Source organism: Maribacter sp. PR1 (genome assembly GCF_028464145.1).
GTDB lineage: Bacteria > Bacteroidota > Bacteroidia > Flavobacteriales > Flavobacteriaceae > Maribacter.
Genome location: NZ_JAQPCG010000002.1, coordinates 173,015 through 403,700, shown reverse-complemented (window position 1 = coordinate 403,700; position 230,686 = coordinate 173,015). Strand labels below are relative to the sequence as shown.

At 38.1% G+C, this 230,686-nt stretch carries 209 protein-coding genes, 1 tRNA gene and 1 pseudogene (2 of these 211 cut by a window edge); 100 read left to right on the top strand and 111 right to left on the bottom strand.

The genetic code is table 11. The annotated features are described in order from the left end of the window. From PP182_RS05450 to radA, 3 genes are all read left to right on the top strand, one after another. On the top strand, positions 1 to 735 hold the 3' portion of the coding sequence (locus PP182_RS05450) for an alpha/beta hydrolase (RefSeq protein ID WP_272650324.1). The gene continues 408 nt to the left of window position 1, outside the view; the window shows 735 of its 1,143 coding nt (coding positions 409-1,143); the start codon falls outside the window, past its left edge; it ends in the stop codon at positions 733 to 735. Positions 736 to 798: 63 nt separating this feature from the next. After that, on the top strand, positions 799 to 969 hold the full coding sequence (locus PP182_RS05445) for a hypothetical protein (protein ID WP_272650323.1): 171 nt from the start codon (positions 799 to 801) through the stop codon (positions 967 to 969). 72 nt (positions 970 to 1,041) lie between these two features. After that, a complete protein-coding gene (gene radA / locus PP182_RS05440) occupies positions 1,042 to 2,403 on the top strand; it encodes a DNA repair protein RadA (protein ID WP_272650322.1) in 1,362 nt (453 codons plus the stop codon). A gap of 201 nt (positions 2,404 to 2,604) precedes the next feature. Here the strand turns inward: radA and PP182_RS05435 are convergent, their stop codons facing one another. From PP182_RS05435 to PP182_RS05425, 3 genes are all read right to left on the bottom strand, one after another. Next, complete coding sequence (locus tag PP182_RS05435) at positions 2,605 to 3,333, bottom strand: nitroreductase family protein (protein WP_272650321.1); 729 nt, start codon at positions 3,331 to 3,333, stop codon at positions 2,605 to 2,607. Between the two features lie 338 nt (positions 3,334 to 3,671). Then, positions 3,672 to 4,712: an NADP(H)-dependent aldo-keto reductase gene (locus tag PP182_RS05430; protein ID WP_272650320.1), complete on the bottom strand. Its 1,041-nt coding sequence runs from the start codon at positions 4,710 to 4,712 to the stop codon at positions 3,672 to 3,674. A 61-nt stretch (positions 4,713 to 4,773) separates the two neighbouring features. Further along, positions 4,774 to 5,538 (bottom strand): exodeoxyribonuclease III, encoded by a 765-nt coding sequence (locus tag PP182_RS05425; protein WP_272650319.1) that lies wholly within the window; start codon positions 5,536 to 5,538, stop codon positions 4,774 to 4,776. A gap of 129 nt (positions 5,539 to 5,667) precedes the next feature. Between PP182_RS05425 and PP182_RS05420 the strand changes: the two genes are divergently transcribed. Beyond that, a complete protein-coding gene (locus PP182_RS05420; RefSeq protein ID WP_272650318.1) occupies positions 5,668 to 6,189 on the top strand; it encodes a hypothetical protein in 522 nt (173 codons plus the stop codon). 30 nt (positions 6,190 to 6,219) lie between these two features. Next, positions 6,220 to 8,298: a TonB-dependent receptor family protein gene (locus PP182_RS05415; RefSeq protein ID WP_272650317.1), complete on the top strand. Its 2,079-nt coding sequence runs from the start codon at positions 6,220 to 6,222 to the stop codon at positions 8,296 to 8,298. Here the strand turns inward: PP182_RS05415 and PP182_RS05410 are convergent. Both PP182_RS05410 and PP182_RS05405 read right to left on the bottom strand, forming a co-directional pair. Further along, positions 8,281 to 9,843 carry a glycine--tRNA ligase gene (locus PP182_RS05410; RefSeq protein WP_272650316.1) on the bottom strand — a complete coding sequence of 521 codons (1,563 nt, stop codon included), beginning with the start codon at positions 9,841 to 9,843 and terminating at the stop codon, positions 8,281 to 8,283. The two genes, PP182_RS05415 and PP182_RS05410, sit on opposite strands and share 18 nt — an antisense overlap. A gap of 37 nt (positions 9,844 to 9,880) precedes the next feature. Continuing rightward, positions 9,881 to 10,777 carry a hypothetical protein gene (locus PP182_RS05405; protein WP_272650315.1) on the bottom strand — a complete coding sequence of 299 codons (897 nt, stop codon included), beginning with the start codon at positions 10,775 to 10,777 and terminating at the stop codon, positions 9,881 to 9,883. Between the two features lie 43 nt (positions 10,778 to 10,820). Between PP182_RS05405 and PP182_RS05400 the strand changes: the two genes are divergently transcribed. The 3 genes from PP182_RS05400 to PP182_RS05390 are packed head-to-tail and all read left to right on the top strand — an operon-like array spanning position 10,821 to position 13,874. Next, entirely contained in the window at positions 10,821 to 11,525 is a 705-nt protein-coding gene (locus PP182_RS05400) for a ComF family protein (RefSeq protein WP_272650314.1), read from the top strand. Between the two features lie 43 nt (positions 11,526 to 11,568). Then, positions 11,569 to 13,185 carry an Ig-like domain-containing protein gene (locus PP182_RS05395; RefSeq protein ID WP_272650313.1) on the top strand — a complete coding sequence of 539 codons (1,617 nt, stop codon included), beginning with the start codon at positions 11,569 to 11,571 and terminating at the stop codon, positions 13,183 to 13,185. Between the two features lie 5 nt (positions 13,186 to 13,190). Next, positions 13,191 to 13,874, top strand: coding sequence for a hypothetical protein (locus tag PP182_RS05390; RefSeq protein WP_272650312.1), 684 nt, complete (start codon positions 13,191 to 13,193; stop codon positions 13,872 to 13,874). On the opposite strand, the gene PP182_RS05385 is transcribed toward PP182_RS05390, so the two are convergent. Further along, positions 13,866 to 14,639: an amidohydrolase gene (locus tag PP182_RS05385; RefSeq protein WP_272650311.1), complete on the bottom strand. Its 774-nt coding sequence runs from the start codon at positions 14,637 to 14,639 to the stop codon at positions 13,866 to 13,868. The genes PP182_RS05390 and PP182_RS05385 overlap by 9 nt on opposite strands. Positions 14,640 to 14,654: 15 nt before the next feature. Then, complete coding sequence (locus PP182_RS05380) at positions 14,655 to 15,122, bottom strand: ankyrin repeat domain-containing protein (protein WP_272650310.1); 468 nt, start codon at positions 15,120 to 15,122, stop codon at positions 14,655 to 14,657. Between the two features lie 582 nt (positions 15,123 to 15,704). On the opposite strand from PP182_RS05380, the gene PP182_RS05375 reads away from it, so the two are divergent. Beyond that, positions 15,705 to 16,109 (top strand): response regulator, encoded by a 405-nt coding sequence (locus PP182_RS05375; RefSeq protein ID WP_272650309.1) that lies wholly within the window; start codon positions 15,705 to 15,707, stop codon positions 16,107 to 16,109. A gap of 227 nt (positions 16,110 to 16,336) precedes the next feature. Then, positions 16,337 to 16,726 (top strand): response regulator, encoded by a 390-nt coding sequence (locus tag PP182_RS05370; RefSeq protein ID WP_272650308.1) that lies wholly within the window; start codon positions 16,337 to 16,339, stop codon positions 16,724 to 16,726. Positions 16,727 to 16,729: 3 nt separating this feature from the next. On the opposite strand, the gene PP182_RS05365 is transcribed toward PP182_RS05370, so the two are convergent. Next, positions 16,730 to 18,109: a DUF5689 domain-containing protein gene (locus PP182_RS05365; RefSeq protein WP_272650307.1), complete on the bottom strand. Its 1,380-nt coding sequence runs from the start codon at positions 18,107 to 18,109 to the stop codon at positions 16,730 to 16,732. 3 nt (positions 18,110 to 18,112) lie between these two features. Continuing rightward, on the bottom strand, positions 18,113 to 20,854 hold the full coding sequence (locus tag PP182_RS05360; protein WP_272650306.1) for a carboxypeptidase-like regulatory domain-containing protein: 2,742 nt from the start codon (positions 20,852 to 20,854) through the stop codon (positions 18,113 to 18,115). A 99-nt stretch (positions 20,855 to 20,953) separates the two neighbouring features. Between PP182_RS05360 and PP182_RS05355 the strand changes: the two genes are divergently transcribed. Further along, a complete protein-coding gene (locus PP182_RS05355; RefSeq protein ID WP_272650305.1) occupies positions 20,954 to 21,994 on the top strand; it encodes an endonuclease/exonuclease/phosphatase family protein in 1,041 nt (346 codons plus the stop codon). Position 21,995: 1 nt separating this feature from the next. Here the strand turns inward: PP182_RS05355 and PP182_RS05350 are convergent, their stop codons facing one another. The 9 genes from PP182_RS05350 to uvrC form a co-directional block, all read right to left on the bottom strand. After that, complete coding sequence (locus PP182_RS05350; protein WP_272650304.1) at positions 21,996 to 22,592, bottom strand: 3-keto-disaccharide hydrolase; 597 nt, start codon at positions 22,590 to 22,592, stop codon at positions 21,996 to 21,998. Between the two features lie 11 nt (positions 22,593 to 22,603). Further along, entirely contained in the window at positions 22,604 to 23,041 is a 438-nt protein-coding gene (locus PP182_RS05345) for a hypothetical protein (RefSeq protein ID WP_272650303.1), read from the bottom strand. A 90-nt stretch (positions 23,042 to 23,131) separates the two neighbouring features. Beyond that, positions 23,132 to 25,837 (bottom strand): TonB-dependent receptor, encoded by a 2,706-nt coding sequence (locus PP182_RS05340; protein WP_272650302.1) that lies wholly within the window; start codon positions 25,835 to 25,837, stop codon positions 23,132 to 23,134. Between the two features lie 171 nt (positions 25,838 to 26,008). Then, positions 26,009 to 27,646 carry a glucose-6-phosphate isomerase gene (pgi, locus tag PP182_RS05335; RefSeq protein WP_272650301.1) on the bottom strand — a complete coding sequence of 546 codons (1,638 nt, stop codon included), beginning with the start codon at positions 27,644 to 27,646 and terminating at the stop codon, positions 26,009 to 26,011. Then, positions 27,633 to 28,919: a M23 family metallopeptidase gene (locus PP182_RS05330; RefSeq protein ID WP_272650300.1), complete on the bottom strand. Its 1,287-nt coding sequence runs from the start codon at positions 28,917 to 28,919 to the stop codon at positions 27,633 to 27,635. Before PP182_RS05330 ends, pgi begins: the two co-directional genes overlap by 14 nt. Continuing rightward, positions 28,920 to 29,894 (bottom strand): tryptophan 2,3-dioxygenase family protein, encoded by a 975-nt coding sequence (locus PP182_RS05325; protein WP_272650299.1) that lies wholly within the window; start codon positions 29,892 to 29,894, stop codon positions 28,920 to 28,922. A 6-nt stretch (positions 29,895 to 29,900) separates the two neighbouring features. Beyond that, positions 29,901 to 30,680 (bottom strand): DUF3108 domain-containing protein, encoded by a 780-nt coding sequence (locus PP182_RS05320; protein WP_272650298.1) that lies wholly within the window; start codon positions 30,678 to 30,680, stop codon positions 29,901 to 29,903. Positions 30,681 to 31,008: 328 nt separating this feature from the next. Further along, the gene (locus PP182_RS05315; RefSeq protein WP_272650297.1) at positions 31,009 to 33,309 is read right to left on the bottom strand and encodes a patatin-like phospholipase family protein; all 2,301 of its coding nucleotides are present in this window, start codon (positions 33,307 to 33,309) and stop codon (positions 31,009 to 31,011) included. After that, positions 33,293 to 35,080, bottom strand: coding sequence for an excinuclease ABC subunit UvrC (uvrC, locus tag PP182_RS05310; protein WP_272650296.1), 1,788 nt, complete (start codon positions 35,078 to 35,080; stop codon positions 33,293 to 33,295). The genes PP182_RS05315 and uvrC overlap by 17 nt, the downstream gene beginning before the upstream one ends. A gap of 497 nt (positions 35,081 to 35,577) precedes the next feature. Between uvrC and PP182_RS05305 the strand changes: the two genes are divergently transcribed. After that, positions 35,578 to 36,144, top strand: a complete 567-nt coding sequence (locus PP182_RS05305) for a 5-formyltetrahydrofolate cyclo-ligase (RefSeq protein ID WP_272650295.1) — start codon at positions 35,578 to 35,580, stop codon at positions 36,142 to 36,144. Here the strand turns inward: PP182_RS05305 and PP182_RS05300 are convergent. The 4 genes from PP182_RS05300 to ileS are packed head-to-tail and all read right to left on the bottom strand — an operon-like array spanning position 36,123 to position 41,270. Then, positions 36,123 to 36,797, bottom strand: a complete 675-nt coding sequence (locus tag PP182_RS05300) for a lipoprotein signal peptidase (protein ID WP_272650294.1) — start codon at positions 36,795 to 36,797, stop codon at positions 36,123 to 36,125. The genes PP182_RS05305 and PP182_RS05300 overlap by 22 nt on opposite strands. A 31-nt stretch (positions 36,798 to 36,828) precedes the next feature. Continuing rightward, positions 36,829 to 37,446 carry a hypothetical protein gene (locus PP182_RS05295; protein WP_272650293.1) on the bottom strand — a complete coding sequence of 206 codons (618 nt, stop codon included), beginning with the start codon at positions 37,444 to 37,446 and terminating at the stop codon, positions 36,829 to 36,831. A gap of 37 nt (positions 37,447 to 37,483) precedes the next feature. After that, a complete protein-coding gene (locus PP182_RS05290; protein WP_272650292.1) occupies positions 37,484 to 37,867 on the bottom strand; it encodes a TraR/DksA family transcriptional regulator in 384 nt (127 codons plus the stop codon). 4 nt (positions 37,868 to 37,871) lie between these two features. Then, positions 37,872 to 41,270 (bottom strand): isoleucine--tRNA ligase, encoded by a 3,399-nt coding sequence (gene ileS / locus PP182_RS05285; protein WP_272650291.1) that lies wholly within the window; start codon positions 41,268 to 41,270, stop codon positions 37,872 to 37,874. A 169-nt stretch (positions 41,271 to 41,439) separates the two neighbouring features. On the opposite strand from ileS, the gene PP182_RS05280 reads away from it, so the two are divergent. Continuing rightward, on the top strand, positions 41,440 to 41,760 hold the full coding sequence (locus PP182_RS05280) for a hypothetical protein (protein WP_272650290.1): 321 nt from the start codon (positions 41,440 to 41,442) through the stop codon (positions 41,758 to 41,760). Positions 41,761 to 41,808: 48 nt separating this feature from the next. Here the strand turns inward: PP182_RS05280 and PP182_RS05275 are convergent, their stop codons facing one another. The 4 genes from PP182_RS05275 to PP182_RS05260 all read right to left on the bottom strand — a co-directional run bounded on the left by PP182_RS05275 (position 41,809) and on the right by PP182_RS05260 (position 47,735). Beyond that, positions 41,809 to 44,238, bottom strand: coding sequence for a TonB-dependent receptor (locus PP182_RS05275; RefSeq protein WP_272650289.1), 2,430 nt, complete (start codon positions 44,236 to 44,238; stop codon positions 41,809 to 41,811). Continuing rightward, on the bottom strand, positions 44,222 to 44,941 hold the full coding sequence (gene recO, locus PP182_RS05270; RefSeq protein WP_272650288.1) for a DNA repair protein RecO: 720 nt from the start codon (positions 44,939 to 44,941) through the stop codon (positions 44,222 to 44,224). Before recO ends, PP182_RS05275 begins: the two co-directional genes overlap by 17 nt. Before the next feature lie 113 nt (positions 44,942 to 45,054). Beyond that, positions 45,055 to 46,398: an NADP-specific glutamate dehydrogenase gene (gene gdhA, locus PP182_RS05265; protein ID WP_272650287.1), complete on the bottom strand. Its 1,344-nt coding sequence runs from the start codon at positions 46,396 to 46,398 to the stop codon at positions 45,055 to 45,057. A gap of 182 nt (positions 46,399 to 46,580) precedes the next feature. After that, the gene (locus PP182_RS05260) at positions 46,581 to 47,735 is read right to left on the bottom strand and encodes a cystathionine gamma-synthase (RefSeq protein WP_272650286.1); all 1,155 of its coding nucleotides are present in this window, start codon (positions 47,733 to 47,735) and stop codon (positions 46,581 to 46,583) included. Positions 47,736 to 47,818: 83 nt separating this feature from the next. On the opposite strand from PP182_RS05260, the gene PP182_RS05255 reads away from it, so the two are divergent. Continuing rightward, on the top strand, positions 47,819 to 48,559 hold the full coding sequence (locus tag PP182_RS05255; RefSeq protein WP_272650285.1) for a DUF3298 and DUF4163 domain-containing protein: 741 nt from the start codon (positions 47,819 to 47,821) through the stop codon (positions 48,557 to 48,559). On the opposite strand, the gene PP182_RS05250 is transcribed toward PP182_RS05255, so the two are convergent. After that, positions 48,556 to 49,023: a DinB family protein gene (locus tag PP182_RS05250; RefSeq protein WP_272650284.1), complete on the bottom strand. Its 468-nt coding sequence runs from the start codon at positions 49,021 to 49,023 to the stop codon at positions 48,556 to 48,558. The genes PP182_RS05255 and PP182_RS05250 overlap by 4 nt on opposite strands. Before the next feature lie 80 nt (positions 49,024 to 49,103). Between PP182_RS05250 and PP182_RS05245 the strand changes: the two genes are divergently transcribed. Then, complete coding sequence (locus tag PP182_RS05245) at positions 49,104 to 49,460, top strand: arsenate reductase family protein (protein WP_272650283.1); 357 nt, start codon at positions 49,104 to 49,106, stop codon at positions 49,458 to 49,460. After that, positions 49,457 to 50,347, top strand: a complete 891-nt coding sequence (locus PP182_RS05240; RefSeq protein ID WP_272650282.1) for a DMT family transporter — start codon at positions 49,457 to 49,459, stop codon at positions 50,345 to 50,347. Before PP182_RS05245 ends, PP182_RS05240 begins: the two co-directional genes overlap by 4 nt. 21 nt (positions 50,348 to 50,368) lie before the next feature. Here the strand turns inward: PP182_RS05240 and PP182_RS05235 are convergent, their stop codons facing one another. Together PP182_RS05235 and PP182_RS05230 are read right to left on the bottom strand one after the other, a co-directional pair. Next, positions 50,369 to 50,986 carry a GntR family transcriptional regulator gene (locus tag PP182_RS05235; RefSeq protein WP_272650281.1) on the bottom strand — a complete coding sequence of 206 codons (618 nt, stop codon included), beginning with the start codon at positions 50,984 to 50,986 and terminating at the stop codon, positions 50,369 to 50,371. Positions 50,987 to 51,064: 78 nt separating this feature from the next. After that, positions 51,065 to 51,544, bottom strand: coding sequence for an acyl-CoA thioesterase (locus tag PP182_RS05230; protein ID WP_330097977.1), 480 nt, complete (start codon positions 51,542 to 51,544; stop codon positions 51,065 to 51,067). 117 nt (positions 51,545 to 51,661) lie between these two features. Here PP182_RS05230 and PP182_RS05225 point away from each other — a divergent pair, with 117 nt between their 5' ends. The 3 genes from PP182_RS05225 to PP182_RS05215 all read left to right on the top strand — a co-directional run bounded on the left by PP182_RS05225 (position 51,662) and on the right by PP182_RS05215 (position 54,176). Next, on the top strand, positions 51,662 to 52,636 hold the full coding sequence (locus PP182_RS05225; RefSeq protein WP_272650279.1) for an NAD(P)H-dependent flavin oxidoreductase: 975 nt from the start codon (positions 51,662 to 51,664) through the stop codon (positions 52,634 to 52,636). Between the two features lie 6 nt (positions 52,637 to 52,642). Then, positions 52,643 to 53,605 carry a YheT family hydrolase gene (locus PP182_RS05220; protein ID WP_272650278.1) on the top strand — a complete coding sequence of 321 codons (963 nt, stop codon included), beginning with the start codon at positions 52,643 to 52,645 and terminating at the stop codon, positions 53,603 to 53,605. A gap of 88 nt (positions 53,606 to 53,693) precedes the next feature. After that, positions 53,694 to 54,176 (top strand): c-type cytochrome, encoded by a 483-nt coding sequence (locus tag PP182_RS05215; protein ID WP_272650277.1) that lies wholly within the window; start codon positions 53,694 to 53,696, stop codon positions 54,174 to 54,176. Between the two features lie 19 nt (positions 54,177 to 54,195). Here the strand turns inward: PP182_RS05215 and PP182_RS05210 are convergent, their stop codons facing one another. Continuing rightward, positions 54,196 to 54,813 carry a TlpA family protein disulfide reductase gene (locus PP182_RS05210; RefSeq protein WP_272650276.1) on the bottom strand — a complete coding sequence of 206 codons (618 nt, stop codon included), beginning with the start codon at positions 54,811 to 54,813 and terminating at the stop codon, positions 54,196 to 54,198. A 133-nt stretch (positions 54,814 to 54,946) separates the two neighbouring features. Here PP182_RS05210 and PP182_RS05205 point away from each other — a divergent pair, with 133 nt between their 5' ends. After that, positions 54,947 to 55,204, top strand: coding sequence for a hypothetical protein (locus tag PP182_RS05205; protein WP_272650275.1), 258 nt, complete (start codon positions 54,947 to 54,949; stop codon positions 55,202 to 55,204). Between the two features lie 5 nt (positions 55,205 to 55,209). Here the strand turns inward: PP182_RS05205 and PP182_RS05200 are convergent, their stop codons facing one another. Together PP182_RS05200 and PP182_RS05195 are read right to left on the bottom strand one after the other, a co-directional pair. Next, positions 55,210 to 56,787, bottom strand: a complete 1,578-nt coding sequence (locus tag PP182_RS05200; protein ID WP_272650274.1) for a SulP family inorganic anion transporter — start codon at positions 56,785 to 56,787, stop codon at positions 55,210 to 55,212. A gap of 82 nt (positions 56,788 to 56,869) precedes the next feature. Further along, on the bottom strand, positions 56,870 to 57,844 hold the full coding sequence (locus PP182_RS05195) for a phytanoyl-CoA dioxygenase family protein (protein WP_272650273.1): 975 nt from the start codon (positions 57,842 to 57,844) through the stop codon (positions 56,870 to 56,872). Between the two features lie 165 nt (positions 57,845 to 58,009). On the opposite strand from PP182_RS05195, the gene PP182_RS05190 reads away from it, so the two are divergent. The 13 genes from PP182_RS05190 to PP182_RS05130 all read left to right on the top strand — a co-directional run bounded on the left by PP182_RS05190 (position 58,010) and on the right by PP182_RS05130 (position 67,738). Beyond that, complete coding sequence (locus PP182_RS05190; protein WP_272650272.1) at positions 58,010 to 58,858, top strand: AraC family transcriptional regulator; 849 nt, start codon at positions 58,010 to 58,012, stop codon at positions 58,856 to 58,858. A 225-nt stretch (positions 58,859 to 59,083) separates the two neighbouring features. Next, entirely contained in the window at positions 59,084 to 60,829 is a 1,746-nt protein-coding gene (locus PP182_RS05185; RefSeq protein WP_272650271.1) for a serine hydrolase, read from the top strand. Positions 60,830 to 60,885: 56 nt separating this feature from the next. Next, entirely contained in the window at positions 60,886 to 61,785 is a 900-nt protein-coding gene (locus PP182_RS05180; protein WP_272650270.1) for a tetratricopeptide repeat protein, read from the top strand. A gap of 333 nt (positions 61,786 to 62,118) precedes the next feature. Further along, positions 62,119 to 62,517: a hypothetical protein gene (locus tag PP182_RS05175; protein ID WP_272650269.1), complete on the top strand. Its 399-nt coding sequence runs from the start codon at positions 62,119 to 62,121 to the stop codon at positions 62,515 to 62,517. Between the two features lie 154 nt (positions 62,518 to 62,671). After that, the gene (locus tag PP182_RS05170; RefSeq protein ID WP_272650268.1) at positions 62,672 to 63,130 is read left to right on the top strand and encodes a CatA-like O-acetyltransferase; all 459 of its coding nucleotides are present in this window, start codon (positions 62,672 to 62,674) and stop codon (positions 63,128 to 63,130) included. Further along, positions 63,112 to 63,207 carry a hypothetical protein gene (locus PP182_RS05165; protein ID WP_272650267.1) on the top strand — a complete coding sequence of 32 codons (96 nt, stop codon included), beginning with the start codon at positions 63,112 to 63,114 and terminating at the stop codon, positions 63,205 to 63,207. Before PP182_RS05170 ends, PP182_RS05165 begins: the two co-directional genes overlap by 19 nt. Positions 63,208 to 63,293: 86 nt before the next feature. Next, positions 63,294 to 63,632: a hypothetical protein gene (locus tag PP182_RS05160; RefSeq protein ID WP_272650266.1), complete on the top strand. Its 339-nt coding sequence runs from the start codon at positions 63,294 to 63,296 to the stop codon at positions 63,630 to 63,632. A 228-nt stretch (positions 63,633 to 63,860) separates the two neighbouring features. After that, on the top strand, positions 63,861 to 64,433 hold the full coding sequence (locus PP182_RS05155; protein WP_272650265.1) for a cupin domain-containing protein: 573 nt from the start codon (positions 63,861 to 63,863) through the stop codon (positions 64,431 to 64,433). A 111-nt stretch (positions 64,434 to 64,544) separates the two neighbouring features. Next, entirely contained in the window at positions 64,545 to 65,195 is a 651-nt protein-coding gene (locus PP182_RS05150; protein ID WP_272650264.1) for a 3-keto-disaccharide hydrolase, read from the top strand. 80 nt (positions 65,196 to 65,275) lie between these two features. Then, the gene (locus PP182_RS05145) at positions 65,276 to 65,728 is read left to right on the top strand and encodes a pyridoxamine 5'-phosphate oxidase family protein (protein ID WP_272650263.1); all 453 of its coding nucleotides are present in this window, start codon (positions 65,276 to 65,278) and stop codon (positions 65,726 to 65,728) included. A 106-nt stretch (positions 65,729 to 65,834) separates the two neighbouring features. Further along, the gene (locus PP182_RS05140) at positions 65,835 to 66,377 is read left to right on the top strand and encodes a DUF4287 domain-containing protein (RefSeq protein WP_272650262.1); all 543 of its coding nucleotides are present in this window, start codon (positions 65,835 to 65,837) and stop codon (positions 66,375 to 66,377) included. 151 nt (positions 66,378 to 66,528) lie between these two features. After that, positions 66,529 to 67,131 (top strand): YkgJ family cysteine cluster protein, encoded by a 603-nt coding sequence (locus PP182_RS05135; protein ID WP_272650261.1) that lies wholly within the window; start codon positions 66,529 to 66,531, stop codon positions 67,129 to 67,131. Between the two features lie 142 nt (positions 67,132 to 67,273). After that, positions 67,274 to 67,738, top strand: coding sequence for a hemerythrin domain-containing protein (locus PP182_RS05130; RefSeq protein ID WP_272650260.1), 465 nt, complete (start codon positions 67,274 to 67,276; stop codon positions 67,736 to 67,738). Positions 67,739 to 67,818: 80 nt separating this feature from the next. Here the strand turns inward: PP182_RS05130 and PP182_RS05125 are convergent, their stop codons facing one another. Then, entirely contained in the window at positions 67,819 to 68,733 is a 915-nt protein-coding gene (locus PP182_RS05125) for a nicotinic acid mononucleotide adenyltransferase (RefSeq protein WP_272650259.1), read from the bottom strand. Between the two features lie 123 nt (positions 68,734 to 68,856). Here PP182_RS05125 and PP182_RS05120 point away from each other — a divergent pair, with 123 nt between their 5' ends. Both PP182_RS05120 and PP182_RS05115 read left to right on the top strand, forming a co-directional pair. Beyond that, positions 68,857 to 69,858 carry an NAD(P)H-dependent glycerol-3-phosphate dehydrogenase gene (locus tag PP182_RS05120; RefSeq protein WP_272650258.1) on the top strand — a complete coding sequence of 334 codons (1,002 nt, stop codon included), beginning with the start codon at positions 68,857 to 68,859 and terminating at the stop codon, positions 69,856 to 69,858. A 41-nt stretch (positions 69,859 to 69,899) separates the two neighbouring features. Next, entirely contained in the window at positions 69,900 to 71,282 is a 1,383-nt protein-coding gene (locus PP182_RS05115) for an alpha/beta fold hydrolase (protein WP_272650257.1), read from the top strand. A 10-nt stretch (positions 71,283 to 71,292) separates the two neighbouring features. Here the strand turns inward: PP182_RS05115 and PP182_RS05110 are convergent, their stop codons facing one another. The 4 genes from PP182_RS05110 to PP182_RS05095 all read right to left on the bottom strand — a co-directional run bounded on the left by PP182_RS05110 (position 71,293) and on the right by PP182_RS05095 (position 75,295). Next, positions 71,293 to 72,960: a glycerol-3-phosphate dehydrogenase/oxidase gene (locus PP182_RS05110; RefSeq protein WP_272650256.1), complete on the bottom strand. Its 1,668-nt coding sequence runs from the start codon at positions 72,958 to 72,960 to the stop codon at positions 71,293 to 71,295. 82 nt (positions 72,961 to 73,042) lie between these two features. Then, positions 73,043 to 74,527 carry a glycerol kinase GlpK gene (gene glpK, locus PP182_RS05105; protein ID WP_272650255.1) on the bottom strand — a complete coding sequence of 495 codons (1,485 nt, stop codon included), beginning with the start codon at positions 74,525 to 74,527 and terminating at the stop codon, positions 73,043 to 73,045. 99 nt (positions 74,528 to 74,626) lie between these two features. Further along, on the bottom strand, positions 74,627 to 74,938 hold the full coding sequence (locus PP182_RS05100) for an antibiotic biosynthesis monooxygenase family protein (RefSeq protein ID WP_272650254.1): 312 nt from the start codon (positions 74,936 to 74,938) through the stop codon (positions 74,627 to 74,629). After that, positions 74,939 to 75,295, bottom strand: coding sequence for a hypothetical protein (locus PP182_RS05095; RefSeq protein WP_272650253.1), 357 nt, complete (start codon positions 75,293 to 75,295; stop codon positions 74,939 to 74,941). An 82-nt stretch (positions 75,296 to 75,377) separates the two neighbouring features. Here PP182_RS05095 and PP182_RS05090 point away from each other — a divergent pair, with 82 nt between their 5' ends. From PP182_RS05090 to PP182_RS05055, 8 genes and pseudogenes are all read left to right on the top strand, one after another. Then, the gene (locus PP182_RS05090; protein ID WP_272650252.1) at positions 75,378 to 75,872 is read left to right on the top strand and encodes a CvpA family protein; all 495 of its coding nucleotides are present in this window, start codon (positions 75,378 to 75,380) and stop codon (positions 75,870 to 75,872) included. A 214-nt stretch (positions 75,873 to 76,086) separates the two neighbouring features. After that, positions 76,087 to 76,566, top strand: a complete 480-nt coding sequence (locus PP182_RS05085; protein ID WP_272650251.1) for a CAP domain-containing protein — start codon at positions 76,087 to 76,089, stop codon at positions 76,564 to 76,566. A 451-nt stretch (positions 76,567 to 77,017) separates the two neighbouring features. Beyond that, positions 77,018 to 77,278, top strand: a pseudogene (locus PP182_RS05080) (CAP domain-containing protein); the annotation flags it as partial. A gap of 95 nt (positions 77,279 to 77,373) precedes the next feature. Beyond that, on the top strand, positions 77,374 to 77,916 hold the full coding sequence (locus PP182_RS05075; protein WP_272650250.1) for a 3-hydroxyanthranilate 3,4-dioxygenase: 543 nt from the start codon (positions 77,374 to 77,376) through the stop codon (positions 77,914 to 77,916). Beyond that, positions 77,913 to 78,287, top strand: coding sequence for a DUF1304 domain-containing protein (locus PP182_RS05070; RefSeq protein WP_272650249.1), 375 nt, complete (start codon positions 77,913 to 77,915; stop codon positions 78,285 to 78,287). Before PP182_RS05075 ends, PP182_RS05070 begins: the two co-directional genes overlap by 4 nt. Positions 78,288 to 78,364: 77 nt before the next feature. Next, positions 78,365 to 79,918 carry an L-piperidine-6-carboxylate dehydrogenase gene (gene amaB, locus PP182_RS05065; protein ID WP_272650248.1) on the top strand — a complete coding sequence of 518 codons (1,554 nt, stop codon included), beginning with the start codon at positions 78,365 to 78,367 and terminating at the stop codon, positions 79,916 to 79,918. 607 nt (positions 79,919 to 80,525) lie between these two features. After that, entirely contained in the window at positions 80,526 to 81,131 is a 606-nt protein-coding gene (locus PP182_RS05060) for an OmpA family protein (protein ID WP_272650247.1), read from the top strand. Positions 81,132 to 81,180: 49 nt separating this feature from the next. Further along, positions 81,181 to 81,735, top strand: coding sequence for a hypothetical protein (locus PP182_RS05055; RefSeq protein ID WP_272650246.1), 555 nt, complete (start codon positions 81,181 to 81,183; stop codon positions 81,733 to 81,735). A 73-nt stretch (positions 81,736 to 81,808) separates the two neighbouring features. Here PP182_RS05055 and PP182_RS05050 read toward each other — a convergent pair whose 3' ends face one another. The 4 genes from PP182_RS05050 to PP182_RS05035 form a co-directional block, all read right to left on the bottom strand. Next, positions 81,809 to 82,807 (bottom strand): acyl-ACP desaturase, encoded by a 999-nt coding sequence (locus tag PP182_RS05050; RefSeq protein WP_272650245.1) that lies wholly within the window; start codon positions 82,805 to 82,807, stop codon positions 81,809 to 81,811. A gap of 64 nt (positions 82,808 to 82,871) precedes the next feature. Then, entirely contained in the window at positions 82,872 to 83,609 is a 738-nt protein-coding gene (locus PP182_RS05045; protein WP_272650244.1) for a metallophosphoesterase, read from the bottom strand. Further along, a complete protein-coding gene (locus tag PP182_RS05040) occupies positions 83,606 to 84,688 on the bottom strand; it encodes a DNA helicase PriA (RefSeq protein WP_272650517.1) in 1,083 nt (360 codons plus the stop codon). The genes PP182_RS05045 and PP182_RS05040 overlap by 4 nt, the downstream gene beginning before the upstream one ends. Before the next feature lie 55 nt (positions 84,689 to 84,743). Next, the gene (locus PP182_RS05035; RefSeq protein ID WP_272650243.1) at positions 84,744 to 85,883 is read right to left on the bottom strand and encodes an SPFH domain-containing protein; all 1,140 of its coding nucleotides are present in this window, start codon (positions 85,881 to 85,883) and stop codon (positions 84,744 to 84,746) included. Positions 85,884 to 86,089: 206 nt separating this feature from the next. On the opposite strand from PP182_RS05035, the gene PP182_RS05030 reads away from it, so the two are divergent. Both PP182_RS05030 and PP182_RS05025 read left to right on the top strand, forming a co-directional pair. After that, positions 86,090 to 87,034, top strand: a complete 945-nt coding sequence (locus tag PP182_RS05030) for a carbohydrate kinase family protein (protein WP_272650242.1) — start codon at positions 86,090 to 86,092, stop codon at positions 87,032 to 87,034. A gap of 1 nt (position 87,035) precedes the next feature. Next, positions 87,036 to 88,976, top strand: coding sequence for an amylosucrase (locus tag PP182_RS05025; RefSeq protein ID WP_272650241.1), 1,941 nt, complete (start codon positions 87,036 to 87,038; stop codon positions 88,974 to 88,976). On the opposite strand, the gene PP182_RS05020 is transcribed toward PP182_RS05025, so the two are convergent. Genes PP182_RS05020 through PP182_RS05010 form a run of 3 tightly spaced genes read right to left on the bottom strand, consistent with a single transcriptional unit; the run spans position 88,977 to position 91,761 of the window. Beyond that, positions 88,977 to 90,113, bottom strand: coding sequence for an ATP-binding protein (locus PP182_RS05020; RefSeq protein WP_272650240.1), 1,137 nt, complete (start codon positions 90,111 to 90,113; stop codon positions 88,977 to 88,979). Beyond that, entirely contained in the window at positions 90,110 to 90,865 is a 756-nt protein-coding gene (locus PP182_RS05015) for an SDR family NAD(P)-dependent oxidoreductase (protein ID WP_272650239.1), read from the bottom strand. The genes PP182_RS05020 and PP182_RS05015 overlap by 4 nt, the downstream gene beginning before the upstream one ends. 20 nt (positions 90,866 to 90,885) lie before the next feature. Beyond that, positions 90,886 to 91,761 (bottom strand): aldo/keto reductase, encoded by an 876-nt coding sequence (locus tag PP182_RS05010; protein ID WP_272650238.1) that lies wholly within the window; start codon positions 91,759 to 91,761, stop codon positions 90,886 to 90,888. 157 nt (positions 91,762 to 91,918) lie between these two features. Between PP182_RS05010 and PP182_RS05005 the strand changes: the two genes are divergently transcribed. From PP182_RS05005 to PP182_RS04930, 16 genes are all read left to right on the top strand, one after another. After that, the gene (locus tag PP182_RS05005; RefSeq protein ID WP_272650237.1) at positions 91,919 to 92,920 is read left to right on the top strand and encodes an AAA family ATPase; all 1,002 of its coding nucleotides are present in this window, start codon (positions 91,919 to 91,921) and stop codon (positions 92,918 to 92,920) included. A gap of 100 nt (positions 92,921 to 93,020) precedes the next feature. After that, complete coding sequence (locus PP182_RS05000; RefSeq protein WP_272650236.1) at positions 93,021 to 93,887, top strand: DUF58 domain-containing protein; 867 nt, start codon at positions 93,021 to 93,023, stop codon at positions 93,885 to 93,887. A 5-nt stretch (positions 93,888 to 93,892) separates the two neighbouring features. Beyond that, a complete protein-coding gene (locus PP182_RS04995; RefSeq protein WP_272650516.1) occupies positions 93,893 to 95,548 on the top strand; it encodes a hypothetical protein in 1,656 nt (551 codons plus the stop codon). Beyond that, positions 95,548 to 96,546 (top strand): vWA domain-containing protein, encoded by a 999-nt coding sequence (locus tag PP182_RS04990; protein ID WP_272650235.1) that lies wholly within the window; start codon positions 95,548 to 95,550, stop codon positions 96,544 to 96,546. Before PP182_RS04995 ends, PP182_RS04990 begins: the two co-directional genes overlap by 1 nt. Positions 96,547 to 96,549: 3 nt before the next feature. Continuing rightward, on the top strand, positions 96,550 to 97,596 hold the full coding sequence (locus PP182_RS04985) for a VWA domain-containing protein (RefSeq protein ID WP_272650234.1): 1,047 nt from the start codon (positions 96,550 to 96,552) through the stop codon (positions 97,594 to 97,596). Position 97,597: 1 nt separating this feature from the next. Further along, complete coding sequence (locus PP182_RS04980) at positions 97,598 to 98,446, top strand: tetratricopeptide repeat protein (RefSeq protein ID WP_272650233.1); 849 nt, start codon at positions 97,598 to 97,600, stop codon at positions 98,444 to 98,446. A gap of 9 nt (positions 98,447 to 98,455) precedes the next feature. After that, positions 98,456 to 100,234, top strand: a complete 1,779-nt coding sequence (locus PP182_RS04975; protein ID WP_272650515.1) for a BatD family protein — start codon at positions 98,456 to 98,458, stop codon at positions 100,232 to 100,234. Between the two features lie 2 nt (positions 100,235 to 100,236). Beyond that, on the top strand, positions 100,237 to 100,998 hold the full coding sequence (locus PP182_RS04970; RefSeq protein WP_330097976.1) for a tetratricopeptide repeat protein: 762 nt from the start codon (positions 100,237 to 100,239) through the stop codon (positions 100,996 to 100,998). Between the two features lie 62 nt (positions 100,999 to 101,060). Continuing rightward, positions 101,061 to 101,351 (top strand): hypothetical protein, encoded by a 291-nt coding sequence (locus tag PP182_RS04965; protein WP_272650232.1) that lies wholly within the window; start codon positions 101,061 to 101,063, stop codon positions 101,349 to 101,351. A gap of 74 nt (positions 101,352 to 101,425) precedes the next feature. Continuing rightward, positions 101,426 to 103,018, top strand: coding sequence for a SulP family inorganic anion transporter (locus PP182_RS04960; protein ID WP_272650231.1), 1,593 nt, complete (start codon positions 101,426 to 101,428; stop codon positions 103,016 to 103,018). A 17-nt stretch (positions 103,019 to 103,035) separates the two neighbouring features. Continuing rightward, positions 103,036 to 103,662 (top strand): carbonic anhydrase family protein, encoded by a 627-nt coding sequence (locus PP182_RS04955; RefSeq protein WP_272650230.1) that lies wholly within the window; start codon positions 103,036 to 103,038, stop codon positions 103,660 to 103,662. A gap of 101 nt (positions 103,663 to 103,763) precedes the next feature. Beyond that, complete coding sequence (locus PP182_RS04950) at positions 103,764 to 104,390, top strand: carbonic anhydrase (protein ID WP_272650229.1); 627 nt, start codon at positions 103,764 to 103,766, stop codon at positions 104,388 to 104,390. A 126-nt stretch (positions 104,391 to 104,516) separates the two neighbouring features. Then, positions 104,517 to 105,536: a phenylalanine--tRNA ligase subunit alpha gene (gene pheS / locus PP182_RS04945; RefSeq protein WP_272650228.1), complete on the top strand. Its 1,020-nt coding sequence runs from the start codon at positions 104,517 to 104,519 to the stop codon at positions 105,534 to 105,536. Between the two features lie 62 nt (positions 105,537 to 105,598). After that, positions 105,599 to 105,994, top strand: a complete 396-nt coding sequence (locus PP182_RS04940; protein ID WP_272650227.1) for a hypothetical protein — start codon at positions 105,599 to 105,601, stop codon at positions 105,992 to 105,994. Positions 105,995 to 106,153: 159 nt separating this feature from the next. After that, complete coding sequence (locus tag PP182_RS04935; protein ID WP_272650226.1) at positions 106,154 to 107,347, top strand: pyridoxal phosphate-dependent aminotransferase; 1,194 nt, start codon at positions 106,154 to 106,156, stop codon at positions 107,345 to 107,347. Between the two features lie 2 nt (positions 107,348 to 107,349). After that, entirely contained in the window at positions 107,350 to 108,495 is a 1,146-nt protein-coding gene (locus PP182_RS04930; RefSeq protein ID WP_272650225.1) for a permease, read from the top strand. Between the two features lie 34 nt (positions 108,496 to 108,529). On the opposite strand, the gene PP182_RS04925 is transcribed toward PP182_RS04930, so the two are convergent. Genes PP182_RS04925 through PP182_RS04915 form a run of 3 tightly spaced genes read right to left on the bottom strand, consistent with a single transcriptional unit; the run spans position 108,530 to position 110,151 of the window. Then, complete coding sequence (locus tag PP182_RS04925; RefSeq protein ID WP_272650224.1) at positions 108,530 to 109,018, bottom strand: YciI family protein; 489 nt, start codon at positions 109,016 to 109,018, stop codon at positions 108,530 to 108,532. A gap of 1 nt (position 109,019) precedes the next feature. Further along, positions 109,020 to 109,487 (bottom strand): CYTH domain-containing protein, encoded by a 468-nt coding sequence (locus PP182_RS04920; protein ID WP_272650223.1) that lies wholly within the window; start codon positions 109,485 to 109,487, stop codon positions 109,020 to 109,022. Further along, on the bottom strand, positions 109,480 to 110,151 hold the full coding sequence (locus PP182_RS04915) for an NAD(P)H-binding protein (RefSeq protein ID WP_272650222.1): 672 nt from the start codon (positions 110,149 to 110,151) through the stop codon (positions 109,480 to 109,482). Before PP182_RS04915 ends, PP182_RS04920 begins: the two co-directional genes overlap by 8 nt. 28 nt (positions 110,152 to 110,179) lie before the next feature. On the opposite strand from PP182_RS04915, the gene dinB reads away from it, so the two are divergent. Beyond that, entirely contained in the window at positions 110,180 to 111,283 is a 1,104-nt protein-coding gene (dinB, locus tag PP182_RS04910; protein WP_272650221.1) for a DNA polymerase IV, read from the top strand. Between the two features lie 37 nt (positions 111,284 to 111,320). Here dinB and PP182_RS04905 read toward each other — a convergent pair whose 3' ends face one another. The 6 genes from PP182_RS04905 to PP182_RS04880 form a co-directional block, all read right to left on the bottom strand. After that, positions 111,321 to 111,752, bottom strand: a complete 432-nt coding sequence (locus tag PP182_RS04905) for a COG2426 family protein (RefSeq protein ID WP_419197722.1) — start codon at positions 111,750 to 111,752, stop codon at positions 111,321 to 111,323. A 526-nt stretch (positions 111,753 to 112,278) separates the two neighbouring features. Further along, a complete protein-coding gene (gene pyk, locus PP182_RS04900) occupies positions 112,279 to 113,721 on the bottom strand; it encodes a pyruvate kinase (protein ID WP_272650219.1) in 1,443 nt (480 codons plus the stop codon). 3 nt (positions 113,722 to 113,724) lie between these two features. After that, the gene (locus PP182_RS04895) at positions 113,725 to 114,192 is read right to left on the bottom strand and encodes an IPExxxVDY family protein (protein WP_272650218.1); all 468 of its coding nucleotides are present in this window, start codon (positions 114,190 to 114,192) and stop codon (positions 113,725 to 113,727) included. Between the two features lie 118 nt (positions 114,193 to 114,310). Beyond that, a complete protein-coding gene (gene rnc / locus PP182_RS04890; protein WP_272650217.1) occupies positions 114,311 to 115,042 on the bottom strand; it encodes a ribonuclease III in 732 nt (243 codons plus the stop codon). Positions 115,043 to 115,049: 7 nt separating this feature from the next. Further along, the gene (gene fabF, locus PP182_RS04885) at positions 115,050 to 116,300 is read right to left on the bottom strand and encodes a beta-ketoacyl-ACP synthase II (protein WP_272650216.1); all 1,251 of its coding nucleotides are present in this window, start codon (positions 116,298 to 116,300) and stop codon (positions 115,050 to 115,052) included. 108 nt (positions 116,301 to 116,408) lie between these two features. Then, complete coding sequence (locus PP182_RS04880) at positions 116,409 to 116,642, bottom strand: acyl carrier protein (RefSeq protein WP_047247024.1); 234 nt, start codon at positions 116,640 to 116,642, stop codon at positions 116,409 to 116,411. Positions 116,643 to 116,902: 260 nt separating this feature from the next. Between PP182_RS04880 and purN the strand changes: the two genes are divergently transcribed. The 4 genes from purN to PP182_RS04860 all read left to right on the top strand — a co-directional run bounded on the left by purN (position 116,903) and on the right by PP182_RS04860 (position 121,064). Beyond that, positions 116,903 to 117,475, top strand: a complete 573-nt coding sequence (gene purN, locus PP182_RS04875; protein WP_272650215.1) for a phosphoribosylglycinamide formyltransferase — start codon at positions 116,903 to 116,905, stop codon at positions 117,473 to 117,475. Further along, complete coding sequence (locus PP182_RS04870) at positions 117,472 to 118,107, top strand: ribonuclease H family protein (RefSeq protein ID WP_272650214.1); 636 nt, start codon at positions 117,472 to 117,474, stop codon at positions 118,105 to 118,107. The genes purN and PP182_RS04870 overlap by 4 nt, the downstream gene beginning before the upstream one ends. A gap of 90 nt (positions 118,108 to 118,197) precedes the next feature. After that, complete coding sequence (locus tag PP182_RS04865; RefSeq protein WP_272650213.1) at positions 118,198 to 119,124, top strand: PfkB family carbohydrate kinase; 927 nt, start codon at positions 118,198 to 118,200, stop codon at positions 119,122 to 119,124. A gap of 41 nt (positions 119,125 to 119,165) precedes the next feature. Next, complete coding sequence (locus tag PP182_RS04860; RefSeq protein ID WP_272650212.1) at positions 119,166 to 121,064, top strand: amidophosphoribosyltransferase; 1,899 nt, start codon at positions 119,166 to 119,168, stop codon at positions 121,062 to 121,064. A gap of 659 nt (positions 121,065 to 121,723) precedes the next feature. On the opposite strand, the gene PP182_RS04855 is transcribed toward PP182_RS04860, so the two are convergent. Continuing rightward, complete coding sequence (locus tag PP182_RS04855) at positions 121,724 to 122,332, bottom strand: superoxide dismutase (protein ID WP_272650211.1); 609 nt, start codon at positions 122,330 to 122,332, stop codon at positions 121,724 to 121,726. Between the two features lie 117 nt (positions 122,333 to 122,449). Between PP182_RS04855 and PP182_RS04850 the strand changes: the two genes are divergently transcribed. The 4 genes from PP182_RS04850 to PP182_RS04835 all read left to right on the top strand — a co-directional run bounded on the left by PP182_RS04850 (position 122,450) and on the right by PP182_RS04835 (position 131,019). Beyond that, a complete protein-coding gene (locus tag PP182_RS04850) occupies positions 122,450 to 125,548 on the top strand; it encodes a UvrD-helicase domain-containing protein (protein WP_272650210.1) in 3,099 nt (1,032 codons plus the stop codon). A 3-nt stretch (positions 125,549 to 125,551) separates the two neighbouring features. Next, positions 125,552 to 126,745 carry a glycine C-acetyltransferase gene (gene kbl, locus PP182_RS04845; protein WP_272650209.1) on the top strand — a complete coding sequence of 398 codons (1,194 nt, stop codon included), beginning with the start codon at positions 125,552 to 125,554 and terminating at the stop codon, positions 126,743 to 126,745. A 113-nt stretch (positions 126,746 to 126,858) separates the two neighbouring features. Beyond that, positions 126,859 to 128,202 (top strand): OmpA family protein, encoded by a 1,344-nt coding sequence (locus PP182_RS04840; protein WP_272650208.1) that lies wholly within the window; start codon positions 126,859 to 126,861, stop codon positions 128,200 to 128,202. A 78-nt stretch (positions 128,203 to 128,280) separates the two neighbouring features. Further along, the gene (locus tag PP182_RS04835) at positions 128,281 to 131,019 is read left to right on the top strand and encodes a PD-(D/E)XK nuclease family protein (protein WP_272650207.1); all 2,739 of its coding nucleotides are present in this window, start codon (positions 128,281 to 128,283) and stop codon (positions 131,017 to 131,019) included. 1 nt (position 131,020) lies between these two features. Here PP182_RS04835 and PP182_RS04830 read toward each other — a convergent pair whose 3' ends face one another. Then, positions 131,021 to 131,731, bottom strand: a complete 711-nt coding sequence (locus tag PP182_RS04830; RefSeq protein ID WP_272650206.1) for an SDR family oxidoreductase — start codon at positions 131,729 to 131,731, stop codon at positions 131,021 to 131,023. Between the two features lie 108 nt (positions 131,732 to 131,839). Here PP182_RS04830 and PP182_RS04825 point away from each other — a divergent pair, with 108 nt between their 5' ends. Beyond that, positions 131,840 to 133,159: a sugar porter family MFS transporter gene (locus PP182_RS04825; protein WP_272650205.1), complete on the top strand. Its 1,320-nt coding sequence runs from the start codon at positions 131,840 to 131,842 to the stop codon at positions 133,157 to 133,159. A gap of 275 nt (positions 133,160 to 133,434) precedes the next feature. Here PP182_RS04825 and PP182_RS04820 read toward each other — a convergent pair whose 3' ends face one another. After that, positions 133,435 to 135,117, bottom strand: coding sequence for a response regulator (locus tag PP182_RS04820; RefSeq protein ID WP_272650204.1), 1,683 nt, complete (start codon positions 135,115 to 135,117; stop codon positions 133,435 to 133,437). Between the two features lie 780 nt (positions 135,118 to 135,897). Here PP182_RS04820 and ccsA point away from each other — a divergent pair. Then, on the top strand, positions 135,898 to 139,011 hold the full coding sequence (gene ccsA, locus PP182_RS04815; protein ID WP_272650203.1) for a cytochrome c biogenesis protein: 3,114 nt from the start codon (positions 135,898 to 135,900) through the stop codon (positions 139,009 to 139,011). A gap of 10 nt (positions 139,012 to 139,021) precedes the next feature. Here ccsA and PP182_RS04810 read toward each other — a convergent pair whose 3' ends face one another. The 9 genes from PP182_RS04810 to PP182_RS04770 all read right to left on the bottom strand — a co-directional run bounded on the left by PP182_RS04810 (position 139,022) and on the right by PP182_RS04770 (position 151,708). Then, positions 139,022 to 139,840 carry a GW dipeptide domain-containing protein gene (locus tag PP182_RS04810; protein ID WP_272650202.1) on the bottom strand — a complete coding sequence of 273 codons (819 nt, stop codon included), beginning with the start codon at positions 139,838 to 139,840 and terminating at the stop codon, positions 139,022 to 139,024. A gap of 10 nt (positions 139,841 to 139,850) precedes the next feature. Then, entirely contained in the window at positions 139,851 to 141,431 is a 1,581-nt protein-coding gene (locus tag PP182_RS04805; RefSeq protein WP_272650201.1) for a hypothetical protein, read from the bottom strand. 6 nt (positions 141,432 to 141,437) lie between these two features. Then, the gene (locus PP182_RS04800) at positions 141,438 to 143,288 is read right to left on the bottom strand and encodes a cytochrome c3 family protein (protein WP_272650200.1); all 1,851 of its coding nucleotides are present in this window, start codon (positions 143,286 to 143,288) and stop codon (positions 141,438 to 141,440) included. Then, positions 143,264 to 145,066 carry a hypothetical protein gene (locus PP182_RS04795; protein ID WP_272650199.1) on the bottom strand — a complete coding sequence of 601 codons (1,803 nt, stop codon included), beginning with the start codon at positions 145,064 to 145,066 and terminating at the stop codon, positions 143,264 to 143,266. Before PP182_RS04795 ends, PP182_RS04800 begins: the two co-directional genes overlap by 25 nt. Positions 145,067 to 145,104: 38 nt before the next feature. After that, on the bottom strand, positions 145,105 to 146,442 hold the full coding sequence (locus PP182_RS04790; protein WP_272650198.1) for an NAD(P)-binding domain-containing protein: 1,338 nt from the start codon (positions 146,440 to 146,442) through the stop codon (positions 145,105 to 145,107). Next, on the bottom strand, positions 146,442 to 147,236 hold the full coding sequence (locus PP182_RS04785) for a hypothetical protein (protein WP_272650197.1): 795 nt from the start codon (positions 147,234 to 147,236) through the stop codon (positions 146,442 to 146,444). The genes PP182_RS04790 and PP182_RS04785 overlap by 1 nt, the downstream gene beginning before the upstream one ends. Positions 147,237 to 147,733: 497 nt before the next feature. Next, complete coding sequence (locus PP182_RS04780; protein ID WP_272650196.1) at positions 147,734 to 150,046, bottom strand: TonB-dependent receptor; 2,313 nt, start codon at positions 150,044 to 150,046, stop codon at positions 147,734 to 147,736. A 181-nt stretch (positions 150,047 to 150,227) separates the two neighbouring features. Beyond that, positions 150,228 to 151,136 (bottom strand): FecR family protein, encoded by a 909-nt coding sequence (locus tag PP182_RS04775; RefSeq protein WP_272650195.1) that lies wholly within the window; start codon positions 151,134 to 151,136, stop codon positions 150,228 to 150,230. A 53-nt stretch (positions 151,137 to 151,189) separates the two neighbouring features. Next, positions 151,190 to 151,708, bottom strand: coding sequence for an RNA polymerase sigma factor (locus PP182_RS04770; RefSeq protein WP_272650194.1), 519 nt, complete (start codon positions 151,706 to 151,708; stop codon positions 151,190 to 151,192). Positions 151,709 to 151,815: 107 nt separating this feature from the next. On the opposite strand from PP182_RS04770, the gene PP182_RS04765 reads away from it, so the two are divergent. Continuing rightward, entirely contained in the window at positions 151,816 to 152,907 is a 1,092-nt protein-coding gene (locus PP182_RS04765; RefSeq protein ID WP_272650193.1) for a hypothetical protein, read from the top strand. Positions 152,908 to 152,960: 53 nt separating this feature from the next. Here the strand turns inward: PP182_RS04765 and PP182_RS04760 are convergent, their stop codons facing one another. The 13 genes from PP182_RS04760 to PP182_RS04700 form a co-directional block, all read right to left on the bottom strand. Beyond that, positions 152,961 to 153,488, bottom strand: a complete 528-nt coding sequence (locus tag PP182_RS04760; RefSeq protein ID WP_272650192.1) for a hypothetical protein — start codon at positions 153,486 to 153,488, stop codon at positions 152,961 to 152,963. A 241-nt stretch (positions 153,489 to 153,729) separates the two neighbouring features. Beyond that, complete coding sequence (locus PP182_RS04755; protein WP_272650191.1) at positions 153,730 to 155,685, bottom strand: protein-disulfide reductase DsbD family protein; 1,956 nt, start codon at positions 155,683 to 155,685, stop codon at positions 153,730 to 153,732. A 53-nt stretch (positions 155,686 to 155,738) separates the two neighbouring features. After that, positions 155,739 to 157,190 (bottom strand): DUF3570 domain-containing protein, encoded by a 1,452-nt coding sequence (locus PP182_RS04750; RefSeq protein ID WP_272650190.1) that lies wholly within the window; start codon positions 157,188 to 157,190, stop codon positions 155,739 to 155,741. 20 nt (positions 157,191 to 157,210) lie between these two features. After that, positions 157,211 to 157,423, bottom strand: coding sequence for a DUF4266 domain-containing protein (locus PP182_RS04745; protein WP_272650189.1), 213 nt, complete (start codon positions 157,421 to 157,423; stop codon positions 157,211 to 157,213). Further along, positions 157,416 to 158,408 carry an FAD:protein FMN transferase gene (locus PP182_RS04740; RefSeq protein WP_419197721.1) on the bottom strand — a complete coding sequence of 331 codons (993 nt, stop codon included), beginning with the start codon at positions 158,406 to 158,408 and terminating at the stop codon, positions 157,416 to 157,418. The genes PP182_RS04745 and PP182_RS04740 overlap by 8 nt, the downstream gene beginning before the upstream one ends. Before the next feature lie 3 nt (positions 158,409 to 158,411). Further along, the gene (locus PP182_RS04735) at positions 158,412 to 158,855 is read right to left on the bottom strand and encodes a thioredoxin family protein (RefSeq protein WP_272650187.1); all 444 of its coding nucleotides are present in this window, start codon (positions 158,853 to 158,855) and stop codon (positions 158,412 to 158,414) included. A gap of 297 nt (positions 158,856 to 159,152) precedes the next feature. Then, positions 159,153 to 160,037, bottom strand: coding sequence for a diacylglycerol/lipid kinase family protein (locus PP182_RS04730; protein ID WP_272650186.1), 885 nt, complete (start codon positions 160,035 to 160,037; stop codon positions 159,153 to 159,155). Next, complete coding sequence (locus PP182_RS04725; protein ID WP_272650185.1) at positions 160,034 to 161,995, bottom strand: LTA synthase family protein; 1,962 nt, start codon at positions 161,993 to 161,995, stop codon at positions 160,034 to 160,036. Before PP182_RS04725 ends, PP182_RS04730 begins: the two co-directional genes overlap by 4 nt. 616 nt (positions 161,996 to 162,611) lie before the next feature. After that, positions 162,612 to 164,099: an alpha/beta fold hydrolase gene (locus tag PP182_RS04720; protein ID WP_272650184.1), complete on the bottom strand. Its 1,488-nt coding sequence runs from the start codon at positions 164,097 to 164,099 to the stop codon at positions 162,612 to 162,614. Between the two features lie 105 nt (positions 164,100 to 164,204). Further along, entirely contained in the window at positions 164,205 to 164,498 is a 294-nt protein-coding gene (locus PP182_RS04715) for a hypothetical protein (RefSeq protein ID WP_272650183.1), read from the bottom strand. A gap of 118 nt (positions 164,499 to 164,616) precedes the next feature. After that, complete coding sequence (locus PP182_RS04710; protein ID WP_272650182.1) at positions 164,617 to 165,747, bottom strand: helix-turn-helix domain-containing protein; 1,131 nt, start codon at positions 165,745 to 165,747, stop codon at positions 164,617 to 164,619. A 640-nt stretch (positions 165,748 to 166,387) separates the two neighbouring features. Then, positions 166,388 to 166,464, bottom strand: a tRNA-Ala gene (locus tag PP182_RS04705). 52 nt (positions 166,465 to 166,516) lie between these two features. Next, the gene (locus tag PP182_RS04700) at positions 166,517 to 167,314 is read right to left on the bottom strand and encodes a universal stress protein (protein ID WP_272650181.1); all 798 of its coding nucleotides are present in this window, start codon (positions 167,312 to 167,314) and stop codon (positions 166,517 to 166,519) included. 51 nt (positions 167,315 to 167,365) lie between these two features. On the opposite strand from PP182_RS04700, the gene PP182_RS04695 reads away from it, so the two are divergent. The 3 genes from PP182_RS04695 to PP182_RS04685 are packed head-to-tail and all read left to right on the top strand — an operon-like array spanning position 167,366 to position 169,997. Beyond that, positions 167,366 to 167,866, top strand: coding sequence for a GNAT family N-acetyltransferase (locus tag PP182_RS04695; RefSeq protein WP_272650180.1), 501 nt, complete (start codon positions 167,366 to 167,368; stop codon positions 167,864 to 167,866). A 7-nt stretch (positions 167,867 to 167,873) separates the two neighbouring features. Beyond that, complete coding sequence (locus tag PP182_RS04690; protein ID WP_272650179.1) at positions 167,874 to 169,208, top strand: MATE family efflux transporter; 1,335 nt, start codon at positions 167,874 to 167,876, stop codon at positions 169,206 to 169,208. Positions 169,209 to 169,229: 21 nt separating this feature from the next. Continuing rightward, on the top strand, positions 169,230 to 169,997 hold the full coding sequence (locus PP182_RS04685; protein ID WP_272650178.1) for an enoyl-CoA hydratase/isomerase family protein: 768 nt from the start codon (positions 169,230 to 169,232) through the stop codon (positions 169,995 to 169,997). 162 nt (positions 169,998 to 170,159) lie between these two features. Here the strand turns inward: PP182_RS04685 and PP182_RS04680 are convergent, their stop codons facing one another. Further along, a complete protein-coding gene (locus PP182_RS04680) occupies positions 170,160 to 170,804 on the bottom strand; it encodes a 2OG-Fe(II) oxygenase (RefSeq protein ID WP_272650177.1) in 645 nt (214 codons plus the stop codon). Positions 170,805 to 170,891: 87 nt separating this feature from the next. On the opposite strand from PP182_RS04680, the gene PP182_RS04675 reads away from it, so the two are divergent. The 3 genes from PP182_RS04675 (at position 170,892) to PP182_RS04665 (ending at position 172,587) form a co-directional block, all read left to right on the top strand. After that, entirely contained in the window at positions 170,892 to 171,341 is a 450-nt protein-coding gene (locus PP182_RS04675) for a 6-pyruvoyl trahydropterin synthase family protein (RefSeq protein ID WP_272650176.1), read from the top strand. Positions 171,342 to 171,369: 28 nt separating this feature from the next. Next, on the top strand, positions 171,370 to 172,131 hold the full coding sequence (locus tag PP182_RS04670) for a UDP-2,3-diacylglucosamine diphosphatase (protein WP_272650175.1): 762 nt from the start codon (positions 171,370 to 171,372) through the stop codon (positions 172,129 to 172,131). Between the two features lie 66 nt (positions 172,132 to 172,197). After that, complete coding sequence (locus PP182_RS04665; protein ID WP_272650174.1) at positions 172,198 to 172,587, top strand: hypothetical protein; 390 nt, start codon at positions 172,198 to 172,200, stop codon at positions 172,585 to 172,587. A gap of 21 nt (positions 172,588 to 172,608) precedes the next feature. Here the strand turns inward: PP182_RS04665 and PP182_RS04660 are convergent, their stop codons facing one another. Genes PP182_RS04660 through PP182_RS04645 form a run of 4 tightly spaced genes read right to left on the bottom strand, consistent with a single transcriptional unit; the run spans position 172,609 to position 176,401 of the window. Continuing rightward, the gene (locus PP182_RS04660) at positions 172,609 to 173,877 is read right to left on the bottom strand and encodes an MFS transporter (RefSeq protein WP_272650173.1); all 1,269 of its coding nucleotides are present in this window, start codon (positions 173,875 to 173,877) and stop codon (positions 172,609 to 172,611) included. Between the two features lie 3 nt (positions 173,878 to 173,880). Continuing rightward, the gene (locus tag PP182_RS04655; protein WP_272650172.1) at positions 173,881 to 174,276 is read right to left on the bottom strand and encodes a VOC family protein; all 396 of its coding nucleotides are present in this window, start codon (positions 174,274 to 174,276) and stop codon (positions 173,881 to 173,883) included. Next, positions 174,273 to 175,961, bottom strand: coding sequence for a single-stranded-DNA-specific exonuclease RecJ (gene recJ, locus PP182_RS04650; protein WP_272650171.1), 1,689 nt, complete (start codon positions 175,959 to 175,961; stop codon positions 174,273 to 174,275). The genes PP182_RS04655 and recJ overlap by 4 nt, the downstream gene beginning before the upstream one ends. 11 nt (positions 175,962 to 175,972) lie before the next feature. Further along, positions 175,973 to 176,401 carry an OsmC family protein gene (locus PP182_RS04645; RefSeq protein ID WP_272650170.1) on the bottom strand — a complete coding sequence of 143 codons (429 nt, stop codon included), beginning with the start codon at positions 176,399 to 176,401 and terminating at the stop codon, positions 175,973 to 175,975. Between the two features lie 59 nt (positions 176,402 to 176,460). Between PP182_RS04645 and PP182_RS04640 the strand changes: the two genes are divergently transcribed. Next, positions 176,461 to 177,063 carry a carboxymuconolactone decarboxylase family protein gene (locus PP182_RS04640; protein ID WP_272650169.1) on the top strand — a complete coding sequence of 201 codons (603 nt, stop codon included), beginning with the start codon at positions 176,461 to 176,463 and terminating at the stop codon, positions 177,061 to 177,063. A 15-nt stretch (positions 177,064 to 177,078) separates the two neighbouring features. On the opposite strand, the gene PP182_RS04635 is transcribed toward PP182_RS04640, so the two are convergent. The 3 genes from PP182_RS04635 to PP182_RS04625 are packed head-to-tail and all read right to left on the bottom strand — an operon-like array spanning position 177,079 to position 179,681. Continuing rightward, positions 177,079 to 178,212 carry a DUF819 family protein gene (locus tag PP182_RS04635; RefSeq protein ID WP_272650168.1) on the bottom strand — a complete coding sequence of 378 codons (1,134 nt, stop codon included), beginning with the start codon at positions 178,210 to 178,212 and terminating at the stop codon, positions 177,079 to 177,081. A gap of 55 nt (positions 178,213 to 178,267) precedes the next feature. Next, on the bottom strand, positions 178,268 to 178,939 hold the full coding sequence (gene rsmI, locus PP182_RS04630; RefSeq protein ID WP_272650167.1) for a 16S rRNA (cytidine(1402)-2'-O)-methyltransferase: 672 nt from the start codon (positions 178,937 to 178,939) through the stop codon (positions 178,268 to 178,270). Positions 178,940 to 178,997: 58 nt separating this feature from the next. After that, a complete protein-coding gene (locus PP182_RS04625; RefSeq protein ID WP_272650166.1) occupies positions 178,998 to 179,681 on the bottom strand; it encodes a hypothetical protein in 684 nt (227 codons plus the stop codon). A 107-nt stretch (positions 179,682 to 179,788) separates the two neighbouring features. Here PP182_RS04625 and PP182_RS04620 point away from each other — a divergent pair, with 107 nt between their 5' ends. From PP182_RS04620 to arfB, 7 genes are all read left to right on the top strand, one after another. Next, positions 179,789 to 180,433 carry a thymidine kinase gene (locus PP182_RS04620; RefSeq protein ID WP_272650165.1) on the top strand — a complete coding sequence of 215 codons (645 nt, stop codon included), beginning with the start codon at positions 179,789 to 179,791 and terminating at the stop codon, positions 180,431 to 180,433. Next, on the top strand, positions 180,426 to 181,532 hold the full coding sequence (gene alr, locus PP182_RS04615; protein WP_272650164.1) for an alanine racemase: 1,107 nt from the start codon (positions 180,426 to 180,428) through the stop codon (positions 181,530 to 181,532). The genes PP182_RS04620 and alr overlap by 8 nt, the downstream gene beginning before the upstream one ends. Positions 181,533 to 181,613: 81 nt before the next feature. Beyond that, complete coding sequence (mscL, locus tag PP182_RS04610) at positions 181,614 to 182,021, top strand: large conductance mechanosensitive channel protein MscL (protein ID WP_272650163.1); 408 nt, start codon at positions 181,614 to 181,616, stop codon at positions 182,019 to 182,021. A gap of 323 nt (positions 182,022 to 182,344) precedes the next feature. Then, positions 182,345 to 183,334, top strand: coding sequence for an aspartate-semialdehyde dehydrogenase (locus PP182_RS04605; RefSeq protein WP_272650162.1), 990 nt, complete (start codon positions 182,345 to 182,347; stop codon positions 183,332 to 183,334). A gap of 92 nt (positions 183,335 to 183,426) precedes the next feature. Then, entirely contained in the window at positions 183,427 to 185,583 is a 2,157-nt protein-coding gene (locus PP182_RS04600; protein ID WP_272650161.1) for a prolyl oligopeptidase family serine peptidase, read from the top strand. Positions 185,584 to 185,666: 83 nt separating this feature from the next. Further along, positions 185,667 to 186,656, top strand: a complete 990-nt coding sequence (locus PP182_RS04595) for an ABC transporter ATP-binding protein (protein WP_272650160.1) — start codon at positions 185,667 to 185,669, stop codon at positions 186,654 to 186,656. Between the two features lie 218 nt (positions 186,657 to 186,874). After that, entirely contained in the window at positions 186,875 to 187,276 is a 402-nt protein-coding gene (arfB, locus tag PP182_RS04590; RefSeq protein WP_272650159.1) for an alternative ribosome rescue aminoacyl-tRNA hydrolase ArfB, read from the top strand. A 43-nt stretch (positions 187,277 to 187,319) separates the two neighbouring features. Here arfB and PP182_RS04585 read toward each other — a convergent pair whose 3' ends face one another. The 13 genes from PP182_RS04585 to pdxA all read right to left on the bottom strand — a co-directional run bounded on the left by PP182_RS04585 (position 187,320) and on the right by pdxA (position 200,471). Then, positions 187,320 to 188,648, bottom strand: a complete 1,329-nt coding sequence (locus PP182_RS04585; RefSeq protein ID WP_272650158.1) for a GntP family permease — start codon at positions 188,646 to 188,648, stop codon at positions 187,320 to 187,322. A gap of 1 nt (position 188,649) precedes the next feature. After that, positions 188,650 to 190,371 (bottom strand): IlvD/Edd family dehydratase, encoded by a 1,722-nt coding sequence (locus PP182_RS04580; protein WP_272650157.1) that lies wholly within the window; start codon positions 190,369 to 190,371, stop codon positions 188,650 to 188,652. 59 nt (positions 190,372 to 190,430) lie between these two features. Further along, positions 190,431 to 190,895, bottom strand: a complete 465-nt coding sequence (locus tag PP182_RS04575) for a 3-oxoacyl-ACP synthase (RefSeq protein WP_272650156.1) — start codon at positions 190,893 to 190,895, stop codon at positions 190,431 to 190,433. Further along, the gene (locus PP182_RS04570; RefSeq protein ID WP_272650155.1) at positions 190,870 to 191,472 is read right to left on the bottom strand and encodes a hypothetical protein; all 603 of its coding nucleotides are present in this window, start codon (positions 191,470 to 191,472) and stop codon (positions 190,870 to 190,872) included. The genes PP182_RS04575 and PP182_RS04570 overlap by 26 nt, the downstream gene beginning before the upstream one ends. A 333-nt stretch (positions 191,473 to 191,805) precedes the next feature. Continuing rightward, the gene (locus PP182_RS04565) at positions 191,806 to 192,918 is read right to left on the bottom strand and encodes an NAD(P)/FAD-dependent oxidoreductase (RefSeq protein ID WP_272650154.1); all 1,113 of its coding nucleotides are present in this window, start codon (positions 192,916 to 192,918) and stop codon (positions 191,806 to 191,808) included. 199 nt (positions 192,919 to 193,117) lie between these two features. Further along, complete coding sequence (locus PP182_RS04560; protein WP_330097975.1) at positions 193,118 to 194,473, bottom strand: alpha/beta hydrolase family protein; 1,356 nt, start codon at positions 194,471 to 194,473, stop codon at positions 193,118 to 193,120. 93 nt (positions 194,474 to 194,566) lie between these two features. Then, the gene (locus tag PP182_RS04555) at positions 194,567 to 195,019 is read right to left on the bottom strand and encodes a YybH family protein (RefSeq protein WP_272650152.1); all 453 of its coding nucleotides are present in this window, start codon (positions 195,017 to 195,019) and stop codon (positions 194,567 to 194,569) included. 356 nt (positions 195,020 to 195,375) lie between these two features. Beyond that, positions 195,376 to 196,728, bottom strand: a complete 1,353-nt coding sequence (accC, locus tag PP182_RS04550) for an acetyl-CoA carboxylase biotin carboxylase subunit (protein ID WP_272650151.1) — start codon at positions 196,726 to 196,728, stop codon at positions 195,376 to 195,378. Between the two features lie 73 nt (positions 196,729 to 196,801). Further along, positions 196,802 to 197,299 (bottom strand): acetyl-CoA carboxylase biotin carboxyl carrier protein, encoded by a 498-nt coding sequence (accB, locus tag PP182_RS04545; protein ID WP_272650150.1) that lies wholly within the window; start codon positions 197,297 to 197,299, stop codon positions 196,802 to 196,804. A 31-nt stretch (positions 197,300 to 197,330) separates the two neighbouring features. After that, positions 197,331 to 198,323, bottom strand: a complete 993-nt coding sequence (locus PP182_RS04540; protein WP_272650149.1) for a beta-ketoacyl-ACP synthase III — start codon at positions 198,321 to 198,323, stop codon at positions 197,331 to 197,333. 237 nt (positions 198,324 to 198,560) lie between these two features. Then, positions 198,561 to 198,758, bottom strand: a complete 198-nt coding sequence (gene rpmF / locus PP182_RS04535; RefSeq protein ID WP_094996904.1) for a 50S ribosomal protein L32 — start codon at positions 198,756 to 198,758, stop codon at positions 198,561 to 198,563. Between the two features lie 8 nt (positions 198,759 to 198,766). Beyond that, the gene (locus PP182_RS04530) at positions 198,767 to 199,297 is read right to left on the bottom strand and encodes a YceD family protein (protein WP_272650148.1); all 531 of its coding nucleotides are present in this window, start codon (positions 199,295 to 199,297) and stop codon (positions 198,767 to 198,769) included. A gap of 127 nt (positions 199,298 to 199,424) precedes the next feature. Beyond that, the gene (gene pdxA, locus PP182_RS04525) at positions 199,425 to 200,471 is read right to left on the bottom strand and encodes a 4-hydroxythreonine-4-phosphate dehydrogenase PdxA (protein WP_272650513.1); all 1,047 of its coding nucleotides are present in this window, start codon (positions 200,469 to 200,471) and stop codon (positions 199,425 to 199,427) included. Positions 200,472 to 200,529: 58 nt separating this feature from the next. Between pdxA and PP182_RS04520 the strand changes: the two genes are divergently transcribed. After that, the gene (locus tag PP182_RS04520) at positions 200,530 to 201,117 is read left to right on the top strand and encodes a riboflavin synthase (RefSeq protein WP_272650147.1); all 588 of its coding nucleotides are present in this window, start codon (positions 200,530 to 200,532) and stop codon (positions 201,115 to 201,117) included. 10 nt (positions 201,118 to 201,127) lie between these two features. Here PP182_RS04520 and PP182_RS04515 read toward each other — a convergent pair whose 3' ends face one another. Genes PP182_RS04515 through PP182_RS04500 form a run of 4 tightly spaced genes read right to left on the bottom strand, consistent with a single transcriptional unit; the run spans position 201,128 to position 204,960 of the window. Further along, entirely contained in the window at positions 201,128 to 201,502 is a 375-nt protein-coding gene (locus PP182_RS04515) for a DUF2237 family protein (RefSeq protein WP_272650146.1), read from the bottom strand. Further along, on the bottom strand, positions 201,487 to 201,993 hold the full coding sequence (locus PP182_RS04510) for a hypothetical protein (RefSeq protein WP_272650145.1): 507 nt from the start codon (positions 201,991 to 201,993) through the stop codon (positions 201,487 to 201,489). The genes PP182_RS04515 and PP182_RS04510 overlap by 16 nt, the downstream gene beginning before the upstream one ends. A gap of 59 nt (positions 201,994 to 202,052) precedes the next feature. Next, positions 202,053 to 203,138: an acyltransferase family protein gene (locus tag PP182_RS04505; protein ID WP_272650144.1), complete on the bottom strand. Its 1,086-nt coding sequence runs from the start codon at positions 203,136 to 203,138 to the stop codon at positions 202,053 to 202,055. A 10-nt stretch (positions 203,139 to 203,148) separates the two neighbouring features. Further along, the gene (locus PP182_RS04500) at positions 203,149 to 204,960 is read right to left on the bottom strand and encodes a sodium:solute symporter family protein (protein WP_272650143.1); all 1,812 of its coding nucleotides are present in this window, start codon (positions 204,958 to 204,960) and stop codon (positions 203,149 to 203,151) included. An 89-nt stretch (positions 204,961 to 205,049) separates the two neighbouring features. Here PP182_RS04500 and PP182_RS04495 point away from each other — a divergent pair, with 89 nt between their 5' ends. Next, entirely contained in the window at positions 205,050 to 205,787 is a 738-nt protein-coding gene (locus PP182_RS04495; RefSeq protein ID WP_272650142.1) for a sulfite exporter TauE/SafE family protein, read from the top strand. 63 nt (positions 205,788 to 205,850) lie between these two features. Here the strand turns inward: PP182_RS04495 and PP182_RS04490 are convergent, their stop codons facing one another. The 4 genes from PP182_RS04490 to PP182_RS04475 all read right to left on the bottom strand — a co-directional run bounded on the left by PP182_RS04490 (position 205,851) and on the right by PP182_RS04475 (position 211,698). After that, entirely contained in the window at positions 205,851 to 208,466 is a 2,616-nt protein-coding gene (locus PP182_RS04490) for a M14 family metallopeptidase (RefSeq protein WP_272650141.1), read from the bottom strand. A gap of 135 nt (positions 208,467 to 208,601) precedes the next feature. Further along, entirely contained in the window at positions 208,602 to 209,876 is a 1,275-nt protein-coding gene (locus PP182_RS04485) for a Gfo/Idh/MocA family protein (RefSeq protein ID WP_272650140.1), read from the bottom strand. 61 nt (positions 209,877 to 209,937) lie between these two features. Beyond that, positions 209,938 to 210,867 carry a formylglycine-generating enzyme family protein gene (locus PP182_RS04480; RefSeq protein ID WP_272650139.1) on the bottom strand — a complete coding sequence of 310 codons (930 nt, stop codon included), beginning with the start codon at positions 210,865 to 210,867 and terminating at the stop codon, positions 209,938 to 209,940. A 123-nt stretch (positions 210,868 to 210,990) separates the two neighbouring features. Then, positions 210,991 to 211,698: a TVP38/TMEM64 family protein gene (locus PP182_RS04475; RefSeq protein ID WP_272650138.1), complete on the bottom strand. Its 708-nt coding sequence runs from the start codon at positions 211,696 to 211,698 to the stop codon at positions 210,991 to 210,993. A 165-nt stretch (positions 211,699 to 211,863) separates the two neighbouring features. Here PP182_RS04475 and PP182_RS04470 point away from each other — a divergent pair, with 165 nt between their 5' ends. The 5 genes from PP182_RS04470 (at position 211,864) to PP182_RS04450 (ending at position 216,771) form a co-directional block, all read left to right on the top strand. Next, entirely contained in the window at positions 211,864 to 213,420 is a 1,557-nt protein-coding gene (locus tag PP182_RS04470) for an arylsulfatase (protein ID WP_272650137.1), read from the top strand. 32 nt (positions 213,421 to 213,452) lie between these two features. Then, complete coding sequence (locus PP182_RS04465) at positions 213,453 to 213,629, top strand: hypothetical protein (RefSeq protein WP_272650136.1); 177 nt, start codon at positions 213,453 to 213,455, stop codon at positions 213,627 to 213,629. 38 nt (positions 213,630 to 213,667) lie between these two features. Continuing rightward, a complete protein-coding gene (locus PP182_RS04460) occupies positions 213,668 to 215,071 on the top strand; it encodes an AGE family epimerase/isomerase (RefSeq protein WP_272650135.1) in 1,404 nt (467 codons plus the stop codon). A 139-nt stretch (positions 215,072 to 215,210) separates the two neighbouring features. Beyond that, positions 215,211 to 215,423 carry a hypothetical protein gene (locus tag PP182_RS04455; protein WP_272650134.1) on the top strand — a complete coding sequence of 71 codons (213 nt, stop codon included), beginning with the start codon at positions 215,211 to 215,213 and terminating at the stop codon, positions 215,421 to 215,423. 343 nt (positions 215,424 to 215,766) lie between these two features. Then, positions 215,767 to 216,771, top strand: coding sequence for a DUF3500 domain-containing protein (locus PP182_RS04450; RefSeq protein WP_272650133.1), 1,005 nt, complete (start codon positions 215,767 to 215,769; stop codon positions 216,769 to 216,771). A 50-nt stretch (positions 216,772 to 216,821) separates the two neighbouring features. Here PP182_RS04450 and PP182_RS04445 read toward each other — a convergent pair whose 3' ends face one another. Then, positions 216,822 to 217,481 (bottom strand): DUF7103 family protein, encoded by a 660-nt coding sequence (locus tag PP182_RS04445; protein WP_272650132.1) that lies wholly within the window; start codon positions 217,479 to 217,481, stop codon positions 216,822 to 216,824. A 158-nt stretch (positions 217,482 to 217,639) separates the two neighbouring features. Here PP182_RS04445 and PP182_RS04440 point away from each other — a divergent pair, with 158 nt between their 5' ends. Then, positions 217,640 to 218,935 (top strand): alpha/beta hydrolase family protein, encoded by a 1,296-nt coding sequence (locus PP182_RS04440; RefSeq protein ID WP_272650131.1) that lies wholly within the window; start codon positions 217,640 to 217,642, stop codon positions 218,933 to 218,935. Positions 218,936 to 218,962: 27 nt separating this feature from the next. On the opposite strand, the gene PP182_RS04435 is transcribed toward PP182_RS04440, so the two are convergent. Genes PP182_RS04435 through PP182_RS04425 form a run of 3 tightly spaced genes read right to left on the bottom strand, consistent with a single transcriptional unit; the run spans position 218,963 to position 224,226 of the window. Beyond that, entirely contained in the window at positions 218,963 to 220,414 is a 1,452-nt protein-coding gene (locus PP182_RS04435) for a c-type cytochrome domain-containing protein (RefSeq protein ID WP_272650130.1), read from the bottom strand. Positions 220,415 to 220,418: 4 nt separating this feature from the next. After that, positions 220,419 to 221,879 (bottom strand): DUF1501 domain-containing protein, encoded by a 1,461-nt coding sequence (locus tag PP182_RS04430; protein WP_272650129.1) that lies wholly within the window; start codon positions 221,877 to 221,879, stop codon positions 220,419 to 220,421. A gap of 4 nt (positions 221,880 to 221,883) precedes the next feature. Beyond that, positions 221,884 to 224,226: a PSD1 and planctomycete cytochrome C domain-containing protein gene (locus PP182_RS04425; RefSeq protein ID WP_272650128.1), complete on the bottom strand. Its 2,343-nt coding sequence runs from the start codon at positions 224,224 to 224,226 to the stop codon at positions 221,884 to 221,886. A gap of 292 nt (positions 224,227 to 224,518) precedes the next feature. Between PP182_RS04425 and PP182_RS04420 the strand changes: the two genes are divergently transcribed. The 5 genes from PP182_RS04420 to PP182_RS04400 form a co-directional block, all read left to right on the top strand. Further along, positions 224,519 to 224,803 carry a hypothetical protein gene (locus PP182_RS04420; protein ID WP_272650127.1) on the top strand — a complete coding sequence of 95 codons (285 nt, stop codon included), beginning with the start codon at positions 224,519 to 224,521 and terminating at the stop codon, positions 224,801 to 224,803. 291 nt (positions 224,804 to 225,094) lie between these two features. Then, on the top strand, positions 225,095 to 225,574 hold the full coding sequence (locus tag PP182_RS04415; protein ID WP_272650126.1) for a hypothetical protein: 480 nt from the start codon (positions 225,095 to 225,097) through the stop codon (positions 225,572 to 225,574). 83 nt (positions 225,575 to 225,657) lie between these two features. Continuing rightward, a complete protein-coding gene (locus PP182_RS04410; protein WP_272650125.1) occupies positions 225,658 to 226,437 on the top strand; it encodes a prohibitin family protein in 780 nt (259 codons plus the stop codon). A gap of 796 nt (positions 226,438 to 227,233) precedes the next feature. Next, positions 227,234 to 228,445, top strand: coding sequence for a site-specific integrase (locus PP182_RS04405; protein ID WP_272650124.1), 1,212 nt, complete (start codon positions 227,234 to 227,236; stop codon positions 228,443 to 228,445). A 193-nt stretch (positions 228,446 to 228,638) separates the two neighbouring features. Continuing rightward, positions 228,639 to 230,686, top strand: partial view of a S8 family peptidase gene (locus PP182_RS04400; RefSeq protein ID WP_272650123.1) — the 5' portion only. It continues 358 nt past the right edge of the window; the window shows 2,048 of its 2,406 coding nt (coding positions 1-2,048); it begins with the start codon at positions 228,639 to 228,641; its stop codon lies beyond the right edge, outside the window.

Sequence of the window (230,686 nt, the reverse complement as noted above, 5' to 3'; positions counted from 1 at the left end):
ATGATTTTCGGTTATGATATTACCGCGAACTTTCAAAATTATTGGTTATTTAAGGACAATTCCGTTTTTGATGCCTATGTGAGTATTTCGCCCACATTGGCCCCTGAGATGGAAAGTAGAGTTCCTATGCGCTTGAACACTTTTGACAAACAAATATTCTATCAATTGATAGTGGAAGGTGAACAGAACGATGATACTCCTAAAATTATGGCATTGGACAATGGAATTAAGGCATTGGAAAAGGAAACACTTCATTATTTCTTCGATCAATATGATAAAGCGGACCATATCTCCGTTGTTACTTATGGAATAGGGAAAGCATTCGACAACGTGTTCGGAATGTTTAAACCTATAAGTCCAAAGGAATATAAAACACAAATATTGACCTCTGAAGAACCAGTTTATCAATACTTGGAAAATAAATATCAGGGAATTGTGGACCTCTTTGGGTTCAGTAAACCGGTAGAGCTGAATGATATCATGGCAATTTATGCGGCTACCAGGAAGAAAGAAGACCTGGAATCCTTAAAATCCCTTTCCGACCTTTGTAAAAAAGAATATCCGGATACGATGTTGGGCTTTTATTTTGAAGGAGAGTATTACGAGCAAATGGGGGAACCCAAGAAAGCTTTAAAAACATTTGAAAAAGCATTTCAAATGGAAGAAATTGATTTTTTAACGAAAGAAATGGCATTGGAAAAAATGGATGCATTAAAGGCTGATTTTGGTTTCTAACCTACTCCAAAATCCACTTTTACAACATAAAACTTAGATCCCAAATCTAACAACCTACATATTATGTTTAAAGGAATCTTTAAATATTACGTCTTTGCCGGCGTTTATTTTACCTATTATGGCCTAAAGGGCGACTTATCAGTAGCCCTAAGCGCTTTCTCCCTATTCCTGGCATGGGCCTCTTTCTTTATGGCCATTGTGGAATTCAAGAAAAGAAAATCAGAAAAAGAGTAGTTCTACTATTTGAAAAAAGATATTCCATTTTAAACTTCTTAGTACCTTTAGCACAAATAAGAAGAGCTAAAGATGGCCAAAACAAAAACTGCTTTTTTTTGTCAGAATTGTGGCACGCAATATGCCAAATGGGTAGGTCAATGTGCAGCCTGCAAAGAATGGAATACCGTTGTTGAGGAAGTTGTACAAAAAGAGGAAAAATCGAGTTGGAAGCCAACAGTCCGCACAAATAAAAGGGTGTCCAAACCACTTTTGGTCCATGAAATCAGTGTTGAAAAAGAAATTCGTCTTAACACCTTCGACTTGGAGTTCAACAGAGTATTGGGTGGCGGTTTGGTTCCGGGTGCATTAGTATTGTTGGGTGGCGAACCCGGAGTTGGAAAAAGTACGCTATTATTACAGATTGCCTTAAAACTTCCTTATAAAACCTTGTATGTTTCTGGGGAGGAAAGTCAGAAACAGATCAAGATGCGAGCGGACCGCATCCACCCCAACAGCGAAACCTGTTTTATTCTTACCGAAACAAAAACACAGAATATATTTAAACAGATTGAGACCACCGAACCTGATATCGTGGTCATCGATTCCATTCAGACCTTGCATTCGGACTATATTGAATCCGCTGCCGGAAGTATTTCCCAAATTAGGGAATGCACGGCAGAGCTTATCAAATTTGCCAAGGAAACCAATACCCCGGTCATCTTGATTGGTCATATCACAAAAGACGGTTCCATTGCCGGGCCAAAAATTTTGGAACATATGGTGGATACGGTATTACAGTTTGAAGGCGACCGTAATTATGTGTACAGAATCCTTCGTTCCCTAAAAAATAGGTTTGGTTCCACGGCAGAATTGGGTATTTACGAAATGCAGGGAAGCGGGCTTCGAGAAGTTAATAATCCCTCTGAAGTTTTAATATCCAAGAATGACGAAGGCTTGAGCGGAACCGCCATTGCCTCTACCGTGGAAGGCATGCGACCTTTGTTGATTGAAATACAGGCTTTGGTAAGTACGGCAGTCTATGGAACCCCACAACGTTCCACTACGGGCTACAATGCAAAACGCTTGAACATGCTCCTCGCGGTTTTGGAGAAAAGGGCCGGATTTAAATTGGGTGCCAAGGATGTCTTTTTAAATATTACCGGGGGCATTTCTGTGGATGACCCCGCTATTGACCTAGCCGTAATTGCGGCCATTTTATCAAGCAATGAGGATATCCCCATTGAAAAAGGAATTTGTTTTGCCGCCGAAGTAGGGCTGGCCGGGGAAATACGACCCGTACAAAGAGTGGAACAACGCATTCTTGAAGCTGAAAAGTTGGGCTATACCACCATTGTTGTTTCCAAAAACAATAAAATAGGTTTAAAAAACACGAAGATCAACGTACAGTTGGCCGGCAAGATTGAGGATGTGGTCGGTAGTCTTTTTGGGTAATGCTTTTTAGTCTCAGGACTTTTCAAGATTTTGATTGGCGACAAAAAAGTTTGTGTGATTAATTCTATTTTTCGCTTGGGATAATGGGTTTCGTAAAAGCCATAATGGTCATGTTGTTTTCTAGATGGCTACAATGAATAAGGTTTTTCTTTGTATTTTAAATTAAAAGGGCAAAAAAGTAAATACATCTTTGGTTAATAATTATATTTCGAAGTATACCTCATCGAATGGCACCCTAAATCTTGGCCCATAGATTCCCTTATCATCTCGTATTCCACAACCAATAATCATTGTTATTTCTGCTCCCCTGGACAGTTTTAGAATTCTTTTCACCCTTAAAGTATCACTGCCTTCCATGGGACATGTGTCATAGCCAATCGCAGCCATACTTATCATAAAGTTTTCAGCGGCCAAGGCAGCACTTTTATGAGCTACAATCCTCATATCACTTAATCGGGTTTGCCTATAAATAGGTTTAAAAACACCAGCGATTTGAAAGAAAACATATTTGATGTAACCAAGAATTCCCAAAAAATCTGTGTAAATCGTTGGAATCAGTTTGCTGTAATATTTCGAAGCCATTTTTTTACGCTTTAAATCGCGTTCGGTAAGATTATCTTTGTCATACACTTTGTTCAAAAAGTTGATATTGGCCTTTGCTCGTTTTCGCCATAAATCTTTACGAGCTACAACAATTACAAGTTGTTGGGAGGTCTTGGCGGCACTTTGGTTAAAACAAGCCTCTGCCAATTTACCTATAGTTTTCTTATCTGTGATGTGATAAAACTCCCAAAGCTGAAGATTACTGCTCGTTGGTGCTAATGTGGCATTCATTAAGCATTGTTTCACTTTTTTAGGATCAATAGGTTCATCTTTATACACTCTTACCGACCGCCTATAGACAATAGCTTCCGAAACTGTTTTTTCCATGTTTATATAAAGTGAAAATTAATTAGAAGGTTGTTTTATATCAATATTCAAAGATGATTTCTAATAATTTAAATATGGGTACAATTACGCATATTTCCATTTTATAAAGACTCTAAGCTAATAGAATTTTACCTAAATAGTAAATACATCAAAAGGATATAATTTGGATATTTTCCATGAATTCATAACAAAAGGTAAACCTTGAAAAGGTAGGTCGCATTTTCTTAACTAACGCTTATCCCGCATTATTCTAGATAAGGTCAAAATGATTATGATGACCGCAATAATTAAGACCACTTGCCAAAATCCTACCTTTAAAAAAACCAATAAATTCATAGTTATGGAGCTGGGTTTGGATAAAGATTATGTATTTCCTCAATACTTTCAAGAACTTCCGAAGTCAAAGTTAAATCAACACTCCCTATGTTTTCCTTTAGTTGTTTCATGGTCGTGGCCCCAATAATATTACTGGTTAAAAAAGGCCTGGAATTCACAAATGCCAAGGCCATCTGGGCCAAAGAGATGTTATGCTCCTGCGCCAATTCATAATACTTTTGGGTAGCGGCCACAGCGGTTTCTGAACTATATCTTTTATAATTAGGAAAAAGTGCAATACGCGACCCTTCCGGTAATCTATCGCCTAAATATTTACCACTCAATACGCCAAAACCTAACGGGGAATAGGCCAACAAACCTATATTTTCCCTTGCGGAAACTTCCGCCATTCCCACCTCAAACTGGCGATTAAGTAAACTATAAGGGTTTTGTACCGTGATGGTCCTCGGCAGGGAAGCATGTACCTTACTTTCTTCCAAAAATCGCATGGTTCCCCAAGGCGTTTCATTGGAAATACCCACATGTCTAATCTTTCCTTCCCGCATTAAATCCCGTAATGTTTCCAAAACTTGGTGAATATTATCTTCCCAGTGATCAGAAATATCGTGGACATAGCCTCTTTGCCCAAAATAATTCGTGTTTCGTTCCGGCCAATGCAACTGGTATAAATCAATGTAATCTGTTTGTAGCCGTTGTAAACTGCCCTCTAGAGCCTCGATTATCGACTCCCGTGTGAAACCGGTCGTCCTAATAAACTTTGTAAAATCTGCCCTACCTGCAATTTTACTTGCCAAAACGACCTTATCGCGATTTCCGTTCTTCTTAAACCAGGTTCCAATTATTTTTTCAGTCAACGAATGCCTGTCTGGATGGGCCGGAATGGGGTAGAGCTCGGCGGTATCAAAAAAGTTAATTCCTTGATCAAGGGCATAATCCATTTGCTCATGGCCCTCTTCCTCCGTATTTTGATTTCCCCAAGTCATGGTACCCAGGCAAATTTTACTTACTTCAATATCGGTATGTGGAAGATTGGTATATTTCATGTAGGTTGGTTATATTTTTGAAAAATCAAAATTACAAAATATCAACGATTCTAATTTCAGTTCAATCTTTTAGTTCCAGCAAAATTGGACAATGATCACTATGCCTCGCTTCGGACAGAATAATTGATCGCTCCAGTTTATCCAATAAAGGTTCCGCAACCATCCCATAATCCAAACGCCATCCTTTATTGTTATACCTAGCATTTGCCCTATAGCTCCACCAGGTATAATTATCGGGTTCCTTATTAAAATGTCTAAAACTATCCGTAAAACCGCTCTTAATGAAATTGCCAATCCATTCCCGCTCTACAGGCAAAAAACCGGAAACATTTTTTAGACCCACAGGATTATGGATATCAATGGCCTGATGGCAAATATTATAATCACCAAGCACAATTAAATTGGGATGATTTTTTCTAAATTCATCCGCATATTTTTGGAAATCGGCCATATAGGTAAGTTTATGTTCCAGTCTAGCCAAATTAGTCCCTGATGGTAAATACATACTCATTACAGCAATATCTCCAAAATGTGCGGTTATGTTCCGTCCTTCAAAATCCATATACTCTATACCGGTTCCCACGGTAATCTCATCTGGTTTTTTCCTGGACAAAATCGCCACCCCACTATACCCTTTCTTTTGTGCGCTAAACCAATAATTATAAGGATAGCCGGCTTCCTCAAATAACGCTAGATTCAACTGCTCCTTATTTGCCTTTATTTCTTGCAGACATACCACATCTGGATCAACAGCTTTTAACCAAACCAAAAAATCTTTTCTCAGCGCGGCGCGTATTCCATTTACATTATAGGAAACTATTTTCATTCCTTTGGGTTTTGACCAAAAATAGAAAAGCATCTCCCAAATCTCCAATCAATACCTCACTAAAATCCTAACTTTGCATAATTTGGAACAACCTTTGCTCGTGTTCTAATGTTATGTAAAACAATAATCATGAAATATTCTTTATTGCTTCTATTTGCCTGTGGTACATCATTATCTATGTTGGGCCAGGCCTATCCTCGTTTTGAAAATAATCATGAAATGAAGTTTAATATTGGTCAATTCTTGGCAACTACCACCGTTGAAGGTTCCTATGAATATTTTTTTACCGAGGATACCAGTATAGGTGGAACTATTTATATAAATGGAGATGCTACAGACTACAATGGTAATTTTGGAATAGGCCCCAACCTTAGAGCCTACTTTGGGTATATACCTAGAAGTGGTTTTTTTGCAGAAGCATTCGGGCTTTATTATTCAGGTGAAGATGAAACAAATACCAGTGCTTTAGGTGCCCGAAATAACGACTATGGCACAACAGCGTTAGGCCTAGGAATTGGAAATAAATGGGTTACAAGAAGCGAGCGTTTTACTTTAGAAATACATGGAGGGATTGGGAGAAATATTAACCCGGAAGATTTTCAAAATGCATTTATGTATAGGGCAGGACTCTCTATTGGGTTTAGATTTTAAGTCCTAAATTTGTATTTCATCTATATTTCAATGAAGTACTTACCTTTTTTTTTACTCTTTACTGTTTTTTTTTCCCAAGCCCAAATTCCAGTCAACAGGGATAGTGTTACGCAACTAGAGGAAGTAATCCTTATAGATGCCCTTAAAACAAAAAAGGTTATAGGTATTACGCCTTCGGATGTTATCTCAGCCAAAACCTTTCAAAATTATAGTCCGGTGGATATGGTGTCTTCAATAAATCAAATCCCAGGTGTTTATATCTTATCCGGGGCGCTTAACACCAACAGGATCACTATAAGGGGCATTGGCGCAAGAACACTTTTTGGAACGGATAAATTACGATTATACTATAATGACATTCCTGTTACGAACGGCACGGGATCATCTACGATAGAATCCTATGATTTGGAAAATCTTGGTCAAATAGAAGTGGTAAAAGGACCCAAAGGAACAGAATTCGGGGCAAATCTTGGAGGTGCAATCATTCTTACACCAAAAGAAGCTTTAGGGAGATCCACGAACCTTAGCAATAATTTTACCGTTGGTTCTTACGGCTTGATAAAAAATAATTTGGCTATAAACCATTATGATGGTAAACTCCGACTCAATCTTCAATATGGACATTTAGAAACAAATGGATATAGAGATAATAACAATTTTGAACGTGATGGTTTTTTGCTCAACACTTCGTATCAGCTAAGCTCCAAAAACAAACTCTCATTACTGGTTAACCACATAGATTATACGGCACAAATACCAAGTTCCCTAGGAATTACAGCTTTTAATGAAGACCCTACTCAAGCCACGTTTACTTGGCGCGCATCAAAAGGGTATGAAACGAACAACCAGACACTAATGGGTGTTTCACTACAGCATACATTCTCGGAAAACTTTAAAAATGCGACCAGTATTTTCTATAATTATCTGGACAAAATAGAGGCGAGGCCATTTGGTATTTTAGAGGAAATTACCAATGGGTTTGGTTTCAGGTCACTATTTTCAGGTAATCTTCAATTACTTAACAAAAAGACCAATTATTCGTTCGGTGGGGAACTATACAAGGATGAATATGATTGGGATGAGTTTGAAAATCTTTACCAGGAAAATAACGGAAATGGTAGTTTAAAAGGAAATCAGTTCGCAAAAAATAAAGAATTTCGAAGTCAATGGAATCTATTTTCGACCTTACAATATCCATTCTCAAGTTCATTTACGGCACAATTGGGATTAAACCTGAATAAAACAGATTTTAATCTTCAAGATAGATTTAACCAAGGAAATTTGAATAATAGTGGTAGCAGGAATTTTGACCCTATTCTACTACCCAGTTTAAGCCTTAATTATAAGTTTAATGAGTATCAAGAATTGTTCGGGAACATCAGTAGAGGATTTACCAACCCAAGCTTGGAAAGAACGCTAACACCGGAAGGGGTTATAAACCCGGATATTAAGCAAGAAACAGGTATTAATTACGAAGTTGGAACAAATCTTTTACTTGTTCATAATAGACTAAAAATTAATGTAACCCTTTACCAAATTAATGTAAAAAACCTACTTATTAGAGAACAAGTCGGGGACGATCAATTTATAGAAAAAAATGCTGGTGCATCCAGACATCAAGGTCTGGAACTTGCTATGGACTATAATTTGTTATCACCAACCTCTAATTTTCAAATAAACCCTTTCATCAATTACAACCTCAACCGCCATAAATTCACAGATTTTGTGGATGATGGGAACAACTACTCAGGAAATGATTTAACGGGTGTACCCAATCACAGGATAACCATGGGATTGCAAAATCGATTCTTTGGTAATTACTATCTAAATCTGATTTATCAACATGTTGGGAGTATTCCGCTGACGGACGCCAACGACCTGTATAGTGATTCTTTTAATCTTGTAAATTTCAGAGCCGGCTATAGAAAAAAAATCACACCAAAATTCACTTTTGGAGTTAATTTTGGTGTGAATAATTTGTTTGATATTCTTTATGCTCGATCGGTACTGATCAACACCCAAGGGTTTGGAGGAGCTGAGCCTCGGTATTATTACCCTGGAAACGATAGAAATTTTTATGGAGGTTTTAATTTAGCCTATGGGCTGTAGGTTTTCCATTTTTTTCAACCAATAACGCATATCCACTGCTTGGTGAATAATGCTTTTTAGTTCTGAAATCGGAACCCTTTCCTGCTCCATGGAATCCCGATGGCGAATAGTAACCGTTTGATCCTCCTTGGTTTGATGGTCTACAGTAATACAAAATGGGGTGCCATTTGCATCCTGTCTCCTATATCTGCGACCTACTGCATCTTTTTCATCATAGGTTACATTAAAATCCCATTTAAGGTCCTCAATGATTTCCTGGGCTATTTCTGGTAAACCATCTTTTTTAACCAAAGGTAAAATAGCTGCTTTCGTCGGCGCTAATACCGCTGGCAATTTCAATACAGTTCTTGAAGTTCCGTTTTCCAATTCCTCCTCCTGTAATGAATTTGAAAATACCGCTAGGAACATACGGTCCAAACCAATAGAAGTCTCCAAAACATAGGGTACATAGTTTTTATTGGTTTCATGATCAAAATACTGTAGTTTTTTTCCTGAAAATTTTTCGTGGCTACCCAAGTCAAAATCCGTTCTGGAGTGTATTCCCTCCAATTCCTTGAAACCAAAAGGAAAACGAAATTCTATATCCGCTGCAGCATCTGCATAATGTGCCAACTTTTCGTGATCATGAAATCTATAGTTGTCCTCGCCCATACCTAGGGACAGGTGCCATTTCATTCTATTTTCTTTCCAATGCTCGTACCATTCCTGCTGAGTTCCAGGCTGTATGAAGAACTGCATCTCCATTTGCTCGAACTCACGCATCCTAAAGATAAATTGTCTGGCAACTATTTCGTTTCTAAAAGCTTTTCCGGTTTGGGCAATTCCAAATGGAATTTTCATTCGACCCGACTTTTGAACATTCAAAAAGTTTACGAAAATTCCCTGTGCGGTCTCTGGTCTTAAATACAAATCCATTGCAGAATCCACACTAGCACCAAGCTTTGTTCCGAACATTAAGTTGAACTGTTTTACATCTGTCCAGTTCTTGGAGCCCGACATAGGGCAAGCAATGTCCAATTCCTCTATTAATGCTTTTACATCTGCCAAATCTTCTTTTTCCAGGGATTTAGCCATTCTGCTTAAAATACTTTTTCCTTTTTCTGTGTATTCTACTACACGTCCATTGGTTTCAAGAAATTTTTTCTTGTTGAAGTTATCACCAAAACGTTTTTCAGCCTTTTTTACTTCCTTCTCAATTTTAGCATCGATTTTACCGACGTAATCCTCAATAAGTACATCCGCCCTGTATCGTTTTTTCGAATCTTTATTATCAATTAACGGATCATTGAATGCATCTATATGACCAGAAGCTTTCCAGGTCGTAGGGTGCATGAAAATTGAAGCATCAATGCCAACGATGTTATCATTCAACTGGACCATGGCCTTCCACCAATACTCCCGGATATTCTTCTTAAGTTCTGCCCCATTCTGACCGTAGTCATAAACAGCACTTAAACCATCATATATTTCGCTGGATTGGAATACATAGCCGTATTCCTTCGCATGGGAAATTACCTTCTTAAAATTATCTTCTTGATTTGCCATGCTGCAAAAATAGAATTTTAGTCTAAAAGAAGTATGATTATTTTAATTGAAATTCGGAGGAAGTGATGAGTCTTTCATCCTCAAAGATATTAAGGGTATACGTTCCTTCCTTTAAGGAACCCTCAGGGATGGTCACGAAATCACAAATGGAAGTTTCCACACCCAAATATTGGAACTCTACCCTTTTGCTATAAATATTTCCGTTTACGGTAATTGTATTTGCATTATCCTCTATGATCTGTTTATTTGGATCTAAAAATTGCAGATAGATTATTTTTTCGGATTCATCTACATTAGGGTCAGCAAGAACGGTGACGCAACCCCGTAGCTTTTCAATAGTTGAAGCTTTATTCGTACCCACAGGTCGCGAGCCTCTTAAACGAAAACCTGAACCTTCGGAGTAATCCAACTTTAGATAGTTTTTTACTTTCAGTTGCTGATTCAACTCCATAATCTTTCTTCGTTGCAATGCCTCAGCCTCGGCCAACGAATTGCTATTGGCCCTAAGCAGTTCTATCTGCTTTCTTGCATCATCGTATTTATCCGTCAACAAGGTATTGTTATAGCGGAGAAAGTTATTTTTGAGTTTTAGACTATCGTTTTTGGCCTCTAATCTTCTTAATTCCGATTTGAATTCCCTTAATCTGCCTACAGTGAAATTTAATCTACCTACTGAGTCCTTTAATTGTTGTACCTGAAACTTGGCATCCTGTAACTCAATATCGTTCATTTCATTTAATGCGGAAAGTCGGTCTAAGTCTGCCTTCATGATGGTAAGGTCCTTCACCAATACATCTTTTTGCTGCTCCAAAAAGTTGATTTCCGTCTTGGATTGTGCATAGCTGTAATAAAAGGCAATTAAGATACCAATTATAACTGCTGCCATTGCGGCAAGAATTATTTTATAATTGAATTTAGTATCTTGATTGTCCATCCAAATAAATGGGTGTTTAGTAGGTTAAAAAAATTAGTAAGATTTGTTACTCACCAAGCTTTCAAATATAGCAAATGATATAAACACCCTCCTATTGCCTCCTACATGTTTTGGATGTAATAACCGATTAAATAGAGGAGAGAAACTTTTATGTACCGTTTGTCGACATCAATTGCCACTCACCGATTATAACTTTAACGAAGAAAACCCTGTTGACCGTATCTTTTATGGCAGAATTAACATAAAAAAAGCGAGTTCCTTCCTTCATTTTACGGAACACGGAGTTGTAAAAAACCTAATCCACAACTTAAAATATAGAAATCAGGAGCAGATTGGCAAGTTCCTGGGAGACTGGTATGGCCAAATTATTTTACACAACAATTACCTCCCAAAAATAGATTTTGTAATCCCAGTTCCGATACACAGAAGAAAATTAAAAAAAAGGGGGTATAATCAAACTACCTTATTTGCAAAGCAACTGGCAGCCCGCCTAAAATGTGATTGTATAGAAAATGTTTTGGTCAAAACAGCAAATACCAGAACACAGACCAAGAAAAATAGGCTGGCAAGATGGTACGACAACAGGTCGCTCTATATTCTAGTCAATAAAGACCTATTGACAAACAAAACCATCCTGCTTGTAGATGATGTTATAACTACAGGGGCAACGATGGAACTTTGTGCGGAATCCTTGCTAAATATTGAAGGCACAACTTTATATGTTGTAAGCATGGCCATTGTCACATAATTTTTAAAGAATAAATTGTTTCTTTGCCCTATATTATCTTTTTATGCTACGCAGAATCTTAGCCTATGTTTTTATTTTTCTTGCAATAACGGCATTTTACCAATGTGCCAGAAAAGGAACTCCGACCGGAGGCCCCAAAGACGTTACTCCTCCAGTTCTGATTAGAGCTGAACCCGAAAATATGAGCACTAATTTTAAAGGCAATAAAATTAGATTATATTTTGATGAGTTGGTAAAACTTGAAAAAGTTCAAGAGCAACTTATTGTGTCGCCGCCGCTGAAGTATCAACCCATGTTAAGTCCGCAGGGAAATGCAAATAAATTCGTGGAAATTGTTCTAAAAGATACCTTAAAGGAAAATACGACCTACACCATTAATTTTGGGCAAAGTATTGTGGACAATAACGAAGGTAACCCAAATAGCTTTCTAACTTATGTTTTCTCTACTGGAGATTATATTGATTCCCTAGAGTTACAAGGAGTTGTAAAAGATGCATTTAATAAGGAAGCTGATGAGTTTATAAGTGTAATGCTCTACAGTATCGATTCCTCATATACAGACTCTACTATCTACAAAAGACCTCCCAACTATATAACCAACACGCTGGACAGTACCATAATTTTTAACCTACAAAACTTGAAGGAAGGTACTTATGCTTTAATGGCAATTAAAGACCAGGCAAAAAACAACATTTTTGACCAGAATACGGACAAAATTGCTTTTATAAAAGATACCGTTCAACTTCCTACGGATTCGATATACTTATTGAACTTATTTAGGGAAATTCCAGATTATGGTATTACTGTACCCTCTTTGGTGGCAAAAAACAAAATAAGTTTTGGATATTATGGTGAAGGTGATAATATAATTATCCGACCCATTACCATAATTCCCGATTCCGTAAAAACGACCATTCTTAAAGAAAGGGATAAGGACACGTTAAATTTTTGGTTTACTCCATACGAAATGGACTCCATACTCTTTACTGTCACCAATGATAATCTAAAATTAATAGACACTTTCAATGTTAAAAGCAGAAAGGTGGGCATAGATTCACTTAAACTAACCCCTAGCCAAACCGGTACTTTAAATTTCAATGAGAATTTCTCTATTTATGCCAATACACCTTTACGAGCTATAGACAGTTCAAAAATTGTTTTACAAAAGCAAGACACCCTTCAAGTGGCGTATACTGTTATGCTGGATAGCTTGTACAACCAATTAAATTTTGACTTCAAAGTGGAACCAAATGAAAGATATACAATGGAGCTATTACCAGGTGCGGTTATCGATTTTTTTGGAATATCCAACGATACATTGAATTATGCTTTAAGCACGAATAGTTTTGCTGATTATGGTGATTTAACGGTAAATCTAAGCGGCAACACTATTCAATACCCTATAGTTGTTCAACTTACCAATGAAAAGGAGGAAGTTCAAAGAGAGCAGATGCTCAAAGAGCCGAAACCCTTAGAATTTAACAACTTAAATCCTGGTAAGTATTTATTAAGAGTGATTTTTGATGCAAACAATAATGGGCAATGGGATACAGGAAACTACTTGAAGAAAATACAGCCCGAAAGAGTTTCCTATTACCCCAACCTCATAGAGATGAGGGCCAACTGGATTGAAAACATTACCTTTAATATTCTTGATTAAAATACATGAAAATATCTAAAATAAGTATTGCTTTTTTATTCATTTCAACAACATTTTCCCTGTTTTCACAACCCAATACCTATGCAAAAGGGGATGAAGGCTCTATACAAATTGGAAATTTGGATGTTCCTTTTTTAAGAGTTTCCCAAACGAGCGGAAACAAAATAGTTGGTAGTATCTATTTGAATGAAGAATGGGAGCAAGGGACCATTACTGATTTTACAAATAAAAAAAAGGTAAAGCTCTTAGCTAGATTTAACGCCTATCATAATGAAATAGAGATTTTAAAGGAAAAGAATATTATAGCTCTATATCCTGCCAAAGGGATTGATGTTTTTCTAAATGGAAAGAAATTTATTCCTTTGAAGTTAGATAATAAAAAGAAACCAATTTTTGCTGAAATCCTTGTAAATGGAAAGCATAACCTTTATAAGGTTTATGATATTAATATAAAAAAAGCACCTACGGACGCAAAGCTCCTAAATATTGAAAGTGTTGATCGAGTGGTTATAACATCGGACCTATACTTTCAAGAAGAAAATGGCAACGTATCAAAGTTACCGTCCAATAAAAAATCCATCAAACAAAAACTGCCGTCTTCATTCCTTGATATTGCAAAAAAGGAGAAGTTATCTCTTAAGAAAGAAGATGATTTAGTAATGTTATTTTCTTTGGTTAATTCACAATAATTTGAATTGATCCCTATCTTCTAAAAATCTTAGCTTATTTCTGATTTCAACAAGGTGTTCCTTGTTTATTGTTGTTTCCAATATTTCCTCCTCAGCTGAATAAACCAATTGTTTTCCTAGTGCATCATAGACGGCCGAGTGACCCACATATTCCAGTCCCTTTTCATCAACTCCAACTCTATTGACACCTATACAATAACACATGTTTTCAATGGCTCTGGCCTTAAGCAAAGTATCCCATGCGCCAACTCGGGGTTTTGGCCAATTAGCAACGAACATTAAAATATCATAGTCAAAAGTGTTTCTACTCCAGACAGGAAACCTAAGATCGTAACATATCATGGGGCAAATTTTAAAACCTTTGTATTCGACAATCAAATGGTCATTACCTGCTTCATATTTTTCATTTTCCCCGGCAAGTGTAAAGGTATGCCTCTTATCATACTTGGAAATGTTTCCATTGGGCTCAACAAAATATAATCTATTATAATGGTATCCATTTTCGGTTTCGACAATACTGCCTGTAATTGCGGCATTTTGTTCTTTAGCTTTTTCCTGCATCCATTTTACCGTAATTGCTCCTTCATTTTCATCCATTCTTTCAGGTGACATTGTAAAACCTGAAGTAAACATTTCAGGTAAGACAATTAAGTCTACATCTTCAGAAACTGACTTAATTTTTAAAGAAAAAAAATCTCTGTTTTGCGAGGGTTTTTCCCAAATAATTGGGGACTGTACCAAAGCTATTTTAATACTTTTGCTCATAATCATGCTTTAAGTCTAAGATTCTAATAATTGAATAAGTTCGGCATCCTGCTTTTCCTTGGCATAATCTAATGCGCTATTTCCCCGTAGGTCCTTAATGTTTTTTTCTGCACCATTTTCCAATAATAGTTTGGCAATATTGTATTTGTTGAATGTAACCGAATAAATAAGAGCCGTTGCCCCCATAGAATTTTGTTCGTTTATACTGGCTCCTTCCTTAATTAACAATTTGGCCAAATCCAAATAACCCTTAAAGCAGACGCCCATCAATGGTGTATTCCCAGCTCCGTCCCTTTCATTTATATCCGCCCCCTTTTGAAGTAATAAAGAGGTAATTTCTTTTTGATTGTAGTAAGTCGCTAAGATCAATGGAGTGGACCCTCTTTCATCCTTCTTATTCAATAGATTAGGATTTGTTTCCAATAAGTCCTTCACCTCTTGGTAACTACCTTTTCTAATAGAATCAAAAATATTTTCCTTCATAATTTTATATAAATAATTCTTTTCCAAAAAAAAACTGACTAAAATCTTAACTTAAATGCTTACGAAATCTTCATATTTCCTTATACATTTTGAAACACAAATCGCTAATTTCCTTTTCAAAGATACTTCTTTGACCATACCCACTTTAAACACAGATTTAAAATTTTAAATTATCCCAAAGATTTAGGATAATCTTTGTTAAGCCTAAAATGAAATAGAACAAAACTATTATAGTTATAAGGATATTGCCAATTTTGATTTTGAAAGTATTTTCCCTAATTTATATACTAATTCACTTTAATATAATACTCCAGGTTAAAAGCCGTGCATTTTTAAATCTGAAGAAGAAAACGAATGGATGTTAATCGTTTTTTGTGATAATGGTCTTTTAATATATTTTAAAGACACGAAAAAAACAAAGCTTGTAGTACCATACCTTTCGTACCAATCAAAATGCTAAAGGAATAGGCTTTTTCGTGAGCCAAAATTAAATAGAATCTATTTGAGGAAGATACCAGTTGAAAGTAATATTGTAAAAGGTTAAAAACTGATTCTAACCCAGAATAGAATATAGTAAATGATATGAGTAAGATTGAAAAATGTTGTATAATAGATGATGACCCCGTATTTATTTATGGGACAAAAAGGATAATGAAAAAAGTTGATTTTTGTGATGATCTGATTATTTTCAACAATGGTCCAGAAGCTCTGGAAGGGCTCAAAAAAATTTCTGACCAGGGGCTGAAAATACCTAAGGTCATATTTTTAAATCTAAATATGCCCGTATTCAACGGGTGGGAATTTTTGGATGAGTTTATACATATACCTAGTAATAATCTTGAAAAAACCCTAATCTATATTATAAGTTCTTCTGTGGAACCACTGGATTTAGAGAAAGTTAAAAATTATAAGAATGTAACAAATTATATTCTTAAGCCAATAACCCCAAACGATTTAGAAGATATTATAAAGACCCTATCCAAATAATAGTTGATTTAATTCTGTTAAATAACTTTTGTTTTTTTATAAATTTGTATTGCTTTGCAACATAATTTGCAAAATTCCAATAAGGAGTTAATTAACTGCATAGTTTTTTTAAGTCCCCCTAATTTTTTTGTTTAAATTGTTTAAAACCAATCATGGTTTGAATGAATTACCTTTGTAGTTATAACGAAGATTTTAATGGCTTTTAATGCAAACTAATACACTTGTGAATGAGTAAGTTTGACGGTTGTTGTATCATAGATGACGATGAGTTTTTCGCCTTTACTACGAAAAAACTCATGAAAGATGTTGGGTTTTGCGATAATGCCCTTAGTTATGCGGATGGACAGGAAGCTATAGATAGTTTAATTGGCCTATTAATAGAAAACGTCCCTATTCCCGAAATTATACTCTTAGACCTCAATATGCCACAAAAAGATGGATGGGCCTTTCTGGAAGAGTTTGAAAACATTCCGGAAAACCAGCGAAAAAACTCCAAAATTTATATTGTTAGTTCCTTTGTTAGTCCTGAAAATATGGCCAAGGCCAAATCCTACTCTACGGTAGAATCCTATTTGGTAAAACCCTTGACTGCTGATTCACTAAAAAAAATCAAATAAGGATTACCTTATTCCAGGAGTAAAATCATCGGGTGCCAATTGAGGCTGATTCAAAGTACCAGCCTCTCCGGTATCATTGTAGATTTCCCACTGTGAGAATTGGAATTCAGATGCTCCCTCGTTCACCTCCGGTCTTCTTATTGCCTTTCCGTCCTCGAACTCGTGGTTTGTGCCGGAACCATCCTCTCCGGGAATTCCAAATACGTCAATGACGATTCCAAAAGGATCTACTAATTGAAGGTTGTCATCTCCGTTTGAATCTGCAGGTGAGTTAGTTCCCACCGCTATATCTGGCGAAAACCCATAAACCTGTTCAAATATTTCAGCGTTAGGTGAAATAACAAGGGTACTTTCTCCGTCAATGGTATATCCAGATAAATCAATTGAAGAACTCACCTCGGTATTGGCATTAGTATATCTTAGTATTTGCCACCCTTTTAAGGAAAGTGGCTCGGTAGATGAATTATAAAGCTCCATGAAACGAGCTCCTACGTTATTCTCCGGGTCGGCAAGTTCACTGAAAAATAGTTGGTTGGAAGTAAATTCATCTATCAAATCTTCACATTTATCCTGGGTAAAATCAATATCACTTAAATCGCGAACTATAAGCTTATAATCTTCACCCTCTTTCGTTAACACCCCGGTTATGCTGCCCCCTAAAACGGGAATCAAATCTGCCCGAAAATCTGAGTATCCGCTATTTAGCATAATCAGTTCATTGTCATCGCAATCTAAAAGTATTCGTTCCGTTTCTTCCTCCTTTTCCGCATAGGGTTTACCCAATTCTTCCAAAGAAAACTCCATGTTTTCGAATCTAATCAATGTGTTTATCATTTCTTCCTTTAGCTCAGGAATGCTGGTTAGTGTTGGTGTGATCGAGTTTTTAGAATCACAGGAAATCAAAACATGTTGAAAAACTGCATTGTAAGGCAATCTTCCTACAGAAGTACTTCCAAATGAGGTAAAGACACCACCAAGTTTATAATTACCTCTAGTATATCCCAGATATAAGCCTTTTAGCTTAATTAAAACCTTATCCCCTAATTCATAGAAAAGATGGGAATCCCTTACATCAATTTCAATAAATAGGGCGTCAGTTGGATTGTCAGGATTGTTTTGAAAATAAAGCACACCAAAAAAATTGCCGGTACTATCAGATGAATTAATATAGCCTTCAATTACTAAATCCTCTTGGATTTGAAGAGTTTCACCTTTGTAAAGTTCTTTCAATTGGGCATATGTCGTGTTTGCCTTTAATTGGGTTTCACAAGAACTTTCCAAAGCATCAAAATTCCTACCATTGACACATCCCGATAGTTGTAACAAGATCAAGAAACAGAAAACTCTTTCAAAAGTTCTATATATAATTTTTCTTTCCAACATGGTTTAAAAACTTACTGCAAGGTTTAAAAAATAGGTTCTTCCGTAACCATACCAATATTTTGGGGCGAAAGAAGGACTTCCGCTTAAATTATCCCGTTGCAACTGACCAAAATTGCCATTTCTACTTTGTTCATAACCCCCAGTTCTGAATTTGGCATCAAAAAGGTTATTTACACTAAAGAAAAGACCTATATATTTTCCCTTTTTCAACCAGGATTTTCCACCTACAAGATTTAATAAATAGAAATTATCCAAAGGCTTTTGCCTCAGCAATCTATTTACATTCTCTTCTGTCGCCTCTGGAAAATTCTGCCCTGTCTCTGGATCAAGATAAAAACTTGATGTTCTTGTAATGGTTGAGATATTAGCATAGTTGTTCGCCAAATAGTTCGCTGTCATTCCTACCCACCAATATTTTGGATCCCTATATTCCATACCAAAAGCAAATGCTTTTTGTGGCCCCTGTGCAAGTTTGAGGTCTTTAATTTTGGCTGGGCCCAGTTCCTTAAATCCATCAACATTAATTAGTTCCTCTTCCGCTGAAGCCGTATCAAAATTAATGGTCACATTAGGGTCACTTGCATAAATATATTTGCCGATGGATGTAACCATGGATAATTTAAAGGTGGATGTCAGCTGGTATTCCAAACCCAATTCTATTCCCATATGCAACTTGTCCAAATCGGTTAATACTTCTTGAACAAAATCTGATCCAAGTCCCGAATCAACGAAAAAATAATTGACATCGGTATTGTTCTGGAATCTCGTATAAAACCCGGTTAAACGCCCTGTTAAATTGGGCATTCTTAAAAAGTAATTGATATCTATCGTAGAAATGGTTTCTTTCTGTAAATCGGGAACTATATTGTTTGATTCTCTTGGGTTTACGAAAACGTTTTGCAATAAAGGCGCCTTGTTTATCAATGCTCCTTGGAGTGAAACCCAATGCCTTCCGGTTATCGAATGAGTTAGTCCACCTTTAATTCCGAAGTTGGAAAACTCCATGGTCGTACTTTCACCTTTTGAACTTTCAGGAAATCTTTCATTTTGAAAAATTCCATTACGCAAGAATTGATTATCAATAAATTGACCTGCCAAGAAGCCTTTCCAATTGTTTAAGTCAAAAGTCAATTGTGTATATACCTTTATTTCTTTCGCATCATATTCATAACTGTAATTAAAAGTTTCGCCTTCCTGTTTCTGAACATCGTCTACAAGATTATTTCGGGTATTTGAAAAAGGGTCAATATCCTCGTGGTAATCTGCACCGAACAAATCGTTTAGTTCCGCAAAGTTTTCCGATTTTAAATATCTGTTCATGAATCCAAAACCAAGATTTATTTTATTTGATAGTTTTAAATTTCCGTTTAGGTTGACTGTGAACTGTGTGTCTGAAACTACATCATCATAAAGCAAATATGCCGCTTTTCCATTTTGAGAGCTACTTGAATTGGCATCATATAGTTTCTGCCATTTCAACTGGGGACTTTCTTGAAAAGTGATTTTAGCTTCCTCAGCACTTATAAAGTTTGCACCTATAGGGCTATTGATATAAAAACTAGGCAAATACCTGTAGTAAGAAGGGTCTGGGTTCGGGGCATTAAAGTAGCCCAACCTACTTTTATTTTGGCTGCCTTTTTGAAAAAGAGCACCAATAGATATATCAAGTGCATCGGTTTCGTAAAAATAATTTAGCATCACCAAAGGTTCCGAAATTCTACGTTCCCTAGAATTTCTAATTTTACCATCTTGTAAGCCCCAATATGGGTTATATGTATTACTTCTCAAACCGGATACCTCCTCGGTAATTGCCGAGGACCTGCCCCTTCTATTCGATGCGATAATACCGGTAACCAACAAACTATTTTTAGCATTGATTTTATATTCTAGTAGGCCACTAAGGGAGTAAGCATCATACAATGTACCATCTACAAATCCCTCCTTGGCCCATCTTCTTGATGAAGAAACCATATAGGCCAATCCCTTATTTGTAATACCAGAATTATACGTAGCCATTATTCTGCCGTTATATGTCCTATTTGATGCCGATGTCGAAAGCCTTAACCCTGGTCGTAATCCAGAAGGTCTTAGATTGATATTAGTGTTTCCCAAGATACCTCCAAATGTATAATCGGAAGCCTCAAGCCCATTGGTATATTGTTGGTTTCTAGTTATATCATTTAAACCACCCCAGTTGTTCCACTGTGGACGGCCATCATAAATTTTGTTCATCAGCACGCCGTTCAGTAACACTTCTCCTTGTTGGGCATCATATCCACGTACCCTAAAGAAAGCCTGACCAAAGTCAAATGCCGCCCTACTTAGAAATATATCACGAGTGGATTGTAAAAGGCCCAAAGAGTTTGAGGTACCCTCATCATCTAGCAATTCAGCATCGGTAAGTGTGATTAAATTATCTTGCTTTTCAACTGAAATATCCCTTTGCAGATAAATGGATCCAAGATTAAGTTCATTTCCTTCTAGCATAATAGGTAGTCGTTTTTCCTCATAATCTCGATATGCTATTCTTAATATATAATCCCCAGACAGGGCTATTTCCAAGTAAAATCCACCGTCTGTATCTGTATTGTATTCCTCTAGTTCCCCTTCGATTATTACGCTGGCTCCAGAAATAGGTTCTTGAGTATTTTGATCAAGAACTTTTCCAAATATTGGATATCGTGCTTGTCCAAATGAAAGCTGGAAGCATATAAAAATTGGGATAAATGCTATACCCTTGAGCATATTGGTTGGTTAGTGCAAATTGTTAATGGTACTGTAATATATTTAAAAACAATTATTTAGTGAGAATTTTCTGTTTAAAAATCATATATTTCTGACCTAATGAGATATATAATCTACTTTTTTATCTTTTCTGGAGTATTTACTCAAGGACAAACTAAAAAAGAATATAAGGTACGAACCATTGCGTTCTATAACCTTGAAAACCTATTTGATACCAAGAACGACAGTTTGATTTTTGACGACGACAGAACGCCCAATGGTAAAGACCACTGGACCGATATTCGTTACTGGAAAAAAATTGATAACCTATCCAAGGTGATTTCCAATGTAGGTTTCGAAACCACAAAATCATCTCCGGATGTAATTGGGGTTTGTGAAGTAGAGAATAAGCAAGTTCTGAAAGACCTGGTTAATCACCCTAATATAAAAGAAATGAACTACGGTATTGTTCATTTTGATTCTCCTGACGAGCGAGGAATAGATGTAGGGCTTTTATATGCCAAAACAGTTTTTATACCCACTACTTTCACTAGCAGAAGATTATTATTGTTCAACGAAGATGGTGAACGAGATTATACCCGAGACCAATTGGTGGTCGAAGGTTTCCTTGATAATGAAAAAATATACTTCATCGTTAACCACTGGCCCTCTAGAAGTGGTGGGGAATTGCGTAGTAGGCCTTATCGTCTTAAGGCAGCGGAATTAAATAAAAGAATAATTGATTCCTTAAGGTATTTGAATCCAAATGCAAAAATTATAAGTATGGGCGATTTCAATGATGACCCCATAAGTCCTAGTTTTAAAAAAGTCCTAAAGGTCGAAGGCAGTGTAAAAAAACTGGACTCCTTGAGCCTCTTCGGGCCCATGGAAAAATTATTTAAAAAGGGAGTAGGTTCATTGGCTTACCGAGACAAATGGAATCTTTTTGATCAGATATATTTAACCTCAAACCTCATAAACAACAATGCTGAAAGCTATAGTTATTGGAAAGCGGGAATCTTCAATGCTCCGTATCTTATAGACCTAAAAGGAAAGTATAAGGGATATCCGTTAAGAACATATGCGGGTGGAAACTATATTGGAGGATATAGTGACCATTTTCCCGCCTTTGTATACCTTATCAAGGAAGTAAACCAGTGAATTAATCCAACGGGGTTAACTCTATATTTTTCCATTTTACTTTAATACCCCCACCATCATGGATTTGCAGCAAAATCGAACCTTCTCCCTTACCTATAATTCTGTCCTTAAAGGAAACCATCTCCGTACCATTGAGCCAAGAGGTTATTTGTTTACCATGCACTTTGATGGTCATGTGGTTCCAATCCCCAAATTTTAAGGCACTGTCCTTTTCCTGTTTTGGTTTCTTTAGCCATTGCCTTCCATAAGATTCATAAACTCCACCCGTAAATTTGCCGGGAGGGGCTACCTCAACCTGCCATCCACTGACGGTAGTTCCTTCTACCGATGAGCGTATAAAAACACCACTGTTACCATCCGCTTCTTGTTTAAAATCCAAATCCAGAATAAAGTTTTTGTATTCCTTCTCAGTTCCCAAATATCCATAACCCGCATCCGGGCCACTTTCACAGATTAGCAGCCCATCTTCTACATACCACTTTTCGGTGCCGAAAACTTCCCATCCGTCCAGATTCTCACCATTGAACAATGCTACCTTTTGCGCATTTATAGCACTTGCCATTATCAGCATTAAAACAATCAAATAATTTTTTATCATCTTACTCGTATTTAGAACCATTGACTCCATGGTATTCTACTCAAAATTAAAACTAATCCAATTCCATAAAAAATGGCGATACTTTTAAATTTTTTATCTCCTTCTACGAACTTCTTATGTCTAGACCAGCCAATAGTAATGGCGGCAATCGCCAGAATATTAACAAATGGGTGTTCTACAGCCAATAATCTTGCGGCAGAGGTTAGACCTCCCATTCCAAATTCTTGAATGGCACTTAACCCACTTGGTGACACAAAATATAGAATTAGGCCTACCAAAAGCTGAATATGGCAAAGAATAAGGGCGAACAAGCTAATTCTTAAATCCTTGTTCATCGTAAAAACTCGTTTGCTAACAAGTCCTGAGACGGCATTAACCACGGCAATAATTAAAATTGCCAAAGCTACATAGGCCAAATAGGAATGCAGCATTTGAATAGTTTCGTACATAGTGTTGTTTTTGTGAAATTTAAAAATAGTGATTTTTAAGCATAAAAAAACCCTACCGTTCGGTAGGGTTCCTTTTATGTATATAACTTATTAAAAATTGAACCTTGCGCTAAAGTTCCAAGTTGTTCCAAAACCAAAGAACACTCGGTTACTTGTACTTATACCATCATAGGTATCATCTCCAGGTTGGGCGAAGATGTTGGTATCGGATTCCGCAATGTACGTCGTATCAAACACGTTATTCACGTTTAAACGGAAGCTCAACATCTTATCATCAAAAGGAACTCTGAATGTGGCACCTGCATCGGCAAGTCCAAATGAAGGTAATTTAAGTGATCCTTCTGGACCTACATCTGTTGGATCAAATTGAGCATATAAATTATCCGCATAACGGTAACCGAAATCGACACTAAGATTATCAAGTATATTGTAATCTGCGATAAGCGCTGCCGTAAATTGAGCTGCATCACCGACTTTTATACCATCCAATTCCAATGTTTCTTGTTGTTCTACACCACCTATTACAATTGGATTTTGGTCATTATCAAAATAAGTCGCATTTACATCGTCCTTATATTCCCAATTTCCAACTGAAATCATACCTGTCAAGGCAATTTTATCACTGGCCTGAAAACGACCGTCCATTTCTATACCCGTATGCACTTGTTTGATTCCCAATAAATTTGCTGTTCCCCTAATTTCATCGGGTTGACCAGCATTGAAAGTGGCACTGGCATTAGCAAACCTATCCTTCCAACTTGTAGTATATAAGTTCACATTCGCTCTAAATTTTGAACTTCTATAACCATAACCCAACTCAAAACCAACTATTTTCTCATTTGTTAAGTTTGGATTTAGGTTGTTACCAAAGTTGATGTAAACTGCGTCAAACAAAGGTTGTTTTGAATAATAACCTGCATTAGCAAATACATTATTTCTAGCATCAAGGTTCCAGTTTAAACCTCCTTTTACATTACCGCCTAAAATATTTTCATAATCTGTCTTTTCTGGAGGAGTTTCGTTGAAAAATTCTTCCCTTGCAAAACCTTGATTGGATAAAGCCCCTTGAACAAAGGCAGTAATATCCGGTGTGAAGTTATACTCTACCTGTCCAAAAATACCTAACCAATTTACCAATCCTGTGTTATAATAATCTATTTTTTCCTCATCATCTATATTTCCAAAGACCCACCAAGGCTGATTGGCCTTATACGTTTCATTGAAAATTTGATTTGGATCATTTCTGTTATCAGTTTCTTGATAAGCATCTCCACCCAAGAGATCATTTACTCTTCTGTAGTGATAACCTGTATACCTTCTTAAGTCAATTCCAAAATCGATCGTCAAGTCGTCTGAAATTCGATTATTGAAGTTAGCCAAAAGACCGTACCAGTTATGAGAATTAACCGAAGCCCTTCTGGTAATACCATTGGTATTGTTCTCATTTGGGTTTTGATCACTGTTATTTAAATAAAGCCCATTTATCTGTTCTCTAGGTGTGGCACTGAAATCAGGAACCAATTGACCACTGTTATAGGCAAAAATATCATCGACTCTAACCAGACCATCAGCAGATTTTGGCAGGGCAAACTGTCTCGTTCCATTGATTTCTCCTATTTCTCCAGTTCCTCCACCACGTCCAAAAGATGCATAGGCAGAAGTTTCAAGGGTTGTTTTACTTGAAATTTCCCAGTTCCAGTTCAAGCTTATAACCGGCTTGTGGTAGAAATTACGTCTAAAGTTATATTCTTCGCCATTTAAATAACCCCAGTCACTATTATATTTTCTGTTTGGTTCACCATCTCCGTCTCCATACGTGATATAATCCGCAATAGAAGGAGCAAAACTTCTTTGGTGGTGCCATTGTGGAGCTCCGGTAACCATAAATTCCAAACTATGGTCTCCAGATGTATAACCTAAGCCTAAAAAGAAATTATAGCCTTCAAATTTGGTCCCATCAGCATACATACTTCCACCTGTTCTACTTAATAGCAAAGAAGCAGATAAGCCATTATCCAATAAACCTGAGGAATAAGATGCCAATGTCTTTACATAACCATCATTACCTACAGTAGCACCAATGGCGCCACCTTCTGCATTTAAAGAAGTTTTTGTAATCACATTAATGGTACCACCCACGGAGGATACGGCCAACTTTGAAGAACCTAGACCTCTTTGCACTTGAATTGCAGAAGTTACGTCCGAAAGTCCGGCCCAGTTACTCCAGTATACCTGACCATTTTCCATGTCATTAACAGGAACACCATTAATCATTACAGCCGAGTTATTGGTATCAAAACCACGTATATTAACACGCGCATCTCCAAAACCACCACCCGATTTAGTAGCATATATTGAAGGAGTAGTATTCAATATCTCAGGAAATTCTTGAGAACCTAACTTCAACTGAATTTCCTCTGCCTTAATAGTTGATACCGCAACCGGTGTTTTTCTGTCCTTTGCAATATCTTGAACCCCAGTAACTACAACGCCTTCCAATTCTTCAGCGCTAGGCATAAGTGAAATAGTTCCAACGCTTCCTCCATTGAAGGAAACTTCTTGCGCTATAAAACCAATATATGAAATTCTTAAAGTTCCTGAAGAAGCAGATGCTTCAATCGTAAAGTTTCCGTCGAAATCGGTAGAAGTTCCATTTGAAGTACCTTTTACCACAACAGTAGCGCCTGGTAATGGGCCTCCCATTTCACCATCTACCACAGTACCTGTAATCGTCGTTTGTGAAAAAGCAGTAGCAGTCAATAAAAATGCCGCAAATGCAAAGTAGATTTTTTTCATTTTTTCTAGTATTTGTTAGTTTTTATAACTGGTGCAAAAGTCTCCCATTTTTAGACCTTTTACGTTAAGGGAACGTTAAATCACCGGTGCAAATTTAACGGAAAAAAAACAAAACAAATACTGATTATGAAGAAGTTACCGCGTTTTATTAAAAAATACGAATCATACAAATCAACTCTTAAAAAATTGCAAAAGTCGTAATGTTGAACTATCGTGAGAGGATAAATTGTCACCTTCTATATCCTTTAAAATAGTTCCGGCCAATTGTTTTCCCAGTTCTACACCCCATTGGTCATAGCTAAAGATATTCCAGATTATACCCTGAACAAAAATCTTATGTTCATATAAAGCAATGAGAGCACCTAAACTTTTAGGAGTCAGTTTATCTATTAATAGTGTGTTTGTTGGTTTATTACCTTCAAAAACCTTGTAAGGTGCTAGATTGTCTATTTCTTTTTTAGAGAGGCCTTGTCCCTTTAATTCGGCAGCTGCTTCATCCTGTGTTTTTCCGTTCATTAAAGCCTCGGTCTGGGCAAAGAAATTGGCCATTAATTTATTATGATGATCTGTATTGCCGTGTAATGAATTTTTATAACCAATAAAATCTGTCGGAATTAGCTTGGTTCCCTGATGTATCAATTGAAAAAATGCATGTTGGGAATTTGTACCTGGTTCTCCCCAAATTATGGTCCCGGTCTCATAGCCCACACGTTTTCCGTTTCTTGCAACACTCTTGCCATTACTTTCCATAATACCTTGCTGTAAATACGCTGAGAACCGACTTAGGTATTGTGCATAGGGAATAATAGCTTCTGTTTCTGCAAGGTAAAAGTTGTTGTACCATATACTTATGAGTGCCATGATTACCGGAAGGTTCTCCGAGAAATCCGTTTCCTTAAAATGGCTGTCCATAGTATTGGCCCCTTGCAACATGGCATCAAAATTATCATAGCCTACAGCCAGTGCTATGGAAAGTCCCACCGCACTCCAAAGTGAAAATCTTCCCCCGACCCAATCCCACATAGGAAAGACATTTTTATCCGCAATTCCAAATTCGGAAATTTTTTCGGTATTGGTTGATACGGCTGCAAAGTGCTTTGCAATATCTTCCTGCGTACCATGCTCCAAAAACCATTTTTTAATGGTTGTCGCATTACTTAAGGTCTCTTGGGTGGTAAATGTTTTGGACACCACAACGAACAAGGTAGTTTCTGGGTTTAGGGTCCTTAAAATTTCATGAACATGGTCTCCATCGACATTGCTCACAAATTGTACGTTCAAATGGTTCTTATAAAATTTCAAAGCTTCGGTGACCATTGCGGGACCCAAATCTGAACCTCCTATTCCAATATTTACTACATCGGTAAATTTTTTGCCTGTGTACCCCTTACTTTTACCGCTAATTATAGATTCAGAAAATTCCTTGATATGCTTTTTTACTTCATAAACCTCAGGTACAACATTTTCTCCATCTACCATTATTTCATCAGACTCCTTCGCTCTTAATGCCGTATGTAAAACGGCCCTACCCTCGGTTTGATTTATTTGATCCCCATTGAAATACTTATCTATGGCATCCTTTAAATTGAGTTCGTCTGCCAATATGAATAACAGCCCCATGGTTTCTTTTGTAATCCTGTTCTTGGAGTAGTCCAAAAGAAAATCGTTCCACTTAATGCTAAAACTGTCCGCCCTATCCATATCCTTCGCAAATAGGTCCTTAATTTTAGTCTTGTTTGAATCTTTAAAGTGTTGGTTTAATTTATCCCACGCATTGGTAGTAGTGGGGTCTATGTTATTTAGTGCCATCTATTTCATTAAGTGTTAACAAGTCTTCTTCTTCAACTTTTTCAGGATAAACTATACAATCCAATTGTTCTTTTATAGGGTTTATATAAGCATAATAATCTGGTCTTAGTGGCTCTGCCAAAGGTTCTGCCTGTGGAAGCTCTTCCTTTAATGGGTCTACCTGTCTTCCGTTTTTCCAAAAACGGTAGCATACATGTGGGCCTCCCGTATTTCCCGTCATTCCAACCCAACCAATTACATCGCCTTGGCGAACAAACTGACCTTTCTTTACGTTCTGCTTCTTCATATGCAGATATTGGGTGGAATAGGTTTCGTTATGTCTAATCTTGACATATTTTCCGTTGCCCCCTCTTCTCGTAGATTCCGTAACCGTACCGTCAGCAGTGGCCATAATAGGAGTTCCAATAGATGCGGCATAATCGGTACCCTTATGGGGTCTAATTTTATAACCGTAATATCTAATTCTTCTTTTAAGATTGTATCGAGAAGATAATCGACCAAACTCAACGGGCATTCTAAGAAAAGTTCTTCTTAAGTTGTTCGCCTCTTCATCAAAATAATCTACCAAGCTTTTTAGCGAATCATTTTCATAGGCAAATGCATAAATTGGTCGCCCATTATGCTCAAAATATGCCGCGTCAATGGGTTCGGCACCTGCATATATACTATCATTGATGTATTTTTCCTTATAGATGACCTTAAACTTGTCATTCTTTTGCAACATGGAAAAGTCTATGGTCCATGCATAGACATTTGCGAGGTTGTGGGTAACATTATAGTCTATTCCTTGGTCTAATATTGCCTCGGACAAATTGGTTTCAATAATTCCGGAGACTTCTCGCTCCACATATTTTACTTCCTTCTTCCCTTTGTAGACCTGTACACTATCCCTAAGGTCTACAACGGTATAATCTATAGGGTTATTTTCGTAAATAAAAACTTCAGCCGTTTCTGTTGTATCCTTCGATTTTAATATTAAATAAGGTTTACCTACCCGTATTCTACGAACATCGAAAGTGTCACGATATTTTTCGGAAATCGTCGCTATTTTTGGGTAATCAACCTTATTCTTTAGCATTAATTCCCCAAAACTGTCACCATATTTAATGGTATCTTGATGAACATTGAATTCGTCAAAATTAAATCCGAATTGCATTACTACGGGATCTTCAATCGGGCTTATTTTAAGTTCTTCATGGCTAACCACAACCTTTTCTTGCTTACATGCCCCTATTAAAACTAACGTAAATATTATGCCCCAATATTTTCGCATTTACTCTATGGTATTTAGTTTATTGGGGTTAAAGATATGGTCCACCCATTGTTTCCCCCAATTATTTAATTCCTCTTCTGTATATATAGTTGGAAAGAACACCACTTTTTGAAAACTAGGTGGTAAATATTCTTTCCAATTTGTACCTCCAGTTGCATCCAAGTCACCTGAATCTTTCCCCAAATATCGATGGGCTGAACCCATATGCATTAATGGCCAGTTGACATTTGCATTCAAATCCATTGTTTTTAACGCGCTAAGCAATTCTTTATTTTGCTGAGCCATGCCAGGCAAAGCTAAGTATTTATGATAAATTGTGTTATTTAACAATTGCTTGGCCGTACGAACCAATCTAGGAGTGTATCTATATTCGAATTGCTTTAATGTCAGGGTTTTTTCACCCGTTGAAATATCTGTGGCCCCTTTTTTCCAATATATGTTTTCATATAGTTCCTCCACTGTATTTTCTTTTGAAAATTCATCTCTTTTGGATTCGTGTACTAAGTTTTCAAGCGGTGTGGAATATATTTCTATCATTCTAAATTGAGCCGACTGAAACCCGCTTGCTGGCAATAAGGCCATTCTATACTGCAAAAATTGCTCTTTTTCCATACCCTTGATCATAATACTAAAAGAAGATATCAGGGCGGTATAATAACTATTGATTCTCCTCAATTTCTCTATGAAAAATTCCAGATTTTGAGATTTATCATCTACAAGTTGCTTTTGTTCATGTAAAATGAGTTTAAAATATAACTCCGTAATTTGATGGTACATGATGAATATTTCCTCATCTGGAAAGTGGGTTCTCGGAACTTGAAGACTTAAAAGCGTATCTAAATGGATATAGTCCCAATACGTCAAGTAACGCTGATAAAGCAAACCATCTAAATAGGAACTTAAATCTTGGCCAGAATCCCTATACTTTTCCTCAAGTTTTAAAATTTGAGATTTGACCCGATCTTTATCTTCCATTCTGATTTAATCCATTATTATCTTGAATTGATGCTTTAGACCATTGTAGCCATCCAAATCTGCCTTTATAGCACCAACCGCTAAATCCGCTTTAATCCTGATAGGAATTCGATTATCGTCATTTGAAACCCAAAGCGATAAACTTTCCTTTTCCTTAAATACCCTACCAGATTGAACCAAGGGCCTAAACTTAAGACATTCTACCTTACCGTATTTGGTGTTTACAATTTCCTTCCCAAGGTATTTAAGCTTGAAATTAAAGACACCATCATCATCATACAACATCTTCAAGTCAATGGCTTCACCTACAACCAAGTCTTCCGGCTCATAATTATTTCGCAAAAAGTAGAACGCAGAAATTAAATCCTGTATGCTATCTTGAAGGGCAAAATTAAACTTTTTCTTGTTTTTTTTATCATTAAGGACGGCTTTGTCCTTATCATGATGAAAATTGATTTCAACATCTTTGGTATAGCCTCCTTCATTTATCTTTCTTATAAATTTATAGGGCCTCCCATCCTCCTTATCAAAATAACTTTCATAAGTATCATCTACCTTAAAAAACAGACTTGCAAAACCCGTTGTCTCTCCATGACCCACAACGTGGTAAACAGGGATAGAATCAATCTTGGCATTTTTCACATGTAGGGTTGCATAACTGGCATTTAAAAATCCATAGTGCATTCTAAATTTCAACCATTCTCCAGACTCAAAGGCAGATTTCTGGTTTTGGGCAAACGAGTTCCCTGCAACCATTAAAAATAATAAAATCAAAGCCTTCTTCATACACTGATTTTTTTATAAAAATACTATTCAATTACTTATCAATAAACAACCTTACAATATCTTAAACAAAATTTATTCCAAAGTATTGTATAAAAAAAGCCCAGTCATAAAACTGGGCTTTTCCTAAATAACCAACCAAACTTTAAATTATGAAAAACCAATACTTAAAGTTGTAAGGGAACCACCCCTTACATGAGTAAAATTAAAACTTCATTTTCTACCACGGTAGGTTTTAACTTACTTTAACTTTCAACTTAACAGTAATTCACATTTTGGTATTCCATTTGTGATTCTGTTAAGAAAAAACCATCCCATTTTTTGGTCTTTATTAAAACCAATACCCTATGCTAAAGAAAAAATTGGAGTTTTGCCTTTCCGGTGACCATGAATAAAGAACCTGAACCGGTCCTATAAATGACTCCCACCCATAGCCAACTCCATAACCGGAAAAGTCCGGTGACGTAAACCACTCACCGGTTCTAAAAAGGTCATCCTGAACATTGGCATAGTTAGCTGCAAATAAAAGGTGGTTTTTCTTGATAAACTCATAATCCATTCTTCCATAAGCCTTTACATAACTATTACCAGGTAGGCTCAAAAAATCATACCCAAGAAATGGTGTGAAGTTATTTATCAGATCGGTTCCGTACCCCCCAAGAACAAAATCAAATGTTGTTACTCCTGAAGTTCCCAACTTAAAACCTCCCTCAGTTTCAATATTAATGGAAAGCTTGTTCGATATAGGTAAAGCCATTCCCATCCTAGCCTTAGAAACAGAAAAATCCTTGAAATTTTGGTTATAGTCGGAAGATAAAATATAATAATGCATATCGCCCTCAAAAAACAAGCCTTTGGTAGGGAAATAGCGATCGTCATATGTATCCAGTTTTAAATTTCCATAAACACTTAAGAAACTTCCATTTTCAAAAAATGTTCTTTCATTGGAGGTCGTTGGACTTGGAGTAGAAGTTTCGCCTGCAAAAGGTTGAATGGTCCTGGTGCTGTATTTCAAGTATTTAAATTCCGCACCTAAGGTAAAAGCAAATTCTTCCTGAAGGACGGTTTGAATATATAATTGATTGGTAAAGTCTGAAACATCAATATTTAGGGTGTTCAGATTTGTCCCCAATGGCACTTCAAAATTCTGCTGTATCAAATCAAAACTTATGTCTTGACTAAACGCATTAAATCTAGAGTTAAGGCCAAAACTCCAATAAGTTCCCTTATCCACATAATATTGAAAATTATACCTAACATTGTCCCCTAAAATAAGGTCAAAAGAAATTACATCATCCCTCAACATCAAGTTCCTCTTCGTAAAATTTATAATTGCTGCACTTTTATAAAGGTCGTCATAGTGTGCCCCTAATCTAATGAACGAGGTATTAGGCGTTTCATTCAATCTTAATATTAAATCTTCACCTAGTCCGTTTGAAACCAACTTGTACCTATTCGTTGTAAAGTTGCCGGTTGCCGTTAGGTTACTTATCCCTTGCTGCAATTTTTTAAATGTTATGGGCTCTGCTAGATTAAACCTCAGTTTTCCTTTTACATAACCCCGAGTATGCTGGTTATTCCCATTGATTATCAACCTATTAATAGTTATAGTATCATTTACCCCAATAATGTTAACAGGAACTTTCCTCGAAATGGAGCTTCCGGCAAGCTGTTCCAACTCGTTCATTTTTTCCTTTGCGGCAATTTCCCCCCTCTCAATTATTTCCCCAGTCTTATCGAACTCAATCACGGTAAAGCCCTCTATTTTGGGTTTAATATATATATCGGTTTTTTTGGATTTTTCAACCATGTCCCTAACCGTTCTATAGTTATTAATTTGTAGTAGTATTTCCGTAGCGGATAATAGGGCATCCCTACTCGATAGCCCATGTTGAACATCGATTCCAATAATAACGTCAGCTCCCATATCCTTTACCTTGTCTATTGGATAATTATTTACCACTCCTCCATCAATTAACACCCTACCATCGATGCTCGAAGGTTCAAAAAGTGAAGGTAGCGTACCACTGGCCATTATGGCCTGTGGAAGGTATCCAGAGTTAAGAACAACCTCCTCTCCGGATTCTATATCGGTAGCAATACAAACAAAAGGAATAGGCAATTTTGAGAAATCTTCAACATCCTTTACATGATATAGTAATCTAACCAGCTCATTATAAATATTTTGACCTCCAGAAAATGCCGTTGGCACGCTAACCTTAAAATTATCAAAGGGTAGGGTAAGAGCATAGCGTTCAGAGTCCTCCTTTTCATAAAATGTCTTGGCGTTTCTTGGGAGATTATCCTGAATTAAATTGACAAAATCTGTGGCCCTAAATATTGAATCCAATTCCGAAGCACTATACCCGGCGGCATATAAAGCACCCACTATTGCACCCATACTTGTACCTCCAATATAGTCGATTTCTACGCCTGCCTCTTCAATTACCTTCAAGGCTCCTATATGTGCGAGCCCTTTTGCCCCACCTCCACTTAGCACAAGTCCAACTTTTTGTTTTTTTGAATTCGTGGATTGCGCAGTAGCATTTATGGAAACAAGGATTACTACTAAAATGACTAGGCATTGGCCTACCCATGTATTTAGTTTTTCCTGTTTAGTGAAACGACTCATAAATTTTTTTTGCTTTAGAAGGCCCTACTACATCAGCCAAATGATTCATTGACGCTTCCTTAATACGTTTTACCGATTTAAATTTCTTCAATAATTCCCTAGCTGTCTTTTCCCCTATACCATCAATTTTTTCGAGCTCAGAACTAATGGCTCCCTTACTTCTCTTATTTCTGTGAAAAGTTATACCAAATCTGTGAGCTTCATTCCTTAAATGCTGAATAATCTTAAGACTTTCCGATTTCTTGTCCAAATAAAGGGGAATGGTATCCCCAGGAAAATAAATTTCCTCTAATCGTTTAGCAATACCTACGATAGCAATTTTTCCTCTTAACCCTAGGGCATCCAAACTTTTTAATGCCGAAGAAAGCTGTCCTTTTCCTCCGTCAATAATAATTAATTGAGGTAAGGATTCTTCTTCTTCTAAAAGACGTTTATATCTTCTAGATACGACTTCTTCCATGGATGCAAAATCATCGGGTCCAACTACAGTCTTTATATTAAAGTGCCGATATTCCTTTTTACTTGGTTTTCCATCCCTAAATACTACACAGGCAGCTACTGGATTGGTTCCTTGTATATTACTGTTATCGAAACACTCAATATGCCTAGGCTCTTCATTTAGTCGCAGGTCCTTCTTCATTTGGGCCATAATCCTTTTGGTGTGCCTATCAGGATCTATTATCTTGATTTGATTGAAACGTTCCTGTCTAAAGAATTTGGCGTTACGCTCAGAAAGCTCCAAAAGCCTTTTCTTGTCGCCAAGCTTTGGCACTGTTACTTTTAAGGATTCGTCCAGTTCAACTTTAAAGGGCAAATAAAGTTCCTTGGATTGGGAATTAAAACGTTGTCGTATCTCCACTATGGCCAATTGAAGTAATTCTTCATTGGTTTCATCCAATTTCTTTTTTATTTCCATGGTATGTGAACGAATAATGGAACCATGAGATAGCTGTAAAAAATTAACATAGGCCAGGGCGTTGTCCGAAATAATAGTGAAAACATCCACATTGCTTATTTTCGGGTTCACAATAGTCGATTTTACCTGGTAGTTTTCCAGAACATCTATTTTATCCTTTATACGTTGTGCTTCTTCATATTTCATTTCAGCGGCCAAGGACTTCATTTGCCCTTTAAAGTATTGCAAGGAAGATTTAAAATTTCCTTTGACTATCTCCTTGATATCTTCTATTTGCCTATTGTAATCTTCGGACGATTGTAGACCTTCGCAAGGCCCTTTACAGTTTCCAAGATGATATTCCAGGCAAACTTTATACTTACCACTATTAATCTTTGTCTCAGAAAGATCATAATTACAAGTTCTTAAGGGATAAACACTTTTAATTAAATCCAAAAGAGTACGAACAGTCTTCATACTTGTATATGGCCCGTAATATTCGGAACCATCTTTTATAACTCTTCTAGTAGGAAACAATCTGGGAAAACGTTCTTTTTTTAAGCACAGCCATGGATAAGATTTGTCATCTTTTAATAATACATTATATCTAGGCTTGTATTCCTTTATTAAGTTATTCTCCAATAGAAGTGCATCGGATTCGGTAGGAACAACGATATGGTTTATCTTTTTTATTTTTTTTACTAAAACCCTTGTCTTTCCATATTCATGCTTTTTTGTAAAATAAGAAGAAACACGCTTTTTAAGGTTTTTTGCTTTTCCTACATATAGTATTTTACCATCTTTATCGTAAAACTGATAAACACCAGGTCCGCTTGGAAGGGAACTTAATTGTACATCTATAGGTATTTGGGACATAAAATTTTGGAGAAATTAAAGTCAATTTAGATTTTGAAATTACGTGGTTTTCCCGAAACGAAAACGGTTTTTAATTGTTTTTAACTCTAGGTAAATGTTTTTTTGAGTATGGATAGAATTTAAATTAATACTCACATAAATTAACCTAGGTTAACTCAAAATATCATTTCTAAAATTAATTTGCCATTAAAAATACATAATCTTCTATTTATCAGCATGTTGTGTTGATTTAACACTTTATAATATTCTTTAATCTGTTAATTTTCATATAAAAAAGTGCTTTTTAACGGTTAAAATGTGCTTTTCAAGGATATTTAATGTTTTTTTTACTTAAATTTAAGCAGTTCAAAACCTCGGATACTTATTTATTGAATATGGAAAACTACATTATAACCCTTGGCACTTATCTCATTTTGATGCTATTTTTTAAAGTTTTCTTTGCTGTTGCAGGAAAAGAGTAAAGTACTTAACAATAAATTTCAAATCATTTTTCAATAATGTTGAAGAAAGATTTGCGAACAAAATATTACGCTCTTAGAAAAGAGCTTACCCCTTTTGAAGTCGCTTCGAAAAGTCTAGTAATTTCAAACAACGTTTTAAAGCTTTCTATCTGGTCAGAAGATTTTTATCATATCTTCTTACCTATTTCCTCCAAAAAAGAAGTTGACACCTTAAATATATTGTCTATTTTACAAGGAAAGGACAAGAATGTAGTCGTTCCCAAAGTTCATTCAAATGCATTAAAACATTTTCTACTAACAGATAACACCAAGTTTAAAAATAGTAAGTGGGGAGTTCCAGAGCCCGAAAATGGTATTGAAATCGACCCATATAAAATTGATGTGGTTTTTATTCCACTACTAGCCTTTGATTTAAAAGGAAATAGAGTTGGTTATGGAAAAGGGTATTATGATAATTTTCTTTATAACTGTAAGAAGGAAGTTGTAAAAGTTGGACTAAGTTTTTTTGAAGCAGAAGAATCAATTTCAGATGTCAATACAAATGATGTTCCACTAGACTATTGTGTAACTCCAGAAACCAATTATTCCTTTAAAGACTCTTGATTATTTTTTTCAGAAACTTCAGGTGTATCCGTTATTTCTTCCTCCTTGCCAAATGCCTTTTTATTAAAGACCAATAATATACCTACCCCAGTACTTATCGCTGTGTCGGCAATATTGAAAACAGGTTCGAAAAATCTAAAATTGCTTCCGCCTAAAAAAGGCACCCAATCGGGCCAAGTTGTATCTATCAAGGGAAAATATAACATATCCACTACCTTACCATAAAAGGGCTCACCATAAGGTTCATCCGTGAATAATGTAGCTACTTGGTTATAGCTATCGTCAAAAATTAGTCCATAAAAAACGGAGTCCAATATATTACCCAAAGCTCCAGCGAAAATTAAGGAAACAGCAATTATCAACGTCTTGGAAGACTGCTTTTTCACTACATCAAACAACCAATAACCAATTCCAACAATTGCGAATAATCTAAAAATAGTCAACACCAATTTACCGATAGCATCTGAAATAGGCAGTATATCGCTTAATTTGGCACCCCAAGCTGCACCCTCATTCTCGATAAAAAGAATTTTAAACCAACTAAACACATCTACAGATTCACCTAAAACGAAATGCGTTTTTATATATATTTTACTCCATTGGTCTATTAGGAGTATTAACAAAATAAGGAAGATTGACTTTTTTAGGTTCATGTGCTTATTCAACGGCGCAAAAATAGAAATATTATTCGGTATAATTGAGGATGATATTGCCAGTAACCGAATTTATATTGTAATGACTATTGCCTTTGGGTATAGGATTATTTGAAAGTTGCCCATATTTTGTATCTGCATTAATTCTTGCGCTATGTGAATAAACCAAAATATTTCCACTTTGTGTTCTTACATTTACTTCCTCCGAGACTTTATGCAGCTCACAAGTACCGTCCGAAAGTGTAATATTCAAATTAGAATACTTGCCATAGGCTATAACCCTTGAACTACTACCAAATACTTGAATACTTTTAAATTCCGGAACAGTAATTTTCAATGCAATGGAAATTACTTTGTGTGCACTTAATTTATCGTTTGGATTTTTAAAAACAGGTTGAAATCCTGCACCAAGTTCTAAGGTATTACCAGTCTCAAAAACTTTCATCTGCAGGTCCTTGCTATATTCACCATCCATCTGAGCTTCCACTTCAATAGCGTTGTTCTCTCCAGTTACCAAAACTACTTTATAACAGTTCTCGGCATTGACTTGAATCATCTTTATGGATTCATTCAATACTACTTTATGGACTTTTTTTTGTGCCGTCATATTCAAAGGCACTAATAATAAGATGAGGGCAAATAACTTCAAAATAAACCATTAAAAAACGCCCCGAAAGGCGTCCTAGTTATTTTTGCATGTTCTTGGCTTCTATGCTCAAGGTTGCATGGGGAACTAATTTTAAACGTTCCTTATTTATAAGTTTACCTGTAACACGGCAAATCCCATAGGTTTTGTTTTCAATTCTGAGAAGTGCATTCTTTAAATCCCTAATGAACTTTTCTTGCCTAATGGCCAATTGGGTGTTAGCCTCCTTACTCATGGTTTCCGACCCTTCTTCGAAAGCCTTGAAGGTCGGGGAGGTATCATCAGTTCCGTTGTTACCGTCGTTCATATAAGAACTCTTAAGCAACTCCAAATGACTTTTTGCTTTTACTATCTTTTCTTCTATTAACCCCTTGAATTCTGCTAAATCCTTATCGGAGTATCTTTCTTTTAAATCTTCTGCCATTTCGTTAATGTTTTGTAATAAACAATTTAGTGTTCACCTGATCAAAGGCAATTTCAGTGCCATTGTCCAAATTTTCCTCAAAATCTAATTCGGCTGTCAAAGTTTCCGCTTTTATATAATTAAGATTACTGGTAACCGCCTGTTCTACCAGACCGTCCTTGAGTATCTTAATATCAATTTTATCAGTCACTTCAAAACCAGATTCCTTTCTTAAATTTTGAATTCTATTGACAAGTTCCCTAGCAATACCTTCCTTTTTCAGATCGTCGTTTATAGTCACATCCAGGGCAACCGTTGTTTTACCGGATGAGGCTACAAGCCAACCTTCTATATCCTGAGAACTAATCTCTACATCCTGAAACTGTAAAATAATGCTTTTATTCTCTATTTGTAGGGATAATTCGCCTTCTTGTTCAATTTTTTGGATATCCTCCTGATTTAGAGCACCTATAGCCGTGGCAATTTGTTTCATTTCTTTTCCATACTTAGGCCCCAAAGTCTTAAAGTTAGGTTTTATGCGCTTAACAAGTACTCCTGAAGCATCATCCAATAATTGAATTTCCTTGACGTTTACTTCAGATTTTATCAACTCGGAAACTGCCAAAATATCCTGTTTGTCCTGCTCATCCAGAATAGGAATCATTATCTTTTGTAACGGCTGTCGTACTTTGATCTTTTCCTTCTGACGAATAGAAAGCACCAAAGAGGAAATGGTTTGAGCTTTTTTCATCTTCTGTTCCAAGCCGGAATCTATTAAATTTAAATCAGATTTTGGGAAATCCGCAAGGTGTACACTCTCAAAAGGTTCTCTGTTGGTAGTTGCGACCAAATCCTTGTACAGCTTGTCCATAAAAAATGGAGCTACTGGGGCGGAAAGTTTAGAAACTGTAAGTAAACAAGTATAGAGGGTTTGGTAAGCGGCTATTTTGTCCTTTTGGTAGTCACCCTTCCAAAATCTTCTCCTACATAAGCGCACATACCAGTTGCTCAAGTTCTCCTGTACAAAATCAGAAATAGCCCTCGTGGCTCTTGTTGGTTCGTAATCCGCATAAGCTTCGTCCACCAAAGCGACTAAGGAATTTAATTCGGACAAAATCCATCGGTCAATTTCCGGTCTTTCATTTATTGGAATGTTTTCTTCGGAATAACTAAACTCATCAATGTTCGCATAGAGCGCAAAAAAGGAATACGTATTGTACAAAGTACCAAAAAACTTACGTTTCACCTCAATGATACCTTCTGTATCGAATTTGAGATTATCCCATGGATTTGCATTGCTGATCATATACCAACGGGTAGCATCGGCACCATGCTCTTTCATGGTATCAAATGGATCAACGGCATTACCCAGCCGCTTGGACATTTTCTTTCCTTCCTTATCCAGGACCAATCCATTGGAAACAACATTTTTATAGGCAACAGAATCGAATACCATAGTCGCTATTGCATGTAAGGTATAAAACCACCCTCTGGTCTGATCTACACCTTCTGCAATAAAGTCGGCCGGAAATGTTTTCCCCGCATCAATTAATTCCCTGTTCTCAAAAGGATAGTGCCACTGCGCATAGGGCATTGACCCACTATCAAACCAAACATCAATTAAATCGCTCTCGCGCTTCATGGGTTTGCCAGTAGGCGAAATCAATGTAATCCGGTCTACGATGTTTTTATGTAAATCGATTTTTTCATAGTTGATCTCCGACATATCACCCACAACGAACTCCTCAAAAATATCCTTCTCCAGTACTTCTGCTGTGACTGCCTTTTCCATTTCGGACTTTAACTCCGCTACGGATCCGATAATCAATTCCTCTTTACCATCCTCTGTTCTCCAAATAGGCAATGGTATTCCCCAATATCTAGACCTGGATAGGTTCCAGTCATTGGCATTCGCCAACCAATTTCCAAAACGGCCTTCCCCGGTCGCTCTTGGCTTCCAGTTAATGGTCTGGTTTAATTGGAACATACGGTCTTTTATATCCGTAACTTTAATGAACCATGAGTCTAAAGGATAGTACAATATTGGTTTATCCGTTCGCCAGCAATTGGGATAGCTGTGTACATATTTTTCAACCTTAAAGGCTTTGTTTTCTTCTTTTAGTTTTATAGCTATTTCCACATCAACCGATCGCTCTGGCGCTTCTCCTTCATCATAATATTCGTTCTTAACGTATTTTCCGCCAAGCTCCTTCAATTCTGGTCTAAACTTTCCTTGCAAGTCCACCAAAGGAACCAGATTTGTATTTTCATCTAGCACCAACATAGGAGGAATTTCCGGTGTGGCCTGTTTTGCAACCAAGGCATCGTCAGCACCAAAGGTTGGTGCGGTGTGTACTATCCCAGTACCATCTTCAGTTGTCACAAAATCTCCGGAAATAACGCGAAATGCATTTTCGGCATTTTCGTAGGGCAGTATATAATCCAATAACTGTTCATATTTTATACCAACTAGATCTTTCCCTTTAAATTCCTTTACCTGATAAAACGGAATCTTTTTGTCTCCAGCACTATAGCCCAATAAATCTGACTTTTGCTCAACTTCAAAATATTTCCCCGTGAATTGCTTTCCTACTAAATTTTTAGCGAGAATAACATTCATGGGTTCGAAAGTATATTGATTATAGGTCTCTACAAGTACATAGTCGATTTTTGAACCTACGGTTAAGGCCGTATTGGAAGGAAGGGTCCATGGAGTTGTCGTCCACGCCAGGAAAAAAATGGTCCCTTCATTTTTCAGAAACTCGGGCAGTGTTTCCTCTACCGCCTTAAACTGAGCGGTAACCGTTGTATCAGTAACATCTTGATAGGTTCCCGGTTGATTTAATTCATGTGAACTAAGTCCCGTTCCTGCCTTCGGCGAATATGGCTGAATGGTATATCCCTTATAAATTAGTCCTTTATCGTAAATCTGTTTTAGCAACCACCAAACAGATTCCATGTATTTAGACTTGTAGGTAATATAAGGGTCTTCCATATCTACCCAATAACCAACTTGCTCGGTCATCGCGTTCCAAACATCCGTATAACGCATTACGGCCTTTTTACAAGCTGCGTTATACTCTTCTACCGATATTTTTACACCAATGTCCTCCTTAGTAATACCTAATTCCTTTTCAACACCTAACTCAATTGGTAGTCCATGCGTATCCCATCCGGCTTTTCTTTTTACCTGAAACCCTTTCATGGTCTTGTACCTTGGAAAAATATCTTTTATGGTACGTGCCATTACATGGTGTATTCCAGGCATTCCATTGGCGGACGGTGGACCTTCATAAAAGACATAATTGTCCTTACCCTCTCTAGAAGTAATACTCTTATCAAAGATATCCGCTGTTTTCCAGTAGTTTAAAACTTCATCTGCAACTTTTGGCAAGTCTAATCCCTTATATTCTGCGAACTTCATACGAAATGCTTATGGTTCTGGGTTTTAAGCCTGCAAAATTAATTAATTTAGTTGGAATTGAGGCGCTGCGGCGGCATGAAATGGTGTTTCGCATTTAGAAAATTAAGCTTTGATCCAGATTGGCGTTTTAGTCGTATATAATTTTACACAAACACTAAAAATTAACATCATGAAAAAATTAGCACTTCGTACGATTCTTATTTTGGCCCTAAGTGTCTCCTTTGTTTCCTGCAGGGAAACAGCAGAAAAAGCAAATGATGCCGCATCGCAAGCCGGAGAAGCTTTAGAAGAGGCAGGAAACGACCTAAAAGAAGCGGGTGAGGATTTACAAGAAGCAGGTTCCAAAGCTCTAGACTCGGCTGAAGAGGCTACTGAAGATGCCATAAAAACGGTCAAAAAAGCTGGAGAGGAAGTAAAAGATGCCACGAAAAAGGCTGCAGATAAAGTATCCGACAAAGCTGAAGAAATAAAAGATTCAATAGAACAATAGTTCTTTTAAATATTATAAAAGAGGTCCGAAAATTCGGGCCTTTTTTGTTTAAAAATGATAGCCAAACCCCACTACAAGATTGCTACCAGCAGCTACAATGCCAGAGGAATATGTTCTATAGCGCTGATTGGTAATATTTTCCAAGCTTACTATTGCATTTAAATTATTGGTAAAGGCATACTGGGAACGAAAATTTAAGGTATACCACGAAGGGGCATAGGGATTGCCATTGGTATCCGCTGCATAGATATAATCCTTGGATCTTTCCGATAAGGCCAAATCATCATAAGCTATTTCTCCATTGTAATTCACAAATAAATCGGTCGTTAATTTTTCGTTTTTCCATTTTAGATGAAAATCACCAAAAGTCGGAGGGGCATGTCTTGCCGGCGAATTCGTACCGTCCTCTTCTTCTTCGATACCCTCAGTGATGGTCAAATTGGATGCTAAGGACCAATGGTCCGATAGAAACGCATCCAACCCAAATTCAAAACCATATACATAAGCCTTAGCAGCATTTTGAATGGCTTGTACATTACTCAATTCACCATCGTATTCAATTTGGGCCAGTCCATTAAAACTAAAATCTCTTCTAACAAGTGCATCCACTAAATAGGTATAGAAAGTTGCCCCCTTTAAAACGACCTTATCCTTAAAGTTCTTTTGGATTCCTAGTTCCACGTTATAGGCATATTCCGATTCCAAGTCGGGATTTGGAACAACCACAGAGCCAGGCTCGGAATCAAATATTTTACCAATATCATCCACATTTGGAGCCCTAAATCCAGTAGATCCGTTAAAAGTTATTTGTAAATCCTGCTTGGGAAACCAACTAAAACCCAAGCTTCCTGTTAATGCTCCGGTACTTACATCCGCTTCTTCAAAAGGAAAGGCATAGAACGTACGATCGAACATGGCATCAATCCAAACATGGCTATAGCGTAATCCGGACATCAGAATAAAATTGGGTTTTGCCTTATATTCTCCGTTGATGTAACCCGCCAAACTCTTCCATGTAGCCCCATCTGGATATCTAGAGGCTGCTTCCGTTGTGCCTTTAGTTTCTATATTGGTATCAGAACCTTGAGAACCTACTTTATTATTAATAAATTCTCCTCCATAGTATAGTTTAAAATTACCTATTTTCTTATTCTCAAAATCCAGGTTCAGATTTAGGGCATCCACTTTTTCCATTGTAGTATTCAATATAATGTCCTGAAAATCCCTATTATTTCTACTTTCTTCAAAATGTTGGTAGGCGACAGTAAATTTAAAGGTATCATATAATTTTCCATTACCTTTCCTTTTCAACTGCATATTACCCATAAACCATTTTTGAGGTCCATAGTACCATTCCGCAGATCTTAGTCCATCACCATCCCGAGAAGGCCTAATTAGTCTATCATATCGTGAGTAATTAGAAGTTTCCGAAAAATACGCTCCAATATTCAAATCCCAATTTACACTTGGTTTGTACAGAAATTTCTGCATGAAATTTTTCTGATTATAGCCTGATGTAATCTGTTTCCTGGGATCTTCGTTGGGCACAAGTATATCTTCCCCGTTTATGGTACGTACATAATTATTGCGCAAATAGGAGTTTGGGCCATTACTTCCCATTTTCAAGTCTTGGAAATCATTATACGTGAAGCTTGTGAGAGATGCCCATTTTTTCTTTCCCAGATTGATATCTGCATGTATGGTGTTCTCCATATTTGCAGAAGAAAAGCGATAATTGGCATTTCCCGAAATTTGGGAGTCTCCCTTTTGGCTCAAAACAGGCCGCTTGGTATAGAAGTTCATTACCCCACCTATAGCATCACTACCATATATTACCGAGCCTGGTCCAAAAATAATTTCCGTGTTTCTTATGGTAAATGGATCAATGGAAATGACATTTTGCAAATTTCCACCTCTGAAAATAGCGTTATTCATTCGTACACCATCCACGGAAAGCACTAACCTATTTGTTGCAAAACCCCTTATCATAGGACTCCCTCCCCCCAACTGACTTTTTTGTACAAACACTTTTCCACTACTCTGCAGAAGATCCGCGGAAGTCTGTGGTGCAATAAAAGCAATAGTCTGTGCATCAAGTGAAACAATTTTATTTGGGATTTCCTTTTTTTGTTGTTCCCACTTCGAAACTGACATAACCACTTCATCCAATCTCTCGGGTTTCATAACCAAATGAATTTTATAATCATTCTTTATGAGTTGAAGTCTTGTTGCTTTTTTAAGTTCGTAACTTATATGCTTAAAGATGAGCCTATCCTCATCCATAAAAACAGAGACATCGAAATTTCCATCGAAATCCGTTATACTTATTTTAGTTTTATCAGGGTTAAAAATAGCCACATTGGGTATGGGTTCATTGGTTTCATCATCTAAAACGGTCACTTGTTGGGACCACCCTATAAACACGAAGAAAAAAACAAAGAGGGGTAAAAATCTATGCATATTAACTGAATACTTCATTAAGGACCGCCAGTGATTTAGGTTTTCTAAAACCTTGCAAGTGCAACTCATAGTATAAAACTAAAGATTGCAGCAATTCTTGGCGATGGCTTTTTTTCATTTTTACTGTATTAATCGCATCAAAATTTATGCCTAAGAAGGATTTAAAAAACAAAAGATTTTCTCCGGATAAAATGGGATTGAGGGAGGATGTAGAAATAAATTCCCCTTCCTGTAAATCGAAGTATGGAGCTTTTATATTATTTGTATCCGGATAAAACCCTAAATACTTGGTCAAAATCAATAAAAAATACAAATGGAAATTGGCAATCTCTTTATGTAAATCCAACCATTGCAAGGATGCTTCCAAAAAATCATACAGCTCCAGATTTGCTTCCTCTTCATGAACACTGTTTCCGAGCATTTCCGCTAAAAACATGGCCAATGCATTCTTTACAAAATTAGTATGTAACGTTTGATAATGGTGGTGTACCTTGGCTTCTTTTATATGTTCCAAGGAACCTTTATTTCTATGATTGGCCACCAATTCCAATTGCGTCAAGGGTTGGAACAACGCCTTTTTTACTTTTCCTTTCCTAGTCGCCAAAATACCCCTTAACAAATAGGATTTTAACCCATCGGATTCCGTGAACACCTTTACAATTAAGCTCGTATCTCCATATTTAAGAGAAGTTAATACGATAGCCTTTGTGGTAACTTGCATAGAGTATGGAAACTTTTAGCAAATATAGGATAGTACAGGGTAAATAAGTCCTGAAAACAGAAGAGCCGAGCAATCAAATTGCTCGGCTCTTGTATAGTTTATTCTTAAGAATGTTAGATTACTCCCTGTGCCAACATGGCGTCGGCAACTTTAACGAATCCTGCGATGTTAGCTCCTTTTACATAGTTACAATATCCATCTTCTTCTTTTCCGTATTCAATACAAGAATCATGGATATCTGCCATAATTCCTTTTAGTTTATCATCTACTTCCTCACGTGTCCAGCTAATACGCAACGAGTTTTGGGACATCTCCAAACCGGATGTGGCAACACCTCCTGCATTGGAAGCCTTACCGGGTGCAAAAAGAATTTTTGCATCATGGAAAGCATGAACTGCATCTGCGGTGCAAGGCATGTTGGCACCTTCCGCTACACAAATGCATCCGTTGTCCAATAACTGTTTTGCATCCTCTTCGTTCAACTCATTCTGTGTAGCACATGGCAAAGCAATATCACATTTAATCTCCCAAGGTGTTTTGCCCTCGTGATAATTCGCATTTGAAAATTTCTCAACATACTCAGAAATGCGTCCTCTTTTATTGTTTTTCAAGTCCATAACAAACTCTAGCTTTTCAGTATCGATACCATCCGCATCATAAATAAATCCACTAGAATCTGAAAGGGTAATAACCTTCCCACCCAATTGAATTACCTTTTCCGCTGCATACTGTGCCACATTTCCAGATCCGGAAATTACGACAGACTTGCCCTCAAAATCCTGGCCTCTAGTTTTTAACATGTTCTGGGCAAAATATACGGTACCATAACCCGTGGCTTCCGGTCTAATTTTTGACCCACCCCAAGAAAGACCTTTTCCAGTTAATACCCCGGTAAACTCATTTCGGATTTTTTTGTACATCCCGAACAAGAATCCTATTTCCCGTGCTCCTACGCCAATATCACCGGCAGGAACATCCGTATTTGGACCAATATGTCGGTTAAGTTCCAACATAAATGCATGGCAGAATCTCATTACCTCATCATCGGATTTGCCCTTTGGGTCAAAATCCGAACCTCCTTTTCCACCTCCCATAGGAAGTGTAGTTAAACTATTTTTAAAGACTTGCTCAAAGGCCAAAAACTTAAGTATACTTGCATTTACCGTTGGGTGAAAACGTAATCCACCTTTATAAGGGCCTATTGCAGAATTCATCTGTATTCGGTATCCGCGGTTTACATGAATCTCTCCATCATCATCTACCCATGCAACCCTAAAGGATAAAAGCCTTTCTGGCTCTACCATTCTTAACAAAATATTCTTGCCATTATATATTTCATGCTGAGCAATATATGGTATTACAGTGTCTGCAACTTCTTGTACCGCTTGGATGAATTCTGGCTCATGACCATTCCTGGCCTTGATTTCATCCATAAATGCTTCTATTTTTTCTTTCATTGAGCTAATCAATATTAAATTAAATTATTGAATTCAAAATATATCAGCAAAATTATGTTATTATTATAATTATACCCCTAATTTTTTCATAATACATTAAAAATTATAGTTTTAGCGATAAAATTTATATTTCGATGAAAAATATATAGGGTTTAGCTTTAAACCCTGCATTAATAACGTTGTTATCCTATTGCTTGCGCCAAATCCTCAATCAGATCATCTAGATCCTCGATACCAACACTTAATCTAATTAAGGAATCTACAACTCCTATCTTTTCCCTTTCTTCTTTAGGGATACTGGCATGGGTCATACTCGCGGGATGACCTGCCAAACTTTCTACCCCACCCAAGGATTCCGCCAAGGTAAATATTTCTAACTTCTCAACAATTTGGATGGCCTCCTTAAAACTACTTGCCATAGGCACAAAGGAAAGCATACCCCCAAAGTCGGACATCTGTTCTTTGGCTACATGGTGGTTCGGATGGTTTTTAAAACCAGGCCAATTTACCTTATCGATTTTAGAATGGTTTGCCAGATATTCAGCAATGGCTTTTCCATTTTCGCAATGGCGTTGCATACGTACATGTAGGGTTTTTATACCTCGTAGTACCAAAAAACTATCCATAGGACCTGAGACTGCCCCACTGGCATTTTGAATGAAATACAGTTTTTTTGCCAGTTCAACATCGTTTACTATCAAGGCTCCCAAAACAACATCGCTATGTCCACCAAGATATTTTGTGGCGGAGTGCATGACAATATCCGCCCCCAAGTCTAAAGGTCTCTGTAAATAAGGTGTGGCAAACGTATTGTCCACTGCCAGCAACACATTTTCACTTTTTGCAATTTGTGCAATGGTCCTTATATCTATGATATTCATCATTGGGTTAGTTGGTGTCTCCACCCAAATAAGTTTAGTTCTTTTATTGATGTACTCTTGAATATTAGAGGCATTCTCCATATCCACAAAGTGAAACACTATACCATATTGTTCAAAAACTTTTTTAAACAATCGGTAACTTCCACCATAAAGGTCGGCGGTTGAGATTACCTCGTCACCCGGGGCCATCAACTTTAAAACAGCGTCTATCGCCGCCAAACCACTAGCAAATGCAAGTCCGTAATTTCCGTTCTCAATACTAGCCAAGGACTTTTCTAATGCGGTCCTTGTAGGGTTCGCACTTCTGGAATATTCATAGCCTTTATGATTTCCAGGTGAGGATTGAGCATATGTAGAGGTTTGGTAGATAGGAGTCATTACCGCGCCATAGGCCTTGTCTGGTTCTTGACCCCCATGGATAACCTTACTATTGAATCTCAATTTTTTATCGGCCATACCATATAATTATATATACAAATGTATCGTTATCTTTTGGGGATTACAATGAAGCATTACATTTGTACAACTTGAAAATAGATATGAGATACCCTTTTATTTTACTGATTTTTATTTTGTTCCTAATTGGGTGTAATGAAGATAGGTCGATAACTTTTGAACCGCTTACTTTTGGGATTCAATCTTGTCAAGAGTGTGCAATAGTTGATATTACCGTACCTGAGGCCATTGGAAACAAAAAAATTGATGAAGTCATCAATACGGCCATTCGTGAAGAAGTTATTTCCATTCTAAATTACGATGACGAAATCGATGCTTCCTCCATAAATACGGCCATTGAATCTTTTCAAAGTGAATATGCAAAATTAAAAGAGAAGTTCCCTGAAGAATCTACCAAATGGGAGGCCAATGTAACCGGAGAAATCACCTTTGAAAACGAAAAGGTTGTTACCGTACGTTTAGATTATTATCTATTTACAGGGGGAGCCCATGGTTATCGTAGTTTACGTTTTCTGAATTTCAGCAAAGAAAAAGGAACAGAACTCCGAACAATGGAACTCTTTAAGAACCTGGAAACCTTTCAAAATTTGGCTGAAAAAGAATTTAGAACACAAGAAAATATTCCAGAATCGAATTCTATAAACAGTACGGGGTTTATGTTCGAGAATGACATGTTTTATTTACCGGAAAATATTGGTTTTACCGAGAAGGGTCTACAGCTTTTTTATGAGCAATACGAAGTTGCCTCCTATGCGGACGGACCCATAATTCTCAACATACCGCATAAAGAAATCAAAAGATTTCTAGCTCTTCCAATATCTTAAGGGGTTTTGAGAATCCGTTTTAACTGCGTATTTATTGTGGCGGTATGAAGCCCTTCATGAAACAAATTGAAGCTTATGGCATCTTCCAAGTTTCTCAACTTGAATTGAGCACTGGTCGTATATTCCTTGTAATCCTTAAAAAGTCCCGCTTCAAAATCTTGTTTGGTCCATTCAATAGTCGATATCAAGAAATCTGCTACAACTTTTATATCTTCCTCGGATGCCGTTCCGTCTGGCACTGTACCTTTCATAAATTTATTGACTAGCTTTTCTGGAATTCTCATTTGTAGTCCGCTGAATTTATAGACCAAAATTTGCTGGGTAGCCACTATATGTGCTATGTTCCACCAAATATTATTCCTGAATCCTTCCGGAATTTTCAGTAAATCCTCTTTGGAAGTTGTGGTCAATATTTTATGTAAATTTTTTCTGCTCTGTAAGGTTAACTCTAACTGACTTTCCAACTTGATAACATTTTAATGAGCCCTAAAAATAGCACATTTAAACAGATTTGGGTTTCTTTGTGCATCAATTCATGAACACTATGAGCAAAATAATCTATCACCTTGGCACTTGCAATACATGTCAAAGAATTCTAAAGGAATTGCAGCCTTTGGAAGACTTTGATTTACAGGATATAAAATCCGAACCAATTACAGAAAACCAACTGGAAGAGATGCGTACCTTGACTGATAGTTACGAATCATTATTTAGTAGAAGGGCCATGCTTTTTAGACAAAGAGGGTTGAACAACAAAGAACTTAGCGAAGATGATTATAAAAGTCTGATTTTGGATCATTATACTTTTCTAAAAAGACCTGTGATACTAGTGGATGATAAAATTTTCATCGGGAATAGTAAAAAAACCGTTGAAGCGGCGAAAGAAGCAATTCATCATTGAGTAAGAGAACTCTTGCCATACTTGCCGCCTTAGCCGCCACGACGATATATGGACTAAATCATACCATCGCAAAAGGGGTCATGCCCAATTATGTTCAGCCTTTTGGCTTTATCATGTTAAGGGTATCAGGGGCTGCCATATTATTTTGGACCTGTTCTTTTCTTGGACCAAAAGAAAAAATTGAAGTTCGGGATTGGGGTCGAATTATCGTTTGTTCCATTTTTGGCATGGTCATTAATATGTTGGCTTTTTTTAAAGGACTACAGTTATCTACACCCATAAACAGTTCGGTTTTGGTAACCATCACGCCGATTATCGTAGTGGTTTTGTCCGCATTGTTAATCAAGGAGAAAATAACTTGGCGGAAAGCCTTTGGCATCTTTTTAGGTTTTACGGGAGCACTTCTACTTATATTGATGGGTGTGGAAGTAAGACAGGATGCACCCAATATTCCTTTAGGAAACATACTCTTCATTGTAAATGCGACTACATACGGAACCTACCTGATTTTAGTAAAAAAACTAATTGAAAAATATCATCCATTAACATTGATGAAATGGCTTTTCAGCATTGCGGTGATTATAAATCTTCCAATAACCTATACCCAAGTTATGTCCATAGAATGGTCAGCTATGCCTATGGAAGCGCTATGGGCTATTGGCTTTGTCGTTGTTGGGACTACTTTCCTAACTTATTTGTTCAATGTTTTCGCCCTAACACAGTTAAAAGCCTCTACCGTAAGCGCCTTTACCTATTTACAACCACTTGTAGGAATTCTTTTTGCATTGGCTACGGGAAATGATAGTTTAAGCTTGATTAAAATTATGGCCGCACTCTTGGTTTTGGCTGGAGTATATTTAGCAAGTAGAAAACCAATCAGACCATAAGTAAACGGGAAGTAGGGCTTGTTAAAGCACGGAGCATTTACAGCTTTCTAAGTGCTCGCGCATTAAATGAACAGCGCTATCGACCTCCCTATTATGAATGGCCGAAATTATATCCAAATGTTCTTGTAATATTTCCTTTAACGGACGGGTGGGACCTAGAAGTTCCAATTCGGGCCAAAAATTCGATTTCATAAATAAATCTATCAATTTGGGATTTCCACAGTTCTTTATAATCAATTCATGGAAAAGCCTATCAATTTTTTGAAACACATGGGCGTTCCGAGGCCCATTTTCAAAGGGCACCATTAAATTTCTTAAATCGTCTATTCTGGCCTGTGGGGCGCTCAATGTAAAAAGTTCTACAGCTTTGGTTTCCAAAGCAATTCTACAATCCAGTACATCAATGATTTCTTTGGTCCTAACTTGGCGTACGGTAACTTCTTTATCGGAACTCAAGGTTATTAAGGTTTCCTTTCTTAGCTTTTTTAAAGCAATGTCAAGACAATCAATGTTGGTATTCAGAATTTGAGAAAGTTCTTTTTGCCCAATAGATTCTCCAGGGATTATTTTTTTGGTGACAATAAGTTTCCGTAATTGTGTATAAGCTGCCTCGGCATTATTGTTTACTTGTTCCAACATGGAATAAAAATAGTAAAATTAATTTTACAAAAAACGAGGCTTGACTCCACGGCAAAAATGATGCTTTTAAGTATACTGTTAAAACTGCAAGTTTTTAGGTGTTTTAGAAAATTTCCGGGTATCTGCCTTTGTCAAAACGCGAAAACCTTCTCCTTTTTCAACACCACTAAATGTTTTCAGAAAGTCATTGGTTAGTCCCGTAATCTTTCTTGTTCTAAGGTCCATCCATGCTCCCATCATTTCACAATGGGCAAAATTTTCTCCCTTGTGGTTGTAAAAATTGTGATGAAACTCAAAAAACTTGGCATCCTCACTCATTCCCATAATTTCCATAGATACTTTGATGGGTTTTCCCGGGAAAGCCTCTTTAAAATAATACATATGCTCATAAAATACAACCGGTCCTATTTCATTTTTCGCCAATGTTTTATGGTCAAAACCTATTTCCATAAGAAAGGACATGCGCGTATGGCTCATATAATTTAGGTAGGCGGAGTTGGCCAAATGTCTATTGGCATCCACATCGCTCCATCGTATTTCAAATTCTTTTAAGTACATTCTATTCTGTTTTTTGCTATGCATGCATAATACTTCATAAAAATACCATAGTTTTGATTAATCGTTTAGGAATGATTGTACTTTTTTGCTTAATTTTTCAACTCAACACCATATCCCATGACAACAAATAATTCATTTATCAAAGACCTTTCCCTTCCAGTAATTGCAGCTCCCATGTTTCTTATTTCGGGACCACAACTGGTCATTGAATGTTGTAAAAACGGTATCGTAGGTACATTTCCGGCATTAAACCAACGCAGTAGTGAAGGCTTTGAATCCTGGTTGATAGAAATTAAAAGCGCCCTGAAGGAATTTGAAAAGGAAACCGGAAAAAAACCGGCACCTTTTGGTGTTAACCTAATCGTACACCAGACAAATCCTCGATTAGAAGCAGACCTAAAGCTATGTATAAAACACCAAGTACCCTTGGTGATAACCTCTCTAGGCGCAGTTTCCCAAGTTGTTGATGCCATTCATAGTTATGGTGGCCTGGTATTCCATGATATTATCAAAAAAAGACATGCAGAAAAAGCTTCGGAAGCCGGTGTGGACGGACTCATATTGGTTGCCGCAGGTGCAGGAGGGCATGCAGGTACTATTAACCCCATGACCCTTGTTTCTGAAATAAAACAATTCTATACTAAAACTATCATTCTTTCCGGTTGCATAAGTACAGGGCGAGATGTTGCCTCAGCTTTACAAATGGGTGCGGATTTAGCCTATATGGGCACCCGATTTATCAATACCGAAGAAAGTAAGGCCACTCCAGAATATCGAAAAATGATTATAGACGCAGGAGCTAGTGACGTGGTTTATACAGCATCTATTTCGGGGGTACATGCCAATTTTTTAGGGGCGAGTCTCAAGGCCGCTGGTATTACGGAAGAGGATTTGAAAAAGGATACCAAAATAGATTTTGGAAAGGAACTGGATACCGAAGCAAAGGCCTGGAAAACGATTTGGTCCGCTGGTCAAGGTGTTGCCACTATTCATAACACCTTATCCGTCTCCAGCTTGGTTTCCAACTTAAAATCTGAATTTAAAAAGGCTATAGAAGAGCAAGTAAAAATCTTGGAAACATTTCCAAAATAATTATTTATGCCGCTTATTAGCTCTAATTACAATCCACCACTACTCTTTAAACACGGACATTTTTCTACCATCTATTCAGGATTATTTAGAAAAGTAGAAGGTTTAAAACAGGAAAGAGAAAGGATTCAATTATCTGATGGTGACTTCTTGGATTTGGATTGGAGTTACTACCCGGAACCCACAAAAAAAGTGGCCATCATTATACATGGTCTGGAAGGTGATGCCAAAAGGGCCTATATTAAAGGGGCTGCAAAAATATTAAGTCAAAACGATTTTGATGTTTGTGCTTTAAATTTAAGAGGTTGCAGTGGTTCCCCGAATATATTATATCGTTCCTACCATTCCGGGGCCACGGAAGATTTAAATGATGTGGTTCATCATATTCTTGAAATGGACCGCTATGAAGTAATCTATCTTTATGGTTTTAGTCTTGGCGGAAATCTTCTGCTAAAATATTTGGGGGAAAGTAGATTGGTTCCAAAGGAGGTTCACGCTGCCGTGGCAATCTCCGTTCCCTGTCAATTAGGAGACTCCCTTGAACAACTATTACAGTTTAAAAACGTACTGTATGCCAAAAGATTTAAGGGAAACCTCATCGATAAGCTTAAAATAAAAAAACAGCTTTTTCCGGATAAGATTTCCAATTCTGAGATAAAACAGGTTAAGACTTTAAAGGATTTTGACAATATCTATACAAGTAAAGCCCACGGGTTTACGGATGCCATGGACTACTACTCAAAATCCAGTTGTTTGCAGTTTTTACCTTCTATAAATATACCCTGCTTAATCGTTAATGCACAGAACGACACCTTTTTAGGTCAAGCCTGTTATCCCTATAACGAAGCTGAAAAAAACAAAAATATTTTTTTAGAAGTCCCTGAATACGGTGGGCATGTAGGTTTTTATGGTAGAGAAAATAAAACCTATACTGAACGTCGTTCCTTGGAATTTCTTAAAGAGATTCATTAGTGGTTCTTCCCATTTAAAAAGGTCTTCAACAAATAAAATTTCATATCTTAGTCTCTCCAACATTAATTAAGATAAAACTCAAAAAAAGATGCGAAAATTATTCACCTTATTGGCCCTTGCCGCCTTGGTTCTAAGCTGCGGCGAAAAGAAAGAAGAAAAAAAGGATGGTTTTGAAATGAACCGTACCAAAAAAGAGGAAGTTAAGGCAACAGAAACTACTGGGGGTGTTCCCGTTGATATGGACAACAAAGGTGTGGGCCCAATTGAAAATGTTGATTTTGGAGATGAAATTGACGCAGATCTGGCTGCTGCTGGAGAGGAAAAGTTTCAGGCTATCTGTACTGCATGTCATATGGCAGAGCAGCGTATGATTGGACCAGCTTTAAAAGGAGTATATGAAAGAAGAAGTCCAGAATGGGTAATGAACATGATATTAAATCCTGACGTCATGTTAAAGGAGGACCCTATAGCAAAAGCATTACTTAAGGAATATAACAATGCCATTATGCTGAACCAAAACCTTAGTGAGGATGAGGCAAGAAGCGTAGCTGAGTATTTACGTACGCTATAATTCATTGCAGCAAAACTTTTTATAACCCTTTCTTGTTCAGAGAAAGGGTTTTTTGTTTCTTGTCACTTTCCTTTTTTGCAATTAAATCATCTAACACCTTCCTAACTTTCTGGCTATTCCAGTCTAATGCTCCCTTTTCTTTGACTATGATCTTTCCTGTATGGTCAATGATATAATTGGTAGGTATGGTTTTTTCATAAAGGTCTTTTGGAGGTTCCATTTTTGGAATGACTGCTGGAACGGCAAAATTTTTCTTTTTTAGAAACTTCCTTATTTTCTCAGGGTCCTCATTGGATATCATCACAAAATTGATTTTGTCTCCATAATCCTTATATAATGCGTCAATACTTGGAAATTCGGCGATACAGGGAGGACACCAAGTGGCCCAGTAACTTATAAAAACAACCTCTCCTCTTCCAATATCCACATTTAGATTTTCGCCATCCAAACCATCCAAGGTATAAGTAAAGGGTCCCAATTGCTCCTGCTCCCCCTTAGCTACAACTGTGAGCGAAGAAAATTTGGCCCTTACTTTATTGGCCATGACCAAAATGGGTCGTCTGGTTTGGGGTACAATGAATAAGATTATAAAAACGATAAAAATAATATCGCTTAACCTCAATTTTCTATTTTTCACTTATTGAAGGTTTATATGGCAACTTGTAACAAACATAAACGAATTTAAGATGCATAAATTACAATTGTAACAAAGTTCTGTATTCCTCTACTAATATTGTAAAGGAAAAGAAATGGGGTCGGCCAGTCAACCAATGCTAGTAGTTAAAGCAAATAGGGCACTTTTAAAGAAAAGGCGCAGCTACAGTGACATCCGTGCGGAATATAAAGACCTTACCAGCAAAACCCAATTGAAGTTTAAGGAGTTAACTCCTTTTCAACAAAAGCTAATACGAGACCGAATAAGAAAACAGGCTAAAAAAGATAATATATATAACCTTAGGGTTACCGTGCTGAGCGTTATCCTAATACTATCCGTTCTTGGTTATCTATATGGCAGGCACATGGCGTAGAGCCCCTAAACCTTATCTACGACAACTTTATAGGTTGGATCTTCTATCACATTCACATCAATGATTTGATCTGCGTTTTCGAGTAGGCGAATACAATCTTTGCTCAAATGTCTCAAGTGCACCTTTTTACCAACCTTGGCATATCGTTCCGTGATTTTATTTAAGGCTTCGATTCCGGACATATCGGCCACCCTACTTTCTTTAAAATCGATAATAACTTCGTCTGGATCATTGGACACATCGAACTTTTCAGCAAATAGCGTAGTAGAACCAAAAAACAGCGGCCCATAAATCTCATAGTGTTTTACCCCATTTTCATCCACATGTTTTCTAGCACGGATTCGCTTTGCGTTTTCCCAAGAATAGGCCAATGCGGAAATAATTACTCCTAAAAGTACGGCTACTGCAAGGTTATGCGTTACCGCCGTTATCAAGGTCACTAATACCATTACTACGACATCGGACTTAGGCATTTTACCAAAGGTCCTAAAGCTGGCCCATTCAAACGTTCCAATGGCCACCATAAACATAAGCCCTACTAGAGCCGCCATGGGCAAACGTTCAATTAAGCTGGAACCAAACATAATAAAGACCAACAGCATTATGGCCGCGGTAATCCCGGATAAACGAGCCCTTGCACCGGCGGAAGTATTTATCAAACTTTGACCGATCATGGCACAACCACCCATTCCCGATAAAAATCCCGAAAGGATGTTCGCCGTTCCCTGGGCAACACATTCCTTATTTCCACTACCTCGAGTCTCGGTAATCTCATCAATAATATTTAGTGTCAACAAACTTTCTATGAGTCCAACTCCTGCAACAATCCCGGCATACGGTATTATAATCTTAAAAGTTGCCCAAGTAAGCGGCAATTGAGGTATGGATAATGGCGGGAAGCCACCTTTAATACTTTCTCCCTCCCCCATAATATCAGCCACGGTCATCGTATTTATGCCGAAGCCAATAACTATTGCAGAAACTACAATGATGGCAACCAATGAAGAAGGAATCGCTTTTGTTAATTTAGGCAGTCCCCATATGATAATCATAGTTAAAAGGGTAAGCCCCAACATGATGTACAAGGGAGCCCCACTCAACAAATCTCCGGTAGTTTTATTATAAAAGTTGGGAAACTGCGCCATGAATATGATGATAGCCAAACCATTCACAAATCCGAACATCACAGGGTGAGGGACTAAACGAATAAATTTACCAAGTCTTAGGAGTCCGGCGCCTATTTGTAATACCCCTGCTAGGATTACGGTTGCAAAGACATAATTCAAAATGGTCTCCGGTTCTATTCCCGGGAAATTTCTTTTCAACTCTAAGATCAACCCAACAAAAATAACCGCAACGGCACCTGTTGCTCCGGAAATCATTCCGGGTCGTCCTCCAAGAATAGAAGTTACCAAGGCCAAAACAAAAGCTGCATATAGTCCGGTTAACGGGGAAAACCCAGGAATCAAGGCAAAAGCAATTGCTTCCGGTACTAGGGCCAAAGCAACCGTTAACCCAGATAGGATTTCGGTCTTGTAATCTACTTTTTGCTTAAAATCGAATAAATTCAAATACTTACGCACGGCTCTTTATTTTAAGGGCGCAAAAATAGTATTATTTCCAAGAAGCGACTAGAAACCGAGTGATTATTAATGATTTAGCAATCTACCATGGTTTCAGGCCCAATAATTTTTCTCCAAGTGGTGATAATTTGGCAGTTTCGTATCTCGTTTGTTCCCATTTTCTAGGATCCCCAGGAAATGCATAACCTTCCGGGGCAACCCTATTTTTCCAAGAATTTATTCGCCAACTTTTAAGGGCATCATTTTTCTCTTCGGCGGGCATCATGGAAATGTATTGTGCTATCCGCACCTTATCACCCGATTTATTAGGTCTAATTCCATGGGGTTCGGTACTATTAAAAATAAGAAGGTCACCTGCTTCCATTTTCACCTTTACTATTTTATCCTCCAAATCGGAAATATCGGGTTTAAAATGATCTCTGTCCTCCGGCTGTGTCAGTTTCCAGGTATCGTAGTTTCTATAGAGCCAAGGAATACACTGAAAACCGCCCATGTTTTCGTCGGTTTGATCGGCAAGTGCCAAAACGCCCTGTACATTTTGAGGTTTGGTTTCTGGATCATAATCCCAATGGATAAAACCTTTTTTATTTTCACCTTCCCGCTGCGGAAAATTTAGGTTGGCACGATCAATGGTCACCCATAGTTTTTCCGTTCCCCATACATCTACAAAGGCATCATATACTTTTTGGGCCTGTCGGTTATCCCATAGGTATTGATGGTTATAAACCTCAACCATGCCAGTACCCGTAAGTTCCTTCATTTTCATCTCTGCTCGTGGCTGGGCATACCAGGTACTTTTGTCATTGGGTTTCTTTTCATCAAATTCCCAAAGAAATTTGGCGGTCCTTTCGGCCTGTTCTTTCGTTATGGCATTCTTGATGACAATGTATCCGTTATGCTTCCAAAACTCCCAATCGGACTCGGAAAGCACGCGAAGTGGTTCTCCATTAGATCGGTCATTGAGTTTTTGCTTACTGCTTGTCGCGGTCGACGGATTTCCTGGAATATCCTGATGGGCCATATTTCCCATTGCTACTTTTTCTTTGGATTGTTGCATGTTGTGTCGTGTTTATGTTTGTCTCAATCTTCAGGTAAAACTAGTATGAAACAATTCTCCCGGCTACCGTAATATTAATCTATATTTGAACTATATTAACATTTTATTACTTTATTGCATATTTAACTATCAATTTAGTTATATTATACGTAGAAATTCGCTTTGATGAAAGTACAACTGGAAACCATATCTCCCGATTCTAAAAGTCCGTTCAGGTTATTGCACGACCCTAAACTGAGCCACCTTTTTTATTGGCATTTTCATCCGGAATTGGAACTGGTCTATATCGAAGGTGCCGATGCGAAACGGCATGTGGGCGACCATATATCGAATTTTGAGGGTAGCGACCTTGTGCTCATAGGCTCTAACATACCCCATTTGAATTTCGACCATGGAGTTACTACACCTTACCGTAAAGAGGTGTTACATATAAAACCCAGTTTTAAGGATAATGTATTACGGGATTACCCGGAATTGAAGCAATTGGACCGCCTTTTGGATCTATCCAGATATGGGGTTGCATTTCATGGCAAGACCAAGGAAGAGGTGGGAACGTTATTAAAAAAATTATATCAATTGGAACCCTTTGAGTTCTTTATATCCGTATTAAATATTCTAAAACGCCTATCCCAAAGCAAGGAGTTTCAACTGTTACATAAAACACCCTATGTTAACAAGTTAAAAAACAAGGAACAAAAGCGCATGCGAAAGATATATTCACATATAGATGAACGCTATCAAGAAAAATTAACCTTGGATGAAATGGCCAACCTCTGTGGACTGACCAAACCTGCTTTTTGTAGATACTTTAAAAAGACAACCGGAAGTACCTTCGTTTCCTTTTTAAACCAGTACCGTATAAGTCAAGCAAAACGCTTATTGCTCATGGGGAAGAATGTAGGCGAAGCATGTTTTGAATGCGGGTTTGAAAGTCTTTCTTACTTCAACCGGAGTTTTAAAAAAGTGACCGGGGAAAATCCATCCGTATTTAAAAAAGGATTTACCAGTCATTAATTTCAATGGTTTTCGAATCCAAATTTTCGGGTTCCATTGCTTAACTTCGGGAAACCAAAAAAAATTATTTAGCACATACCAATCTCATCAAATAGTCCTTTATAAATATCTAAAACGGTCTAAAACCATATAAAAAATGGGCAATGACAGCAACATGACATCTAAATGTCGTTACAAAGGCAATCAGCTACCCATACATTTGTCTTGTAATCAAAATTAAAAGTCATGGATAATAATTCAGTTGCCGATAGGGTAAAATATTACAGGAAATTAAACGGGTTTTCCCAAGAAGAACTCTCGGGAAAAACCAATGTAACCGTTAGGACCATTCAACGTATAGAAAATTCGGAGGTGAATCCGCACCTTAATACGGTAAAACTATTGGCCGTTGCCCTGGAAGTTGAAATAAACGACCTCCTTCCGTTGGAAAACCCTAAAGAGGAAACTCTAAAAAAGAAATGGCTGCTTCTTATACATGCTACTCCTTTATTGGGAATCTTTATTCCGTTGTGCAACGTGTTAATCCCTCTTTTTCTATGGATCCATAAAAGAGAGGACAATCCTATTTATGATAAACACGGAATTAAGGTCATTAATTTTCAGATAACAACTCTGTTAATGGCCATTTTGTCATTTGTCTCGCTAGTAACTATAGAAAAATGGGGGTTTATTCTATTTGTCTCCATTGTCCCCATTTGTATTCTCATCATAATATTCAATATAATTTATGTGCTAAAAAGTGATAAATGTTATTATCCGCTAGCCATCCCTTTTTTACGATTTAAACCCTCTACCACCTTAAAATCTATCGTCGCCCTCATCGGTTTGGCTATTTTAGGTAGTTGTGATTCAGATACTGGTGTAACCATTAAACGTATTGATAGCAGTAGCGTTTCCAAAGAAGGCCTAACCCATACCATCGATAGTCTAGCTGATGTGGCCCAGGTGCAAGGTTTAGTAGTTGCGGTTTTTGATAATAACCAACCGGTCTATACACATATAAAAGGATATAAAAATATATCCGAAAAATGGGCCTTGACCGATTCTACCAATATATATGGAGCTTCGCTAAGCAAAGCGGTATTTAGTGTTCTTGTCATGAAATTAGTAGAGGATAATGTGATTGATTTGGATAAGCCATTGGAAAGCTATCTACCCAAAAAAATATATGAATACGAGCCCCGAACACGTTGGCACGATGATTATTCCGACTTAAAAACAGATAACCTTTACCCTAAAATTACGGCCCGTATGTGTTTGTCGCATACCTCAGGATTCCAAAATTGGCGTTCCAGGGACAAAAAATTACAGGTGAATTTTGAACCGGGTACGAAGTACGATTATAGTGGGGAAGGTTTTGTTTACTTGCAGGTGGTCTTAGAAAAAATTACCGGAAAAGGATTGGAAACGCTAGCACAGGAGATTGTTTTCGAGCCTTTGGGTATGAAAAATTCCTCCTACGAATGGAAACCTCGATTTGAAAACGACTACGCCGAAAGTTATGCCAAGGATGGGCGGATGTTCCCCAAGGACAAGGATAATGAGCCACGGGCTGGGAGCACTTTGGAAACGACGTTTGGCGATTATGTAAAATTCCTGACGGCTGTATTGAATAAAAAAATCCTTAAAGAAAGTTCTTATATGGAACTTTATAGCCCACAAACCCAGTTAAAAACAATCTCAAAAAGTGTCGCCGATAAAAATGATGTCGCCGAAGAATACAAGGACATTACATTGGGGTATGCCTTAGGTTGGGGATATATGAAAACAAGATATGGCACCGGTTATTTTAAGGAAGGTCGCGGCAGTGGATTTCACCACTATTCCATTCTCTTTCCTGAATTGGGCAAGGGGGTTTTGGTCATGAGTACTTCCGAAAACACGGGCATCATCTTTACGGATCTTCTGAATCACCTTACGGCAAAAAAGAACATGCCATGGGATTGGTTTAAGGAAATTCCTTATAAATGAATTATTTAGACCCTCGGATTTATATATCTCAAGTATATGCCAAATTTTGACCATCTATGAAAATTTCTATAAAAGTATTGACCTTATTTCTTTTATTTTCTTGTCAACAGACGGAAAAAACAGATTGCAATTATATAACGGACTATTTTCCCCACACAACCAAAGCAGAAATAGAATTTTATTCAGGAAATTACGAAACATCCTTTCAAGATTTTCAAAAAGCGTTTCTGAGCTGTCAGTCACTAGCTATTGGCAATCATAATGACATAGGACTATTTGCAAAAGTTTGTGCCGAACTAGGTAAAGAAGATTTGGCGCTTGACTTTATTGAAAAACGTATTGCGGTTGGAGGAACAATTGGCGAGTTCCAAAACGAAAATATTTTTGACAATTTGCTGAACTCGAAACGTGGAAAAAAAATCGTTTCGGATTATGAGCAGAAAAGAGCAAAGTTTATTTCTAGCCTTAATTTGGACTTACGTTCAGAAATTCAAAATATGATTCGTCTTGACCAACAATTAAATAGCACAAAACTCCAAGACAGTATGTTTCAAGTCAATGACAAAAGGCTTGTTCAGATAATTGATGAATATGGTTATCCAAATGAACAAATCATAGGACCTTACAATCTTGACCAAATTAATTCCGACCCGACTATTTTACTACTTCACACCGACGATAGCATTCGGATAAATTATTTCATTCCTAGAATCAAAAAGTTTATCGAAAAAGGAAAGTGCTCACCATATACATTAGGCACCGTATTGGACAATTTAGAGCTGTTCAATGGAAAGCCACAAACCCATGGGACTTATTTGCAAAATGGCGGAGGACATGCCAATATGATTTCGGACATACAAAAAGTAAATGCCAATCGAAAAAATATCGGGTTGCCAACAATAGAAATGACCAAAAAGCTCGATAGTTTGAAAATGAAGTATTGGGAATCGAGATGAATTATAGTCCCAATAGATCACACAAAAAAAGTGGCATAACAAGGCCTATTACAAATAGGGCATAATGTACTATATTTAAGGGCTTGGGAGTATTTACTAAGTCCGCCAAATCTTTTGGATTTGGCAATTAAAAAGAAAAAATAATTACAAAACAAAAAGCACTGGCTCGCAGACCAGACGGAAACGAAAAGTTTCCTTGCCTGACCTACTTGCCATAGCAGAGACGTTAAAAGAAGAAATTTGGAATATCGAAAAGCTTATAAATATCTTTATTGTATTGTTCTGTTTTTTCTGTGTCATTCTGTTTTCTCCCAAGACCTAAAGCAAGAAAAGATGGAGCAACTAAGCTTCTTGGTTGGAGAATGGGTGGGTACATCAAAAATTTACGAAAATGGGATTGTTACCAAAAAAGGTTCTGCCTACGAAAAAATCTCCTATGATTTAAACAGGAGCATTCTGGTCATTGAGTTGAATACCGAATTTTTGCAACTCCATACGATAATCCTCTACGATGAGGCAGACGAAAAATATTACTACTACCGATTTTCTAAAGAAGGGTCCGCTAGATATCCTGCAGAATTTAAGGAAGAAAAACTCATTGTATGGAAAGATGAAAAGACCAGATTCGTTTTCGGTAGCTCTCCCGAGGGGGGCTTTAAAGAATATGGAGAACAATTGATCAATGGAGATTGGGTAAAAATTTTCGAAGATACCTTTAAGAATACGCAGTAAATGAATTAACAAACACATCCATGGCTCTAAACAATGGTGCCATGCCCTCTTGGATTTTTAGCTCTCTGTGTATACCAAATTACTTGCAAATCCATATACTGCCCATAAGTATATTGGCAATAATTATAATCAAAAACCTATATAAAAATTTTTTATGAAAAAAATTGACCTGGCTACATGGAAGAGAAAAGAGCATTTTGATTTTTTTTCAAAAATGAAAAGTCCAACGTTTGGAATAGTCACCGAAGTAAATTGTGAGCAATGCTATAAGAATTCCAAAGAAAAGGAAGAATCCTTTTTCGCGAATTATTTACATAAATCAATGATTGCCGTCAATGCTGTAGATGAATTAAAATATAGGATCACAAATGGAGAAGTAATAGCCTTCGGAAAAATACATGCAGGAATTACCATAACAAGAGAAGATGAAACGTTCGGTTTTGGCTTTGTGAATTTTTCTTCTGATTTCGAAACCTTCAACATAGAATTACAGCGTGAAATTTTAGCGGATTATTACATCCAACAAATTATGGTCAAAAAGAATCCGTACCAAAAATCACCTTTGGAAAATTTACGCTTCGGGAAGGAAAAAAAATGTTGCCCGTTTCAATAGAGGCGCACCATGGCTTAGTGGATGGTATTCATATAGCAAAATATCTAAGTGAATTTCAAAATCAACTGAACATCTAGTACTATCAATTATTACAGATAAACAAAGATTAATTTAGGCCAAGTTTGCGCCTCTGGAGTTAAGACCTCGCAGCATCAAAAGAATTATGGATTCAGCTAAAAAACTATTTATTCTTAAGTTAATCCACACTATCATTTGGTCTTTTTTTGTTTTTGTTATATTCTATGTGCTTTATTCGGGGGTTACCAATAGAATTAATCGCTACACTTGGATCGGAATCGCTTTGATTATAGCAGAAGGTATAAACCTTATTATTTTTAGAATGTTCTGTCCATTAACATTGATTGCCCGAAAATATTCGGATTCTGACAAGGACAATTTTGATATTTTTTTGCCCAACTGGCTAGCAAAGTACAATAAGCAGATTTTTACTTCAATCTTTATTGTTGGTGTCTTAATGGTGCTTTACCGTGTACTTTTCTAAGATTCAGCTTTATTGAGAACAGTAGCAAATATCACTTTGCAATAAGCGATTCTAACTTTGACCATACATCCTTAAATCCTAAATCCAACCATTTAAAGAGTCAATCCATCTCACCATTAGGGCTTTATTTATGGTAGTTCGTATTATCAATACTTTAATTACGTACATTAGATTTTACCGCAGTACTTTCCAGAATATCACTTTAAGGTCAAATTAATACTTCATACTATGAAAAGAAAAGGGTTCTTTGCAGCGCTTATAGCCTTGACCACCATTCCGCTTTTTGCCTCTATCCCTACCCAAAAAACTACTAAAAGGAAGGGGAAGGATAAGGGATTTAAAGTCAATGCAGGGGAAGGTCGAATTCATGGGCATCTAAAACTAAGGGGGGTGAATTCCAATATTTTGGATGTTAAAATATCAGGAAAAGACACAAACGACGAGCTGGCCGTTTTTGAGCAGACATCTCTGTCCCAAGGGAGAGGTACCCCACTTCACGTGCATACTTCACAAGATGAAATATTTTACATATTGGAAGGTGCATATTATTTTCAGGTGGGTGATGAAAAATATCAAATGGCCGTGGGCGATAGCATATTTTTACCTAGAAATGTTCCCCATGCGTGGACCCAAAAATCCAAAACGGGAAAGATGACTGTCATTTTGCAACCCGCAGGAAAACTTGAGGATTTTTTTGTAACCATGGCAGGATTGGACCATGAACCGACTCTAAAAGAAATTGAGGGCATTTTTGAAGATAATGAGATGAGAGTAGTTGGCCCTCCTTTGCTTCTGGAGTAATTATTATTGTTCTAAAACCACTTTTTGCATTTGATTTTCAAAATCATGAAAGAGTAGTTGGTCATAATATTTTTCAATACATTGTAGTCTCAACCAAAATAGCAATTGAGAATGAAACCTAGACTTATCTTATTTCTATTTATCGCCCAACTCTTTTTAGTGGGTTCGGCCTCTGCACAGCAAAAAGACAACTCCAAAAACGATGGATGGATTTCCCTGTTTAACGGAGAAAATTTAGAAGGTTGGAAAGTCGGAAAAAATGCCTCCAGTTTTTCCATTGTGGACGGGGCCATTAAGGTTCAAGGAGACGTAGGGCATCTTTTTTATAACGGTGAAGTAGAAGACCATCAGTTCCAAAATTTTGAGTTTAAAGCTACCGTGATGACCAAACCTGGGGCGAATTCCGGGATTTACATCCATACAAAATATCAAGAAGACAGTTGGCCTTCACAAGGCTACGAAGTTCAGGTTAACAACTCCCACACCGATTGGAAACGTACCGGAAGTCTCTATGACATCGTAGATGTAAAGGAAAACTACGTACATGACGACGAGTGGTATACCGAATACATAAAGGTAGAAGGCAACAGGGTCATAATTAAAATCAATGATACCGTTGTTGTGGATTATACAGAACCTGATCAACCTAAAAGAAATGAAGGCTCCATGCGCCTATTGAAAGGAGGGACTTTTGCACTACAAGCCCATGACCCTAACAGCATCGTATTTTTTAAGGATATCATGGTAAAACCACTGCCCTAAAATCCCAGATTTTAAAGTATTGGTGATAGAGCATAACTATTAACTAAGATTTTTCAATTAAAAGGATTACCACCACTGAAATGGAACTTACTACAGATATAAAAAAATACATCCACAACAGCGTTTTGTGCTGGCTGGCTACCGTTTCATCGGAAGGGGTTCCAAACGTATCTCCAAAGGAAATTTTCAACTATTACGGCAAAAAACACATCATAATTGCCAACATTGCGTCACCACAAACGATAAAAAACATAAAACAGAATAAAAATGTTTGTATAAGTTTTATTGATATCCTAGTGCAGAAAGGTTTTCAAATAAAAGGTAAGGCGGAAATCATAGGAAAAACGGATGTGGAATTCAACGAAATGGAAAAAATCTTCAATAAAATGATCGGTGGTAAATTTCCCTTTGCATCAATCACCAAGATTTCTATTGAAACAACCAAGCCAATAATTGCACCAAGATATATACTGTATCCAAAAACCACCAAAGAAGAACAAATACTAAGTGCTAAAAAGACGTATGGCCTGTAGCAGTGAGCTATTTGGATTTAAAAATTAGAAACAAATTCTTAATTTAAGGTCAAATTCCTTTTTTAAGGTGAGGGAGATTTAATTGGTGTAATAAATATTGAATACAATGGATAGTGCCTTACAAACTATGATTCAAAACATGCCCGAAAAAACCGGGAAGTCTCTGGAGGAATGGAAGAAAATTTTAAAGACAAAATCCTTCACCAAGCATTCCGAGGGTGTCAAATTTTTAAAAACGGAATATCAGGTTACCCATGGATTCGCCAATACTATTGTAAGCCTATCCAAAGAGGAAACGGTTTCTGATACCGATTTAGTCTCGGAACAGTATAAGGGAAAGGAAGACTTAATTTCCATCTATAAAGGGCTGATTAGTTACGTAAAAACTTTAGGGCAAGATGTTACCATAACCCCAAAAAAGACAAGTGTAAGTGTAATACGGAAAAGGCAATTCATTTTGATCAAACCTGCTACAAAAACAAGAATTGACCTAGGGTTTAAATTAAAGGACAAACCCATGACCGGCCGGTTGGAAGACTCCGGCCCCTTTGGCACAATGTGTACCCATAGAGTTAAACTAGCAGATGTTGAAGATATAGACTTGGAACTAAAAGGTTGGATAAAGGAAGCCTACGAAAAGTCTGTATAGATAACAGCTCTCATTTTTTTAAAAGAGATATTCTCCAAATGTAAAAATACTAGTTCGGGTTTTAATATTCTTTAAAGTTTTAACTCTATCCTTTATGTAAAATGAAATGTAAAAGCGAGTGTTTTAAAATCTACCTTCGCTCGAAAAATAAATGACCTTACCAGATAAAGTAACGTTGATAGAACAGTTGTTCCATCAACTGGAAAAGGAAACCTCAGCTTTTCAAAATAATACGGGTTTAAGTTGTCTTTCTGGATGTGGAAGGTGCTGCACCTATCCGGATATCGAAGCTTCCCCTTTGGAGTTTTTACCATGGGCCTTTCATTTGTTTTTAAATGGCGGGGCCGAAAGAATGTTGCAGTCCCTAAGGGAGATTAAAACGGCTACCTGCGCAAACTACCGGCCTCTTACCGTTGTGGACCAAGGCCATTGCAATACTTATAAGTATCGCGGGCTTATATGCCGGTTGTTCGGTTATGCGGCCAACACGGACAAATATGGCAAACTGCGACTGGCCACATGCAAAATCATCAAGGAAGGTCAAGCGGAAAATTTTGCGTCGGCATCGGGAAAAATAAGCCAAGGTATATCCGTACCCGTGTTTACGGAGTACTATATGCAACTCAACCAAATAGATTTTCATTTGGGAAATATCATTGTACCCGTAAACAAAGCTTTAAGAATGGCGCTGGAAGAAGTGTTGCAATACTATGCCTATAGACCGCTTCCGCTTTCGGACAAGGAGTGCGTTTAAAACGCATTAGAACTAATCTTTGATTTAATGGAGGTAAGCATAGGAGTGCCCATGGCTTACCTTGTTTCTCTATTAATCCGGAAGCTAATTGCTGCCTCTCTTATTAAGCTGGCCAAATTAGAGTCCCCAAAAAGATTTAGAAATGAACATTTATAAAGCCATCAAGGACGATCATGATATCCAACGGGAATTATGCTCCAAAATCCTAAAAACCTCAGGAGATTCCGAAAAAAGAAAGGATATCTGGGAGGAATTGAAGAAGGAATTGGAAGTACATGAAGTTGCGGAAGAACGATTTTTTTATTCCCCATTGATAGATTCCGATAAGATGCAGGAAGATGCCAGACACGGCATGGCAGAACACCATGAAATGGACGAACTCATAGAAGAATTGGACGATACCGATATGAGTTCCCCTCATTGGCTGGCCACAATGGAGAAACTTGCCGAAAAAGTGGAACACCATTTAAAGGATGAGGAAGAGGACTTTTTTAAAAAAGCAAAGAAAATCTATTCCAGTGAAGAAGCAGAATCCCTAGCCAAAAGCTATGGGGAAACGGTTTCAGAATATAGAAAGGGATGGCCAGAAGCTATTCCCGGTAAATAACAGATAGTTGCTATTTCAACAAAAAACCGCCGGGAGATTTTATACTCCCTGGCGGTTTGAACAACTAACCAACCTAAAAACTATTTTGCTCGCTTCCTTACCACATCCATGGTAGGATGGGAAGTCTTTATTCTTTTCTTAGCTACGGCACCTTTGCCTGTTTTTAAATATTGCTGAGATCCCCTACGCTTAAATTCGTAAATGGTTCCGCTATCTGGGTGGTATAATTCTATCGTACCATCATTGATTACGTAAAGCTCAAAATAATCGTTACCAAAAAAATCATAATCCAAGGTCAAGGTCTTTAAGGAAGCATCGTTGGCAACATCATAGACCTGATAATTTCCTTCATAATCCCATTGCAGGTTACCCAAGGACGTTCCAGGTGCGTCGACCGAAGAACGAAACATATTGGGTAGAAATTTAAGAAAGTTTTCGTCATCAAAATCGTTCAATTCCCCTTCATTACTGGTATAGGTCTTTTCCCAAGCATCGTACTCCTGGATAAAGTAATTGATATTATCATAAAACACCTGGTCGTAATCAAAATTGCTTATTTGATAACCTTGCAGTATATATGATGTATCCGTGCTGGGGTCGTAGAGCTCTATCGTACTTCCGTTTACGGCGTACACCTCCAATAACCAAGTACCATCCACATCATGATCTATTTCTACCACGCCACGGTACACATCATAAAAACCAACATCGATTCCAAATCCGTTTCCAGTCTTCCCGATACCCACAATATTATTATTGGCATAAAAAGTGCCACGATCAAAACTAACGGTAAAGGCCCTTTGTAAAAAAGGAACTTGCCCATTTCCACGGGTTTCATTGATATCTACATACCATAGGTCGTACGATTGCAAAACCTGGTCTGTATTGAAGGCGGATTCCTCAATGAATTCATCCTCCACAATAACATCTGCATAGCAGGAAACCAATAAAGTCGCCAGTAATGCATATCCGAAAAGTAGTTTTACATGTTTCATAACCTATAGTTTTAATTCCGATTAAAAGAAAACAAGCACCGTGCCAAAAAACATAACTAATTGATAATCATTATATCATACGCAATTTATTATTTGGTAATTTTGTATTAATATTTTAATTGTATGAAGGAAGAAGTGAAATTTGCAGTATTGGGAGGCGGGAGTTGGGCCACCGCGATAGTTAAAATGTTAACCGCCAACCAAGATATGGTGGGCTGGTATATGAGAAACTCCGATGCCATTGGATATCTGAAAATACAAAAGCACAATCCCAACTATCTTACCTCTGTGGAGTTTAAGACCGAGCAGCTATTCCTAACGGATGACATTAATGAAATAGTGGAATATGCCGATATCTTGATATTTGCCATTCCATCTGCTTTTTTAATGGAAGAATTGGCCAAACTTACCGTGTCCTTGGATGATAAAATCATATTTTCCGCCATTAAAGGTATCGTACCCGAAACCGGAAAAATTGTTGGTCATCATTTTCATGATACCTATAATATTCCTTTTGAAAATATAGGAGTGATTACAGGGCCTTGCCACGCCGAAGAGGTCGCCATGGAACGACTTTCTTATCTAACGATAGCCTGTGCCGATTCAGCAAAAGCCAAATTGGTGGCCACAAACCTCTCTAGTAGTTTCATAAAGACCAAAATAACAAAGGACATTATAGGCACCGAGTATGCCGCAATGCTAAAAAACATTTACGCCATCGCAGCCGGTATTGCCCATGGCCTTGGTTATGGAGATAATTTTCAGAGTGTATTGATGAGCAATGCGATTCGGGAAATGAAACGCTACACCAAAAGAATACATAAAATAGATCGGAATATAAACCAATCCGCCTATTTGGGAGATTTATTGGTTACCGGGTATTCTACATTTAGTAGAAACCGAATGTTCGGAAACATGATTGGTAAAGGCTATACCGTAAAGAGTGCACAAATGGAAATGAGCATGGTCGCCGAGGGGTATTACGCCACCAAAAGTGCCTACCAAATAAAGAACGATTTTAAGAAAAAAGTGAAAACCCCCATTATTGATGCGGTGTATGAGGTACTTTATGAAAGTAAAAATGCCAAAAAAGTTTTTGTAGCCTTGACGGAGAAATTGGATTAATTTGTTTTATTATCTTTCAGATTATCAAAGTGATAGAAAACATGCGTTTATTTATACTATTTTTTATTGCTATCCTACTGACCTCATGCGATACGACTCCTGAGTATGCCTCCATTGATGGAGTTTTGGAGGTACCTGAAAACCGAGCTAATCCTAATTCCAGGACACTCCAATTAGTATACAAAATACTGAAGGCTAAAAAATTAGATTCTACCAAGGCACCAATTGTTTATTTGCAGGGAGGACCTGGTGCAGCTACTTTGATTATGGAGGAGTATTGGAAAAATCACCCACTTAGAGATGATAGGGATGTTATTCTTATGGACCAACGTGGAACTGGAGAATCAGCTGCAAACTGTATAAATGTGGGGCAGGCAATATTTAAAATAATAAGAAGAGATTTAGATGCTAAAGGGGAAGAATTGGCATTGGACTCTATCTTCAATAAATGTAAAAATACGCTTAAGAAAAAAGAAGTTGATCTCGCCGGATATAATAGTCGGGAAAATGCTGCCGATTTTGAGGATCTGCGTAAAGTATTGGGCTATGAAAAATGGAATCTTTATGGAGCTTCCTATGGTACAAGATTGGGTTTGACGATAATGCGCGATTTCCCTAAAAGTATTCGCTCTTCTACATTCATAGGGGTTTTTCCTCCGGAAATAGGATTGTTTGGTGACTTGATTTTAAATTTTGAAAATTCTCTTTTCGAGGTATTGGCGCAATGTAAACTAAACGATAAATGCAACGAACGATATCCTGATCTTAAAAATCGTTTATTTAAAACCCTAAATAAATTAAAAACACAACCCCTACAATTAAATTATGATTCAGAAGTATTGGTACTGAATTATAGAGACGCCCTATTAATATTGCATCAATCTCTTTATAGCAGCTATTCCATAGCCTATATTCCAAATATTATTGAGGCCTTGGAGCAAGGATATTCAGAACCCATCATCAATGCACTAAAACGAGTAGAATTCATTTATTCCCTTGTGAATTGGCCTATGAATAATTCAATTATGGCCTATGAGGAGCTACCCTTCTTTAATAGCGCCGAAATGGACGAAATCTTGAAGAAGTCACAGTTAGGTTTTGATGTTGCTACCTTTGAAGGGCTTGGTTCCTTATCCAATTGGCATTCCTTCAGGGCTGATGATTTAGAAAATGAATCTGTAGTTTCAGATATACCAACACTTCTGATTTCCGGAGGTTTAGATCCAGTTACTCCGCCAAGCAATGTCAATGGAGCCCTGATAAATTTAAAAAATGGTCGTCATGTTATTTTTAAAAATGAGAGTCATGATATTTACAACCCTTGCTTTCTAAAAATTAGCGAGGAATTTATCAATGACCCCTATAAAAGTCCGGATATAAATTGTAGTAAGGAAGGAAAGCAAATCGCATGGTTTGTAAACTAAAAAAACAGGATTAAGCCCTATTCAAGGAAAAATCTGAATGCTCCTTAATTTCCTGTTGCAAGGTTTCCTTCCATACCGAAATTTGGGCATCGTCCGATTTGAAAATAGTTTTAAACTCTTTCAAGACCGGTTTCATATATGTTTTGATGCTTTCAATATCAAAATATAATCTACCCGTTCTTCTGATGAAGAAATCCATAGGATTTTCTACCATTTCGCAATCGATACCATATTCCAATTCCGCCAAGACAAGTTTGGTAGCGTTATCCTTTTCTTTTCTTTGGTAATAAAGCGCTAAGATAGCTTCTGTTTGTTCGCCATAATTCGTCACCAAAAACCAAGCATCATGTTTGGAAAATCCATCTGGTTTAATACGCTCATGAACTTTTTCAATATATTTTTTTACGTGCTTAAACTTCTTAAAGTTATCATTTCCACAGAGCGATATTTTATCGGTGAAACACTTTTTGGACACCATTTCGTGCTCTAGCTTTAATTTTTCCACAACACGGTCCACGACCCGTTCGGCCATTTTTCGATATCCGGTTAACTTACCACCGGCAATACTAATAAGTCCCGTATCCGATACGAAAATCTCGTCCTTTCTGGATAACTCGGATGCGGACTTTCCCTCTTCATGAATCAGCGGCCTTAATCCCGCCCAAGAGGAAATAATATCATCTAACTCTAGATGAATGTCGGGAAACATATTGTTGACGGCAGAAATAAGATAAATGGCATCCGCTATATCCGTTCTTACCTTGTCCTTATTATCATTATAATTGGTATCCGTAGTACCAACATAGGTAATCTTGCCCCTAGGGATTGCGAACATCATTCGACCATCGGGGATATCAAAATAAACGGATTGTTTCACGGGAAGCTTTTCAAAAGGAAAAACCAAATGTACTCCCTTTGTTAAATGCAATTGTTTTCCTTTTTTAGAATTGTTGAGGACTCTTAAGTCATCTACCCAAGGACCTGCAGCACTGATAACATATTTTGAATTGATATTGAACTCAGCCCCCGAAACCTCATCTTTCGCCTTTACTCCAGCGACCTTTTCTTTCTTATATATAAAATCGGTAACTGTAACGTAGTTCAAAGCTTGAGCTCCAAAGCGTAAGCTTGTTTTTATGTTTTCAATGGTAAGTCGTGCATCATCCGTTCGATATTCCGCATAATAACCGGCACCGTTCAATATTTTTTTTGGCAAAAGAGGCTCCAGTTTCAACGCTTCCTTCTTCTCCAACATTTGCCGTTTGTCATCGCCCGAGACCTGAGCCAAAATATCATACACCTTCAGCCCTATGGACGTCAACCATTTTCCATAGGAACCATTTTCAATCAAGGGTAACAACATTTTTTCAGGGAGTACCAAATGCGGAGCCAGTTTATGAACAATGGCTCTTTCCGAACCCACTTCCTTAACCAACCAAAAATCGAATTGCTTTAAATAGCGCAAGCCTCCGTGTATCAATTTGGTGGACTTACTACTCGTACCGGAAGCAAAATCGTTTTTTTCCAGCAACGCTACTTTTAAACCCCTTGATGCGGAATCCAAAGCAATCCCAGCACCCGTAATTCCACCCCCAATAACCACCAGGTCAAAAGTTTCGGTTTCTAGTCTTTCAATATATTTCGCTCTGTTTAAATTGGAGAATTCTATATGCTGCATAACCCTTTTTCTTCTATAAAGATAGGAGGTAGCTCTCGAGCTTAGACCCCGCACTTCATAATTTAATGATAAAATAATAAGCTTATTCCTCTTCCCATGCCTTGGACCTTTCAATAGCCTTTTTCCATTTGGCATACAAACGTCTTCTTTTGGCACGGTCAAAGCTAGGTTCAAATATCCTGTTCATAGGTCTATTCTGGTCAATATCCGCTTGTGTCCAAAGCCCTACTTCTATGCCCGCTAAAAATGCCGCTCCCATGGCAGTAGACTCTATAACTTCCGGCCGGTGAACCTCCGTATCCAAAATATCCGCCTGAAATTGCATTAGATAATTGTTGGCACATGCGCCGCCGTCTACCCTAAGGTTTTTCAACTGCAATCCGGAATCATCTTCCATGGCTTTAAGAATATCCTTGGTCTGGTACGCCAAGGATTCCAAAGTTGCCTTTGCCAAATGAGCCTTTCCCGTATCCCTGGTGAGGCCAAAAATAGCACCTCGGGCATACATGTCCCAATATGGTGCCCCCAAACCTGCAAAGGCGGGCACAACGTAGACAGAACTCTCTCCTTTCACGGAATCTGCCAACTCCTCAGTTTCCTTGGCATCGTCTATGATTTCAAGTCCATCCCTTAACCATTGTATTGCGGCACCAGCGATGAATATACTGCCTTCAAGAGCATAATGTACCTTTCCATCCAAGCCATAGGCAATGGTCGTCAATAAGCCGTTTTTAGAAAATTGAGGTTCTTCGCCAGTGTTCATTAGCATAAAACAGCCTGTCCCATAGGTGTTTTTTGCCGTCCCTTTTTTAAAACAACCCTGCCCGAATAATGCCGCCTGTTGATCCCCTGCAATCCCTGCAATTGGAATTTTGACTCCGTCGATTTCAAAATCCCCAAAATGGAATGCTGAGGGCTTCACCTGTGGAAGCATACTTTTAGGGATTTCCATGGCTTCCAAGAGCCTATCGTCCCATTTTAGGTTTACGATATCATACAGAAGGGTTCTTGATGCATTGGTGTAGTCCGTAAAGTGGTTCTTGGTAACGGTCATATTCCATACCAACCAAGAATCAATAGTACCAAATAGCAGCTCTCCTTTATCGGCCTTTTTGCGGGCCCCTTCCACATTATCCAAAATCCATTTTACCTTAGTACCGGAAAAATAGGAATCGATAACCAAGCCTGTTGTTTTCCTAACGTGTTCGGAAAGTCCTTCCCTCTTAAGATGTTCACAGATACCTGCGGTTCTCTTATCCTGCCAAACAATGGCATTATAAATAGGTTCTCCCGTATTTTTATCCCAAACTACGGCTGTTTCCCTTTGGTTGGTGATACCTATTCCTTGAACATCGTTTAAATCGACATCATTTTGGGCGATTAATTCTTTTAAAACACCTAGCTGTGTTTCCAATATTTCATTGGCATTGTGCTCTACCCAACCAGATTTAGGAAAAATCTGCTTGAATTCTTTTTGAACCATTCCCTGAATCCTACCTCTTTCATCCACTAAGAGGGCTCTTGAACTCGTAGTACCCTGATCTAGTGAAATAATATATTTTCCCATAAAATTTACTTGAATTTACTGCAGCTGGGCTACTTATTCGTAGTAAGATAGTGGGATTTAATCAGTTTTCAAAGAGAGGCATTCTTAGTTGTGAAGTAATTAGACGTTCCTTTTCCAGATATATTCCCTTTCTACCCGGCAAACCCGAACATGGTAGTTTTTATACCAATCCTTTATACCCTTAGATTGTGCCAAAAGATGTTCTGAATTGCTTTTCCAATTCGCTATCGCTTCAAGACTATCCCAATAACTCACCGTTATCCCAACTTCCTCCCTAGCACTTTCCAAACCCAGATAACCTGGTTGGTTTTTTGCCAATTCCTCCATTTTCTGTGCCATTTCATCATAACCTTGGTCTACAGCGGTACGAGCAGAGGTAAATATTACGGCGTAATAGGGCTTGGTTTGCATCTAACTAATAAATTCCTTTTCTAAAAAATAGTCTACTATGGCCTCCTTCATTAATACGGCTTGTTCTCCAGCTTTTAGGGTTGGTAGACTCTCCTTTACCTTATAATGCGGCCAACCATCTTCATCAAAAAAATCGAATTCGTAATACCCATAAGGTTCCAACAATCGGCAAATTGCGATATGCATAAGGTCCAGCTTATCATCTTTTTTGTATTTCCTATGATACTGTCCAAGTTCTTGTACGCCGACCAAGTAAATTATGGCATCCAATTCTAAAACATCACCATCAGCAAATCTATTGGAGAGCTTGCTCACCAAAACCTCCCATCGGTCCTTTAATTCTGTGTCCCTAGCCATAATAACTTATAATACCTTAAAGCTGAAATTTTCAGATATAAAGGTACTAATCTAAAGCTTTATATTTGTTGAAACTAGGTAGATGAATTTTTTGGACATTGTATTAGGGCTATTACTCTTGTGGGGACTTTGGAAGGGCTTAAGTAATGGCCTATTAATTGAAATTGCCTCAATTATTGCCCTGATTGCAGGTATCTATGGCGCCATCCATTTTTCTTACATAGCGGGAGATTATCTTTCCGAAAGAATGGAATGGGACGAAAAATTTATCAACATTGCAGCCTTGATTATTACTTTCGTTCTTATTGTTCTGGCCGTTCATATTCTAGGTAAAATTTTAACAAAAATTATTGATTTTGCCATGTTGGGAATTCTGAACAAGCTAGCAGGAGCTATTTTTGGAATATTTAAGGTGGCAGTTATTTTAGGTGCGCTCTTGGTTTTTATGGAACGATTGAATACCAATTTTAATTTTCCCAGCGAGAAATTGAAAACTGAATCTGTTTTATATACACCTCTAGTAGATATTGGTGCTTTCATATTTGACGATGTGCTTAAAGGTGACTTGACCGAATAATACAGACCCTCGACAAAAAACAATAAACCACCGACTAAAAACACTTGTTCGCCAAATCTGAGCATTTGGTCGAAAAATATAGAAGTTTTACCGTACCGAACATCAATTTTATTTAATATTACATCGTTGATTTCCCCAATCAGCACGAGAACAATTACCCAATCTTACTTTCCTACAAAGCTATTCGCTAAGGCCTGCTTGTAAAGAACACTATATGAAAATGAGATCGCTTTATGCTATCCCAGTGTTGCTTGTTTTATTTCTTTCCTGCACAGCAGAACCATTACAGGAAGAAACAACCATTGAGGAAGCTGAGAACAATGTTCAATTGGAACAAGAATTATTGACCGTGGTCAATGACCATAGGGTTGCCCTAAACCTAAATGAATTAAAGTTTAGTGAAATTGCTTACAAGTATGCCAATACCCATACAGATTATATGATTTCCAAAGGAAGTATAAGTCATGATAATTTTAGCGCTCGGGCCTCAAGCATAAATTCCGAAGTTGCCGTAGAAATGGTAGCCGAGAACGTAGCCAAGGAGTATGATACAGCCGTAGAAGCTTTTGAAGGTTGGTACAACAGCTCCAGTCATAAAAAAACAATGGAAGGTAGTTTTTCACATACGGCAGTAAGTGTGAAGCAGGATTCTAATGGGGATTTTTACTTTACGCAGCTATTTTACAAACAATAGCTTTTAAGTCCTATACCTCTAAAGTAAATACTACTTTTTTGGAACCCTTACCTTTGCTTATAAAGGTGCTATAAAATGTACTAAACTATTATGTAGTTTGTCGATTATCCACCTTTTTGGGAATTTGTCTTATCAACGAATTAAACACGCTCCATACGGATCATATTCTTTTTAAGCTCATGGGTAGGCCTATTGTTGATTCAAATTTTAGCCCCCCAATGAAAAAAATGTGAATTAAAACCATCATTTAGGTTATACCCTTTTACACGCTTGCTCAAAAAGTGAAGATTCAGAAATAGAAGCCCAAAATAATTTAAGTACTACCGTTTCTTCGAATACCCAAACCGATAAAGAGAATCAGCTATTTGAGTTAATAAATGAACATAGGATTTCAATCGGACTTAAGTAATTACAATTCGAAAGCACCAGTTATTATTTTACGAATGAGCATACAGAATATATGATTTCCCAAGGTAAAACTAGTCATGATAATTTTACTTCAAGGGCAGAAAGTATATCTACAAAAATAGGAGCTATAAAAGTTACGGAGAATGTAGCCAAAGGTTATGATACTCCGCAAGAAGCCATGATTGCTTGGTTGAGCAGTCTGGAACACAGTAATAATATAGAGGGCAACTACTCCTATTCAGCCTTATGCATAAAGGCAAATGCATCGGGGAACCTTTATTTTACCCAAATTTTTATACAATAAGATTTTCAAGCCTTTTGTTTGCCGTGAAACCAAGGTTTTTTATTTGTAGCTGCGTTTAGTAGTTCACTTTTTTTACCTTTAGAAAAACAATTAAAATGGGTATAAAACCTCCGTTCAATCTTAATCAATGGATTGAAGAAAACAGACATACATTAAAACCACCCGTTGGCAATAAAAACCTATATAAAGATGCGGGTGACTACATTGTTATGGTAGTTGCAGGTCCAAATGCCCGAAAAGACTATCATTATAACGAAACAGAAGAGCTTTTTTATCAACTGGAGGGTCATATAGAGGTTTTCATACAAGAGGATGGGGAAAAGAAAACCATGAAACTTGGCCCTGGCGACATGTATCTACATCCTGCCAAAGTACCTCATTCACCCGTAAGACATGAAAATTCAATTGGTCTGGTTATAGAACGAAAAAGAGCGGACATGAATGTAGATGATGGTCTACTTTGGTTTTGTGATAATTGTAACCACAAACTCTATGAGGCATATTTTACGCTTAACGATATTGAAAAAGATTTTTTGGAACATTTCAAACACTTTTATAGTTCCGAAGAACTTAGAACATGCAATAAGTGCGGTAGCATAATGCCTGTTGATGAACGATTTATTGCTAAGGAAGAATGATTATAAGCATTGCCCAAATAGTTACGGTTTTGGTCGCTTTATTGCATTGCTATTTTTTATGGCTGGAGATGTTTGCTTGGACCACTAAGGCAAGAAAAGTTTTTAGAAACTTCCCCCAAGATTTATTTGTGCCCACAAAAAGTATGGCTGCCAACCAAGGGCTCTATAATGGTTTTCTTGCAGCAGGTCTTTTTTGGTCCCTGCTGATTTCTTCTCCAATCTGGTCCTCCAATGTTGCACTCTTTTTTTTAGTATGCGTTTTAGTTGCAGGAATTTATGGTGGGGTTACAGTATCCAAAAAAATCTTTTTAATTCAAGGTGCACCCGCATTAGTGGGTATTTTACTTTGGCTGTCCGTAAAATTCATCTAAAGAATTTGGTTTGTGAGGAGCAAACTATTCTTTGTACTTTTGTTCAAATTTAACAATAAAGCTAAAAAAAGTTACAAATGTCAGAAATTGCAAAAGAGTTTGGTATTGGTGAAGCCCTATCAGCTTTAGGTATAAAAGAAATAAATAACGGTACTTCAACCGGTTCAGAAAATTTTGCTTCCGGAGATTTGATCGAATCATTTTCGCCCGTAGATGGTGCAATGATCAGCAAGGTTAAATCAACCACTCAGGCAGATTTTGATAAAGTAATTGCCAAGGCGAGTGAAGCTTTTAAAAGTTGGAGAAAAAAACCTGCACCTCAACGCGGAGAAATTGTACGCCAGTTTGGTGATAAATTAAGGGAGTTAAAAGAACCTTTGGGGAAACTAGTTTCCTACGAAATGGGAAAAAGTTACCAAGAAGGGTTGGGTGAGGTACAAGAAATGATTGATATCTGTGACTTTGCCGTTGGTCTTTCACGACAGTTACACGGTTTAACCATGCATTCCGAACGTCCTGGGCATAGAATGTACGAACAATATCATTCCTTGGGCGTAGTAGGCATAATTTCCGCCTTTAACTTTCCTGTCGCAGTTTGGGCTTGGAATACCGCTTTAGCTTGGGTTTGCGGTGATGTGTGTATATGGAAGCCTTCGGAAAAAACTCCCTTATGCGGTATTGCCTGCCAAAATATAGCAGCCTCCGTATTTAAGGCCAATGACTTGCCTGAAGGGATTTCCTGCTTAATAAATGGCGATTACAAAGTGGGAGAAATGATGACCCACGACAAAAGAGTTCCATTAGTATCCGCTACAGGATCCATTAGAATGGGGAAAATAGTTGCCCAAGCTGTTGCTGCAAGACTAGGAAAATCTCTCTTGGAACTTGGAGGTAATAATGCCATTATCGTTACCCCGGATGCTGATATTAAAATGACCATAATTGGAGCGGTTTTTGGTGCCGTTGGTACTGCGGGTCAAAGATGCACCTCTACTAGGCGGTTAATTATTCACGAATCAATATATGATCAGGTAAAAGACGCCTTGGTATCTGCCTATGATCAGTTAAGTATAGGTAATCCCTTAGATGAGAGCAATCATGTTGGACCATTAATAGACAAGGATGCGGTAAACCTGTATTCAAAAGCATTAAAAAAGGTAGTTCAAGAAGGTGGAAAACTTATTGTTGACGGAGGTGTGCTAGAAGGAAAGGGCTATGAAAGTGGTTGTTATGTGAAACCAGCAATTGCTGAAGCAAATAATGACTATGAGATTGTACAGCATGAAACTTTTGCACCCGTACTTTATTTATTAAAATATTCGGGGGATGTAGAAAATGCTATTGAAATTCAAAATTGTGTTGTTCAGGGCCTTTCTTCCGCTATAATGACCAATAATTTAAGGGAGGCAGAAAAATTTCTCTCTGTGGCAGGAAGCGATTGCGGTATTGCAAATGTGAACATCGGAACCTCTGGTGCAGAAATTGGCGGAGCCTTTGGAGGGGAAAAAGAAACAGGAGGAGGCAGAGAAAGTGGTTCGGATGCTTGGAAAGTCTATATGAGAAGACAGACTAATACTATTAATTATACTACAGAATTACCCCTTGCTCAGGGTATTAAATTCGATATATAGTCCCAGAATAAAATTTAAGAAGCGGTCTAAGGGGTAAAACACCCTCTAGACCGCTTTTTGATTGGACTCATTTACGGTCCAGCTTCCCGCTATCAAATTTTGAATTCCTAGTATAACAACCATACATATGAATTTGAATAATCCAAGAATTCTTTTCCTGACCTTTTTCATTTTATTCCATATTTTGTTCTATTGAATTTAAAACTTCCCCATCCAAAAATTTGGTACGCATGTATATATTGAATTGACTTTTGTATAATTGGCTGAATTATACAATTGTAAGCATAAAAAAGCTCCAAAATCTTTTTAAAGATGGAGCTCCTTTATTAAACCAACTAACTCAAATATTGAAAGTTTCCTTCTACAATGCCGAAACCTTGTCGGGAGTAAAAGGAATCATACTATTTAATACTACAATTTCTAAAAAATTACATTACGGTAGAAAGTGATTTATATCTACAACTTCAATATGTGTATGAATGGCAAAAATCCATGTATGAATGGAAAAACACTTTGTCCTGATTACTAGATATTAAGCCTGTCATTTTATCAAAATTTTAAGAATTTTTTAATACATTGTAGGGTGAATACGAAACATTATTAAGCAATGAGTAAAACAACAACAAATTTATTGTTGATGTTGATTACAATTCTTGCGGGTACCTATTTCTACATTAGCTATTGCAGTGAATGTGCTACTACCGTGATTAAAGAACCTCCAAGAGAATCGGTCACAATTGAACAGCCGGAATCAACATCATATCCTTTTGCCATTAGGGATGGCGACTTTTACTATAAAGTCAATGACAATTATAACTTTAACGTTTCCTCATCATCCATTTTATTACCAACGTCCGAAGAAGAACTTTCTGCTTTATTTGATAAAATTAAGGAAAAACCGCTAGTCCTATATTTTAATACTGCTGAAGCTTCTATTAATTTTGATCAGGAACAGCGCCAAAAAGTAGCTGATATGCATAGGTATATCGATAAAGTTGAAAATGCCACAATAAGCATTGTCGGACATACGGAAAATACTGGCCAGGTCGACACGAAACTAGGGTTGGATAGGGCCAATTTTGCCCAGGATTATCTTATGAGCAATGGCATTTCCGCAGAGAAAATAAACACTTCCTCCAAAGGGCAATCCGAACCAATAGCTGAAAAGAAAATAACACTGAGGAAGGGAAGTCCAAAAATAGGAAAACCGTAGTAACCTTAAACGACTAATACTAATCGACTCACCATAAATTATTAAATAAATGAATTTTGAAACTATGAATATTTGGTGCTGGCTTATACCGCTTTTAGTAGGTGTAATCTGTGGAATTTTAGGCTACCTTATTGGAAAGTCGGGCAACACAACTATTGATAATTCTGCCGAGCTGAAAATACTGGAAGACAAAAATGCAAGGCTTAAAGCGGAATTAGACACCTGTAATAAAAAGGTGTCCTCCTCGGCAAATCTAGAAGCTTCAAAGGCCTCTATGGCTGCAGAAGCGGCAATTGCCACTATTCCTTTTGATGGTGCCGGGGCCAAGGCTATATTTGGCAAGACCATAAAGCAAGATGACCTTAAAGTCGTGGAAGGAATAGGTCCTAAAATAGAGGGGATGTTCAAAGATGCCGGGATAAAGACATGGAAAGCACTTTCAGAAGCCTCGGTCGCAGATTGCCAGAAGGTGCTGGACAGTGGCGGAAAGCGCTACCAAGTCCATGACCCGGCCTCTTGGCCAATGCAGGCTAAAATGTGCTATGAAGGTAAATGGAAAGATTTGCTAAAATGGCAAGATGAGCATAAACACGGAAAGCTTTAATACCCCATTCAACCAAAAGAAAAACCCCAACCTTAAGTAGTTGGGGTTTTTAAATTTTTGTGTAGTCAATTCCCTAAAGTGCGCCGTTTGCCTCAACCCATTTAAAATGGTATTGGTCCTCAGGAAACTTCATTCTCTCCGAAATGCGTTCTAACCTCGCTGGTAAATTTAATAGGTAGTCTCGGGCCTTTTCCGCTTCTTCATTTAGAGATCTTACGGATTCCAAATCCCAGTAGGTATTTAGCTTTCGAAGAATGTCAACATAGTCCTGAGCCGTATAAACACCCAGACGTTGTGCACAATTAGAGAAATTTTCGAATGCCGTCCCAATAGAACCTCCAGACTCTCGTAAGAAATGGGCAGGCATTACAATTTTTTTCTTCATCATATCAGCGAAGGCCAACATCATTCCCGAAGGGTCCTCACCAAATATCGTTTTTACAAATTCCCTGTAGGCAAGATGGTGTCTCATCTCGTCACCTGCAATGATAGTACACATTTTACCTAATAAGGCGTTTCCCTTTTTCTTTGCCATTTGCCCCACTCGTTTATGCGATATGTTCGTGGCCAATTCTTGAAAAGAAGTATAGACGAAATTTTTATATGGGTCTCTATCGGTTCCTATATCAAAACCATCCGAAATCAAGTGTTGGGTTGTAATTTCAATTTCCCTCATATTTACCCTTCCAGATAAATAGAGGTACTTATTCAATACATCACCATGTCTATTTTCTTCTCCTGTCCATGCCCTAACCCATTTGGCCCATCCATTGGTTTTATAGTCTCCATGCTGGTCTATCCCAACCACGTCCATTAGCCAAGATTCATAAGTTGGCAAAGCCTCTTCCGTAATAGTGTCGGCAACCATGGTCACCCAAAAATCGTAACCCAAATCTTTGGATTCCTCTCGAATATCTTTAACCTTCTCTAAAAAACCGTCATCTTCGGAATCGGGTAAAAAATCACTGGGCTGCCATATCTTTTCTATTGGAACTAGAAAAGAATCCATAAAGCCGGCAACCTTAGGTTCTAACGCCTGCATTACTTCCAATCTTATGTTTTTCTCTGCCATAGTATATTTTTTATCAAAGTTCGTTAATAATATAATGAATTAACATGATAATCAAATTCATTTTTCAATTTCTGCCTTTTTCTTCAGGATAATAGGTGTAAACAGGCTCACTTTGCCAAAATTCCTTTGTTTTTATATCCATGGCGGTCAATGGCCCCTTAAATGCCGCTCCCGTATCCACATTCCATACATTAGCCGCATTTTGGGGAGTCGTTTTGCCCATTCTGGTAACGGGAGTATGGCCTATATATATTTCATTGTAGTGTGTTAATCTTTTGGGATAATATTCATCTTCTTGGTCCAAGTTAGGGTTTAAGGACAAGGCAAGTTCCCAAAGTGTACGATCCCAATAAAAAGACTTGGTAAAATACTCGTGTTCTATTCCTTTGAGATGAGTAAATCCTGCATGGAGAAAGAGCTTATTGGTTTCTTCGTTCAAGTAGAAATTTTCAAGATCCTCGTAAAAAGTCATATGCAACTTTTTGGTTTCCTCATCCGTTTTTGCATAGGATTGCGCCGTTGCCCTACCACCATGCATAAACCAAGTAGGGTTATCGCCGGCGCCGGTAAGCCACTCGTAACAGAGTTCATCGTGATTGCCTCTCAGAAAAATACAGTGATGTGTAGTCTTTAAATGAATCAAAAAATTGACGGTCTCAACAGCCTCGCTCCAAGCATCTATATAATCACCTAAAAAAATCAAGGTATCTTCTGTTGTAACCTTGGCTATTTCAAGTAAATCTTTTAACGCCTTTAATCCTGAATGTATATCTCCTATAACTAGGGTTCTTCGTGATCTCATTGTGCAAAAATCGCAAATAGTCCAATTATCACAAGGATAAAGAGCACTAAAAAGAAAATTTTCCAAAAAGAATACGGTCTATTGCCACTTACATTACCAGTTTGCCCATTGATATAGAAATTATATTCCTTTCCATTATAGCGGTATGAACTTATATAAATAGGTAGCAATACGTGTTTAAAAGTTTCATTGGAAAGTTTTATGTCGGCATTGGCGATTCTTTGTGTGTCTCCACCGATATCTCTTTTTATCCAAGTGTATGCTCTATTTTTGGCTTCCTGAAAAGATTGATGATGTCCTTCTTTAAGTGAAACCGTATATTTTTCGGTTACGAAACCAGAAAGATATTTGGTATTGAAAACCACTAAGTCCTTTAAGTTCCAAAAGGCAACTTTTAGTGGAATATCAATTCTTTTTCTTTTGGAAGCGTTTATTAAGATGTCATCCACGAAACCATCAACAGTACCGGAGGCATATGTCCATCTAGTTTTTCTAACTTGGCGGGTCCTTTTTCCTTTGTTACTATTATACGTCTGAGTTTCATAATAATAATCACCTCTTTGTCCCTGATAAGATGCATTTAAGTCTGCATCGAAAGTCCAGTAAGGAACATACAGTCCATGTAAGCCTTCTGGATTTAAAGCGGCTCTTTTAAGTTTATTTGGTGTAAACCAAAGATTTCCTACCCATTTCTTAAAAACAGTTCTGGCTTTATTGGCATTTAACTGAAAAGGAACCAAAGCACCAGGTGTAATCCAGCCCTCCACTTCTATGTCTTCCCGTATTAGGGGCTCACCACAATAAACACAATCCAAAGACTTATAATTTTCCTCTACATGTTGATTGGCTCCACAGTTTTTACAATGCAACAATTCAATGGTCTCCGTATAGGCATTCTCACCAACAACCTTTAAGTAATGGGCCAACTCCAGTTCTTCAAAACTGCTTTTAGTCTGCTCTATAAACTCCTCATAGCCACAATATTCACAAGTAAGTTGATGTGAGCCAGGTTTAAACTTTAGTTCGGCACCACAATTTGCACATGCTTTTTTATGTTCTGACTGTTGAATGTCTTCCATAGGAATGGTCATCACTTTTAATACAAGTGGAACTTACGTAATGATTTAATGAATCTTAGGCACTTGGCAAAGGTGGTGGCGTATTTCCCCCAAGGAATGACTTTAATTCCTCAACTTCCTTCAGCGTAGTCCAACTATCCATACCTTGTTTCCATATTAAAGTATCTTTATTTATCGTCCTGCTTGCAAACAACTCCTTTAACCTATCAAAGGAAACAGGACCAGCCTGTTGACTCTCCAGAGCATAAAAATAACTCACTTGTACTGGAACTGGAGGAGGGGCCGGAGCAGCCGCTTGTTGGGGTTTATTTCCCGTAGGTTGGTTAGATGGTTGAGACATCATATTTCCCATTTGTTGTGCCAGAACAAAACCCATACCCATGCCCATACCTGCCCCTGCAGTACCTCCCTCGTTTTTAGCGGCAGCCTCCATAGCTTTTGCTGCTTTAAATTGGGAAAGTTTGGTCATATCCAATTTGTCCAAACGACTATACTCAAATATTTCCTTTTTAAGCTCCTCTGGCATGGAAACATTCTCGATATAGAATTTTTCGAGTTCAATTCCTACCCTATTGAATTCGGGCTGCATTACTTCTTGGCAGGTTTCGGAAAGCTCGCTGGTATTTGCGGCATATAATTCAATAGGTAAGTTGGCCTCACCCACAGTATCCGTAAACCTGGTAACGATAAGACTTTTAAGATGCTCGTTAACTTCATAATTCGTAAAATTGCCATCTGTACCTACCACGTCAACAACGAATTTGCCCGGGTCAATTATTCTAAAACTATAGGTTCCAAAAGCCCTTATTTCTACTAATCCAAAACGATTATCACTCAACATGAATGGATTTTTGGTTCCCCATTTCTCATCGGTAAACAGTCTGGTATTTACAAAATAAACCTCCGCCTTGAATGGGCTATCAAATCCATATTTCCAACCTTTCAGCGTGGTAAGAATTGGAAGATTCTTTGTGCTCAATGTGTATGTACCCGCGGTAAAAACATCTGCTAATTGCCCCTCGTTCACAAATACAGCCGTTTGACCTTCGCGAACAATTAGCTGGGCATTATTTTTTATTTCGTTCTGATATCTTTCAAATCTATGCACGATAGTATCATTGGACGAATCCAACCATTCTACTATGTCTATAAATTCGTGACTCAGTTTCTTTTTAATCTCATCGAATATTCCCATTTCAAAAGGTTTTTAATTGCACTAAAAAGGTAGGGATTTCTATTAATTCCCACAAAGAATTAAACTTCCAAGACGTAATAAACCAGGGAGTTAAAAAGTACCTTTGTTTCTCCTGCGGACCTTTAACAATCAATTATTCACCACAAAATATATTCTAAGCTACTTTTTCTGATTACCTTAGAAACTATAATATTCATTATTGCATTATGAAAAAGGTTTTTTGCATAGGCGAACTGCTTATTGATTTTGTGGCTGAAAACCAAGGTAAAAATTTATCCAAAGCCAAAGAGTTTACAAAAAAAGCGGGTGGCGCCCCTGCAAATGTTGCATGTGCCATAAGCAAATTAGAAGGCAAAAGTGTTTTTGTGGGATGTGTTGGCGATGATCCCTTTGGGAATTTTCTGTTAAACGTACTCGAAGAAAATAATGTCGATACCACAATGGCTCAAAAATCAGTGGTCTTTACCACTTTGGCTTTCGTTTCCATCGATGATGATGGCGAACGTGATTTTGTTTTTAGCAGGGGAGCGGACAAGGAACTTAAATACGACCCCGCATTAAAAAAAGAATTTAAGAACAATATGGTTCATTTTGGCGCTGCAACGGCAATGCTAGGCGGAAATTTAGAGGAAGCCTATAATAGATTCTTCTTCGATGCCCTTACAAAAGACTCCTTTATAAGCTTTGACCCTAACTATAGGGAAGATCTATGGAAGAAAAAAGAGGATGTTTTTATTAAAAAATGCATGCCCTTTATCCAAAAATCACATCTTGGAAAGTTCAGTTTAGAAGAAGCCCAATTACTATCCGGAAAGGAAGACTTAAATGAGGCTTGCTCCGTACTACACGAAACCGGTGTTGCTATTATAGTAGTTACTTTGGGTAAAGAAGGCACCCTACTGAGCACCAAGGACTTTTCAAAGACAATTCCGAGTATAGAGGTGGCCCCTGTAGATACCACCGGTGCCGGCGACTCTTTTATTGGGTGCCTGCTAAAACAAATTTCTACACATGATAGCCTTGAAGCTTTGCTGGACGATGAAACAGAGCTCACCAAAATGGTGGCTATGGCAAATAAAGCTGGAGCCATCACAACGACTAATTTTGGAGCCATTGAATCCTTACCTACCCAAAAACAATTAGATACATAGAATGAACCAAGCTGCATTGCATAAATTACTAGCCTCCAAAAATATATACGGAAAGGGCTCCAAAACTGCAACGGATTTATTCAGACAAAGATTTTATACCAACCTTGCTTATATCAAGGATTTGTTCTTTTCATTATATCCTGATGTAGATAAAAGTATATTTTCGGAAAAACTACCAGAAAGATTAGAGGCTCTTTTCAAAAAAAGACCTGACGATTTAAAGAAACAAGATTTACAACGATTACAGAAAGGTAATTGGTATCAGAGCGAACAACTCGTAGGTATGCAATTGTATGTTGATCGTTTTAGCAAGGACTTAAAGGGCTTACAACAAAAACTATCCTATTTTGAAGATTTAGGAATCAATTTTCTGCATCTAATGCCAATAACCGCTAGACCTTCAGGCGAAAATGACGGTGGTTATGCTGTTAATAGCTACCACGAAATTGATAGCAGATATGGGACCAAGGAAGATTTCTTGGAACTATCAAAAAAAGCTCGGGAGAACAATATATTTCTGATGCTGGATTTTGTGGTTAATCACACTTCCGATGAATTCGAGTGGGCAAAAAAAGCAAAAGAAGGCGATAAGGTATATCAGAACTACTACTATACCTTTGAGGATCGAACTACACCCGATGAATTCGAAAAAATCCTACCTGAAATATTTCCAGAATCGGCTCCTGGTAACTTTACCTACATCGAGGAAATGGATAAATGGGTCATGACCGTATTCAATAAGTACCAATGGGACCTTAATTATAGAAATCCAGATGTTTTTTTGGAAATGTTGGGTAATTTAATGGCTTTGGCGAATATGGGTGTGGATGTAATCCGATTTGATGCCCTGGCCTTTTTATGGAAAAAATTAGGAACAATTTCCCAAAACTTGCCAGAAGCCCATGCCCTTGTTTCCTTATTCAGAATGTGCCTTCAAGTACTAGCGCCAGGTGTCGTTCTATTGGCAGAGGCCATTGTTGCCCCAAGGGATATTATTAAATATTTTGGTGAAAATCAATATGAGGGAAACGAGTGTGAGATTGCTTACAATGCTTCATTAATGGCTCTTTTATGGAATTCAATTGCCACTAAGAAATGCTCCCTTATGCACAAGAGCTTAAAGGGAATCCCAAGTAAACCTTTAGATACTACATGGATAAATTATATTCGATGCCACGATGATATTGGACTCGGTTATGATGATGAACATGTCAGGGCCATGGGATGGGAACCAAATCCACACAAACAATTTATTCTAAACTATTATTGTGGTCGTTTGGAATGGTCTCCAGCCAAAGGCCTTATGTTTATGTATAATCCCAAAAATGGAGACGGACGTATCACTGGGAGCGCCGCATCGCTTTTGGGGCTGGAAGCTGCATTAGAACAAAATAACCAAATAAGTATTGGTTACGCTATTGATAAAATTATAATGCTTCACGGTATAATACTATCTTATGGAGGTATACCCCTAATCTACGCTGGTGATGAGATAGCTACACTGAACGATTACACTTTTCTAGAAGATAAAAAACATAAAAACGATAATCGTTGGGTGAACAGACCTAAACACAATTGGCAAGTAGTTGATAAATTGAACAGCTCTGAAGGACCGGCCACTTCCGTTTACAAGGCCCTAAAAAAAATGATTTCAGTCCGTAAGGAGCATGCTGTTTTTGAAGATCAGAATAATGTTATACTTCACGAAGCTCCCAATCCCCACATTTTTGTATTTGAAAGAAAGCTTGATGACATATCCGTATGGGTATTCTCGAATTTCGATGAAGTTTCACAAACATTGGATATTTCATGGCTCTTATCCATCGGGATTTTAACCGGTGATGCTTCGATTGATCTTATTACAGGAAAGCCAATTAATTTAAATGCAAACAAAGATTTTTATTTGAAGCCCTATGGTCACTATTGGATTATTAATGTCTAATCAATTGTATTTTACCTTTCTAAGTATTCGAAGTGCTTCCTTCAATGAAGTATAGGTTTCGGGGTATTTATCCTTTATCAAGTTCTTTGCCAAATCCATTTGGCTTCTAGCTTCTTCAAAACCGTTCAAATAACATATTAAATAAGTATCCGCTAAATAGTTTAGATCCTCTTTTTCCATAGATTTCAAAGGGGTGTTATTCTTTATTTTTAATAGCAGTGCATTGCTACTATTATAGACATGAAAAAGGGTTTTTCTATCAAATTGTGGAGGTTGAAACAAGAGCTTGGATTCAATTTTATAGGTGCCATTGTCCTTAAATCGTATGACCACTTTCTCCAATGGGTAGTATTTTTGTTTTGACCCTAGTCCTAAATGAACATATTCCATGGTAGAAAAAGAATTCTCGTCTAATGAAATAGTGACTTCATCCAAATTGGAATAAAATAGTTTTACTTGCTCGTTTATGAGTTCTATATCCACTCTGTTATAATAGGTTTGCCCTTTGACCACCTTGGTGTTACCCGCCCAACAAACAACAAACTGTTCCTTGAACACTTTATAATCGCTCTCCAAATCTTTATGTCGGTTGTTAAGAAAATCTATGACACCATCCAAAGTTAATTCAATGTTGTTCCTTGCATGCTGCTCTATGGTAGCAACAGTATTGGAATTAGTATCCTTAAGCTCTATTCCATAGGTTTTTGGCAGGCTGATACTACCCTCCCTAAAGAAAACAGAACCACCATAGTACTTCCAGATATTTTTACGAAGTGAACATATTTTTCCAATAGATCTAATGGTCACCAAACCAACAACTTTCCCTTCCTCAAGTTGAGGAAATGGTATATTCTCATAAGAAATTAATGGCGGGTTATCTAAATAGGCGTTTACTAAATTTTGAATTTTGCTATCATCAAAAAAATCTACACCTACGATGGTATTGTCCTCATCCTCAACTCCCACAACAATAAAGGAATTGTTTTTAGGGTTGCTATTGGCTAGTGCACATACATGTTTCAGGAATTTTGCTTTGCCCTCTTTTTCTCCTATAGTAATAAAACGCTTTTTGTCGTAAAAACTATTTTCATCGTTGTGAGCAAGCAAGTTTTTAACAAGTAAGCGTTTATTGATCATACTTTCTTATTGACAATAGTTGAGGAGGCCTGTGCAGTAGGCATTACTACAAGATCTGCGATGTTCACATGATTGGGCCGAGTAACGACAAAGTGAATAATATCAGCTATATCTTCTGGTTTTAAGGGGTCAAAACCTTTGTAAACATTATTGGCCCTTTCATCATCCCCCTTAAATCGCACGTTGCTGAATTCCGTTTCCACCAATCCTGGATTGACAGCCCCTACGCGTATACCATACTGGTTTAAATCGATACGCATTCCTTGATTTATGGCATCCACCGCGTGTTTACTGGCGCAATAAACGTTACCTTTTGGATATACTTCCTTACCTGCCGTGGAACCAATATTAATGATATGACCGGCTTCTCTCTCGATCATTTGAGGTAAAATAGCATTGGATACATAGAGTAATCCTTTTACATTGATGTCCAACATCGCATCCCAATCCTCCATATTTCCCTCTTCGATCGAATCGAGTCCATGGGCATTTCCCGCATTGTTTATGAGAATATCAATTTTTGAAAATGCTTTGGGCAAGGAATCCACTGCTTTTTGAATCTCTTCCTTGTCCCTTACATCAAATTGTAAGGTAAAGACCTTTACCGCTCTACTTAATTCCTTTTGCAACTGATCTAAACGGTTCTTACGTCTACCGCATAAAATAAGATTTATACCATTTTTAGCAAAAATCTCCGCTGTCGCTTTTCCTATCCCACTTGTCGCTCCTGTTATAAATGCTGTTCTGTTCATTTTTTATTTTTTATTCCCTTTTATGCAACTTCCTTTCCCTTACTGGCTTCAAGTAAAAGAAACCAATCTTCTTGTTCAATGTTGATATCCACGGCTTTCATCGCTAATTTAAGTCGTTCCGGGGTCGTTGTCCCCACCACTGGAAATAGTCTAGCCGGATGTTTCAAAATCCAAGCAAGCAATAGCTGATCTTCGGAAGCCCCGTATGTCTTTATTAACTGATTCATTACCTTTTTAATTCGCTCGCTTTGTTCTGACGATTGATTGAAGTAAGACCCAAGGGGACTCCAAGACATGGCCATGCGTTCATTTATGATACAATCATCCAAAGTACCGTCATCCATCACCACGTTGTTGGTCAATGAACATTCCACTTGATTTCCCTCTACTTGTATGGAAGTTTCCAATAATTTAATCTGTGAAGGCGTGAAATTGGAAACACCGAATTGCTTGATTTTACCATCCTGTTTCAATTTGGAAACGGCATCGGATATCTCATCAGGATCCATCAACGGACTTGGCCTATGCAACAGCAAAAAATCCAAATATTCGGTCTTCAATTTTTTTAGGGACTGCTCCACGGACCAAATAATATAGTCTTTTTTATAATTGTAATGCTTTACTTTATTATTTCTAGTCTCCACCTTAAATTGTATCCCACATTTGCTTATCAATTGAATGTTTTCCCTTTGAATATCGCTTTTTGAAAAGGCAGTACCAAAGGCTTCCTCATTGGTGTAATCTCCATAAATATCGGCATGGTCAAAAGTGGTGATTCCCAAATTCAAACATTGGTTCATTAGACCGATTATTTCTTCTGTAGAAAGCTTTTTTCCCCATTTGCCCCATGTCATGGTACCGGCAATTATTCTGGAATATTCTGTGGTGCTTTTCATAAGGAAGTTAAATTAAAAAGAAATACCTTAAATACTTCACAAAAATAGGGCATTGAGGCTTTTTTTAACCTATCATTAACAGCTACTCAACTAATTAATTTTCAATTTGCACAACTGTTAATTTTTTAGCTAAATTTCGGAAAATATTACCTAATACATGGAAGAAAATACAACTGTAGACATAAATGCGGTCAATGAGAAGATAGCTCAGGAAAGTGCATTTATAGATTTACTTGTTCTGGAAATGAACAAGGTTATTGTGGGTCAAAAACACATGGTAGAAAGATTATTGATAGGGCTATTGGGCCAAGGACATATCTTATTGGAAGGGGTTCCTGGACTAGCAAAAACCTTAGCAATCAATACTTTGGCCAAAGCCGTTAAGGGGAGTTTCAGCAGAATTCAGTTTACACCGGATCTTTTACCTGCAGATGTCGTAGGAACTCTTATTTATAATATGAAAGAAAATGACTTCTCCATAAAAAAAGGTCCCATTTTCGCCAATTTTGTTCTAGCCGATGAAATTAACAGGGCACCTGCCAAAGTGCAATCCGCCTTATTGGAGGCGATGCAAGAAAAGCAGGTGACCATTGGTGACGAAACATTTATCCTGGATAAGCCTTTTTTGGTTATGGCTACACAAAACCCTGTGGAACAGGAAGGCACCTATCCCCTGCCGGAAGCTCAAGTTGATCGATTTATGTTAAAAACCGTTATCGATTATCCAAAAATGAATGAGGAGCAATTGATAATGCGTCAGAATCTTTTGGGGGCGTATGAAACAGTTAAACCCGTAGTTTCGTTAAAACAAATCCTAAGCGCGCAAAAGGCAGTACGTGAAGTTTATATGGACGAAAAAATTGAAAAATATATTCTTGATATCATTTTTGCCACGAGGTATCCTGAAAAATATAACCTAGAAAACCTTAAACCGCTTATCAGTTTTGGAGCTTCTCCTCGTGGTAGTATCAATTTGGGTATTGCTGCAAAATGTTATGCTTTTATTAAGCGCAGGGGGTATGTGGTTCCAGAAGATGTAAGGGCCATCGTTCATGATGTTTTACGACATAGAGTGGGCATCACCTATGAGGCCGAAGCCGAAAATATTACTTCTGAGGAAATTATTAATAAGATTGTAAACGAAATAGAAGTACCATAAATCAGTTCACGGTTTTCACTTAAGAATTCATTTTTCAATCTAAAGAGAATAATGATTTTGTTGTTGATCGCTGCTCACTAATTACTGTTTACTGAAAAAAATGGATACCAAAGAATTACTCAAAAAAGTTCGTAAGATTGAAATTAAGACGCGACGTCTGTCCGACCATATTTTTGGTGGGGAATATCATTCTACGTTCAAGGGTAGGGGAATGACATTTAGTGAGGTAAGACAATATCAATTTGGAGACGACGTCCGTAGCATTGATTGGAACGTTACCGCAAGATATAACGAACCCTATGTAAAAGTCTTTGAAGAAGAGCGGGAATTGACCATGATGCTCATGGTAGATGTTAGTGGTTCCGAATTCTTTGGTACTAAGAATCAATTTAAAAACGAAATTGTAACAGAAATTTCGGCGACTCTTGCCTTTAGTGCGCTACAAAATAATGACAAGGTAGGTGTTATTCTGTTTTCCGACGAAGTAGAACTATTTATACCTCCCAAAAAAGGTAAGACCCATGTGCTCCGAATTATAAGAGAGTTGTTGGAATTTAAGCCCAATAGTAATAAAACTGATGTTGCGGAGGCTCTGAAATACCTTACCAATGTTATGAAAAAGAAGGCGATAGTATTTGTCTTGTCCGACTTTATTGCTTCCGATTACGAGAAAACCTTAAAAATCACAGGTAATAAGCACGATGTAACGGGAATTAGGGTTTATGATGAACGTGAGGAAGAGATTCCAAACCTTGGTGTTGTACAAATGATGGATGCCGAAACAGGTGCGCTGCAATTGGTCAATACACAATCTAGAAAAGTCCGTAATTCCTATACTGATTTTTACAGGGAACGGGTCAATTATTTCAAGGAAACCTTTACAAAATCGGGTTGCGGAGTATTGGACTGTAGGGTAGATGAAAGCTATGTGAAAAAGCTTTTGGGATATTTTAAAAGAAGAGGATAGTGAAAATGCAAAGGATAGACGGTAAACATATTGCGATTTTGTCTCGGGCAAAGTATGCTATTGCTTTTTGTCTTTTTTTATGCTGCTTAATTGGCACTGCACAGGACCAGCCCAAAATTTCCACGTCGGTGGATACCACCTTTATAAAAATTGGAGAGCAGATTAATTGGAAGGTTTTGGTTGAAGTCGATTCTACGGACCAGGTTATCTTCCCTGAGGGGCAAACATTTTCTCCCTTAGAAACCGTGGAAGCATTTGCTACCGATACCACCAAAAAACAAGATAGGCTTACACTTCAAAAAATTTATGCGCTTACCCAATTCGATTCGGGCTCCTATAAGTTACCAACACAAAGAATAGAGATTAATGGCTTAGGTTATTTTACGGACTCCATGATGATCAACGTTGAAACCGTTCCCGTGGACACGGTCGCCCAAAAAATGTACGACATAAAACCATTGATCAATGTGGATAAAAGTTTTACGGATTGGTGGAGATATGCAGTGATCGGTTTATTGGTTCTGTTCCTCCTTGGTGGATTGGTTTACTGGTTCTTTATTCGTAAAAAACCTTTGACACAAGAAGAAAAGGAAGCGTTATTGCCCCCATATGATAGAGCCCTGTTAGAGTTAAAACGACTGGAAAACTCGAAATATCTGATTCAGGACGAGTTCAAGGAGTATTATTCCGAGCTTACCACTATCGTTCGCTCTTATTTAGAGGAAGATGCCCATGTATCCGCATTGGAGAGCACTACAGGTCAATTGATTGAAAAACTGGAACTTTTAAGTGATTCTGGAGAGTTGGAATTAGATCAAGATACCATACAACAATTCAAGAATATCTTGCAAACGGCAGATTTGGTCAAATTTGCGAGAACCAAGCCTTCTACCTCTGTCGCTGAACAGGACCGAAAATTGGTTGAGCAAATTGTAGTTAGAACCCATGATGCATTACCGGAACCTACCGAAGAAGAATTAATGCAGCAAGCGGAATATTTGGAGGAACTAGATCGAAGAAAGCAAAAAAAGAAACTTATTATTGGCTTATCTACCCTGGCGGGTGTTATCGTATTGGGAATACTCGTCGCAGGATTCAAATTTGGCTTCACCTATCTTAAAGATACGGTACTGGGACATCCCACCAAAGAATTATTGGAAGGTGATTGGATTTCCAGTTCTTATGGCTATCCCCCAATAATTCTCGAAACTCCACAGGTTTTGGTTAGGCAAGAGGTAAAACTACCACCAGAGGCCAAAGCAAATATCCAGGATATTCAAGCCTTTGGTTATCATAGCCCTATCGGTTTATTTACGGTGGCAACGACTTCAATAACAATGAACCAAGATGTCGAAGCCGCGTTTGAACAGTCGGTAGAACAAATTATAGAGGGGTTTGAATCGCAAGGCACAAAAAACATAATTACCAAACAGGAGGAGTTTACAACCGTGAGTGGCGTAAAAGGGTTAAAAGTCTATGGTAGTGGAGATTTTGCAATACCCGATTCAGACGAATTGGTCAAGGGGCAATACACGGTATTACTTTTTGGCGGAAAAGGTTTCCAACAAAATGTTATCCTTACATGGTTAGATGATGATACATACGCACAGGAAATAGTGGAGAGAATCTTATCCAGTGTTGAGGTAAAAACAGAAGTTTAATGTTAGAAAATATATCATTTGCAAATCCGGATTTCTTTTGGCTTTTTCTTCTACTGCCATTAGCGATACTTTGGTATATATTTAAACGAAAAGAAGAAACCGCGGCCCTTAAGATTGCAACAGTAAAGAGTTTTCAACATAAAAGTTTTTTGCCAAAGCTAAAACCTGGGCTATTCATTTTAAGGCTTTTGGCGTTAAGCGCCATTATCGTGGCGATGGCCAGACCACAAACAGAAGATATTTCTACGCGCACCAAAACCACAAGAGGAATCGATATTGTTATGGCTATCGATGTTTCCTCGAGTATGTTGGCTAGAGATCTTAAGCCAAACCGCCTTTCGGCCCTTAAGGAAGTGGCTGCAGATTTTATAAAAAAGAGGCCTAACGATCGTATTGGACTCGTGGCTTATGCTGGTGAAGGATATACAAAAACACCCGTTACTACCGATAAAAATATTGTTTTAAATGCTCTAAGGGAGATTACATATGGTCAGTTAGAGGATGGTACCGCCATTGGTATGGGATTAGCCACCTCCGTAAATAGATTAAAGGAAAGTAAGGCTAAGAGTAAAATTATTATTTTATTGACGGATGGTGTAAACAACTCCGGGTTTATTGAACCACAAACGGCAGCAGATCTTGCTATTGAGTTCGATATTAAAACTTATACCATTGGCTTGGGAACCAATGGAAATGCCCTTTCCCCCATTGCCTACAACGCAGATGGTTCATTTAGATATGGAATGCGACAAGTAGAAATCGATGAAGACCTATTGAAAAGCATCTCCGATGTAACGGGAGGAAAATATTTTAGGGCCACGGATAATGAAACTTTGGAAGAAATTTATGACGAAATAAACAAATTGGAAAAAACGGATATAGAGGAATTCAAATATTACCGCTATGAGGAGAAGTTTAGGCCTTGGATTTTAATTGCCGGTGCCCTACTCCTTTTGGAATGGATTTTGAGAAACACCTTATTTAGAAGCTTTATTTAGAACATGATTCAATTCGACGAGAAAATATATTTTTATTTATTGTTCACCATACCGGTGCTCATAGTCTTGTACCTGTTCCTCCTTATTTGGAAAAAAAGAACACAAAAGAAGTTTGGTGATAGCTTCTTGTTAAAACGATTGACCCCTACTAGATCATACTATAAAGGCACTCTAAAACTCATTTTCTTCCTCTTGGGGCTTTCCGGATTAATTATGGGCCTCGTTAACCCTAAAATAGGCACCAAACTTGAAACTGTAAAGCGGGAAGGAGTGGACATAGTGTTTGCCGTGGACGTTTCCAAAAGTATGTTGGCAGAAGACATTGCACCAAATAGGTTGGAAAAGGCAAAACGATTGGTTTCAGAAATCATTAATCAATTGGCCAGTGACCGTATAGGAATTATAGCTTATGCTGGTCAAGCCTTTCCACAATTACCTATTACCACCGATTATGGCGCCGCCAAAATGTTTTTGCAAAGTATGAACACGGATATGCTTACCTCACAAGGAACAGCTATCAATGAGGCCATAGAATTGGCTACAACTTTTTATGACGATGAGGAACAGACCAATAGGGTGCTATTTATAATTTCGGATGGTGAGGATCATTCTGAAGAATCGACCATGAGTTCGGTAGAAGAAGCCGTTGAGGAAGGTATTACTATTTATACCATTGGGGTAGGAACCCCAAAAGGATCTGTTATCCCTATAAAAAGAAACGGTATTATGGAATCCTTGAAAAAGGATGCCCAAGGCCTTACGGTCATTACCAAGTTAAACCAAGATGTCCTCATGGAAATATCCGACGAGGGCAACGGACAATATATCGATGGCTCCAACACAGATGCCGCTGTAGAGTTTATAAAGGAGGAGCTGCTTCAAATGGATAAGAAAGAGTTTGAAGCCAAACAATTTGCGGAATATAAAGACCAATTTCAATGGTTTCTGGGAGCTGGCTTATTGTTCCTATTTTTGGAAATCTTTATCTTGGACCGGAAGACAAAATGGTTGAAGCGGCTTAATTTGTTTAACGATAAACATCCGGAATAAAATGAGAAAACTGATTACAACATTTTTACTCCTATTCATTTCCACTTTCATAGTAGCACAAGAAGAAGATGTAAAAGAAAAAGCAAAAGCGCTGAAGAACTCTACAAACCTCACTTGGGATGGCAACAAAAACCTGTCAGAAAATAATTTTGTTCAGGCCGAAGTAGATTATAGAAAAGCGATTGCGGAGAGTCCTGAGAATGCGGCTGCCCCATATAATTTGGGTACTGCCTATTATAACCAAGAAACGTATAGCGAAGCATTTGGCAGATTTAAGGAAGCAGGAGAAGCTACATCATCCAAAGAGGAAAAGCATAAAGCCTATCATAATATGGGCAATGTGTTTATGAAGCGCAAGGAATATCCTAAAGCTATTGAAGCTTATAAGGAAGCCCTTAGAAACGACCCAACCGACGACGAAACAAGATACAATCTTGCCTTGGCCAAAGAAATGCAGAAAAAAGAGGAGGAAGAAAACAAGGATAAAAACGACGAGAACAAAGATCAGCAGGATCAACAGGATAAAAAAGACCAAGATCAAGACAAGGAAGGGGACAATAAAGACGATCAAAACCAAGATAAGAAAGACCAAGGGGACCAGGGAGATCAAGGTGATGAAAAGAAAGATGAAAACAAGGAGGGTGACGGAGATCAAAAAGAAGAACAAAAGAAAAAACCGGAGCAAGGAGACCAACCTCAAGACCAGCCTCAGCGGAAACCCAACCAACTTTCTAAACAGCAAGTGGAAAATCTCTTAAGGGCCATGCAAAACGCAGAGAAACAAGTTCAAGAAAAAATAGACGCCAAAAAAGTAAAAGGCGCGAAAGTCAAAAATGAAAAAGATTGGTAAAAACGCATGATGTCTAAAAAGTTTATTTTTCTGGTTCCATTATTTCTCTTTTCCATCCTCCTGCGAGGACAGGAAGAGGAAGCGGTCACCTTTGAAATGAAATTAAGCAAACCAAAACTTGGCCTTAATGAGCGTCTTCGAGTAGACTTTACAATGAATAAAGACGGGGACAACTTTAATCCCCCGGATTTTAACGGTTTTAGAGTGCTCATGGGACCTTCCCAATCCATTAGTTCCTCCTGGATCAACGGAGTTAGAAGCTACTCTAAAACATATTCTTACACCTTAGCGCCAACAGCACAGGGTAAATTCACCATTCAGCAGGCCACTATAGTTATAGAAGGCAAAACGTATAAGTCTTTACCGAAAGAAATCGAAGTTACAGCTGCGGTTGATAAACCTAGTGATGAGATGACCGCAGACGATGTGGCGGACGAAAATCTACATTTAGTTGCAGAAGTTTCCAAGACAAACCCCTATTTAAACGAGGCCATTAGTGTTGTTTATAAACTATACGTAAGCCCTAATATCAGCGTATCCAATTATCAACCCTTGGATAACCCTAAATACAATAATTTTTGGAGTCAGGATATTAAGGTTTCCAGACTTTCGGCACAAAATGGGACCTACCAAGGCAAACCCTACCGTTATGTGGTCCTAAAAAGGGTGGTTCTCTACCCTCAAAAAGCGGGTAAATTGGAAATAGAACCGCTTTCCTTGGATGTTACGGTTGATGTGCCCACAAGGCAAAGGGATTTTTTTGGAGGTAGAATTTATTCACAAACTAATAAAACTGTTTCCGCCGGAAATAGGGTAATCAATGTGAAAAGTTTACCTGTTGCCAACCAACCTGCGGATTTCACAGGTGCCGTTGGAGATTTTGAATTTTCCGTAAACACTTCTAAAACTAGCCTTAATGCAACGGAATCGCTTCAGGCTATTGTTGAAGTTAGCGGTAAAGGAAATCTAAAACTTTTTAAACTCCCAGAACCAGAACTTCCAAGCGCTTTGGAGGTTTATGAACCAGAATTTACTGAAGAGGTAAGAACAAATCTCGGTGGAATGCAGGGAAAAGTTAGCAACAGTTATACCATAGTTCCTGCTTTTAGGGGGAAATATCCTATACCATCCATTTCCTTCAGTTTTTTTAATCCAAAGACCGAAAAATATGAATCCCTGAATTCTGAGGAGGTTTTGATCAATGTTCTTGAGGGGCCAACAAATGGAGGTAACTTAACCGATCCTATTGTTGGACAGTCAAGCAAACAGCAAGTGGTAACCAATGGCAATCAATTCAATTTTATAAAATTATCACCGAACCTTGCACAAAAAGGGACCTCTTATTTCTTTGGTTCCGCTAGGTATTATTGGTTGCTATTTGGTCCTTTACTTTTGATTCCTTTGGCTATATTTCTTAGAAAGAAAAGGGATGCCATTGCCGAAGATGTTGTAGGTAACAAAGTAAAGCGAGCCAATAAATTGGCCAAAAAATATCTTTCAGCTGCGAGGAAGGAGCTAGGAAATAAGGAGGCTTTCTATGTTGCTCTCGAAAGAGCCTTACATAACTATCTTAAAGCAAAACTAAAGATTGAAACTTCAGAGTTTAGCAAGGATAAAATTTCAGAATTATTATTAAAAAAGGGAATCGAAGAATCAACAGTAAACGAATTCTTAGGTCTATTGCAAAATTGTGAAGCTGCAAGATATAGTCCATTCTCAAAGGTGGAAATGCAAAGGGATTATGATAAGGCAAGTGAGGTCATTTCATTAATGGATAAACAATTATAACCATGTTGAAAAAATTAATACTACTACTTGGTTTGCTAATGGGATTCATTTCGAGTGCCCAGAATGATGTCCTTTTTGATGAGGCCACCGAAGCCTACAACAATGGAAATTACGAAAAAGCTATAGACCTATATAACTCCATATTGGAAAGTAATGAACACTCGGCAGCATTATACTATAACTTGGGCAATGCGTATTACAAGTTAAATGAAATTCCTGAGAGTATCTATTTCTATGAGAAATCCCTTTTGCTAAATCCAGATGACCCAGAAGTAAAAACCAATTTAGGTTATGCCCAAAATATGACACTTGATGCTATAGAAACTTTGCCAAAAACTGGGTTTTCAAGGATATACAAAAGTATCACTTCCTCACTTACTTTTGACGAATGGGCTTATGCTAGTGTTCTTTGTATGCTGCTTTTTGTTATTTTATATATCGCTTTTTACTATTTTCAATATTCCACAAAAAAACGACTTGCATTTATTAGTAGCATTATAGCGCTGTTTCTATGTGTAGTTTTTATTGTTTTCGCTTCAATTGAGATGAGTTCTTTTACCTCGGACAATCCCGCCATAATCTTTGCTGATGAAGTAACTGTAAGTTCAGAACCCAATGAAGCCAGTGATGAAATTTTTGTTTTACATTCCGGCACCAAGGTTAATGTAGTGGATAGTTTAAACAATTACACCAAAATTAGACTTGCTGATGGCAAAACAGGTTGGATGCCAGTAAACCAACTTAAACTATTAAAAGATTTTTAATAAAAATTAACAGGAATCTATATCCATTCTTGTATATTAGTGATTAACCTAACCGCTTACTATTGAAAACCTTTTTTATCTATTTATTATCAATTTCATTACTGGTTGCCATTTTAGCTCCTTCCATTTTAACTGTATTAGAGCTTGGTGACAAGAGTCAAATTGTTATGGATTTAAATGAGGAGGAGGAGAAACAAGAAACAACAGAATTTTTAGAAACAGAATTTTTTCTTATTTCTTATAATCACGATTTCAGCTTTCCCATACCTCAAAACTCCTTGGTTTTCAAAAATAATATAGAAAGTTTTTCTTCAAGCAATACAGAAGTTTCGTTACCTCCCCCAAAATCATAGGTTTTTTTCCGTGAAATTTATTTTATTAATTAATCAGTCTTCCTTGTTTGGATGACCTAACGACTTCAATATTTATGTTTAAACATTTAAAAAGTGATATTCCAGCGAGTATCGTAGTCTTCTTTGTAGCGTTGCCCCTTTGTTTAGGTATTGCATTAGCCAGTGGCGCACCATTATTTTCAGGTTTAATTGCCGGTATTATTGGTGGTATTGTTGTCGGGGCGCTGAGTGGGTCTAAGATTGGAGTTAGTGGTCCTGCAGCAGGATTAGCCGCTATTGTACTCACTGCGATTGGAACCCTAGGTGGTTATCAAAACTTTCTGGTTGCCGTTGTTTTAGGAGGAATAATACAAATCTTGTTCGGGGTTTTGAAAGCAGGTGTCATTGGGTATTATTTCCCCTCCTCTGTCATTAAGGGTATGCTAACGGGGATTGGAATTATTATCATACTAAAACAAATACCCCATTTTTTTGGCTATGATGCCGAACCGGAGGGAGCTGATAGTTTTCTTGAGCCTACAGGAGAGAATACATTCTCCGCCATATATCATATTTTCGACAATCTAATTTTAGGTTCTATGATTATTGGAATCGTGGGCCTATTGGTAATTATAGTTTGGGACAATGTTTTGGCTAAAAAAGCGAAGTTCTTTCAAGTGGTTCAAGGACCTTTGGTGGCAGTGGTTTTGGGTATTCTTTTTTATGCGTTTACACAAGATAGCGATACTTTCTCCATTGCCAAGTCCCACTTGGTAAGTGTTCCTGTTCCAGATGATCTGAATTCGTTTATTGGCCAATTCAGCTTCCCTAATTTTTCAGCTATTACAAACCCTCAGATTTGGGTAACCGGTTTCACTATAGCTTTAGTTGCGAGTTTGGAAACCTTGCTCTGTGTAGAAGCGACCGATAAATTGGACCCACACAAAAATGTTACACCAACAAACAGGGAGTTATTGGCACAAGGAACAGGTAACATTCTTTCAGGTCTGATTGGTGGTTTACCCATTACCCAGGTAATTGTAAGAAGTTCAGCAAATATACAATCCGGTGGTAGAACCAAATTGTCCGCTATCGTGCATGGTTTTTTACTACTGTTTTCCGTAATTCTTATTCCAACTTTATTGAATAAAATACCGCTATCCGTACTTGCCGCCATATTATTTATTGTGGGCTATAAATTGGCAAAACCGGCGCTCTTCAAAAAAATGTACGATTTAGGATGGAAACAATCAGTACCTTTTTTTGTTACAGTAGTAGGTATCGTATTTACTGACCTTTTAGTAGGTATAGGTCTTGGCCTAGCCGTTGGAATTATTGTAATCCTACTGAAAAGTTACCAAAATTCCCACTTTTTACATATAGAAGACAAAAGCAACGGAACACCAAGGATAAAGATGACCTTGGCCGAGGAGGTCACCTTTTTCAACAAAGGAGCCATTCTAAAAGAGTTGCATAGTCTTCCCGAAAACACGTATTTAGAACTTAATGTTCTAAATACGCGGTATCTCGATAACGATATTATAGAAATTCTCGAAGATTTTAGATTTAAGGCCAAAGAGCGCAATATAGATATTAAACTAATCTCCAAAAGAGGGGTAGTGGAAAACCCTGAGAGTTTTGTTGAGTTTTTTGATAAAAAGCCAAAATCAGATTTGAGCCTTAGCTAGTAACCAAAAAAAGAAAAATGAAAGCACATACAAAAGAAACCCAAGCAACAATGACTCCTGAAAAGTCATTGCGATTTTTAAAAGAGGGTAACCAAAGATTTCAAAACAACCTAAAAGCTAACCGGAACCTTTTGGAGCAGGTGAACGACACCAGTGAAGGGCAATTTCCTTTTGCCACTATTTTAAGCTGTATCGATTCGCGAGTTTCTGCTGAATTGGTATTTGATCAGGGACTTGGAGATATTTTTAGTATTCGGATTGCAGGTAATTTTGTGAACGAGGATATCCTAGGTAGTATGGAGTTTGCCAGTAAATTAGCAGGCACTAAACTAATCGTAGTCCTTGGTCATACGAGTTGCGGCGCCATTAAAGGGGCCTGTGATCATGCGAGATTGGGAAATCTTACGGCTTTGATAAATAAGATAGAGCCTGCTGTCGCTGCAGTAAAAGAACCAAAAGATGAAAGCCAAAGAAACTCAGGTAACCTAGAGTTTGTAGATAATGTTTCGGCGAAAAATGTGGAGATTACTATTGAAAATATTCGGGAAAGAAGTAAAGTTTTGGCTGAAATGGAAGAAAATGGAGAGGTTATGATTGTGGGAGCTATGTACAATGTATCCTCGGGTGCCGTTGAATTCTATTAATTATACCATCAGATACTTAAAATCGCCAATGTTAGGAACATTGGCTTTTTTTTGACATAATAAGCTATCTTTCCAATCCATAACATTAACCCTCTGAACAAATGAGCTTAGAAAAAGTATTTGAGAACAATGAAAAATGGATAAAGGATAAACTTTCATTACATCCCAATTACTTCGATGATTTAGGCAAAGGACAGAGTCCACAGTTTTTGTATATAGGTTGTTCCGATAGTCGGGTTACTGCAGAAGAACTTATGGGTTTAAGCCCAGGTGAAGTCTTTGTTCACCGTAACATTGCCAATATGGTCATCAATATAGACCTCAATGCTATGTCCGTCGTCGAATATGCCGTTGAACATCTAAAGGTAAACCATCTTCTAGTTTGTGGTCATTATGCCTGTGGAGGCGTAAAAGCCGCAATGCAATCCGCTGATCTTGGGCTTTTAAATCCATGGCTTCGTTGTATACGAGATGTATATAGACTCCATAAAGAAGAATTGAATGCTATTGAAGACGAAGAAAAAAAATATGATCGGCTAGTTGAACTTAATGTACAAGAGCAATGTGTAAACCTTATCAAAACCGCAGTGGTTCAGAAAGCATTTAGACAAAGGGAACTTACGGTTCATGGATGGGTATTCGATGTTCATTCTGGAAAATTAATCGACTTAAATATAGATTTTGAAGGTATTTTAAAGGAAATCATGGAAATTTACCACCTAGACTAAATACAACAAAAGAATTGGACTCCATTCTTGAAAGTCAACCTATACACTTTTATAAAATATCTTAATCTGTAAAAAGATATCCTACCTTTTTTAAAAGTTTTAAATTTGCTGCTTTAATCAAGCCATATGATTGATAAAATAAAGGAGCAAATAGCAGAAGTATCTTCCTTTACTACGGATAACCTTGAGGCAGTAGAAGCTTTCAGGATAAAATATTTGGGTAAAAAAGGGATTTTAAACGACTTCTTTGCGGAGTTTAAAAATGTCCCTAATGAACAGAAGAAGGAATTCGGTCAAACCATAAACCACCTTAAACAAGCAGCTACCGAAAAGGTGGAGCAATTAAAGCGGTCCTTGGAAAATATGAAGACTGAAGAAAAGCTTTTTGGCGACCTTACACGGCCTGGAAACCCAACGGAACTTGGTGCAAGGCACCCCATATCAATTGTAAAAAATAAAATAATAGACATTTTTTCCAGAATTGGTTTCAATGTTTCCGAAGGTCCCGAAATAGAGGATGATTGGCACAATTTTACCGCGCTTAACTTACCGGAATATCACCCTGCTAGGGATATGCAGGATACTTTCTTTGTACAGACAAACCCTGATATTCTTTTAAGAACCCATACTTCCTCAGTACAGGTAAGGTATATGGAAAACAACAAACCTCCCATACGAACAATTTCCCCAGGCAGGGTATACAGAAATGAAGCTATTTCCGCAAGATCTCATTGCTTTTTTCATCAAGTAGAAGGCCTATATATTGATAAGGATGTTTCTTTCGCAGATTTAAAGCAGACATTACAATACTTTACAACGGAACTCTTTGGAAAATCTAAAATTAGATTACGTCCTTCCTATTTTCCATTTACGGAACCTAGTGCAGAAGTGGACGTTTATTGGGGGTTGGAAACTGAAACCGACTACAAAATGACCAAGGGAACCGGTTGGCTCGAGATAATGGGTTGCGGAATGGTGGACCCGAATGTATTGAAGAATTGTGAAATTGATCCTGATGTGTATTCCGGTTTTGCATTCGGAATGGGAATTGATAGAATTGCTCTTTTATTACATCAAATCAGTGATATTCGACTATTAAGTGAAAACGATATCAGATTCTTGGAGCAATTTAAGAGTGCCTTATAGGTATAGTAAAGAAAGCGTTTCTACTTTCTTTTTTATGTATTAATCCCTTAAACAAAAATTGATTGAAAAAAGATATAGAAATACCTATTGCCAAGGATGTTTATATCGCTTTGATCCATGAATGGAACGATGAATTTCTATCTAAAGACTGGAACGCCTATATCATCAATAATCGAACCACCCCTATTGAAATGGCTATTATTGTTTCCAAAGGTTATGATGACGAGGTCAAAACCTCTACTATGCGTCACGCTATCGGACTTATTGGTGCCAAGACCTTTGAAAAAGTTGAACTTGTACAAGAAGAAGTTCTTCGACTAAATAACGAGTTTTTTGTTACCTACTACGCTGATAATAAACTTTATGAAAAGCGTTTTGTTTTTGAAAAAGGTACGGTAAGCGAGCAAAACCTTATAAACATTCCTTTGATTGAAAAGGATGGGATATTCGCAAAATAACCCCGTTTTTTAATCTTTTCATTATCATATCCATAATTTACCCTGCTTAATTCTACATTTTACGAGATTTAACCCCTTGATTTTTATATTATTAGGATAGGATTTGGAATGACCTATTTCTAAATTGGTGTCTATAGCTAATTAAACCATATAGAACTAATGGAAACAGGAAAATTAAATCGTAGAAACTGGTTAAAGACAGGATTACTTACAGCTGGGGGAGTTACTCTTTTCCCGCATTTAGGTCTTGCTGAAGTCCCAAAAGTAAATATCCCTTTAAATTTAGAAGGCAACGCTTTGTATAGTCCATTCTTTAAGGAATTTATACCCGATAAGTTTCCAGAGGAATCTAAACTTTTGGCGAAATTAAATGCCAATGAAAATCCCTATGGGCCTTCCCCAAAGGCCATAGAGGCCTTAAAAAAAGTTGCTGTCAAGGGAAATAGATATGCCTGGCGCGAGCTGTTTGATCTTATTGATAAAATTGCCGAGGAGGAAGGAGTAAGTCCAAAGCATATTATGATGGGCCCTGGTTCTTCGGATCTATTGGAAAAAACCGGCATGGTGCTGTTTTTAAATGGAGGCAATGTAGTTTCAGCTGACCCCTCTTACATGTCCCTTATGCAAGTTGCACAGGCTACTGGAGCCAGTTGGAAACCTGTTCCCTTAAAAGAAGATTGGTCCCATGACCTAAAGGCCATGGAGGAGGCCATAGATTCTGAAACCAAATTAGTATATATATGTAATCCTAACAACCCAACAGGGAGTATTACGGATAGCGATGAATTACTTGACTTTTGTTCACGAGTTTCTGAAAAGGTACCCGTTTTCATAGATGAAGCTTATCTGGCGTTTATAGAAGATGGTGCTAAACAAAGTATGGTTAGTTTAATAAACGAAGGTAAAGATGTTATTATAGCGCGTACATTCTCAAAAATACATGGAATGGCAGGACTTCGCGTGGGCTATGTCGTTGCCCAAGAATCCACACTGGAAAAAATCCAAAAAATAACACGAGGCGGTATGGGCATATCGTATACTTCTATATTCGCTGCGATGGCAAGTATGGATGATATTGAATTCCAAGAATCATCTAGAATTAAAAATGCTGCAGCTAGGGAATACGTTTATAAGAGCCTATCTAAACTAGGTTACGATTATGTTCCCTCTTCCACAAGTTTTATAATCTTCCCTATTGAAATGGACGGTAAACTATTTTTAGAAAAAATGACGGACAAGAAAGTTGGTGTTAGAGCTTTTGAGTTTATGGGGAAAAACTGGTGTAGGGTAAGCATGGGCACCATGGAGGAAATGAAAATATTTACGGCTGCTTTAACAGACGTATTGGCGTAAAGATGGATTACACCCTTCAAAAAACCTTTACCTTTTTATTATTTATTGGTATAGGTCTACTTCTCAAATACAAGTTTAAATCCAAAGAGGAGTTAACCGGTATCAAAAAAATAATACTAAACCTTGCCTTGCCGGCAACCATTTTTATTGCGCTTATCGGTGTTAAAATAGATGCCGCTTTGCTTTCTTTACCGATTTTGGCACTTGGGTTAAACGTAGTCCTATTTCTTTTATTCCCCTACTTGATGCCTCTAACAGGAATTAAAAAGGGTACTCCAGAATATAGAACCGCTAGATTACTCGTTCCTTCGCTGGCTCCTGGTCTTTCCTGTTTTCCTTTTATTCTTGAATTTTTAGGTGAAGAATATTTAGCAAAAGCTGCGATGGCAGATTTGGGCAACAAAGTGTTTGTCCTAATCATTTTATATCTCGTAGCCATGAACTGGTACTATAGCAAAAGAGCTATTACAAATCAGTCTAGAGCTTCGAAATTAAAGTCTTTGACAATGGCAATGATCTCCGAACCCGTAAATATCTTTATAGTCATTGCCTTGATTTTGGTATTTTTTGGTTTTAAAATGGAGTCATTGCCATTTATCATTAGCGATACGCTTACAAGGCTCAGCGTTATTATGACCCCTTTGGTACTGCTGTTTATAGGCCTAGCAGTAAAAATAAAGAAACAACAAATATTTAAAATCTTCTCCTTGTTGTTTCTTAGAGCAGGATTTGTTTCCGTGGTATCTGGTATTTTTATTATAGTTGCCAACATTACAATTCAGAAAGATATCCTTGTCCTACTTTCCTTTGGTTTAAGTGCATGTAGCTTTTGGCCCTTCTCGCATATTGCAGTTGTAGGAAGTCAAGAAATGGATATCAGAAAAAAGCAAAAAACCTTTAATGCGACCTTTGGCGTTAATATCCTAGCGTTATCTTTTCCTTTATCAACAATTTTGATTCTTGGAATTTTATCGAGTGGAGCACTTTTTTCAAATGGGTATTCCGTGCTATTGTTAGGGATAACATTCTCTTTATTAGGTATAGTTCCCTATTTACTAAAAAAGGTATTTAAAATAAGAAGGAAAGCCTACAGACAAAAAAGCAACTGGATAATCTATAGGACTTCAAGTACGGAAACTAGTAGATAAGGGTTTACGAAAGAAATTGAACTCTTAAAATAGGTCATCTCAAAGAATACCCTTTTGCGGCCCACCAGGGGTGAATTTCAATGACCAATCTACCGGCTTTGACCATTGGGTCATTGTTCGCCAAACTGTCCGCCATTTCCAGATTCGGTGTGTTGTATATAGTTATGCCTCTAATTTCTCCATTATCACCAAAAGGTCCTGAGATATCCGCATACCCAAGTTCGTACATTTTTTGCAAATGAGCCAAATGAAGAGATTGAAGACTATCGGCCTCTTGTATAGATTGACTCCGATTTGCGCCTGATTTTAAAAACGCAATAAAATACTGCTGCATTAAAACCGTATCCTTGGTCTCCTCGTCCACATAATCAAACACCTCATATCCCCTATCGACCAGCTCTTTTTTAATATCCAACATGGTTTTGGAAACGTACTCAACTTGATTGTCGATTTCCCTATCCAATTTTGGTTCCCCACAAGCCGTGAAAATTGAGATAATCAATAAATAATACATCCATTTCATATTACCAAGTTTTAAAAGGGTTACTACTAAGTTGAGAATTATAATATCTAACATCACCTGTTACCTCATTTCCTAGCCAATTTGGTTTTTGTATTGATTCGTTTTCGTTATTGAGTTCTACTTCAGCGAGAATTAAGCCCTTGTTTTCTCCATCGAAAATATCAACTTCAAAAGCATGATTTCCTATCGGCACTAAATATCTAGTTTTCTCTATTATCCCTTTTTCACAGAGTTGCAAAAGCTTTTCGGCATCTTTAATATCAATTTCACTTTCCCACTCAAACCTTGTAGTACCTGAATCGTTTGATATTCCTTTTACTGTAATAAAACCTTTCTCACCCTTAATCCGGATACGAACGGTTCTCTCTGGATGAGTGTTTAAAAATCCTTGGACTATTTTGGTCTTGGAAATAGCTCCTTCTATGAACACCATTGAATCAACTAAAAATTTTCGTTCTATCTCAAGCATTTTTTGCCAGTTTTTTAATTTTTTCTGAGGAAATTCTTCCGGCAATCGGTTTATTGTTTGCCAACCAAATCATACATTTTACAATTTCATCAGGATGAATAGATTGGTACTTCTTTAAAGGACCAAGCAACAAAAGGTTAAATATTTTAAAAAGTTGCTTTACTACCCATTCCCCAAACCGCCATTCATTTCGTTTTCCACTGATTAGCGAAGGTTGCAGAATATAGGTATGATTTAAACCCGTTGCCATAACTTCATTCTCCATTTCTCCCTTTAATCTATTGTAGAAAACCTTACTTTTAGGATTAGCTCCAAGAGCGGAAATGACCAAAAAGGTATCTATACCATTAGCCTTACATAATTTCACAGCTTTTTTAGGTATTCCATAATCTATTTTACGGTACATCTCCTTATCAGGAGTTTTTGATTTTGTAGTTCCAATACAACAAAAAACCTCATCGGCAGTGAAGTCAAGGGCAAAGTTTTCCAAGTCTATGACATCTCCCAAAAATTCTTCAATTTTATCGGAGTTTATGCCGATACTCGTTCTTGAGAATAATTTTATCTTTTGATACCGGTTATCGCTAAGTAAAGAATTTAGAAGCTGGCCCCCGGTTAAACCAGTTGCCCCAATAATTATAGCCGTTTTATTCCGCTGTTCCATCAAATTAAATATACCTTAATTTTACAGGATGTCCAATGATTTTCCATTACGAAAAATTATCCATGTAGATATGGATGCCTTCTATGCATCCGTAGAACAGTTGGACGATCCAAACCTAAGAGGTAAACCGATTGCCGTAGGTGGAAGCTCCGAAAGAGGCGTTGTTTCAGCAGCTAGTTATGAAGCCAGGAAATACGGTGTCCGTAGTGCCATGAGCAGTGTAGTAGCCAAGAGAAACTGTCCCGAACTCATCTTTGTAAAAGCGCGTTTTGACAGGTATAAGGAGATTTCTAAGCAAATCCGTGCCATCTTTTTCGATTATACGGACTTAGTTGAACCCTTATCGCTAGATGAGGCCTATCTGGATGTGACAACGAATAAAAAGGGTAACCCTTCTGCAACACTTATTGCCCAGGAAATAAGAAAACGCATATTAGAGGAAACTGGGCTAAATGCTTCTGCGGGTATATCCATAAATAAGTTTGTAGCTAAGGTCGCTAGCGATATAAACAAGCCAAACGGACAAAAAACGGTCAATCCAGAGGAGGTCCTGGCTTTCTTGGAAGATTTGGAAATTAGAAAGTTCTATGGTGTGGGTAAGGTAACGGCAGATAAAATGTACCATCTTGGCATTTTTACAGGGAAAGACCTTAAAAGCAAATCTGAAGAGTTTCTAGAAACGAATTTTGGCAAGAGCGGAAAATACTATTTTAATGTAGTACGTGGCATCCACACTAGCCCTGTAAAACCTCATCGTATTCCGAAATCCGTTGGAGCCGAACGTACTTTTAATGAAAACTTAAGTAGTGAAATTTTTATGTTGGAACGATTGGAACATATTGCCAATGAACTTGAAAGACGATTACAAAAATCGAAAATTGCGGGAAAAACAGTTACGCTAAAAATAAAGTATAGCGACTTCACCCTAAATACAAGGAGTAAAACATTGCCTTACTTTATATCGGACAAAAGGTTGATTATTGAAACGGCAAAAGAACTACTGTATCAGGATAAACTTCAAAATTCTGTACGTTTATTGGGGATTTCACTCGCCAATCTAAATACTGAAAAAAAGGAGCATCCTAAATCAGAAAACGAAACTGTTTCCTTTCAGCTGAAGTTTGATTTTTAGAACTTAAATTTATCAAGATCCTTTATATAGAGCCAAGTCAAATTATTTTCATGGAGGCCAAGGTAGCTAACCATACAATGACCGAAGAAAAGAAAATACCCGTAGTATTGGCCCAAAAAGCCTTTTGGCGCTCAATTTTAAATAGATAAGCTGCAATGCTACCTGCATAGACACCAGTACCGGGAAGCGGTATCATTACAAATAACATTAATCCCAAAAACCCAAACTTCTTAATCTTATCACCTGAACCCGTCTTTGCCCTTCTCGCAACAAATAAGGCAGATTTTTTATAAAAACGCCACCGTATGAAATAAATGTTGATCTTATCTAGAAAAAACATCATCATAGGAAAGACAAGGACATTTGCCAAAAAGCAAAAAACAAAGACTGCATAGATGTTCAACCCATTGAGCATACCATACGGAATACCCACCTTGGCCTCACCAAACGGGGAGAAACTCCACAACATTGCCAAAAGAAAATCCAGTATCAAAATGAGTTGAATTTAAGTGTACGAAGCTAATCATCAATTTGATTATGCCACCTACATCAACTCATAAAAAAGAACTAAAGTTAAGGTTTAGACTTATTCAAGAAACCCTAAAACAATGCCACTTGGGGTTTAGGTTCAGAAGGTTGTTGAGCTTATTTATATCCAACCTTTCTACTATGGACAAAACCTTGAAAACATATTGTTTTTTCAATTAAGTAGGCGACGAATAAATTAGAGTTCTTTCTATTTTAATTTTAAATGGTTTTTATACCTGTCCCTAAGAATAGAGTTTTTTCCTCCGAGTTACTCGGAAAACTAGGGGCCTATCATATTATAGACTATAACCTAAATTAGTACACCTACTCGTAAAAATGTAAAATTCCAAAGTTTTGTACTTCCCTTTTTTGTTTTTAACTTCCTATAAGGGAATTGCTTACCTTGATATACCTAAAAAAGGTCCGATGAATTCATCGGACCTTTGATTTGTTTTAACTTATATACCTTAAAAATTACAAGTCTCAATTTCCGTTACCCGTAGGGTATTTACCATGCCCTTATCTTTTATAGGCATTGCCGCCAAACTTACCAACATGTCCCCTACTTCCAAGAAGCCTTTTTTACAAGCGATACCATTAACGTCCTCAATGGTTTGATCCGTTGAAACAAACTTATCGTAATAAAAAGCCTTCACTCCCCAAAGTAAATTTAGTTGGGTCAATATTCTTTTATTGGATGTAAATACCAAAATATGGGCACTGGGTCTCCATGCCGAAATTTGAAAAGCGGTATAACCGCTATTGGTCAAGGTAGAAATAGCCTTTGCCTTTATTTCATTTGCCATTAAGGCAGCATGATAACAAATGGATTTAGTGATGTATCTATTGGTACGTACATGTGGTGGGTCATGTGGCACTTTAATCAATTCAGATGCCTCAACACTTCCTAGTATACTCGCCATTTTTTCTATGACCTGTACCGGGTAATTACCAACAGAAGTCTCTCCAGATAACATTACTGCATCTGCGCCATCCATTACGGAGTTGGCTACATCGTTCACCTCTGCCCTTGTTGGTGTTAAACTGGTAATCATTGTTTCCATCATTTGGGTTGCAATAATGACCGGTATTCTAGCTTTTTTAGCTCTAAGCACCAATTTCTTTTGAATTAAAGGAACCTCCTGTGCTGGCACCTCTACGCCTAAATCACCTCTTGCCACCATTAATGCATCACAGTATGCCACAATTTTGTCGATATTCTCAACTGCCTCAGGCTTCTCAATTTTGGCAATGATTGGAATTTTGTGTTCGGAATGTTCTTTAATTATGTTTTGTAGGTCGATTAAATCCTGACTAAACCTTACAAACGAAAGTGCAATCCAATCAACCTCCAAGGAAATCGCAAATTCTGCATCCTTAATGTCCTTTTTGGTAAGGGCAGGTAGGGAAATATTTGTATTAGGAAGGTTTACACCCTTCTTGGACTTTAAAGGCCCTCCTTGGATTACTTTGGCTTTCACTTCTGTTTCTCCGTTTGAAGAAACCGCCTCGAACATTAGCTTTCCATCATCAAGTAGAATTCGTTCTCCAGGCTTTACGTCGCGCGGGAACTCTTTATAATTCATGTAGACTCTTTCGGCAGTACCTTCAAAAGGATCTCCTGTCACAAAAGTAATCTCATCACCGGGGCTAACTACGACATCACCGGCCATTACGCCCACCCTCAATTTTGGTCCTTGTAAATCAGCCAGTATTGAAGTATTGGTTTCCAATTCCTCGTTTAATTCACGAATCATGGAAACACGTTCCTTGACATCTTCATAGTCCGCATGAGAAAAATTAATCCTAAAGACATCTACTCCTGCCAGTATCATGCTTTTTAGCACATCTTTCTTACTAGTAGCCGGGCCTAAAGTTGCTACTATCTTTGTCTTCTTATTGATTGGCATTTATTAAAAAATTAAATTGTTTTTAGACTTAAGTTTATTTGTATCGACTTCATAAGCCGCCATAATCCTTGGCATACCTAAAATAGTCTTTATTATTTCTTCCCCCACCATGGTATCATCGTCCTCCTCTATTTTTAAAAAATAATCCACCTCCTTAAGTTCTGGTATTAAGCGTGGGGTAGAGAAGGTAGACTCATTTTGAAATAAGTCATTATTGTTCACCAATTCCTTTTTTGAACTATGGTTGGCAATAAGTACCCAATACCTATAATTATATTCATCCTCCCATTCATAAAATGGAAATGATCGGTTCTCCGATAATTCAAAACCCTTCCGGCTTCTTTTGAATCTGGACTTTAGAACCTTGTTCAATCCATAAGCAATTGCAAAATCCTCCAAAGTGCTATGCAATGCGACTAAAAGAAAGGAATCATCATAAAAATCATCTTTTATTTTATAAACTGCCGACATATGCACGGAAAAACGGTAAATATAGAACTATTAAAGTATAATGCCTAACTGGAAAATAAGTTTAAGATATCATTATTGTTATGAAAAGGTTAGTGTTTTGTTGTAATTGTAACTATGATTATTTCATTTTATCCTGTAGGGCAAAAAATGCTCTTTTGGATGCCCTTTCCTCCGCTTTTTTCTTGGATGTTGCCCTTGCCTTGGACACTACCTGGTTATCTATGGATAATTTTACGGCAAAATGCTTAAGGGAGTCATTACCTGTATCCTCATAAACATTGAAGTTAAAGGATTTTTTCTGCTTCTGACACCATTCTATAACCAAACTCTTATAGCTTATTACTTTTCCCTCTAACTGCTCAATATCCACATAGGGTTCTATGACCCTTTTGTTTATAAATTTCTCACAATACTTATACCCCCTATCCAGATATATGGCTCCCACAAGAGCCTCGAAAACATTCCCATGTATATTTTCGCCAAAATGGGTTTTTGGAATTCTACTTTCTACATATTTTATCAACTGCAAATCTTTACCAAGTTCGTTCAAATGCTCTCGGCTTACGATTTTCGATCTCATTTTGGTTAAGTACCCTTCGTCACCCTCAGGGACTTCATTGTAAAGATGTTTGGAAATAATGGTGCCCAACATGGAATCACCTAAAAACTCCAGCCGCTCATAATTCATTGGGTTTCCTTCTTCGTCTTTTCTATTCATTGACCGATGAAGGAAAGCTTTTTTATAAAAAACCAATTGTTTTGGTTTAAATCCCAAAATCCTTTTTAAGCCTAAAAAAAAATCCCCATCCTGTTTAGGATGGGAATTGAAGATATTTTTAGGAAAGGTCATAAAGAACTTAGTCTATTTTCTTAAAGACGACACAAGCATTATGACCACCAAAACCAAAGGTGTTGCTCATAGCGACCTTTACTTCCCTTTTCTGAGCTTTGTTCAGCGTCAAGTTTAGACTCGGATCTATATTTTCGTCGACTGTTGTGTGATTTATAGTGGGAGGAACAACACCATGCTCCATAGCCAATATGGAAGCTATCGCTTCTATTGCCCCTGCAGCTCCCAACAAATGACCCGTCATCGATTTTGTAGAGTTTATATTTATGTCTTTCGCATGTTCACCAAAAACTTCTGAAATAGCCTTTAATTCTGCAACATCACCTAATGGTGTAGAGGTACCATGGGTGTTAATTGCATCCACTTCCTCAATGCTCATCCCGGCATCCTTCAAGCAATTTTCCATCACTTTTACTACACCTATTCCTTCTGGATGTGGGGCGGTCATATGGTAGGCATCACTAGAAAGTCCCCCTCCGGCAACTTCTGCATAAATTTTCGCCCCTCTAGCTTTTGCATGTTCATATTCCTCTAAAATTAAAGCTCCTGCTCCTTCTCCAAGAACAAAACCATCCCTTGTAGCGTCAAATGGTCTGGATGCCGTTTCCGGACTATCGTTTCGCGTTGAAAGTGCATGCATAGCACCAAACCCTCCCATTCCTGCTATGGTAACAGCTGCTTCACTTCCACCAGATACGATAACATCGCAATGTCCTAAACGTATATAATTTAATGCATCTATCAAGGCATTTGCAGAAGATGCACAAGCTGAGACCGTGGTATAATTTGGCCCCATAAAACCGTGCTTTATAGAGATATGACCAGGTGCAATATCTGCAATCATTTTAGGGATAAAGAATGGATTAAAACGGGGGGTTCCATCTCCTTGTGCAAAATTCATTACTTCATTTTGAAAAGTCTCCAGACCTCCAATACCAGCTCCCCAGATTACTCCGGTCCTAAACTTATCGAGCTTTTCCAAATCTAATTTTGAGTCCTTAATAGCCTCATCGGAAGATATTAATGCATATTGCGCAAACCTATCCAGCTTACGACCTTCCTTTCGGTCGAAATAATCCTCAGTATTATAATCCTTTAGTTCACAGGCGAATTTTACCTTAAATTTTTCAGTATCATAATAGGTAATGGGTGCAGATCCGCTTTTTCCGTTTACAAGACCGTTCCAATACTCCTCAATATTGTTACCTATTGGGGTAAGAGCTCCCAACCCGGTAACCACAACTCGCTTTAATTGCATTGAACTTGTTTTTAGTTTAGAAATAAACCGAAGGTAAATTAAAAAAAATTATCCATGCGGAGAATTTACCGCATGGATAATTTTAATTCTGTTTAAGAAATCATCAAATTACTTTGCTTCTTCTATATAGCTAATGGCCTGGCCAACTGTTGCGATGTTCTCAGCTTGATCATCAGGGATTTGAATATCGAATTCTTTTTCGAACTCCATAATCAACTCAACAGTATCCAATGAATCTGCCCCTAAATCGTTGGTAAAGCTAGCTTCTGATACCACTTCGTTTTCATCAACTCCTAATTTATCAACAATGATAGCTTTTACTCTTGATGCAATGTCTGACATAATAATATTGGTTTTAAAAATTTAAATTGATGGCAAAAATAAAAAACTTTGGATTAAATACACCAATTGTCGTTAAAATGTACTGTAATTTAATAAAATAAAATTCATACCACCGTATTTGAATGAATAAAATTTCATGCAAAAAACGAATGTTTTACCGGGTTTATTTATAAATAAAATCTTGGTGCTTACTTAAATTCTGATTTCTTTTGTCTTACGTATTGATATTATTTTAATGAATCAACTTAACTATTTTGCCATTGGACACTAAAAAAATTGTTTTATTAGCTTCAGGTTCAGGCTCCAATGTAGAGAATATAGTCAATTATTTCAGTGATAATAAAAGCATTACAGTTTCGGCTGTTCTAACGAATAAAAGAGACGCCCAGGTTTTGGACCGTTGCAACAGATTGAATATCGATGCCCTTTACTTTAATAGACATGCCTACGTTAAAAGTGATTGTGTTCTAAATATTCTTAAGGGTCTAAATCCGGACTTAATTGTCTTGGCCGGTTTTCTCTGGAAAATCCCGGAAAAGATAATTGATACTTTTCCCAATAAAATCATCAATATTCACCCCGCACTATTGCCAAAATATGGAGGGAAAGGCATGTACGGTATGCATGTACATAACTCCGTCAAGGAAAATAATGAAAAAGAAACGGGCATTACTATACACTATGTAAATGCGAATTACGATGAAGGGGCTTTTATTACGCAAGTGAAAACGAGAATAACCAAAGCTGATAGTTCAGAGGACATTGCAAATAAAGTTCACAAGTTAGAATATGAATATTTTCCAAAGGTTATTGAAGAACTCCTATCCAAATGAGCAAAAAGAAAAAGCATTACGTTGTTTGGAAAGGAAAAAAACCTGGCATATACGAATCTTGGGATGACTGTAAGGCTGCCATAAGTGGGATAAAAGGTGCTGAATACAAGTCCTTTTTGACATTTGAAATGGCCAAAAAGGCCTATAATGGAAATTACGAAGATTATAAGGGCAAGAAGAAAGGGGAGTCGGAGCTTTTACCTGCTGAACTTTTAAAAATTGGCCAACCCAATTACCATTCTATTTCCGTAGATGCCGCCTCTAGTGGAAACCCTGGAGTAATGGAATATCAAGGTGTAGATACCAAAACAAAGAAAACGCTTTTTAAACAAGGTCCCTTTGGGCAAGGTACCAATAATATTGGTGAGTTCCTGGCCATTGTCCATGGTTTGGCCTTTTTAAAAGAAAGAAAAAGTGACCGTATTATTTATACGGACTCCCGTACCGCAATGAGCTGGGTTCGAAAAAAAAAGTGCAATACCAAACTCACGGAAAACAAAAAAAACAAAGGGTTGTTCGATTTGATCAAAAGAGCCGAAAACTGGCTGAAAAAAAACCAATATTCAACTCCTATTGTAAAATGGGAAACCAAAGCCTGGGGAGAAATCCCCGCTGATTTTGGGAGAAAGTAAATCTTAATAAGTATTGAAATTGTCTTGTCTTAACAATTACAATTCGTTATCCAAATCCTTATATTTGCAACTTCATTTTGGATATGATTTATGGGTAAGCTTTTGATTGTTGGTACGGTTGCTTTTGACGCTATTGAAACCCCTTTTGGAAAAACGGATAAAATTCTAGGTGGTGCGGCGACTTTTATAGGTTTGGCGGCATCGCAATTTGAGGTTGATTCTGCCATTGTTTCTGTTGTAGGAGATGATTTTCCACAAGAATATTTGGACTTTTTTACAGAGAAAAATATTGATATTTCCAGTTTGGAAATAGTTGAAGGAGGCAAAACTTTTTTCTGGAAAGGAAAATATCACAATGACCTAAACTCAAGGGACACATTGGCTACCGAACTTAATGTTCTGGCCAATTTTAATCCTGTAGTTCCGTCCAACTATAAAGATTCCGACGTAGTGATGCTCGGAAACTTGCATCCGAATATTCAGATGAGTGTAATTAATCAAATGGAAAAACGACCAAAGCTCATCATATTGGATACCATGAACTTTTGGATGGACCATACACTGAGCGAATTGACCGAGGTCATCGAAAAGATAGATGTTTTGACCATTAATGATGAAGAAGCCAGACAATTGACAGGTGAATATTCATTGGTAAAGGCCGCACAGAAAATTTTTGAAATGGGTCCTGAATATGTGGTCATTAAAAAAGGAGAACACGGAGCCTTGTTGTTTCATGAGGAACAGGTTTTCTTTGCGCCCGCTTTACCGTTAGAGGATGTTTTTGATCCTACCGGTGCCGGGGATACCTTTGCAGGAGGTTTTTCCGGTTATTTGGCAGCATCGGATGATGTTACCTTTGAAAATTTGAAAAAAGCCGTTATTCATGGCTCTAATTTGGCATCCTTTTCGGTTGAGAAATTTGGAACGGAACGCATGCTACATTTGGATCGAGACGAAATAAATAAAAGATTGCATCAATTCAAGGCATTAACACAATTTGAAATTGAATTACAATAACCCCACGCCCCATCTTTGGGGTTTTTTTAATACTTATACCAATGAGTGACGCTATTAAGCACGAGTGTGGTATTTCGGTTATCCGATTGCTAAAGCCGCTGGAATATTATAAAGAAAAATATGGGTCGGCCTTTTACGGAGTTAACAAGATGTACCTAATGATGGAAAAACAGCACAACCGTGGTCAGGATGGTGCTGGTTTCGCAAGTATTAAACTGGATGTGGATGCAGGTCAACGTTACATGAGTCGCGTTCGTTCCTGCCAACAACAGCCCATTCAGGATATTTTTGCACAGATCAACGATCGAATAAATAAAGAGCTTAAGGAGCATCCCGAATACGAAGATAATGTTGCCCTACAGAAAAAGAACATCCCTTATATCGGCGAACTTCTTTTAGGTCACGTGCGCTACGGAACTTTTGGGAAAAACAGTATTGAAAGTGTGCATCCATTTCTAAGACAAAACAACTGGATGCATAGAAACCTAATTGTTGCAGGAAACTTTAACTTAACCAATGTCCATGAGCTATTTGACAATTTGGTGCAATTAGGTCAACATCCAAAAGAGATGGCGGATACTGTTACGGTTATGGAGAAAATAGGTCACTTTTTGGACGATGCCGTAGCCAAACTTTACAAGCAAATTAAAAAAGAAGGACATACCAAACAGGAAGCTTCTCCATTGATTGCTGAAAGATTAAAGGTGTCAAAAATATTGAGAAGGGCGGCTAAAAATTTCGATGGTGGTTTTACCATGGCCGGACTTTTAGGACATGGAGATGCTTTTGTACTGCGTGACCCCGCTGGAATTAGACCTGCTTATTACTATAAAGATGACGAAATAGTTGTAGTGGCTTCGGAAAGACCTGCAATCCAAACGGTTTTCAACGTTCCTTTTGAAGAGGTTCAAGAATTGGAACCAGGTAATGCAATCATTATTAAAAAGAACGGTGCTACCAAAATCAAACAAATTTTGGAACCCAGGGAGCGCAAGGCATGTTCTTTTGAACGTATCTATTTTTCTAGAGGTAGCGACAAAGAAATTTATCAAGAACGAAAAATGCTAGGGAAATTGGTCTTTCCCCAAATTCTTAAGGCAATCGATGGGGATATAAAAAATTCCGTGTTTTCATACATACCCAATACTGCGGAAACCTCCTTTTTTGGTATGGTCAAGGAGGCCCAAAATTACCTCAACAAAAAGAAGGAGGAACAAATATTATCCATTGGCTCCAAAATTACTAGTGAAGAATTACATGAGATTTTGGAGGTTAGACCGAGAATTGAAAAAGTGGCCATTAAGGATGCCAAACTAAGAACCTTTATAACCCAAGACGATAGTCGTGATGACTTGGTGGCCCATGTTTACGATATTTCATATGGCTCTGTTAAGAAAGGTGATAATTTGGTTATCATAGATGATAGTATTGTCCGGGGAACCACACTCAAAAAAAGTATTTTGCGAATACTGGACAGACTGTCTCCTAAAAAAATCATTGTAGTTTCATCGGCGCCACAAATCAGATATCCGGATTGCTATGGTATCGACATGGCTAAATTGGAAGACTTTATTGCTTTCCGAGCCGCTTTAGCATTACATGAAGAAAACAACTCTATGCATGTAATTGAGAATGTTTACAAAAAATGTATAGCGCAAGTTAACTCCAAAGACAAGGATATTAAGAACTATGTAAAGGAAATTTATACGCCTTTCAGTGCAAATACCATTTCAGACAAAATTGGAAAACTTTTAAGCCCTGCAGATATCAAAGCAGAGGTACAGATAATTTACCAAAGCATTTCTAGTCTGCATGAGGCGTGTCCAAAAAACTTAGGGGATTGGTACTTTACAGGAAACTATCCAACTCCTGGTGGAAATAGGGTGGTCAATAGGGCTTTTATCAACTTTTATGAAGGGAAAAATGAAAGGGCTTATTAAAGGAAAGATGTCATTTCAACCTAAACATCATGCGTTTCATCGTAAAAAAGTGCATTTCGTCGATGTAATAACTTTTCAGATAGCGCTACCCTTACATTTAAGCTTGCCATAGCATAAGTAGGTTAAGTTCATGGTAAGATTTGGGGCAAAAAAGGTGGAGAACTCTCCACCTTTTTTATTTTCTACATTTTTATTCCATACTACCTTCCCTAACTGTAAGATAATAATACAACTTAGGTATTTCAACTAAGGTTTACGCCGTTTAACCAATAGCTTTTTTTCGATTATTGATTCAATATATATTTGAAGAACCATAGCATAAGTAGGTTAAGTTCATGGTAAGATTTGGGGAAAAAAGGTAGAGCTGTGCTCTACCTTTTTTATTTGGAAACTACTCGATTGAATAAGTATTATCCATAGCTCCAAAAATTAGATGGCTGCGCGTATCTTAAAATTTTTTAACATTTCTTTTTTTATTTCCCACAATACCAGTAATTTAGTCTTGCCATAGCATAAGTAGGTTAAGTTTATGGTAAGATTTGGGACAAAAAGGGTGGAGACTTCTCCACCCTTTTCTATTATATCAAAATAAAAACCACTTACAGAGTACTCTGTAAGTGGTTGTCTTACTTTTTCTTAAGTTTTTTTAATGGCCTATTTTATTTATTGGCCGCATATAATTTTGAAACTTCATCCCAATTTATAAGATTAAAAAAAGCATTGATATATTCGGGGCGCTTATTTTGATAATTTAAGTAATATGCGTGCTCCCAAACATCAAGCCCTAAAATTGGATGTCCTCCACAGCCTACTCCTGGCATAATGGGTGTATCCTGATTCGGTGTAGAGCAAATTTCCACCTTTCCTCCTTTATGGACACATAACCAAGCCCATCCAGATCCAAATCTTGACCCTGCTGCACTTGTAAATTTTTCCTTGAACCCATCAAAAGAACCAAAAGCATTATCAATTGCTTTAGCCAATTCACCAGAGGGTGCTCCTCCTCCATTTGGAGAAAGAATAGTCCAGAATAGTGAATGATTATAAAAACCACCGCCATTATTCCTAACCGCAGTATTATCCATATCCAATCCGGAAAGAATATCTTCTATTGATTTACCATCTAGGTCCGTTCCTTCGATGGCCGCATTTAGTTTTGTGGTATATCCATTATGATGTTTTGTATGATGAATTTCCATTGTCCTTGCATCTATATGAGGTTCTAAAGCATCATATGCATAAGGCAAATTCGGTAATTGAAAAGCCATAATTTTATTGTTTTTAGATTAATAATTATTGTATCTCAAATTTAAGGATTTTAACATTTATATTAACCCAATAATTTGTTAAGAACTGTTCCATAATCCTTATTTTGCAAGGAAAAATTGGTACAAGAAAGTCCTTTTAAGATATTTAACGCCTCGGCAGGCTCTGGTAAGACCTACGCTCTTTCCAAGGCATATCTAAAAATTGTGCTTTCTTCCCCAAATAACTTTAAACGGATATTGGCGATAACGTTTACCAATAAGGCGGTAAACGAAATGAAATATCGTATCCTTGAAAGCCTTTTCACCTTTGGCAAAATTGACTCTCTGGAGAAGGCACCTTCACTCTTTATTGAATTGATGGATGATTTACGTTTAAGCAGGGATTCCTTAAGGGAACTCAGTAAGCTTAGATTAAAGGAAATCCTGCATAACTATGCCTTTTTCGATATTTCTACCATAGACAAATTTACCCATAGGATTATACGCACTTTTGCACGAGATTTAAAAATTCCACAAAATTTCGAAGTTGTTTTGGATATGGATATGCTCCTAATCGAAGCCGTATCCAGAGTCTTATCAAAAGCGGGGGAAGATCAAGAACTTACTGAAATCCTTATGGATTTTGCCATGGAAAAAATCGATGACGATAAAAGTTGGGACATTGGTTTTGATCTTTTAAAAATTGGAAAGTTACTTTTGGATGAGAACAATACATCACATATTCAAAGTTTTGGTGAAAAAAAACTATCCGACTTTAGAGCATTACAAAATCATTTACGTTCCTTAAAAAAGGATACGGAGAAAAATGCCTTCCATATTGCCAAAGAAACAATTTCCTATATAGAATCCATGGGGGTCGCCATGGAACATTTCCCGAGGCAGACTTTGCCCAATCATTTCAAAAAAGTCTTGGAAGGCCAATTAAAACCTTCCCTTTTATATAACAACAAGCTTGAGGAAAATCTATTGGAAGGTAAGGTGCTAAAGGCCAAAATGGAACCCCCTACGGAAGATTTTTGCAATAACCTACTGCAGCGATACTTAGACCTTAAAGAGATTATCTACAAACGTAGTTACCTCCTTAACATCTATAATAATCTTGTTCCGTTAACTTTATTGAACACCATAAACGAAGAATTAAAGCAAATACAATTGGAAAAGGACCAACTATCCATTTCTGAATTTAATAGTATAATTTCCAAGGAAATAAAAAATCAGCCCGCACCATTTATCTATGAGCGTTTGGGTGAAAAATACAGGCATTATTTTATAGACGAGTTTCAAGACACCTCAGAAATGCAATGGAACAACTTGATTCCACTAATAGCCAACGCACTCGAAGGCGCAGACGCACAGGGCAGAACGGGTTCATTGTTTTTGGTAGGAGATGCTAAACAAGCCATATATAGATGGAGAGGCGGTAAGGCCGAACAATTCTTAAACTTAGCAACACAAAACTCCAATCCTTTCTCCGTAAGCAGCGAGGCATATATGCTGCCTAGGAATTATAGGAGTTACGACGAAATCATAAAATTCAATAACAGTTTTTTTCAAAGTATCTCTCCACTTTTAGAAAATTCACTTTACCGAAGTTTTTTTGAAGAAGGGAATAAGCAAGAAACCAATAACAAAAACGGAGGATATGTTAAGCTAAGCTTTTTAGAGGAGGAAGAAGATTATATCTACGCCGAAAAAGTTGTCGAGGCAATTAAACAGTCCTTGGATAATGGGTTCGATTATAGCGACATTTGCATTATAGTCCGCAAACGAAAACATGCCGTAATATTGACGGATTTTCTCATGAAGGACAGTATTCCGGTTATTTCTTCCGATTCCCTTTTGCTATCCAGCAGCCCAAAGGTTCAATTCTTAGTTTCCTTAGTACACTATATATTGGTTCAGGATAATAAAGAAAACAACTATAAGCTACTGGAGTATTTATCGGGTGCAATTAAAAATAAACACGATTTTATTCATCAACATCTAAACAACCCCGGTTCACTGCTTAGCGACCATTATCATTTCAATGTAGAAAAACATAAAGGCCAATCGCTGTTAGATACAATGGAGTACGCCATCAAAACTTTTGATCTCGCTCCTTTAACTGATGCTCACCTCATGTCATTTATGGACTTTGTTTTTGAGATAGAACAAAACCATGGTACAGATTTGCAATCATTCCTTACTCATTGGGAAATAAAAGCGGGCAAACTCAGCATCAGTACTCCCGAAAATACTTCGGCAATACAGATAATGACCATACATAAATCCAAAGGGTTGGAGTTTCCTGTAGTTATATTTCCATATGCAAACACCAAAGTTTTTGAAGAAATAGATCCCAAACTATGGGTTTCTGTGGATTCGAAGTCATTTTTAGGATTCCAAGAGTTACTTATTAGTAAAAAACAGGAAGTTCTAAATTATGGAAGCATAGAGGCTGCCTTATATGAAGAAGAACATCAACAATTACAATTAGACGCTTACAACCTACTATATGTAGTACTTACCAGAGCAATAAACGCGCTCTATATTATAAGTTATCAGGACCTAAAAAGGGATGGAATCTTCAAGACTGATTATTATTCGGGACTTTTTATGCATTACTTAAGCCAGCAGGGAATGTGGCAACAAGACAAAATGGAGTATGATTTTGGTACGGTTCCAAAGCAATTAAGAGTAAATGATGTTAATGATTCAGAAATAAGCATACCATATATATATACGCATAAGGATAGAAAAGCATTTAAAATCCATACTAAGGCGGGTATGCTATGGGATACGGAAAGGGAAGCTGCAATACAGCAAGGAAACATTATACATCATATTCTTGGGAACATAGACCATGAAGAAGATTTAGAAGTAGCTTTAGAAAGTGCTCGTAAAAAAGGATTGTTAGGTCCTGCTAACTACAATACGGTTCGAGATATACTCTATAAAGTAATAAACCATTCAAACTTAAAGGGTTTCTTTACAAAGGACAACCTTATACTTAACGAAAAAGAACTGCTTTTATCCAATGGGGAAGTTTTAAGACCCGATAGGGTGGTAATAAATAAAGGCCAAGTTCATATTATTGACTATAAAACCGGTAAAAAAAGTCCAAAATACAAGGAACAAATAGAAGCCTACGCTAATGCTTATAGGGATATGGGATATGAGGTTAAGAATAAAATCATTGCGTATATTAACGAAGATATAATAATCGAATTTACTTAAAATATGTACGGAAAAATAAAAGAACACCTTCAGGAAGAACTAGAACAGATAAAGGAAGACGGCCTTTATAAAAAGGAAAGAATTATTGTCTCTCCCCAAGATGCGGTAATAAAAATTTCTACAGGAGAGGAGGTTATTAATTTTTGTGCCAACAACTATTTGGGGCTTTCTTCACATCCAGATGTTATCCAGGCGGCAAAAGATACTTTGGACTCCCATGGCTTTGGAATGTCCTCCGTAAGATTTATTTGCGGTACTCAAGACATCCACAAGGAATTAGAAAATAAGATAGCCGATTTTTATGGAACCGAGGATACCATTCTATACGCCGCAGCATTTGATGCCAATGGCGGTGTATTCGAACCTTTACTTACGGCTGAAGACGCCATTATATCAGATTCTTTAAACCATGCTTCCATAATAGACGGGGTAAGACTATGTAAAGCCCAAAGATATCGCTATGCAAATAGTGATATGGAGGATTTGGAGAGTCAACTAAAAAAAGCTAATGAAAGTGGAGCACGGTTTAAAATCATAGTAACCGATGGTGTATTTTCCATGGATGGTTTGGTCGCCCCTTTAGATAAAATCTGTGATTTGGCCGATAAGTATGATGCCATGGTAATGATAGACGAATGTCATGCCACAGGTTTTATTGGTCCCAAAGGCATTGGAACTCTGGAAGAAAAAAATGTAATGGGGCGTATTGATATTGTAACCGGTACTTTAGGAAAGGCCTTGGGCGGTGCAATGGGTGGTTATACTACAGGAAAAAAAGAAATCATAGAAATACTAAGACAACGATCAAGACCATATCTGTTTTCAAACTCTTTAGCCCCAGCTATTGTAGGCGCATCCATTAAAGTTTTTGAAATGTTGGCTAACGATACCAGCCTACGAGATAAATTACAGGCCAATACAGCATATTTTAAAAAAGGCATGAAAAAAGCAGGTTTTGACATTATAGACGGCGATTCTGCGATTGTACCTGTGATGTTATATGATGCAAAACTATCGCAACAGATGGCAGAAAAACTATTAGAGCAAGGTATTTATGTCATAGGATTCTTCTATCCTGTGGTACCCAAGGGCAAGGCGAGAATACGTGTGCAACTATCAGCAGCCCATGAAAAAACACATCTGGACCAAGCAATTAATGCTTTTATAAAAGTAGGAAGGGAACTAAATGTCGTTTAAATGTGCATTTTATACTATTAAATGAGTTAAAAAAACAGGAAATTGATTTTGTTAATAATATTTAACAACTTACATTTGCAGCTAATAAACACTTAAAACTTAAAATTTTGAACATGAAACATCTTAGCAAATTATTGGTTGTTGCCCTACTTGTTGTAGGTTTTAACAACGTACAAGCGCAAGACGAGAATAATCCTTGGCAAGTGCAGTTCGGGGCTAACGCCATAGACGTATATCCAACTGGGGATGTAAGTTCTTTTGGTAATGAATTCTTTAATGTCAACGATCATTGGAACATTCTTCCTTCTATCTCTTATGTTGGGATATCGAAAAGTGTTGGTGATGGTTTTTCTATCGGAGCCAGAGGTTCCCTAAACAAAATCAGCAAATTAGGTGACGTTAGCGTTGATGATTTATCTCACTATGCTATAGATGGTACAATAAAATATGACTTCATCAAAAGAGAATCGGTTATTGATCCTTTCATCGAAGTAGGTGGTGGTTACACTTGGGTAGATGAAATCGGAGCTGGTACTGTTAATGGTGGTCTTGGAATCAACTTTTGGTTCACAGAAAATATTGGCCTTACCTTACAGTCTACTTACAAACATGCTTTCGAAGATTACGGAGTTAAGCATTTTCAACATTTAGCTGGTATCTCTGTTAAATTTGGAGGTACTGATACGGATGGAGACGGTATATATGACAAAGATGATGCTTGTCCAGAAGTTGCTGGTCTTGAAGCATTCAACGGTTGTCCAGATTCAGACGGTGATGGCATAGAAGACAGCAAAGATAGCTGTCCTAACGAAGCTGGTTCTAAAGAAATGAACGGTTGTCCAGATGCTGACGGTGATGGTGTAGCTGACAAGGACGATGCTTGTCCTAACGAAGCTGGTCTTGCCGCTCTAGCTGGTTGCCCAGATGCTGATGGAGATGGTGTAGCTGATAAGGATGATGAATGTCCAAACGAAGCTGGTCCATCTGAAAATAACGGATGCCCATGGCCTGATAGTGATGGAGATAGCGTTCTTGATAAAGACGATCAATGTCCAGACGTTGCCGGTACTGTCGCTAACGCTGGTTGTCCAGAAGTTACCGAGGAAGTTCAGAAACAATTGAACGAGTACGCAAGAACAATTTTGTTCGATACAGGTAAATCTTCTATCAAAGCTGAGTCTACTTCTGTAATGGTTGATATCATCCAAATTTTGAATGAATATCCAACTGCTAAATTTACAGTTGAAGGTCACACTGATAGTGTAGGTAGTGCTAAATTGAACCAAAGTCTTTCTGAGTCTAGAGCTCTTTCTGTAAAAGAATTCTTAGTAGACAAAGGAATCGAAGAATTCAGATTATCAGCTGTAGGATACGGTGAAGACAAGCCAATTGCTACTAACAATACAAGAGCTGGTAGAGCACAAAACAGAAGGGTAGAAATTAACTTAGTAAAATAAGTTCACCTTATATAAACATTAAGTGTTTTAATACAATAAAAGCTCCGCATAACGCGGAGCTTTTTTATTTTTACATCAATGGTAAGTTTTCTTGAAAAGGTCATTGATGAATTATACAATATGGGAGTTGATATTGATCAATGTATCTATGTCCTTCCTAGTAAAAGAGCTGGGACTTTTTTAAAAAAAATCATTTCTAAAAAAATAGGTAAAACAATAGTCTCACCCGGCATATATAGTATCGAAGAGTTTGTTGAAAATATTTCTGGATTATCCTACGCTTCTCAAACCCAACAACTTTTTCAGCTTTATAAAGCCTATTTGCAAGTTGGCACCTATGAAAAAGAGTCTTTCGAATCCTTTCTTAATTGGGGACAAACCCTGTTACAGGACATCAATGAATTAGACAGATACCTTGTTGACACTTCATCCTTATTTTCAGGCTTATCGGCAATCCAAGAAGTTAATCATTGGTCCCTACAAAAAGATAGAACGTCCTTAATGGAAAACTATCTACACTTCTGGAAACAATTAAACCAAATTTATAGTACCTACAATTCTAACCTCCTAAAGAATGAGGCAGGCCACCAAGGACTCGTTTACAGAAAAGCTTCTGAAAAAATTACTGATTATGTGGCGAATACTAATAAATCCCATATTTTCATGGGCTTTAACGCCATAAATACTGCAGAAAGTAATATCATTCAAACAATACTTGCCAATTCTAATTCAAAAATATATTGGGATATAGACGAATATTTTCTAAAAGATAAATTACACGATGCAGGACTTTTTATAAGAAAACACAAAAATTCATGGCCGTACCTAAAATCCAATAAGACCCAGGGTATAAGTACATACTATTCTAAGCCCAAAGAAATACAAGTTGTAGGTGTGCCAAAAAATATAGCCCAAACAAAATACGTTGGAAGTCTATTGGAAAGAATGGCACTAGAAAATCCAAAAGGATTAAAGGATACCGCTGTTATACTCGGGGATGAATCCTTATTAAATCCCTTATTACACAGCATTCCAAAAAGTATTCCAGACATCAACATTACAATGGGGCAGAAAGTGGAACTTTCAGGAATAGCCACATTTTTTACTTCCTTCATAGATTTACATCTATCCAAAACAAAAAGAGGTTGGTTCTATAAAGACTTTACCAAATTCTTGAACAATCCCTTTTCGGTAGCACTTCTAAAATTTTGTAACATAGATGTGGGTGCCATAATAAACAATATTTATCATAAAAACTGGATTTATTTATCCGATAAAAAAATCCAAGAGCTTTTGGACAATCGTTCAACAATTATTTCATCTTTATTCTCTACATATAAAAATCCAAAGACCTATGTCTCAAAATGTAATACTTTAATTTTAACGTTTAAAGATATATTTGAGGAAGCCGAGGACCATTTGGCATTGGAGCAACTTTTTAAAATAAATACGCTCTTCAATCAAATTAAGGATTTAATTGATCAGTACGAGTATCTAACTTCGCTTAAAAGCTTAAAAAGTCTGTACCAACAGCTCATCGCCTCGGAAACCTTGGACTTCCAAGGAGATCCTTTAGAAGGCCTACAGATTATGGGGATGTTGGAAAGTAGAAATCTAGACTTTGAAACTGTAATTCTAACTTCCGTAAATGAAGGGATATTACCTTCTGGAAAATCTAACAACTCCTTTATTCCGTTCGATTTAAAAGTAGAGTATGGGTTACCCACCTATAAAGAGAAGGATGCCGTATACACTTATCACTTTTATAGACTTATTCAACGAGCAAAAAAAGTATTTCTTATCTACAACACAGAACCGGATGTCTTGGAAGGTGGGGAGAAAAGTAGGTTAATAACCCAAATTCTTACGGATGAAAACCGTAAAGATGTAACCGAAAGGGTTCTAGCACCTAAAATCCAGGAAATAAAAAAAATTGAGAGGGAGGTGCATAAAACTCAAAATTTACTGGAAATGCTAAATGCCTATGCTATCCAAGGATTCTCGCCTAGTTCACTGAGCAATTATATTAGAAACCCCTTAGACTTCTACAAGCGAAACTTAATGGGGATAGAAGATTCAGATGACGTTGAGGAAAATATTGCCGCAAATACAATGGGGACCATAATACACGACACGCTGGAGGAACTCTACACTCCTTTCCTAGGTAAGGAAATTCTCAAAGATGATCTTAAAGACGCACGGACAAGGATAACAACCTTAGTACGGACCAACTTTAAAAAAACATATTTGGATGGAGCCTATGATAGCGGTAAAAACCTTATAGCTTACAATGTCATTATTAAGTATATCCAAAACTTTGTGGATAACGAAATTGAACAATTATCCCATCATACCATTAAAATCCTCGGATTGGAGAAAAAGCTACATGTAGCGGTTACTTTACCGGGCTCCAATAAGAATATAATTCTTAAAGGAAAATTGGACCGTATCGATACTTTCGATGGAATAACCCGAATCATAGATTACAAAACAGGGAAGGTAGAAAAGAGAAATTTAGAGGTTATCAATTGGAGTGATATCATAGAAAATTATGACTTTAGCAAAGCCTTTCAATTACTCTGTTATTCCTATATGTTTCTGAAGACCAATGAATCTGAAAACATCTATGCAGGGATTATAAGCATTAAAAACTTGAAAGAAGGTGTAATGCTATTCTGTAAAAAAACTTCCGTTCGGGACACAAAAAAGAACCCCATCATAGATAGAGCCGTTGTTCAAGAATTTGAGCAATTACTCTTTAGTTTGATTGAGGAAATCCTTGACCCAAAAATTCCTTTTATTGAAAAAGAGGTTTAGCCTATTTCTTATCTGGTCTTGTGGGTCTTACTTCAATTTTACTGGGTAAAGTTCTTGGATGCATCCTCAATAAGTCCAGAACAAGTCGGCCAATGTCCTCGGGTTGAATCTTCCAAGCATCTGAATCATCCGGCTCATTATTATTGAAATGTGATGCTACTGAGCCTGGCATTATTGTAGTGACTTTAACATCATACTTTCTTAAGTCCAACATAGCGGCCTGTGTGAAACCAACTACTCCAAATTTGGACGCGTTATAACCTGCTCCAGAAGCAAAAAAGTTTGTGCCCGCCAAACTTGCCAACGTCATGTAATAACCCTTGGTCTTTTTAAGCTCTTCAACTGAAGCCTTTAAGGTATGAAAAACACCATTTAAGTTCGTATCTATCATCTGATGCCATTGGTCCTCCGTCATTTCATCGATTGGAGCAAAATTACCGACCCCGGCATTGGCCAAGACTACATCTAGATGCCCCCATTTAGCTATGATTTGACTAATAGCATTCATTTCATCCTCGATGTTGCTAACATCAGATACTACTCCCATAGTATTTTCATTGTTCAAGCTCTTAAGTCCTTTTTGTACACTGGCATCCGACCTTCCGCTAATAGCCACTTTTATTCCTGCATTCAAAAGAGATTTTGCAACTCCTAATCCTATACCCTTAGTGCCTCCCGTAATATAGGCCACCTTGTTTTTCAAATCGTTCATTTTTGTTTTTTTACAAAATTATCAATCCCAATGAACTAAAGTAGCGGATTTGCTTAAAGATTTAACGGGTTTGATTTACTATATTTAAAGGTTTTAAAATATAAAAAGATGAACAAAATTGTACTTTGGTCAATCACTGCCGCATTAGCAGGATTTTTGTTTGGGTTTGATACCGTAGTTATTTCCGGTGCCGATAAAAAATTGCAAGCACTTTGGGAAAGTTCCGATGTCTTCCATGGATGGGTAGTTATGTCCGGTGCGCTTTGGGGAACTGTAATCGGTGCTATTTTCGCAGGAATCCCTACCGACAAATGGGGAAGAAAAAATACTTTGATTGCTATAGGAATTTTGTATACCGCGTCCGCAATTGGGTCTGCCCTGTCCAATGACCCATTAACTTTTGCCATTTTCCGCTTCCTAGGAGGTATTGGCGTTGGTGTTTCTACTATTGCCGCTCCAGCCTATATCTCAGAAATATCACCGGCAAACAGCAGAGGCAAGCTCGTAGGTTTTTATCAATTTAGTCTTGTTTTTGGTATTCTTGTGGCTTTTCTATCGAACTATCTCCTAAGTGGTATAGGTGAAAATGATTGGCGATGGATGGTAGGAGTTGAGGCCTTCCCGGCCATAATCTACACGTTGTTCATTTTAACCGTACCCAAAAGCCCAAGGTGGTTATTGATGAACGGTAAAGATGAAGAAGCGGGAAAAATACTCAAGATCATTAATCCACAAGGGGATGTACAAGAGATGATTTCAGAAATTCAAAAAAACGATGTACAGCCAGAAAGCCATGAAAACATATTCATGAAAAAGTATCGCTTTCCACTGATTCTTGCCTTTCTTATCGCGTTTTTTAATCAGACTTCGGGAATTAATGCCTTTTTATATTACGCACCCAGAATCTTTGAAGAAGCTGGTCTGGGAGAGAGCACTGCGCTATTGAGCAGTGTAGGTATTGGCATTACCAATATGTTATTTACCCTATTGGGTATAAACCTTGTGGACCGCTTAGGAAGAAAACAGTTAATGTATATCGGTTCTATTGGCTATATTATTTCGCTTTCATTAGTGGCCTGCGCATTTTTCTTTGGATGGCAAGGCATGGCCGTGCCGATATTCCTCTTTATATTCATTGCAGCCCATGCCATTGGTCAAGGGACCATTATTTGGGTATTTATTTCTGAAATATTCCCTAATCATTTAAGGGGTAGTGGCCAATCTTTTGGCTCTTCAGTACATTGGATTTTAGCAGCCGCTATCCCTGCGGCAGTACCATTTTTGTTCTCCACTATAGGTGCCGGAATGGTATTTACCTTCTTTGCCCTTATGATGGTGCTACAACTGTTGTTCGTTAAGTTTATGATGCCGGAAACAAAAGGAATATCCTTGGAAGAGCTCAGCAAAACCCTCACCCAGAAATCTTAGTTCAGGAGTTTTAAACACTTATGGTGATCTTGGTCTGGATACCAAGTCTGGTACTAAGGGTTACTGCGCCCCTTAAAAAAGATGAAACCTTTAATGTAAAAAAGGAAAAAGTAGTTGTTTCACTTTGGGTATTAACCCATCAAGGGGCCGTATCTCTTGACAACTACATTATTGATCTTTTGGTAATTGAACCAATTTAAATTGGAATTTTAAGAACTATTATGCGAAAGGTATTTTTCCATATAACCTAAAACCCGCTACTCTTCCCTTTAAAATTAGGAGGCCATCGGCATATCCATCACCTCTTCGATTCTGTTGAACAGTTCTTCTGGATTGAAGGGTTTAAATACGAAACCGTTCATTCCACTTTGAAGAATCTTGTCCTTTACTTCTAAAAATACAGAGGCGGATAGGGCCAATATCGGTACAGTGGTATTGAATTTTCTGATTTCCATTGCCGAAGTGTATCCGTCCATTACCGGCATCTGAATATCCATTAGGACGACATCATAAATGTTCTTCCTTACCATATTGACAGCCATTAGCCCATCAAAGGCAACATCAACAACTAGGTTTGCCTTCTCCAATACCTGTTTGCAAACCATGATATTGATTTTGTTGTCCTCTACCAACAAGATTCTTCTGCCCTTGAGATTCCGCTCTTTTTTTTCAGTGTCATAGTCCAATCTTCCATCCGAGGCCAGCTTTAATTCGAGATCAAAGTAAAAGCGACTTCCGATTCCTACATCGCTTTCAATTTTTACTGTTGAATCCATAGCTTCCAAAACGCTCTTGACAATGGGGAGGCCAAGTCCCGTGCCACCATAAAAACGATCCGTACTCGTAGAAGCCTGAGTAAACGGTTCCCATATAGTCTCCAATTGTTCCTGCGCAATACCGAATCCAGTATCAATGACTTCGATGCGAACATGTATACTCCCAGTTTTTTCCTCCTGTTTCTTAATTTTTAAGGTCACACTTCCTTTTTCTGTAAACTTTATGGCATTGGAGACCAGATTGTTTATCGCCTGATTGAAACGGTCTATATCCAACCATACACTTGGAAGTTCTTCATCAATTTCCAGTTCCAAGGAAATTCCCTTCTTCAAACAGGCGGGACCATGTATCTGTTTCATCTGTCTCGCAGCTGCTTTTATATCGGCGGGAATCGGATTGAGTTGTATTCCACTGGATTCCATTTTACTAAAATCCAATACGTTGTTCAGTAAGTTAAGTAATATTTTCCCCGAGTAATTCAATGCCTCTATGTTCTCCCGTTGATCTTCTCTAGGGTTCGTATCCCCCAAGATATGTGAAAGCCCGGTAATCGCATTTAACGGTGTCCGAATCTCATGGCTCATCATGGTCAAGAATTTGGACTTGGCATTGGATGCTTCGATGGCTTTTTCCCGTTCACTATGAATCCTCGAAAAAAATTGGAGGTTAATGACCGAAAAGAACACCAATTGATAAGTAGTGAAAATTGAAGTGGTGAGAATGGAAATAGGATAAACGTACCTTCCGGCCATAAGTTCATCCAGCTTCGTAGTTGTAAACAAGTTGAAATCAGTTGCGTACAGAAGAGACCAAAGCGCCATTGATAACGATGGAAAAATCAGGATATACAATCTTTCCCTTCGAAATGAAAAAAATAAAAAAGGTAACCCCATGGCGAACATTAGTATGAACTCCACGCTACCGGCCTTACCGATAAAGGAAGAGGTTACGGCAACGCTCAAATTAAAGACAATAAGGTAAATAAATCTGGCCAAAGTCAGGTTCCCCCTCTTCGAGATTACCGCAGATAACACAAAAAAAGGGACCGTTACCCCGATATAGTTGCTCAACTCGAACAATTCCGAACTTCGTGCTAAAAAAAACCAGAGCACTGAAATAATCATGGTCAATAAGGAAAGCTTGTAAACAATGTTTACTCTACGTTTTGAGAATTCGGACATAATTCAAATAATTGATATTCATATTAATCAATTTAAATATCGCAACTAATGTAAGAAATTACTTATATTTTGTTGTCAAATCAATCTTTATGTATATGAAAGTATCGAAACGCGCATTAGAAAGTCTCTTAAAAGATTAATTGGGTATTGCCCATAATATGAATGCTGCAGCAAGTAATTTTGTAGATTGGTTACACAAAGGAATTGACTATTGAAGTTGAAAGCCGATATTACTTATTTGAATTTATTTATAGTCCAAACTATATTCGAACTTATAAAATAATTAAAATATACATGTTCAGATTATGATTGTGGATAATTACACGCTAGAGTAAATTTGGAAAATGAAGTAATATTTACTTTGAACATTGCTAAAATTAAAAGTTCGAATCGTTTCAGAGCTAGAGCCCCTAACCTATTCCTTTAATAAACAATATGTTACAATCATTTTTTCAAAATAGGTAACCGAATTGATCTACCCGAAAGGCGTTTCGACGCTTTCGTTGTATAAACGTTAAGATAAGAGTGTCTAAACAGTATTAATTGATTTGAATTTTATATTTTTTCTACCCTTTTCTGTTGTGAAAGACTTCAAGTACTCCATAACCTAGATTTTAAGGATTTTGTTTGAGTAATTCTAGACTTTCGGCTGTTATACTAAAAAGAAGGGCATTAAATTTTTGGTTTTGCTTAATCTTAAAATAGTATAGCAATAAACCAATTGTTTATGTCAATTGATTTTACTTTCCACACAAACTCTTAATTGCCAGTCATTTTACCATGTTGAACATCTTTCAGAAATCAAAAAAACTTATTTCTAGTCTTTTTAACACCAGAGCTGCCGGACTTTATATACTACTATTCGCCGCAGCCATAGCTATCGCCACTTTTGTGGAAAACGATTTTGGCACCAGTGCGGCACAAAAGGTCATTTTCAAATCTTGGTGGTTTGAACTCTTACTTCTATTATTCGGTATTAGCATTATTGTGAATATTTTCAAGTTCCGAATGATTCCTCAAAAGAAATGGCCATTATTACTATTTCATGCGTCCATCATTATCATTTTAATAGGTGCGGGTGTAACACGATACTTTGGTTTTGAGGGTGTTATGCATATTCGAGAAAATAATGCTTCCAACCGCTTTTTATCATCCAATTCATTTTTGAAATTTAAGGTGTCAAAAGCTGGGCAAACCTATGATTTTGAAGAACCTGTTTTGTTCGCCTCCTTAGGAAATAATAGTTGGAGTGAATCTTATTTAATTGGTGATGATCTTGTTGAGATAAAAGTCAAAGATTTTATACCCAACCCCAAACAAAGGTTGGTCGAGAGTATTGACGGTAAACCTACTATACAAATTGTAGTTGCAGGGGCAAATGGAAGGGAAGAGTATTTCATCAATCAAGGTCAAACAAAACGCATCCGCAATTTTGTATATAATTTCAAGGAAACGCTACTACCCAATGCTTTCAACATTGTTTTACGCAATGATTCATTATTTTTTTCTTCCGATAGAACCTTTACACAGACCGTAATGGCCACACAACAAAAGGACACTATTATGGGCTTCAATACCTATAACCCTTTGCGCTTAAGATCACTTTACTCTGATGGCAGTACAAATGTGGTGTTTTCAAAATTTATGAAAAGTGGTAAAGTTCAAATGGTTTCTGAAAGTTCAAAAATCAAAAACGAGAGCGTAAACGCCGTAGTAATGGATATATCCGTTAATGGTAATTCGCAGGAAGCTATGGTGTACGGTAGTAGAGGAAATTCAGGAAGACCTCAGCTATTGAACTTTAATAATTTAGACATCTCGGTATCCTATGGTTCCAAAGAAGTGGTTGTGCCCTTTCAAATAAAACTCAACGAATTTATACTTGAAAAATATCCTGGTACTAACAGTGCCTCTTCCTATGCGAGTGAAGTTACCCTTATGGATTCCAGAAACAATGAACGCTTTGATTATCGCATTTTTATGAATAATATATTAGATTATGATGGCTACCGTTTCTTTCAATCATCTTTTGACAAAGATGAGAAAGGAACCTATTTAAGTGTAAACCACGATTTTTGGGGTACTTGGATTTCCTACATAGGCTATGCCCTATTGACCATAGGTATGCTATGGACTCTGTTCAATAAGAACACCCGTTTTTACCAAGTCACCCAAAAAATCAAAAAACTTAGAGCAAAGAGCGGCACTTTTATCCTAGTCCTGTTTATTTCTTTATCCGCGAATGCTCAAGAATCTTTTGTTAAAAATGCAGTTGAAGCAGACCATGCCAGCGAGTTCAGTTCTTTGGTAGTGCAGGATTTTAAAGGAAGGATGAAACCTATGCATACCCTCTCTCGGGAAATTATGCGGAAATTGGCCCGTAAGGAAAGTATGTACGGGTTAAGTGCTGACCAGATTATATTGAGTCTTTTTGCGAATAAGCAAGCGTGGTACAGCGCACCGATCATCAAATTGGGAAAACATCAAAACATTCATAAATTGTTAAGTGTTGCGGAAGATTATGCCGCATACAAAGACTTCTTTGACCAAAATGGCACCTATAAACTACGGGAAGAAATGCGTAGGATCTATAGTTTGGATCCCATTGATAAAGGGGTCTATGAAAAAGAACTCATGAAAATTGATGAACGTATCAATATTCTGAGTATGGCCTTTTCTGGGTCACTTTTAAAAATTATTCCAAATCCTGGTGACCCAAATAATACTTGGGTATCCAATTCAACCCATAATCACAGCCAAAACGACGGTCATAATCATGAAAATAATGTGGCCGATAAATTTTTCAATGCCTATGCTTCTGCATTAAAGTCCGGAATTACTAGTGATAACTATGATCAGGCTAACCTATTACTTACTGAGCTAAAGGATTACCAGAAGAATAACGGTGGTGAGGTGCTACCTTCAGATACAAAATTAAATGCTGAAATTCTGTTGAACAAAATGAATGTGTTTACCAGATTGGCAATCTTCTATTTTCTTTTAGGCCTGGCATTATTGTTTTTCCTGTTCCTCTCCGTATTTAAACCAAATATCAAACTTAAAAAGGTGTATCAAATTTTATTTGCCTTGGTGGTAATTGGCTTTGTACTGCACACTATAGGGCTTGGTCTACGTTGGTACGTTTCCGGACGTGCACCTTGGAGTAATGGTTATGAATCTATGATCTATATTGCCTGGACCTCTACATTGGCAGGTGTTCTGTTTACAAGAAAATCTTTTGGAGGGCTTGCCGCAACCATGGTATTAGCGGCAACCATTTTATTGGTTTCTACCTTAAGTTTTCTTGATCCTGAAATTACGCCTTTGGTTCCCGTCTTAAAATCCTATTGGCTAACCATTCACGTTTCTTTAGAAGCAGGTAGTTATGGTTTCTTGATGCTAGGTGCCATCATAGGCTTAATTAATCTTGTCCTCATGATTTTCTTGAAAGAATCCAATATGGATAGAATTAAACGAATTATACAAGAAATGTCCTATATCAGCGAGCTTACCTTAATAGGTGGACTATTTATGGTAAGTGTCGGCACCTATTTAGGTGGTGTTTGGGCCAACGAGTCTTGGGGAAGATACTGGGGCTGGGATGCCAAGGAAACCTGGGCTTTGGTTACTATTTTGGTATATGCATTTATTCTACATATGCGTATTATACCAAAGTTAACAGGCCTTTTTGCTTATAATGTTGCCACAATTTTTGGATTGGCATCCGTACTTATGACCTATTACGGTGTAAACTATTACTTATCCGGATTACATTCTTATGCTACTGGAGACCCCATTCCTATTCCGAATTGGGTATATATTGTTGTAGTAACAATAGTAATTATAAGCACCTTAGCGTACCTTAAAAAGCGAAAGTTTAAAATAATATCCTAATCTAAAATAACTATTTAATCAAGGTACCGTTTTCTAAAATCAGGTCGTACTTATAACCTGCGCCAAAATCTCGATTTAAACTTACGGTAGCCTTAATAGTGATATCCGAACCTTCTGGAACAAATGAACTTGAGGTAACTACTAAATCAAAGTCATTCTTACTACCATCCTGGATATGGAGCCAATTGCGCTGCATAATATTAGGGTTGACCTTTACACACTTTCCGTTAATTTGAACGGAATACCCTTCATATTTTTTGGGGTCTTTTACCAATTCAGAAATTTTAATAGCTCCTTTAAATTCAACTTTTTTATCCGTATGGGTAGGAATATCTTCTTTTACAACCCTAACTTTCTCCATGGTAGGACTACTGGTCGCAGTATTTAATTGGCCCACATGTTTGGAATGGTCTTCTGCAACTAAATTGGTAACCAGGTAAATGGTGTCAAATACCCTATTGTACTCTTTACTTTCAAAATTTGTTTTCAAAAGTGGGTTTCTGTAAAAATAAACATCCCCTTTGGCCACTTCCTGTTTTCTAGAAGCGATCCAAAATTGTTTGTTTGAGTCCTCAATAACTTTTAAATATACATAACGGTCTGTAGGCAGCACTTCCTTAACCACCACTTTATGTAAATCTTCATTAAAGGCACCCGTATTATTTTGGGTGACCTGAATATCTGGATTAGGAGCGAAAATGCCACTTCCGCTAGACTCGGAAACTCCATCTGATTCTGTGGAAGGTGCAATGACCTTTGGTCCATTATTACAGGAGCTAACCATTACCGTAATAGCTAGTACGCTTACTATATTTAATTTAATTCTCATGATATAAAATTTAAAATCGTTGTATTAATCTTGTAAAAATCCTTATGTTATTTTCTTGGTTATACATAGTATACTCCCCTGAAATACTGAATAATAGTTTTCTTGTAATGTTATAGGATACATCAGCTCCCATATAATGTTGATCAAAAGTATTGAGCATATTCACATAATCGTAATGCACATATCTATAGTAAACATTGGTATTTAATCTTCCACGTAAAAAATCGCGATAATAACGTGCGGAACCAATATTACTTAATAAATAATTGGAATCATTTCTGTTATATGATAGGGAGAGTCTACCTCCAATATTTGACAATCTAGAAAAAGTAACAAACCCATTTATATTGTCCGATTTGTTTTCACTATTATTCTGAAATCGTTTACTGTAACTGGCGCCCGCCATTATACCCTTGTAAGGTTTAAAATTAATACGGGCACGTGCTCCCTGACGTGCCATATTATTATCCAGCAATCTTTCAATATCTGTCTGGAAGGTTTCATAATACAAAATGCGTTTTCTTGAATCATAAGACAGTGACAAGTTTAGCTTTCTATTGAATCGATATCTAGCGGAAACATACAAATTGGTCAATCTAATATCATTACTCACCTCATTGTTCAAATTGCTAAACAAATCTACCTCCAATGATGAAAAAACGTTCAAGTTTTTTAAAATGGTACTGTTATGTTGAAAATAAGCATATCTACGGTCTATCTCACCGCTATTTTGCTGTTGTATAAACCCTAAAGTAGTCTGGGAATATAAATCGTCACTATCTGTTGCAACACCAACATAACCGCCATATTGCAGTAAGTTGGAATTGAATCCAAAATCAAAAATATCAGGTCTAAAACCAACAATGGCGCCTATATATTTTTTACCAAAATACTTTTCGGCCTGTAGTCCATCAATAGCACCCAATGATGATATTTTTGGATTGATATTTCTTCCTAAAATTACCGACAAAGAGGGCAATACTTCGTAATGTGCCGCTAAATTATAGACTCTGAAAAGACTATTTTGTCGAAGTGAAGAACTTTCACCAGAATCTAATATTTGCCGATAGTTTAAATAAGTATTAAATGAAAATTTAGAATTCCGTAGATGATCTGCGTTCAAGGAAAGCCTTCCCATAAATCTATGGCGATCATCCCTGTTACTCGCAATAATGCTTTGACTACTGGCGGATATCCTACCTCTTATATCTTCTTTATAAAAGGGTTCCTCTTCTGCTAAATCGGTCGTTCCTAAAGTTAATTCCTCCTTTACAATTTTAGGTGCTTCAATCTTCTTTTTAGGTATAACGTTATAAGTAACGGCATCTCCTTTTTCTACAGCACAACCATTTATAATTTCACAAACACAAGAGGTTGTAGATTTACTGGTAACGACCAAGCAAGATGCACTACTAGCTTTTAGCTGCAAAGAATCACCAATTGCTATTGGTTCTGTGTCCGTAAAACGGACATAGATATTCTGGGAGGTCACAAAAGTTACCTTACCCGTTAACGTCTTATCAATTTCTTGACCAGACATAATAGGCACCAGTGCCATGAAGGCCATTATAAAATTTAATAGTTTTTTCATGCAAACTTATTCTCTGCCATTAGGGTGGCATTCATAACATCTTTGATTGCCCAGATTTGTATTGTGGTCATCCTGATGGCAATGTATACAGTCAAAAACCGTAAAATTGTTTGGTGTAGTATGGCATTCTATACAGGTATCCCAAGTCTCGCCTTGACGGTGGTTTCCAGAATAAATGGGAAAATAATTATCATGGTCAAAAGTCGAAGGGCTCCAACCAGGAGCCGTTGTATGGCACGAAACACAATCGGTTGGGAAACCTGCTGCCTGGTGATTAGGATCAGTGGTCTGGTTATAATCATCTTGATGACAATTGACACAGTCCGGTGAAAGTCCAGTATAGGTACCATTGGTATGGCATTGGTTACAATCCTGAATGTCATGTCCTTGTGTCAATGGGAAAAAATCATGATTTATTGACGCAGGAGACCATCCCGGGTTGGTACTATGACAGGATGCGCAGTCCGTTGAAAAACCGCTGGTCTGGTGATTTGGGTCTTGGGTACCGTTATAATCCTCTTGGTGGCAATTGACGCAATCCGGGGAAAGCCCTACATAAGTGCCATTGGTATGGCATTGGGTACAATCCTGAATATCATGCCCCAAAGTCAACGGGAAAAAGTCATGGTTTATTACTGCTGGTGACCATCCTGGGTTGGTACTATGGCAAGAAGCACAGTCTGTTGAAAAACCACTGGTTTGGTGATTAGGGTCCTGGGTACCGTTATAATCCGCTTGGTGACAATTTACACAATCGGGGGAAAGACCCGAATAGGTGCCATTGGTATGACACGCGGTACAATCCTGTATGTCATGTCCTTGTGTCAAAGGGAAAAAATCATGGTTTATGGTTGCCGGGGTCCACCCTGGATTGGTCGTATGACAAATGACACAATCGGTAGAAAAACCAGTTGTTTGGTGATTTGGGTCCTGCGTACCGTTATAATCCTCTTGGTGACAATTGACACAATCAGGGGTAAGACCAGCATAGGTACCATTGGTATGGCATTCGATACAATCCTGAATATCATGACCTTGCGTTAGAGGAAAAAAGTCATGGTTAATAGTTGCCGGTTTCCAACCTGGAGCGGTTGTATGACAAGAAGCACAATCGGTTGAAAAACCATTGATTTGATGGTTAGGGTCTTGCGTAGCAGCATAATCCTCTTGGTGACAACTTATACATTCCGGAGAAGCATCTGCATAGTTTCCTGTGGTATGACATTGTGTACAATCTTGAATATCATGACCTTGTGTCAACGGGAAAAAGTCGTGATTTATACTTTGTGAATCCCAGCCAAAACCCATTGGATTGTGACATTCGGTACAATCCATAGAAAACCCACCTGCTTGATGGTCTGGACTTTGTGTATTGGCATAATCATCTTGGTGACAGTTGATGCAATCATTCCCAATACGATCAAAACGCAAGGCCGTTTCAGATGTATGACATTCTATACAGCTTAAATTACTATGTGACCCCACCAAAGCAAATCCATTTTCTTCATGAATTTCCGGAATATTATTTACCAACCAGGATTCTGAAGTATGACAACGAACACAATCATTACCCACAGATTGACTATGAACATCTGTATGGCACGTGGCACAATCCATTGGAGCTCCTTTAAAAGTCAAATCCTCATGGCATAACTTACAATCTACCATCTGATGTGAACCTTCTAAAGGAAACTCAGTCTTATCATGGTCATATTGCAGGGAATTAAAATCAATAGTCCACCCAGAAGGGTCGTGACACTGTTCACAGGCCACCCTAAAATTTTCACCATGTGGCGATTGGGCATTTACTAGAAATAACCCAAATAAAAATGCTATTGTAAATGACAGTCTATACATCTGAATTTTTCTAGTTTATAAATCGTTTCAACTTCACCTGCTGCATTGGTGACCTCATGACATGAACTACAGGCTATTTTATCATGTTCCCCTTCCAACGGGAAATCCGTCATATCGTGATTAAATCTTTTGGGGTACCAGCTATCCGTTACATGGCAGCTTATACAATTCGTAATCCCATCCTCCTCAAAAACAGTCCCGTGAACATTTTCATGGCATGCATAACATTCCGAATTTAGGTTGGCGAATTCCTGGACTATTTCTTTGGGTTTATTTTCATTTTCAGTAAAGTGACATTCCCTACAGTCCACTTCCAAATGCTTGCCATCTAGCGGCCAATCTGTTTTTGAGTGATCAAAAGGAACATCGGCCCATGCCTTATTACTATGGCAATACCTACAGTCATCTTTTGGATAAAATTTTTCATCTATAAAATCTTGATGGATGTCTTCATGGCAATCCACACAATCTGTCCCCATTTCCCTAAAAGTCCACCTATCTTTTCTTTCATCTACATGACAGGCAAAACATGGCGTTGCTACATGTGCCCCTTCTAACGGAAACTTTGTTTCCTGATGTTGCTCCAAGGTATACAGACTATAATCAAATCCTTTTTCCAATGAATGGCAGGTTACACAATCTGGTGTTATTTCATTTTCGGTAAATTCACCCTCGTGGTAATCGGCATGGCAATTATTACATGCACTAAAATCGATAGGTGTTGAAAACCTTTTTTCATGACATTCCCTACAATCTACTTCTGTATGTTTTCCCTCCAACGGATAATCTGTAACATTATGATCAAAGAAATCCATGTTCCTAAGAGACAAAAAGCTGGTTTCCCTATGGCATTTTACACAGTTGGTACCGTAGGATCCATTATGGACATCTTCATGACAACTAACACAACTATTTTCATTGACATTTCTTTGATCTTGAAAAACCAAAAGTGGCTCCGACGTAGGTGTATGACAATTAAAACAGTCCGTGGTCTTGTGACTACCCTTTAATTCAAATCGAGTAAGGTTGTGGTCAAATTTATCCATTCCGGCAAATTCATTGAAAGAGGATTCCGTATGGCATTGAGCACACTGACCAGGTAATTGTTCGTTGTGCTTATCTTCATGACAACTCACACAATCATTAAATTCAATACCTGTAAACTCCTGAAATTCAAATCCGTTCTGGGTCGTAATTTGGTGGCATTCTATACAGTCTACATCTATATGTTCTCCTTTTAAAACAAATTCTGCATCAGCATGATCAAATAATGGTGCAGGTTCAAAACCTTGCATATCATGACATTGCCTACAGTCTTCGGCAAGGGTTCCCTGATGATAATCATCATGACAGGATAAACAAGCTTCATCCAAGCCTAAAAATGTTTCCTTATTCTTATTAATGTCCAAATCTTGAATATTATCTGGTGTGTGACACTCGCGACAATCTACTGTTTCATGTTTCCCCTCTAGCTCATATCCGGTGAGATTATGATCAAAAGCATCCTCGTCAAACCGCATCATATCAAACTTTCTACCATTATGCTCACCATGGCACTCCGCACAATCTTTTTTTACCACTTCTGTATTGCCGTGATAACCACTTTTTTTATTGACCATAGTCTGTATTTCCGTATGGCATTCCAAACACAAACGGTCCAACACTTTGTTCCCTAATTCATGACATTGGGTACAATTGCTTATACCCTCCAAATCTGCATGCGCATCGGTCAAGTCACCAGGTGAAATTTGGCCGTATATCGCACCTATTACCAGCATCAAAATGAGGGTTATATGTTTCGTTATATTTCTCAATATTATTTATGCGATTTCATAATATGACCAAAGCGCTTGGTTATTTTCACTCCGGCACTTTCTAAAAAGCTAGTGGGCAGTTCCCCACCGGCAAAAATGTACACCAAATCATTTTCGAATTCTTCTGGTTCTCCCCCATCAATAGTCATGAGTACACTTTTATCCTTTATTGAAACCAAATTGGAATTGTAAATGACCTTTATAATGTTATTGCTTTCAGCCTCTTGGATTTTATCTCTGTTTTTGGGTTTCAGCCTAGAAAATTTATCCTTCCTATAAGAAAGAATTACCTCATTGGCATCCACTAACAACATAGCCGACTCAATAGCGGAATCACCACCGCCTACTACTATTACTTTTTTATCCTTAATTAATTCTGGCTCTAGAAGCCTATAGGCCACTTTTTGACTTTCCTCCCCTGTAACCCCTAATTTTCTGGGCGTACCACGCCTACCGATTGAAAGCAGCACTTGATTACATAAAAATTCTTCGCCAGTATTGGTAACAATCTTGAATACTTCATTTTCTATAGGGACAATTTTATCAACTTTAGAATGTTCTCGTACATCCAATTGATGTTCAGCAATTACTTTTTTCCAGATCTGTAAGAGTTCATCTTTATTGGTATCGAACAATTTAACCTTACCATATAAGGGTAGGTTCATGGGCGCGGTCATCACTATTTTTGACCTTGGAAAAGTATAAACCGTACCCCCTAAAGAATCTTGTTCTAAAGTGATTGAGGTCATGTTATTTTCCTTCGCTGCCAAAGACGCGGAAATTCCTGCTGGTCCAGCACCAATGATGACCAAATCCAAAACACCTTCTTTTGAGGGTTTCTTTGATTTGAGCATACTTTTTACCGCCATTTGGCCTTGTTCAACACTATTCTTAATAAGGCCCATACCACCAAGTTCACCAGCAATGTACATTCCCTTTATATTGGTTTCGTAATCCTCACTGACATGCGGCAAATCCACACCTCTGGTCTCCGAACCAATTCTAAGGGAAATCGCTTCTACGGGACAAGCATGAAAACAGGCACCGTGACCAATACAATTGGAGGTGTTTATTACCGTTGCCACACCATCTACAATCCCAAGAATGTCCTTTTCAGGACATGCGGTTATACAGGCACCACTACCAATACAACTTTTTAAATCTATAAACGGATGTAGGGAAACAGGTTCAAAAAGGCCTTCTATTTTAGCCAATTTTACTTTTTCCTTGGTCTTGGTATAGTTCTTCTTTTTTTTACGGGTATAAAAAAACAAGGTGATTGCACAAAGCGCAAACACGGTTCCGTAAATTATAAATTGTTCCAGCAATACCTCGTTCATTAGAATATCCATTTATAACCAAGGGCAAGCGTTACCGCCACATGGATGATTACAACTACCAACATGATAATTGCAAAAGGCATATGTATCACATGCCAGTATTTAAATAGTTTTTGCATTTTTTGAAGTCTTGCAATTTTTTTAGTTAATGAAAACTCCTTTTTTGCAATGCCTAAAATCTCTTTGCGATCCGTTTTAGAAACGTCTTTACGCCCCAACACCTTTTTTAAATAGCTCAATTTTTTACCGCTATCGTCCGTGTTTTCTTCACTCATTAAGTTTGAAACGATATCAATGGTATTACTCTCTAAATTATATTTCTGGTGCAGCGATACGGCCAAGTTTGTTTTCATATTGTTCAACTCGCCAATACTTAATTCCCTACCTTCTATGGTTCTTGGGATTTGGTTATAAATAAACCTCCCTAAAACTCCACTAAGCACCACCGCCGTCATACTCCAAAATGCAATAGATACAATACCTCCAAACTTGAACGCTGTATGAAAGAGAATCATAATAGGCCCTACGGTGCATAAAAAAATATGAAACTCAAGCAGGTATTTTAGTCTGATAAATCTGCTTAGTAAATTATATCGTTTTCTTAGAATATATATGGTAACCCCAAATACGATCAAGAAGGTTCCTATGATACCCAAACCCTGACCTTGAATACCACTGGGTTTAAACCAATTATGGTTTGGATGATAAAACCGCTCTTCCAAGGGTGTTAAATAATAGGTGTATCCGGTATAAAAAAGATATATGGTCACCAATATTGTCACTAACACCATCATACTTATATAAATAAAATGGACTGTTTTAGTCAATGCTATAGTATTTAAAAATTATCTATTGTTAGTACTTCCTTTATAATGAAAAACTGTGTAAACACCCATATTCAATTAATATTTTTATTTATTACAAAACACTAAATATCAACGCAATAAACCATCTCAATTGGAACATTCGTCTATATTTATTTTAAGCTATGTTGATTAAAAAATAGGTTTATTAAATAGGTTTTCCTCAACACGAAATCAACATCATTATTAAAATCACTTGATTTAAAAATCTTGTCCTTACAAACAAAACAACTAAGCATGCTATTTTACACGGCAGTGTGTAAAAATCTTCAACTAATTCGATGAATAACAATCTGGAATTTTAAATAACAGGCTTAGTCTGGGATATACATACTTTTAAAACAAACAGTGTAAAAAATGACTAGAGCGTTTTAAAATTAAAAGTGGACAATAACGGACCGTGAGCTCATGGCCATTATAAATTAGGTTTAAAAGGACAAACGAAAACTAAAATTGGGCGTAGTGTTTAACCCATATTTGTTTACCTCCTGCAGAGTACCGGAGTCATTGATATAATAGTATTTGTTAATATTATTTCTATGCCCTGAAATATTCCAAATAGAAAAACTTAAATCCGCCTTAACGTGCTCTGACAAATTCATCTGGTAATGCGCAGATAAATCGGTTCTAAAATATTCATCAAGCACACTGCTATTGGCAGGTTCATAATTTACTTGCCCATTTACAATTTCTTCCCTTATAATTGGCAGCGTAGTGGGTTTTCCGGAATGCCAAGTAAAACCTGCCGACAATTTCAATTTGTTCCATTTAAAGGATGAACCAAAAGTAATGGCATTGTAAATCTCCAAATTGTTGGGGAATGACCTTTCTGAAAACGCAAACCTATAATGATTCTCCATGTTGGAATAACTTAGCCAAGTATTAAACTTTTCCCATTCCTTTCTAATTAAAAAATCTATTCCATATGCATTATAACTCCCAATTGACTTAACAAATTCATACTGGTTTTGAAACCCTTGACTTTGAGCGGTAATTCCGGTAACATCTTTAATATAGGTCTCGCCGCTAACCAACCATCCTTTCTTTACATAATGAAGACCCGCTGAAGCTTGCCTACTTTTAATTAATGGGATGTCACTATTATTGGCCAACTGCCATCGGCGTTTTTCTATCCCCAAAAAATCACTTTGAAAATTGATGACCTGGGAAGTCACCTGATGCTTCATTTCACCAAGTATCTCAAAGGTAAAATGCTTAAAAAGCTTTTGGTTATAGCTTACTCTTGGTTCCAAGCGGTAAGTATCCAGCTTATCTATATAATTAAATCGAAAACCAATATTGATTTGTGCTGAATTATTCTGTGATTCTAAATGCAATTGCCCGTATAGCCCGTGGGTACTTATAATTTCTCGAACTTTTAGACGATATATTGGATCATCAACAAAATCGAAATCCGTTATTTGTGTTTGAGTAAATTGGTAACCTGTCAATAGTTTTAGCCCATTTTTCATCGTATAAAAACCATTGAATTTTAACCCGGTTTCCAGGACATGATTCTCTTGCATAAAAAGCTGGTCTTTTATTCGGTCTTGATTCTTTGCCTCAAGACCATAATCCGTAACATAGGCTTGGAGTTCAGAGGTAAAGGAATTGCTCCAATTTCTTTTATAATGCAATCCAAGCGAGAGGCTATTTTGGAATAAGGTGCTTGACCTGAAGTTTTGTGTAGCATCGGATACAAAATCTTCCTTAAAGTCAAATTCGTTACGTACATTCATAAAGCTGATACGCAATCTATTTTTATCGTTAATTTCCCATAGCCATCGTAAGCTGGCGTCATAAAAATCAAACTCTATATCGGCACCCTTTTGGTACTGTAAATTTGATTGTAGATCTGTGCCAGAAATTATTCTATCGGCGTATGAATTATAAGTTGGGGTTTTTACTAAATTACTTATGGAGTTTCTTGCAGCTACTTGTAAAGAGGAGCGCCTACCCAAAGGAATATCCGCGAAACCATACGCACTGATGAAATTAAGGCCTAGACTCCCTGTAAACTCATCGTTAAGATCCCGTGCAGTTCCCATTTCTATGGTTCCTGAAACACCATCGGTGTAGTCTACTTGACTTCCATTTTTAATTAGGCGTGTGTAGGGTGTCATAAAAGGATTATAAATGGAAATTAAACCAAAAAAATGACCCGATTGATACATTTTAATTCCATCCCAAAGCAATAAGTTTTGATCGTTCGACCCGCCTCTAATATTGATATTGGACACGGTTTCATTTATACTTTGCACTCCCGGCAAAGCTTGTACGGTTTGTAGAGCGTCGGTTTCCAAAAGGCCTGGGAGTATTCCAAAATTTGAAAAGTCTATGAGATAAGAACCGTCACTTTTCTTATTGATACCCTTTGTCAATAAGTTCATAATAACCACTTCGGAAAGTCTTTCGTCTTGTTGGTCTAAATAAATAGTTGAACAGCCATCGGAATTAAAAAAATCTGTTTCAATTATAGTTGTTTTATACCCTAGATGCCGAATCGTAAGCTTACGGTCAATCGTCTTTATCTTAAAATACCCTAAGGAGTCGCTTATCACTGCACTGTCATCACTCTGAATCGTAGCTGAAATAATCGGTTCTTTAGTTAATTCATCTTTAAGGTGACCACAAAAAACGAATGTTTTTCGAGGTTCTATAGTAATAAAGCCCTGGGATACTATTCTATAGTTAAGTTCCGTCTCCTTACCCAAATATTTAATTACTTTTTTTAGTGGCATAAGTTTAGGAGGTGCCTCAAGTAAAATACCTTCAGTTGTCTCAACTACATAATTAAATTGACATCGGTACCGGCTTTCTAAAATTGTTAGGACTTGGGCAAGAGGTAACTTCTCCTCTTTATTTTGACCCTGAAGAAACGAACCAATATGGAGGAATACCAATAAGAAAAGTAGCTTCCAACTATTCACTATATTTTAAAACGACCAGTTTTGGTGATTTGATAACATAAGTTAATCCCATTGGTAACGTAATAGATTCCAAAGCTTTATTAAGATCATCATGCGTAAATCCTCCCTTAAAAACATGATTCAAATCAACGTTCTTGGCTTCCACCTTTATACCATACTGTCTTTCTAGCTCTTGAATCACTTCAGAAAAAGGAACTTTATTAAAGTTACTAATATTTTTAAGCCATAGTGGTTTAACATTTGGAATCTTGTCAATAGCTATTCCACCGTCATAAACATGCAAGTATTGGCCAGGAAGCAATTTCTCATACTCTCCTTGGTATTCAACGCCAACACTGCCTTCATTGCAAACAACCTCAAAAAGTCCATCCCTACTTTTTACGTTGAACTTTGTACCTAAAACACTTACTTTGCCTTCCGAAGTAAGCACATCAAAAACTTCGCCTTTGGCTACTTTAAAATAGGCTTCTCCCGATAGTTTTATTTCTCTTTTTTTGTCCCATTTCTTTTCATTGAATTCAATCTCGGTCATGGCATTAAGCAAAACTTCAGATGCATCTGGCAAAAATACCGTAGTTTTTTCGCCCACTCCAGTATTTATTTCTGTTAAATTAGTAGAATTGAAAGCAAAGTAGACTCCAATGGCAATTACCAATAAGGCGGCAAATCGCATTAAAGTCTTATATGTATTAAACTTTTGCGTTGGCCTTGGTCTAGACTTCATCCTTTCCTTTAGTATATCAAAATCCGCAGGATTCAAAAATTCCTCGGCTTTAAAATACTTGGCCTTTTCGCCCAACTTTAAATGTAATTCATAGTCATCCAGCTTTTTAAATTCTTCCCATTCATCATTAGAAAGTGTGCCGGTCAACCATTTTTTTATAAGGTAATTTTCTTCCATATATTTTCTGCTACTTAAATAGAACAACTCAAAAACAATTTTTACGCGTCGCTCTACTTAAACTCGTCCATGCTACTCCTTAATTTTTTATAAGCATTGAATATTCTGCTTTCTACCACTCTTCTCGTAACACCCAACATTTCTGCTATTTCCTTTTGGCTCTTACCATCGGCCTTAAAAAGTAAAAAGGCCACACGTTGATTTTCGGTCAATGTGGCTAGGGCTACTTGGTATTTTTTTAGAAATTCTTCTTCCTCCAATAAATATTGAGGTGTCTCGATATTAATATCTTTTGGTTTCTGTTTTGCATACCTCAATACAACCTTTTCATGTTTTAACTCGTTCAGCATCATATTACTGGCTACCTTAAATAGAAAGGCTTTTGCCTTACTGGGACTTACGGTCCTACAATTATCCCATAGTTTAATAAAAGCCTCTTGCATTTTATCATTACAATCCGCACGCCCGTTAAATTTATAGTACAAGAACCCTAGTAAATCTTTGGAAAGTTTTTTATATATACCCGCGAAAATTTCATCATCACATACATTCTCGTTTAAATCTTTGGGCATTTTTTTGTTAATTAAAATCGGATAAATGTAAAAAAAATAGTCCTATGAGCGTAAATTGGCTAAGTTAGTTGTTCTATGTTCAACGGTCTTATTTAAAAAATTTATCTGTGAAAACTCGCTATTGGAGCCTTTTTGTATTACTTCTCATTCAGGTATTTATCTCCTGCAACAAGGAAAGTTATGAGCTTGAGCAAGGGCCAAAAGAAAAGTCACTTGAAGCCAATACAGAAATTGCGGATTTAATGCTTCGTGTTTCGATGAACGATGGTTCCAATGACAATATTCTGGACATGGCCAACTGCTTCAATATTCAATTACCTATAAATGTGGAGGCCAACGGACAGGAAATGACAATTGAATCTGAGGCTGATTTTAATCGAATCGAAGATATTTTCGATGCATTTACATCGGATGAGGATATTTTAAATATCACATTTCCCATTACAATTATCAAAAATGATTTCTCCGAACTACAAATCACTGACAACAATGAACTCAGTAATTTGGCCAGTGAATGTAATGGAGAAAATATTGAGGATGATGATATTGAGTGTATCGATTTTAAATATCCTATCAGCGCCTCGACTTTCGATATAAATACTGAATTGACCAATCGTATTTCAATTGCCAACGACAAACAATTGTTCGAGCTCATAAATAGTTTGAACGTATCGCTTGTAATAAATATGGAATTTCCCATTTTTGTAAGACTATTCAACGGTAACGAATTAGAAATCAATGATTTAATTTCACTTGAAGATATTATTACCGAAGCAAAAGATGATTGTGACGAAGAGGATGATTTTGATTATAATGACGAGGAGGATGAGGAGGATGAGGATGAAATTAACCTCACAGAATCTCAGTTTACGGAATTGTTAACTGTATGCAATTGGTCCGCAGAAGAAGTGACGCTGGATGGTGAAAATGAGACTAGCTCCTATAGCACCTATAGTTTTAGCTTTAATATGGACGGCACCATTTTGGCTGAAAATATGGACACTACTGTTACAGGTACCTGGTCAATAACATCCCAAAGCAATGATAATTTATCTCTCCTCGTATTAAATATGGATTCTCCATTGACCGGACTCAATATCCAATGGACCCTTGTTGAAGTTAATGATGAAGATGATGGTACGCGAATAGAAATTGAATCAGGGAGTAATGAATTAAAGCTCAAAAAAGAATGTGATTAGTGTTTTTTTATTTGGAATTGCTATTTATGAGGCGTACTCCAATAGAAAATATATTAGGCGGTAAACACTAATTTAGAAGCTATTTCAAATTCGACCAGCTTCGATTTCCCAGACTTTGTAAGATATTCTGGCTTTGAGTTTAAAAACTCGTAGTTACTCAACGTAAAATTGGTGTTTAAGTGAATTAAGTCGTCGATCATCTTTATATTACCAATAAAGGAGGCTGGACGAGCCTTTCCGAGCGATGTTAAATCCCCACCGATAATAAAAGTACTTATGGTTTCGGTCAGCTCATCATATGCGAAGTCGTCCATAAAGCGACCGTTAAAAAAATCTTGTGGTGTAAATGGACTAAACCCTAAACCAAATTCTTTTCTGAGATTTTGTCTTGCTTCCAAAGATTCAAAAATAAAGTCTTTTTCTTTGAACGAGAATAATAATCCCCCATCAACAGATAGGCTACATGCTATGGGCATTTCTAGCATAATAGGCTTTCTAGACGTAGTTTTTCTATCATAGATAGATAACATACCTATTCCGGCAAAACAATAATTAGATGGAATATTTTCAACACTGACCATAAAGATTATTTTAAAGATTGGTAATAAATTTAAATATATAGTCCTCGTAAAATAAAACTCATTATGAGTGATGGATTCTAAGTGATGATAGCAGAATAACTTTAAAATAAATTATGTAATTAGGTTATACAATTCATCATTAACCATATAACAACTATAGTGGTACTATTACGCATTAATCAATGGGTTTTAGCATATTTAAGTATCAGAAAACTATAAAATTGGATTTTTTGTGCCGGGTTCAATAATTCGTTTTGTCTAGACTTCTCTTTAGCCACAAATAATATTCTTCTATTCCGGAATATTGAATTGGCTGGTTCAACAACTCAAGATTTGGATTTAATGTGACATAATAAGGTTGGGAGGAAGTTTTAAAGTTTATAGACTGAAAAGTTGCCCATTTGTCACCGACAGTGTTGATTAGTTTTAAGTGCGTATCGCTAACTTTATAATTAAATTCTGAAAGTTTGCCCAATGGTTTTCTGTCGTCAACATACAATGAAATCAATACAAAATCATTTTTTAAAATTTGATGAATCTTGGGAATACTCCAAACATTTTCTTCCATTTTTCTACAGTTAACGCATGCCCATCCGGTAAAATCCAACAAGATTGGTTTATCCTTTGCTTTGGCATAGGCGTAACCTTCGTCGAAGTCCTTAAAACAATCAAGTCCTAGAGGGCAGTCGTATTCCTGGTCGTAAAGACTATAGAAAGATGGTGGCGGAAAACCGCTGAGCAGTGTTAATGGAGCGTTTTTCTGAAGCCCGGAACTAAGGTAAATAATAATGCCCCCTATAATAATTCCCGTTGCTATGTTGCCAAAACTAAGTTTCTTTCTCTTTTTATGAGGAAAGCGAACTATACCAAGGAAGTATAGGGCCGATAACACAAATAAAATTATCCAAATTCCAATAAACACTTCTCTTTTCAACAATCCCCAATGGCTCACTAAATCGGCATTAGACAAGAATTTAAAGGCCATTCCAAGCTCTATAAAACCTAACACAACTTTTACCGTATTTAACCAACTTCCTGATTTTGGAAGGGAAACCAATAACTTTGGGAAGAGTGCGAATAAGGCAAATGGCATGGCCAAGGCAATACCAAATCCTCCCATACCTGCCGTTAGTTCCATGGCTCCCCCATCTGCAGAAAGTGAACCTGCTAAAAGTGATCCCAAAATTGGCCCTGTACATGAAAAGGAAACCAAGGCCAAGGTCAATGCCATAAAAAATATGCCCAAAATACCACCAATGTTAGAAGATGAATCCATTTTATTGGACCAACTATGTGGAAGGGTTAACTCAAAATACCCAAAAAAGGAAAATGCAAACACCACGAAAATCAAAAAGAATGCAATGTTCAACCACACATTGGTAGATATGGTATTAAGAATTTCTGGATTCACCGAATCCAAGAAATGAAATGGAATACTCAATGCGAGGTAAATTAAAAAGATAAAAAGACCATAGGTCATAGCGTTCATAGTGCTTTTTACCTTTGAACCGGATTGCTTGGTAAAATACGAAACCGTAAGCGGAATCATAGGAAACACACAAGGCGTCAACAATGCTACCAACCCCCCAAGGAAACCTAGAACAAATATTTTCCACAGGCTACTATCATTACTTAAAGGAGTAGCAGAAGATTGGAGCAACTGCTTGTTCTTTAGATCAAGGCGCAATGCCTTTGAAAAAACCTCACTCTTCTCGTCCAGGACAACAGTATCCATAGTCGCGTTTCCACCATCAAGTCCTATATTAAATTGCTTCTCCTTATTTAAACAAACTTCATTACAGACTTGATAACTAAGAATTACACTAATCTGGCGTACATCGGTATTTAATAATTTAACCCTTTGAGTAAACCTGGCCTCATTGATAAAATAGGTTTCTTCTACATTAAAAATGTCATTGTAAGCTTTAAAAGTGTCACCTTCCGTAGTAGGGCCGATTAACTGATAGTTCTCCCCGGAATTAATAAAATTTAATTTGGCAGGTAACGAGCCCCCCTCGTCTGTAAATTGTGAAAATAAATGCCAATCATCTAGTAAATTACCCTGGATAATTATATTAAATTCATTTTTGGATATTTCTGAAACAGAAACTTCCCATGTTACTGGTTCTACATCTTGAGATTCCATTACAGTAACGCTGGAAATTATCAAAAAGACTGCTAGTATAAGGTTCTTCATAATAGAATGGGATTAAAATTTTGAAACCGTTTGTTTATAAATTAAATACCGTTTCAATCCAATACGAATGTGAAACCCCCGGTAATAATATTTGCTTTAAAACCAGAATTACGACGGTATGCACTATATCTTAAATTGATGCTTTTTAACCCAAATTTTAAAAGATGGTATTTTGTAAAAATATCCGTATACCCCACACCTAAACCGTATTGCTGGGCACTAAATTTTGACAAATCATAATCTGAGGTATAGTAAGTTCCCGTAGATAAATTTTGTTCGTATGGTGCAAAATAATCCGCATGGGTCTGATTGTAATACCTAAATGCAGGGTAGAACGTAAATTTTTCAGAAACTTTAATTGGAACTTCTAAATTTGCCGTATTCGAATTTACTCCCCAATCATCAAAATAATACCTGTAATAAGTTCTTAGGGCAAGGTATTCGTTTATGTAATAATTAAAACGCATACCTATTGGAATTTTAAATCTGCTATTGGGCATTCTTTCTATATCATCGGCCAACTGAAAAACATCCTTATTAGTAAAGGAAGTGTAATTGGGTATACTCGAAGGATTACCAATATAGTAATTTGGGATATCACCAAAATATACCCTTTGCAGAGGATTTGATAACCAACCTTGTTGTTTTACTACATCTAAAAAGAAAGATATCTGAGCATTCTTGCTTAATATTTGTGAAAATCTAATTGATGCTGAATAGGAATTACGAGATTTATCTTGAATCAGACTAAATCCGCTTATAGGACTCCAATTTGTACTTTCGTTACCGTTTTGATCGTATATGGTTATTCCACTAAAAAATCCTAAATTCAAATTTCCATTTACAGCCTCATAAGCTTTTAATTCAGTGGGGTAAACGGGCTTCCATATATCTAAATACACCTTTGCACTCAGCCCTAATGTGGTATTTTTTTCATTGAATTGCTTTAACAATCCTCCTCCAAAACCTATGGAAAAATAGTCATATTCTGTTGCAACGGATGCATCTGCATTCCAAATAGTGTTTCTGTTATCTGAACTATGTGAATAATCCAAACTAAAACTGGCCCAAGTATCTTGACGGGAAGCCCCCGTTGAAGCTGCCCATGGTGTAGGTGAAAATACATTCGTATACGTAGTTTCTTTGGAACTCGAAGAAGCTCCTGTGACAATTCTAGTTCCACTTGGAACTTGTATATTTCTGTCAAAAGGATTTCCATTACTGGAAGATGCCGATGTATACGTAGATATACCTGCATCTACAGTGAGTATATCATCTTCATTTAATGGGATACTTACTACAATTGTAGGTGTAAAATCTGTAAGATGTTCATTACCAATACCACCGGTTACTGAAGCATTTTTTCCATTTTGAACATAATAACTAGACAAAAAATCTACTTCCGCAGATTCCAAAACACGCTTTTTATATTCTTTACTTGAATCGTTCTGGGCAATTATTTTTCCTAAGGAAAATATAGCCACTATTATGAATAAATTTTTCAAAATCTTATGCTTATAACAAATTAATTACAGCCACAACCACCACCAGACTTACCACCATTGGCTCCAGAAGCACTTTCCCTATATACTTGAAAATTGGTTTGAAACCGATCAAATCTCTTTTGTGACAAGGCCATATCCGGATCATTTAGGTTAACCTTTTCATATTCTTTAACAACCACGCAAGAACTAAATGAGGTAAGAATAACTACTATTAACAATGCTTTTTTAATCATTTTCAAGTTGTTTTAATTCAATATTTTTTGAGGTTATAATTTTATTGTCTTTATCTACGATAATACATTCAACACCATTTAGTTGATTTATAAAATCCAACCCAGTTTCTACACCCATTACAAAAAGTGATGTTGCCAATGCATCGGCAAACTCTGCTGTTTTTGTAAAAATGGTTGCACTTAAAATTCCAGTTGAAGGATACCCAGTTCTAGGGTCAATAATGTGAGTATATAAAATATCATGGAATCTTACATATTTTTCGTAGTTACCAGATGTGACTACTGCACTATTATGGATGGGCATCCACGAAAAAACTTTTTCTTTATTTAAAGGGTTAACTATGGCTACCGTCCAGTCTTCTCCGTTTGGTTGTTTGCCCCAAGTATCTAAGTCTCCAGATGCATTGATAATACCCGCAACTACACCCTTATTTTGTAATAATGCTTTCGCCTTATCAGCAGCATATCCTTTGCCAATAGCGCCAAAACCAATTTTCATCTCCGGGAGCCTTAAAAAAACGGAATGGTTTTCCGCGTTCAGGATTATATTTTCATACCCGACTTTTTCAACTGATTTTTGGATTTTTTCTTTTGTAGGCATTTCGGTCATAGAACCATCAAACTTCCAGATTTTGTCCATGGATGCATAACTAATATCAAAAGCACCGTTCGTTAATTTTGAAATTTTTATAGCTCGTTTAATAAGTAGAAATAATTCGTCATCAACAATAACTGGTTTTACACCTGCATTTCTATTGATTTCCGATGTCTGTGAATTTTTGTCCCACGAGGATATCAAACGTTCAATTCTTGATATTTCCGCGATGGCTTCATTAACGAAGCTATTGCCAGAAGTTGAATCGACTGCCACAACGGTTAGATCGAACCTGTTCCCCATTAACTTTAAAGTGCGTGGATAGACTTGTTGTGATGTTGCCGATATACATATGAAGTGAAATAGTATAAAGTAAGCCCAATTTTTCAAAATCTAGAGTGTAAAAGATTCTAACAAACTGATATATTCCTTTGGTGTTATTTTCTTATAACTAGTTTCGCCCAATAACTTACCGTTTTTATCAAATACGACAACTAAGGGAAAAACTCCGTTTTTGTTATAGGCCTCGGCCAATTTGGCATTTGCATCTGCTTGTTCTTTAGGTAGTGCATTTTGTTTTTTTCTGGGGAAATCTGCCTGCACCATAAGGAAATGCTCTTTTGAATACGTTTTAAACTCCTCGGAACTCCAAATACTTCTGTCCAACTTGATACAAGGAGCGCACCAGTCCGAACCTTGGAATACCAAAACAATGGATTTGTTTTCTGTTTTGGCCAATTCTTTCGCTTTGGAAAAATCTTTGAGCCAATCTTGGGCAAAAACACTATTTCCGATAGTCATTGCCAGGATGAACATTAATATTATCCGCTTTTTCATCTTATTTTAATTTTACTTTTTGGGTTGCGCTTATTTTTATGTTTCGTCTTTGAGATTCCCTCATTTTATTCAAATATTTTACTAGGATCAATTATTAGTAAACTCCATATGAACTTCATATCGCTAGAGTTATGCATACCGTTCTGAAGTATTTTAGACTAACTGATAAAATCAATGAACTTTCATTAATAAAACAACTATTTATGCTTTATTACACAACACTGAATTGATTAATTTTTAATTGGCTAGACTGAATAATAATTTACAATATCAAATAAGTGGAATACCTATGAAAAATTATACCAAGACCTCTAGTGCATTGGGCAATACCTCAACATCAATCTCGTTTTTTTCCACTACCAATGGTTCTCCATCTTGTTGGATAAGCCATTTATAGCTTCCATTTTTACAATGCAATTTTAGAGTTTTGACTTGCTTATAGGTTAGCCCTTTTATTATTTGAGATTGCCCAATAAACAGTAAAAAAGCAAACCACAAGATTTTCAGTTTGTTGGCGTGTTCAATTAAAACAATGTCCAAAAGTCCATCTTGTAAAGATGCCTTTCTTGTAAGTGAAACATTGTAGCCCAACATATTGGAGTTGGATATAAAGAACAAAAACGGGTTGATATTTTTAGTTTTTCCGGCCAGTTCCAGGGTAATATCCTGCAAGGGTTTAAAGTTAAAAAACGTTTTTACTGTAGACTTTAAATAACCCAGAAGTTGGTGTCTATTTCCTAGGTGGTAAGAATTGATTACGGCAGCATCAAAACCAATTCCCATATTGCTGAAAAAATAAGAATCGTTAACCTTACCGATATCTATACGTGAGGTTTTATTTTTCTTGATAAGAGCAATGGCCTTATTTGTATCGTTGGGTATGTTTAGGTTGGAAGCCAATCCATTACCAGATCCTATAGGGACAATACCTAAGATAATATGGGAATTTACAATTGCTGATGCAACTTCATTTATGGTTCCGTCTCCACCGCAAGCGACTATAATATCAGCCTTCTCAACAACCGATTCTTTTGCTAAAAATTTAGCGTGTCCCTTGTAATTGGAATATTTGACTACAATTTTATAGTTGTACTTATTAAAGAATCTTAGTAAATATTCTTCGCTTATTTTACTTTTTCCTTTGCCCGCTTTTGGGTTTACTACAAAATGAACCTTTTTCATGGGTTCATTTTTATGGTTAACCCATCATTATTGTACAAATAATCGGCCACCTGAAAATAGGATATTGATTCCTTTAAAAATTCGGAATTGGAAGGCAACGCCTCCAAACTATTATCCGATTTATTCCAATGATAAAAATTAGCCGTTTTTTGGTCTCCGAGGACCATGAGCTCATCGCCCTTTAATAATCCTAACTTTCTATAATTACCAATAAATGCCCGTTCATCTTGCTTATTCATTTTAAATACATCCTTGCCAAATAGATTACTTTCATAGTCCCAACCTAATTGGGCGAACAAAGTTGGGAAAATATCGATTTGGGAGCAGAGTTTTTCAATATGTTCGTTTTTGGTAATATTGGGGTTTAGAATCATTGCAGGTATGTGGTAATTGGCCACATCTAACTCCCAACGCCCCGCACTGCTTGCACAATGATCGGCCATAATAACAAAGACTGTATTATTGAACCATGGTTTTTTCCTTGCCTCCTCTAAAAATTTGCGAATGGCAAAATCCGTATACTTCACAGCGCCATTTCTACCTGACCCAGATGGAATATCAATTTTGCCCTTAGGATAAGTATAAGGTTTGTGGTTGGATGTAGTCATTATAAAATTGAAGAATGGTCTTCCACTTGCCGCATAGATATCAGACTCCTTAATTACTTTCTTATAAATATCTTCGTCACATACGCCCCAGGCATTTTCAAAAGTCACTTCATTATCATCAATATTTTTTCGGTTCGTAACTATATCCCCAGAGGGAAGGAAACCCCTTCCCCTATCAACAATATCGAAACCATTCCCACTGAAATATTTATCCATATTATCAAAATAGCCATCACCTCCATAAAAAAAAGTTCGGCTATAGCCTTTTGATTTGAACACTTCCCCTATGGTAAATAAGTTTTGATTTTTAGGGCGTTTAACAATGCTTCTTCCGGGTGTTGGTGGAATGGAAAGTGAAATCGCTTCCATACCCCTTACAGTTCGGGTGCCTGAAGCAAATAAATTGTCAAAAAACAGCCCTTTTCCAGATAGTGAGTCTAAAGTTGGTGTAAGTTGGTCCTCATTCCCAAATACACCTAAAAATTTAGCGCTTAAACTCTCAACACATATAAAAATTACATTAGGTTTTCTATCCTCGCCATCATTAACTATAAACCTTCTCAAACTGTATAAATCGGAATAAGTACTATCGGTCGCAATTTTCTTGTTGACCTCTTTAAAGGCTTCCTGATTATTAATGGTTTTATAGAACTCTTTGTAACTAAGTTCATTGTTCCTAAAGGCAGCGAAAAATGAATAGATTCCGGCCTTGGCCAACTCATTATTATATCTGTTTTCGGAGATTTCTGCATGCTCGTTCTTAACGAACAATGTAAAATATATCATTATCCCAAAAATGGCCAAGCTTGGAATTAAACGCTTTTTAAAGTTATCCTTACTACTAAAAGCTTGATTGAAAATTTTATATCTGCTTAAAATAAAAACCGTTAAAATGACCAATAATAAAACACCTCCAACTAGAAATGGCAATGGATAAGATTCATTAATATTCTTAACTACTTCGTATGTGTATATTAAGTAATCCACAGCTATAAAGTTGAAACGCCTATGAAACTCACTCCAAAATGTAAATTCAGCAAAGAAGGAAAAGTATATAATCAAAAGACCTATTGCGAAACCGGAATAACATATTATTTTGTCAATATAGGAACCTATAAATCTTTTGGGCATGGCCATAAAATAAAGGGCGGCAACTGCCCCAAAAAAGGAAACTGTACCTATATCATAAAACAATCCAATTAAAATTAAGGTAGACAGTCCAATTAATCCAAAGTCGACTTCAGTGAAATTCCATAGCAAAAATACCAGCCTAAGAAAGAATGAAAGGAAAATAAATATAAGGGCAAAAGCCCCTACTAACGTAAAACGTTTTGAGAATTTGATGCGCATTTTGGTCAGATCAGTTTTGAATTTTATTTAATGAAAATCGAGTATACCGATTGATATACATTTTTTTAAACAACCATCTTGATCAAACTACTTAACAGATTAAGTTAAATTTTGCGAAAAATCAATTAATCGAGAACTACGTTTAAAAATTGAAAGTCAAGAATCTATATTATAGAGAAATTAACGCTCCCCATTGAATATTAGCTAACTGAAAAAGATATTGAACTCCAATAAATACAGGGTATACGTAATAAAAGAATGCGAATAGGCAAGCGATTAAGGCTCGCTGATAGCGTGATACGTTGGGGGTTGGGTAGTTTTAAAAAATTTAAAACACTGATTTTTCAGACTTTAATTTCAAATTGTCTGGGTGGCAGGATTAGATCTTAACTATTATATTAATCATATTTCAATCATTAATACATTCGAAAACTTCACTGTTGATCAATTTCCTATCGCTTTTATAAATGACCTTAAAGTAAGATGACTTACTTTCTGATAAACCAATTTTTGTCTCCCACCAAGTTCAATTGCAAATATGAGTCCCAAAAATCGTTCGTTTTATGGCACAATAAAAAATAATGTGACGGTTTTATATATAGCTTGTAAGCAGTTATTAATCAGTTTTAAATATAGGACTTTCTATTTGTCCAAAACATTCTGGATTTGGTTTAAAAGTCGGATTGTTAAAAAACTCGTTCGCAGCTTGCATAGCACATGGATTGCTCCAATAAGTAGTTGGGCCGTGTTTCCAACCTTTAAAAATTAAGTGATGGCTGTTCGTTAAATTATTTGTCATTAATCTAGCCCATTTAACGGGTGTTTCATTGTCATATTCTCCACTTATTAATAAAGTTGGAATATCACTTTTGATGGACTCATTCTCGATTTCTGAAACTTTTTGAACATTCCAAATATTACATATTTCATTACCAAATACGGTTGGTGATAACCCCTTAACTGCTGGATATTTGTTCGTTTCGAGAGCGATTTTTTCTTGAGAATTAAATGGATTTTCTTCTGCGCACCAAACTGATAAGCGCATTCCCTTTCCAATTCCACCACCAGGTTCTTGGAATAAATATTGAAGTCTTTCTTTTACTGAAGTTAAATCATTATTAAGTAGTTTGTTTATTTCGAATGGAATATTAGGTACACTTCCCGTAGAAGCTGAAGTGAAAACGGTTGTTAAATCTTTTCCTTTGAGATAAAAAGTTTCCGGTTCGCCACTTTTGGGATTTTCTACTTTTACCTCAAGTGGATTAATTGTTTTTTCTTCCAAATATTTGAGAAAGCGACTTTTAATGTCTGGAAACGCATTATTGCAATCAGAATCTGCTTGGCAATCACTAAGTAATTTATCTAATGCCCCTAAAAGATTGTTCACGCTTTCTTCATCATAATTAACTTCTAATGGAAGCGGTGAATCCATTACTACACTCCTAATTTTATCTGGATAATCTCGTACTAAAACCTGTCCAATTTTAGTGCTGTAAGACATAGTAAGCAAGTTGTATTCTTCAATTCCCAATACATTTACTAAGTCGTTAATATCGGCAGCAATTTGGTTAGTTGTGTAACTGTTTAAGTCAATTCCATTCTTTCGTAACCTTTCGTTGCATATTTTGGCTGCTTTCTGGAAAAGGCTATCGGTTTTGGTAGTGTCGAAATTAGGAAGATTAGATTCATAAACCGCATGCGCCCATTCGGGACAATCTAAACTTGGTTTTGCGTATTGAGTACCCCTTTGCTCGAATAAAATAAAATCTCTATCATCAAGATACTTGTAGTATTCCATATATTTTGATGCACGCATAGAAGTATAACCAGGACCACCAACAGTATATAAAATGGGGTCGGGTTTTGGGTTTTTGCTTCGACTTTTGAAAATGTATATTGGTAACTTTATTCTGTTTCCGTTAGGGTTATTTCTGTTTTCGAGAACTTCTAAATATCCAAAAGTATAGTCTTGTCCTTCAGGAATTTTATGAGTAGTTTTTTTAGAAACTGAAAAAGTCGGAACAAATTCTGTTGCTGAATTTTGTGCCAATTTGCAATTTATTAAAATAGAAATAAGTGCAATTAAGTATAGGTTAGATTTCATAGGCTTTTAATTACTTTTTGTTGCTGTCCAAACTGCTAAAAAATTTTTATCTATTGAGTGTGTCGTGCCTTGCAACATACCATCTTTATAATAGAAAGTAGTATTCTAAATACCTGAGTTATCACCTGAAACTAAAGCACCATATATAACTTCCAGTTGCGTGTTGATTTGAGCATTTCTGATTTTTACACCTTCGCGATAAAATTCGCCTTTTAATGTGTTGCCTTCAATTTTAGTGATGTTCATCATAGCAAAATTTGAATCTGTTTTATCCTGTGGGCTCATATCGAGTTTCCATTTACCAACTAAAACATTTAAGTCAATATCTGTGGATTGGGCTCGCATATTACTAGGAATTGACAGTAATAAACTAAATAATAATACATTAATAATTTTCATATTTATAGATTTTTTGATTTGACACAAACCTATATTTTTGATAATGAAAAATAGTTTCAAATGGCAAATTGAAACCTAGTTAGTGCATTAAAATAGTATCATTATGAGAATTGACACCTTACTTTTTAGTCTTTAATTCGCTTGGTAAAATGCCGAGTTGCTTTTTAACAGCGCGGTTAAATGAAGACTTTGAATTAAAACCTGCGTCCATAGCTATACTCAGCAAAGTATATTTTGAATGATTGGAATTTTGCAAAAGTGATTGTACTTCTTTTACTCTATATTCATTTACAAAGTCATTAAATCGTTTGTTATAAACCTCACTTAGACTTTTTGAAATGAGGTACGGTTTAATATTTAACTGTTCTGAAATACTATTGAGTGAAAGCTCTTGGTCTTTAAATAACTTATCGTTTTCCATTGCATTTTCAAGCTTTCTAGATATGTCTTTAAGTCGTTCTAAATCGTCAGGATTAATAATGGTCTTAATTGTAAGCTCTGGGTCGTTTCGTCTAGAAAAACCTTCTAATCCTATCCAATATGTTATTATGGCAATCCCTATAAAGAAAGGATAGTAATAAAATCGTGTAAAGTAAAAATAAGAACCATCGTTTGCAGATTTATAAATTATTAGGTCAACTAAAAGAACAATTAAAACTAATGAGAAATAGACCAAAAATGATTTTATAATACGTTTAATCCAGGCCAATTTAATAGTATTAATTTCAATCTTTTCATTTACTGAATTCAACAGTTTTTGAGATTTGTAGGCATACACAATAATTAAAATACTAGCCACTATATAAATGGTTGAATTGTTCATCCATAGTACATAACCATAATATCCTAACCACGACAAACTTTCTTTTGTACCATCCCAATATAAATTCTGAAGTCTTACAAAAACACTACAGCATATTTGAATAATGACAGGAAGAAAATGTATCCAATCTTTTCTTGAAAACTTATAACTGGATTGTGTTTGTGCTTTTGTGTAAAAGTAAATAAGCGCACCATAGACCCAACTTATGTCTATCATTATATAATACCAGCTATCATAATATCCCAAACCAAATAACCTCATTATTTGAACACAAAGACGGTAAGAGAGTAGAATTAAAATAATTGCTAATATTCTATTAGCGAACCTATTATATTTAGTGGATTTTAAAAGGATAAATCCAAAAATTAATCCTTGTATTGAGCCAACAGCCAGTAGAAGTATGATTACAATCGTTCCTGTGTCCATAATCCTTGATATACTAAGTAATTTGTCATTTTGAAATTACCTTTATGAATGTCTGGTCAAATTGCTTCCATTGAATTTCATAACCTGTGATGCGGGGTTTCGAGTATCGAAACATAGCATTTCAGGTCGGCATAGCCGAATGCAATTCGAGACGTAGGGATATAATTCGCATGGTTAATATATCCATTACACGAACATTAAAAATATGCAATTTAGTCCAATGATTTTCCAATGTAAGAAAGTCCCTAAAAAAGGCCGCTTTACAAAGCTCTTTAGAAAATGTAGTAAGTCTCTTTAGCTGTTCCTATTAAAGAACTATTGATTTATATTCGATTTCCCAATATGATTGATATTCAGCAGCAATACAACAGAATTACTAACTGAACTGATTAAATCAAGGGATTTTATTAAATAAGGAATTATTGTTACTTAAGAATTCAAGGCTATAGTGCCCTTCATCTTATGCTTTTACTCATCTTATTCTAAGAAACTAATCTTTAAATGACCATTGAAGCCGTTATGCCCTCAATGTTATTTTTGCTTTTTAGTTTATAAAAAAGCATTAAAAATAAAATGCATGCAATCTGCGTGCAACACTAAAACAAAAAAGCTTCCAATTTCTTGGAAGCCCTGTATTTATTGGTGGAGAATACCGGATTCGAACCGGTGACCTCTTGCCTGCCAGGCAAGCGCTCTAGCCAACTGAGCTAATCCCCCATTTTTGAGCCCGTCAAAGAAAATACTTTTTTAGAAGGTATCAAAATACAACTTAATCTTTCTTCGTACTCAAAATCAATACTGGAATGCGAACAGAAAACTCAGATTTTAAAATGGTACTTTTCTCCCAAAGTTTCTTAAAAAATCCCCTTTTTCTTCTGAATACACACAGTAAATCTGGGTGTTTGGATTGGAAATGCTCCAATACACCCAAATAGGTAGAAGCATTTTCAGTAATTGTGAGCTGGGAGCTAATATCCATGAGTGCTGTATTTATCTTCAAATCATCATCGGAATACCCCGGTGTTTTCACCAATAGTAAATTTACATTCGACCGATGCTTTCCGGATATTGTAATCAATGGATTCAAAATTCTTTTTCGCTTCAATATGCCTGATTTAAAGGCAACCAAGACATTGTCAAACACTTTATAAGGGGTGCCCTTAGGAACTACCAAAGTAGGAATATTAGTTTGCTTCACAATTTTTCCGGAGGTATAACCTAGGTATACTTCCTCTTGAATGTCATTACTTCGTGGAGCAAGTATAATCAAATCGATACCTAATTCCTTATCTATTTCCTTAAGGCCATCTACCAACTCCCCATTATAGGAAGCTATTTTTATATCAATCTGTTTGGCATCTATTTGAGCGATGACTCCTTTTAAACGTTCCTTACCGCTTTCCGCAACTATCTCAGATACATTTGCTAAAGTTCCTGCTTTTGAAGTAACGTTAAATACTTCCATTACATAGACCGCAGCTCCAAAATCGGTTGCAAAGTCCACAGCATATTGTAAGGTTTCGCTGGCATCAGGTGACGTGCCTATGGGAACAAGAATATTCTTCATGGTTGTTTTATTGTTTATTCCTCTAAATTTACAATTTTAATAAATCGTTTTATGATTCAGCCTGCAAAGATATCTGAAATTCCTGATATTCTTATAATGACAGAGGCCTGTAGGGTTCATATGGAGTCTAAGAACATTTTTCAATGGACAACGGAATATCCATCAAAAGCCCAATTTTTGGAGGATGTTGATAGAAATGAGTTATATGTCCTGAAAAAGAGCGATAAAATTATAGGCTGTATAGTTATCTCTACCTTAATGGATGAAGAGTATGAAAATGTAAACTGGTTAACTCCAAACACCAAAAATCTATACGTACATAGGCTTGCCGTGAACCCTGATCTGCAGGGTAAAGGATATGCCCAAAAGTTGATGGATTATGCAGAAAAATTTGCCATAGCGAATGAATTTATCTCCGTAAGGTTGGACACATTTAGTCAAAACAAACGAAATCAGAAATTTTACGAAGCGAGAGGATATAAAAAGCTGGAAGATATTTATTTTCCTAAACAAAGTACATATCCTTTTCATTGCTATGAACTTGTAGTTTAAAATTATTTTGAAAACGAGCGTTACCTTAAAAAAAATAAACAGCCTGGCCATACCAGCAACAATTGCCGGCATAGCGGAACCTTTACTTTCCATTACGGATACGGCCATTGTAGGGAACATTCCCGTGGACGGACTCGAATCTCTCGCAGCTGCAGGTATCGTGGGGTCATTCTTGTCCATGCTTATTTGGGTTTTGGGCCAAACCAGAAGTGCTATATCAGCCATTATTTCACAATATTTAGGCGCAGGGAGGTTAGAAGAAGTTAAAACCTTACCCGCACAGGCCATTTTCTTGAACATTGCCTTAAGTGTTCTCATTTTATTGTCTACCGTTTTTATAATTCGTGAGATATTCGAGCTTTTAAATGCTTCAGGAAAAATTTTGGAGTATTGTATCAGCTATTATTCCATTCGGGTTTGGGGGTTTCCATTAACGCTCTTTGTTTTTGCGGTCATGGGTATATTCAGGGGGTTACAAAACACCTATTGGCCAATGCTGATTGCCATTACAGGGGCAGTGCTCAATGTACTATTGGATTTTTTACTCGTTTATGGCATAGAAGGTTTCTTGGAGCCATTATATTTAGATGGAGCGGCATGGGCAAGTTTAATTTCCCAGTCCGTAATGGCCGTAATGGCATTATGGCTTTTATGGAAAAAGACCGAAATAAGTTTGAGGTTAACCTTTCCGATACATCCTGAGTTAGGTCGATTGGTGGTTATGAGTTTAAATCTCTTCGTAAGGGCATTGGCACTGAATACTGCACTAATATTAGCGGTTAGGGAAGCGACCGCTTTGGGAGATAAATTTATAGGGGCTCATACCATCGCTATAAACCTTTGGCTTTTTTCAGCCTTTTTTATAGATGGATATGGTGCTGCAGGCAATATTATGGGAGGCCGGCTCTTAGGTGAAAAAAATTATGATGGTCTATGGCTTTTAGCCAAAAAAATAGTGAAGTATGGCTTATATGTAAGTTTGGTCCTCATGGGAATTTCCTTCCTCTTTTACAGACCAATAGGAAACCTTTTCTCGAATGAGGAGCTGGTCTTAACTACCTTTTATAGTGTGTTCTATATTATAATCTTGGGGCTACCCTTAAACACTATTGCTTTTGTATTGGATGGTGTTTTTAAAGGATTAGGAGAAATGAAATACTTGAGGAATACCCTTCTAATAGCGACTTTTTTAGGTTTTGTGCCCGTTTTGTTTTTAGGGAAATGGTTAGACTGGGGTTTACTGGGCATTTGGATAGCATTTACCATTTGGATGCTTATCCGGGGAGGAGCTTTGGTTTTTAAATTCAGAAGAAAGTTTCGGCCCCTTTTACAAAACCACTAATTTTGATAGAAATGATATACTATGGGGACCGATAGAGAGAACGGAAGTTTATATACGAGCATCAACGGCAAGGTAGCTACCATTGAGTTTGGCCATCGGGCAAGTAATTCCTTTGTTGCCGTTTTACTGGAAAGACTCGCAAAGGAATTTAACGAACTATCCGAAAATGAAGACGTCCATGTAATTCTGCTGAAGTCCGAAGGGGATAAGACATTTTGTGCAGGAGCTTCTTTTAATGAATTAATGGCTGTATCGAACTTAGAAGAGGGAAAGGAGTTTTTCAGTGGTTTTGCGTATGTTATCAACGCCATGCGAACCTGTAAAAAAGTGATTGTGGGAAGAATTCAAGGAAAAACCGTAGGTGGTGGTGTAGGTTTAGCTGCAGCATGCGATTACGTTTATGCCCACGAAAATGCATCCATAAAACTTTCTGAGTTAAGTATTGGCATAGCTCCCTTAGTCATAGCCCCTGCCGTGGAACGTAAGATAGGTGTTGGTGCACTTTCCGAGTTGTCCTTGGCTCCCACCGAATGGAAAAACGCCTATTGGGCCCAAGAGAAAGGCCTCTTTGGCAAAGTGTTCGATTCAATTTCTGAATTGGACAAGGAACTCGATTTTTTTGTTCATCAATTGGCTTCCTATAACCCAGAGGGTTTAACCGAGTGGAAAAAAGTACTTTGGAAAAATACGGAACATTGGGAACAATTGTTGGTAGAACGTGCCGCAATTACCGGGACTTTGGTGCTTTCGGACTTCACCAGAAATGCTCTTTCGAAATTTAAAAAGTAGGCAATAAGACCTAGTCACATTCGTTGTATTGATAAATTGATTTAAATGGATATTCTACAGTTTTTAAACGGAGACCTTGTCTTTCCACTGCTCGCCTTATTTGTAGTGGTTATTTATTTCGTTAATAGAGTACGAACCAGACGCAAGTTTAGGCGTTAGAAACTATCTTGTCTTTAACCAACCGGTAATACTTAACCGCTCCCTCTTTGCGGGTTTTACCTCATGTTCTATTTTCTGACTCTCAAAAATCACCGCTCTTGCTGGCAACGGGAAAACTGTTTTTTCAAATTCCAGCCCCTTTTCATCTTTCAGGTAAAGAACTAACTCTCCCCCATGTTCAGGCAACCAGTCATTTTCATTTAGATAGCAGACTACCGAAAGTCTGCGACAGTCATCATTTTGAAAAGTATCTAAATGTCTTTTATAAAACTTACCTTCAGGATACACCGCGTAATGAAATTCCTTTTTCAGTATTCCCAAAAAACAGGTTTTATTCAGATAGTTGGATAGGTCATTAATTCTCGAAAAAAAAGATTCTTGGGTTTTATTTACCGATTTCTCGTCCATCCAAAGAATAAAATCTCCCCTAACCTCCGTCTTAATCACCTCGTTTATTCTATTTCCGATTGCTGCTTTCTTAAAAAGGTCATCTTCATACTTAAACAATAGGTCAGACCGTAATCCATCAATTGTTGAAATAGGGAAAAAATCATCCAAAATACTATACCCATCCCTCAAGATATCGGCAATAAGTTTTTCAAATAAAGGGTTCTCTGCAAACTCTAATTGTTCTGCCAGTCCGGACATTTGATTTCAGTTAAAAAGCCGACAAATGTAGTTCTTAAAGTGGTCGGTTTTACAAATTGAATACCTTTGCACTATCAATAGCATATAATGGGAAATATTAGGATTACCAAACAGTTCAATTTTGAGACAGGTCATGCACTATATGGTTATGATGGCAAGTGCAGAAATGTACATGGACATAGCTATAAACTTTCGGTAACGGTTATAGGTAGACCAATTTCGGATACATCCCATGTAAAATTGGGTATGGTCATAGATTTTGGTGACCTAAAAAAAATAGTTAAGGAAGAAATAGTGGATAAGTTTGATCATGCCACAGTATTCAATAAAAACACGCCCCATGTAGATTTGGCAAAGGAGTTAACGAATCGGGGGCATAACGTTATCCTAGCCGATTATCAACCCACCAGTGAAAACATGGTCATAGATTTTGCAAAAAAAATCAAGTCCAGACTTCCAAAGAACATTCAATTGTTTTCCTTAAAATTACAGGAAACGGACACCTCCTTTGCGGAGTGGTACGCAAGTGACAATTAAGAATGAACATTTCATATCTTTACTGTCAATGACCACTATAGCACTTCCTAAAGGCAAAAAAGTCTACTTCGCCAGCGATAATCATTTGGGAGCTCCAAATTCAGAAGCAAGTTTTCCGAGGGAAAAAAAATTCGTAGCCTGGCTAGATGAAATAAAGACCGATGCAGGCGCTCTATTTTTGTTGGGTGATTTGTTCGATTTTTGGTTCGAATACCGAACCGTAGTTCCCAAAGGTTTTATTAGAACCCTTGGAAAATTGGCAGAATTATCCGATACCGGAATCCCAATTTACTATTTTGTAGGTAACCATGATTTGTGGATGGACGGGTATTTTGAAGAAGAACTGAATATTCCTGTTTTTCACAAACCCCAACAATTTTTAATCAATGAAGTTTCATTTTTTGTAGGTCATGGTGACGGCCTTGGTCCTCATGACAAAGGATACAAGCGTATGAAAAGGGTTTTTACAAATCCTGTTGCAAAATGGTTCTTTAGGTGGCTGCACCCAGACTTAGGTGTAAAGGTGGCACAATACTTCTCGGTAAAGAATAAATTGATTTCCGGCGATGATGACGCCAAATTTTTAGGGGAGGAAAATGAATGGTTGGTGCAATACGCCAAGCGTAAATTAGAGACGGAACATTATGACCATTTTATTTTTGGCCATAGGCATTTACCATTAGAAATAAGCCTATCGGAAAATTCTAAATATACCAATACAGGCGATTGGATAAACTATTTCACCTATGCCGTTTTCGAAGGACAAAATTTAAAATTAGAAAAATATTGATGTTTATTCCCTTTAAAATTGCGCAACCTTTTGCTATAAATTCATCTTTATGTTTAATAATAAAAGATGAGAACAAGATTATTTTTTAGTGTATTCATTTCTATCTTTTCAGTCTTTCTCATTAATTGTTCTAGTAATGACGAGGTAGTTCCAAACAAAAGGAACTCTATTTCTGGAACTTGGAGTCTTACCAGTTATGGCGGAGGTTTTACGGGCCAATTTTCACATTATAATAAAGGTGTTATTACTTGGGATTTTGACACAATCAACAATCAAGTACACATTAAAAGAAAGCGAGAATATTTTGGGCCCAGTTCTGGCACCTACCCATTTGAACTAAGACATAATGGGGATAATCAAATTTTGTATTTAAACGATTCCGTTCAAGGGATGATTCATCTTAATGAATATGAAATGATTTTTGATAATGTTTTAATTGCAACCTTTATAAGATAAAGACGACTTTTTATACAGGTATTATTCCTTTTCATGATCCTCGATGTCCTTTGTAAGGTCCAATTTTCTAAAAGTAGGGGATGCAAAGGCGGTAATTCCAACTGTTATCAAAGTCATACCGCCTCCAAAAATTACCGCGGTCACAGTTCCCATCAGCTTTGCGGTAACGCCACTTTCAAAAGCCCCAAGTTCATTGGAAGATCCCACAAACATAGAATTCACGGACGCCACTCTTCCCCGCATATGATCTGGAGTCTTTAACTGAAGAATGGTCTGGCGTATAATCATGGAAATTCCGTCAACCGCCCCGCTAACAAACAAAGCGATTACTGAAAGCCAAAAATAGGTGGACATGCCAAAAACAATAATGCATATCCCAAATCCGAAGACGGCCCACAATAACTTTTTACCAGCATTCTTATGTAATGGAAATCTTGTAGACCCCAACATAGTAATTGAAGCACCTACAGCGGGCGCCGCCCTAAGTATTCCAAACCCTTCCGAACCAACATGCAAAATATCCTGGGCAAAAACCGGAAGTAAGGCCACTGCACCACCAAAGAGTACCGCAATCATATCCAAAGTCAATGCACCCAATATTGCCTTGGTATTAAACACAAATTTGAGTCCCTCAAGTAGACTTTGAAAAACAGGTTCCCCTATTTTTGGGTTCATTATTGGTTTTCTGGGTATTTGAAAAAGTGCTATCAATGCTAGAATAGAAAATCCAAAGATGACGCACATAGACCAATGAACGCCGATAAAACTAATAGAAAAACCAGCTAATGCCGGTCCTAAAACAGATGCCAATTGCCATGTAGAGCTACTCCATGTTGCGGCATTAGGGTATATTTTCTTGGGGACTATAAGTGCTATCAACGAAAAAATGGTAGGTCCTAAAAAGGCCCTTACCAACCCACCTAAAAAAACAAGGCCATAAATACCGTACAGAATAGTATGAGTCTCCAAAGTCTCTTCCAAGGAGGGCCAACTGAGAACGAATAAACCAAAACTAATCACGGAAAAGCCAAATATACATTTGACCAATAAATTCCTTTTTTCCTTTTGATCAACAATATGCCCAGCAAACAGGGCCATTCCTACCGCGGGAATTACTTCCATTAATCCTATGATACCTAAGGATAACGGGTCTTTGGTTAAAGAATATACCTGCCATTCTATTACTATAAATTGCATGGACCATGCAAAAACCATGGCAAAACGGACCAGTAAGAAAATATTGAATTCCTTAAATCGTAAGGCTGCGTACGAATCAATGTTTTTGCTCATACACTAAACGGTAATTTCTATTTTGTTTCCTTCGGGGTCCACTACCAAACTTTCGTAATATCCATCCCCCGTAGTTCTTGGTTCCCCCAGTACCCGTATTCCTTTTAGCTTTAGTTGCGCTGTCAGGTTATTCACTTTTTCCATGGAACCAACAGATATTGCAAAATGTATTAGTCCCAAAGATTCATCTGCAGGGTCTTGCTTCCACTTTTTTTTCGATATGTCAGGTCGATGCATTATTTCCAACCTTGGACCACCCTTAAAACTTAAAAAAAAGGAAGAAAATCCCTTTTTCTCATTAATATATTTGGCCCCCGAAGTTGCTCCGAAATATTCCTCATAAAAATTTCGCATACGTTCCAAGTTACTTACCCAAATGGCCAAATGTTCTATCCTCATTGAATATCGCGAAGTTTAAGTTGTAGACTAATATTTCCTTGCCATTCATTTTCATCGATGGAAAATACCGCATTGAAAGGTTTTCTACTCGTAACCTTTGAAAGTTTATCCCCCAAATTAAAGCCTATACCTTCAATTTTATGACTACCCTGTTGCGTTACAGCTAACTTTAAATGTGCCCCTTCCTGACCTACCGTTCGGGCATATCCTGTATCCACCAATTGCTCTGCCATAAATACGGGTGACATATTCCCGGGGCCAAAAGGTGCAAACTGATTTATGATCCGTAATAACTTTGGGGTAATATCCTTTAGCTCCATAATCGCATCCACAATAATTTCCGGAGTCAATAACATAGGGTCTATGGTTTCCTTGACTACTTTTTCAAACTGTCCTTTAAAAGTATCGTACTGTTCCTCCAGCAATGTGAGTCCAGCGGCATACTTATGACCCCCAAATTGCTCTATACAATCGGAACAAAGCTCTAAGGCGTTATATACATCGAAGCCCTTTACGGAACGTGCGGATGCCGCCAATTTATCCCCACTTTTTGTAAAGACCAAGGTAGGTCTATAATACGTTTCAGTTAACCGTGAAGCTACTATGCCAATAACGCCTTTATGCCAATCCTCCTGAAATACTACGGAAGTAAAGCGGTTTTCCTCCTTGTTTTGCCGAATTTGTATAAGGGCCTCTTCCGTTATTTCCTGGTCCAACCCTCTTCTATCCGTATTAAATTTTTCTATTTCTGCAGCAAATTTCGTGGCAACCGATAAATCTGTTTCCATAAGCAGGTTTACCGCATATTGACCATGTTCCATCCTTCCTGCCGCATTGATTCTAGGAGCGATAATAAAAACGACATCGGTAATGGTAAGTGTTGACTTCTTTACCTGTTGTATTATCGCCTTAAAACCGGCCCTTGGATTTTGATTTATAACCTGAAGCCCGTAAAATGCCAATATTCGATTCTCTCCAGTAATCGGAACGATATCCGCACCAATTGCCGTAGCCACTAAATCAAGGTAATGCAGCAAATCCTCAATTCCTTGACCACGTCGGGAACCAAGTGCCTGAATCAATTTAAATCCTACACCACATCCACATAACTCATCATACGGATAGTCACAATCCTCCCTTTTAGCATCCAAAACGGCCACGGCAGCGGGCAATGTTTTATCCGGTCTATGGTGGTCACAAATAATAAAATCAATTCCCTTTTCCTTGGCGTAGTCTACTTTGTCCACAGCCTTTACACCGCAATCCAAAGCAATAATCAATGAGAATCCATTGTCTTCCGCAAAATCGATTCCCTTGTAGGATACGCCGTATCCTTCCGAATAGCGATCCGGAATATAGGTGGCTACATTGGGGTAATATGATAACAAATATGAAGAGAGAAGTGCCACTGCAGTGGTACCGTCCACATCATAATCTCCAAAGACTAGAATATTTTCATTTGTAGCCATGGCCTTTTCTATTCGGGCCACCGCTAAATCCATATCTTTCATTAAAAAAGGATCGTGCAAATCCTTTAACTGAGGACGAAAGAAGTTTTTTGCCTCTTCATAGGTTTTAATACCGCGCTGAAGCAGTAAATGTGCAACCAACTCGTCCACATTCAATTCATTGGCCAAAAATTCAATATCGGCTTGCTTAGGTTTGGGTTTAATGGTCCAGCGCATATACTGAAGTCCTATATCTTGTGAAAAATAGTTTTTATATCAAGTTCTGCGAACCTCCTGAACATTTCCATAACCCCACAATATTTTTCAACGGAAAGATCTACAGCCCGTTGTAACTTTTTCTCCTCTAGATTGGAGCCATGAAAATGATATTCGATTAAAACTTTGTCATAATATTTTGGGTGTTCGTCCGTAAGGTTGGCAATAGTCTCTATATGAAATTCTGCAACTTCCAGTTTCATTTTTTTAATAAGTCCGGCTATATCAAGACCGGAACAACCTGCAAGACCGGACAACATTAAGGCTTTAGGTCTGTATCCGCTCCCGTCACCCCCATCTTCTTTTGCGATATCTATTTTTAGATTATGACCAGAAGGGTTGTTACTTTCAAAGGCCATGTTCCCCAACCATTTGGTTGATATATGATTTGTTGTACCCATAATTTTTTGTTTCTTGTAGATTACAAAAATACCATAATTATACTCTAAAAGCGCATCCTATGGCACTGGTAACACCCCTTGACCCCAATCACGACCCTGAAACAAAAAAATTGGCTGAATTCTTTAATGAAACTTTAGGTTTTTGCCCTAACTCCGTATTGACCATGCAGCATAGGCCAGCTATTTCGAAAGCATTCATAAACCTTAATAAGGCGGTTATGGCCAACGAGGGTAGGGTTACTTCTGCTTTGAAACGTATGATAGCCTGGGTAAGTAGTAACGCCACAGGTTGCAGGTATTGCCAGGCACATGCTATTAGGGCGGCTGAACGTTATGGTGCGGAACAGGAAAAATTGGACAATATTTGGGAGTATCGCACTCATTCCGCTTTTTCAGATGCGGAACGGGCTGCATTGGACTTTTCATTACAGGCCTCCCAAGTTCCCAACGCTGTAGATGCCGAAATAAAAGAACGACTTTACAAATATTGGGACGAAGGCGAAATTGTGGAAATGTTGGGCGTGATTTCCCTATTTGGCTATCTCAACCGTTGGAACGACTCTATGGGCACCACAATTGAAGGTGGAGCCGTGGAAAGTGCCGACCAATACCTAAGTAAAAATGGTTGGGAGAAGGGCAAGCATGATGGGTCTAGGTATTAGTGTTGAATAATAAACCTATTGAAGTATCACTAAATTTTTTAAAAGCCAAATCGTCAACATGCCCCAAAAAGTTCCGGTGGCCATACTTAATATTGCCAATACTATGGCATGGGGCATCCACTTTAAATTGTAGGCTGCGGTTACTGCGGGAGCCGTTGCGATACCGCCGACGTTAGCCATACTGGCAATAGGCACCCAGGCCATGTTCACGTTCAACAGCTTAGCCACCAGGACCATAAAAATAAAATGACCAACAAGCCAAATACTTAAAAAACCAAGAAAGGGTATGTTAAACCCTAAAGTTGCTATCTGTAATTTGAGTCCTAAAACAGCCATTACCACGATAATCAAAATACTACCGGCCTTCAAGGCAAAGCCAGAATTCCATTTGGGAATAAAGTTGCTAAAGGCAAGCCCAGCAAATGACAGTAAAACCACCTTCAACACAAAACTTTCTATTAAATAATTACTCAATAGTACAATTCCAAAAAGAGTAAAGGAGGTAAGCCAAGGGTTCCATCCACGTTTATTTTCAATACGAATATCTTCAGGCAGTGCCACATCAGTAACCTTAAACCACCGATTAAGGGTATTGGTTCTTTTTATACTTTGAAACATGAGTATGGTCCAAATATTTACCAATATATTATCCATGACCAAAACCATAAGAAAAATATTTTCAGGACATTCCACCAATTCCTTTAGTACGAGCTGACTTGTACTCCCTCCGATCCAGCTGCCCACTATGGGCGGTATGCCCATCCAATAACTTTCGGTCAACAAAGTTTTTGAAATAACTTCAGTATCTGAAAAAAGCATCATAAGAACTACCGGAAAAACAGCGATGAAAAAGGAGCCCGCCAGAAAAACCAGTATCGGCTTATAACCAATAGACTTCAACTGACCTAGGGATAAACTGCTCATAACCGCAATTATGGCCAAGGGAATAAAGTAATCCCTACTAAAATTATGGATTTCGGCCTGGGAATAGTCTACGTTGAAAACATACGAAATAATGGCGGGTATAATATAAGCGAGCAAAATGGCAGGAACCCAATCGAACAAGGATTTTATATGCCTATTTTCCCATCGGTCCAAAAAATAGACTGCAATTACTGTAAACCCAGAAATGAACCATGGCGTTAACATGGGATCAATTTAGGTTATTTTTAGTGCTGGCAAATGATTTATTTGGTTGAAAAAATTATTCCTTTCCACCTACAACAATAACAATTTCGCCTTTGGGTGGTTTTTCCGTGTAATGCTTTAATACGTCTTTTGCAGTGCCTCGAACAGTTTCCTCATATAGCTTGGTTAACTCTCTAGAGACTGAAACAGGTCTGTCCGCTCCAAAATATTCCACGAAATTGGCGAGTGTTTTTATTAGCTTATGTGGAGATTCATAAAAAATCATCGTTCTAGGTTCCTCGGCCAAAAGGGTCAATCGCGTTTGTCTTCCCTTTTTAACCGGTAAAAAACCTTCAAATACAAACTTATCATTGGGTAAACCGCTATTTACCAATGCGGGTACAAAAGCGGTTGCACCTGGAAGACATTCCACTTCAACACCTGCCTCCACACAGGCTCTGGTCAACAAAAATCCTGGGTCGGAAATTGCAGGTGTGCCTGCATCGGAAATTAAGGCAATGGAGTCACCACCTTTTAATCTATTAACAATACCGGTTACGGTTTTGTGTTCATTATGCATATGATGACTTTGCATAGATGTCGTGACCGATAAATGTTGAAGAAGCTTGCCGCTTGTCCTTGTATCCTCAGCTAAAATCAAATCAACCTCTTTTAAAATGCGAATGGCCCTTAAGGTTATATCTTCCAAATTTCCAATAGGTGTTGGCACCAAATACAATTTTCCCATCCTTAGAAACTAAAAACCCAACATCTGGTGTTGGGTTCGTTTGATTTTAAAATATCTTTTACGAAAATCTACGTTCTATAAACTCCATAAAACGCAACTCATATTCTTCTTTTCCATCCCAATTGTTGTAATCTGGCTTTACCATGTTTTTAATGAAGGAAACAGAACGTTCGTGACTATCAATAGTGCTTAGTTGTGACAATACCCGATTATAATCCTCGGTACTCCCATTAAACAAATGCTTTATAAAACCCAACCTATTGTTGAGATCTACCTTGAGCTCTTTGGTCACCAAACGATCATTTAAGGATTTTGGAATCTCTTCCTTTTTTGAACCTGAAGGAGGCATAAACAAATCCTTATCGTTTTTCATGAGGTCCGGTTTGGACATAAATTCTGTTAAAACCTCCTCAAGATTATCGGAATTGGGCATTTCGGAGACCATATCCTTTATCGTATCCATTCCTGGAATCATGATATCCTCTTCATGTGGGTTGTTTTCTGGAACAGATGTATTGCCTCGCATAACTGCATTAGCCATTTTCTCGAACTTTTCGGCAATTACGTTTTTGGAAACATCCACCTGAATGTCGTTCAATTCCTCCTCTATAAATTTTAATACTGCGATTTTTTCGTAAAGCTTCTTGGCAGCTTCATACAAGTCCGTAATATCATTAATCTCTCTTGAGGTAATGATATCCGTCGACATTTTAATCAAATCCGCCTTTAGTTTTTCCTTCATAACTACAAATTAGTTTATTCCACGCTAATTCCGCACCTTTTTTTAATAACTTTAAGATTCTATGAATAAGAACGGAAAAACCTCTTATTTTCGTCTAAAAATACAAAATGTTTCTCGAAAATACCGTTAACCACAAGGAACAATTCGGCTGGATAGAAGTCATTGCCGGCTCCATGTTTTCAGGTAAAACAGAGGAATTAATACGCAGATTAAAGAGGGCCCAGTTCGCTAAACTTAAGGTAGAGATTTTCAAGCCCATGGTAGACACCCGTTATGATGATGATATGGTAATTTCCCATGATGCCAATGAGATACGCTCTACACCCGTTCCGGCAGCGGCAAATATTCGTATTTTGGCAGACACCTGTGATGTCATAGGAATAGATGAGGCCCAATTCTTTGATGATGAAATTGTAACAGTTTGCAATGATTTGGCAAATAAAGGCGTCAGGGTCATTGTAGCTGGGCTGGACATGGATTTTAAAGGAAATCCTTTTGGCCCCATGCCTGCACTTATGGCCACTGCAGAATATGTTACCAAAGTCCATGCTATTTGTACACGCACCGGTAATTTGGCTAATTATAGCTTTAGAAAATCCAACAATGACAATTTGGTCATGCTCGGGGAAACCAACGAATATGAACCTCTAAGCCGTGGGGCGTTTTACAAAGCCATGTTAAAAGAAAAGGTAAGGCACATGGATGTTGATTCCGAAGAAATAAAAGACCCTAACAAAAATTCCGATGCCTAAGGCCAAAGAAACCGTTCTAGAAATCGACTTAAAATCACTAGAACACAATTATCGCTTTTTACGATCTAAACTAAAGGCTGAAACCAAATTTTTATCCGTGGTAAAGGCTTTTGCTTATGGAAGTGATTCTGAAATCGTTGCCTTAAAGCTTCAGGAATTGGGGACGGACTATTTTGCCGTTGCCTATGCAAAAGAAGGGGTTACATTACGAAAAGCGGGTATTACAAAACCCATATTAGTACTCCATCCGCAAGCGGTAAATTTTGAAGCGCTCATAGAACATTGCTTGGAACCCAGTATCTATTCCTTCGGAATTTTAGATCAGTTCTTGGCTACTGTTCAAGAAAAGGAATTAGATCATTATCCTATACACATTAAGTTTAATTCTGGACTTAACAGATTAGGTTTTGGGGAAAAGGACTTGCAGAAACTAGTGTCAAGAGTACAAGATAACAAGTCCATATCGGTAGTTTCCGTATTTTCCCATTTGGCCGCAACCGAAGATAAAAACGAAGAAGAATTCACCCGAAATCAAATTACCCTTTTTGAACAATTAAGTTCGGTATTCTGCGCCAGCTTAAATATACAGCCAATAAGACATATATTGAACACTTCCGGTATTCTAAATTATGGGGATGCCCAATATGACATGGTTCGTAGCGGTATTGGCTTATACGGATATGGCAATGACCCAAAAATAGATGTTCAATTAAAACCTATTGCGACCTTAAAAACAATTATATCACAACTACACCAAATAGACCCTAGTGAAAGTGTAGGGTATAATAGAGCCTACTTTTCCAAAACCAACCGAACTACGGCCACCTTACCTATTGGTCATGCGGATGGAATAGGAAGGCAATACGGAAAAGAAAAGACGCATGTTCTCGTAAAGGACAAGTTGGCACCAATTATTGGAAACGTTTGTATGGATATGATTATGATAGACGTAACCGATATTGATTGTAAAGAAGGTGACGAAGTCATTATTTTTGGCCCCCAATTATCCGCGCACCAAGTAGCAAAAACAGCTGACACCATATCCTATGAGTTGATTACAGGAATATCTCAGCGTGTAAAAAGAGTATACATCCCATAGAAACCTCTCATTAACATATTATTAAGAAGGCATTTTTTTCTTACATTGCAGGCTTATTAACCATTTTAAAAACACTAAATCATGCTTAAGGAATTTAAGAACTTTATTATGACCGGAAATGTCATCGACTTGGCAGTTGCGGTAATTCTGGCTGGAGCCGTTGGGCTTGTAGTCAATGGATTTGTATCGGATATTATGATGCCCATTGTAGGTCACTTTGCAGGAGGATTGGATTTCGCCGATATGAAAATTGTATTGGACGAAGCTGTTGTTGGTACCGATGGAGAAGTTATCAAACCTGAGAATGCAATTATGTACGGAAAATGGGTCAACGCCATAATCAATTTGATTACCGTTGGTTTTGTACTATTCATAATCGTTAAGGCCTATAACAAAACTAAAAAGAAGGAGGAACCTGCTCCAGAAAAACCAAAAGGACCAACTACGGAGGAACTTCTTATGGAAATTAGGGATGCCTTGAAAAAATAAACATCCTCTGAAAGGGTGAACCGCTGCACTGCAGTCTAATTTTAAAACCGCTAATCTTGTTTCGCTAACAGATTGGCGGTCTTTTTTTATAAGATAATTACTATTTGGGATGAATTTGCATGCAATCATTTACCTATACGGCATTTCAAATATAATAGCATAGTAATGCAGCTATCGTTAAGGGTCAATAGCAACAAACAATTTGGAATATCCAATTGTTAAATTTAAAACTTTTTGTTATATTTTAATTATTTAATCTTTTTTCTCTTGCCCACCTCTTAGTATTACCTATTTTTGTGCCCTTATCAAAACATGATATACATATGAAAGTAGCTGTAGTTGGAGCCACGGGGATGGTAGGTGAGGTGATGTTGAAAGTCTTGGCAGAACGCAATTTCCCCATAAGCGAACTCTTATTGGTGGCTTCGGAGCGATCTATAGGGAAGAAGCTTTCCTATAAGGACAATGAATACGCTATTATAGGTCTTGCAGATGCCGTAGCGGCTAAACCGGACATCGCCATATTTTCAGCAGGTGGAGATACCTCCTTGGAATGGGCTCCAAAATTTGCAGCGGCAGGTACCACTGTAGTGGACAATTCTTCGGCCTGGCGTATGGACCCTGATAAAAAGCTGGTCGTACCGGAAATCAATGCCGATACCCTTACTGTAGACGACAAAATAATTGCAAATCCAAACTGCTCTACCATTCAATTGGTTATGGCTCTTGCCCCGCTTCACAAAAAATATCAAATGAAAAGGGTGATTATTTCAACCTACCAATCCGTTTCTGGGACTGGAGTAAAGGCAGTTCAACAATTGGAAAATGAAATAGCGGGAGTTTCTGGTGAAATGGCTTATCCATATCCCATAGGACGAAATGCCTTACCACATTGTGATGTTTTCTTGGAAAATGGGTACACCAAAGAGGAAATGAAATTGGCCCGTGAACCTCAAAAAATATTGGATGACCGTTCGTTTTCGATAAGTGCTACTGCAGTACGTATCCCAACGGCCGGCGGACATTCCGAATCGGTAAATGTTGAATTTAATAATGATTTCGATTTGAAGGAAGTCCGAAAAATTTTAAACGATACCCCTGGGGTTACCGTTCAGGACAACCCGGATACCAATACCTATCCCATGCCAATTTATGCGCACGATAAGGACGAGGTTTTTGTGGGTAGAATCAGAAGGGACGAAACACAACGGAACACTTTAAATATGTGGATTGTTGCAGATAACCTAAGAAAAGGTGCAGCCACTAATGCCGTACAGATCGCTGAATATTTGGTAGCGAAAGGTCTGGTATAATCGTAAACTCCAAATAATGTTAAAACCTTCAAAACAGCTATGTTTTGGAGGTTTTTTTATGGTATTTTTAACCTGACTAATTCAAAAACACCATGAGAAAATTCCTGTTCTTTTCGCTCATTGCCATACTTTTGGCATCCTGTAAGAAAGAAACAAAAAAAGAGCTTATCACTGTGAACTATCCGGAGACAACCAAAGTTGATACCATAGATAATTATTTTGGAACCGAAGTTAAAGACCCCTATCGGTGGCTGGAAGATGACCGAAGCCCGGAAACCGAGGCATGGGTAAAAAAACAAAATGAAACCACGTTCGGTTATTTGGAAAACATACCCTATAGGAACGATATCAAAAATCGGTTGGAAAAACTATGGAATTACGAAAAAATTAGCGCTCCCTTCAAAGAAGGTGATTATACTTATTTCTATAAAAATAATGGCTTACAAAATCAATATGTGGTCTACCGGACCCAAGGGGATGAAGAGGCCGAAGTATTCTTGGATCCCAATACGTTTTCCGAGGATGGCACAACTTCTTTGGCCGGATTACGGTTCACCAAGGATGGTTCTCTAGCAGCTTATTTAATATCAGAAGGGGGTAGTGATTGGCGCAAAGCAATAGTAATGGATACGGAAACGCGTGAAATTGTTGAAGACACGTTGGTCGATATAAAGTTTAGTAGTATTTCTTGGAAAGGAAATGATGGTTTTTACTATTCCAGTTATGACAAACCTGAGGGAAGTGAACTTTCGGCAAAGACCGATCAACACAAAGTATTCTATCACAAACTGGGAACACCTCAAACTGAGGACCAATTAATCTATGGGGGGAAACCCATTGAAAAGCATAGGTATATAGGTGCAAGTGTTACAGAAGATGAAAAGTACTTGGTTATTTCTGCATCTGTATCCACTTCTGGAAACAAACTTTTTATACAAGACTTGAAAGATCCAAATGGACTCTTGATCCCAATAGTCGATGATACAGATTCGGACAACTACATTATTGAAAACGTCGACTCCAAGTTATACATTGTAACCAATAGAAATGCGCCCAATCAGAAAATCGTTACCGTAGATGCCAAAAATCCTTCTCCGAAAAACTGGGAAGATTTTATTCCTGAAACCGAAAACGTACTAAGCCCCAATACCGGCGGAGGTTACTTTTTTGCTGAGTATATGGTAGATGCTATTTCCAAAGTCTTTCAATATGACTATGATGGTAATTTGGTCCGTGAGGTACAACTGCCCGGATTAGGCAGTGCCAGTGGGTTTGGCGGCAAAAAAGAAGAAAAGGAGTTTTATTTTTCCTTTACCAATTATAATACCCCGGGATCATCCTATAAATACAATGTGGAAACTGGTGAGTATGCTCAATATTGGAAACCAAATATCGATTTTAACCCTGATGAATACGAATCCAAACAGGTTTTTTACACTTCCAAGGATGGTACCAAAATCCCGATGATCATTACCCATAAAAAAGGTGTTGAGCTCAATGGTGAAAACCCGACTATTTTATACGGGTATGGTGGATTTAATGTAAGCCTTACTCCTTCATTTAGTATTGTCAATGCTGTTTGGATGGAGCAAGGTGGTATTTACGCTGTTCCAAATCTTAGGGGTGGTGGCGAATATGGTAAAAAATGGCATAATGCCGGTATAAAGACCAAAAAGCAAAATGTTTTCGATGATTTTATCGCAGCTGCGGAATATTTAATCCAAAACAAGTATACGTCTAAGGAATACTTGGCAATTCGGGGAGGGTCTAATGGGGGTCTGTTGGTAGGGGCTACAATGACCCAGCGACCGGATTTAATGCAAGTGGCTTTACCTGCGGTGGGTGTCATGGACATGCTAAGGTATCATACCTTTACGGCAGGTGCCGGATGGGCCTATGACTATGGGACCTCAGAGGAAAGTGAGGAGATGTTCAATTATCTAAAGGGCTATTCTCCCGTTCATAATGTAAAGGAGGGTACGTCCTACCCGGCAACCTTGGTAACCACGGGAGATCATGATGACCGTGTTGTTCCTGCCCATAGCTTTAAGTTTGCCGCAGAGCTACAGGAAAAACAAGCAGGTGAGCATCCTACCCTTATTAGAATTGAAACTAATGCAGGTCATGGTGCGGGTACGCCGGTAAGCAAAACCATAGAACAGTATGCGGATATTTTTGGATTTACGCTATATAATATGGGATACGAAGAATTGCCAAATCAGTCTATACTCAAGGAATTCAAAGATTAACGGATTCTCAAATCAATAAAAGGTTAAAAAATCCGTTCTTCTTAAGAGCGGATTTTTTGTATTTTAAGACAAGAACACCAAGTATGCTACGAATTGAAAATGTTTCCTTTACCTATGATAAGGACGCTATTCTTGAGGATATTAATTTAAGGATTCAGCGGAGGGAGCATGTTGCCATCATTGGGGAAAGTGGTTGTGGCAAGAGCACTTTGCTCAAGATTATTTACGGATTGATGGATTTAGAACAAGGTGGAATTTTCTGGGAGGATGAAGCTGTCCTTGGACCAGCTTTCAACCTTGTACCTGGAGCCTCTTTTATGAAATATCTTTCTCAAGATTTTGACCTGATGCCCTTCATAACCGTATCAGAGAATATTAGCCAATATCTTTCTGTCTTTTACCCAAAAGAATTAGAGGAGCGTACCCATGAGCTACTGGAAATGATAGAAATGACGGAGTTCGCCGACAAGAAAGTGAAGAATCTAAGTGGCGGTCAGCAGCAAAGGGTCGCCTTGGCCAGAGTGTTGGCACAAAAACCTGAAGTTCTATTATTGGATGAACCTTTTAGCCATATTGACAACTTTCTAAAGAATAGCTTAAGAAGAAATATTTTTAAGTATTTAAAAGAAAACGGAATTACATGTGTTGTGGCAACACATGATTATGAAGATGTACTTCCCTTTACGGACAGAGTATTTGTATTAAAAGATAAAAAGGTAATGGCCAAAGGTAAGCCCATGGACCTTTACAAAAATCCAAAAAGTCTTTATGTAGCATCACTATTTGGCGAAGCAAATAGTATTTCCATTGATGTGCTAAAATCATATGCCAACACCAAGCGGAAAATAATTGTTTATGCCCATGAATTCAGGATTTCTGAAACCTCTGGGATTCCTACCGTCGTGAAAACCTGTTATGCGATGGGCCCTTTCTATCTCGTGTTGGGAGAAACTGAGGACGAAGCAAAATTATTCTTTCATTCACCTGTAAAATTAGAACCTGAAAAAAAAGTCTACCTAAACGTTTCCCTTGAAACCATCAATCAAAGATTACAAACAACTGCTTCCGATTAACATTACCTCATTGGTGATTTTCTCAAATTTGATAATTAATTTAAAAACAGTAAACTAAAATCAATTTTCTTGCGTTAACCGATAAATTTAAATCGTTTTAACCATGAAAAGAATACATCTATTTTTGACATTGATTGTTTTTGCATTGCTAATTGCACCTATGTTCATAAAGTAAGAGGTCCCTATAGGTTTGTTTACCTTTGTATCCAAAAGATAATTTGGACAAGGAAATTGTATTAAAGGAACTTCAATTCAAGGCTATTAGAAGTAGTGGCCCCGGTGGACAACACGCCAATAAGGTTTCGTCCAAGGTAGCGTTGACTTTCGATTTGAACCATTCGGATGGACTTTCAAATACCGAAAAAGTCCGAATCTTGAGGAAGCTCCATTCCAAACTAACCCAAGAAGGAAACTTACTTCTGCAATGCGACGAATCTAGAAGTCAACACAAAAACAAGGAATTGGTCATTAAAAGATTTTTTCATCTTTTGGAATCTGCTTTAGTTGTTCGAAAAAAAAGAAAGCGCACCAAACCTTCGAAATCTTCCATAGAAAGAAGGTTAAAATCTAAAAAATTAAAGTCCCAGAAAAAAGCCAACCGTAACAAACCTGAGTTTTAGAAGTACTTTGTCTTCCATACAGAATAAGAAAATGCCATGGTTTTTAAGCGAATAGGGTATATAAAATAAAAACTGAAAGGGCGCCGGTGAAACCAAGTATACCGCTTCCAAGACTAAACAATCTATATCCGTTCTTAACATTCATTCCACTCATTTGGGTCACGACCCAAAAGAAGCTATCATTGGCATGGGAAACAACTGCAGACCCCGCCCCAATGATTACGACGACCAAGGCTTTTTGAATCTCCGTTTCAAAGCCCAAGGAGGTCATCATGGGATAAATAATAGAGGCAGCAGTTACCAACGCAACGGTAGAAGAACCTTGTGCGGATTTGATGGCGGCGGCAATAATAAAAGGGAGTAAAATCCCTAGGTTATAACTGCTCAATAAATCACCCAATGTTTCTGCAATTCCCGAGTTTTGTAGAATTTTTCCAAAAATACCACCGGCACCGGTAATCAGAATTATAGATGCTGCGTCCATAATGGCCTTCCCTATCCAACCCGAGGAGGAGACCATTTCGTAATCTAATTTCTTAGGTAAAAGCAAACATAGAAAAACACCTATTAACAAAGCGATAACGGGTTCGCCCACAAAATCCAAAAAGTCCACGAAACTATTGTCGATTCCCGTCCGCTCCGGATTCAAAACAGACCTTAATACGATAAGTAATATAGGAATGACGATAGGTATGGATGACTTTAAGGCACTGGGGCGTTCTTTGTAAATTCTTTCGGAATCCGCACCACCAATCAACTCCGGTTCAATATAGGTTTTGGAGGCATATTTGGCCGCAAAATAAATCCCCACGATCAAAGCTATAATACTCACTGGAAATCCAAAGGCAATGACCATTCCCAAATCTGCTCCTAAAATACCTGCAGCAGCAATGGGTCCCGGTGTTGGGGGCACCATGGTATGTGATGCCATAAGCCCAAGTCCCAATGCTATGGCCGGACCTGCAATAGAAATCTTGGCTTTTTGGGAAAGACTTTTCGATAACGGATGTAAGAGTAAAAACCCACTATCGGCAAAAACGGGAATGGAAACGATATATCCCAAAACCCCCATGGCAGTGATAATTCTTTTTTTACCAATGAAGTTTAATACCTTTTCGGCAATCGCGAAAGCTCCACCTGTATTCTCCAAAAACGCCCCAATGATGACCCCAAGGACAATAATCAACCCAATTTTTCCCAAAGTCCCTCCAAAACCTTCATTTATGGAAACTATTATATTGGAATAGGACATTCCTGAAAAGAGGCCATAAGCAATGGAAACGATCAACAGGGCCATAAAGGCATGAACCTTCAATCGGGTGGTGAGAAAAATGATGGCCACAATGGCCAGAAGCAAGTAAATCAGTACCATATCAGTGTAAATCGCGTTCTACCTTGGACCCCGAGCCTCCGACCAAAAAGTCCAAATCGGCTCCTTGATCGGCCTGTTCCACATGATCAATATACATTTTTACGTAACCCCTATCTGCCACAGGTTTCGGTGGTATCCATGCTTTCTTTCGTTTGTCCAACTCGGCCTGATCAATATCCAAATGCAAGGTTCTTTCGTTTACGTCCAGTTCTATCCAATCTCCATTTTCAACTATGGCAAGCGTTCCTCCCACTGTTGATTCCGGTGAAACGTGAAGCACAACGGTTCCCGCTGCGGTACCACTCATGCGGCCATCAGAAATACGGACCATATCCGTAATACCCTTGGCCAACAATTTTTTGGGTAAATCCACATTACCAACTTCCGGCATTCCGGGATAACCTTTGGGACCTACCCCTTTAAGTACGATGACACTATTTTCGTCAATATCTAGATCGGGGGCATCTATCCGTTCGTGGTAATCTTCCATCGTTTCAAAGACCACGGCCTTACCCCGATGCTTCATCAGTTTGGGCGAAGCTGCCGAAGGTTTGATTACCGCCCCATTTTCGCACAGATTACCCCTGAGCACGGCGATGCCGGATTTATCCTGAAAAGGTTTTTCAAGCTTCGCAATGACATCGGTATCATAACAAACCGCATCGGTATAATTAGCTATCAAGGCGTTTCCGTTAACGGTTATGGTTTCTTTATGTAAAAGTGGTGTCAATTCCTTCATCACCACGGGAAGACCTCCCGCATAATAGAAATCTTCCATCAAGTATTTACCGGAAGGCTTCATATTCACCAGCAAAGGAATCTTGCTTCCAATGGTATCAAAATCCTCCAATTTCAAATCGATTCCAATTCTACGCGCTATAGCGGTAAGGTGAATGATCAGGTTCGTAGAGCCTCCTACGGCCGCATTGACGATAATGGCATTTTCAAAGGCGTTTCTTGTTAATACTTTGGACATGGTCAAATCTTCTTTCACCATCTCCACAATCCTACGTCCTGAGAGTTGTGCATACATTTTTTTTCTGGAATCCGCTGCGGGAATCGAAGAGTATCCCGGAAGGGTCAAGCCTAAAGCTTCGGTCATGGTGGCCATTGTCGATGCCGTTCCCATTGTGTTACAGTGACCTATACTCCGTGCTACACATACTTCGGCTTCGCGAATATCGGCTGCGGAATACCCTTGGTTTTCCTGCCGTTCCTTGATCATCCAGTTCATGGATCCGGAACCTACCTTTTCTCCCCTAAAGCGACCGCTCAACATGGGTCCGCCAGGTACTACAAGCGTAGGAAGGTCTACACTACAAGCTCCCATAATCGTAGACGGGGTGGTTTTGTCGCAACCCGTTAATAATACAATCCCGTCCAACGGATTGGCCCTGATGGATTCTTCGGTATCCATACTTGCCAAATTTCGAAACAACATAGTGGTCGGTTTCATAATGGTTTCTCCCAAGGACATGACGGGAAACTCCATTGGAACACCTCCCGCTTCTAAAATGCCTTTTTTGACCACTTCGGCGAAATCCCTAAGATGACCATTGCAGGGAGTAAGCTCGGACCAGGTATTACAGATACCGATGACGGGCCTACCTTCAAAATAATCATCGGGATATCCCTGGTTTCTCAACCAAGAACGGTGTACAAAACCCATTTTACCATCATCCCCGAACCATTCTGAACTCCGTAGCTTTTTCTTTTTATCCATAGGAAAGTCGCAACAATCATTAATTTGGCGTCAAGATAGTCAAAAAATCCACGATTTTTTTAGGATATCGATAAAACGGAAAAAGTGTTCCCGTTAAATGAAAAGGTCTCCCTAACAGTTTTTCCCAATAACAATTTGCCTATGGGTGTAGCCGAAGAAATACAGTAAATAGAAACTCCGTCCCATGTAACTTCTCCAGCCGAAATAGCAATATAGTAGTATTGATTTGCCGTTTCGATCAAGGCGCCCATACCTCCGGTACTATTCTGGGAATCTGGTTGTACCCTATTGAGCAGTTCCTGCATTTTTTCACATTCGGCCAGTTGATTGCCCAGTTTTTCCCGTTCCAACTGAACCATGGCCCTGCCCGTTTCGTGCTTGTCCCCGGCACTACTTTTGGTCTCTGAGGTCAAGGCTTCCTCCAGTTCCTTTACTTGTTTTTTTAACCGTGACGAACGATTGGAGACAAAGTCCTCACAATGTTGATACGCAATTTTCTTAATTTCCAGATGCTTCTTCAACATGGTATAAATCGGCTAATTTATAGATCAGGAAGTTAATCATTTGATCTGAGCCTTGGTTATCATCCATCATTTTTTGGATAGCGCCTCGATTTTCCTTTTTAAAGTAGTCTAAGTCACCCGACCTATCCTCACTAAAAACATTCCATGATCGTAACCCGCTTAACATGGCCCTGTGTGCCTTAAATTTGCGTTCCATTTCCTCTCGTTCCTTTTTGGAAAAATTTTCTGGATGGTTCTGTATCTGTTTATATTCTGCGGTAATACGGGCGTCCAATTTCTCTGCTTCCGTTATAATCTTAAAATAAGCTCTGGAAACCAAGGTTTGGTAGGTTTGCTCAAAGGCCAAATTCTTCTTATAGCTATTGGTTTCTGAATCCAAAAGAACTTCATCTTCTGTGCTCGCATAGAGCCCTGTGTCGGCTACTTCATTATTTTGCTTTAGCGACTCTTTCCAGGCTTGCGACTGAATCATCTCACGCCAAACCTCATTATACCTACGCTGATATTTGGTCTGGTTCACCGCACAAGATGAAAACAGACAAACCAAAAGTAATGTAACAAGGAAACTTCTTCCCATATAACGGAGTTCTCTTTTAAACATAAAAAAGCAAAAAGGTAGGAAGACATTATAAAGGCTTGGGGCACTTTATTCCCAGAAACGGGAACATGCAATATAGGAAGAAAATGGAATCCAGAATATGGTTAAGGACAAGAAGGTTTAAAAATAGTTGAACGGTAGTAAAACCATTTCCAATTTAAAAATGAGCCAATTTACTTGTTCATTTTCCCTATGCCTTCATTGTGAAAATTGCAAAGAACCCAGGCTATTTGCAATCTCCACGGCTTCGGCACAGAAAAAAGCAACAGCGTAAATTTTGGCACATTCCTAAACCAGAACTGGTATAATTCCCTAAAACAAGTCGCCCAATTGCCTTCCCACAGAGGTTCCAATGGCAATGCCCATACCGCCTAGACGAACGCCGCAGGCTATGTTTTCCGAAAGGTGTTTGATGATGGGTCGCTTTTGCCTGCCCACACCCATGATACCGCTCCACGCATAGTCGATTTCAACTTCCTGATCAGGTAAGATGACGGTTTGCAATAGGTCCATTAATTTGTTTTGTACTATTGCAGTAGAACCAAAGTCAGTGGTTTCTTCTGTCTTAAAGTCGAGGTTTCTACCTCCACCAAGCAATATTCTGTTATCAATATTTCTAAAATAATAATACCCCTCCTCTAAATGGAAGGTCCCTTTTATTGGCAATCCTGAAATGGGTTTAGTGATGACAACCTGTGCGCGGGCCGGTTTCACGGGTTCATCTAAAAGCTGCTGGGCAAATCCGTTCGTGGCGACCAAAAGCTTCATGGTTTTAAACTCAAAATCGGTACACTTTACCAAAACCGAAGTACCCAAGTCTTCCATTTGGATGACCTCTGTGGCATTCAAGACTTGAATGCCGGATTGTTGCACTTTCTGTAACAGCGACCGCATCATTTTACCCGTATCGATTTGCCCCTCAAAACTATGGGTGATATAGTTGTCCTGTATGCCCTTAAACCCAAAGAGGTTCTCGGTCACCTGAAAAGGAGCTTCCTTAAAAACAGGTTTTAGCAATTGATTGGCAGCATCGAGACCATCCAAACACGTATCATAAAGGACCTTATCATTCTTCAAAAACACTTCATGGCCACCATAGTTATAATACTCGATGTTATCATCGCCCAAGAGTTTCCGAAGGGACTGGATGCCCAAATACCGTTGTTCCACTAAAGCTAGCAATTCGGCTTCAGTGTGGGATTTTAGGTCGGACAGGATTTCTGAAATACTACCAAAGCAAGCAAACCCAGCATTCTTGGTACTGGCGCCTTGGGGCAGCCCTCCTTTTTCCAAAATAATAATGTTCGCTTTGGGGTGTTTTTCCTTTAATCGAAGTGCACAGTTCAGTCCAACGATACCACTACCCACAATGGTGAAATCCATATCGGTAAACCAAGACTTATATTCCCAATAGCTTAGGTTCATTTAGTTCTTTCGTATTTATTAAACTCGGTCAACAATTAATAATTTCTTAGTGTCACCTCTTGTCTTTCGGCTTCGCTCAAGATAAACTAAAGTCGAGAGGCCAATAGTCATAGTGTATTTTACATAAGGTCTCGCATCTCGACTGCGCTCGATATGACGGCTCGACCAGACATTCAAAATTATATAAAATCGCTTAGGTTCATGGGCGTACCTGTTTTTGGATCCATGTTAAAATGGTGTCTAATGCTTCAGGGGCCAAGGTTTGGGATAGCTGCCCGTATTCGGCAGGGGAACCTGTGCTGCTTTCCTGAAACAGGTGATTAAGTCCCGGCAACTCTTTTATAGTTAATTTTTGGTTTCCTCCGCGTTCCAAAGCCGCTTTAATGGCCACAAGATTTTGCTTTGGAAGAACTTGTAGATCCTTCTCACCGTTGATGGCCAATACAGGACACTGAACCTCCTCAAGGGCTATAGCCGGGTCGTACCTAATAAAATTTAACCACCAAGGACTCAGCAATTGGTCCACCTTAAGTTGTGCATAGGTGTCCGCCTCGACCCCGGCTGGTTTGGACTTGTCTGGGTGTTCTTTTAGGTATTGGGTAAGGTCCGAACTTAGCTGCGTGAGGTCGGTGGATTCTTTGATCATGGAAAAAACGGTCCTATTCGCCATTTCAATATCCATGAGCATATCATCACTAAAGCCTGAAACTTTGCCGATAGCGCGTTGCTGTAGCAATAATAGTTCATCCCCGGGTATGCCCACTCCTGCCATGAGCACAATAAAGGTAATATCTTGTGAGCTGCTTGCAACCATGGGCGCTATAATACCTCCTTCACTATGACCGATAAGACCAATGTTGTTCTTGTCTATCTCCTTTCTTGTTTTTAAAAAGGAAACAGCAGCCGTTACATCCTCTGCAAAATCCCTACTTGTAGCCGAATTGAAATTTCCTGTGGACAAGGCAGTCCCACGGTCATCATAACGCAGCACGGCAATACCATTTTTGGTTAAATAATCGGCCAGGACCAAAAAAGGCCGATGCCCAAACAATTCCTCGTCCCGGTTTTGGGGGCCACTGCCACTAATCAAAACTACTGTAGGAAAAACACCTTCCTGTTGTGGTAGGCTTAAGGTCCCGGCCAACTCCACATTCGCCTTTTTGTTGGTAAAGGTGACTTCCTCTGTATAATAGGGATAGGGTTTTACAGGTTCTTGAGGGCGTAGTACGGTTCCCTTTTCTGGGACTTCCCGACTCAGTTCCAAGGGTAGGATCTGCCCATATTGGTTAAAATCCCCGGTGATGGTACCTGCCTCGTTTAAAGTGCCCTCATACACAATCCCCAAATTGGGCATCCCTATTTTTAAAGTAGGATGTTCAAAAGAAGTGGAAGTTACAGGAATACCCTTGGCTCCCTGATCTGGGCTGTCCATAGTGGTGGTATAGCCTTCACCTTCTTCTTGAATATGGAACACCAACCGCAGTTGTACACCCTGAACTTTTAGCATCCCGTGCCAGTCGCCAGCGATGTCTTGGGCCGTTAGGGTGAGTGTCAAAAAAAATAAAATAAGAACTGTGGAGAGGGTTTTCATAAATGCATCAACTTCTTGCTTAAAGATAGTTGATCCATTAGGTTTCTACATATATTGTCAATCCTTTATTCCATTCCAAATATCCAGATACATCTTCCAATCTTGATTGATTTTTTTCCAGACAATTACATATTTTCCTTTCCATTTTGATTCCGTTCCATCCGGCCTTAAAGTGATACCTTCGTAGTATCCATAATCATAGGCCTCATTTCCAATAATCTTAATTTCTTCAGGAGTAATTTTGTGGTATTTGGTTTGAACACCTTCAGGAAGCGTCCAATACCCGATTATGGCCTCACGCCCCTTTATTATTTCTCTATTATTTGGAAAAATCTTGGCATCATCCGTATATGCATTACCAATGGATTGATACTCCGAATTCATGACGGAGCTTGAAAAGTCCTTAATATTGGAAAGAATTAAGTTAATATCCTCTTGATTACCCTGAAAGTTTTGAGCATGAATGGCAAATGAAAAAAAGAACAAAGAAATTAGAGAAAGTGTTTTCATATAGTTTATTGTGATTATACATAACAATTGAATATAATCATTGGTCATTTACACACAATACACCTAAGATAACCAAATCCCGATTAGGAAATGGATTACGGTTTTATAGATGGCCCGTTTTTGATTATGCTTTGCGGAAATTCGTTTATCGCTGCTGCTTACAGGCCAATGGCATTTCGGCTACCTTCAGCTATCCCTCGTCTCCCCTTCGACTCCGCTCAGGGCAAGCTTCTCGGGACAAGCTTCTACTAGACCTTTTTTGTCGTTTCGGAGGGCAGGATGTCACTTCGACTTCGCTCAGTGACCAATATATACCAAAAAAAAACTCCAACATGGCTGTTGGAGTTTTTATCATTTTAATTTTCAGGTGGAGGATCCATCTTAAAGTCGTTCATAAAGGCGGTGGTATAATTCCCCGCCAAATAATCCGGATGGTCCATCAATTGCCTATGGAACGGAATCGTGGTTTTAATACCTTCAATAACAAATTCGTCCAAGGCCCTTTTCATTTTATTAATCGCTTCTTCCCTAGTCTGTGCCGTGGTAATCAGTTTGGCAATCATGGAATCATAGTTCGGTGGTATACTATAGCCACTATACACATGGGTATCCATACGAACACCATGACCTCCAGGGGTATGCAAGGTCGTTATCCTTCCCGGAGAAGGCCTAAAGTTGTTATACGGGTCTTCCGCATTAATCCTACATTCTATGGAATGTAGTTTTGGTGTATAGTTCTTACCAGAAATAGGAACCCCGGCAGCTACTAAAATCTGCTCACGGATCAAGTCGTAATCGATAACCTGTTCGGTAATCGGGTGCTCTACCTGAATACGGGTATTCATCTCCATAAAGTAGAACTTTCTATGTTTGTCCACCAAAAATTCTACCGTACCGGCACCTTCATATTTAATATATTCCGCAGCTTTTACGGCTGCTTTCCCCATTTCATCGCGTAATTTGTCCGTCATAAAAGGGGATGGGGTTTCCTCAGTTAATTTTTGATGGCGACGCTGTATGGAACAATCACGCTCCGAAAGGTGACAGGCTTTTCCGTACTGGTCACCCACTACTTGGATTTCAATATGCCTGGGTTCCTCAATCAACTTTTCCATATACATGCCTCCGTTCCCAAAAGCTGCAGTAGCTTCCTTCACGGCACTTTCAAAATGATCTTCCATTTCATCCTCGCCCCAAACGGCACGCATCCCTTTACCACCACCCCCGGCAGTGGCTTTTATCATCACGGGATAACCCATTTTTTTAGCGGTCTTCTTGGCATCGGCCAAATCCTTCAACAGTCCCTCAGAACCAGGTACACAAGGTACCCCTGCGGCCTTCATTGTCGCCTTGGCCGTAGCCTTGTCTCCCATACGGTCTATCTGCTCAGCAGAAGCTCCAATAAATTTGATATCGTGCTCCGCACATATTTTTGAAAATTTGGAATTTTCCGAAAGGAAACCATATCCTGGATGTATGGCGTCCGCATTGGTAATTTCGGCGGCCGCAATGATATTCGGTATTTTCAAATAGGATTCGCTACTGGGCGCAGGTCCAATACAGACCGCTTCATCCGCGAAACGCACATGAAGACTCTCCTCATCGGCCTTACTGTATACCGCCACGGTTTTTATACCCATTTCCTTACAGGTACGAATAACTCGCAAAGCGATCTCTCCCCTATTTGCAATCAATATTTTTTTAAACATCTCTTGATCTTTTAGTGTACGTCTTACTTCTTAAGCAATGGACTATTTGCCCAATGAACCGGTTGAAACCGATTTAAGCTGGATCTACCAAAAACAATGGCTGATCGAACTCCACAGGTGAGGAATCGTCTACCAATACTTTTACTATAGTTCCTGATACCTCGGACTCGATGTCATTGAAAAGCTTCATTGCCTCGATTACACAAAGTACATCTCCGGAAGAAATGGTATCGCCCACCTCTACAAATGTAGGTTTATCGGGAGATGGTTTTCTATAGAAGGTTCCAATAATCGGCGATTTTATCGTGATGTATTTGGAATCGTCGTCTTTCTTTTCCGCTTCCTTGGTAGGTGCAGCGGGAGCTGCAGGAGCTTCTTGTTGCGCAGGCGGTGCTGCTGCAGGTGCCACTGGGGCCTGGGCCATAGGAATGGATTGGACATATGTTGTCTCGCCACTACCTTGACTTCCGGTACGGATGGTGATTTTTATATCGTCCGTCTCCAATTTTACTTCACTAGCTCCAGATTTAGCTACGAACTTAATTAGGCTTTGAATTTCTTTAATATCCATAGTTGTACATATATATTAGTTGGTCTTCCCGTTAATAGGCCCATTTTAAATAAATGGAACCCCAAGTAAATCCACCACCAAAGGCGGCAAAAACTAGGTTATCTCCTTTTTTTAATTGGTCCTCGTAATCGCTCAATAGTAATGGTAAGGTTGCCGATGTGGTATTCCCGTACCGTTGAATGTTCATAAGTACCTTAGCATGGTCCAGCCCCATACGGTTTGCCGTTGCATCTATAATACGTTTATTGGCCTGATGTGGTACTAACCAAGAGACATCCTTATCCGTAAGGTCGTTCCTTTTCATAATACGTTCTGCTACATCTGCCATATTGGAAACCGCAAATTTAAATACGGTCTTACCATCTTGAAAAATAAAATGTTTTCTGTCCTTCACGGTTTGTTCCGTAGCCGGCATAAGGGAACCTCCCCCTTCCATTCCCAAAAATTGTCGGCCCGATCCATCGGATCTCAAGTATTCATCCTGCAAGCCAAATCCCTCCTCATTGGGTTCAAATAACACTGCCCCGGCTCCATCGCCAAAGATAATACAGGTAGTACGATCGGTATAATCGATTATCGAGGACATCTTGTCCGCACCGATCAATAATACCTTCTTATACCTTCCAGATTCAATATAACTAGCTGCATTGGACATTCCAAACAAAAAGCTGGAACATGCGGCCAACAAATCATAAGCAAATGCATTTACCGCTCCAATTTGGGAAGCTACAAAAGCTGCCGTTGAAGCGACCATACTATCCGGCGTTGCCGTTGCTACAATGACCAAATCTATCTCCGTAGGGTCTAAGTCCTTCTTTTCAAGTATCTGTTTTGCGGCTTGGATGGCCAAGTATGAAGATCCTTCTCCCTCTTCTTTCTTTAGCACACGCCGCTCCTTTATTCCAGTTCTGGTAGTAATCCACTCATCGTTGGTATCTACCATTTCTTCCAACATTTTATTGGTGAGGACAAATTGGGGAACATAGCCTCCCACAGCGGTTATGGCTGCCGTAATTTTGGTCATATTTTAATTGCTTTCGTGTGAAAAACTTTCAAAAACACGTCAAAAGTTGTGAAAATTAGTGATTTTCATCGACTTTTTGTTGCAAAACAACCTGTTTTTGAAAAAAATCATCGCTTTATATAAAATCGATTCCTACTTATCTCTTTCTCTGCCGAATAAAGAATCACATGGGATTTTGCCTAAAAAAAACTCCCGCTTCTTTCGAAGTGGGAGTTATCATTATTTTTTGAAAGTGGATTAGGCCTCTACATCCTCAGTTTTGTCTACCAAAACCTGACCTCTGTAGTATAATTTACCCTCGTGCCAGTGTGCCCTATGGTACAAATGCATTTCTCCAGTTGTAGAATCCGTAGCCAATGTAGGTGCAACTGCTTTATAATGTGTTCTTCTTTTGTCTCTCCTAGTTTTGGAAATTTTTCTTTTTGGATGTGCCATTTGTAACCTTATTTATCCGTTAATAGTTTTTTTAATTCGTCCCATCTGGGATCACTCTCGTCGTTATTGTTTTTCTTGTCCTTTGGTTGAAGTTCTTGAAGTCTATCCAAGGCTTCCGATTTTAATGTGCCATCTGCTATACCTGGGTGCACTCTTTTTTGAGGTACTGCCAGTATAATCATCTCGTAGATGTATTGTGCCACATTGATTTGATGCTCACCATGAGGCAAAATCAAAATCTCGTCATCGTCATCATTATATGCATCCCCAAACTTTACCACCAAATGTAAATCTCCATCTATAGGTTGGTCGTAAGGTTCACTGGTAATATCACAGTCGATGTTTACATTGCCGATAGCCTCAAAATCAAGCTCCAACATGGTACTTGTTTTGCTTAACACAACACTTAAATCAACATCTACTTCATTAAACTCATCGTAACCAAAAGATTCAAAGAACGTATTGTCGATTTTATAATTAAAGTCGTGCTTTCCCTGTTTCAATCCTGAAAAAGGAATATTAAACTCCTTTTGCTTCATCACGTACAACTCTTAATATTAAATCCTTACCTTAAAAGGCGGGTGCAAAGATACTATTATTTTAATAACGGACAATAGTTGTTAACTATTTATCTTCATAACTTTTTGGCCTCCATCTTCCCTTTCTTTAGCGCTTGATTCTCTGTTTTTTTAAAACATCTTCAGTTAGTGCTAAATACTCGGTTCTGTTCTTGAAAATCTTCAAAGCCATAAACACAGCTTCTTTAAAAGAACTATGGTCCGCTTTGCCTTTACCAGCTATCTCATAGGCGGTTCCATGATCTGGTGAAGTTCTTATTTTATCCAAGCCTGCCGTGAAGTTAACTCCTTGACCAAAGGACAGAGTCTTAAACGGAATTAGTCCCTGATCATGGTAAGCGGCCAAGACGGCGTCAAAATTGGTATAACCATCCGATCCAAAAAAACTGTCCGCCGAATAGGGCCCGAAAACCAAATGTCCCATATTGACCATTTCTTTAATGACCGGTTTCAAGACCTCCTCGTCTTCCTTTCCAATGACACCATTGTCACCACTGTGCGGATTTATGCCCAGCAAGGCTATTTTAGGCTTTCTAATACCAAAATCCATTTTAAGTGACTTTTCTATGGTGTTCACCTTATCTCGTATCAATCTAGGGATAATTGCAGAAGCTACATCCTTAACGGCCACGTGGTCAGTTAACAAACCTACCTTAAGTTTATCCGTAACCATGAACATGAGGCTATCACCTTCCAGTTCCTGTGCCAGGTAATCCGTATGGCCCGGAAAGGTAAACTCTTCCGACTGTATATTGTTCTTATTGATGGGTGCCGTTACCAATACATCTATATCGCCCTTCTTTAGGGATGCAACTGCAGCCTTCAAGGATTGAAGGGCAAACTCTCCCGCCTCCTTCGTAGCTTCGCCAAACTTAATTTCAGGAACTTGTTTCCAAACATTGACAATATTCAATTTACCGTCTACAGCCTTGGAAGCCTCTTGAACACCATTGAAGGGAATGGATATACCCAATTCCTTTTGCTGCCCGGATATTGTTTTATTGGAGGCAAAGATAACGGGCGTACAAAAATCCAACATACGGCTATCCTCAAAGGTTTTTAGCGCTACTTCGCACCCAATACCATTCAAATCACCAATTGAGATACCCAATTTTATCTTCCCATTTTCCTTCATTATATATGTACCTTTGTTTTCTAATATAATCTTCAAAATTACTTAAATAAAACGACACATGTTTACCGGAATCATTGAAACATTAGGTACCGTTACCCAATTGGAAACTACCGGAGGGAACTTAGATTTGACCGTAAAGTCCAGCATTACTTCTGAACTTCAAATAGACCAGAGTGTAGCACATAATGGGGTGTGTCTTACCGTCGTTGAAATCTCCGGGGACACCTATACGGTAACGGCCATTTCCGAAACTTTAAAGAAAACAAATCTTGGTGATTTAAAAATTGGTGACTCCATTAATTTAGAACGTGCGATGATTATGGGTTCTCGGTTGGACGGACATATTGTTCAGGGCCACGTGGATCAAACAGGTTTGTGTACTAATGTCAGGGAAGCGAATGGAAGCTGGATATTTTCATTCTCCTATGATGCTGCCAATGGAAACCCGACTATTGAAAAAGGTTCTATCACCATTGATGGTACCAGTTTAACTGTTGTGAATTCCGGAAGAACTACTTTTGATGTTGCCATAATTCCATATACGTATGAAAACACCCGTTTTAACACCTACAAAGCAGGAACGGTGGTCAATCTGGAATTCGATGTTATTGGTAAGTATGTGGCCAAATTGATGCAAGGTTCGTAACACGATATTTTTACGATTCTTCGACCGCATAGGCCTGCAAAACTTCCAAAGTGGTATAATCCAGTGCCTTGCTGTGTGTTCCCTCCAGTACTATTTTTGGGGCCTTACCAGCTTTCTCCGCCTGTAACCAACGTGTAATGCACAGACACCATTTGACTCCCTCCTTAAGGCCCGGAAAATTCCAATGTGGAATTGGTGTAGACAAATCATTGCCCATGGTTTTGGTATAGGCCAAAAACTCCTTGCTCATTATGGCGCATACCACATGTGTACCGGAATCCTCTTTTCCGGTCTTACAAAACCCATCCCTATAGAAACCGGTCTTTGGTTCATAGCAGCAAGCGCTTAAGGCCGTTCCCAAAACATTTTTTACCGTTTCTTCCACTCGTTATAATAATCTACTAATTGATAGGCGTACTTAAATTGCTTATCCCGAATCTTTTTCACTAGAGGAGGACAATCATCAAAAAACCGTGTCAGTACTTTCCGTTTTAAACCCAATAAACCTTGGTCTGCACGCACCAAGTCACTGTTCTTCTCTTTTTTCAGATACGCGATGTCCAATACCATTTCTTCTCCTTGTTCCTGCAATTCATACATATATAAGGAAACGAATCCTTCGGATACGACACGGAGAAATTCGGCCTCCCCTTCCAAAATTAAGCTCCTGTAGATGGAATCCCCCTTTTTGTACGATAGGACCTGATCGGGAGAAAACCGCTTTTTTAGTCGCTTTCCCCTAAATTTTATCTTGTCATGAATTCCACCGAATGCACCAAGCTTTCGGTCACTAACGAAACCATACAAAGTATCCCCTTTTAAAGTAACCACATGACCTTCTTTGTAATCCTCCTGCCCAACGACCGTATACGTCATTAAGGAAAGGAGGAAAAATAGATGGAAAGAAAACCTTTCGGTGAAACAATGCCAAACCATCATACTTTAATGAAAATCTTCCTTTGATACAGGATATATCCCAATAAACTATAAAACGCCACCACTGTAAGGCCGTATAATAGCGAGGACATTTCCAAGGAAATGGCGTCATGAACGTATACTTTCTGAAACAACCATCCATGAAGTGATGTGTCACCCACTTTAATTTGTCCCATGACCTTGGCAATAAAACTTGATAGAAAGTAAATGATGATAGCGTTGGCTCCTGCATATCTGAATATGCTACCGAACTTAATCTGTTTTACATCGGTTATGTAATAAATTAAAGCCAAGACCAGATTGGCCCATCCAGCCGTGACCAATACGAAACTACTGGTCCATAAGGCTTTGTTTATGGGAAAAACCAAATCCCAAACATGGCCAACAATTAAAAGACTACCTCCAATACCCATTAACAATGTTGCCTTTTTTTTCTGCTTGGAAACAAGAATTAATCCTGTAAAAATTCCTAATAGTGAACTTGCTATCGATGGTATGGTACTCAATAGTCCTTCAGGGTCATAATCCGCTTTATAATTATGGGAACCAAAAACCTTTACATCCAACCAGTTGGCAAAATTATTGGGCGCTCTTTCCAAGGTGGATGCCACGCCTTCCACGGGTATTACGGTCATCAACAACCAATACCCCACTAATAATCCAATCGCAATACCTAGCAATGTTTTCCATTTAAAATTGATGAATAGGACAGAGGCAAAAAAGAAAACGACTCCTATACGTTGGAGCACTCCCGGGAAACGAATATTTTCCCATGCCTTAAAGAATGGAAACTCGATTAAAAATGCTCCGAGAAAAAGTCCTAATCCAATTAATTTTAAAGTCCGAATTATAATTTTCTTATACGTACCGGAATTGACTTCCTTATTCCGGTAGGAGAACACAATAGATGTTCCCACAATGAACAAGAAGAAAGGAAACACTAGATCTGTTGGGGTATAACCGTGCCACTGCGCGTGCAAAAAAGGGGCATATACGTTGGACCAAGTACCCGGTGTATTCACCAAAACCATTAACAAAATAGTTGCTCCCCTAAATATATCGACCGAAAGAATTCTATTTTTCATATTACGGATTTTAAAGTATGTTATCCTTCATTCGTCCCCATGCCTTTATCAGTAGAAATCCGGTAACTAAGGCGATTACGGATAGCACTAGGGCACTTGTGGTTCTTCCATAAATCCAATACCCAGTAGCGAACATAATGGAGTAAATTAGGGTGATACCCAATAACATGGCGGTAATACCCTGAGGTACACTCCATTTCTCTCCTGGTTTAACGATTTCTTCATTATCCGCAACAGATTTATCAACCACCTTTTTCCATCCTGGTCCGCCGGGCTGAATTCTTTTATAGAAAGATCTTAGCGTTTCATCGGACTCGGGTGGTGTCAATAAGGTTACGAGCACCCAAATCGATGTGGTCACAACTACGATGAATGGATAATTGGCCCATTCCGGGAATATTCCGGTCTCAGGAGCGAACAATATTGTACCTAAATCCGTTTTTGCCAACATAATCACCAAGATTCCTGATGCGAACATAGCCGTAATTTCACTCCAAGCATTAATCCGCCACCAAAACCATCTAAGGATAAATACCAGACCTGTACCCGCACCAAATTGTATCAACAAATCAAAAACTTCAAAGGCATTTTGAAGCGTCAAAGCGAATAGTGCACTTAAAACCATTAATACTACCGTGGAAATCCTACCTACCGCTACCATTTGCTTTTCAGTAGCATCTGGATTTATTTGTCTTTTGTAAAAATCAAAAACAATATAGGAAGAGCCCCAATTCAATTGTGTTGAAATGGTGCTCATATACGCAGCAATCAAAGAAGCTAAAACAACACCTAAAAGACCGCTCGGAAGCTTTGTTAGCATCGCAGAATAAGCCAGGTCATTACCTAATTTGCTCTCCGCTACATTAGGAAAAGCCTCTGCAATACTCGCAATATCAGGGTACACCACCAAAGAAGCCAAGGCTACTAAAATCCAAGGCCACGGGCGTAATGCATAATGCATAATATTAAAAAAGAAAGTTGCCCCTATGGCGTGATTCTCATCCTTTGCCGCCAACATTCTTTGGGCAATATATCCTCCACCGCCCGGTTCCGCACCTGGATACCACGAGCTCCACCATTGCACGGCTATAGGAATAATAAAGAGGGTTATCAGAACTTGGGTATTATCAAAATCCGGCAGAATATTAAGCTTACTGGTCACATTCTCATTTTCCATTAAGGCAGTAATTCCTCCCACTTCGGGAATGTTGACCAGATAGTAGGCTGCCCCAATGGCACCGGACATAGCCACAAAAAATAAGAGAAAGTCGGTATAGACCACTCCCTTAAAACCTCCAAGGGCACTGAAAATTACAGTAATAAGCCCTGCGCCCACTACGGTTTCCCAAGGTTCCAAGCCTAACATGATTCCACCTATTTTAATGGCAGCCAATGTTACTGAGGCCATGGTGATGATATTGAACAAAGCCCCAAGATAAATGGCCCTGAACTTTCTTAAAAAGCTCGCAGGTTTACCCCCATACCGCATTTCATAAAATTCCAAGTCGGTATTTACATTGGATTTACGCCATAGTTTTGCATAAACGAAAACAGTCAGCATACCTGTAATTAAAAAACACCACCATACCCAGTTACCCGAAACACCGGTTGACCTTACAATATCCGTTACCAGATTGGGAGTATCAGTTGAAAAGGTTGTTGCGACCATGGACAGCCCAAGTAACCACCAGGGCATGGTTCGCCCTGAAAGAAAAAATTCCGAAGAATCCTTTCCCGATTTTTTCGAAACATAAATTCCTATCCCTAAGACAATTGAGAAGAAGACCACTATAAAACTGTAGTCGAGGGTGCTTAATTCCATAGTTTGGTTGTTAGTTAGCTTCTAAAGATATAATATTTTAAGATACTTTTGTGATTTGCCCAAAACCTTTGGGCTATTACCTTTGAACCATGGAAGTTTCTTTAACATCTTGGATTTTGGCTACGTTGGCCGCCTTTGTGATAGGGATGTCAAAAGCCGGAATAAAAGGTATTGCCGTTATCAATGTAACGTTTATGGCATTGGCTTTTGGCGCTAAGGAATCCACGGGCATGGTGGTTCCGCTCTTAATTCTAGCCGATATATTTGCCGTTATCTATTACAATCGCCATACCCAGTGGAGCTATGTTTTTAAGGTATTACCCTGGATGGTCTTTGGGTTGGTCATAGGTGTTTTTATCGGAAAAGATCTCCCGGAGAGTCTCTTTAGAATAGGGATGGCCGTCATCATCATCATTACGGTTTTTATGATGTATTGGTGGGACAGAAAAAAGATAAAAACCGTACCTACACATTGGACATTTTCGAGCTCCATTGGTACGCTTGCGGGAATTACGACAATGGTCGGAAATTTAGCAGGAGCTTTTTCCAATATTTACTTTTTGGCTATGCGCCTACCAAAAAATCACTTTATCGGTACGGCAGCTTGGTTGTTTTTAATTATAAACGTTTTAAAACTTCCTTTTCACTTCTTTGTTTGGGAGACCATTACCTGGGAATCCTTGGTTCTCAATGTAAAATTGTTGCCTGGTATATTCTTGGGCTTCTTTGTAGGTATTCGCATCATCAAATTAATTAATGAGGAATTTTTCAGAAAAATGATTTTGGTCCTTACAGCTTTAGGTGCCTTATTGATTATGGTGGGGTAATATAAACTAAAGACCCACCTATTTAAGGTGGGTCTACTTGTTTTCTTTATTTAATCTATATCCTTATTCGGAAGCACCCTCATATAAGGCATTGAATATTAGTTTATACGTACCACGGGGTTGCGCTCTAAATTGCGGTCTAAAAGCAAAGAGAATCACGGAACCTTCCCCATAACTTACCTTTACCAGAGCAGGTTTTTTAGCAATGTATTTATCCTCGCCCATGGCCCAACCGCTCATCAATAAATCCTTTGGGGCATAATTGGCAATTACCTCAACTTCCGGTGCTGGGGCATCTTCAATATCTTCTTCGCCCCCTTCTCCTTTTTTACTTTGTTTGTCAATTTTAAAAGCGCGACTTCGGTTAAAAGAAACGGCTACCGTATCCTGCATACCAAAGGCCAAAGGATGTTTGGTGTCTATCCCTGTCTTGATCAGGGACCCGGGAATAAAAAACTCTTTACTATCGGCACCTTCTGTGGCATCGCTTAAAGGCAACCCGAATTGTTCAATAACATAGTTGCTCGCTGCATCGAAGGCAATCAATGTTCCACCTGCCTTTACATATTTGCTCAAGGCTAGGGAGCCTTCGAGCCCAATTCCTCCAGTAAACTTTTCTGGCATTTCCAAATTCGTATGTCCATGTAAAATAGATTTTGGTCGTTGCGATGGTATGATCAATGCATCATATTGCGATAAATCAACGGTTTGAATATCCTTATCATGAAGTGTATCCATTTCAAATTCATACTCATCCATCACAAAACGTGTCCATCCTTCATCCATATTGGATACCCACGATTTATAAAGTCCCACTTTGGGAAGGTGAATTTTGGTCAATTCAATTTCCGGTTTATCCGAAAGCCCCATAATTTCTAATCCGTAGGAATCAGCTAATTCCTCTAAGGATGCGCTCCCTCCAGAAACGATGTAAGAACCAGCGGGCAAAGTTGTTTTCCCCACTTTTAAGGATGCTTTTGTTTTATAGGCCTTACCACCCGCTTTTAAGACCTTATTGGTAACAATCACAGCAGCATTGGAGTTGGCACTAAGGGCATATCCGAACGAGGCTTTTCCATCTACATCTCCTTCGTAATAACCTGCAACTGTTGTCACCTTTTCGGTAGAAACGTCAAAGGACTCCTTTATCTTATCTACGGTAACTCCCATCTGCATGGGCAGGGTCCATCCCGCTAAGTCGTATGGTGTATCCGGTGGTCCTCCTGGATATTGAAAACGTGTTGGGTAGTTCTGTTTTTCCATCAGATCCATGAGATAGGGCCTAAAAGCTTGGCCTCCGTAGATGATATAAGAACCCTTTTCGTATTTCCTATCGCCGATGGTAAAGCTTTTGGTCGCTTTTTCAATTTCTATCCCTCCTTTTAGGAGTACGTTGACCAAATTGACCGACTCAAATGCATCCCATTGATCCTTTCCGATAACATAAGCAAAAGGGCCTTCAGTTTTTGATTTCTCAATGGCGGAGGCTCCCATCTTATAAATGTTGTACAGATAATTACTCTTGCGGTCTGCTGCCAAGTCCAAAGTAGCCCAAGTAGCAGTCAGCATATAATCGACCGCATCCCTAAAATGGGATTCCCCACCTTTCCAAGGATCTGGATACATTATATCCGTACCATCTGTAGGGGTGCTTCCCGCTACTGTTTTTGGTAGTTTTTCAGGATCATAAAATCTGGGCGTAGGTGTCGTATGTCCTGTTTCCGTTAGGATACCTATCATATTATGGTAATAAGGAACCGTACGGCCACCACCATTCCAAAACATGGTATAGAAATTATCTGCAATGGCACCGGGCATATCTTCCAAGGAAAATCGTTTGGACATGGCCGAACCTACTTCGCTTACCCCTGCCGTAATAGCAGGATGTATTTTAGGGTTTACGGGATCCGCGTAAGGTGGTATGGAAATCTTAGTCCAAGAAGGAGAAGATTGGTGGTGATTATAAACAATCTGTGGATACCACTCATTATAAATGACCTTGGTCACATTATAGGTTTCTGGCATGGTATTCATGAACCAATCCCTATTGTTATCATGCCCCATATAATAATGATATAAAATTGGAGGGCGGGAGGTCTCATAAGGGGTACCCATGTTCTTTCTATACCAATCTACCACAATATCCAATCCGTCGGGATTCATTACCGGCATTAAAATAGTAATGACATTATCCCTGATTTTTTTCATTTCCGTTGTCTCAGAAGTAGCCAAGGTATACGCCAGCTCGGAAGTCATTTGACCGTGGGCCAACTCTGTGGAGTGCATCCCACCATCTATCCATACTACCGCTTTGCCTTCTTCCGAAAGTTGCACGGCCTCTTTATCCGAAACCTTAACCCGGGCCAATTTGGTACTTATGTCTTTCCATTTGTCCAAGTTGGCCAGGTTTTCCTCACTTGAAATGAACAGGATATACATCTTACGCCCCAAAACAGTAGTTCCTATTTCCTTGATTTGAACCCGATTGGAAGCAGCGGCAAGCTTGCCTAGATAATCCTCTATTTGTGCATAATCTGCCAATTTATAATCATCCCCGACCTGGAAACCATAAACATCTTTTGGAGAGGGAACTTGCTGTGCCCAGGTTTGGAATACACATGCCAACGTTAGTACAAGAGTCGTACATAGGACCTTGTACCCTTTAATTTTTGAACTCATTTTTTGAATTAGTTTGATTTTGAACAGAAATTTAAGCATAACATTTGAGGTAATAAAGTGTCAGGCCCAAGGATTACCATTGGGAACGGTCCTTTTTATAAGTTCATGATTCTGGGCAGCCTTTTTTATCAGATTCTACAAAACCTTTGTTTTTCCCGGGGTAGGGATTTCATAATACCCATCTGGTTTTGGCATTACCGGTGGTGGCGTATCCCAAGTCATTTCATCTGGGACTATCTGGTGAGTAGATTTTATGGCATCATCCCATGTAATTACCTCCCCGCTATACGTGGCCATTCTCCCCATGATGGCAGTCAATGTACTTTTGGCTCCATATTCTGCATTATTCAGGACGCTATTTTCACGAATAGCTTTGAACAATCGATTATGCTCCTCCTGATAGGGATTATGTCCTTCGGAACTTTCCAATTTGGCAATTTCATTTCCTTCTAAGTCATAGATCAATGCCGCAGCGGCATCATTGGTATTCACGAATCCCTTAGTACCCTGAAACTGCTCTGCCACTCGGTTGTACGTGCCCGGTTGATGCCTACATTGACTGGAAATGACCGCTCCGCTCGGATAGGTAAACTCTACAAAATGGTGGTCGAATATTTCTCCATGTTCCTTACCGGTACGTACCTGCCTTCCTCCCATACCCTGGGCCGAAACGGGAAACTCATCCAAAAACCAGTTCGCCACATCGATATTATGAATATGCTGTTCCAAAATATGGTCACCGCAAAGCCAATTGAAATAATACCAATTTCGCATTTGATATTCCAATTCGGTATACTCCGGTTTACGTGGCCTTACCCAAACCCCGGCACTGTTCCAATACACCTGGCCGCCGACCAATTTTCCTACGACACCCTTTTTAATTTGTTCCAACACTGCCAAATAGTTCTCCTGATATCTTCTTTGAAGCCCTACGACCACCTTTAGGTTTTTATTGCTTGCCTCTCGGGCATATTTTAAGACTTTCTGAATACCGGGAACATCTGTGGCCACAGGTTTTTCCATAAATACATGCTTCCCTTGTTCCACGGCATAGGCAAAATGGGTAGGTCGAAACCCCGGAGGGGTCGCTAAAATGACCACATCGGCCAAATCGATGGCTTTTTTATAGGCATCAAAGCCCACAAACCTATTTTTCTCCTTTACCTTGACTTTGCCAGAATCCTTGTACTTCTCATACAGGTTATCGTAGCTAGTAAGCAAACGGTCCTCAAAAGCATCGGCCATAGCCACTAATTCAATATTATCGTCCGCCTGTAGGGCCTGGTTCGCCGCTCCGGAACCTCTTCCTCCACATCCTACAAGGGCAACTTTAAGTTTCTTTTCGTTAAAGATATTGTACATGGCGTTGGACTTTAAGGAAGGGGCTAAAACGATGCCCGCGGATGCCATCGTCGTTTGTTTAACAAATTTCCTGCGTGTGTTTTTCTTTTGTTCCATTGTATTGTTATTATTAATTTACAGAAATCCAAAATGAATTGTCATCTTGAATGTCCGGTGGTTTTATGGGTCTAACGATTCTAAATCCAACAAAGGCTGCATCGGTGTTCCACCATTTGCTTTGTGGAAATTGTGGGTCCCTTACTTTCCAGATAAGGTCTGAACCTATCCGTTCAAATGACCGTAAACTTTCAGCTTTATCTTTATAGGAACCTCCTCGTACCACGGTAGGATATGGTTTTGAAACTGGGTGTAGTATTTGTTCGCCTTGGTAGGCCTCTTTATGATATTGGTCCAAGGTCCATTCGGCAACATTTCCATACATGTCATAGAGTCCCCAAGGATTTGGTTCTTTTAGCCCGACTTCTTGATAGCTATCATCACTATTATCTTCAAACCAGGCATACTTTCCAATTTCCTTTCCGTCCTCAAAAAAATAAGGAGATTCACTGCCTGCCCTAGCGGCATATTCCCATTCCGCCTCTGTTGGAAGTCGGTAATAGACGCCCGTTAAGGCAGAAAGCCATTTACAAAATTGGGATGCCCCTAAAACAGTAACATTACCCACGGGCAGCGAACCCTCTGAGCCCATGCCCAATCCCATATCCACGTAAGGAATTGTGGCACCAATGACGGCATCTACTTCAGGAAGCATCTCCTTGCTTTTTATCGCGGAGGCATCCAGCTCCCTTTTTAAAAACTCCCTGTAAAGCTCCCAGGTAATCTCTTTGGACGACATCCAAAATCCGTCAATAGCAACTTCTCGCTGAGGGTGGGCATTTTCATCTTCTGGGATTTCACTTCCCATCATAAAGGTTCCGGAAGGAATTGGAACCATTTCAATCTGTAACGCACTACCTGGTAATTGTTGGGTATACCCTTTAGGTTCTTGGCTTAACGAAAATAGTAAGAACAGGCTCAATATTAATTGAAAGGATTTCATGTATTGTTGAAAAACGCTAGATGGTTCCTAGTAAATATAAGAAAGTATCTGTTTTTTGAATGGTGAATTCTAGAATGAGTATAAATTCTTGTTGAATAACAGCAATCAATAATCCCGGGATTATTATTTATCCCTCAGTTTTTTGTCCCACCAAACATATAGGCCGAAGGCGACCAAACTCACCAGAGAACCCCAGAGTAACCCTGTTTTTAATCCGTCCGTGGAACCCCCGAAATAGGCAATAAAGAGGGTCAAAGGGGCAATACCCACCAAGGTCGCCCCGATAAACTTCCAATAGCCCATCTGCAAAAGTCCACCTACAAAACTGATCGCATCATTGGATAAAAAAGGATTGAGGCGCGTCATAATGACCGCCCAAAAACCATAATCGTCCAAAAAGTCTTCTACTTTTTGCTCCGATTTCTTTCCTATAATTTTATTCACCAAAGAGCTTCCAAAGTAACCCCCGATTAGGTATCCTACTGAAGACGCAGCAAATACTGCTGCGAAAATAATCAGACTTCCCCAAAGAGGCCCATAGGCCAAAATGGATACCACCATTAATAATACCGTAGGAATGACCAATAGAAACATTTGAGCTATCATAGTCAATACCAGAACTACAGGACCCATCCATCCAAACCCACTGACCCAAGATTTTATGCGTTCCTCATCGTCGCTCGTCAGAACGTCCCAGGCTTCATTAAAAAAGGATTGTACTTCGGGGAAAACAAAATAAGAAACGACAATGCCTACCACCAGAAGCAGGGAGATGACCAAGGGTAGTTTACTCTTTTGGTCTTCGGATGGTTTTTTTTCTTGATTTGACATATTGCTTATTTTGTTTTGGTTCCTAAGGCATCAAACAAATCATTTTATGATTGATTCAAAATATATCGATTTTTTAAGTTGATTATTGACTCAAAACTTAATACTTGATGTTTTAACCGTGCAAAAAAGTTTTTTAGTAGCTTGTAGACACAGAAAACATAATCCATGAAATCAACCCTTTATCTTCTGCCCGTTCTGTTCCTATTGCCATTAAGTTGCAAAGAGCAAAAAACCGAGGAAACCTCCGCTACAGTTAAGCCAAACATCATTTACATTCTTGCGGATGATTTGGGCTATGGCGAGCTTGGTGTTTATGGGCAGGAAAAAATCGAAACCCCAAATATCGATGCCCTGGCCCATAACGGAATGTTGTTTACCCAACATTATACCAGTGCCCCGGTATGCGCCCCGGCCCGCTATATGTTGTTGACTGGAAAGCATTCCGGTCACGCATTTATACGCGGTAACGATGAGTGGGGCGTGCGGGGCGATGTCTGGAATTATAGGGCGATGGCCAAAGATTCTACCTTGGAAGGGCAGCGACCCATACCCTCGAATACCGTTTTGCTACCACAAAAATTGAAGGAGCAGGGATATACCACGGGAATGGTCGGAAAGTGGGGCTTAGGCGCTCCACATACAGCGTCTATCCCTACCAAAATGGGGTTCGACTTTTTCTACGGCTACAACTGTCAGCGGCAGGCGCATACCTATTATCCCCTGCATCTCTACCACAATGAAAACCGGGTTCATTTACAAAACGACACCATTGCCCCTTCCACTAAATTTCCGGATGGAACCGACCCCAACGACCCTGAAAGCTATGCCGATTATACGCTTACGGATTACGCTCCCGACCTGATGTTCGAGCAGATGGTCAACTTTATTTCTGACCAACAAAAAAATCCTTTCTTTTTCTATTGGGCTACGCCCATACCCCACAATGCCATACAGGCACCTCAACGCTGGGTAGACTATTACAAGGAAAAGTTTGGTCCCGAAGAACCCTATCTTGGGGACAAGGGCTATTTTCCACACCAAAATCCCAGGGCAGGATATGCCGCCATGATTTCCTATTTGGACGAAAACGTGGGCAAACTCATCGCCCATCTTAAAAAAGAAGGCCTTTATGAAAACACTCTGATTGTCTTTAGTTCCGATAATGGAGTAACATTTACCGGAGGTACAGATGGTGAATTTTTCAATAGCTCTGGTCCTTTTGGGGAGGAACGCGGTAAAGGCAAGGGGTTTGTATATGAAGGGGGTATTCGTGTTCCTATGATTGCCAGTTGGCCCGGCCATATAAAACCTGGCACACAAACGGACCATATTTCGGTTCAGTATGACCTGATGGCTACCTTGTCCGATATTGTGGGGGTTGAAAAACCTGCCGATACGGACGGTATCAGCTTTTTACCGACCTTGTTACAGCAAGAAGGGCAACAACCTCATGATTTTCTCTACTGGGAATTTCCAGAATACGGTGGGCAAGTAGCCATACGCATGAACGAATGGAAGGTGGTGCGACAACACCTAAAGGATGATGAAGATCCTACCCTGGAACTGTACAATCTAAAAACCGATTTGGCCGAAACGAACAATGTAGCGGAAGAACACCCAGAGATTTTGGAAAGGGCCGCTGCTATTTTTGAAGCCGAACACATTAATGCGGAAACCGAACGTTTTCGGATTCCGAAGATTGAGCGTGGGTTGTTAAAATAAATTAGTCATTTGTATTGTTTATAAAACCTAAAATGTCATTTCGAACCGAGGGCAACGAGCGTGAGAAATCCAAAAACGAGACTCCTCGTTGTCCCGATAGTTATCGGGACGCTGTAGGAATGACAAAAAGGAGCCAGCCGTCATTTCGAACCGAGGGCCACGAGCGTGAGAAGTCCACCAAAAAAAGGGCCTTACATTTTTTGGAATAATTCATTAGCTTTATCTAAGATCATCCGTACGCCAAAATATGATTTTAGTCCGCACTTACCTACTACGTAATTCCTATCCATTTTTAGTCCTGTTCGTATTGCTCCTATCCTTTTCGTGCACGGAAAAAGCAACGAAAACCACGGATACCAAAAAAGAACTGCTTTCAGAATTCGAAGCTTCCTTGGATACCTTGTCGAACGTCTGGTATCCCAAGACGATTGATAGTACAAACGGAGGGTTTTGGTCGGATTTTGATTATAAATGGGACAAAGTAGGCCCACAGAACAAAATGTTGGTGAGTCAGGCGCGGCATGTTTGGACGGCCTCCACCTTGGCCCTGTACTATGATGACCCCAACTACGAACGTATCGCAAAACATGGCTTCGAATTCTTAAGGGACGAAATGTGGGATGAGGAACACGGCGGTTTCCACACCCTTTTGGGTATCTCTGGAGATTCCTTACAATTGCTATCATCAGGGAAGAGCGCTTATGGAAATTCCTTTGCCATCTATGGACTGGCCACCTATTACAAAGTTTCAAAAGATACCGCAGCATTGAATATGGCAAAAAAAACCTTCCAATGGTTGGAGGAACATGCCCATGATCCTGAAAATGGCGGCTATTTTGACGTGTTGCAAATGGATGGTTCATGGATGTTGGAAGTCACCGAAAATGATAACACTTATGATAATTTTATAAGGAAGGATTGGAAGGACCAAAACTCCTCCATTCATCTCATGGAAAGTTTTACCGCCCTGTATGAAGTCTGGCCCAATGCCTTGGTCAAGGAACGCTTAGAGGAACTTTTTTTGTTGATTCGGGATACGATAACTACAGAAATAGGCTACTTGACCCTGCATTTACAAAGGGATTGGACACCTGTCTCCTATAAAGATTCTACGGAAGCCGCTCGAAAAGAAAACTTCTTCTTGGACCATGTCTCCTTTGGTCATGATGTGGAGACCGCTTTTCTACTCTTGGAAACCTCCCATGTGTTGGGAAAGAAACAGGATTCCGTTACCATGAAAAAAACAAAAAAAATGGTGGACCATGCGCTGGATTGGGGCTGGGATGATGCAAAAGGGGGATTTTATGAGGGGGGTTATTATTGGGATAACAAGGACAGGACCATAGAGGACGACCGAAAAGTATGGTGGACACAAGCGGAATGCCTCAACACCCTTTTATTGTTATCCAAATTGTATCCCGAGGAACCAAAATATTATGAGTTGTTCGAGAAACAGTGGCACTATATCCAAAGCTATTTATTAGACCAGACCTATGGTGGTTGGTACGACGCTGGGTTGGATACGAGCCCCGAAGCCAAAAAAAGGGCCAAGGCCCAGATTTGGAAGGTCAACTATCATAACACCAGATCCTTGATCAATGTCATAAAAATGATGAAGGACGAGTTCGAATTGACCGATACCCACGAATAAACTCTTCGGGTACCGGTAGATTTGGACGTGTTGACTCCTCGTAAAAAATGGATTGCGTTAATTTTAGTGTTCCAATACAACGATTAAAATTTTTCAAAATCTAAATTTGAAATATATTTGGTGCTTACCCAAACCTACCATGACCGATAACATTAGAAAGCTGTTCAAACAAATGGACGAAAGTACTAGGGAAGAAGCGCTGCTATGCCTTAAGGACGAGTTTAAGCTCCGGAGCAGAAAAGGGATTAAATACGAATGGATAATCGGGGGCCGTATTCCAGAGGCCTACCAAGAGCGAACGGTAGCATTGTTCCAAAACCTGCTCAGAAAGCAGGAGGTTAATGCTAATTGACTATTAGAAAGCCTCTAAGAAAGTTCTTTCCAATTTCCACCTACATATTTTACACTGCATTCATTGTTGAATTATTAATTAACAGAATTTAGAACGGAGTATCCTTTATGCCAAGAAAAAATAATACGCAAAAGAAACTCTAATATTTTTTTAAAAAAGATGGGGGAACCGAATAGAATTATTAATTGACCCATAAAATAAAATTGGCAACATGTAATAAGTTTCTTGCTAATTTGAAATCGATACACCTCAGGAAAAGGACATACTGCACATTTGCTAAAAGTATTTAAAAATCAATATCTTACAACAACCTAATCATTAGGTAACTTAAATTCATAGTAAGATGAAAAAAAGTATCCTTACACTGTTGGTTGCCGTTTTTCCCTTTTGGGGATTTTCCCAAGATGTAACCATTGCCAAGCGATTTATAAATTCTTTGTCAGCAGAACAAAAAGCAACCATTGTTCAAGATTTCAATGCGGACACACGAGATGATTTTCACTTTTTACCTTGGAGTTCCTTTGAGCGGCAAGGACTGCCCTTAAAAGAACTTAGTACCAACCAAAAAGCCTTGGTGCATCAATTGCTTCAATCGTCCCTAAGTGCGTCCGGGTATCAACAAACCACCGAAATCATTGCTTTAGAAAAGGTATTGGCGGCCAGTTCCGGCGATCCCGTGTATCGTGATCCGGAACGGTATTATGTTTCCATTTACGGAAATCCAGCACAGGATGATGTATGGATGTGGACCTTTGCAGGGCATCATATATCGCTACATTTTACCACTGTAGCGGATAGCGTTTCGTATACGCCAAGGTTCTTTGGTTCCAACCCTGGACGGATTTCGGAAGGGGAACGGAAAGGTTTTAGCCCTTTGGTAAACGAGGAAGATTTGGGGTTACAACTTATAAATATGCTCAACAAGGAACAGCGAAAGAAGGCCATTTTTAATGAAAAGGCCTATAACGATATTGTGAGTTACAACAAACCAACTGCGGAAAAACTAGCCCCAGAAGGCATATTGGTCGGTAACCTAACCAACCCACAGAAAAAATTGCTTATGGACCTTATTTACGAATATGCCTCCACAATTCCTGCCGAACAGGCCATGAATCGTATGAGCAGCATCCGCAATGAAGAAATGGACGAGCTACTGTTTGCTTGGGCGGGGGCCACAACCCTTGGAAAAGCACATTACTACCGCATACAAGGGAAAACCTTTCTGATTGAATTTGACAATAGTCAAAACAACGCCAACCATATACATTCCGTATGGCGGGATTTTGATGGAGATTTTGGCAGGGACTTGCTAAAGGAACACTACGCCAATCATAAACATTCGCACTAAGTTTATGGATTAACTATAGGGTTTGTATAAAAAACTAAACCTACATATAGTTAATGTATCCCAACTTTTTTCTCCCGTTCATCCCGATGCATGGACTCTGCAATAAAATAGACCGCAATCAATAAAAGTCCTGCCCACTCTGCCCATAATAGGGAAAAAGGATTATCGTTTTTCCAAATAACATACTCTAGCAGAAAATGAACTCCCAGGGACAGGAGGGTAAGGGTGCCAAGAACATCGCCCCAAGTATTCAGCGGAGTTTCCCTGGTCACTATCATGGCCAAGGCACAGCCTACAAAGAATATAATGGCAAAGACATAATGTAATATGGTGTAATTTTCATGGTCAAAAAAGAGCACCCCGAACAAAGCCAGACCAAAGATAATATTATACCCTTTCCCAAAGCGGCTTTCCGCTTTGGAAATCTGGGCAAATTGTTGTACCCCCAGATGTTGCGCACCATTGAAGATGAAAAGCGCCCCGGCCAAGGTCAATAAACTTCCAAACCAGTAGCTCCTTTCCATAAACACATAATTGCTAATACTATCCCGTAGGCCTTGGGTGTAACTATCGTCCACTATAAACAATATGAAGGGTGTCAGTGTCAATACCGCAGCGATAAAACGTTCCAACTTGGCAAAGTGATTAACTTTCTGCATCGTTTCCTTGCCAGCTTCCATTACCGTACTTTTCATTTCCTGCATGTTCATAGGCTCCTATTTATTGTTCTTTGACCTTCAATATCTTTAATTTCTGTTTTTTGAATTTTGTAAGGTATATCCGTTAAAGACTGCACAATTGATTTTAGTACGCACACCGACCAACGGACAATATTACGTATCTTGATTACCCAACTAAAACTCCGTTCATGAAAGGTAGAAAAAACTATTCATTACCATTTTTGGTCATTTTCATTCTTATGCTATGCCCTGGAAGCGCGATTATCGCACAGCAAGATTTTCTTTATGGCGATCCATTACCAGATGCTCCCGAACTTTCTGCTCGTGGCGAACATACCATTGGGGTACGTACCTTGAAGTTTGTCCATAAAGACCAAATTGATATTTTAAATTCTAAAGGAGGTGAAGATCCACTTTATGACCGACCTTTAACTGTTGAAGTTTGGTATCCTGCTGAAGTCGCTTCTAACACGGATATATCAGTCACCTATAAGGAGGTGATGGGCACACGCGGTGATACTTTGCGCCCTTTAATTCCCTTTACCTTTAAGGGAAGGGCCGTGCGGGATGCAAAACCAAAAACATCTAATGGTAAGTTTCCATTGGTCATTGTTTCCCATGGCTATGTAGGCTCACGTTACTTGATGACCTATCTGACCGAGAACCTAGCTTCAAAAGGGTATGTAGTGGTAGCCATAGATCATACGGATTCTACGTTTAGGGATGCAAATGCCTTTTACAGCACCTTATTAAATCGGGCCAAGGACATCAAATTCGTTTTAAATGAAATGGAAGGGTTAGCTAATCATCCTCTCGGAAAAATTATAGACGTGGACCATACGGGTATTGTTGGTTATTCTATGGGAGGTTATGGCGTTTTAAATGTAGGTGGAGCTGGATACAGTGATGCGGCCGCCGGCTTCTTTGGACAAATGACAGGAGGTAGTACGGCTATTAATAGCCTCATTGCCAGTAATCCTAGTTACCAAAAATCTATAGATCCACGTGTGAAGGCCGTAGTTGCCTTAGCCCCATGGGGTATGGAACGAGGGGTATGGGATGCGGAAGGTTTAAAGGGATTGAAAAAACCAACCTTGTTCGTTGCTGGGAGTCAAGATGACATATCGGGATACGAAGATGGAATCAAGGCCATTTACGAAGGGGCCGTCAACGCGGACCGATACCTCCTTACCTACAGGAACGCTAGGCATAATGTGGCTCCGAATCCACCACCAGCAGCATCTTTGGCGCCTGGACTTAACATCAATGAATATTATCGCTATGCGGATTCCACTTGGGATCAACGAAAAATCAACAATGTAAACCAACACTTTATCACTGCCTTTTTAGGCACGCACCTAAAAGGACAGGACAACTCCAAATTCTTGTATATTCCAGAAAATTCCAATGCGGCAGATTGGCCCGGTTTTAAACCCCGTTCTTCTACTGGAATGGAATTGTTGAAAGCTAAGGGCTTGAAATAGGAAGACAAAAAGAGCGATTTACTAAGGCTATTCCAATTGATTACTGTTCTTTGTTTTCGTAATGGTATCTTTTGCGACAAAGAATGCGTTCGTCTTTTCATCTATACCATCGTTGACCAAAAGGCTTGGCCTTGCTTTTTGTAAATCGGACAAACTATTTTCGGTAATAGAAGTTTTCCAAAGATAAAGTCTATTTAGGCTAGGAAGTCTCTTGAATATAGGAACACTATTGTCCGTAATAGAAGTTTCATAGATTTTTAAAAATGACAAATTCTTAAGGTTCACAAGTTTTTCTACCTCGGTATCGGAAATCGGTGTTTTATCAATTTCCAACCACTCTAGATTGGAACAAGTGGCAATAAAAGCTATTTCTTCCTCGCCAATAGGGATGCCGCTTAAATCGAGTTCTATAATATTACTGGCAACCCGTTGAAGGTCGGTTATAGGCTTGGAATCATATTCTGGAGGAAGATAAAAATCTACACTTAAGGCATTAGAGTTGCTGGCCATCCTTTTTATGGTCAAATAGTCAGAGGCTAGTATTTGCAAAGTGCTATCCGCTACTTTGGGTAGTTTTGCCCATTTTTCCATAGCATTGGGCTCCATCAGACCTTTTATTAAGCTTACCAAAGGTTCCGACTTGTTCAGCTGTTCCAAGCGAAGGGTATCTGAAGCTCCTAGGGCAATCCATTGTTCCAATATGGAAATCTCATTCTCATTCAAAGGTGTTTTGCCCTCTGGTGGCATATGTTCCTCATCGTCTGCAGGTAAGTGTAGCCGTTGAATAAGCTGACTGTTTTCAGGATCACCGGGCACCAATATGTTCCCACTCTCTCCTCCTTTTAAGAGTGCATCGAAGCTTGTCATCAACAATTGTCCCTTTTTTTTATTTGGATTATGGCATGTTACACATTTATCGTCCAATATCCGTGTCACCACATCTGAATAAATTACTGGATTATCCGGTATCTTTTTGTTTCGTTTCTCTATTGGAAGTGCCAAAAAATCCTCGCCATGGGTTATCATTCCCCCATAATGTCCTGTAAAATATATACCTCCGATTAAAACTACTTGAATGATTTTTGTGAAGTTGCTTTGTCCCAACTGTAAAATTGACAAGGCATACCAGAGTGCCGAGAGCAAGGCCACCGAACCACCCAGCCATTGGTGCCAAAGGAGTAAATCACCTTTTATCAGCGTATCCTTGCCTAGAAAAAATCCAGAAATAGCAGTAATTAATGCGGATACTACCGCTATATTAAGTAGCGTGGTAGAGACTTTTTTTCCGGTTAACGATAAAAAAATCGAGATAAGTAAAAAAACTATTGGAAAATGAAGTACTAATGGATGCCAACGGCCCAACCAAGAAACCAATCTAGGAAGTTCTATATACGACTCAAAAAGCAGGCAAAATAATAGGAACACGGAAAGACCTAACACAAGATAATTTACCCAGCGGTTTTTAGAACGGTATTCCATTGCGTTATGCTAAAAGGTCTTTAATAACATTGCCCGCAACATCCGTTAGCCGAAAACGCCTCCCTTGATATTTATAGGTCAGTTGTTCGTGGTTCAGGCCAAGTACGTGCATTAAAGTGGCGTGAAAATCATTAATATGAACTGGGTTTTCTATGACGTTGTAACCAAATTCATCGGTTTTCCCATAATTCAAACCAGGTTTGATGCCTCCACCGGCCATCCAGATACTGAAAGCCCTAGGGTGATGGTCACGACCGTAATTTGAAGGGTCAAATTTTCCTTGGCAGTAATTACTCCTGCCAAATTCTCCGCCCCATATAACCAAGGTATCCTCCAACATGCCACGTTGTTTTAAATCCATCACCAAAGCTGCAGACGCTTGATCGACATCTTTCGCCTGCCCGGCCATTTCATTGGGCAAATTACCATGCTGATCCCAACCTTGATGATAAAGCTGAATAAAGCGCACACCATTCTCTGCCAATCTTCTTGCTTGGAGGGCATTAGCAGCATAGGTTCCCGGCACCTGGCAATCTTCCCCGTAAAGTTTCACAATTGATTCCGGTTCCTTGGAAATATCCATTACATCGGGAACGGACATTTGCATACGGTATGCCATTTCATATTGTGCTATACGCGATTCTATTTCATCATCCCCTGTTTCCACATGGTGCAATTTATTAAGTTCCGAAACCTCGTTCAGCAAATCACGCTTTACCGATCTGGAAATTCCATCGGGATCGTTCAAATAGAGGACGGGGTCCTTTCCTGATCTTAGCAATACCCCTTGGTGTTTTGAATCGAGAAAACCACTAGACCAAAGTTTTGAATATAAACCTTGGCTATTGCCCTTCCCTCTGGAGGTCAACACAACAAATGAAGGAAGGTTCTTATTTTCACTACCAAGCCCATAACTCATCCACGAGCCCATACTTGGACGCCCAGAAATCTGGCTGCCTGTTTGAAAAAAGGTAATGGCAGGGTCATGATTGATAGCTTCTGTGTGCATACTGCGCACTACCGTAATGTCATCCGCTATTTTAGCAATATGTGGGAAGTAATCACTGATCCAGGTTCCACTTTGTCCATGTTGATGAAAATCTATGGCAGGGGGCATTAATGGAAATTTATCTTGATTGGCGGTCATGCCAGTCAATCGCTGTCCATTGCGAATGGACTCAGGAAGGTCTTCGCCCATACGTTTTTGTAGGGTAGGTTTATAATCGAAGGTCTCCAATTGCGAAGGTGCACCAGCCTGAAAAAGGTAAATAACTCGTTTTGCCTTAGGTGCAAAATGAGGTGTCCCCAAAGGTTGATCAGCCAATTCCGTAGGACCGTTTTTGAAAAGATCGGGAATTAGTAAAGAGCCTAGGGCCAAGGAGCCAATACCTACACTCATTTGTGAAAAAAAATGGCGCCTATTGACTTTTAATGGGTTTTCCTTTTTGTTTTTTTCTTCTTCCATAGTCCTATTCTTTTGTAATGGTTTCGTCAAGATTATAAATTACCTGTGCCGTAAGCATTAGGGCCGCTGTTTCTGCAGGATCAACATCCAATTGTTTATAATTCCCAACAATCACCAATTTTTTTGCATCTTCAATAGCATTGCGATACACTTCCAGTGCATTGTAGTAATACGTATTAAGAGCTAATAATTCCTCTTTTTTCGGCGAACGAACGAGAATACGTCTAAAAACATCGGTTACATAATCTGGATTTCCCGGCGTATCCCTAATTATACGTTGGGCCATTACCCGAGCAGCTTCTAATATTTGAACGTCGTTTTGAAGAACCAAGGCCTGTAGTGGCGTGTTGGTCTTTTGACGGCGCACTTCCGAAAAATCACGGGTGGGTGCATCGAATATGGTCATATTCGGCGGTGGCAGTGTCCTTTTCCAAAAAGTATATAAAGATCGACGGTAAAGGTCGTCACCTTCGTCTGGAATATACTTCGTTAACACCCCACGGTCACCTCCGGCATTGGTTTCTTCCCAAAGGCCTGCCGGTTGATAGGGTTTAACGCTCGGCCCACCAATTTCCCTATTGAGAAGCCCGCTTGTGGTTAAAATATAATCGCGTATCATTTCGCCGCTCATTCTAAAACGAGGTGCTCGTGCCAATAATTTGTTTTCTGGATCCTTATTTTTCAAATCGGGGCGCAACTCAGATTTTTGCTGGTACGTTGCGGAAAGCATTATTTTTTTAAGCAAGTATTTGATGTCCCAATCGTGTTCCATGAAATCTACCGCCAACCAATCGAGTAATTTTGGATGGGATGGAAGACTGCCTTGTACCCCAAAATCTTCAGAGGTCTCAACAAGACCTTTACCAAAAAGCATCCCCCAAATACGATTGACATAGACCCTGGCGGTTAACGGGTTTTTTTTGTCGGTCAACCATCGTGCAAGCCCTAATCGATTTTTGGGCAAATCATCGGAAAATCTATAAATCGTTTCGGGTGTATTGGGTTGAACCGAATCAGTTGGCTGGTCGTATTCACCACGGTTTAATACAAAGGTAGTTTTGGGAGCCGAATCATTCATTACCATTACATTGATCTTGGGCGTTTTCTTCATGTTGATAAAGGAAAGTACGTCTTTAGTCTCGTTGGCCGAAATCTCAATATAAGGTGGGTCGGCAAAGAATTTTTGATTTTTTGCCTGCACGGCATCCATCTGTAAACCCTTTTCATCAACTTGATTAAAAAAGGCAAACATTTCAAAATAGTTTTCTTGGGATATCGCATCGTACTTATGATCATGACAACGCGCACATTCCAAGGTAAGTCCCAGAATACCTTTTCCTAAGGTATTGGTACGATCCAGCACATAATTGGTACGGTACTCTTCTTGAATGACTCCTCCTTCTTGCGTAATTGGATGGTTACGGTTAAAACCTGTTGCCAAAATTTGTTCTTTGGTGGCATTGGGCAACAGGTCGCCCGCCAATTGCCAAGTTAGAAATGTATCATAGGGAAGATTATTATTGAATGCATGTATAACCCAATCTCGCCAAGGCCACATGGTTCGATAACTATCATCTTGATAGCCGTGTGAATCCGCATAACGGGCAACATCCAACCAAGATTGCGTCATGCGTTCCCCATAGGCCGGCGAAGCCAAAAACGCATCGATAATCCTTTCAATATTATCCTTGGATCGGTTGGCTAGAAGCTTTTGCACCGTTTCGGGGTCTGGAGGCAGTCCAATTAAATCAAGACTTATTCTACGTATCAAGGTTTCGTCTGACGCTTTTTTCGAAGGTCTGAGCTTATTTTCTTCCAGTTTCCTTAAAATAAAATCATCAATTTCATTATTCCCCCAATTGGATAATTCGGTTTCGGGTAAATATGCTTTTTCTGGGGTAAGGTATGCCCAATGCTTCTCGAATTTGGCACCTTGCTGGATCCATTTTTTAACTAGTTTTTTCTCATACGAATTTAAAGCGAGTTTTGAATCGGGCGGTGGCATCAACTGATTGGGGTCATCAGAAATAATGGACTGGTACGCCTTACTTTCGCGCAAATTTTTCGGAACTATGGCAAAATGCCCCGGGGATTCCGAAAGTTCCGATAGCGCCGTCTTTTCCAAGTCCAAACGAAGTCCGGCCTTACGCTTATTGGCATCCGGGCCATGACAAGTATAACAGTTATCCGAGAGTATAGGTTTGATATGAAAATTGTAATCAACCGTTTCCGGAAGTTTCAATACAGTATATTCATCTTTTTGTATCTCAAAAGCCCCTTTTTTATAAGCGAAGAGCAAACCAAAAAGCCCGACTAGAACAACAATTAAAGTAATTTTATATTTCATTTGTAATTTTAAGGCGCTAAAAAAGTAAGCTCTTTAAATTTAATCATTTTCAAACGATACAGCCATGTCTTGTTTTGCCGGTTTTCTTTGAATTTTTTTGGACAATATTCATTAAAACAAGCTGAGAATACTTTTTAATTTACTCATTTACAATTGCATTTCAGCGCCTCTTTTTTTCTGGACACCCTACTTCATATATGAGCCTTAATACAGAAAGTATGGCAGCAAACATAGCTGAAGCTTACTAAATTTAATTTTACAGACCTATTTATTCTTTTCGTATATCTATGAATTGGAAGCAGCAGCTAAAAATCTGGATGTGCGACTGGATTCAGAAGGTTTTGAAGATGTAATGCTTGCCTTTGATCTCGAAGGGTCTCCCCTTTCTGCAAAAGCTACAATTCTGCGCGCCATTGAACGCAAGGAAAATAGAGGGGCACATGAAGGTACCGATTATGTGGAGACGAAGTCTGAAATGAAAGTGAATTTTGTTTCAAAATTAGATGGTAATAACAAACTAGCAGTAACCAAGAAAGGTATTGAGCCTAAAAGTCCTGCACTTAAAAAAGGTAATTGAATCAACAGATTTGATACAGAATCCTAAAGGAAAGTTACTGGAGTGATTTTTGGCAGTTCTTATTCGGATTCCCAAAGGGATATCTTGCTTTCCTATTAAACAAAAGGCATATCGCATACTTTTTTAGAGCCCAAATTATAATGGGATTGCTGGGCAGAATAGTAAGTCTTATGTAGTTTTACATACATAAAATATATTTATACTTATTATAATATATATAAATAATAATTTATGATTTATATATCGTAATTTTAATTAGAAGGAATAATTAATCTTTTAAAATCCGAGACTATGAAGACTATATTTTCACTTTTGATATTTCCAATTTTAGTACTTGCTCAACACGACCAACACCAAAATGCACCTCCAAACATGGAACTGCAATTAAATTTTACTATGGAATCTACCTATGGAGAGGAAATGGATTCTCAAGGCCAAATTAATGCCACCGTGGAACTTTTTATCACCTTAGAGGTACAGGTTTGGGAAATAGAAATAAATAATGGAATATCTCAGCCCTTTTACGAAGAGCCGGTAATAAACTTTTTACCTAAACATCTAAATACTCTTTCTTTAGTTGGAATAATGCCTATGACTATAGATAACAGAAAACCCCAAGAAGATTTGAAGCGTTTATTGGCTTTGAACGACCCCATGTTTCCCAAAGAAGATACGTTGTTCGACTGGTTACATCCCACCAGATACCAAAAATATAAACTAACCGGCACGGAAATCATACCTCAAGGATTTGGACCACGTATCAGTATATGAACCTATTGACCGACCTAGAATCAAAAAACCCATATTAAGAACATAATCGGGTATCAATTCAGGATTTAAAATTAACTAGAAAAATGAAAAAGAAATTTTTAATATTGGGAACAATGGTCTTCCTATTGACAAGTTGTGCGATAATCAGACCAGGGGAGACCGGGGTTAAGCAGACATTGGGTGAGTTTTCCGATGAAGTAATTACCCAAGGTACCGTTTTTTACAATCCTTTTGTAAGCAAGGTAATTAAGGAGTCTACTCAAACAAGCAATATAAAATTAGTTCTGAGCTTGCCTAGTAAAGAAGGACTAAGTGTGGAATCTGAGATTTCCATCCTATATCGTTTGGAACAAAGCAAAATTCCTTCCGTACTGACAAACCTAGGTCAGGAATATGAATCTATAATCACGAGTGTTTTCAGGTCCGCTTCCTCAGATGTTTGCGCTAAATTTTATGCAAAGGATATGCATTCGGGGATGAGGGCCACTATAGAAGAGGAAATCAAGGTCAAAATGGAAGATAACCTATCCAAACAGGCCGATGGCATCGAACTTATTGCTGTACTAATGAAAAGTATTCAATTGCCTATGGGCTTAGCCAGTTCTATAGAGCAAAAATTACAGGCCGAACAGGATGCAATGCGAATGGAATTCATTTTACAGCAGGCAACCTTAGAAGCAGACCGGAAAATAATTGAAGCAAAAGGTGAAAGAGATGCTCAAAAAATTCTTTCCGAAGGGCTTACCGATGAGCTTATACAGATAAGAAGCATTGAAGCTTTTCGTGAACTTTCACGGTCTCAGAACAGTAAGATTATTATTACAGACGGTAAGACCCCTTTACTAATAGAGCCCAATCAATAATAAGAAATCACAAAGAAAGGCAATCTACAAAGTGGAGTTGTCCAAGCTGAAATCTTCAAAGATAGTTTTAAACCACCACCGCCATCAGGACAAGGCTTAAATTTGAGATAGCAGTAACCAGAAAACATGACTATAGAAATTTACATTATAATTTTCATAAAAGCTCTTGCTAGGGCATCATAGGTATTGTGAATTACATCATGTACTGGTTACCGCTACTCAAGGTGGTGTCTAAATGATATTGATATGACTAAACTAACAAGCATAGGCTTGCCTACCACTATGGGGCTATAGCTCATCTTGAGCTCCTGAACAACTAAAGACCCCAACTTAAAAGAAGAAGTAAGTATACATTAAGTAAACCAACACTTTATCACTGCCCTTTTAAGCACCCACCTAAAGGCAGAGGACAACTCGAAGTTCTTGGATATTCCAGAAAACCCCAATGAGATGGATTGGCACGTTTTTAAAACCAAATTCTTCAACAGGTATGGAATTATTGAAGGCAAAAGAGTTGGAGCATGAAAGGGTTTTTTTAGTTTGTTGAGCTAATTAGTGAAATAAAAAAAGTCCTCACGATTGTGAAGACTTTTTATCAAACCGTGGTCCCACATGGGCTCGAACCATGGACCCCCTGATTATGAGCAGCTTTTTTTAGTTATCATAAATTTTCATTTGGTTTCTTATGTGTTGATTTTCAATATTTTATGAATTTTTTCTTTTCATTTAGAAGCATCAATACTACCTTTAAATGACCATTTGTTGTACCTATGTTGTACCCAAAGCACCGCTGAAAATGATTAATGTACGTACGGTTTTAAGAAAAAAACAGCTTTCTGATGGAAGTTATCCAGTATGCCTTCGTGTGACCAAAGATAGGCGATCTAAATACTTCAAGACCATTTACAATGCCTTTCCAAAAGAGTGGAATGAACGCACCGGTTCCTTTAATAAAAACCACAGCAATTTTATTCAGGACAATCGGTTATTGTTAAAATTTCGGGACAGGGCCTTAAAAGTAATTGCTGAGTTGGAAATGGAGAAATCCGATTTCTCTTTGAGGGAATTCGAACATAACTTTAGGCTGGCATTCAATCCTATTAGAAGAAATGTTTTTGACTTTTGGGATGAAATAGTGGAGGAGTTGAAGCTAGCTGGCAGAATGGGCAATGCCCGTTTCCACAACGATACCAGTAAATCAGTCCTTAGATATTTAAAGTTTGACAAAGATCTCTCCTTTACGGATATAACGCCGGCCTTTCTTGAAAAGTATGAGGCCTATCTGCGTTCACGAGGTGGCACAGATGGCGGTATTGGCGTAAGGATGCGCTCCATAAGGGCATTGTACAACCATGCCATCAGAAGAAATATCGTAAAGGAGTCCCTTTATCCCTTTCGTGCATACAAAGTCTCCAGGTTGAAAGGAAGGGGTGCCAAAAGGGCCCTTACCTTTGAAGAGGTAAAACAAATAATCAATGTTGACCTTTCTGAAAACCCAGAGCTTGTGAACAGCAAAAACTATTTTGTTTTTAGCTTCTATACCAGGGGGATGAACTTTGCCGATATGATGAAATTGAAATGGAAGGACATTAAAGGGGAAAATATCTACTATACCCGTTCTAAGACCAAGGGGAATTTCACTATTAAAATCCTACCTCCTGTTCAGGAAATCTTGAATTATTATCGCAAAAATTCATTGGGCTCAAAATATGTCTTTCCCATTTTGCTCCATGATGAGCTTACCCCAAACCAGATAGAGAACCGTAAGACCAAAGTTCTTAAAAATTACAACAAGGATTTAAAGGTTATTGCAGAATTGGCTGAAATTGAAAAATCTGTGACCAGTTATGTAGCCCGACACAGTTTTGCCAACTGCCTTAAACAAAAAGGTGTTGCAACAGATGTAATCAGCGAATCATTGGGTCATCAAAACATGGCCATAACCCAAGCCTATTTGAAAGAATTGGATTCATCTGTTGTCGACAAAGCAATAGAGGTTCTACTATAGGTTATTCCAAATAGCATTTAATATTTTCATCTTTGTCAATTAAAATAACATTTGAAAAATTGCTTGAATTAGTTAGTTTTATTATTTGAAATCTGCTTCTACAATTCCCCTAATATTAGAATTGCAGAAAGTTATTTTAACGGTTTTCTCTAGAAATTGCCATAAAACTGGATTCATTTAAAGATGCAAGAATATGCCTAATAGACATACATATTTACAAAATGAAGGAAAGGAGAATAACGGATTTAAAAAAACTCGGGGCTTTTCAAGCAATCAGAACCCTGATGCAGAACGAATTATCAATAGAGCAAGAATCGCAGGTCTTTATCAAGATTTACAACAATACGATGCGGCTATAGGAGCTCGAAATGAACGTCGAACGATTAATTTCCCCTCTCATATTGATTTATTATGGATTCATTTTTTTGTGCCTTACAACGACGACCTAAGAAAAAAGTTTTATGCTCGGTATGGGTTATTGCCACAAGCGTTTAACGCCTTTAACAAGTCAGTTTTATTTGAAGTAGTTGATCAAGGAGCTTTTGAACAATTTCAGGAACACTTAACTTATCTCAATAACCAAGATACCGATGTCCCTTATACTCAACAAGATTTTAATTTAATAGCCTTAATTGATCATTTCGAGTTCCTTGATAATCGAATAATTGTACCAACCACCGAGGGTGCAATATTTAATTTAGTTAGCCCTAGCCAGAAAATTGCCATAACTCAGCAAGAGCGTTTGAATAAGTACCTCGATGACGCACGGATTAACTTTGATTCTAATCAGTCAGGTGATTTATATTTTATTCATCAATTAACTGAAGGGCAGCTTCATGAAATATCTGACAATTTTGATGTCGTACAGGCCATAACTAGTTCCCGACCCTTGACTGTTCGTCCTGGTACTTTTGGAGAACTACGAATGTCCTATGGTTTTACAACCACTATTATAGACAATCTTCCAATTGTGGGTGTCATTGATACGGGTGTTAATACTATTGAACCATTTGAAGGCCTTATTTTACCAACAATTAACATCACTGATCACCCGGATCAAGATCAGTCTGGTCATGGAACACTGGTCGCGGGACTTTGCATTTTCGGTAGTGAATTGCCCGCCACTGTTCAAGAAGAATACCAAGCGAAATGCCGAGTATTGCCGATAAAAGTACTCCACCATGATACGGATGCCATTAATTTCCCTGCAATGCTCAAAGCTATTCGACAAGCAAACAATCAGCATGGCGTCCGAATTTTCAATATGTCCTTGACAATGGCCTTGGTAAAGAATTACAATGAGACATTCTCATATTTCGCCTATGAATTAGATAAATTGTCTCATAGCTTGGATATTTTGATTTTTATATCAGTAGGTAATTTTGATAGTGTTTCGCTACAAGAATTATTGACTACAGATTACCATCAAGACCATGACTATCCAACATTTTTTTATTGTCCTAATTCAACTTCACCGGTCCATCGTTGTGAGAACACTAATATATGTGTACCTTCAGAATCATTAAATAATTTATCAATAGGCTCCTTAGCTGGAAATTATCAGCAGAATGACCATACGGATATCTCCCCATCTGCAGACCATCCGGCTTTTTATTCCAGAAAATCACATTATGATTATAATCGGGACGTTAACAATAAACCTTTATTAAAACACCAGAAGAACAAATATTTAAACAAACCGGATTTAGTAGTCGAAGGAGGGGATCTACACCATTCAGATTCAGGAATTGAAGTTTTAACGAACCCGGGGCACTATTATACTAAAACAGCTGGGACAAGTTTATCTACCCCATTGATTTCATCTATGGCTGCTGAGTTAATCAAGTCCTATCCAAGCCTTAATATGCAATCCATTAAGGCCCTATTAATAAATAGTTCGGACTATTTTAAAAGTGGTAAGTTTCCCGAATTTGCTGGAACAGACCCTTTGCTTAAGAAGCTTGTGGGGTTTGGGAAACCTAACAAAGCTCATAGTCTAGAGGCGGATGATAATAGTATAATAATGGTATTGGAAAAAATAATTCGAAATGATCAATTAATAGCAATTCCAATCAATCTGCCAGAATATTTGTTAACCGCAGAAAATAAATTAATAATAAATATTACCATGTCCTTTAAGTTTCTTCCAGATAGAGGAAATCATTTAGCTTATCTTCCTTTACATATAGGATTTAATCTTGTTCAAAATAAACGAGTTACTGATATTGCTTTAAGAAATGC

Coding starts and splice junctions, on each gene's coding strand:
- PP182_RS04745 (WP_272650189.1), bottom strand. CDS start 157,423: ATGATTAAAAAAGCATTGTTAATAGTAGTTATTCTTACCTCATTTAGT.
- PP182_RS05115 (WP_272650257.1), top strand. CDS start 69,900: ATGCGTTTATTTATACTATTTTTTATTGCTATCCTACTGACCTCATGC.
- PP182_RS04735 (WP_272650187.1), bottom strand. CDS start 158,855: ATGAAAAAGCGGATAATATTAATGTTCATCCTGGCAATGACTATCGGA.
- dinB (WP_272650221.1), top strand. CDS start 110,180: ATGTCCAATGATTTTCCATTACGAAAAATTATCCATGTAGATATGGAT.
- PP182_RS04855 (WP_272650211.1), bottom strand. CDS start 122,332: ATGGCTTTTCAATTACCGAATTTGCCTTATGCATATGATGCTTTAGAA.
- PP182_RS05030 (WP_272650242.1), top strand. CDS start 86,090: ATGAAAAAGGTTTTTTGCATAGGCGAACTGCTTATTGATTTTGTGGCT.
- PP182_RS05025 (WP_272650241.1), top strand. CDS start 87,036: ATGAACCAAGCTGCATTGCATAAATTACTAGCCTCCAAAAATATATAC.
- PP182_RS04935 (WP_272650226.1), top strand. CDS start 106,154: ATGGAAACAGGAAAATTAAATCGTAGAAACTGGTTAAAGACAGGATTA.
- PP182_RS05445 (WP_272650323.1), top strand. CDS start 799: ATGTTTAAAGGAATCTTTAAATATTACGTCTTTGCCGGCGTTTATTTT.
- PP182_RS04425 (WP_272650128.1), bottom strand. CDS start 224,226: ATGAAATATAAAATTACTTTAATTGTTGTTCTAGTCGGGCTTTTTGGT.
- PP182_RS04445 (WP_272650132.1), bottom strand. CDS start 217,481: ATGAACATGCAGGAAATGAAAAGTACGGTAATGGAAGCTGGCAAGGAA.
- PP182_RS04530 (WP_272650148.1), bottom strand. CDS start 199,297: ATGAAGCAAAAGGAGTTTAATATTCCTTTTTCAGGATTGAAACAGGGA.
- PP182_RS04990 (WP_272650235.1), top strand. CDS start 95,548: ATGTTAGAAAATATATCATTTGCAAATCCGGATTTCTTTTGGCTTTTT.
- PP182_RS04505 (WP_272650144.1), bottom strand. CDS start 203,138: ATGAAAAATAGAATTCTTTCGGTCGATATATTTAGGGGAGCAACTATT.
- PP182_RS04825 (WP_272650205.1), top strand. CDS start 131,840: ATGAACAAAATTGTACTTTGGTCAATCACTGCCGCATTAGCAGGATTT.
- PP182_RS04430 (WP_272650129.1), bottom strand. CDS start 221,879: ATGGAAGAAGAAAAAAACAAAAAGGAAAACCCATTAAAAGTCAATAGG.
- PP182_RS05085 (WP_272650251.1), top strand. CDS start 76,087: ATGAAAATGAGATCGCTTTATGCTATCCCAGTGTTGCTTGTTTTATTT.
- PP182_RS05415 (WP_272650317.1), top strand. CDS start 6,220: ATGAAGTACTTACCTTTTTTTTTACTCTTTACTGTTTTTTTTTCCCAA.
- PP182_RS05405 (WP_272650315.1), bottom strand. CDS start 10,777: ATGGACAATCAAGATACTAAATTCAATTATAAAATAATTCTTGCCGCA.
- PP182_RS04415 (WP_272650126.1), top strand. CDS start 225,095: ATGAAGACTATATTTTCACTTTTGATATTTCCAATTTTAGTACTTGCT.
- PP182_RS05420 (WP_272650318.1), top strand. CDS start 5,668: ATGAAATATTCTTTATTGCTTCTATTTGCCTGTGGTACATCATTATCT.
- PP182_RS05020 (WP_272650240.1), bottom strand. CDS start 90,113: ATGATCAATAAACGCTTACTTGTTAAAAACTTGCTTGCTCACAACGAT.
- PP182_RS04785 (WP_272650197.1), bottom strand. CDS start 147,236: ATGATGGTGTTAGTGACAATATTGGTGACCATATATCTTTTTTATACC.
- PP182_RS05330 (WP_272650300.1), bottom strand. CDS start 28,919: ATGCGAAAATATTGGGGCATAATATTTACGTTAGTTTTAATAGGGGCA.
- PP182_RS05190 (WP_272650272.1), top strand. CDS start 58,010: ATGAAAGTACAACTGGAAACCATATCTCCCGATTCTAAAAGTCCGTTC.
- PP182_RS04860 (WP_272650212.1), top strand. CDS start 119,166: ATGAGTGACGCTATTAAGCACGAGTGTGGTATTTCGGTTATCCGATTG.
- PP182_RS04925 (WP_272650224.1), bottom strand. CDS start 109,018: ATGAAATGGATGTATTATTTATTGATTATCTCAATTTTCACGGCTTGT.
- PP182_RS05060 (WP_272650247.1), top strand. CDS start 80,526: ATGAGTAAAACAACAACAAATTTATTGTTGATGTTGATTACAATTCTT.
- PP182_RS04700 (WP_272650181.1), bottom strand. CDS start 167,314: ATGAAGAATATTCTTGTTCCCATAGGCACGTCACCTGATGCCAGCGAA.
- accB (WP_272650150.1), bottom strand. CDS start 197,299: ATGGATATTAAAGAAATTCAAAGCCTAATTAAGTTCGTAGCTAAATCT.
- PP182_RS05215 (WP_272650277.1), top strand. CDS start 53,694: ATGCGAAAATTATTCACCTTATTGGCCCTTGCCGCCTTGGTTCTAAGC.
- PP182_RS05395 (WP_272650313.1), top strand. CDS start 11,569: ATGCTACGCAGAATCTTAGCCTATGTTTTTATTTTTCTTGCAATAACG.
- PP182_RS05075 (WP_272650250.1), top strand. CDS start 77,374: ATGGGTATAAAACCTCCGTTCAATCTTAATCAATGGATTGAAGAAAAC.
- PP182_RS05235 (WP_272650281.1), bottom strand. CDS start 50,986: ATGTTGGAACAAGTAAACAATAATGCCGAGGCAGCTTATACACAATTA.
- uvrC (WP_272650296.1), bottom strand. CDS start 35,080: ATGTCCCAAATACCTATAGATGTACAATTAAGTTCCCTTCCAAGCGGA.
- PP182_RS04490 (WP_272650141.1), bottom strand. CDS start 208,466: ATGAGTTCAAAAATTAAAGGGTACAAGGTCCTATGTACGACTCTTGTA.
- accC (WP_272650151.1), bottom strand. CDS start 196,728: ATGTTTAAAAAAATATTGATTGCAAATAGGGGAGAGATCGCTTTGCGA.
- PP182_RS05205 (WP_272650275.1), top strand. CDS start 54,947: ATGCTAGTAGTTAAAGCAAATAGGGCACTTTTAAAGAAAAGGCGCAGC.
- PP182_RS05255 (WP_272650285.1), top strand. CDS start 47,819: ATGAGATACCCTTTTATTTTACTGATTTTTATTTTGTTCCTAATTGGG.
- PP182_RS04620 (WP_272650165.1), top strand. CDS start 179,789: ATGTTTCTCGAAAATACCGTTAACCACAAGGAACAATTCGGCTGGATA.
- PP182_RS05050 (WP_272650245.1), bottom strand. CDS start 82,807: ATGGCAGAGAAAAACATAAGATTGGAAGTAATGCAGGCGTTAGAACCT.
- PP182_RS05425 (WP_272650319.1), bottom strand. CDS start 5,538: ATGAAAATAGTTTCCTATAATGTAAATGGAATACGCGCCGCGCTGAGA.
- recJ (WP_272650171.1), bottom strand. CDS start 175,961: ATGCGCTGGACCATTAAACCCAAACCTAAGCAAGCCGATATTGAATTT.
- PP182_RS05125 (WP_272650259.1), bottom strand. CDS start 68,733: ATGAAACATGTAAAACTACTTTTCGGATATGCATTACTGGCGACTTTA.
- PP182_RS04600 (WP_272650161.1), top strand. CDS start 183,427: ATGAGAAAATTCCTGTTCTTTTCGCTCATTGCCATACTTTTGGCATCC.
- PP182_RS04800 (WP_272650200.1), bottom strand. CDS start 143,288: ATGTATAGACTGTCATTTACAATAGCATTTTTATTTGGGTTATTTCTA.
- PP182_RS05370 (WP_272650308.1), top strand. CDS start 16,337: ATGAGTAAGTTTGACGGTTGTTGTATCATAGATGACGATGAGTTTTTC.
- PP182_RS05175 (WP_272650269.1), top strand. CDS start 62,119: ATGGAGCAACTAAGCTTCTTGGTTGGAGAATGGGTGGGTACATCAAAA.
- mscL (WP_272650163.1), top strand. CDS start 181,614: ATGCTTAAGGAATTTAAGAACTTTATTATGACCGGAAATGTCATCGAC.
- PP182_RS05160 (WP_272650266.1), top strand. CDS start 63,294: ATGGATTCAGCTAAAAAACTATTTATTCTTAAGTTAATCCACACTATC.
- PP182_RS05260 (WP_272650286.1), bottom strand. CDS start 47,735: ATGGCCGATAAAAAATTGAGATTCAATAGTAAGGTTATCCATGGGGGT.
- PP182_RS04970 (WP_330097976.1), top strand. CDS start 100,237: ATGTTGAAAAAATTAATACTACTACTTGGTTTGCTAATGGGATTCATT.
- PP182_RS04555 (WP_272650152.1), bottom strand. CDS start 195,019: ATGAAAACACTTTCTCTAATTTCTTTGTTCTTTTTTTCATTTGCCATT.
- radA (WP_272650322.1), top strand. CDS start 1,042: ATGGCCAAAACAAAAACTGCTTTTTTTTGTCAGAATTGTGGCACGCAA.
- PP182_RS05055 (WP_272650246.1), top strand. CDS start 81,181: ATGAATTTTGAAACTATGAATATTTGGTGCTGGCTTATACCGCTTTTA.
- PP182_RS04755 (WP_272650191.1), bottom strand. CDS start 155,685: ATGAAGAACCTTATACTAGCAGTCTTTTTGATAATTTCCAGCGTTACT.
- PP182_RS04805 (WP_272650201.1), bottom strand. CDS start 141,431: ATGAAAAAACTATTAAATTTTATAATGGCCTTCATGGCACTGGTGCCT.
- PP182_RS05380 (WP_272650310.1), bottom strand. CDS start 15,122: ATGAAGGAAAATATTTTTGATTCTATTAGAAAAGGTAGTTACCAAGAG.
- fabF (WP_272650216.1), bottom strand. CDS start 116,300: ATGCAATTAAAGCGAGTTGTGGTTACCGGGTTGGGAGCTCTTACCCCA.
- PP182_RS04675 (WP_272650176.1), top strand. CDS start 170,892: ATGGGAAATATTAGGATTACCAAACAGTTCAATTTTGAGACAGGTCAT.
- pgi (WP_272650301.1), bottom strand. CDS start 27,646: ATGGCACTAAATAACATAGACCCCACTACTACCAATGCGTGGGATAAA.
- PP182_RS05015 (WP_272650239.1), bottom strand. CDS start 90,865: ATGAACAGAACAGCATTTATAACAGGAGCGACAAGTGGGATAGGAAAA.
- PP182_RS04635 (WP_272650168.1), bottom strand. CDS start 178,212: ATGTTAACGCCATGGTTCATTTCTGGGTTTACAGTAATTGCAGTCTAT.
- PP182_RS04465 (WP_272650136.1), top strand. CDS start 213,453: ATGTCATTTCGAACCGAGGGCAACGAGCGTGAGAAATCCAAAAACGAG.
- pdxA (WP_272650513.1), bottom strand. CDS start 200,471: ATGAAGGAAAATGGGAAGATAAAATTGGGTATCTCAATTGGTGATTTG.
- PP182_RS05145 (WP_272650263.1), top strand. CDS start 65,276: ATGGAACTTACTACAGATATAAAAAAATACATCCACAACAGCGTTTTG.
- PP182_RS04715 (WP_272650183.1), bottom strand. CDS start 164,498: ATGAAAATTATTAATGTATTATTATTTAGTTTATTACTGTCAATTCCT.
- PP182_RS05155 (WP_272650265.1), top strand. CDS start 63,861: ATGAAAAGAAAAGGGTTCTTTGCAGCGCTTATAGCCTTGACCACCATT.
- PP182_RS04670 (WP_272650175.1), top strand. CDS start 171,370: ATGACCACTATAGCACTTCCTAAAGGCAAAAAAGTCTACTTCGCCAGC.
- PP182_RS05300 (WP_272650294.1), bottom strand. CDS start 36,797: ATGAACCTAAAAAAGTCAATCTTCCTTATTTTGTTAATACTCCTAATA.
- PP182_RS04730 (WP_272650186.1), bottom strand. CDS start 160,037: ATGAAAAAGGTTCATTTTGTAGTAAACCCAAAAGCGGGCAAAGGAAAA.
- PP182_RS04655 (WP_272650172.1), bottom strand. CDS start 174,276: ATGAGGATAGAACATTTGGCCATTTGGGTAAGTAACTTGGAACGTATG.
- PP182_RS05230 (WP_330097977.1), bottom strand. CDS start 51,544: ATGTACTTAAAAGAATTTGAAATACGATGGAGCGATGTGGATGCCAAT.
- PP182_RS04665 (WP_272650174.1), top strand. CDS start 172,198: ATGAGAACAAGATTATTTTTTAGTGTATTCATTTCTATCTTTTCAGTC.
- PP182_RS05165 (WP_272650267.1), top strand. CDS start 63,112: ATGTTGCCCGTTTCAATAGAGGCGCACCATGGCTTAGTGGATGGTATT.
- PP182_RS04435 (WP_272650130.1), bottom strand. CDS start 220,414: ATGGAATACCGTTCTAAAAACCGCTGGGTAAATTATCTTGTGTTAGGT.
- PP182_RS05305 (WP_272650295.1), top strand. CDS start 35,578: ATGTTGAAGAAAGATTTGCGAACAAAATATTACGCTCTTAGAAAAGAG.
- PP182_RS05385 (WP_272650311.1), bottom strand. CDS start 14,639: ATGAGCAAAAGTATTAAAATAGCTTTGGTACAGTCCCCAATTATTTGG.
- PP182_RS04995 (WP_272650516.1), top strand. CDS start 93,893: ATGCAAAGGATAGACGGTAAACATATTGCGATTTTGTCTCGGGCAAAG.
- PP182_RS05345 (WP_272650303.1), bottom strand. CDS start 23,041: ATGTACGAAACTATTCAAATGCTGCATTCCTATTTGGCCTATGTAGCT.
- PP182_RS05430 (WP_272650320.1), bottom strand. CDS start 4,712: ATGAAATATACCAATCTTCCACATACCGATATTGAAGTAAGTAAAATT.
- PP182_RS05435 (WP_272650321.1), bottom strand. CDS start 3,333: ATGGAAAAAACAGTTTCGGAAGCTATTGTCTATAGGCGGTCGGTAAGA.
- PP182_RS04540 (WP_272650149.1), bottom strand. CDS start 198,323: ATGACCAAAATTACGGCAGCCATAACCGCTGTGGGAGGCTATGTTCCC.
- PP182_RS05150 (WP_272650264.1), top strand. CDS start 64,545: ATGAAACCTAGACTTATCTTATTTCTATTTATCGCCCAACTCTTTTTA.
- rpmF (WP_094996904.1), bottom strand. CDS start 198,758: ATGGCACATCCAAAAAGAAAAATTTCCAAAACTAGGAGAGACAAAAGA.
- PP182_RS04570 (WP_272650155.1), bottom strand. CDS start 191,472: ATGGGAAGAAGTTTCCTTGTTACATTACTTTTGGTTTGTCTGTTTTCA.
- PP182_RS05410 (WP_272650316.1), bottom strand. CDS start 9,843: ATGGCAAATCAAGAAGATAATTTTAAGAAGGTAATTTCCCATGCGAAG.
- PP182_RS05095 (WP_272650253.1), bottom strand. CDS start 75,295: ATGGCTAGGGACACAGAATTAAAGGACCGATGGGAGGTTTTGGTGAGC.
- ccsA (WP_272650203.1), top strand. CDS start 135,898: ATGTTGAACATCTTTCAGAAATCAAAAAAACTTATTTCTAGTCTTTTT.
- PP182_RS05220 (WP_272650278.1), top strand. CDS start 52,643: ATGCCGCTTATTAGCTCTAATTACAATCCACCACTACTCTTTAAACAC.
- PP182_RS04920 (WP_272650223.1), bottom strand. CDS start 109,487: ATGCTTGAGATAGAACGAAAATTTTTAGTTGATTCAATGGTGTTCATA.
- PP182_RS04495 (WP_272650142.1), top strand. CDS start 205,050: ATGGAAGTTTCTTTAACATCTTGGATTTTGGCTACGTTGGCCGCCTTT.
- PP182_RS05180 (WP_272650270.1), top strand. CDS start 60,886: ATGAAAATTTCTATAAAAGTATTGACCTTATTTCTTTTATTTTCTTGT.
- PP182_RS04950 (WP_272650229.1), top strand. CDS start 103,764: ATGAGCTTAGAAAAAGTATTTGAGAACAATGAAAAATGGATAAAGGAT.
- PP182_RS05315 (WP_272650297.1), bottom strand. CDS start 33,309: ATGAGTCGTTTCACTAAACAGGAAAAACTAAATACATGGGTAGGCCAA.
- pyk (WP_272650219.1), bottom strand. CDS start 113,721: ATGCCAATCAATAAGAAGACAAAGATAGTAGCAACTTTAGGCCCGGCT.
- glpK (WP_272650255.1), bottom strand. CDS start 74,527: ATGGGAAAATATATTATTTCACTAGATCAGGGTACTACGAGTTCAAGA.
- PP182_RS05170 (WP_272650268.1), top strand. CDS start 62,672: ATGAAAAAAATTGACCTGGCTACATGGAAGAGAAAAGAGCATTTTGAT.
- PP182_RS04960 (WP_272650231.1), top strand. CDS start 101,426: ATGTTTAAACATTTAAAAAGTGATATTCCAGCGAGTATCGTAGTCTTC.
- PP182_RS04605 (WP_272650162.1), top strand. CDS start 182,345: ATGAAAGTAGCTGTAGTTGGAGCCACGGGGATGGTAGGTGAGGTGATG.
- gdhA (WP_272650287.1), bottom strand. CDS start 46,398: ATGAAAGAAAAAATAGAAGCATTTATGGATGAAATCAAGGCCAGGAAT.
- PP182_RS04725 (WP_272650185.1), bottom strand. CDS start 161,995: ATGCGCATCAAATTCTCAAAACGTTTTACGTTAGTAGGGGCTTTTGCC.
- PP182_RS05390 (WP_272650312.1), top strand. CDS start 13,191: ATGAAAATATCTAAAATAAGTATTGCTTTTTTATTCATTTCAACAACA.
- PP182_RS04980 (WP_272650233.1), top strand. CDS start 97,598: ATGAGAAAACTGATTACAACATTTTTACTCCTATTCATTTCCACTTTC.
- PP182_RS05185 (WP_272650271.1), top strand. CDS start 59,084: ATGGATAATAATTCAGTTGCCGATAGGGTAAAATATTACAGGAAATTA.
- amaB (WP_272650248.1), top strand. CDS start 78,365: ATGTCAGAAATTGCAAAAGAGTTTGGTATTGGTGAAGCCCTATCAGCT.
- PP182_RS05320 (WP_272650298.1), bottom strand. CDS start 30,680: ATGAAGAAGGCTTTGATTTTATTATTTTTAATGGTTGCAGGGAACTCG.
- PP182_RS05110 (WP_272650256.1), bottom strand. CDS start 72,960: ATGCAGCATATAGAATTCTCCAATTTAAACAGAGCGAAATATATTGAA.
- rsmI (WP_272650167.1), bottom strand. CDS start 178,939: ATGGGAAAATTGTATTTGGTGCCAACACCTATTGGAAATTTGGAAGAT.
- PP182_RS04695 (WP_272650180.1), top strand. CDS start 167,366: ATGATTCAGCCTGCAAAGATATCTGAAATTCCTGATATTCTTATAATG.
- PP182_RS04625 (WP_272650166.1), bottom strand. CDS start 179,681: ATGAAGGAAAAACTAAAGGCGGATTTGATTAAAATGTCGACGGATATC.
- PP182_RS05070 (WP_272650249.1), top strand. CDS start 77,913: ATGATTATAAGCATTGCCCAAATAGTTACGGTTTTGGTCGCTTTATTG.
- PP182_RS05130 (WP_272650260.1), top strand. CDS start 67,274: ATGAACATTTATAAAGCCATCAAGGACGATCATGATATCCAACGGGAA.
- PP182_RS04770 (WP_272650194.1), bottom strand. CDS start 151,708: ATGCCCAAAGATTTAAACGAGAATGTATGTGATGATGAAATTTTCGCG.
- pheS (WP_272650228.1), top strand. CDS start 104,517: ATGATTGATAAAATAAAGGAGCAAATAGCAGAAGTATCTTCCTTTACT.
- PP182_RS05120 (WP_272650258.1), top strand. CDS start 68,857: ATGAAGGAAGAAGTGAAATTTGCAGTATTGGGAGGCGGGAGTTGGGCC.
- PP182_RS04480 (WP_272650139.1), bottom strand. CDS start 210,867: ATGAAATCCTTTCAATTAATATTGAGCCTGTTCTTACTATTTTCGTTA.
- PP182_RS04680 (WP_272650177.1), bottom strand. CDS start 170,804: ATGTCCGGACTGGCAGAACAATTAGAGTTTGCAGAGAACCCTTTATTT.
- PP182_RS05010 (WP_272650238.1), bottom strand. CDS start 91,761: ATGAAAAGCACCACAGAATATTCCAGAATAATTGCCGGTACCATGACA.
- alr (WP_272650164.1), top strand. CDS start 180,426: ATGCCTAAGGCCAAAGAAACCGTTCTAGAAATCGACTTAAAATCACTA.
- PP182_RS04440 (WP_272650131.1), top strand. CDS start 217,640: ATGAAAGGTAGAAAAAACTATTCATTACCATTTTTGGTCATTTTCATT.
- PP182_RS04840 (WP_272650208.1), top strand. CDS start 126,859: ATGAAACATCTTAGCAAATTATTGGTTGTTGCCCTACTTGTTGTAGGT.
- PP182_RS05090 (WP_272650252.1), top strand. CDS start 75,378: ATGAATTTTTTGGACATTGTATTAGGGCTATTACTCTTGTGGGGACTT.
- PP182_RS04820 (WP_272650204.1), bottom strand. CDS start 135,117: ATGTCCGAATTCTCAAAACGTAGAGTAAACATTGTTTACAAGCTTTCC.
- PP182_RS04405 (WP_272650124.1), top strand. CDS start 227,234: ATGATTAATGTACGTACGGTTTTAAGAAAAAAACAGCTTTCTGATGGA.
- PP182_RS04810 (WP_272650202.1), bottom strand. CDS start 139,840: ATGAGAATTAAATTAAATATAGTAAGCGTACTAGCTATTACGGTAATG.
- PP182_RS05375 (WP_272650309.1), top strand. CDS start 15,705: ATGAGTAAGATTGAAAAATGTTGTATAATAGATGATGACCCCGTATTT.
- PP182_RS05365 (WP_272650307.1), bottom strand. CDS start 18,109: ATGTTGGAAAGAAAAATTATATATAGAACTTTTGAAAGAGTTTTCTGT.
- PP182_RS04640 (WP_272650169.1), top strand. CDS start 176,461: ATGGCACTGGTAACACCCCTTGACCCCAATCACGACCCTGAAACAAAA.
- PP182_RS04895 (WP_272650218.1), bottom strand. CDS start 114,192: ATGTCGGCAGTTTATAAAATAAAAGATGATTTTTATGATGATTCCTTT.
- PP182_RS05350 (WP_272650304.1), bottom strand. CDS start 22,592: ATGATAAAAAATTATTTGATTGTTTTAATGCTGATAATGGCAAGTGCT.
- PP182_RS04450 (WP_272650133.1), top strand. CDS start 215,767: ATGAAAAAAAGTATCCTTACACTGTTGGTTGCCGTTTTTCCCTTTTGG.
- PP182_RS04580 (WP_272650157.1), bottom strand. CDS start 190,371: ATGGATAAAAAGAAAAAGCTACGGAGTTCAGAATGGTTCGGGGATGAT.
- PP182_RS04460 (WP_272650135.1), top strand. CDS start 213,668: ATGATTTTAGTCCGCACTTACCTACTACGTAATTCCTATCCATTTTTA.
- PP182_RS04645 (WP_272650170.1), bottom strand. CDS start 176,401: ATGGGTACAACAAATCATATATCAACCAAATGGTTGGGGAACATGGCC.
- PP182_RS05245 (WP_272650283.1), top strand. CDS start 49,104: ATGAGCAAAATAATCTATCACCTTGGCACTTGCAATACATGTCAAAGA.
- PP182_RS04520 (WP_272650147.1), top strand. CDS start 200,530: ATGTTTACCGGAATCATTGAAACATTAGGTACCGTTACCCAATTGGAA.
- PP182_RS04975 (WP_272650515.1), top strand. CDS start 98,456: ATGTCTAAAAAGTTTATTTTTCTGGTTCCATTATTTCTCTTTTCCATC.
- PP182_RS04880 (WP_047247024.1), bottom strand. CDS start 116,642: ATGTCAGACATTGCATCAAGAGTAAAAGCTATCATTGTTGATAAATTA.
- ileS (WP_272650291.1), bottom strand. CDS start 41,270: ATGAAGTTCGCAGAATATAAGGGATTAGACTTGCCAAAAGTTGCAGAT.
- PP182_RS04455 (WP_272650134.1), top strand. CDS start 215,211: ATGACCGATAACATTAGAAAGCTGTTCAAACAAATGGACGAAAGTACT.
- PP182_RS05035 (WP_272650243.1), bottom strand. CDS start 85,883: ATGGGAATATTCGATGAGATTAAAAAGAAACTGAGTCACGAATTTATA.
- PP182_RS04585 (WP_272650158.1), bottom strand. CDS start 188,648: ATGGTACTGATTTACTTGCTTCTGGCCATTGTGGCCATCATTTTTCTC.
- PP182_RS04915 (WP_272650222.1), bottom strand. CDS start 110,151: ATGGAACAGCGGAATAAAACGGCTATAATTATTGGGGCAACTGGTTTA.
- PP182_RS04830 (WP_272650206.1), bottom strand. CDS start 131,731: ATGAACGATTTGAAAAACAAGGTGGCCTATATTACGGGAGGCACTAAG.
- PP182_RS04790 (WP_272650198.1), bottom strand. CDS start 146,442: ATGAACGAGGTATTGCTGGAACAATTTATAATTTACGGAACCGTGTTT.
- recO (WP_272650288.1), bottom strand. CDS start 44,941: ATGCAAGTTACCACAAAGGCTATCGTATTAACTTCTCTTAAATATGGA.
- PP182_RS05005 (WP_272650237.1), top strand. CDS start 91,919: ATGGAAGAAAATACAACTGTAGACATAAATGCGGTCAATGAGAAGATA.
- PP182_RS04685 (WP_272650178.1), top strand. CDS start 169,230: ATGGGGACCGATAGAGAGAACGGAAGTTTATATACGAGCATCAACGGC.
- PP182_RS04905 (WP_419197722.1), bottom strand. CDS start 111,752: ATGTTGTGGAGTTTCTCCCCGTTTGGTGAGGCCAAGGTGGGTATTCCG.
- PP182_RS04930 (WP_272650225.1), top strand. CDS start 107,350: ATGGATTACACCCTTCAAAAAACCTTTACCTTTTTATTATTTATTGGT.
- PP182_RS04410 (WP_272650125.1), top strand. CDS start 225,658: ATGAAAAAGAAATTTTTAATATTGGGAACAATGGTCTTCCTATTGACA.
- PP182_RS04780 (WP_272650196.1), bottom strand. CDS start 150,046: ATGCCACTAAAAAAAGTAATTAAATATTTGGGTAAGGAGACGGAACTT.
- PP182_RS05275 (WP_272650289.1), bottom strand. CDS start 44,238: ATGAAGTATTCAGTTAATATGCATAGATTTTTACCCCTCTTTGTTTTT.
- PP182_RS04865 (WP_272650213.1), top strand. CDS start 118,198: ATGGGTAAGCTTTTGATTGTTGGTACGGTTGCTTTTGACGCTATTGAA.
- PP182_RS05135 (WP_272650261.1), top strand. CDS start 66,529: ATGACCTTACCAGATAAAGTAACGTTGATAGAACAGTTGTTCCATCAA.
- PP182_RS04775 (WP_272650195.1), bottom strand. CDS start 151,136: ATGGAAGAAAATTACCTTATAAAAAAATGGTTGACCGGCACACTTTCT.
- PP182_RS04955 (WP_272650230.1), top strand. CDS start 103,036: ATGAAAGCACATACAAAAGAAACCCAAGCAACAATGACTCCTGAAAAG.
- PP182_RS04985 (WP_272650234.1), top strand. CDS start 96,550: ATGATTCAATTCGACGAGAAAATATATTTTTATTTATTGTTCACCATA.
- PP182_RS05000 (WP_272650236.1), top strand. CDS start 93,021: ATGGATACCAAAGAATTACTCAAAAAAGTTCGTAAGATTGAAATTAAG.
- PP182_RS05225 (WP_272650279.1), top strand. CDS start 51,662: ATGACAACAAATAATTCATTTATCAAAGACCTTTCCCTTCCAGTAATT.
- PP182_RS04510 (WP_272650145.1), bottom strand. CDS start 201,993: ATGACGTATACGGTCGTTGGGCAGGAGGATTACAAAGAAGGTCATGTG.
- PP182_RS04660 (WP_272650173.1), bottom strand. CDS start 173,877: ATGAGCAAAAACATTGATTCGTACGCAGCCTTACGATTTAAGGAATTC.
- PP182_RS05360 (WP_272650306.1), bottom strand. CDS start 20,854: ATGCTCAAGGGTATAGCATTTATCCCAATTTTTATATGCTTCCAGCTT.
- PP182_RS05140 (WP_272650262.1), top strand. CDS start 65,835: ATGGATAGTGCCTTACAAACTATGATTCAAAACATGCCCGAAAAAACC.
- rnc (WP_272650217.1), bottom strand. CDS start 115,042: ATGACCTTTCCTAAAAATATCTTCAATTCCCATCCTAAACAGGATGGG.
- PP182_RS05195 (WP_272650273.1), bottom strand. CDS start 57,844: ATGCAACAATCCAAAGAAAAAGTAGCAATGGGAAATATGGCCCATCAG.
- PP182_RS04575 (WP_272650156.1), bottom strand. CDS start 190,895: ATGTTGAAGAAGCATCTGGAAATTAAGAAAATTGCGTATCAACATTGT.
- PP182_RS05340 (WP_272650302.1), bottom strand. CDS start 25,837: ATGAAAAAAATCTACTTTGCATTTGCGGCATTTTTATTGACTGCTACT.
- PP182_RS05100 (WP_272650254.1), bottom strand. CDS start 74,938: ATGCAAACCAAGCCCTATTACGCCGTAATATTTACCTCTGCTCGTACC.
- kbl (WP_272650209.1), top strand. CDS start 125,552: ATGTACGGAAAAATAAAAGAACACCTTCAGGAAGAACTAGAACAGATA.
- PP182_RS04595 (WP_272650160.1), top strand. CDS start 185,667: ATGCTACGAATTGAAAATGTTTCCTTTACCTATGATAAGGACGCTATT.
- PP182_RS04500 (WP_272650143.1), bottom strand. CDS start 204,960: ATGGAATTAAGCACCCTCGACTACAGTTTTATAGTGGTCTTCTTCTCA.
- PP182_RS05040 (WP_272650517.1), bottom strand. CDS start 84,688: ATGGAAGACATTCAACAGTCAGAACATAAAAAAGCATGTGCAAATTGT.
- PP182_RS04485 (WP_272650140.1), bottom strand. CDS start 209,876: ATGGCATCCGCGGGCATCGTTTTAGCCCCTTCCTTAAAGTCCAACGCC.
- PP182_RS04475 (WP_272650138.1), bottom strand. CDS start 211,698: ATGTCAAATCAAGAAAAAAAACCATCCGAAGACCAAAAGAGTAAACTA.
- PP182_RS04470 (WP_272650137.1), top strand. CDS start 211,864: ATGAAATCAACCCTTTATCTTCTGCCCGTTCTGTTCCTATTGCCATTA.
- PP182_RS05045 (WP_272650244.1), bottom strand. CDS start 83,609: ATGAGATCACGAAGAACCCTAGTTATAGGAGATATACATTCAGGATTA.
- PP182_RS04835 (WP_272650207.1), top strand. CDS start 128,281: ATGGTAAGTTTTCTTGAAAAGGTCATTGATGAATTATACAATATGGGA.
- PP182_RS04760 (WP_272650192.1), bottom strand. CDS start 153,488: ATGGTCAGTGTTGAAAATATTCCATCTAATTATTGTTTTGCCGGAATA.
- PP182_RS05290 (WP_272650292.1), bottom strand. CDS start 37,867: ATGGCAGAAGATTTAAAAGAAAGATACTCCGATAAGGATTTAGCAGAA.
- PP182_RS04565 (WP_272650154.1), bottom strand. CDS start 192,918: ATGAACCTAAGCTATTGGGAATATAAGTCTTGGTTTACCGATATGGAT.
- PP182_RS05325 (WP_272650299.1), bottom strand. CDS start 29,894: ATGGAAGATAAAGATCGGGTCAAATCTCAAATTTTAAAACTTGAGGAA.
- PP182_RS04870 (WP_272650214.1), top strand. CDS start 117,472: ATGAGCAAAAAGAAAAAGCATTACGTTGTTTGGAAAGGAAAAAAACCT.
- PP182_RS04710 (WP_272650182.1), bottom strand. CDS start 165,747: ATGGACACAGGAACGATTGTAATCATACTTCTACTGGCTGTTGGCTCA.
- PP182_RS05355 (WP_272650305.1), top strand. CDS start 20,954: ATGAGATATATAATCTACTTTTTTATCTTTTCTGGAGTATTTACTCAA.
- PP182_RS05280 (WP_272650290.1), top strand. CDS start 41,440: ATGAAAAAATTAGCACTTCGTACGATTCTTATTTTGGCCCTAAGTGTC.
- PP182_RS04720 (WP_272650184.1), bottom strand. CDS start 164,099: ATGAAATCTAACCTATACTTAATTGCACTTATTTCTATTTTAATAAAT.
- PP182_RS04795 (WP_272650199.1), bottom strand. CDS start 145,066: ATGCTGGTAATAGGTGCGATATACGGCCAAATTTCACCTGGTGACTTG.